The sequence below is a fragment of the Candidatus Purcelliella pentastirinorum genome (assembly GCF_028748785.1).
In the GTDB taxonomy this organism is placed as follows: domain Bacteria; phylum Pseudomonadota; class Gammaproteobacteria; order Enterobacterales; family Enterobacteriaceae; genus Purcelliella; species Purcelliella pentastirinorum_A.
Genome location: NZ_CP110496.1, coordinates 57,672 through 288,357, shown reverse-complemented (window position 1 = coordinate 288,357; position 230,686 = coordinate 57,672). Strand labels below are relative to the sequence as shown.

The window sequence follows — 230,686 nt, the reverse complement described above, 5'->3', positions numbered from 1 at the left end:
CTAATGCCATAAATGAACTGTAAAACATACCAATAACTAGTAGATATGATATTATTGTTGAAAAATTATTAATAGCTTCATGAAATAGAGATATATTGAATCTTAAGATTCCATATAAAGGTATTTTTAACAAAAATGCTATAATATCTACTGTGCTATTTATTGGATTACTAATATGTGTATTAATCATCCATTTGTGTATAGGTATTATTGGTAATTTTATTAAAAATGATATCAAAAATCCTAGCATTAATATATTTTCTATTATTTTAGACATATGTACTTTTAACAAAGTATTGTAATCAAAACTCCATATATTTGTATTCTTATAATTAATATAAGATAGCATTATAATGCTACATAATAATATTATTCCTGAAATCTGTGTGTAAATAAAAAAAATTATAGCATTTTGAGTTCTTTTCTTTATGTTTTTATTTCCCCATATTGTGATTAAAAAATATATTGGTATTGATATGAATTCCCAAAAGAATAAAAATAAAATCATATCTATTGATAAAAGAATTCCTATTGTTGATGTAATGATTAATATTATATTAAAATAAAACAAACCTGGATATTTGTTTATATTATTCCATGATATAATAATAGTAATTATACCTAATACATTTGTTAATAAGATCATTAATGATGATAATTGATCTATTGCTAAATGTATATTTATATTAAATCTATTTATCCATTTTGTGCAAAATTCTATATTCCATATGGGTATTTTATTTATTAAAAGAGATTTTTGGTTAAAACCAATTTGTTGATAAATTTTTATTGATAATATTACTAATATTATATTAATAAAAAGAGCTAACCATTTTGGCATGTTTTTATTTAGGTATTGACTTTGCCAACATACTATACTTCCTATAAATGGAATTATTATTATCCATACAAGCAACATTGTTATTTTAATCCTTAAATATTATTATTATTTATATTTTTTTTAATTATTTAAATTATAATAAATTTGTAAATATTATATATTTATTAATATAAATGATATAATAATTATTCCACTGATAGTTATTGTAGTAATGTACCATCTAATATTACCATTTGAAAATAATTCTATTGAATTGCTAATGTAATATATTGTTTTTTTTGTAAATGATATTATATTATTTAGTGGGTCCCTTTTTATAAATAATATTAATTTATTGAATGGTTTTATTAATATTATTTTGTATAAATTATCTATTTTTTCAGTAATAAATAAATATTTTAGTATATTGTTAAATATATTTTTTTTTTGTTTGTTTTTTATATTATAATTTTTTATTTTTAATGTCATTATAAACCCTGTAATTATCACAATAATACTTATTATTTCTAGCATAATTACATTTTTATATTTAATATTATTTAAATAAATAGTCAACATTCCTCCTATGAAGGTTGATAATATTGCTAATATAATTAAAGGTATATTATGAAATAAATTATTTATTTTTTTTTTATTTAATTTATAATAGTTATTTCCGTGGAAAATTTTAGTAATCATTCTGGTTGTATAAATGGCAGTTAATAAAACACCGATTAATCCAATTAATATTAATATATTATTATTGGTTATTAATAAATTTGAAAAAATAATATTTTTGCTATATCCACCTGAAGTAATTATAGGAATACCTAGTAATGATGCTCCTCCTATTAAAAAATATAAATAAATTAACGGTATTTTTTTATATAACCCCCCCATTTTTAAAATATTTTGTTCATTTTTTAAATTTGTTATAATACTTCCTGTTGCAAGAAATAGTAACGATTTAAAATATGCATGATTCATTAAATGTAATGTTGCTGTATTCCAACATTTTATGCTTATTGTTATAAAAATATATCCTAATTGACTAATTGTGGAATATGCTAGTATTTTTTTAATATTTTTTTCTTTTATTGCTGATAACCCTGATGATATTATTGTTATTCCACCTATAATTCCGATTAGGTTTAAAATTTTTGGAGTTAATATGAATAATGTATGTGTTCTTAATATTAAATAAATTCCAGCAGTTACCATGGTTGCAGCATGTATTAAAGCTGATACTGGTGTAGGTCCTACCATTGCATTTAATAACCATGTATGTAATGGTATTTGTGCTGATTTACTTATTGCAGATATTAAAAGTAATGTATTGATTAATTTTATATTTTTATCATTATGGTTGTAATATTTTAAAGCTAATTTTTTAATTTCTAATATATTTAAAGTTCCAAATATCTTATATATAATTAAAATAGATATTATTAAACATATACTACCGATTTTTGTAATTATGAATGCTTTCATTGCAGCTTTTATATTTTTATGATTTTTATAATAAAATCCTATTAATAAATATGAACATATTCCTACTCCCTCCCATCCGAAAAACATAGTTATTAAATTGTCAGTTAAAACTAATATAATCATATTAAATACAAAAAGGTTCATAAGTGCAAAATATCTTTTAAGGTATTTTTCTTCTTTCATATACCATTTAGAGAAAATATGTATTAATAAAGCAATAGATGTAATCATTATTAACATATTTATTGATAGGTTATCTATTAATAAATTTATGTCTATATTATAATTTTTTATTGTCATTAATTTCCATAATTTTTGTATATATATCTTTTTTTCATGATTTTTAAAATATACTAAATTATATAAAGTTATTATAGTAGATATTAATATTGATCCTATACCTAATAGAGAAATGATATTTTTTGAATATTTTTTATTTAATATTATAATTAATATTGAACTAATTAATGGTGATATAATTACTATTGATAAAGTTTTCATTTATCTAACTCTTTTAAACAATCTATATCTAGTGTTTTAAATTTATTATACATTATCATTAGTAGGCTTAATCCTATACTTATTTCTGCAGCTGCTATGCTTATTATAATTATATATATAATTTGTCCATCGATATTATGCCAATAATCATCTGCAATTATAAAGTTTATCGCTGAACTATTGATCATTATTTCTATGCCTATTAATATATAAAAAATATTTCTTCTGCATATTGTTGTTATTAAACCCATCCAAAATAATATTGATGATATTATTAATATATATTTTAAGTTAATCATATTTTTTTGTATAATATTTTTATTTTTAATGTTCGTTATTAATATAAAGGGATACCAATAATGCTGATAATAACATTATTGAAGATAATTCAACAATTAAGATGTATTTATTGAAAAATATAATGCCTATATCTTGAATGTTTGTTTTAATTATATCTATGTAGTAATTTTTATTATTTAATAGTTTATTAATAATAAATATTATAGATATTGATAATGATATTAATATTATTGTCATGAGTTTATTTGATGACCATTTTTTTTCCCTTTTTTTTGTAATTTTGTCAAGATTAAGCATCATTATTACAAAAATGAATAATACCATTATTGCTCCAGCATATACAATTACTTCTATAGCTCCAATGAATTTAGCGTTAATTAAAAAAAATAGTCCTGATATGCTCATTAATGATATTATTAGATGAATTAGTGAGTTTATTGGATTTGTATTCATTATTGTGCAAATAATATTAATTACAATAACTAATAAACAGATATAGAATATTATTTTCATATTAAAATCTCTTTAAGGTAGTATTTTTTTTACATCAATTGGTTTATTTTCATTATAAGCTTCTCCCTTTTTTTTATTTTTTGTTTGTATCCCCGTAATTTTGTAGAAATCATATTTTTTATATTTTCCTGTATTTAACGTCAATAAATCATTTTTTTCATATATTAGATTAGATCTTTTATATTCTGATAATTCTACATCTGGAATTAATTGTATTGCTTTGGTAGGACATGCTTCTTCACAAAAACCACAAAAAATACATCTTGAAAAGTTTATACGAAAAAATTTTGGGTACCATCGACCATCTTTTTTTTGTTTTTTTTGTAATGCTATACAACTCACCGGACATACTGCAGAACATAAATTGCATGCAACACATCGTTCATCTCCTTCTTTATTTCTTGTTAATATAATTCTTCCTCTATAACGGGTTGATAAGTTTATTTTTTCATATGGATATTTTATGGTTTCAGGTTTAGAAAATATATTTTTGGATATTATCCACATACTTTTTAAACATGTAATAATAGTTATTATAATTTTTTTTATTTTCATTTAATTTTTTTTATTTATATAAAATTATTATTGATGTAATTATTAAGTTCAATAATGTTAGTGGTAAACAAAACATCCAACCAAATTTTATTATTTGATCAAATCTTGGTCTAGGTAAAGATGCTCTGATTACAATAAATATTGTTGTACAAAAAAATGTTTTTAAAATAATCCATATTATTGGTGATAAAAAATTTAATCCATACCACCCGCCAAGAAATATTGATACTATCATAAACGACATACTAATTATATTAATGTATTCTCCTAAAAAAAATAATGCAAATTTCATACCAGAATATTCAATACGATATCCATCTGATAATTCTTGTTCAGATTCTTGTTGGTCAAATGGATGTCTATGACATATTGCAATAGAAGCTATTATGAATGTTATGAACCCGAAAAATTGTGGAATTATATTCCATAAATGTTTTTGATTATGTACTATTTCTAAAATATTTAATGTTTTTGATTTAGCAATTACTCCCATAATTGATGTACTTAAGAATATTTCGTAACTTAACGTTTGTGCTATTGATCTGATAGACCCTAATAATGAATATTTGCTATTGCTTGATATTCCCGCTAATAATATTGGATATACTGATAAGCTTGTAATCATTATAAAAAATAATATACCAATATCAATATTCATAATTGATAAATTTTCATTAAATGGTATTATCGAAGTTATTATTATTGGTAATATAAATGCAAGAATTGGTGATATTATAAATAATGTTTTTTTGCTAAAAGGTGGTATCCAATCTTCTTTGAAAAGCATTTTTATCATATCTGCTAATACTTGCAATGTTCCTTCCCAACCAACCTGGTTGGGACCATATCTATTTTGTAAAATTGCTAAAATTCGTCTTTCAATAAAACTAAGAAATGCACCTGATATTATAATTATTAATAAAATTGTTAGATTTTTTATTATATGTATTTTTTCTGTAATATTTAATTTTAGCAAAAACATCTTAGATTTTCCGTAGATCGTTTATATTTATTCTTTTATGATTCAAAGATAGTGGTAGTGCTGCTTTTCCTAATGGTAATCCTATATATCCTTTTTTAATATAAGTTGATAATTTAACTATTAAATTTGAATATATATCGTGATAATTTAATTCTACTAAATCACCATTATTTAATTTTAATTTATTTGCATCGTATATATTAAATATTATATATGTTTTGTTTATATATTTATTTATTTTTGTAAAATATTTTGTTAATTCTTCAGATCCCCATATTTTATAATATGGGTATATTTTTAATTTATTTTTTATTTTAGTATCCCTTTCAGGTATTTTATTAAACCAATTAATATTTTTTGTTTTTAAAAAATATAAATAATTTTTAGGTTTTTTTTTATTTTTTAGAGGTTTTTTTATTATTTTATATAATGCTTGGTTTGAATTCCAACCCGGACTCCAGATAAAAGGTGTTTGTAAATTCTTTATATTTAATTTATAGTATCCTTCCATAGAGAAATTAAACATGGTATCTTTATCTTTGGGTTGACTTTTTTCATGTATATTTAAATTTGTTTGCAAAGCGGTACGTCCACTATAACGTTGTGGAGCACGTGCTAATTTTTGTCCATGTATTTTAAATAATGATGATGGAGCAGCATTTTTTATATATTTTAATTGTATAGTTTTTTTATAACATTCATTTATTATATCATCTGTTTTTAGATTATTTTTTTTATTAGAAATGTTTTTTAATTTTTTTATCCATTTCCAACTTTCCTTCATTATATTATTAGAATCATAAAATTTTGGTTCAAATAATTTAAAAAAACGTTGATTTCTTCCTTCGTAATTGATTACTGTACCTGTACTTTCAGCAAATGTTGTTGCTGGTAAGATAATTTTTGCATGTTTAGTAAATTTTGTAAATTGATGATCAATTAATATTATATTATCTTTTTTTTTAAATATATTGTTTATATTTTTTTTTGATAATCTATAATATAAGTCGTTTTCTAAAATTATTAGAATAATTTTATTATTATTTTTTATTTTTTTTAAAATTTTATTTAAAGGTATTCCACCTATTAATGAAACCCCCATGCTGTTTACATCTGATGGTAATAATATTGCTCCAGTATTAGAATTCATTATTTTTAATGCTTTTATTAAATTGCTTACAGCTTGTATCATTTTTATACTTCTTAATTGATTACCAGAAATAATTAATGGTTTTTTTGCATATATTAATTTGTTTGCTATATAACTAGATTGTTTAATTAATTTGATATCTAGATTTATTACAGGTGGTGAATTTTTATTTAATTTATTTGCTATTGCAAATATAAGACGTGTTTGATCTTCAGTTGATCCATAATAAGACCATTTGGAAATATCATCTAATTTTGTTTTATTAATACAGGTTATAAATAGATCATTAGTTTTGTTTTGTTTAATATTAGATCTTGCAATGTTATGCCATTCTTCTACGTTTATTTTTTTTGATAAATTATTCATAGTATTTTTAATTGCTTGTCTTACTGCTAAAGCAATACATGGAGATGTTTGTGTTATATCCTCACCGAATATACATATAACATCATATTTTTCTATATTTTTTAATGAAGGGATATTTATGTTACTGTTACATAATATTTTTAATATTAATTTGTTCGTTTTTTCTTCTTTTTCTGTCATACCTGTTGAAAAGTTTTTTTTTCCTACCAGTGTTTTTAGTGCGAAATTACTTTCAACACTTGCTCTTGTTGAACCTATACCCATAATTTTATTATATTTTATCATCATGTTTTTAATTATATTTAATGCTTTACTTTTTTCTATTTTTGTTAATTTGTTTTTTTTTTTTATGAATATATATTTTGGTCTTTTATCATTATTAACGTACCCATGTCCAAATCTTCCTTTATCACACAAAAAATAATTATTTATTTCATTGTTATATCTATTATCTACTTTGATCAATTTACCGTATCTTTCTCCAATACTAATATTACATCCAACACTGCATTGTTGACATATACTAGGAGAAAATTGTGTATCCCATTTTCTAGCATAGTTATTTGAATTTATTTTATCTGTAAAAACCCCGGTAGGACATATTTCTATTAAATTACCGGAAAATTCATTTTTTAACATACCTTCTTTGGTTCTACCGAAATAGATATTATTACTTATCCCAAATACTCCAAAATCGTTACCTTGTGCATATTCTTTATAATATCTTACACATCTATAACATGTAATACATCTATTCATTTCATGAGATATAAAAGGTCCTAGATATTGATTGTAATATGTTCTTTTTTTAAAATTATATCTTCTTGATTTATGTTTAGTTATTACGGTCATATCTTGTAAATGGCAATTACCACCTTCTTCACATATTGGGCAATCATGAGGATGATTTGTCATAAGTAATTCTATTATAAATTTTCTAAAGTTTTTACTTTCTTTATCATTTATTGTTATGAATGTATTATCAGTTAATGATGTCATACATGCCATAACTATTTGACCATTTTTATCTTCATAATTTTTATATTTTTTAATCGCACATTGTCTACAAGACCCTACACTTCCCATTGCTGGGTGCCAACAAAAATATGGTATATTGAAACCTAATGATAAACATATTTGTAATAAATTATTATTTTTTTTTTTTATTTTATATTTTTTTTTATCTATATATAGATTTATTGTCATATTTTAACCTAAAACATTATTTTTATTATAAAAATTTATTTATTTTAAACTATATTCGAATTCTTGATAAAAAATTTTAATTGCACTTTGTAATGGGGTTATAGCTCCAATAGCATGAGCACAAAATGTTGTTCCATTTTTGATATGCGAACATATATCTTTGAGAATTTTTATATCATTTTTATTTCCTTGTTTTTTTTCTAATTTGTTCAATATTTTTACTATCCATGGTAAACCCTCTCTACATGGAGTACACCAACCACATGATTCTCTAGAGAAGAATTTTTCTATGTTTTTTATTAATGATAAAATATTTATTTTATCGTCAATGGCCAATGCTATTCCTGTTCCTAGTCGACTTCCTGCTTTAAGGATATTAGTAAAGTCCATTGGAGTATCTAAATGTTTTTCTGTTAACAATGCTGTGCTTGCTCCTCCGGGTTGCCATGCTTTTAATTTTATTTTTTTATGCATTCCTTTTGCGTATTTTTCTAAAATTTCTCTTGCTGTTGTTCCAAATGGCATTTCCCAAACACCTGGATTATTTACTTTTCCTGAAAATCCCATCATTTTGGTACCATAATCGTTACTTTTAGATAACCCCTTGTACCATTCTATTCCATATTTTATTATTCCAGGTATATTGCATAATGTTTCTACATTGTTTATACATGTGGGTTTTCCTAAAAACCCGACTAATGCAGGAAATGGTGGTTTGTGTCTTGGTATAGCTCGTTTGCCTTCTAATGAATTTAATAACGCGGTTTCTTCACCACAAATATATCTTCCAGCCCCTATATGAACATTAAGTTTGAAGTTAAATTTTGTATTAAATATTTTATTTCCAATAAATCCAGCATTGATTGCTTCTTTTATTGCTTTTTTTAGATTTGTGTTAGCTTTAATGTATTCCCCCCTTAAAAATATATAACCTTGTTGTGCTTTTAATGCAAATGCAGCAATAATAATGCTTTCAATTAGTAGGTGAGGTAGTTGTTCTATGAGTAATTTATCTTTATATGAACCAGGTTCCATTTCATCTGCATTACATATTATATATTTACTTTTAGAAATATTAACTTTTGACATTAATTCCCATTTTATACCAGTTGGAAACCCTCCTCCACCTCTTCCTTTTAATTCGGAATTTTTAATCATTAATATAATTTGTTTAGAGTTCATATTATTTAATGTTGCTTCAGCTGTTTTATATCCTTTTTTTTTACAATATTCTTTAATCCATATTGGTTTTTTGTCTTTACGTATACGCCATGTTAATGGATGAGTTTGATTATTTTTTTTTTTTAATTTCATAAATATTTATCCAATATTTGAATGACTGAATTTGTATTTACTGGTCCATATATATCTTTGTCTATCATAATTGTAGGACTAAAATTACAATTACCCAAACAACATGTTGGTAATAGTGTAAATAAATTATCTTCTGTCGTATTTCCTGGTTTGATTTTTAAATGGTATTCAATTTTTTTTTGAATATCTTTATACCCGTTAACATAACATACTACACTATCGCAGAATTTTATAATATGTTTACCGACAGGTTTTCTAAAAATTTGACTATAGAAGGTTGCAATTTCTTCTATATCATTGTACGATACTTCAATTTCCTTTGATATAGCAATTATAATTTTATCAGAAATCCAATTTCTTTTTTCTTGTACAATTTTCAATGCTTCTATTATTACTGAATTTTTATTTTTATATTTTTTTTTTTCTTCTTGAATTTGTTTTTTTTCTTTTGTTGTTAATTTATTTTCTTTTTTGTTTTTTTTTTTTTTAATATTTTTCATAATTATCTATCCACATCAGACATAACAAAATCTATACTTCCTAAATATACAATAAGATCTGATATTAAACTTCCATTTATTACGGATGGAATTTGTTGTAAATGTGGGAAACTTGGTGTTCTAATTCTTGTTCTATAACTTGTTGCGTTACCGTCACTAATTAAATAATAACTATTTATTCCCTTAGTAGCTTCTATCATTTGTAATGATTCTTCTGGAGGTAAAATTGGGCCCCAAGACATTTGTAAGAAGTGATGTATTAATGTTTCTATGTGTTTTAATGTTTTATTTTTCATTGGGGGGGTAGTTAATGGATGTTTAGCTTTATATAATCCTTCAGGCATATAATTAAGACATTGTGTTAATATATTTAAACTTTGGTATAATTCTTCCATTTTTAATATAACACGTGTATATGCATCACTTGTACCGTCTCCTATAGGTATTTGAAAATCAAAATTTTCATATCCTGAATATGGTCTGTTTTTTCTAATATCAAAATTAATGCCTGTTGCTCTCAGTCCTGATCCGGTTACGCCCCATGATAATGCTTCTTTTTGATTATATTTTGCAATTCCTTTCGATCTGTTAATGATTATTTTATTATTTAATGATGCATTTATATACATGTTTAATCTTTTTGGTATCCATATCAATAATTCTTTTAGTAATTTATTCCAATTTTTTGGTAAATCTTTAGCCACTCCACCGATTCTAAACCATGCTGGATGCATTCTTGCTCCAGTAATTTCTTCAATAATATTATATATTTTTTGACGATCAGTAAATGCTAAAAAAATAGGAGTTATAGCACCTAAATCTTGTATAAAAGTGGATATATATAATAAATGACTGTTAATTCTAAATAGTTCTGATAACATAATCCTTATTATTTGTGCTCTTTTAGGTACTTTTATTTTTGCTATTTTTTCTATTGCTAATATGTAAGGCATTTCGTTTATACATCCACCTAAATATTCTATTCTGTCCGTGTAAGGTATGTACCCATGCCATGTTTGTCTTTCTGCGATTTTTTCAGCTCCTCTGTGATGGTAACCAATATCTGGTATACAATTTATAATTTTTTCTCCTGATAGTTGTAATATTATTCTGAATACTCCATGTGCTGAAGGATGATTTGGTCCAAAGTTTAAAAACATATAGTTTTGTTTTTTATCATTTATTTTTTTTAAACCCCATTCATTAGGATTGAATGTTAATGATGACATTTCTAATTTTTCTTTTTCTTTCGTTAATATGAAATAATCTAATTCCGTCGCTCTAGATGGATGATTTTTTCTTAATGGATATCCTATCCATGTTTTTGGCATTAAAATGTTTGTTAAATTTGGATGTCCTGTAAATTTTATTCCGAACATTTCCCATGTTTCTCTTTCATACCAATTTGAATTAAGAAATATTTTAGTCAATGATGGTATTTTTAAATCATTTTCTTTTAATGCTATTTTAAATATTAAATCTTTATTTTGTTTTATTAATAAAATGTGATAGAATACACAAAATTCAGCTTGTGGTAAATTATTACGATGTATTCTTAATCTTTCATCTATTCCGTGTAAATCATATAACATTATGTATGGTTTATTTATTTTTTTAATAAAATATATTATATCTATTAAATCTTTGCGATTTATCCATATAGTTATGCTATTTGTTAGATTTTTTTGCAAAATAAATTTTTTATTTGGAAATTTTTTTTTTAAGGTTTCAAGTATATTGTTTTTATTATTCGATTGTATTTTATTTTTATTGTTATAATAATCTTTTTTATTTTTTTTCATGATATGTTTATTTTGCGAATTTTTATTTTTTAGTAAAATTTTTTATTCAATTAAGTTAAACAATATTATTTGTATATTAAATATTATTTAATATATATTTTTTATTTAAAGTATTCTTTTGATATTCTTTTTTTTCTTTTTTTTACACGTTCTGCTTTATAATTAATTTTATATATTCCTTGATCTCCTATACACCATGATAATGGTCTTCTTTCTTTTCCAATTGATTTTTTTAGTAAAAGTAATGCTTGTATATAAGCTTCTGGTCTAGGAGGGCATCCAGGTATGTATATATCAACTGGAAGAAATTTATCTACTCCTTGTATTACCGAATAAACATCATACATTCCTCCCGAGTTAGCACATGCTCCCATAGAGATGACCCATTTAGGTTCTAACATTTGATCATATAATTTTTGTATTATTGGTACCATTTTGTAAAAAACAGTTCCAGCAATAACCATTAAATCTGCTTGTCTAGGAGATGGTCTTAAAACCTCAGACCCAAATCTTGATATATCATGTATTGATGTAAAAGATGAAACCATTTCTACATAACAACAAGATAATCCAAAATTAAATGGCCAAATAGAATTTTTTCTTCCCCAATTTACTATGTTGTGTATTATTTTTTTTAATTTACCTATATATATATTTTGTTTAAAATTATCTAATGGATCTTTTGTTTTATATTTTTTTTCCAGTGGGTATTTATCATTTGATTTTGATTTTATTTTAATTAATGTATAGTCCATTTTAATAATCCCTTGGTATTTTTTTATTTTTATAATTTATTAATAGCCCATTTTTCTTTATTATATATAATAATCCAATTAATAATATTAAAATGAAAACCATTATTTCTGTTAATCCTAATATTCCATTTTCTTTTATTGATAAAACCCAAGTATATAAGTATATTGTTTCTACATCAAAAAGTATAAAAAATATTGCTATTTTGTAAAATTGTATATTTACTTTTATATTATTATTATCTATAGGATTCATACCTGATTCAAATGGTGAATTTTTGTTTATTGTATTATTAGATTTTCCACCTAGTATCCATCCAGATAATAACATTAATAAACTTATTATTATTGTCAATGTAAGATATGTTAAGAATGACATATATTTTTTATTTTTCTTAATTATAATTTTTGTTTATTTATAAATAGATATTTAAACATTTTTTAGTGATATTTAAAATACAAAATTTTTTTTTAATTTTATATATATTTTTTTATTTATAATCTTTAATTTTTTTAATTAATTTAAAATGTTTATAAGTTTTATTAAGTATTAATTTTTCATAATATTTGTTTTTACTTTTTTATAATTTTTTTTATTTAAATATTTTATTTTAAACGAGTTTATGTATATTTTTTTAATATTATTTTATATTTTAATCTATAAGATTTTTTTTTATCTAAAATATTTAATTTATTTATTTTGTATTTAATTTATTTATTTTATTTTTTATTGATATATTATTAATATTAATTTTATAGTATTTTGTAGCTTCAATTGTTTTTTTTCAAAATTTTATCTATTTTTTTTGTTTTTTTTATTTTTTTTGAAAAAAAATCATTTTTATAATTTAATTTTGATAATATTTGCGGAGGATATATATTTAATTCTTTTCCTATTTTATTTTTATTTTTTTTAATAGAAATTAGATAATTTATATTATTATTTATTATTAAATATATGTTTTTAGGAGTTTTTAATTTCTTTAAATCAAATGATTTTAAATAATATGTATAGTTATTTATTGTTCCTTTTATTTCGTCTTGTTTTTTACATGATGTATTTAATAAAAGAATAATTGATAATATTATTATTTTGTTTATTTTTTTCATTTTTTATATTTTAGTATTTTTTAATAGTTTTTATAAAATTTATATTTTTTTGAATAGATTTAATATAATACATATTATTATGTATTTTGTATTTATTAATTTTATTTTATAATTATTATGTACAATTTATTAATTATTTTAGTTAAAATTTTATATTTTATTTATATTTTATATTTATTAGAACGTGATCAGTATAATTTATTAGTTAATATATATAATATTTATTAATATTTTGTTGTTTATATAAAGTATAAAGTTTTATTTTATTCTAGATACATATTTTTCATTTCTAGTGTCGATTTTAATAATATTTCCATTTTTTACAAATAATGGTATTTTTATTTTTATTCCGTTATTTAATTTAGCGATTTTTGTGTTTTTGTTTATATTTTCATTTTTACATGGTTCTGTTTCAATAACGGTTAAATTTATAAAATTAGGAATATTTATTGATATTGCATTTTTATTCCATAAAGTTATTGTATATTTAGTTTTAGGTGATAACCATTTTATTTTGTTTGTTAAAATTTGTTTTTTTATTGCTATTTGTTCAAAATTAAATTTATTCATGAAATACCATATTTTTGCATCATTATATAAATAAATAGCATTTATATCTAATATATTTGCAGATCTTACTGAATCAGTAGATTTAAGGGTTTTTTCTATTAGTTTTCCATCTTTTAATTTTCTTAATTTTACTCTTACGATTGCTTGTCCTTTTCCTGGTTTAAAGAATTCTTGATTTTCAATAGAATATGGTTCGTTGTTTATAATAATTTTTAATCCATGGTAAAATTTATTTGCATTATATTTTATTTTCATTTTATTTTTTATTATTAATTATAAAATTTATTATTAAATTATGTATAATTTAATAAATAAATAATAAATTTTATGTATTTATTTTTTAATTTGTGATTTTATTTTAAGTTTAAAATATTTTATGAATAATTGAATTTTAATTTATTATTTTTATTGTTTTTTTTATATCTTCTTTTTGATAATCTTATTTCAGTTATTTTATTCATAATTTTTATTTTATTTTTATTTTTTTTTATTTTTCTTTTTATATTTTTAGATAATTCTATAGTTGAATATGATTTAAATATTTTTATTCTTCCAATATCATTATTTTTAATATTATTTTTATTCTTTAGTTCATTTAATATTTTTTTTATTTTTACTCCATCTTTTATTCCTAAATTTATTTTATATAAATACATTAAATTGTTTTTTGATTTATCGTAAATTTTATTTATTTTTTTATGTTTAATATTGTCTGATGATAATAATAATGGTTTTTCTTTTTGTGCTAGTATTAATAATATAGTTGCGAAAGTTTCTATATCTATTTCTTTTTCCTTTTGTAATTTTGTTAGTAAAATACGATATTTTTCTAAATTTTTACTTTTTAATTGTTTTTGTATTTTATTAATGAATTTGTTTTGTCTATGTAAACTTAATAATTCTGGTTTAGGTAATTCTATTTTTTTTAATGGTAGTTTTATTATTTTTTTTATGTTATTTAATAAATGTTTTTCTTTGTTTTCTACAAATAGTAATGATTTTCCTTTTCTACCAGCTCTACCTGTTCTTCCTATACGATGTATATATGATTTAGGATCTAATGGAATATCGTAATTTATCACTAAATTTATACGTTTAACATCTAGACCTCTTGCTGCGATATCAGTGGCAATTAAGATATTTAATGATCCCTGTTTAAATTTATCTAAAGTTTTTTCTCTGGAAATTTGATTCATATCTCCATTTAATGGAGAACATGTATATCCTTTTTTTTCTAAAAAACTTGTCATTTTTAATGTAGAATTTTTTGTACGAACAAAAATTAAAACTGCTTCATATTTTTCTATCTCTAAAAATCTTGATAATGCTTCATTTTTACGACCGTATATAATACAGTAATTTTGATTAATATCAGGTATATTTTGTATATTAGATTTTATTTTAATTTCTATAGGATTTTTTGTAAATTTATATGTAATATTTCTAATATTATTTGGCATGGTTGCAGAGAATAATGCTATTTGGTATCTTTTTTTTATTTTTGATATTATTTTTTCTACATCTTCTATAAATCCCATTTTTAACATTTCATCAGCTTCATCTATAATTATTTTTTTTGTTTTGGATAAATTTATAGTTTTTCTTTTTAAATGATCTAATAATCTTCCAGGTGTTCCAATAATTATCTGAGGTTTATTACGTAATAGATATAATTGTGTTTCATATTTTTGCCCGCCATAAATAGATATTATTTTTATATTATTTATATATTTTGCAAATTTCATAAATGAGTTTGTTATTTGTTTTGCTAGTTCTCTAGTTGGTGTTAATACTAATATTTGTATATTTTTTTTTTTTTTATTTATATTATTTAAAAATGGTAATGCAAATGCTGCTGTTTTTCCGCTTCCTGTTTGTGCTATTCCTAATACATCTCTTCCTTTTATTAATTCTGGTATACATGCAATTTGTATAGGTGATGGTTTAATATACCCAATATCTTTTAATGCTTGTATTATATTTGAGTTTAATTTTAAATCGTTAAAAGTTAATTTTGTTTTGTTCATTTATTATTTATTCCTTTTAATCAAATTGATATACTTTTATTTGTTTTATGTTATTAATTGTATTTAATTTTTAAATATAAAATAAATATTTTATTTACGAGGATAATATAGGGTATAAAAAAAATTTAAAATAAAATATAAAAATTTTTTTTATAATTGTTTATTTTTTAATTTTATTTATTTAGATGTGTTTTTTGATATTTCACATAATTTTGATTATTTCATGCTTAAACGAAATCTATTATGTCTATCAATTTCTAGTACTCTGACTTTTACTTCTTGTCCTATTTGTAAATGATCTGTAATTTTATTTATTCTTTTTTCTGAAATTTGTGATATATGTATTAATCCTTCTTTTCCCATTCCTATTTTGACAAAAGCCCCAAAATCTACTATTTTGGTTATTTTCCCCTTATAAATATTTCCTACTTCTATTTCTTGCGTTAATTTTTTTATTCTCTTTATAGCTTTTTTAGTTTTTTTTTCGTTATTTGCAGCTATTTTTATTGTTCCGTTGTCTTTTATTTCTATTGAAGTACCTGTTTTTTCTGTGATTTCTCTAATGATAGATCCACCCTTACCTATAATATTTTTTATTTTTTCTGGTTTTATTTTCATTGTATATATTCTAGGAGCATATATAGAAATATTATTTTTGGGTTTATTGATTGCTTTATTCATTACATTAATAATATGTATTCTAGCATGTTTTGCTTTATTTAGAGCTATTTTTATGATCTCATAAGTAATATTTTTTATTTTCATATCCATTTGTAAGGCAGTTATTCCATTTTTACTTCCTGCTACTTTAAAATCCATATCTCCTAAGTGGTCTTCGTCTCCTAAAATATCGGATAAAATTACATATTTATCTTTTTCCTTTATTAAACCCATTGCTATACCTGCTATTGCTGTCTTAATAGGAACTCCTGCATCCATTAATGCTAATGATGCTCCGCATACAGATGCCATAGATGATGATCCATTTGATTCAGTTATTTCTGATACAATACGTATTGTATAAGGAAATGCTTTTTGTTTAGGCATTATAGCTAATATACTATTTTTAGCTAACCATCCGTGACCTACTTCTCTTCTTTTAGGTATTCCTATTTTACCTATTTCTCCGACAGAATATGGTAAAAAATTATAATGAAATAATATATTGTCTGTATGCATACCATGTAATTCGTCTACATTTTGTGCATCACGTGTTGTACCTAATGTTACTGTTACTAGTGCTTGTGTTTCACCTCTTGTAAATAATGCTGATCCATGAGTTCTAGGTAATATATGTGTTCGTATATCTAGTGCTCTGATCATGTCTTTTTCTCTACCATCTATTCTTACTTTATTTTTTATAATATTTTTTCTTACTATTTTTTTTTCTATTTTATTAAAAATATTTGAAATATCATTTTCTTTTATTTTTTTATTTAAAATATTTAATTTGGATATTATTTTATTTTTTATTTCATCAATTTTATTTAATCTTATTTGTTTTTCTATTATGTTGTACGCTATTTTTAATTTATTTTTGACATTTTTTTTAACTTGATAGTATAAATCTTTATTATTATTTATTACAGGTTTAATGTAATTATTATTATCATATTTTTTTGTTAAGGACTTTATTTGATTAATTACATTTTTTTGTTCGTTATGTCCAAATATTATTGCATCTAATATTTTACTTTCATTTAATAAATTAGATGTTGATTCTACCATTAACACTGCATCTTTTGTACCTGATATAATTAAATTTAAATCACTTTTTTTTATTTCATCATATGTGGGATTTAAAATATATTGGTTATTTATATATCCAACTCTAGCAGCTCCTATTGGCCCATTAAATGGTATATTGGACAAATGTAATGCGGCTGAAGTTCCTATTATAGATATAATATCAGGGTTTATTTGTGGGTTAAGTGAAATTACTGTTGCGATAATTTGAATTTCATCTGTATAATTATTTGGAAATAGAGGACGAATTGGTCTATCTATTAATCTTCCAGTTAATATTTCGTTTTCACTCGGTCTTCCTTCTCTTCTAAAAAAACTACCTGGTATACGTCCTGCTGCATATGCACGTTCTTGATAATGTACCGTTAATGGAAAAAAATTTTGTTCATTTTTATTGTTTTTTTTATTAACTATACTGATTAATATAGTTGTTTCATCCATGCTAGCTATTATTGAAGACGAAGATTGTCTTGCTATAGTTCCTGTTTCTAATGTAACAATATTACGACCATATTGAAATTTAGATATTGTTGAGTTTAACAAAACATATTCCTTTAATATTATAAGTTGTTGTTTTTAGAATATTATATCAAAATTTATACATGTATTGTATATAAATAATTTTTTAAATTTAATATTTTTTTTATTTTTTTTTTTTAATGTCTTAATTTTAACATTTTTATTAATTTTTTATATTCTGTATTTTTATTTTTTTTGATATATTTTAATAATTTTTTTCTTTTTGATATCATTTTTAATAATCCATATTTACTATGTTTATCTTTTTTATTTTTGATAAAATGTTTTTGTAATTTATTTATTTTTTTTGTTAATAATGCTATTTGTATATTGCTTGATCCTGTATCTTTGTTTTTTAATTTAAAATTATTGATGATTTCAAATTTTTCTTCTTTATTTAAAGGCATAATTTTATAATCCTGTTTTTATATTTTATTTTTTAATTTAATTATTTTATTATATTATGTAGTTTATTATTTTAAAATTTTAATTCTTTGTCTGGAAAGTATACTTTTCTAAATTTATTAAGAATATTTAATGTTATGTTGTTTTTATTTTTATAATATGATGTAACTATATTTTTTATACTTATTAATTTTATTGAATTTTTTAGAGTATACGTTCCTAATTGTAATCTTCTTAAAAAGATTACATGTGCTCCACAATTTAATAATTCACCTAATTCATTTATTATTGATCTTATGTATGTTCCTTTTGAACAGGTTATTTTTATTTTAATTTTATCTATTTTATAATTTATTAATTTTATTTTGTGAATATAAATTTTTTTTTTTTTAATTGGAATTTTAATATTTTTTCTTGCGTAATAATATAGTGGTTTTCCTTTATATTTTAATGCCGAATATATTGGTGGTTTTTGTATTTGTTCTCCATGAAAATCATTTATTATTTTTTGTATTTTTTTTTTTGAAAAATTTATTTTTCTAGTTTTTAATATTATTCCTTCTTTATCAAAAGTATTTGTATTTTCACCTAATTTAGCAATAACTAAATATTTTTTCTTTTGTTCAACTAAGTATTGTGTTTTTTTGGTAGTTTTTCCTATACATATAGGTAATATTCCTGTTGCAATTGGATCTAATGTACCCACATATCCAGCTTTTTTTATTTTTAATATTTTTTTTATTTGTTGTAAATTATTATTTGAACTTAATCCATATTCTTTATCTAATAATATCATTCCATCTATATTATTTTCTTTTATGTTTTTTTTATTCATTTATTGGTTTTTTTTAATTTTTTAATTAATTTAAATATTTTTATTCCATTATCTAAAGAATAGTCATATAAAAAGTTTAATATAGGTATATTTTTAATGTACATCTTTTTTTTCAGTAAAATTCTAATATAACCTGATGCTTTATTTAAAATATTTAATATATTTTTTTTATTTAAATTTTCATTTTTTATAAACATAATAAAAATATTTGCATATTTTAGATCATTTGACATAATTATGTCTGATAAAATTATTATTTTTTCAAGACGAGGGTCTTTTATTTTTAATAATATTATATTAGCTATATTTTTTTTGAGTTCCTTAGCTATTTTTAATGATCTTGTTTTATTTTTATTCATATTTTTTTATTATTTTTATAATGTTTTGATTATATCACCTGGTAAAATATTATTTAGATTTTTTAAAGTTATACCACATTCGGAACCTGTATTAACTTCTTTAACATCTGTTTTAAATCTTCTTAAAGATTCTATTTTACCATTGTACATTATTTTTTCGTTTCTTATTACAATTACATTGCTAAAATTTTTTATTGTTCCTTCTTTTATAAGACATCCAGCAATTGTACCAAAATTTGGAGATTTAAATATGTTTTTTACTTCAGCTATTCCTTGTTTATTTTTATTTTTTTGTTTTTTTTCAATATTTTTTATAATTAATTCTATATCTTCAATTAATTTATATATGATATTATGATATCTTATTTTTATTTTTGTATTTTTTATTATTTTTTTTATTGTATTTTCACTTTTTACGTTAAAACCAAATATTATAGATTTTGTTGTATTTGCTAAATTAACATCTGTTTTTGTTATCCAACCTATGTTATAGGATATAATATTTATTTTAACAGTTTTATTTTTTAATTGATATATTGTGTCTAGTATTGCTCTTAATTGTCCATGATTATTTGCTTTAATTAAAATATTTATTTTTTGTATATTTTCTTTAAATATATCTTGTTTGTCATTTTTTATGATTTTATTAAATTTAATTTCTCTTTTTTGTTTTTTTCTGTAAAATGCTATTTCTTTAGCTATTTTTTCATTCTGTGTGACAGTTATTACATCTCCTATATTAGGAATACCTGATAAACCAAGTATTTTAACTGGTACTGAAGGAAATACTTCATTTATTTTTTCATTATGCTCATTATGCATTGCTTTTATTTTTCCATATTTTGTTCCACATAATATAATATTTCCTTTTTTCAAAATTCCTTCTTTTGTAATTACATTTATTATTGGTCCTTTTTGTTTATCTAAATACGATTCAATAACTATTCCTTTAGCTAAAGTGTTTATATTTGTTTTTAATTCTAATATTTCAGATTGTAATATAATATTTTCTAATAGTTCGTTTATACCCTGTCCGAATTTTGCAGATATTTCCACAAATAGATTTTCACCTCCCCATTCTTCTGGAATTATATTATATTTTGTTAATTCTTTTTTTATTTCTTTTGATTTTGATTTTATTATATCTATTTTATTAATAGCAACTATAATTGGCACTTTAACTCTTTGTGCTTGATTAATTGCTTCTATTGTTTGTGGCATTATTCCGTCATTTGCTGCTATTATTAATACTATTATATCTGTTATTTTTGCACCGCTAGATCTCATTGTTGTAAAAGCCGAATGTCCTGGAGTATCTATAAATGTAATTAATCCTTTTTCAGTATTTATTTGATATGAATATAAATTTTGTGTAATATTACCATCTTCTTTGTATTTTGTTCTATTTGAATTTATATATTTTAATAATGATGTTTTACCATGATCCACATGTCCCATAATTGTAACTATTGGAGGTCTTATTTTTATTATTGGTTTTTTATTATTTTTTTGATTTGTTGTATTTTTTTTTTCAAAATTATTTTTTTTTGAAAAAGTTATTTTGTAACCTAATTCTTCTACGATTAATTGTATTATTTCTTTATTTATCAATTCATTTTTTATTGAATTTATTCCTATATCATTAATAATTTTTATTATTTTAGATTTTTTTATGGCCATTTTTTTGGCTAAATCTATAACAGACATATTATTTTTTATAGTAATTTCTTTGTTAATATCTTTTTTTAATTTATTAAAATTTTGTTTTAAAATGGTTTTTTTATTTTTTTTATTTAGTATATTTATTTTATTTTTTTTTATATTATTTTTTATGTTATTTTTTTCTTTTATTTTTGTATATAATGTTTTTTTATTTTGTTTTTTATAGTCGTAAATATTAAAATCTGTTTCTATGATTTTGTTTTTTTTATCTATATTTGTTTGTTTTTGTTTTAATTTAGTAATTTCATGGTTATTAATTTCTTTTATTTTATTTTTACTATTTATTAATTTAAATATTTTTTTTATTTTTTTTGTTTTTAATGTGTTTTTTTTATTATTATTTATATTTTTTATATAAGTGTGTTTTTTTCTAATTTCTATTTGTATTGATTTATTTATACCATTTATAGTAGGAATATTATAAATACTTAGTTTTTTTCTTTTAATTGTAAATTTTTTTTGTGTATTTTTTTTATTTTCAAAATATTTTAATATTATTTTTTTTTCTTTACAATTTATTGTGTCATTAATAGATTTATATATACCTATGTTTGAAAGTTTTTTTATTAATTTTGTTTTTGATATTTTTATTTTTTTAGCTAATTTTTTTATATTTATATCACACATTTTTTTGCCTATAAATCATTGATTATGTTTATTAAACCAACAGATATTTCTTGCTTCCATAATTAATTCTCCAGCTATTTTATTGTTTAATTCTTTTATTTTTATTAAATCATGTATATCTTGATCTGCTAAATTTTCTAAATTTAATATACCTTTATTTATTAAACTTAATGCAATTTTTTTATTTATGATTTTTATTTTAGAGAAGTTTTTAATTATTTTATTGTTTTTTTTTTCGTTAATTAATTCTATTATTTCTAGGGATTTTTTTGCTTTTTTTCTTAATGATTTTAAGATATTATTATTAATTAATTTTATTTCCATTAATTCTTCAATTGGTATATATGCAATTTCTTCTAATGAATTTATTCCTTCTTTTATTAGTAATAAAGCTAATTTTTCATCTATCTGCAAATATTTCACGAATTTATCTATTATTTTATTTTTTTCTTTTTTATTTTTTTTAGATAATTCGTTGTTTGTCATAACATTAATTTCCCACCCTGTTAATTGAGATGCTAGACGTACATTTTGTCCATTCCTACCTATTGCTTGAGCTAAATTTTTTTCCGTTACTGCAATATCCATTGTATTTTTATCTTCATCTACTATTATAGAAATTACATCTGCTGGAGCCATTGCATTTATTACAAATTGTACCGGATTATTATCCCATAATATTATATCTATTTTTTCTCCATTTAATTCGCTAGATGTTGCTTGTACTCTAGAACCTCTCATGCCTATACATGCTCCTATAGGGTCTATACGTTTATCGTTTGTTTTAACTGCAATTTTTGCTCTTGACCCCGGATCTCTAGCAGCTGCTTTTATTTCAATTATATCTTCTCCTATTTCAGGCACTTCTATTTTAAATAATTCAATTAACATTTCTGGTTTGCTACGTGTAATAAATAGTTGTGCTTTTCTCCATTCAGGTTTTATTAAATATAGTACACCTCTTACTCTATCTCCTATTCTAAAATTTTCTCTGGGTAGCATATCTTCACGTAAGATTATTGCTTCTGCATTATTACCTAAATCTAATGTTATGTTTTCTCTATTTATTCTTTTTATTACTCCTGTTATTATATTACCTTTTCTTTTTTGAAATTGTTCTATTATCATTAAACGTTCTGCTTCTCTTACCTTTTGTACTATTACTTGTTTAGCGGTTTGAGTAGTTATTCTATCAAATTTAATAGATTTAATTTTGTCTTCTATATAGTCTCCTATGTTTAGTTCTTTATTTTCAATTTTTGCGGCTTCTAATGTAATTTCTTTTGTAGGATATATTACTTCTTTAACTATTAACCATCTTCTAAAACTATTTAATGAGCCTGTTTTTCTATCTATATATATCCTCACGTTTATGTCTTTTTCGTATTTTTTTTTAGTTGCTGTAGCTAATGCTTTTTCTAATGCATCGAAAATTTTTTCTTGGGGTAATGATTTTTCATTAGAAACAGATTCTATAACATTTAAAATTTCTTTTGTCATTTTTTACCTTTTATTTTAATTATTTTTGAAATTTTAATTTTTTATTTTTTTGTTATAAAATTTTAAAGATGATTATGTTTTTTAATAAATTATTATTTAATATTTTTTTATTTATTTGAATTTAAAAAATTATTTTGATGAAATAATGTGTTATTATTTTTTTGTATTATTAGTTTTATCAAAATTTACATGCGTTTTTATTATTGGTTGCGGGGGTTGGACTTGAACCAACGACCTTCGGGTTATGAGCCCGACGAGCTACCAAACTGCTCCACCCCGCTTTGATTGATAAAAAAATTAAAATACAAAGCAATATTTAATATTAGTATATTATTTTGAATGAATCAATATTTATTATTTTAATTTACCGAGGACGGGACTTGAACCCGTAAACCCTACAGGTACTACCATCTCAAAGTAGCGTGTTTTCCAATTTCACCACCTCGGTGTTTTTTAATTAATAATTTTATTCATTATAAATATAGTATTTTATTATTTATTTTGTATTTATATGTTCCCATTTGTTAAAATAAATGTTTTTATTAAAATTGTAATTATTTAATAATAAACTAATTATAAAAAATAATATTGATAATATGTATATTAAATTATTTATTATATTATTTGAATATTTGTTATCTATTATAGACATAACATTATTTATGTTAAGTGATTTGCCAACTTCTATATTATTATTTTTTTGTATTAATATTAAAGCAGTTAATATAAATGATGTTACTAAAAATAATATTAAAAAAAAATTATTCATATTCTTGCCTTTTATTTATAAAATTAAATACTAGTTAGTTTTATTTTGAACTTATTATCAAAAATTTATTTTATATAATTTTATTTCCACATACAATTAATTTAATTTATCAGATTTTATTTTTTTTATATTTTATAAATTAATTATCTGATATTTTAGTTTATTTTATTTTTAATTTTTTTTAATTCCTCTGTTGTTTTTATATTTTTTCTTGATATTAAATCATCAATTTGTTTAGCATCTATTGTTTCATATTCCATTAATGCATTTTTCATAGCATGTAAAATATCTAAATTTTTATTTAATATGTTTTTAGCCCTTTTGTAATTATTTTCTATTAATAATTTTATTTCTTGATCTATAATTCTAGCAGTATCTTCAGATATATGTTTATTTTTTGTCATAGATCTTCCTAAAAATATTTCTTCTTCTTCCTCTGCATATAATAAAGGTCCTAATTTTTCTGAAAACCCCCATTTTGTAATCATATTTCTAGCTAACGTAGTAGCAACTTTTATATCATTAGATGATCCAGTTGAAATATTTTCAGTGCCGTAAATAATTTCTTCAGCTAATCTACCTCCATATAATGTTGAAATTTGACTTTCTAATTTTTTTTTATTGGTACTAATATTGTCATTTTTTGGTAAAAAAAATGTTACTCCTAAAGCTCTTCCTCTAGGAATTATAGTCACTTTATGTACTGGGTCGTGTTCTGGTAATAATCTTCCTATTATTGCATGTCCAGCTTCATGATATGCTGTAGATTCCTTTTGTAATTCTGTCATTACCATTGATTTTCTTTCTGTACCCATTAATATTTTATCTTTAGCTTTTTCAAATTCTAACATGGATACAACTTCTTTGTTATTTCTAGCTGCATATAAAGCCGCTTCATTTATTAAATTTGCTAAATCAGCCCCTGAAAAACCTGGTGTTCCTCTTGCTATAATTATTGGTTGTACATCCTTAGCTAGTGGAACTTTTTTCATATGTACTTTTAATATATGTTTTCTTCCACGAATATCAGGCAACTCTACTATTACTTGTCTATCAAATCTTCCAGGACGTAATAAAGCTGGATCTAGTACATCTGGTCTGTTTGTGGCTGCTATTACAATTATTCCTTCATTTCCTTCGAATCCATCCATTTCTACTAACATTTGATTTAATGTTTGTTCTCTTTCATCATGTCCACCACCTAATCCCGCTCCTCTTTGTCTACCTACAGCATCAATTTCATCTATAAAAATTATACATGGTGAAGATTTTTTTGCCTGTCCAAACATATCTCTTACTCTTGATGCTCCAACACCAACAAACATTTCTACGAAATCAGATCCTGAAATTGTAAAAAATGGTACTTTTGCTTCACCTGCAATTGCTTTAGCTAATAAGGTTTTTCCTGTTCCTGGAGGACCAACCATTAGCAGACCTTTTGGAATCTTACCTCCTAATTTTTGAAATTTTTTTGAATTTTTTAGATATTCCACTAATTCCATAACTTCTTCTTTTGCTTCGTCACACCCGGCTACATCTGCGAAAGTTGTTTTTATTTTATTTTCAGACAACATTTTAGCTTTACTTTTACCAAATAACATAGCACCTTTACCACCACCACCTTGTATTTGACGCATAAAAAATACCCATACACCTACAAGCAATAACATAGGAAACCAAGAGATGAATATTGAAGCTATTAAACTTGGATCTTCAGGTGCTTCTCCTATTACTGTTACATTTTTTGTTAATAAAATATCTAATAGTTTTGGGTCATTAACGGGGATATAAGTGATATATTTGGTATTATCTTTATTTTTAATTTTAATTTCTCTTCCATTAATACATACTTCTTTTACCTTGTTTTTATTAACTTCTAACATAAAAGTTGAATAATCTATTTTATGATAATTTATTTCATTAGTACTAAAATTTTGAAATGCCGAAATTAGTATAATAGCTACTACTAACCATAAAATTAAATTTTTTGCCATGTCATTCAAGACAACAACCTCATATTAAAGATAATTTTGTTTATTTAATAAGTTAATTTAAATAAAATATTAAATTTTATTTGTTGCTAAGATATAAATTTCTCTAGAAGATATTTTTGAAGCATATGGTTTTCTTATTTTTACTATTTTAAATAGGGTATGAATATATTTTAAGTAATCATTTAATTCTTTGCTTTGAAATGCTTTTATTAACATTTTACCTTCTTTTTTTAATATTTTTTTTGCTATTTTAGTTGCTAATTTAATTAGATTGATCGATTTTGGTATATCTATTGATGGTATACCACTAATATTTGGTGACATATCTGACATTAATAAATCGACTTTTTTTTTGTTTATTGATTTTATCAATTTATTTTTTATTGATTTTCTTTTTATATCTCCCTTTATAAAATTTATTCCGTTTATTGGTTTCATAGGCAATATATCATTAGATATTATCAAACTTTTTTTTATATTTGTTTTTTTAACTGCGTATTTAGACCACCCTCCGGGAGCTGATCCTAAATCTATAATTATCATATTTTTTTTAAATAATTTATCTTTTTTGTTTATTTGAGATAATTTATACCATGATCTTGCACGTAATTTTTTTTTAAATGCTTCTCTTGTATAAAAATCATTTGTATGTTTATTAAACCATCTATTCAAATTATTTTTTTATTTTTTTTTTCATATATAAACCATATTTTATTTATTAAATCAAGTATTTTTTTAATTAAAATATATTATTATAGTTTTTATATATATTCAACTTGTAGTATTTTATATTTTATTTTACCACATGGAGTTTGTATAATTGTATGATCACCTATTATTTTACATATTAAACCTCTAGCTATAGGGGAATTTACTGAAATAAGGTTTTCTTTTAAATTAGCTTCGTCATCACCGACTATTCTATAAGTAAATTTTTTTTTTAAGTTAATATTTAATATTGTTACTGTTGTTCCAAATATTATTTTACCATTATTAGGGATTTTTTTTATATCTATAATTTGTGCATTTGCTAATTTTGTTTCAATTTCTTGAATTTTACCTTCACAAAACCCTTGTTCTTCTCTAGCTGAATAATATTCAGCATTTTCTTTTAAATCTCCATGTTTACGTGCTTCTGCAATTAAAGAAATAATATGAGGTCTTTTGATTTTTTTAAGTTTATCAAGTTTTTTACGTAATTTTTTTGCTCCTCTTAATGTCATTGGAGTTTTTTTCATTGTTTAAATACCTCTTAAATTTAATTTATATTAATTTTTACAATGTATTATATCAATTAAATTATATTATAAATATTATGATATTTGCATATGATTTCTTTAATTTAAATATGATATTTTGATAAATTTGATAATGTTATTAACAGAATACAATTTTAAAATTATTTGTTTTTCATTTTATCATATTAATTAAGTCTTATAGTTTATTTTAAATTATATTAAGGATAATAAAATAATGTTCAATTTTTCTTATTTGCCAATTGTAGTAGCTTTGGATTTTTTTAATAAAAAAGATATATTAAATTTTATAGATCAAATTAATCCCACATTATGTCGTGTAAAAATTGGTATAAATACATTTATGTTATTTGGTTATAGATTGATAGATTTATTACATAAACGTGGATTTAAAATATTTTTGGATCTAAAATTTCATGATATTCCAAATACTGTTTTATCATCTATAGAAATCGCAGCTAAAATGGGTGTTTGGATGGTTGATATTCATGCTGTAAGTGGTAAAGGTGTATTACTTGAAGCTCGTAATGTTTTAGATAGATTTTATGGGGATGTTCCATTATTAATATCTGTTACATTATTAACTAGTTTAAATGATCATGATTTAATTGATTTAGGAATTTCATTTTCTACATATAATTATACAGAATTACTTGCTAAATTATCTTATGATTGTGGAATGGATGGTGTTGTTTGTTCCGGTTATGAAGCTAATAATTTAAAAATTAAATTTGGTAAAAACTTTAAGTTAATTGTACCAGGAATAAGATGTTACAATGATAATTGTAATGATCAAAAAAGAATAATTAATCCTATAAAAGCGAAAAAAATTGGAATAGATTATATAGTTATTGGTAGACCAATTATAAATTCATTAAATCCATTAAAGAAAATAAAAGATATTTTATTTTCCATTAATAGTTAATTTAATTATTTTATTTATATTTAGATTAATTTTTAATTATTAAAAACTTTACTTTAGTTTTTTTAAAATTATTTATTTTTTTTATAAAAAAATGTACTTATCTATGTTTTCTAGTATTTAATATTAATTTCAATTGTTCAAAATTTTTTTTTATTTTAAGTGTGTATTATTATTTGTTATTTATATATTATAATTATAAAATTAAATTATTTTTATTGTTTATTCTAATTCTTAAATTCTAAATATTTGTTTTTTAAGTAAAAAACATTCATGTAATTAACATTATTAAAACTATTATTTTTTTTTATAAAAATTAAAATTATTTTTTATATTTAATATCATATAATTTTTAATAAAATTATAAATCATCTAAATTATTACTTAGATATTTTGTGATTCCTTCAAAAGTAGGTTTTATAGTTTTTTTATTTTTTTTCCATTGAGCCGGACATACATTGCCATTTTTTTCATGTATTTGCAACGCATCTATTATTCTTAATATTTCATCTATATTTCTACCTAATGGTAAATCATTAACTGTTTGATGTCTAATTATGTTATTTTTATCTATTAAAAATGATGCACGTAATGCTACCCCATTCTTACTATCTTCTATACAGTAAGATTTTTGAATTTTTCTTTTTATATCAGAAACCATTACGTATTTTACCTCACCTATTCCCCCATCAGATATTTTTGTTTTTTTCCATTGTTGATGAACAAAAATTGAGTCTATTGAAATTCCTATTAATTTAACATTTCTTTTTTTAAAATTTTTATATCTTTTATTAAATGCTATTAATTCTGATGGACATACAAATGTAAAATCCATTGGCCAAAAAAATACTATGGCATATTTATTTTTTTTGTATTCTTTCATATTAAAATTTTGTGTCAATTTTCCATTGCCTAATATTGCAGGTGCAATAAAGTTAGGTGCTTCATGTGTAACCATTACCATAATATTATCTCGAATAATAATCATAATTAATCATTTAATTTAACATATATTTAATATTTCTACAAGTTTATTTTTACTCTTTTGTATGATAAAATTTATTTTATTCAAATTACTGTTCTGTATAAAATAATAAAAGGTAATTAAATGAGAGTATTTTTTTCTAATGTTTCTGATTCTATGGATTATGTCAATCAAAGTAGTTCATATTCTATATTTTTTATGTTATTTATTTTTATTTTAGTTTTTTATTTTTTAATTTTACGTCCTCAGCAAAAACGTTCCAAAGAGCATAAAAATATAGTCGAATCAATTACAAAAGGTGAAGAGATATTAACAACTAGTGGTTTAATCGGTCGTGTTGTTAAAATTAATAGCGCTGATTATATTACTTTATTGATAAATTCTTCTACTGAAGTAATTATAAAACGTGATTTTATTTCCAATATTTTACCTAAAGGTACTATAAATGGTTTGAAATAGAATTATTTTAATTAAATTTTTAATATTTTATTTGATTAAAATATTATTTGTTTAATGAGGTTTTTTATGTATAAATGTTTTTTTATATTACTAACCATTTTGTTGAGTGGTTGTAGTGTCGATTTTTTATCTACTGGAGGGGTGATTGCAACTGAAGAACATAAATTAATATTTATATCATTTATTTTAATGCTTTTTGTAGTTTTGCCAGTGATATTTATGACAATATTTTTTGTTTTTAGGTATAAAGCTAATAAAAATAGTGTTTATCTTCCTAATTGGAATAAATCTAATATTATAGAATTAATAATTTGGATTATTCCAATTTTTATTATATTTTTCTTAGCATTAATTACATGGAGAACAACTCATAAATTAGATCCTAGTAGAATTATTGGAAATAAAAATAATTATCTTGAAATTCATGTTATAGCATTAGATTGGAAATGGTTATTTATTTATCCTAAATATTCTGTAGGAATTGTAAACAAAGTTATAATTCCATTAAATACTACGATATTGTTTAGAGTTACTTCCAATTCTGTTATGAATTCTTTTTTTATACCTAATTTAGGAAGTCAAATTTATGCTATGCCTGGTATGAGTACTAAATTGTATTTAATTGCAAGTAAACCCGGAATATATCATGGTATATCCTCCAATTATAGTGGTATTGGATTTTCTAATATGAAATTTATTACTTATGTTGAACCAACACATGAAAGTTTTTTAAAATGTGTAAATTTCATTAAAAAATCTAAATTTAAAATAAACACAATGTTTGATTTTGAAGAATTAGCTTTACCTACTACAAATCATTTTATAAAATATTATTCTTATGTTAATAGTAATACATTTTTTCAAATAATTAATAAATTTAAAAATTATTAAAATTAAACTACCAATATTACTTAAAAGGTTTTTATTTTTATTATGGAGTTAGGAGATGTTTGGTAAATTAACTTTGGATGCAATTTCTTTTCATGAACCTATTATTTTATCTACAATTATTTTTGTTTTTTTTGTAACTATATTTTTGATTTTTATAATTACTTATTTAAAAAAATGGAAATATTTATGGTCTGAATGGTTCACTAGTGTTGATCATAAAAGATTAGGTATAATGTATATTATTTTATCTTTAGTTATGTTGTTTAGAGGTTTTATTGATGCTTTAATGATGAGAGGACAACAAGTATTATCTTCAAATTATCATCAGGGGTTTTTATCCTCAGAACATTATGATCAAATTTTTACTGCTCATGGTGTAATAATGATATTTTTTGTTGCTATGCCTTTTATTATTGGTTTTATGAATTATATAATACCTTTGCAAATTGGTTGTCGTGATATTGCTTTTCCTTTTTTAAATAATTTAAGTTTTTGGTTGACTTTTGCAGGTGTTGTTTTAATAAATTTATCTTTATGGATAGGTGAATTTGCTCGTACTGGTTGGTTAGCATATCCGCCCTTATCAGAATTACAATATAGTCCTGGCGTTGGTGTAGATTATTGGATATGGAGTTTGCAAATATCAGGAATAGGTACTTTATTAACTGGAATTAATTTTTGTGTTACTATTTTAAAAATGCGTGCTAAGGGTATGACTTTATTTAGAATGCCTATTTTTACATGGACTACTCTTTGTTCAAATATACTTATCATATTGTCATTTCCTGTTTTGACAGCAACTTTATTATTATTAACATTAGATAGATATTTAAATTTTCATTTTTTTACTAATGATTTAGGTGGCAATGTAATGATGTATGTAAATTTAATTTGGATTTGGGGTCATCCAGAGGTTTATATATTAATTTTACCTGCTTTTGGTATCTTTTCAGAAGTAGTATCTACTTTTTCAAAGAAAAAAATTTTTGGATATGTTTCTTTAGTTTGGGCTACTATTTCAATTACATTCCTTTCATTTATTGTATGGATGCATCATTTTTTTACAATGGGTGCTGGCGCTGATGTTAATTCTTTTTTTGGTATTGCTACTATGATTATTGCTATACCTACTGGTGTAAAGGTTTTTAATTGGTTATTTACCATCTATAGAGGTAAAGTATATTTACATTCTTCAATAATGTGGACTATAGGTTTTTTAATAGTTTTTTCTATAGGTGGTATGGCTGGAGTTTTATTAGCAGTTCCTGGAGCAGATTTTATTTTACATAATAGTTTATTTTTAGTTGCTCATTTTCATACAGTTATTATAGGTGGAGTAGTATTTAGTTTATTTGCTGGAATATCATATTGGTTTCCTAAATTTTTTGGTTTTACTTTAAATGAATTCATTGGTAAGATTGCGTTTTGGTTTTGGTTTATTGGTTTTTTTGTATCTTTTATTCCTTTATATTTTTTAGGATTAATGGGTATGACTAGAAGATTAAGTCAAAATATTGATCATAATTATCATAATTTATTAGTTTTGTCTGCAATTGGTACGATTTTAATTACCATTGGTATAATTTTTCAAATAGTTCAATTTGTTGTTTCCATTATTTATCGTAACGAAAATATTGATTTGACAGGTGATCCCTGGGATGGTAGAACTTTAGAATGGTCTATATCTTCACCTCCTCCTATTTATAATTTTTCTGTTTTACCTAATGTTTATAGTAAAGATGCTTTTTGGAAAATGAAAAAAAACAATAATAAAAATAAAAATTATAAATTTGATAAATATATATATTTGCCTAAAAATAATTGTTTTGGTATTTTAATATCATTTTTCACTTTATTAGTAGGGTTTTCTGCTATATGGCATATTTGGTGGTTATTTTGTTTATCAATTATTTTTGTTTTTATAGTTTTTATTTTTAAGACTTTTGAAAGTGATAATTTTTTTATTATTAAAGGACATATAATTAAAAATAAAAAAAAATAGATATATTTTAATTTCATCTTTTATATGGATAAATTTAATGAATTTAATATATTTTAAGAAAAATAATTTAAAATATGAAGAAAATTTTTCAAATAGAATTATAGGTTTTTGGTTTTATTTATTAAGTGATTTGATTATTTTTGGTGTTTTATTTACAGTATATATAATTATGAGTTTTAATTTTCATAATTTAGTTGATTTTAATAAAGTGTTTAATTTCTATGTGATTTTTTTTGAAACTATTTTATTATTATTTAGTTCTTTTAGTTATGGTATTTTTTTAGTTTTTTTAAAGAAATTTTATTCTAAGATTTATTGTATTTTATTTTTATGTATAACTTTCATTTTAGGTTTTGGTTTTGTTTTTTTAGAATTTTATGAATTTTATAATTTGTATCTTTTAGGTTTTTCTCCTTTGATTAATGGTTTTTTTTCAGCATTTTTTACTTTGTTAGGTATTCATGGATTACATGTTATTTGTGGTTTAATTTGGATATTAGTTATGTTATTTCATTTTCATTATCATGGTTTTAGTAAAATTAATATTAATCGTTTTATTTGTTTAGGATTATTTTGGCATTTGTTAGATATAGTATGGATATTTTTATACAATTTTGTGTATTTAATAGGAGTAGTTTAATGAAATATTTATTTAAAAAATTCATTTTTTTAAATAATGAAATTAAATTATATATAACAGGTGTATTTTCATCTTTATTTTTAATTGTGTTGTCTTTTTTTGTTATATTTTATAAAATTTTTAATTATAATATAACCCTAGATTTAATTTATTTTTTTATGGTATTTCAGTTCATAATACATTTATTATGTTTTTTGCATTTTTATGATTTTTTAAAATGGTATTTAAATATTATTTCTATGATTTTTGTTTTTTTTATCATTTTAATTATTATTCTGGGCTCTAAATGGATATTATTCCATTTACAGTATAAATAATTTTTTTTTGTGTATTATAATTAAATAATGTTTATTAAATATTTTAATCTTATTAAACCTAGAATTGTTATTGGAAATTTAATTTCTTGTTTAGGAAGTTTTTTATTAGCTTCTAAGGGTAATATAAATTACTTACTTTTATTTAATACTTTGATAGGTATGTTTGCAGTGTTATCTTCTTCTTGCATGTTAAACAATTTAATTGATTGTGATATAGATTGTAAAATGCAAAGAACTAAGAATAGAATTTATATTTTAAATTCTATCACTTTTTATTTAGTATTTTTTATTGCTTTATTTTTTGGTTTTTTGGGTTTTATATTTTTATACAAATTTTGTAATATGTTTATTTCTATTTTATCTTTGATAGGATTTTTAATTTATGTAATTTTATACAGTTTGATCATGAAAAGATATTTTATACATAGTATATTAATAGGAAGTTTATCTGGTTCTATTCCACCAATTATAGGTTATTGTTCTGTTACTAATAATTTTGATTATTGTGCTTTTATTTTATTTATTATGTACATTTTTTGGCAAATTCCTCATTCTTATTCTAGTATGATATATAATATATGTGATTATAGAAAAATAGATATTAAAATATTGCCCATTGTTAAAGGTATTTTATTAACTAAAAAATATATTATTTTTTATATAATTATTTTTTCTTTATCTTCTTTATTTTTGTATTTTTTTAATTATGTTAATTATAAATATTTAATTGTTATATCTTGTGCTGATTTTTTTTGGTTTTTTATATCATGTATAGGTTTTATTTATTTAAATAATGATAGAATTTGGTCTAGATGTGTATATTTATATTCTTTATTAATTGTAGTTTTAATTAATTTTATGATATCTATTGATTATGTTATTTATTAAGTATATTTTTATATATATTTTTAGTTTTTATTTTTTTAAATCTTAATTTTTAATTTATGTAATATTATGAATACTATTGAATATCGTGCATTATTTGGTTTAATATCTATTTTATTTTTAAGAGTTTTTGGTTTATTCATGTTGTTGCCAGTTATTACAATTCATGGTATTGAAATACATTATGCTACTAATAAATTAGTTGGTATTGCTGTAGGTATTTATGGTTTAATACAGAGTATTTTTCAAATACCTTTTAGTTTCTTATCTGATAAATATGGGCATAAAAAATTTATTATTATAGGTCTAATTATTTTTGTTATTGGTAATTTAATTGCATGTTATAAAAATTCTATTTGGAATATAATTATTGGTAGAGCAATACAAGGATTAGGAGCAATAACTTCACCATCAATGGCTCTTTTATCAGATTTATTAGATGAAAAAAATCGTATGAAATCTTTAGGATTTATGGGTGTTATTTTTGGTTTAGGTTTTTCTATTTCTATGTTTTTAGGTCCTTTTATTGCTAATTTATTTGGTATTCAAAGTTTATTTATTATAGCATCATTTTTAGGATTATTAGGTATTTTAATTGCTATTTTTATAGTACCTTGCCCTAATAATCATATTTTAAATAGAGATGTATCTATTGTTAAAACTGGCATATATAAAATTTTTTTTAATCTAAATTTATTTAGATTAAATTTTAGTATTTTTTGTTTACATATAATTCTTATGTTTAATTTTATCACATTTCCTATATTATTAAACAATTTTAAATTCTTAAAATCTAATTATTGGAAATTATATTTTTTTATGGTAATTATTTCTTTTATTTGTTCAGTTCCTGTTATTATATATTTGAAATTTAAACGTCATATTAAAATATTTTTTAAAATTACTATAATAATGTTATTTATAGCTGAATTTTTACTTTATTTATCGATTAATAATTTTATATTATCTTTATTTGGCATGCAGTTATTTTTTATATTTTTTAATATTAAAGAATTTTTATTACCTTTTTTGTTGTCTTATTTTTCACCTATTGGATACAGAGGTACTGCTATAGGTATTTTTTCTACTTATCAATTTTTTGGTTCTTTTCTAGGTAGTTTTATTAGTGGAATTATATTAAATAATTTTAATTTAAAAATAGTTTTTCTTATTTCTTGTATATTGATAATTATTTGGTTTTTATTAATATTAAATATTAAGGAACCAATATTTTATACTAATGTACGTTTTGTATTAAACAAAAATATTTTGAATAGTAGATCCCTTATTGATTTTTTGATTAATCAACCTGGTATTATAGAAGTATTATTCTTTAAAAAAGAAAATACAATTCATTTTAAAATAGATGATAAAATAATTAATAAAATATTGTTAAAAAAAATAATTATTAATTATTTAAAATAATATTTTTAATAAATTAAATATGAATATCAATAATATTAAATATCTAATTTTATCAACTATTAATTCAATAGAAAAATTACGTTTTTTGTCAAAAGATGAAAATATTAATTTTGTGTAATGAATTACGTTTTTATTTATTGCATAGTGTAAGTTTATCTGTAGGACATTTATCTTCTGGACTAGGTGTTATTAAATTAATTGTTGTTTTACATTATAAACTCTTTTTGATAAAGTTATTTGGGATATAGGTCATCAAACTTATCCTTATAAAATATTAACTGGAAGATTTAATAAAATATATACAATAAGAAAAATAGATGGTCTTAATACATTTACTTGTAGAGAAGAAAGTGAATTTGATGTATTTACTGTTGGTCATTTTTCTACATCTATTAGTGCAGTATTGGGTATGGTTATATTTTTTAAAAGGGAAAAATAAAATAAAGGGGGTTGTTTCTATAATAGGCGATGGTGCCTATTACAACAGGTATAGCATATGAAGTTATTAATCATACAGGTGATGTTGACAATAATTTATTAATCATAATTAATAATAATAATATGTTTATTTTTAAAAATGTGGGATCTATAAATAGATATTTATCTAAAATAATTTTTAATAAAGATTATATTAGAAATGATAATTATCATATTTTTTTAAATAAAATTTATATATGTAAAAAGTTTTTTGAAAAATTAGGTTTTTCATATATTAATTCCATAAATGGACATGATGTTTTATTGTTAATAAAAATATTAAGGATAAGTCAGTACCTAAGATATTATATTTACATACTATAAAAGGTAAAGGTTATTTTTTAGCTAAAAATGATCCTATTAAATGGCATTTAGTTCCAAAATTTAACTTTAATAAAGGTAAGTTTTATAAAATTAATAATTCTTCAATTAATTATTCTGATATTTTAGGGGATTTTTTATGTAATATCGCTAAAAAAGACAAAAAATTGATGGTTATCACACCTGCTATGATTGAAGGATAAGGTTTAAATAAATTTGTTAAAGATTACCTAATTAATATTTTGATGTTGGTATAGCAGAACAACATAGTATCATTTTTGTTGCTGGATTATCTGTAGTTGGTTATAAGGTTATAGTAGTAATATACTCTATTTTTTTTACAACGTACTTATGATCAAATAATTCATGATATAACTTTACAAAATATTATTATAATATTAGCGATTTAATCGTGTCGTAATAGTGGGTGAGGATGGTAAAATACATCAGTGAATTTTTTATATTTTATATTTACATTGTATTACTAATATGATAATCATGACTACAAGTGATGCAAATGAGTTTAGTAGTATGTTATTTACTGCATATAAATATTCTCTGGTATCCTGTGTAATTCGTTATCTTAAGGGTATAGTTATTAATGTAAATTTAAAATAAATGTCCTTAATAACTATAGGAAAAGGTGTAATTTTAAGATGTGGTAAGGATTTGGTAATTTTAAATTTTGGTATATTATTATTTGATATATATAAAATTGTAAAAATTTTTAATACTACTTTGGTAGATATGAGGTTTATACAACCTCTAGATGATGATTTAATTATTAAATTATCTGAACATCATAAATATTTTGTTATTATAGAGAAAGGTATTATTAAAGGAGGAGCTGGTAGTGGTGTTAATGAGTTGTTTTTGAATAAAAACATATTAATTATAATTTTAAATATTGGTTTGCCTGATATGTTTATTCCTTCAGGTAATAAAGATGAAATATGTTGTGAATATAAATTAGATTATTATGGTATTAAAGAACAAATTTTAACTTGGTTGAGTACTTTATTTGCATATTAATTTTTTATTAAAGATATTAACATACCAGTTATTATACTAGATATTATATCATCTAACATTATTCCAAATCCTCCTGATAAGTGACGATGTATTTTTATTATTGGCCATGGTTTTGTAATATCTATTGTACGAAACAAGATAATTATTATAAAAATTTTTGATTTATCATTAATAATTGTTAATGATAACCACATTCCTGTAAATTCATCCCATACTATACTTTTATGATCTTTTTTCCTATTTTTTTTTCTCCTATTTTACATATATATATTCCAACTGTAATATTTATAATTGCAATTAAATAAATAATTTTAATTTTAAAAAAAAAATTTACTATAGACCATAATGGTATTGTTAGTAAAGAGATCAATGTACCAGGCATAATTGGTATTAATCCTATACCACCGCCTATTGCTAGTATATATGCTAAATTATTTATTTTTTTCATTATTTTATTTTATTTATATAAAATATATTTAATTTTTTAGTTAATAAATTTAATTTTAAAAAACAATATTTTTTTACATTTTTAAACTACTTTTTTCAATTTTATTAAAATACATTTTTAATTCTTTAATTTCATTTTAACAACTATTTTATCCAATACTCCATTTATAAATTTATAGCTATTTTTTGATCCAAATATTTTAGCTAATTCAATACCTTCATCTATTATTATTTTATAAGGAATTTCGTTACAATTTTTTAATTCATATAATGAAATTCTTAATACTGTTTTTTCTATTAAAGATAATGTATTTATTTTTCTTAAGATGTATAATTTTATAATTTCATCTAATTCTTTTACTATATTTGTTACTCCATTAAATATTTTTTTAAAATAAATTATATCTATTTTATTATTTTTTTTTTTTAAAAAATGATGTTCAATATCATTAATGTTATTGTTTGATATTTGCCAACTATATAATGCTTGTACAGCTCTTTTTCTTGCTGATTTACGATATAAAATATTCACTTGATTTTCATTTTTGAGAGTTTATTTTTTTTATTATATTTATCATTTCTAATGTGGTTAATGCTGCTTCACATCCCTTATTACCAAATTTCATACCTGATCTGTTTATAGCTTGTTCTATATTATTTGCGGTTATTACACCAATAATAATTGGTATGTTGTGAGTTATACTGATATTTGCTATTTCTTTATTAACTATACTAGAAATACTTTTAAAATGTAATGTTTCTCCTTTAATTATTGTTCCTAATGTTATTATTGCATGATATTTTTTATTTTTTGCAATTATTTTGCAGGTTATAGGCAATTCACAAGCTCCTGGTACCCAGATTACTGTTATATTTTTGTCTTGTATTTCACCTATTCTTTTTAAAACATCTATTGCACTTTCTAATATATTTTTATTTGTAAACTCATTAAATCTTGATATTATTATTGCTATTTTTGCATATGATGCTGTTAATGGTACTTTTATAATATTCATAGTTTTTTTTAATTTTAAAATGTATATTTTATTAAAGTTAATATTTTGGTGTTAATATCATTCTTAAATCTGATCCTATATATTTTACGTTATCAAATTTAAATTTATATCCTTCAGATATCGTTCTTATTTCAGGTATTATAAATGAACTTTTTGATAAATTACCCAAAATTTTAGGAGCTACATATAATATTAATTCGTCGACTAGTTTTAATTTTATTAAAGATCCAGCTAATAATGCTCCTGATTCAACCCATAAATTATTTATATTTGTTTTTCCAAACATATACATTAATTTTACTAAATCTATAATTTTATTATTTGAATTTAAAATTATTTGTTTTACATGTTTTGGCCAAATATTATTATCTTTTTTTAAACGTATTAACCAAATTTCACTTTTATAATTAAATAAATTATACATAGGTGTAATACGATTTTTACTGTCTATTATAATTCTTAATGGTTGTGGAATATTAATTTTAATGTGTTTATTAGTAGAAATCAATATTTTTTTATTACTAAATTTTTCTTTTTTAATTACTAATTTAGAATTATCTGATAGTATTGTTTTACTTGTACTTAATATAGCATCATTTAACATTCTAAAATTTTGAACATCATTACGAGATGTTACAGATGTTATCCATTTGCTTTTACCATTAGCTAATGCTGTTTTACCATCTATAGATGTTGCTAATTTCAACTGTACAAATGGCATTCCTTTTTTCATTCTTTTAAAAAATCCTTTATTTATTTTTTTTGCTTTTTCTTCTAGCAATCCTGTTTCTACAATAACACCATTTTTTTTTAATTCTAATATACCTCTTCCTGATATCTTAGGATTAGGATCCAATGTTGGAATAATAACTTTTTTTATACCGGCCTTTATTAATTCTTTACAGCATGGTGGTGTTTTCCCGTAGTGATTGCATGGTTCCATGGTAATATAAGCGGTAGCTCCATTTGATTTATATCCTGCCATTTTTAATGCATTTATTTCAGCATGATTACTACCTGCTTTAACATGCCATCCTTCTCCTACAATATTATTATTTTTTACAATTACACATCCTACATTTGGATTAGGCGAAGTTGTATATTTACCAAGACAAGCTAATTTTATAGCATGATTCATATAATATTTTTTGTACATTTCTATTTGTTAATAATTTTTCAAAATTTTAATATTATTTTTTGTTTATTTTAAATAATAATTTTTTATTAATTTATTTTTGTTAGAAAATTCGTAAATCATGGGAATACCGGTTGGTATATTTAATTTGCTGATTTGATTTTCATTTAAATTACTAATATATTTTATTAAACCCCTTAAGGAATTACCATGTGCTACAATAATAATACGCCTATTTTTTTTTAATTGATTTATAATATTTTTTTCCCAGTATGGAATTATTCTTTTTATTGTGGAAGATAAATTTTCACCATTAGGTATATATTTCTCTTTTAATTTTTTATATCTAATATCATTGATTAAAAATCTTTTATCTTTTTCATCCATTTTTGGCGGTGATACATTAAGTGATCTTCTCCATAAATTTACTTGTTTAATTCCATATTTTTCTTTTATTTTATCTTTGTTCATACCTTCTAGATTTCCATAGTGTCTTTCATTCAATCTCCATGTTTTATATACAGGTAACCATACCTGGTTAAGTGTTTTTAATATTATCCATAATGTATGTATTGCTCTAGTTAACATTGAAGTATATGCTATATCTAAAAAATATTTTTTTTTTTTTAATAAATTTCCAGCCTTTTTTGCTTCAATAATTCCATTTTTTGATAAATCAATATCCTGCCATCCAGTAAATTTATTTTCTTTATTCCATATACTTTCTCCATGTCTTATAAGTATTATTTCTTTATTTTTTTTCATAAATTTTACTTTTTTTATTTTTTTATATATTATTATATTTTTTAATAAACTTGTCAATCAATTGTAAATTTGTGTTAAAATTTTGGATTCAGTAAATATTTTTTTATTTTATAGATGTAATATTATTCTATGAATCAAAATGAATTGAAGAAAAAAGTTGCTTGGTATGTACTAAAATATATACCGTTTAATACTATTATTGGTATAGGTACAGGTAGTACTGTTTCTTATTTTATTGATGCTCTTAGTACTATAAAACATTTAGTTAAAGGTGTAGTTTCTAGTTCTTATTCTTCAACTTTAAAATTAAAAAATTTGGGTTTTTCAATTTATGATCTAAATAGTGTAAATAATATTTTGGTATATGTTGATGGAGCAGATGAAATAAATCATCAATTACAGATGATTAAAGGTGGAGGAGCTGCATTAACTGGAGAAAAAATTATTTCATCTGTTGCCCATAAATTTATTTGTATTGTTGATAAGTCTAAATATGTAAAACATTTAGGTGGTTTCCCCTTACCTGTAGAAGTTATACCTATAGCATGCAATTATGTTATGAATAGATTAAAGAAATTTGGTGGTATATGTAAATGTAGAAATAATGTAATTACTGAAAATGGAAATATTATTATTGATATTCATAATTTAAAAATTTATGATCCCGTTAAATTAGAAAATTTAATTAACTTAATTGATGGAGTTGTCACTGTTGGATTATTTGCAAATCGTAAAGCAGATTTGTTACTTATTGGTACTGAAAACGGTGTTAAAAAAATATGTTGTTAATATATTTTTATTGATTATTATTTTTTAATGTATATAAAATTTTATTTATTTATTAAAATTTTGGATTACTTTTTATTTTATAAAATTTTAAAATATTTTGGAGTTATGAATGTTTTTAAAGTATTGTTTTATATCTATAATTAATTTATTTGTTGGTATATGTATGGGTTTATTTATTAGTTACTTAAAAAATAAAAAAACATTAAAGATTAATCATTCATCTGATTTTTTTATTAATAATGAGATTAAATTAAATAATTATAAAAATATATTAACATATCATTTTTCTCATGCTGCTGAATTGTTAAGTAATATATCTGAAGAATATAAAAATTTATATAAGCATATGTCTCAAAGCTCAAATGATTTGTTATTTAATGATAATAAAAATAATGAATCTTTATTTAAAAATTCAATGCATAAAGATACATGGGTTAAGACACCTAGAGATTATTCTGATGATTCTTAATATTTTTAGTTTTAATAAAAAAAAATATTATTTTTTTAAATTATTTATATTTTATTATTTATCAAATTAATTTGTTTTTTTATTAATTAATTGTATCATGATTAGTTGTTATTTTGTCAATTATATTTTGTTAATTTATGAATTAAATTTAGATTTTATTTAACAGGTATTTTAAAACAATGAAAAATATAAAGATTAATGCTAATACTTTATTACCTCAATGGTTCATTATAGATGCAAGTAATAAAATTTTAGGTAGATTAGCTAGTTTTGTAGCTAATATATTGAGAGGTAAACATAAAGTTTATTTTTCTCCTCACATTGATGTTGGAGATTATGTTATTATCATAAATGCTAAAAATATAATTGTTTCTGGTATGAAATTCAAAAATAAATTATATTATTCTCATACCGGTTACATAGGTGGTATAAAATGTAAATCGTTTGAAGAATTATATAAAAAATACCCTGATCGTTTATTAAAAATTGCTGTTAAGGGTATGTTACCTAAAAATGCTTTAAATGATCGTATATTTAACAAATTGAAAGTATATGTTGATAATAAACACAAACATTTGGCTCAATGCCCAATAACTTTAAATATTTAATTGGATTGATTGAATATGTCAATAATTAAAAATTATGGTACTGGTAGACGTAAAACTTCTACAGCTCGTGTATTCCTTAGTATTGGTAGTGGTAATATTTTAATCAACAAGCGTTCTTTAGAAAAATATTTTAATTGTGGTAGTGCTAAAATGATTATTTATCAACCATTAAAATTATTAGATTTAATTAATAAGGTTGATTTATTTATTACTGTAAAAGGTGGAGGAATATCAGGGCAGGCTGGAGCAATTAGACATGGTATTTCTCGTGCATTAATTAAATATAATATATCTTATCGTTTAAATTTAAGGAAATCAGGTTTATTGACACGTGATTCTCGAAAAGTTGAACGTAAAAAAATTGGATTACGTAAAGCTCGTCGAAGTCCACAATTTTCAAAACGTTAATTTTATTAAAATAAAATTATTTTTTATTTAATAATGAATTATGTATTTTTACGATATTGTAACCCTTTTTTTTAAATAAATTACATAATTTTTCAACAATATACACTGAACGATGTTGTCCTCCTGTACAACCAAAAGAAATTATGATTAATTCATATTTATTTTTTTTTGATATATTTATAAGATAACTAATGTATTTTTTTGTTTTTTTTATAAATACATTAAATTTTTTTTGTTTTTCTATAAATTTTATTACTTCTTCATTTAATCCATTTAGTTTTTTTAATTTTTCTTCCCAATATGGATTAGGTAAAAATCTAACATCAAATAAATAATTTGTATGGGATGGAATTTCATATTTAAATCCAAAAGATTGAAAAATAATTTTTAATGTTTTATTATTAATTTTTTTTAAAACAGTATTTGAGATACAATCAATTTCTTTTTTTTTTGTATTTTTATTATTTTTTTTATTCATGTTTTATTTATTATTTTTAATATTAAAAATATTTTTTTATATTTATATTATTTTCGTTTAATTATATATTATTTAGTTAGATTAAATGATTATGTATTTTAATATTATATATTTATTTTTTTACGTTTTATATTATAATTTAACTTGATATTATTTTATATTTATAAAAAAATATTATTTTTTCTTATATTTAATTCAATTTATTTTATTTTTTGCAATTAAAATTAAATCACATATTTCTCTTACAGCACCATTACCACCTTTATTATTAGTTATATATTGTGCTTTTTTTAAAATAAAAGGGTGAGCATTAGATACAGCGACACTCAACCCTATTATACTCATAACAGGCCAATCAATTACATCATCACCTATATATGCAATTTTATTATATGATATATTTGTTTTTTTTATTAAATCTTTAAATGCTTTTATCTTATTTAGTTGACCTTGATAAAGATATTTAATCCCTAAAATTTTACATCTATCTTCTATTAATTTCGTATTTCTTCCTGTTATTACAGCAACTTTTATTGAGAAACCTAATAACATTTTTATACCGTATCCATCTCTTGCATGAAATGCATTTATTTCTCTTCCTTTTTCATCTAAAGATATTAGTCCATCAGTCATTACACCATCTATATCACATATAAGTAATTTTATTATTTTTGCTTTATTTAATATTTTTTTATTTATTTTTCCATAGTATGTTCGTTTATATTTATTTCTAAAAAACATATTTTTTTACCTCTTTTAAAAGTTTTATTTTATATAATATTAATTACTATTAATTTTATTAAATATTAGCTAATTTAGTTTTTATTATTATTTTATTTATTTTAATAATTTGATTTTTTTAATTTGTATTGTAATATATACAGTAATAGTTATAAATTAATATTTATGAATTATTTTAATTATTTTAAAATAATTAAATTAGATTTATATATAATATTATATACAATATATATTGTTTTATACCATAATGAATAATAGTAAAGTTAAATCAATAATCTTAGATAAGATATCTTTACGTGAATTACACGTTAGTGGCAATGAGTATCATATGAAGATTATAGCTGTCGGTGATATATTTATTGGTTTAACTAATGTAGAAAAACAACAAATTATATATGAACCATTAAAAGATTATATTATTAATAATACAATTCATTCAATTTCTATTGAATCTTATACATTAGAAGAATGGTCCAACCGTTCTATTTAATTAATTTTAGTAAATGCATTCTTTTATTACTGAATTAAAAAAATGTATTTTAATATTATTTTGTCGTAAATATATTATATGAATAAATTTCGTATTTTAGGACCTAAAAAATTAAAGGGGGAAATTAGGATATCAGGTTCTAAAAATTCATCTTTAGCAATAATATTTATTTCCTTATTAACTGAAAAACCTATTATATTAAAAAATGTTCCTTATATACAAGATATTGATGTTGCTGTTCAAATATTAACTAAATTAGGGGTAAAAATAAATCGTAAAAAATTTATGAATATAGATTCTTCAGGTATTTGTGATAAATTTTTTTCTTGTAAATTAATAAAATATATAAGAGCTTCTATTTGGTTATTACCTGCTATAATTATACGTTGGAGAAGTGGAAAGCTTATTTTGCCTGGTGGTTGTTCTATAGGTGATAGACCTGTTGATTTACATATTTGGGGTTTAAGAAAATTAGGTGCAAAAATAAAGTTTAATTACGATCATTTGAAAATTGATAGCGTTAATAAATTAATTGGTAATACTATTCATTTTAGTAAAATTAGTGTTGGAGCTACTATTACTGTTATGAGTGTTGCAACGCTAGCTTATGGTACAACTATTATAAAAAATGCAGCTAGAGATCCAGAAATTATAGATATTGCTAATTTCCTTAATAAACTTGGAGCTAAAATTATAAATGCAGGTAAGAATGAAATTGTTATTATAGGTGTTAAATATTTAAAAAGTTGTATTTATAATATAATGCCAGACAGAATTGAAACTGGTACTTTTTTAATAGCTGCAGCTGTATCTGGAGGGGATATATTATGTCATAATACTTGTGTTAATAACTTAAAAATAGTGTTAAAAAAATTAAAATTTACCGGGGCAAAAATTACTTTTGGGCAAGATTGGATACGATTAAATATGATTGGTAAATGTCCTAGATCTGTAAATATTAATACCGCTCCATATCCAAATTTTCCTACTGATATGCAATCACAATTTACTTTATTAAATTCTGTTTCTAAGGGTTCTAGTGTTATTACTGAAAATATTTTTGAAAATAGATTTATGCATGTTTCAGAATTTATTAAAATGGGTGCGCGTTTAAATATTAAAGATAATAAAATTATTTGTTGTGGAGTAAAAAAATTGATAGGTAGCAAGGTAAATGCTACAGATTTAAGATCATCAATTAGTTTAGTTTTAGCTGGTTGTATAGCAGATGGTATAACCGTTGTTAAAAATATACATCATATTTACAGAGGTTATGAATCTATAAAAAATAAATTGAATTCTTTAGGAGCTATTATAGAATGTATATAAAAATTAGTTTTTATATATTTTTTATGTTTATTTTAAAATTTTTGTTTATTTTTTTATTAATTTTATTATTTTATATACAAAATTTATGTTTTTAAAGAAAATATAATGGAATTTGGGAGTTTTTTATGTATGCTATCATCCAAAATAGTGGAAAACAATATAAGGTATTTGAAGGTCTTAAATTAAGAGTAGATAAGATTGAATTTCCTGTAGGAAAAAAATTTGAAATAAATAATATTTTGATGTTTGTTAATAAAAATGATACAATAATTGGTTTTCCGTATGTATCTAATGTTTTTATAAAAGCGAAGATATTATTTCATGGTAGAGATAAAAAAATAAAAATTATAAAATTTAATCGTCGTAAACATTATCGTAAGTTTAAAGGACATAGACAATATTTTACTGATATTAAAATTCTAAGTATTGTTTTATGTTAATTAATTTTTTATTAAAATGATTGTTTGGGTTATGTTTTATGGCACAAAAAAAAGCTGGTGGTTCGACTAGAAATGGTCGAGATTCTCATTCTAAAAGATTAGGTGTAAAGTGTTTTGGAGGTGCTTTTGTTTTAGTTGGATCTATCATAGTACGTCAAAGAGGCACAAAATTTCATCCTGGTAAAAATGTATCTTGTGGTAGAGATCATACTTTATTTGCTACTAAGAATGGTTATATAAAATTCGAGAAACGTGGTCTTAAGAGTAAGAATTATGTTAGTGTTATTTCTTAATTTTATAAGAAATATATTCATATTATTTAAATAAAATGTAAATTTTTGTATATTTTTATGGAATATTTGAATATGAAATTTGTTGATGAAGTTGTTATATGTGCTTCAGGAGGTAACGGTGGTAATGGATGTATTAGTTTTAAACATAATAAAAATATAAATTACCCTATTCCTGATGGTGGAGATGGTGGTAATGGTGGTAATGTATGGTTATTAGCAGATAAAAATTTAAGTAATTTAATAGATTATAAATTTAAAAAATATATAATTGCTTCTAATGGTAAAAATGGTGGAAGTAATCGTCGTTGTGGTAAAAACGGTTGTGATATTATAATAAAAGTACCAATTGGAACTTTAATAATAGATTATGATACAGGTAGTACAATAATTGATATAATTAATTATAATCAAAAAATATTATTAGTGAAAGGTGGTAAAAAGGGTCTGGGAAATATACGTTATAAGTTATTTTCAAAAAAAAAATTTAATAATAAAAATATTGGGTCTATAAGTAAAAAACAATTTTTTTTATTTAGATTAATTATTTTAGCTAATGTTGGTATGTTAGGAATGCCAAATGTTGGTAAATCTACTTTTGTTACTAAAATATCAAATGTAAAATCCAAGATTGGATTATACCCATTTACGACTATTAGACCTCATTTAGGTGTTGTTCGTTTAAACGAAAAAAATTTTTTTACTATAGTTGATATACCTGGTTTGATTAAGGGAGCATCTAAAGGTATTGGTATGGGTGTAGATTTTTTAAAACATTTAGAAAGATGTGATGTTTTATTACATATGGTTTCTTTATCTTCTATGAAAGTAAAAAATATAATAGATAATATTAATATAATTATTCATGAATTAACAAAATATAAAAATTTGTTATCTAATAAAACGTGTTGGTTATTGTTTAACAAAATGGATTTATTTGATTTGAATGAAATTAAATATACCATAAATATGATTATCAAAAAACTGCGTTGGGAAAGTAATTATTATATTATTTCTGCTATTAATAATACTGGAATTAGAAATTTGTGTTGGGATATTATGAATTTTATAAATAAAAATATTTCTAAAATTTAATTTTTATGTATTTTATAATTTTATGATTAAATTATTATGTCATTAGCTAATAAGTGGCGTCCTAAAATATTTAATGATGTAGTAGGTCAAAAATATGTATTGTTAGCTATAAAAAATAGTCTAAATTCTGGATTTATACATCATGCATGGTTATTTTCCGGTATAAGAGGTATTGGTAAAACAACCACTGCTAGATTGTTATCAAAATCTTTAAATTGTGAAATGGGTATTTCTTTTATTCCATGTAATATTTGTGATAACTGTAAAGATATAGATAATGGTCATTTTGTTGATCTATTAGAAATAGATGCTGCGTCAAAGACTAAAGTAGAAGATATGCGTGATTTATTGGATAGCACTCAATATTTACCGTTAAAAGGAAGATTTAAAATTTATCTAATTGATGAAGTACATATGTTGTCTAAACATAGTTTTAATGCTTTACTTAAAACATTAGAAGAACCACCAGAGCATATTAAATTTATATTAGTTACTACTGATTTTAGTAAAATACCTTTAACGATAATATCAAGATGCATTCAATTTAATTTAAAAAGTATAAATAAATTTGAAATAATTGAAAAATTAAAATATATTTTATTAAAAGAAAAAATAACTATTAATTTATTATCTTTAGATTTATTAGCCAATTATTCTTATGGATGTATGAGAGATGCTATTAGTTTGACTGAACAAGCATTGTTAATAGGTAATGGTCGAATTTTACCTAATATAATTATTAAAATGTTGGGTATTTTAGATAAAAAATATTATTTTTCTTTAATTAAATGTTTAGTTTTTCGTAAAATAAAAAAGATGTTGTTGTTATTAAATAAGATATCTAATTATGATATTGATTGGGATGTTTTATTAATAGAATTGTTGATTTTATTAAATAAAATTGTACTTATGAAGTATTTACCTGATATAAATAATAATTGTTCAGTTTTAGAAATAAAATTTTTTAAGGAAATATCCTTATTTGTAACAATTGAGATGATTCAATATTTTTATAAAACATTGTTAATAGGTAGAAAAGAACTATTTTTATCACCAACCTATAAAATAGGTATAGAAATGATTTTAATGAAAGCTATTTTGTATGTTTCTATAAAATAATTGTTGATATATTGGGTTTAAAATATATTGTTTTTTTTTATTTAAACACAATATATAGGTATTATTCGATTTTTCACATTTATTTTATATAAAATTTAATTGTCTGTTTTATAAAAAAAAAATTTAATTTTTATAGTTTTTAGATTTTGTATAAAATTTTTATAAATAGTTATAGTTTCTTTAAAATTTATATATTATTGAGAGCTAAAATGAATAAAATAAAATATGAAACTAAAAGTTTTAAATCTGAAACACAACAACTTTTACATTTAATGATTAATTCACTTTATTCTAATAAAGAAATTTTTGTTCGTGAGTTAATCTCTAATGCTTCTGATGCAATAGAAAAATTACGATTTCATATTTTATCTAAACCTGATTTATGTGAACATGATGATATTTTTATTATAAAAATTATTATTGATAAAGATAATGGTATTATAAAATTTATTGATAATGGAATAGGAATGAATAAAGATGAAGTTATAGGTAATTTAGGTACTATAGCTAAATCTGGTACAAAAGAATTCATTAAATTATGTAAAAATAAAGATTTTAATAAAAATAATTATATTGGTCAATTTGGAGTTGGTTTTTATTCTGCTTTTATAGTTTCTGATAAAATTATTGTACATACAAAAAGTGTATTTAATAATAATAATGGTATTTTATGGAAATCGAAAGGAAAAGGTAATTATATTATTAGTGAATGTATTAAAAATAATAGAGGAACAGAAATTAGTTTATATTTACGTGATAATGAAAAGAAATTTTTGGATTTTGATTTTGTAAAAAATATTGTTATTAAATATTCTGAACATATATCTGTTCCAGTTGAAATAAGCACTATTATTAATAATAATATTAATAAATCTGAAAAAGTAAATAAGGGTATTGCTTTTTGGGCTCGTAATAAATCTAATATCACAGATAGTGAATATAAACAATTTTATAAAAATATTACACACGATTATGAAGATCCTTTATTATGGATGCATAATCATGTGGAAGGAAATCAAGAATATATAAGTTTATTATATATATCAAAAAAATTACCTTTTGATATATGGCATAATAATAAAAGTGGTATAAAGTTATATGTTAATCGTATGTTTATAATGGATAACAATGAAGTATTTATGCCTAAATATTTAAGATTTATAAAAGGAATAGTTGATTCTAGCAATTTATCATTAAATATATCTCGTGAAGTTTTACAAGATAATCATATCGTAAAATCATTGAAAAAATCTCTTACAAGAAAAATTTTATCTAAATTAAATAATTTAGCAAATAGTGATTTAAACAAATATCAAATATTTTGGAATACGTTTGGTATTATTCTTAAAGAGGGTTTGGTTGAAGATGTAATTAATAAAGATAAAATAGCCGATTTATTGAGATTTTCTTCTAGTAAAAGTAATGTTGAAGAGCAGGTAGTTTCTTTAAAAGAATATGTTAGTAAAATGATTGACAATCAAGATAAAATTTATTATATATCATCTGATAGTTATATTACTGCTAAAAATAATCCTCATTTGGAATTTTTTAATAAAAAAAATATTGAAGTTTTATTTCTGTATGATCGTATTGATGAATGGATGATTAGTTATTTGCCTGAATATAATGATAGAAAATTACAATCAATTAATAAATTTGATGAATCATTAAATAAATTAGATGAAGTTAATATTAAAAAATTAGAAAAATATCAAAATGTATTAACTCCTGTTATTAAAAAAATAAAAAATATTTTATTTGATTATATAAAAGATGTTAGAATAACTAATCGTTTAATTAATTCGCCTTCTGTATTAGTTACTGATTCTAATGATATGAATACTCAAATGGTAAAATTATTAGCTTCTACAGGACAAAAAGTACCTGATATAAAATATATATTTGAAATTAACCCTAATCATGATTTAATAAAAAAACTGATAAATATAAAAGAAAATTCTAGATTTATAGAATTAGTTAAATTGTTATTTGATCAAGCAATGTTAATTGAATATGGTAGTTTGCGTGAACCTAGTTCTTTTATAAAACGTATTAATAATTTTTTATTAAATAAATTATAATATTAAATTGTAATTTATTTACATAAAGTAAAATTTTTATTTAATTATTTTTTTAAATTATCAAGTATTTTTGATATATTTTTGTTTATTTCTTTTATTGTTTTATTACAATTTATTTTATAAAATTTAATTTCTTTATTTATTGATTTTTTATTATAAAAATCTATTATTTGTTTTTGATTTTTTAAGTATGTTTTTATTCTTTTTTTTGCGGTTTTTATATTATCATCTGTTCTAATAATTAATTTATTTTTTGAGTTGTTTATTTTTTTTTTTATATTTTTTATATGATATATTTTTCCAGATAAATCTATTCTTCTACCTATTATTCTTTCAATTAGAGTATTATGTGGTGCTATTAGTTCTAATACACAAGTAATATTTAAGCCAATATTATCTATTGAATATGCTTGATTTATAGTTCTTGGAAATCCATCTAGTAATATTCTGTTTTTTATATTTTTTTTTAAAATATATTTTTTTATAATTTTAGTTATTAATTTATCGTTAATTAATTTACCTGAATTTATTACATTTGAAATATTTTTTCCTAAAATTGTATTTTTATTTATTTCATTTCTTAATATGTTACCTGTAGATATTATTTTTATATTATACTTTTTTGAAATAAATTTTGCTTGTGTTCCTTTTCCAACACCTGGAGCACCAAATAATACAATATTCATTACAATTCCTGATATTTTTTATTAAAATTATTCCAATTACGATTATCTTTATTTATCATTAATAATGATTGATTAGGACCCCAGCTTCCAGCTGGGTATAAATGAACTTTTTGTTTTTTTATTTTCCAAGCATCTATAATTGAATCTATCCATTTCCAAGCTTCTTCTATTTCTTCTTTTTTAACAAATAGTTTTTGTGTGCCTATCATACTTTCCAGTAATAGATATTCGTAAGAATCTGATAAATATGAATAATTGAATACTTCATTATAATTACAATTTAATTTTATTGTTTGTAATTCATTTTTATTATTCAATCCTGGGGTTTTATTTAAAATCTGTATATCTATACCTTCATTGGATTGTAGTCTTATTGTTATTTTATTTTGTGGTAATTTGATCAATGATTTCTTGAATAGATTTATTTTAGGTTTTTTAAAATAAATTACTACTTCAGAGTATTTAACTGGTAATCTTTTTCCTGTGCGTAAATAAAATGGAACACCATACCATCTCCAATTATCAATATTTGCTTTTATGCATACGAATGTTTCTGTATTACTTTTTTTATTAGCTTCATTTTCTTCTAAATATCCTGGTATATTTTTATTTTGTAAAGTATTAGATGTATATTGTCCTTTTACAGTTTTTTTTAAAACATTTTTATAATTAATTGGCCGTAAAGATTTTAAAATTGATATTTTTTTTTCTCTTAATTGATTTTCATCCAAACTTTCTGGAGGATCCATAGCTATTATTGTTAAAATCTGTAATAAATGATTTTGTACCATATCTCTCATTTGTCCAATTTTATCAAAATATTTCCATCTTCCTTCAATACCAATGCTTTCTGCTATTGTTATTTGAACATGATCAATTATTTTATTGTCCCAATTATTTATAAATAAAGTATTTGCGAATCTTAATGATAATAAATTTAGAATAGTTTCTTTTCCTAAATAATGATCTATTCTAAATATTTGTTTTTCTGTAAAATATTTTTTAATATGATTATTAATTTTTTTACATGTTATAAAAGATTTTCCAAGAGGTTTTTCTACAATTATTCTTGAATTTTTATTATTTAAATTGGAATAATTTAACCCATCACATATAATTTTAAAGGTGTTTGGAGGAGTTGCAAGATAATTGATTATTATTTTTTCTTTATTTTTTATAATATTTTTTAATTTTAAAAATTGAGATGGAATATTAATATCAATATTACAAAAATTTAGACGATGATTAAATTTTTTCCATGTAACTTTGTTGAGCTTTTTTTTATTAGAGATTTTAAGTGATTGATATACCATTTTAATGTAGTCATCTTTACTAAATTGTATTCTTCCCACACCAATTATCCTGGTATTTTTATGCAATATATTTTTTTTTTCTAATTGATATAATGATGGTAACAATTTTTTTTTTGCTAAATCACCATTAGTGCCAAATATTATTAAATTACATGCTTGTAAAATATTTTTATTTTCCATTTTTTCAAATTTAATATTATTATGTTTTTATTAAAATAAATTGATTAGTTAAATATTTTTTTTAAAATTTCTCTTTTTTTTTTTTATATGTTATATATTTTAAATAATAAAAATATTAATAATTATTGTTTAATATATTAGTTGGAGCTCCAGTTAATAAACAAGAAGCTTTGGTCGTTTTAGGAAAAGCTATTGTATCACGTATATTATTGGTATTGCCAAGTAGCATTACTATTCTATCTAACCCGAAAGCAATTCCTGCATGTGTGGGAGTTCCATATCTTAAAGCATCTAAAAAAAATCCAAATTTTTCATTTTGTTCTTTATCGTTAATTCCTAAAATATTAAATATTGTTTTTTGCATTTTTATATTATTGATCCTTACCGATCCTCCCCCAATTTCATATCCATTTATAATCATATCATAGGAATTAGAAATAATTTTATTTGGTTTATTTTTTAATTTTTTAATTGTTATATTTTTTAATGGAGCTGTAAATGGATGATGCATACTACTAATAGTATAATCTGAATTAATTTTAAACAATGGAAATTTTGTTATCCAAATAGGTTTCCATAATGATTGATTTATTAAATGTAAATCTTTACTTATTTTGTTACGCAATTTACCTAATGCTTTAGTAGCAATATCATATTTTTCATCTATAAAAAATATTATATCTCCGTTTTTTGCTTTAGTTCTATTAATTATATTATTTAAAATATTTTCAGAAATAATATTTTTTAGTGGTGTTTTTATTTGATTATTTTGATGTTCTATTTTTATAATTTTAATCCAAAATAATTTATTAATGTTATATTTTTTTAAAAATGAATTATAATAATTAATTTTTTTATTTGTTAATTTTATTCCTTCAGGAATAGATATTGCTGCGATACGATTATTTTTTTGGGTTTTTTTTAGATTAGATTGTTCAATAATATCTTTTATATCAATAATTTTTATTGGAATCCTTAAATCAGGTTTAGATGTTCCATATAATTTTAGTGATTTTTTATAACTAATTTTTTTAAATTTTTTTAGCTTTATATTTTTTATTTTTTTCCATAACATTTTTATCATTTTTTCAGTTATTTTTTTTATTTGTTTTGCTGTAATAAATGATGCTTCTATATCAATTTGAGTAAATTCTGGTTGTCTATCAGATCTTAAATCTTCATCTCTAAAACATTTAGCTATTTGATAATATTTATCTAATCCTGATATCATAAATAACTGTTTAAATAATTGTGGTGATTGTGGTAATGCATAATATTTATTTTTATGTATACGACTAGGTATTAAATAATCTCTAGCTCCTTCAGGAGTTGATTTTGTTAGTAATGGTGTTTCTATTTCTAAAAAATTATTTTTTTTCATAAATTTTCTAATCAAATACATAATTTTAGAACGTATTTTTATTATTCTTGTCATTTTTTCACTTCTTAAATCTAAATAACGATATTTTAATCTTAAATCTTCACTATTTTCTTTTGATATATTAATAGGCAATGGTTTAGATTTATTTATTACAATTAATTTATTAGGAATTAATTCTATTTTACCAGTATTTTTATCTTTATTTTGATTTTTTTTATCTCTTAATTTTATTATACCTGTTATTTTAATACAAAATTCATTCCTTAATTTAGATGCTATATTAAATATTTTTTTTTCTTTAATATTAAATTTTACTTGAATTATTCCTTCATTATCTCTAACATCTATAAATATTAAATTACCTAAATTTCTAAAATTATTAACCCATCCATAAATAGTTACTAATTTATTTACGTGTAACAGATTCAATTTACCACAATATTCAGTACGCATATTTTAAATTACCCATTTGTATTTTCATTTATATTTATTTTAAGTATATTATTATTTCATTTTTATATGTTTTATATTAGTTTAATGTTTTATTTGGTAAATTTAAATTAATAATAATAATTATGTTATAATAATTATTATTATTTTATAATTTATATTATTTATTAATTATATTTTTAAAATAAAAGATATTTTTTATATTTTAATTGTATTTATTTTATAGGTTATTTAATTTTATGAATACTATTTTATCAATTGATACTTCTTTTAATATATGTTCGATTAGTCTTTTAAAAAATAATAATATTAATACTATATACAAAAAAACTAAAAATAACCATGCAAAATTTATTTTATTTATGATAAATAAAATTTTATTAAAAAATAATTTAAAAATAAATAAATTAAATGTTATTGCTATAAATATTGGTCCAGGTAATTTTACTAGTTTGCGTATTGGTATTAATGTTTCTCAGGGTTTAAGTTTAGCATTAGGTATTCCTATTGTTGTTATGTCATCTATGTTAATAATTGCGGAAAAAGTTTATAAAAAATATCAAAAAAAAAAAATACTTGTTTTAATTAAAGCGAAAATCGATAAATTTTATTTTGCTAGTTATGTATTAGATAAATATAAAAAAATAAGTTTATTAGGAAATGAAGTTATTATTTCTTTTAAAGAATTATTAAATGCATTAAGTTTGTATGATAATTCATGGGTTGCTGCAGGAAACGGGTGGAAAACATTTTTTACTATACTAAAAGATTTTAATTTAAATAAAAAGATTAATTTCAAAAAAATAAATGTTTATCTCCCTTCATCTAAAAATATGATTCATATTGCTTTAAATTTATTTAAATTAGGTAAATTACTTTTACCTGAAAATATTATTCCAAACTATCTTTTTACTAATATTACTTATGTTAAATAATTTTTTGTTTTAATTTATTTTTTTTTATAAATAATATTACTTTTATTTTTGTGGTTTCATAACTGGAAAAAAAATAATATCTTTTATAGAATGTGAATTAGTCAATATCATTATTAAACGATCTATTCCAATTCCTAATCCTGCAGTTGGAGGTAATCCATATTTTAATGCTTTAATATATTCATTATCATAAAATGTATATTTATTATTATTTTTAATTTGTTTTTTAAATCTATATTCCTGTTCTTCAGGATCATTTAATTCTGAAAACCCGTTAGCTAATTCATGACCATTAATAAAAAATTCAAATCTATCTGCAATTTCTGAATTAATATTATTTTTTTTAGCTAAAGGAGATATATCAGTAGGATAATTTGTAATAAAAGTAGGATGTATTAAGTAACGTTCTACAGTTTTTTCAAATATTTTTTTTATTATATACCCTTTTGTGTTATTTTTGTTTAATTTAATGTTTAATTCTTTTGCAATTCTACTTAATTCATTAAAATTATTTATATTTTCTGAATTTATTTTAGGATAATATTTTATAATTGATTCTTGCATTGTCATTTTTTTAAATGGAGGTTTAAAATTAAGAAGATGATTGCCATATTTAATTTTATATTTTTTTTTAATTATTTTTGTTATTTTATATAATAATTTTTCAGTAAAATTCATTAGATATTTATAATTTTTATAAGCAATGTATAATTCCATCATTGTAAATTCCGGGTTATGATGAGATGATATACCTTCATTTCTAAAACTTCTGTTTATTTCAAATATTCTATTAAAACCTCCTATAATTAATCTTTTAAGAAATAATTCCGGTGAAATACGCAAATAAATATTCATATTTAAAGCATTGTGATATGTTTCAAATGGTTTAGCAATTCCTCCTCCAGGAATAGATTGCATCATAGGTGTTTCAACTTCTATGAAGTTCTTTTTTTCCATAAATTTTCTAATTTCATATATTATTTTTGATCTAATTATAAATTTTTTTTTTATTTTTGTATTACTTATCAAATCTAAATATCTATATCTATATCTTAATTCTTTATTAATAACCCCATGAAATTGATTTGGAAATGGTTTTAATGATTTAGTAAGTATTTTAATATTTTTACAATGAATCGATAATTCTTTAGTATTTGTTATAAATAGTTTTCCTTTTATACCTATAATATCCCCTATATCTAATATTTTACATTTTTCTTTATATGAATTATTAGTCAATGAATTTTTATTAAAATATAACTGTATCTTACCATATTCATCTTGTAAAATAATAAAAGTAGCTTTTCCCATTATACGCAAATTTGTTATTCTACCAGCAATTTTAATATTTATATTTTTTTTTTCAAAATATATTTTTTTTTTCAAAATATATTTTTTCTTAATTTGTTTACTATTATCTGTGAAATTAAAATTATTAGGAAAAGAAAAACCTTGATATCTTAATAAATAAAGTTTATTTAATCTTGATATTATTTCTTGATTTTTTTTTTTATTTTTTGATTGATTCATTTTGTTTACCATTTTATGGTTTCATATTTAAATTTGCTTTAATAAATTTATCTAAATTACCATTTAATACATATTGAACATTTCTAATTTCAATACCTGTCCTAAGATCTTTTATACGAGAATCATCAAATATATAAGATCTTATTTGATTACTCCATCTTATATCGGATTTTTTATTTTCTATTTTTTGTTTTTTAATATTTTTTTTTTCTATTTCTAAGTTATACAATTTTTTTTTTATTTGTTTCATAGCAGTATTTTTATTTTTGTGTTGTGATCTATTATTTTGACATTGCACAACAATACCTGTAGATATATGTGTTATTCTTACAGCTGATTCAGTTTTATTGACATGTTGGCCTCCTGATCCGGATGATTTATATACATCTATACGTAAATCATTTTGATTAATTTTAATATTAATTTTATTTTGTATTTCCGGGTATATAAAAGTAGAGCTAAAAGATGTATGTCTTTTATTACCTGTATCAAATGGACTTTTTCTAACTAAACGGTGTACTCCACTTTCAGTGCGTAACCAACCAAATGCATATTTACCTGTTACATGTAATGTTGCTGATTTAATTCCAGATTTTTCACCATTTAATTTATTAATTATTTTGCTTTTGAATTTTTTTTTTTCTATCCATTTTAAATACATTTTCAATAAAATTGAAGTCCAATCTTGAGCTTCTATTCCACCTGATCCTGATTGAAAATCTATATAACAATTATATTTATCATATTTTTTACAAAACATTTTTTTTGTTTTTAAATTATTTATTCTTATATTAATATTTTTTATATATACATTTATATCATCAAGTATAGAATTATCTCTTATTTCAATTGAAAGTTGAAATAATTCTTTAACATATTTTATTTTTTTTTTAATACTTTTAATATTATTAATTGTTTTTTTTAAAGTTTTATATTTTTTATTTATTTTTTTGATATCTTTATTTTGTTTAGATAAATATATTTTTTGTAATTTATTTTTCATTGTTATAAAATTTACTTTATTTTTTTTATAGTTAAAAATACCTCCTAAGATTTTTATATTTTTTATTTAAATTTTTCATACAATCTATAATAGTATTTATTTTTATTTGCATTATTTTATATTTGATTAAATTTATAATTTATACTATTTTACATGAAATAAAATATTACTTATTATTTTTTCTTTTATTTTTAAAAAAATTTATTAAAATATCAGAACATTTTTTAGTTAATATCTTATTTTTTATTTTATTTTTTTTAATATTGTTAGTTGATTTTCTTTGTAAAATTTTTGTTATATTACTTTTATTATCATATGTACCGAAAATTATTTTTTCTATTCTACTATAAATTAATGCTTCATAACACATTAAACATGGTTCTAATGTTACATAAATTGAACTGTTAGTTAATCTATAATTTTTTTTAAATTTAGCGGCGTTTCTTATTGCCATTATTTCAGCATGTGCTGTAGGATCGTTATTGCTTATCACACAATTTTTACCTTCACCTATTAATTTATTATTTAGTGTTATTACTGCTCCTACTGGTACTTCACCTATTTTTAATGCTTGTTCAGCTAATTTTAATGCGTATTGTATCCAATATCCTTTATTTTTATAAATTTTCATTTTTTTAGTTATTTATGTCTATGTATAATATTACATTAATAAAATTAAGTTTTATTACATTTTTATTTTTTTAAATAATTAAATATCTAATTTTAAACTAAAATTTATTCTTTTCTATTATTTATATTTTCTATAAATATATTATTTATTATAGATTTTTCTAATTTTTGTAATCCTACTACTTTTTCATTTTTTATTATACGTATTAAAATTACTCCTTGAGTATTTCTCTTTATTATATTTATTTCTGATACAGGTATTCTTACTAAAGTTGCAGCATTTGTTATAATCATAACTTGATCACTATTTAAAACTTGTACTGCACCTATAACTCTTCCATTACGTTTATTTATTTTAATAGAAATTACTCCTTGTGTTGCTCTTGATTTAGATGGATATTCTTTTGTTTTTGTACATTTTCCATATCCATTTTCAGTAACTGTTAAAATATCTCCATTTTTTTTAGGTACAATAAGTGAAACTAATTTATCTTTTTTAAATAATTTAATACCTTTTACTCCATATGTTATTCTATTTGTTGTACGTATGTTTTTTTCTTTAAATCTCACTACTTTACCCATGGAAGAAAATAACATAATTTCGTTTTTACCGTTAGTTAATGTTGCATTAATTAACTCATCTTTATCATGTAAATTTATTGCTATAATTCCTTTATTTCTTTCTTTTTTAAATTTAGTTAATGATGTTTTTTTTACTATACCATAAGCTGTAGCCATAAAAATATATAAATTACTTTTATATTTATCTATTGATAACATTGCTGTTATTCTTTCATTTTTTGTTAATGGCAATAAATTAACTATAGGTTTACCTTTAGTGTTACGAGTTGATTCAGGTAATTGATACACTTTTATCCAATATATTATTCCTAAACTAGAAAAACATAATATAGTACAATGAGTATTTGTTATTAATAAATTTTCTATAAAATCTTCTTTTTTAATTTTAGCTGCAGATTTTCCTTTACCACCTCTATGTTGAGTTTCATAATGCGATAGCAATTGATATTTTATATAACCTTTATTTGATAGTGTTACTATTACATTTTTTTTATCTATTAAATCTTTTGTTTTTAAATTACTTTTATTTAAATATATTTTAGTACGTCTTTTATCTCCAAATGTTTTTTTTATTTTGTTAAGTTCTTCTCTTATTATTGATATTAAATAGTTATCATTATTTAAAATTTTTTTAAATTTACAGATTTCTTCATTTAAAAAATTGTATTTTTGTAAAATACTTTTATATTCCATATTAGTTAACTTGTGTAATTTTAAATTAAGAATTGCTTTTATTTGTTTTTTAGTCAAAATATACGTAAATCTATTATTTTTAATATAAATATTTTTTTTGTTTTTATATTTTTCTTTATTAAAATTTATATTTTTTGTTTTTTTATTTATACTGAAATACCATTTACGATTTATTAATGATTGTTTTGCTTCATTTAATGTTTTTGAGTTTTTAATTAAATGTATTATTGGATCTATATTAGTTAATGCAACCATTAATCCTTTTAATAAATGTGTTTTTTTTTCTGTTTTTTTTAATTCGTATATTGTTCTTTTGGTTATTATTTCACGTCTATGATTTATGAATATTTTAATTATTTTTTTTAAATTTAATATTCTTGGTTGTGATTGATATAATGCTACCATATTAATACCAAATGATATTTCTAATTTGGTTAATGAATATAAATTATTTAGAACAACTTTTGCTACTGCTTCACGTTTAATATCTATAACTATATTCATACCACTTTTATCTGATTCATCTCTGATATTACTAATACCCTCAATTTTTTTTTCTTTTATTAATTCAACAATATTTGATATTAATTTTGATTTATTTACTTGATATGGTATTTCTTCAATTAATATTTTTTCTTTTTTAGTTTTTTTATTTAATTCTATTTTACTTTTTGCTCGTATATATATTATTCCTTTACCAGTATTATAAGCATCTTCTATACCTTTATTACCATTTATAATACCTCCTGTAGGAAAATCCGGGCCTGGTATATAATGCATTAATTTCGTTAATGTTATATTACTATTATTAATATATGCTAAACATGCATTTATTATTTCATTTATATTGTGTGGAGGAATGTTTGTAGCCATACCCACGGCTATTCCAGATGAACCATTAATTAAAAGATTAGGTATCTTAGTAGGTAATATTTCTGGAATTTTTTCACTATTATCGTAATTATCTACAAAATTTATTGTTTTTTTATCTAAATCTGTTAAAAATTCATTTGCTATTTTTGACATTCTTATTTCAGTATATCTCATAGCTGCAGCGGAATCTCCATCTATAGAACCAAAATTACCTTGACCATCAATCAATACATATCTTGATATAAAAGATTGTGCCATTCTTACTATTGTATCATATACTGCTAAATCACCATGAGGATGATATTTTCCTATAACATCACCTACTATTCTTGCAGATTTTTTATATGATTTGTTCCATTCATTATTTAATATTTTCATAGCATATAATATTCTTCTATGTACTGGTTTTAACCCATCTCTTACATCAGGCAATGCTCTTCCTATAATAACCGACATTGCGTAATCTAAATATGAATTTTTAATTTCTTCTTCTATATTAATTGATGTAATTTCTTTAGCTAAATTAGCATTATTATTCATGTGTATTAATTCCCAATCATTTTTATACTATTAATAAATATTTTAATTAAAGATGATCTAATATTTTAGATATTAATATCATTAAAATTTTAATTTTTTAAATTTTTTATTTATTATGTTAATTTAAATTATTTTTTTCTTTTATTTTAAAAAATAATATTTGTTATTAAATAATTATTTATAATATGCATTATAATATATAATGAATAGAAAAATATTTAATTATTCTTTTTAATTATATTTTTATTTTGTTAAATACTTAAAATTAAAGTTTAAAATTACATATTTTTATTTATTTTATTAAAATTTTATTTTTATAATAATATTTTATTTTAAAATATATAGGTATAAGAATTCATGAATCAAAATTTATTTGTAATCAAAAGAAATGGAAATAAAGAAAATCTTAATTTAGAAAAAATTCATAGAGTTCTTAATTGGGCTTCTAAAGGTTTGAATAATATTTCCATTTCTCAAGTTGAATTAAAATCTCATATTCAATTTTATAATGGTATAAAAACATCTGATATACAGGAAACTATAATTAAATCCGCTGCAGATTTAATATCAAGTTCAGTACCTGATTATCAGTATTTAGCAGCAAGATTAGCAATTTTTCATTTACGTAAAAAAGCGTATGGTAAATTTAACCCACCTAAATTATATAAACATGTTGTTAATATGATTGATTTAGGAAAATATGATTTTATTTTAACTAAATTTTATTCTAAATTGGAATTTGATCATATGGATAAATATATTGATCATTTAAGAGATATGAATTTTTCTTATGCAGCTGTAAAACAATTAGAAGGAAAATATTTAGTACAAAATAGAGTTACTGGTAAAATATATGAAAGTGCACAATTTATATATATATTAATATCAGCATGTTTATTTGCAAATTACCCTAAAAATATTCGTTTGAATTATGTATATAAATTTTACGATGCTATATCTACCTTTAAAATTTCATTACCTACACCAATTATGGCAGGTGTAAGAACACCAACTAGACAATTTAGTTCATGTGTTTTAATTGAATGTGGGGATAGTTTAAATTCAATTAATTCTACTGCTAGTGCTATTGTTAAATATATTTCACAAAGAGCTGGAGTAGGTATTAATGCCGGCCGTATTCGTGCTTTAGGTAGTTCAATTAGAAAAGGTGAAGCATTTCATACTGGTTGTATACCTTTTTATAAGCATTTTCAAACAGCTGTAAAATCTTGTTCTCAGGGAGGTGTTAGAGGAGGAGCTGCTACATTATTTTATCCTATTTGGCATTTAGAAATAGAAAATTTATTAGTTTTAAAAAACAATAGAGGTATTGAAGAAAATCGTGTAAGGCATTTAGATTATTGTGTTCAATTAAATAAATTAATGTATCAACGTTTTTTAAAAAATCAAATAATTACACTTTTTAGTCCTTCAGATGTTTTGGATTTATATGATGCTTTTTTCTGTGATCAAAATGAATTTAAAAAATTGTATTTATATTATGAAAATCTTAAAAATATTCGTAAAAAAAAAATAAAAGCATTAGATTTATTCTCTCTTATGATGAAAGAAAGAGCTTCTACTGGTCGTATATATATACAAAATGTTGACCATTGCAATACACATGGAGCATTTAATCCTTTATTAGCTCCAGTTCGTCAATCTAATTTATGTTTAGAAATAACTTTACCTACAAAAGAACTAAATAATATTAATGACCCTAATGGAGAAATTGCCTTATGTACTTTATCTGCATTTAATTTAGGTGCTATTGATAAATTAAATGAATTAAAAATTTTATCCGATTTAATTGTAAGAGCATTAGATTCTTTGTTAGATTATCAACATTATTTATTACCTTCCGCAAAAAAAAGCGCAATAAATAGAAGGTCTTTAGGGATTGGTGTAATTAATTATGCATATTATTTAGCAAGGAATCATGTAAAATATTCAGATGGTAGTGCAAATAAATTAACACATAAGACTTTTGAAGCTATACAATACTACCTATTATCTTCATCAAATAAATTAGCTGAAGAAAAAGGTTCATGTGCTTATTTTAATCAAACATCATATTTTATGGGTAAATTACCAATAGATACTTATAAAAAATGTTTAGATTATATTTGTGATGAACCATTACACTGTAATTGGAATAAGTTAAGAAAAAATATAAAAAAATATGGTTTACGCAACTCTACTTTATCAGCATTAATGCCATCAGAAACTTCTTCACAAATTTCTAATTCTACAAATGGAATAGAACCACCTAGAGGTTATGTTACTATTAAATCTTCTAAAGATGGTATTTTACGTCAAATTGTACCGGAATATGAAAAATTAAAAAATAACTATGAATTAATATGGGATATGCCTAATAATAAAGGTTATTTATCATTAATTGGAATAATGCAAAAATTTATAGATCAATCTATATCTGCTAATACAAATTATGATCCTAAAAAGTTTTCAGATAATAAAGTTCCTATGAAAATATTAATTCAAGATTTATTACTTTCTTATAAATTAGGTTTAAAAACACTCTATTATCATAATACTCGTGATGGCACTAAAGATATACAGGATAATAATTTGTGTACTATTAATAATAATATCACTTGTGATAGTGATTCATGTAAAATATAATTTATTGAATTGATTTTATTTAGGATATCTTATGGTTTATACAATTTTTTCAGAAAAGAAAAATAATCAATTAAACGAACCAATGTTTTTTGGTCAATCTGTTAATATAGCAAGATATGATCAACAAAAATATGTTATTTTTGAAGAATTGATTGAAAAACAATTATCTTTTTTTTGGAGACCTGAAGAAATTGATGTTTCTAGAGATCGTGTTGATTTTGTAAATTTACCAGAACATGAAAAACATATATTTTTAAGTAATTTAAAGTATCAAACATTACTCGATTCAATTCAAGGTCGTAGTCCTAATATAGCATTTTTACCATTAATTTCGCTTCCTGAATTAGAAACCTGGATTGAAACATGGTCGTTTTATGAAACTATTCATTCGCGTTCATACACTCATATTATTCGTAATATAGTTCATGATCCTTCGATCATCTTTGATGATATTGTTGATAATAAACAAATTTTAGAACGTGCGAGAGATATTTCTGTATATTATGATAAATTGATAAATTTAACTAATTATTGGCATTTGTTAGGTGAAGGAATTCATAAGATTAATAATAATAAAATTAATGTAAATTTACATAAATTAAAAAAAAGTTTATATTTATGTTTAATGAGTGTAAACGCTTTAGAAGCTATTCGTTTTTATGTAAGTTTTGCTTGTTCATTTGCTTTTGCTGAAAGAAAAATAATGGAAGGAAATGCTAAAATAATTCGTTTAATTGCACGTGATGAAAGTTTACATTTAATAGGCACCCAATATATGATAAATTTAATGCGAAAGGGTAAAGATGATCATGAAATGTATGAAATTGCTGATGAATGTAAATCAAAATGTAGCAATCTTTTTAAATCTGTAGCTGAACAGGAAAAAAAATGGGCTGAATATTTATTTTGCGATGGTTCTATGATTGGATTAAATAAAGAAATTTTATGTCAATATATTGAATACATAACAAATATACGCATGAAATCTGTAGGTTTAGATGCACCCTATAATATTTCTCATAACCCTATACCATGGATTAATAGTTGGTTAATATCTGATAATGTACAATCCGCTCCTCAAGAAGTGGAATTAAGCTCTTATTTGATTGGGCAAATTAATTCAGAAATCAATAGTGAAGATTTCCAAGATTTTGAACTATAATTAATTAAATAAAACATATTAAATATTTTTATTTCTATATTTATTGTTCAAATTGATAATTAAATTGAATATAAGATTATTTGATTTATTATCAATTTTATCTAAACAATAATATCCTTCTCTTTCAAATTGATATTTATTTCCTATTTTTGCTGTTTTTAAAGATTCTTCTACAAATCCATTTTTAATAATTAGAGATTTTTTATTTATATTATTTATTAACTTCTTTTCTTTTAATGGATTTATTTTGTTAAATAATCTTTTATATAAATAAAATTTTGCTGGAATAGAATGTAATACTGATATCCAATGTATTATTTTTATATATTTATAATTTTGATTTTTTTCATGCTTACATGTACAAATTATTTTTTTAATTACACCATCTTTATTTTTTATAATATATTTAATAATTATATTATATGCATTTTTTAGACGAATTTCATTACCTATAATTGGATGATTATATTTATTCTTATTTATATTTATAAAATCATATTTATCTATATAAATTTCTCTATTAAAATAGATTTTTCTTTTTCCCATATTTTTATTAATTGGATGGTTATTTATTATTAATCGTTCTTCATATCCATCTGGAATATTTTCTAATATAATTTTAATTGGATTTATAATAGCCATTGCTCTAGGAAAATTTTTATTTAAATCATTTTTTATACAATTTTCTAATAATGACATCTCAATTATATTATTTTGTTTAGTCACCCCAGTTCTAGAACAAAAATCCATTATTGAAAATGGTGTATATCCTCTTTTTTTTAACCCCGTTATTGTTAATATTCTAGGATCATCCCATTTTTTTATTATTTTTTTATTAATTAATTTATTTATATATCTTTTGGACATAATATTATATTCTACATTTAATCTGGAAAATTCATATTGTTTGGGTTTATTTTTTATAGTTATATTTTTCAAAATCCAATTATATAAATTTTTATTATCCATAAATTCTAATGTACATATAGAATGTGTAATCTTTTCTAATGCATCAGATATACAATGTGAAAAATCATACATAGGGTAAATACACCATTCATTTCCAGTTTTTATATGTTCTTTATATTTTATTCTATATAAAATTGGATCTCTCATTATCATTATAGGAGATAACATATTAATCTTAGCTCTTAAACACATTTTTCCTTCTTTAAATTTACCTTCTTTCATTTCTTTAAATAATTTCAAGTTATCATTTACACTTCTATTTCTATATGGACTATTTTTTCCTATAGTTTTTAATGTTCCTCTATATTTTTTTATTTCTTTAGAATTTAATTCATCTACATAAGCTAATTTTTTCTTTATTAATTCAACTGCATAATTATATATTTTCAAAAAATAATTTGATGTATAACATACGTTATCTATTTTAAATCCCAACCATTTAATATCTTTTTTTATTGATTTTATATATTTTTTTTTTATTTTACTTGGATTACTGTCATCAAATCTTATATTACATTTACCGTTAAAATCTTTAGCTATATTATAATTTATATATAATGATTTAGCGTGTCCTAAATGTAAATAGCCATTAGGTTCCGGAGCAAATCTAGTTTTAATTTTAAAATATTTTTTTTTATTTAAATCTTTTTTTATCACTTTTCTTATAAAATTATTTGTATTCATAAAATATTATTCAATTCTTATAGTTTTTATTTAAAAATATCTTTTTAAGATATAGACATAATTTTAATAAAATATATTAAATTACTTAAATTTGACTTAATATAAATTATATTATAAATTTTGATTAACGAAAAATATCTTTTTTATATTAAATTTTTATTTAACTCATTTATTATTTTCTTTTATATTTATATATTATAAATAATTTTCTATTTAGTATTTTACATATGGTATTTATTTATAATATTTTATTTATTACATTTAGATCATAAATAATTAAATTTTAGTATTTTAAATATTTAATTTAATAAACATTTTAATTTTTAAATGATTAATATATTATTTTTTTTTTTTATAAAATTCAAAAAATGACAAAATATTATTTTACATCTGAATCCGTATCCGAAGGACATTCAGATAAAATTGCTGATCAAATATCTGATGCTATCTTAGATGCTATTTTAATTCAAGATTCTGAAGCTCGTGTTGCTTGTGAAACATATATAAAATCTAATTTTGTATTAGTTGGAGGTGAAATTACAACAAATGCTTCAATTAATATTGAAGATATAGTACGTAACACTATTAGAAAAATTGGATATATTGATTCCAATTCAGATTTTAATGCTGATTCTTGTAATATAACTAATATTATAAATAAACAATCAAAAGATATTGAAAGAGGTATATATAATATTAATCCGTATAATCAAGGAGCTGGAGATCAGGGTTCAATATTTGGTTACGCTACAAATGAAACTGATGTATTTATGCCAGCACCCATTCTATATGCTCATAGATTAGTTAAACGTCAATCTGAAGTTAGAAAAAATGGTAAATTATCTTGGTTACGTCCTGATGCAAAAAGTCAAATTACTTTTCAATATGAAAATAATAATATTATTAATATTGATAATGTTGTATTTTCTACACAACATTCAGAAGATATTTCTTATAAAGAATTAAGAGAAGCTGTAATGGATGAAATAATAAAACCTGTTTTGCCTGATAAATGGTTAAATCTAAAAACTAAATTTTTAATTAACCCCACTGGTAAATTTGTTATTGGAGGACCTATATGCGATTGTGGGTTGACAGGAAGAAAAATAATAGTTGATACTTATGGTAGTACAGCTAGACATGGAGGTGGTGCTTTTTCTGGAAAAGACCCTTCAAAAATGGACAGATCCGCATCCTATGCAGCTAGATATATTGCAAAAAATATAGTTGCTGCTGGTTTAGCTGATCGTTGTGAAATTCAAATATCATATGCTATTGGTATTGCTAAACCAACATCTATCATGATAGATGCTTTTGGTACAGAAAAAATTAGTATAAAAAATTTAATTTATTTAGTTAACAATTTATTTGATTTACGTCCTTATGGATTAATTAAAATGTTAGATTTATTACATCCTATTTATTTAAATACTGCTGTTTATGGACATTTTGGAAGAAATGAATTTCCTTGGGAAAAAATAGATAAAAAAAATATATTGCACTCTTCAATTTAAAATTAATAACAAAGTATTATTTTAAAAAATTATTTTTCTTAGTTCTTTTTTCATTTTATATATTGTTTTATTATAATTATTTTTTTTAAAAATTTCAGTTCCGAAAACAAAAATATCTACTCCTGTTTTTGCTATTTTACAAATATTATTTATTTTGATACCTCCATCAACTTCCAATAAAATATCATGATCATTTTTTTTAATTAATTTATTAACATCATACAATTTATTTAGAATAAAAGGAATAAATTTTTGTCCTTCTAACCCTGGATTGACTGACATAATTAAAATCATATCTATTTCATTTATAATATAATTTAAACAATTTAATGAAGTATAAGGATTTATTGCTATTCCAACTTTACATCCATTTTTTTTAATAATCTGTATTGTATTATAAATATTTTTACTTGTTTCCGGGTGAAAGCTAATATAGTCAACTCCAATTTCAATAAATTGTTTTATAAGATTATCTACTGGTTTCGCCATTATATGTACATCAATAGGTACATTTATACCATATTTTTTTAAACTTTTTAATATCATTGGTCCCATAGTTAAATTTGATACATAATGATTGTCCATAACATCATAATGAATCATATCACATCCAGCTAATATAACTTTTTTTATATCTTCTCCTAATTTAGCAAAATTAGCTGATAAAATAGATGGTGCTAATAAAAACTTTTTCATTTATTTATTTTCTCATACTTCATTTATTAAAATATTTTATTTAATCAATTATAAATAATTTAAAAAAAATAACTATTACTTATTTTCTAAAATTTTGATGATTTGATGTGTTATTTTTTTAGTATTGTATTTGTCAGTTAAAATGGTGAAATCTGCTATATCTTTGTATATTAAATTATTTTTTTTTTCAAGTTTTTTTAACTTATGATACAAAATTGTATTTTGTTTTTTCCAAAATAATTTTTTTTTGTCGTGTTTAGTACGAGATAATTGTTTTTCTATACTTGTTTTTAAATATATTACTATACCTCTAGCAGACAATCTATTTTTATTATTTTTATTTTTTATTACTTCTACTCCTGCAGCTAATATTATACCTTGTTTATCTGTTAGTTCTAAAATTATTTTATTTTCTCTTTTTCTAAAACCTTCTTCTCCTTCCAAATCAAATATCCATCCTATATCCACTCCTGTTCTTTTTTCTATTTCTTTATCTGAATCATAAAATTCCATGTTAAGTTTTTTTGATAAATGTTTTCCTATAGTACTTTTACCTGATCCTACAGGACCAATTAGAAATATATTATTTTTTTTCATTATTAATTAATTATTTTATTTATATAAGTTAATAGATTTTAAATTTTGATATTATATTAATATTATTCAATATAAATATAATTTACATTATTATTTCTTTATACATATCATAATATTTTTTATTTGGAAATAAAATTATTAAAATATCAAATTAAATTAAAAAATTTTTTTTATTTAAATATACTTTTTATTATTTTGCTAATAAATTTGAATTAATTATAAATTTATGTTTATTATATTCAGTATATAATAATTTTCAATTTTATCATAAAAATTGTATGGCTACGTAGCTCAGTTTTGGTTAGAGCGCGGCACTCATAATGCTGAGGTCACAGGTTCGATCCCTGTCGTAGCTATTATTTTGTGGGAGTGGCGAAATTGGTAAACGCACCAGATTTAGGTTCTGGCTCATTTTATGAAATACGAGTTCAAATCTCGTCTCCCACATAAAATTTATTGGGGTATAGCTAAGTGGTAAGGCACCGGTTTTTGATACCGGCATCCCTGGTTCGAATCCAGGTACCCCAGAAAAAAAATAATTTATTAACTTATATAAATTATATAATTTTAATGCTAAATTTATTTAATATTTTATTTATTTTAAGTGATTATGAGTAGAAAATTTTTTATAAAAACATGGGGATGCCAAATGAATGAATATGATTCATTAAAAATGGCAGAATTATTAAAAGTAAAAAATGGTTATATACATACTAAAAATATAAATGATGCAGATATTCTATTATTGAATACATGTTCTATACGTGAAAAAGCACAAGAAAAAGTTTTTCATCAATTAGGTAGATGGAAAAAAATAAAAAATAAAAAAAATGGTTTATTAATATGCGTAGGAGGGTGTGTTGCTAGTCAAGAAGGAAAATATATTTTAAAAAGAGCAAGTTTTGTTGATATTGTTTTTGGTCCAAAAACAATACATCATTTACCAAATATGATTAATAAACTTATACATAATAATGATACAAAAATTATAAATATTAAATGTAAAACTTTAGAAAAATTTAATTATTTACCTGAATTGAAATATTTTAATTTTATTGCATCTATTACAATAATGGAAGGTTGTAATAAATTTTGTAGTTTTTGTATAGTACCTTATACTAGAGGAAAAGAATTAAGCAGACCTGTCGATGATATTTTGTTTGAAATTAATCAATTAGTTGATTGTGGTTTAAAAGAATTAACATTATTAGGGCAAAATGTAAATGCATATAAAGGTATTGATTCTAGTGGTAAAATTTACAATTTTTCCATGCTTTTACGTAAAATATCAGAAATACATAATATTAAACGTATAAAATTTACTAGCAATCATCCTTTACATTTTACAGATGATATTATTGATGTTTATCGTGATGTTCCTAAAATCATGAGTTCTTTACATTTACCTGTGCAAAGTGGATCAGATAAAATATTAAAATTAATGAAAAGAGGGCATACTATTTCTTATTATAAAAATATAATTAAAAAACTAATATCTGTAAGACCAGAAATTCGTATTAGTTCTGATTTTATAGTAGGTTTTCCAGGTGAAAATGAAGAGGATTTTAATAAAACAATTCAATTAATTTCAGAAATAAATTTTGATCATAGTTATAGTTTTATTTATTCAAAAAGAAAATATACGCAAGCATATCATATAAATGATCTTGTATCTCATCAAAGAAAACAAAAACGTTTATATAAATTACAAAATTTAATAAAAAAACAAACTAATATTTGGAGTGGATCTATGGTTGGTACAAAACAAACTATTTTAGTAGAAGGTAAATCTAGGTGGAATGATAAATTTTATTTTGGCCGTACGCATACAAATAAAATTGTTAATTTTATAGGAAATTTTAATACAATAGGTGAATTTATTAAATTAAAAGTTACTAATTTATATAAGAATATGTTATTTGGTGAAATTTAAAATTATTTTATTTATGAATAAAATAATTTTAAATATAAAATTTTATATTGATTATCCTAGTTGGTTTCCTTGTAAAAATATTTTAAGATTTTGGTTTAATACTATATTTGAAAAATATTCCAAAAGAATTATTAAAATTACTCTTTGTATAGTCAATAAATCTATTAGTCGTAAATTGAATAAAATATGGAGAAATAAAAATAATCCTACTAACGTATTAACTTTCCCTTTTATTATTCCTACTTTTAAAGTATTACCCATTTATTCAGATATAATTGTTTGTTCAGAATTAATAAAAAATGAATCTTTATTACTAAAACAATCTGTAAAAAATTATTGGGCTTATATTATAGTACATTCTTCTTTACATTTAATGGGATATAATCATAGTAATTTTAAGTTAGAAAATAAAATGAAAAAAGCAGAAAAATATTTTCTAAATTTATTAAATTTATAATTATTATTTAAATTATATTTAAGTAATTTTTTATTAATTTTTAATTTTAAAATATTATTTGATTTCTCTTCCTTTAAATTGTAATTCTGCATTATATGAAGAACGCACAAATGGACCACTAGCTATATATGTAAAACCAATTTCTTTTCCTATTCTTTTTAATATTTTAAATTTTTCCACTGTAATATATTTTTTTACCAAAATATGTTTTTTTGTGGGTTGTAAATATTGTCCAATAGTTAACATAGATACACCATTATCATATAAATCATGCATGGTTTTTAATATTTCTTTCATTTTTTCGCCTAATCCTAATATAATCCCGGATTTTGTAGGTACAGTAGGGTTTTTTTTCTTAAACATATAAAGTAAATTTAATGATGATTTATAATTACCACCCGGTTTTATTTTAGAATGTATTCTTTCAACACTTTCAATATTATGATTAAATATATCTGGAGGATTATAAGTAAATATTGTTACAGCTTTTTTTTTACAATTTTTAAAATCTGGAACTAATATTTCAACTTTTATTTTTTTATTTTTTTTTCTTATTGTATTTATACAGTAAGAAAAAAAAATAGCTCCTCCATCTTTTAAATCATCACGATTTACTGAAGTTATTACTACATATTTCAAATTCATTTTATGTATTAATTTAGATAATTTTTTAGCTTCTGAAAAATCTACAATATCTGGTTTGCCTTTATTTATATTACAAAATAAACATTTTCTAGTACAAATATTACCTAATATCATAAAAGTAGCTATACCTTTATTGAAGCAATGCATTAAATTTGGACATAAACTTTCCTGACATACTGAATGTAAATTATTCTTTTTAATACTACGTTGAATAAAATTTATATTTTTATAATTTTTAGGTATTTTTATTTTTAACCATTTAGGTTTTAAAATATTCATATTTATAAATATAATGGAAAATTAATATCAATTTTTAATATTAAAATTTTTAATAATTTTTTTAATTAAAATTTTTTTAACATCATTAAATTTTATATTTTTTTTATAAGTTTGCATTTTGGTCATTTTGATATGTTTATTACCACATGGATGAATATTATTAAATGGTCTAAGATTTATACTAACGTTAAGTGCAAACCCATGATAAGTATATCCGTTTTTTATTTTTAATGCAAAAGAACAAATTTTTTTTTTTTTTACATATATACCTGGAATATTTGTATTAATTTCAGCTAAAATAGAAAAATGAAATAACGTCTGTATAACAATATTATTAATTATATTAATTAATTTACAAACATTTAATTGTCTTCTTTTTAAATTTATTAACATATAAACTATTTGTTGACCGGGAGCATGATAAGTAATTTTACCCCCTCTATCACTTAATAATACTGGAATATTATTAATATTTTTAATATTATTTTTATTTATTCCACTTATACCGTTAGTATATATTGGATAATGTTCAACTAACCATATTTCATCTAATGTTTTGTAATCACGTTTATTAGTAAATTCTTGCATCTTTTTAAAGATATCTAACCAATGATTCAAACCTAATTGTTTAATTATAATATTTTCATATAATCTATTATTTTTTTTTTTCATTATAATTTTAATTAATTAGTTTATTTAAATATATTTTAAAAACAAATAATTTTATGAACAACTATATTGTTTATTTAAAATATATTAAATAATTTTATATATTTTATTTATTTAAAAATGTTGATAAAATTTTTAAATGTAACCAAATAATTTTTTCATTATTTTCTTTATGTATCATTAATTCTATTTTTATTAAAAATTTTAATATTAAATATATTTTTTTATTATCTAATGAATTTTTAATTTTATTAAAAAATAATTTACGTATATTATAAATATAATAGCTATTTATAGATAATATTTTTTTTATATTTTGTTTATATCTTTTAATAATAATTAATATTAATAAATCATTTTGCAAAAATCTAATCAATGTAATAGGATTATATTTATTTTTAAATAATTGTTTCAATATATGTATTGATCTAGTACAATTACCATATAAAATTGATTCACTCCATTGTGACGGATGAAAAATAGCTTGATCAAATATTATTTTTTTAATATTTGATAAATTTAAAGATTTTGTCAATGAAATTATTGAAATTATTTTTAGTATTTGATTAAGTGCTAAAACGTTTCCTTCATAATAATAACATAATAATTTAATTATTTTACAATTTAAATTTAATTTAAATTCTTCAATTTTTTTTTCTATCCATTTATACAATTGTATACCAGTAGGAGTATTACAATTTATTAAATTTATTTGTATTTTTGTTTTTTTTATCAAAAAAAAATCTTTTTTATCAAATTTATCTGATTTTATTATTAAAAAAATATTTTTATTTAACAAAGTAATTAATTTACTTATATTTTTAAATAATATTTTATGATACTGTTTAATAACGGTTAAGATTATAGTTTTTTTTTTTATAAAAAGATCATTTTCTTTTATAAAATTTGATATTATTTCAAATGTAAAATTATTATCTACCATAATTCTTATAGTGTTATTAAAATTCAATTTGTTTGCTAATTTTAATATATTTATAATACTATCTTCTTTTAAAAAAATATCATTGCCACAAATAATATAATTATTACAAAATTTATTTGGTATATATTTTTTATATTTGTCAGAATAAAAAAAATTCATTTTCTTTAATTAGTAACTATGTTAAAAATCTTTTTAGGAATATATATTGTTCTTTTTATTTTTTTATTATATAACAATTTATACATCTTATTTATCGCCATTTCTTTTATTTTTTTATTGTTTAATTTATTTGAGATATTTATTATTCCTCTTTTTTTTCCATTTATTTGTATAATTACTATAAAATTTTCACAAATTATCTTTTTTTTACATATAATGGGCCATTTAGTTTTTTCTATATCATATGAACCATGTATTTCTTTCCACAAAATGAAACAAAAATGTGGTGTAAATGGATAAAGCATTTTTAATATTATAGTTATTGTTTTTTTAATGAATTTTTTGTTTTGTATTATATGATCAAATATTTTTATTAATTCATTAATTAATTTCATTATTGATGAAATAGCTGTATTAAAATTTTGTTTTACTTCAATATCTTCTGATACCTTATTAATAGTTTTATATAATTTTTGTTCAAAAAAACTTTTTATATCAACATTAAAATAAGTTATTATCGATGTTTTATATTTATGTTTTTTATATTTAAAAACTATTTTCCAAAAACGATGTAAAAATCTACTCATACCAATAATTCCTGATTCATTCCAATCTAATGGCATGTCAATTGGAGCTGCAAACATTATAAATAATCTTATTGTATCAGCGCCGTATTTTTTTATTATTTTTTCTGGATTTATTCCATTATTTTTAGATTTAGACATTTTTTTTTTTCCATCATAAATTATTTTTTTGCCATATATATGTTTTATATTTGTTATTTTACCTGCTTTATTTCTTTCAATAATTACATCTTCAGGAGAAATCCAGATACGTTTATTATTTTTGTTTATATAATAAAAAGTATCAGAAATAACCATTCCTTGACATAATAATCTTTTAGCTGGTTCAGATGTTTTTACAAATCCAAAATCTCTTAATAATTTATGATAAAATCTAAAATATAATAAATGCATCGTTGCATGTTCTATTCCTCCAATATAATAATCTATGGGTAGCCAATAATTTGACATTTTTGAATCTAACATACCTTTTTTGTAATTAGGACAGGTATATCTAGCATAATACCATGAAGATTCAAAGAAAGTATCTAATGTATCTTTTTCAAGAAAAAATTTTTCTTTATTAATTTCAATTTCATTAGGTTCATATTTCAATTTGAATTTCTCAATTTCTTTTCCTATTTTTATATTTTCTGGTAAAATTATTGGAAGTTTGTTTTCTGGTACTGTTTTAATTTCACCAGATTTAGATATTGCAATGGGAATTGGGGTGCCCCAATAACGTTGTCTTGAGATATTCCAATCACGTAGTTTATATTTAATTTTTTTTATTCCTTGTTTTGTTGTTAATAATATATATTTTATGGATTTATCTAATTTATTTATTTTTAAATTATTTATGTCATTAAAATTATATAATTTATTTTTTTTATAAATTAATTGATTATCTAAACATTTTACTTTTGTTAAATAATTTAAAAAAATATTATATTTTTTAGCAAATAAATAATCATTTTTATTATTATTTGGTATACATATTTTTGCATAATCATTGTAATCTGTTACATCAAAATTTGATATCCAAATAGGTATTTTATTTTTATTAATAGGGTTAATTGCAAATAAATTTGTATTTATACCATAAATATTATTTTTAGATGAATCATCAATGAATTTAATATAATTTTTATATTTATTAACAAATTTTGATATTAAAATATTATGTTTTGATAAATATTTTGTTAATTTATGTCTTATAGATATATTAATATATATATAATTTCTAAGTAAATTTGGATTAGTAATAAAAATTTTTATTTTTTTATTGTTTTTTAAAATTTTAAAACAAATTTCTAATCCTTTGGTTCTACCAATCCAATTGCGTTGCATAATTTTTACTTTTTCAGGCCATAATGTTAAATTTTTTAATTCACTAAATAATTCTTCTGCATATTTAGTGATTTTTAAAAACCATTGTGATATTCTTTTTTGTATAATTTTTTCATCGCAACGCCAACATTTACCATTTATTACTTGTTCATTAGCTAATACTGTTTCATCATTTTTACACCAATTTACCAAAGACTTTTTTTTATATATTAGTCCATTTTTATATAATTTTATAAAAAACCATTGTTCCCATTTATAATATTCTGGTTTGCATGTAATTAATTCTCTTTTCCAATCATATGAATAACCTAAAGATTTTAATTGTTTTTTCATTTTTTTTATATTTTGATATGTCCAATCAGATGGTTTTTTATTATTTTTTATCGCTGCATTTTCAGCAGGCAAACCAAAAGCATCCCATCCTATAGGATGTAAAACATTTTTACCTAACATTCTTTGATATCTTGCTATAACATCACCAATAGTATAATTTCTAATGTGTCCCATATGTAAACTACCCGATGGGTATGGTATCATCGATAAACAATAATATTTTTCAGTATATTTATCTTCTTTTGTTATAAAAGTTTCTTTTTTATTCCAAAAATTTTGTACAAATTTTTCTATTTTTTTATGATTATATATTTTTTTCATAAAATTTTTTTTGAATTTAAAATTAAAATTTTAATATATTATTTAATTATTAAAATATTTAATTAATTTAAATTAATTAAATATTTAGCATAATTATATATTTTTTTTAATAATTTTTGTTTATTTGAATTATTTTTATTATATAAATACAATTTTTTTATTTTTATTAAATAATTTTTTATATAAGAAAAATTAAAACATTTTTTTTTATATTTATTCCATTTTTTTTTCTCAGTATTATTTAATGTGTAATAAAAATTACGAGCTCTATAACGAAATAATAAATTTTTAAATCTTTCATCATATTTATCTAAATTAATCAGTTTTAGTTTATTAATATTTGTTTTTCTAATTATTTTCATTAATCGATAATCTTTATTAGTAAAAAAATTTTTATATAATTGACAATCTATATTATCTTCATATTTAAAATAATTTATTTTATGATTATCGTAAATGTTTTTTATTTTTTTATGAATCTTATATTTATCGATAAAATCAATATTTTTCATATATTTTTCTTTATTTATTTTTAATCTTTTACAAGAAGTTTTATTTAATAAGTTTATGGGTATAATTATTGGACATTTATTTAAATATATCTCTATTATGGGTAATTTTTTTTTTTTATTAAATAAATAATTTTTTTTATTATTTATATTCTTATATAAAAATAATGAAATATTCTCCATTAGATTAAGTGTAACAAGTACATTTTTTTTGTAAATTTTACTAGGTAAAACTATATTTACAATATTATTTTTTGTATCAAAAACATTTGATATATATATAAATGGAACATTTTTATTATTTTTTATTAAAGATAATAATTGATTTTTTTTTCTATTATTAAATAAAAAATTAAATAACTTAGGTTTCTTTTGTTTAATTAATTTTACTATTAATATAGTAGCATATACATCAGATATTGCATCATGTGAATTTATATTTTTATATTTGTTTATTTTTACAAAATCTTCTAAACGGAAACTAGGTATTCCATTTTTTTTGTAGGGCCATTTTATATCTTTTGGACATAATAAATAACAACTACGAATAATATTTATTACATCCCAGTTATTGTTACCATTATACCAACTCCACATATATGGATGAAAAAAATTACGATAAAAAATATTACGAGTAAAAAGATCATCAAATTTTATGTTATTATATCCTATTATACAATTTGTTTTTTTTAAAAATAATTTATATATCAATTTTGCAAATTCTGATTCAGACACTCCTAATAAATTAGCTTTTTGAGGGGATATTTTATGGGTTAAGATGGAATCTGGATTTGGTAAATAATCATCAGGTAATTTACAATAATAAATTTTAGGTTTTTCAATGATATTAAAATCAAAATCTGTACGAACAGCTGCAAATTGTGCTGGTTTATCTAAACTAGAGTTTATCCCAAAAGTTTCATAATCGTAAAATAAAAAAGTATTCTTAATCATTTAAAACTTATAATATTTTTATTTATTATTTTATATAATATATTATGATATTTATATTTTAAAAACTATATAAATAAAATAATAAAACTTGTAAAAATGAAATTTTTATCTTTTAATATTAACAGTATTAGAATTAGATTGCATCAAATTAAAGAAATTATACAAAGACATAACCCAGAAATTATAGCTTTACAAGAGACTAGAGTAGATAATAATTTATTTCCTGTAGATTACATATATAAATTAGGATATAAAGCTTATTATTATGGTAAAAAAGGATACTGTGGAGTAGCATTTTTAAGTAAAATATATCCTTTTTATATTTTAAATGATTTTCCAAATTGTAAAAAAAATAATGAATGTAGAATTATTACAATAAAAATTTCAACATATATAGGAAATATTACTTTAGTAAATATATATGCACCTCAAGGCGAAAATCGTAATAATTATATTAAATTTAATAATAAATTAGCTTTTTTTTCAAATTTAAATATTTTTTTAAAAAAAAAAATTAATCCCAAAGAGTTTATTATTATCATGGGAGATATGAATATAAGTATGACTAATAATGATATAGGAATAGGTGAAAAAAATCGTTTATTATGGCTAAAAAATGGTAAATGTTCTTTTTTACCTGAAGAAAGATTATGGATGCAAAAAATATTTGATTTAGGGTTTATAGATATATGGAGATTTAAAAATATAAATAATCACTTTAATTTTTCTTGGTTTGATTATAGATCTTATGGGTTTTTAAAAAATAAGGGATTAAGGGTTGATTATATACTAATTAGTAAACCACTAATTAAATATTATTATAATACTGGTATTGATTATCATATAAGAAATATGAATAAACCTTCAGATCATGCTCCTATTTGGATTGAATTAGATATTTGAAATTATAATTTATTAATTTAATAATACAAAATTTAATTAATATTAAGTAAAGACAAATCACATATACAAGAAAATAATTTCAATATTTTTTTAAGAATTGTTAATCTATTAATTCTTATTATTTTTATTGGGTCATTTATCATGGTGTTTTTTAAATAATTTTCAACTATATAATTTAAAAAATATAATTCTATTATTATATTTTTATAATCTTTTTTTTGTAATAATTTCTTAATTTTTTTTTTTGATATATATAAGTTATTTACAAGTAATATTTCATATTTATTTTGTAAATTTTCTGTATCAATTTTTTTATTTATTTTTTCATTAAATTTTAATAAAAATTTAAATATTCTTTTGCTTGTTAAAATTAGTTTATTCAAAGTCTTTGATTTATAAAAATATGATATTGCAGAAATTTTTTTATCAATATCAATAAAAAATTTATCATTTTTACAAAAAATAGCATGTATATAATTTTTATTATGTCCTTCTTTATTGTATAAATTAATCATTCTTTTTAATAGAAAATTAAATACATCATTAGTCACATTTACGTTAAATAAATAATGATTTAATAATAATTTATTTTCTCTTATTATTTCTTTTACATCAATTAATAATTTATTATGTATAATTATTTTTATTATACTTATAGCTGATCTTCTTAGTCCAAATGGATCATTACCTCTTTTGGGATATATATTTATACCAATCATTCCTACTAAGTTATCTATTTTATCTGCCATAGCTAATAATAATGATATACGACTAGATGGTACTTTTTTTACAAATAAAGTAGGATAATATTGTTCTTTTAAAGAAAGAGCAATACTTTTGCTTTCACCATCTTTTAATGCATGATACATACCTATAACACCCTGCATATCAGGGAATTCAAACACCATTCTTGTTAATAAATCACATTTGGATAAAATTGCCGCACGTTTAATATTTATTGTGTCAACATTTATCATTTTAGCTACTTTAAGAGATATATTTTTTATTCTTTGGGTTTTTTCTAACATAGTACCTAATTTATTATGAAATAAAATATTATTTAAAGATAAATAATGATATTCTAATGAATTTTTGTAATCTTGGTTAATTAAGAACTCAACATCTTTAAAACGATTACACAAAACAATTTCATGTTCTTTTATTAATTTTGTATAATTTTTTATTTCTATATTTATTATAAAAATAAAAAAAGGTGCTAATATATTATTATTATTATATACAGGGATAAATTTATACAAATTTTTCATAATATAAATTAATATTTCTTTAGGTATATAAAGATATTTTTTTTTAAATGATCCAATTAATACTATTGGCCACTCTGTTAATGCAGCAATTTCATTTATTAATTTATTTTCTGATTTAATTTTACCGTTAATTTTATTTGTTTTATTTTCTATCATATTTTTTATTTTTTCTTTTCTTTTTTTATGTTCTACTATTATCTTTCCTTTATTAAATAAAATTTCAGGATATTCATCAGCATGTTTAAGAATTATATTTTTTTTACCTATAAACCTATGTCCAAATGTTGATCTAGAAGATTTTATATTAAAAATATCAATATTTATAATTTTTTTGTCTAACATTACTAATAAAGAATGTACTGGACGAATAAATCTATTATTTGTATTTCCCCATCTCATATATGTTTTTTTTTGTATTTTATGCAATATCTTGTTTACTAAGATTGCTAATATTTCTTTTATATATTTTTTATATTTTATTAATTTATAATTATCTTTTTTTATATTATTGAAATAATTATTTTTATTTATTTTAACTATATATTTATTAAATATTTTAAAATTATTTAATAAATATGTTTCATTTATATGTTTTTTTAATTTTAAATTATATATTTTTAAAGATATTCTACGAGATGAATAATAATTTTTTATTTTTTTATAAATAAAATTAAACTTATCTAGTTCTTTTATAAAATTAATATGAAGTTCATTGGAAATTACTTTTAATTGTTTATAAGGTAATTCTTCCGTACCTATTTCTATTACAAATATCCCTTTTTTCATATAATAAAAATTCCAATCAAAGTTTTTATTTATTTATTTCTAAATAAAATCTATTTGTTAATATTTTCATTAAATTTCTTATACATAAAATATGATTTTGTCTTTCTATGACTGAAATTACATTTCGTGCATCTAGCAAATTAAATATATGTATTATTTTTAATATATTTTCATATATTGGGTGAATTAATAACTGTTTTTTTTTCAATAAACGATCAATTTCTTTTTTATATTGATTAAAAATATTTATTAAAAAATTAATATTTGAATACTCAAAATTATATATAGAATGTTCAAATTCATTTCGTTTAAAAATTTCACCATACGTCATTTTATTAAATTTATTGCTATCCCAAATTATATTGTAAATATTTTCAATTTTCTGAATATGCATAGCAATACGTTCCAAACCGTATGTTATTTCACCCGTAATAGGTTTACAATTAATACAACCGACCTGTTGGAAATAAGTGAACTGTGATATTTCCATACCATTTAACCACACCTCCCAACCTACTCCACATGCACCTAATGTAGGATTTTCCCAATTATCTTCTATAAAACGTAGATCATTTTTATTTAAATCTATTTTTAAAAATTTCAATGAATTAATGTATAAATCTTGAAAATTTTTAGGTGATGGTTTAATTATAACTTGTAATTGATAATAATGTTGTAGTCTATTATTTTTCATGCCGTATCTACCATCATTAGGACGTCTTGATGGTTGTACATAAATAGCAGAAAAAGGGTCAGAACCTAAAGCTTTTAAACAAGTAAGAGGATGAGAAGTTCCTGCTCCTACTTCTATATCAATGGCTTGATAAATATGACATCCATACCCAGACCAATATTTTTGTAATAAACGAATTATTTTTTGAAAAGTAAAATTAGTTTTTTTTAAATTTTTGTTCATAAAGAATATATATTAGACTCATTGTTTTCAATTTTAATATATAAATTTAAAATAATTATATTTAAATTATAAATTAAAACTTATATTAAAATTATTATTTTATTCATTAAAATATTTTAATAATTTTTTACTCCAATTATATACACGTTTTTTAGTTAAATGTGATTGACGATCTTCATCTATTACTAAACCTAAAAATTCTTTTGAATTTATTAAAGATCTAGATTTTTTAAAATTATAATTTTTTATAGGCCAATTACCAACAATACGACCATTATTTTTTTTGACGATATTATATAATACTTTCATAGCATCACAAAAATATTCTGTATAATCTTCCTGATCTCCACAACCAAAAATAGCGACTTTTTTATTAAAAAAGTCAATTTCTTTTAAATTTGGTAAAAAATTATCCCAATCAAATTGAATTTCACCATAATACCATGTAGATATACCAAATATTAAAATATTTAATGATTCAATATCTTTTTTTTTACTTTTAGATATATTGTATAATTTAACTTTAAATTCATTTTTCTTAAATTGTTTTTGAATTTGTTTTGCTACTTTTTTTGTATTACCAGTATTTGTGCCAAAAAATATTCCTATTTTTTTCATTATATAACTCTCTATCTTTTCTTAATATTATTTCACAAAAAAACATCTTATAATTAATAAGATACAAATAAATGGTATATATACAATAGTATAAGTACCATTTTGGGTAATCAAATACCATAATAATAAAAATAAATATTAAAAAAAATAATATTATCCATGAAATTTATGGTAATGATAATCTAAAATAAATTTTATTTTCTTTTCCTTTATTTATCTTAAATCTTAAATTTATTTGATATAATATAATAAATATCCAATATGGTAAAATACCCAGTGATGTAATATTTAAAACTATATTAAAAATTATTGATTGTATATAATAATTAAATATTACACCTATAAAATATATATTAGTAATAGTTAATATTTCACCTCATAAGAAACACCATTATTTTTTATAATATTCATATATTCTGGTACAGACTAACCTATAGATATTAAACGTAAAATTATACTAGTTAAATATAAACCAGAATTTAAACTAGATAAGGCGGCTGTTAATACTACAATATTCATTGTACTATCTACATATAGAATTTTTAAACTTAATAAAACTGTAACAAAAGGACTTTGATTAGAATGATATTACCACTCAGAGGCATTAATAATAATAATATTTTTATAGAACTAATATAGAAATATACTTATATGAAATATTATACTATTTATTACTTTAAGTAAAATTATATTAAAATTTTTATATTCACCTGTTGTTGTACCTATTAATTTTACTAATGAAAATGCAAAAATAATATTTTGAGTTACAGCAATAGATTTAATAGGTCCTAAAGGCAAAATACCAACCCTAATCTAATAACAAATAATATTTAGGGAATAAACAATTTTAATGGTTTGTTAATAATTATAAAAAATATTCTACATAATATAAAAATTATTATTGCTAATATTTTAATTATATTAAAATAAGAATTTTAATTCAATAAACAATTTTATTTTTAGCATATTTATTATACTTATAACAAATAATATTATTAATAAAAATATCTATTAAGATATATGAGTAAATAAGTTCAATATTACATATATATAGAAATTACAGTAATATCTACAATACCTGTCATAGCTCAGTTGATAAAATACATACATCCTGTTATATAATATGTTTTTTTGCCCAAAAATTTTCTTGAATAAGACACAAAATTACAACTAAATTGTCTATATAATATTAATTATCCTAAAGCCCGTAAAATAAAAATGAAAAATAATATAAATTAAATAAATAAATATTAATGATGGTCCAGTTTGTTATAATTAGCTTCCAGTTCTTAAAAATAATATAGAACTAATTGATCTTCCAATAGCTATCATTTGTAATTGACGATTATTAATTGTTTTTTATATCCTATACCATGTGAATTTAATTATTTTTTTAGTAAAATATTTTTTTATTTTAATTTAATATTTTTTTTTGCATTATAATACCTTTTATTAATAAAATTTAATTTATTATTTAACTATATGGAATATTATTTATGACCTTACTTGAAATTATATATTTAAAGTTATCTTATAAGTTTAAAAACAATTTAATATTTCATTAATATTTAATTTTTTTATATTTAATTTAAATATTTGTTTAATTTATAAAATTATATTGAAGTTATGACTAATTTTAATCGTATTATTATAACTTGGATTTGTTATTTATCCTATGCATTTGTTGGTGCTTTGATAGTTGTAAGTGGTATATTAATAGAAAGCATTTCTAAATATTTTGAGTTGCCTATATTAAGAATAAGTAATAGTTTTACTTTTTTAAATTTAGGTGTATTAATATCTATTTTTTTAAATTTTTGGTTAATAAAAATTATTTCATTTAAAAAACAATTTGTAGTTAATTTTTTTTTAGTATTATTAATTACAATATTTATGATGAATAATCATAACATAAAACTATTTTCTTTTTGCATGTTTGTATTAGGAATAATTAGTGGTACAACAATATCTAATTGTACTTTTTTAATAGTAAATTTATATGAATTTAAAAAAAGAGGTTATCATTTAATGATAACTGATTCATTTTTTAGTTTATCTGGTATATTATTTCCTATAGTTTCTTTAAATATATTAAAACAAAATATTTGTTGGTATTGGATATATTTTATAATAAATATCATATATTTATTAATAACAATATTAAGTATTAATGTAACATTTCCAATTATAAAAATTAATCATTTTAGTAAATTAAAAATTAATAAAATATTTAAAACAGATACTTTATTGTTATCCATATCAGCTATGCTTTATATTTTTGCACAATTAACTTTTATAAGTTGGATTCCTCAATATATGAATAAATATTTAAATTTGAATATATTGTATTCAGGAAAACTAATAAGTAATTTTTGGTTTTATTATATGTGTGGAATGTGGGTATTCAGTTTATTATCAAAATATATAACTTTACAAAAAATTTTTATATTTATGACTGGAATATCTACAATTTTCATGTTTTGTTTTATAAAAAGTACTATTTTAGTATATCTTCATTTAAATATTATAGGTTTAGGTTTTTTTTCTAGTGGTATTTACATGATTATAATTACTATTGCGTCATTAAATAATAAAATTAATAATTTTAATAATACAAATATAATTTTAACTTTTGGAACAATAGGTACTATGTTAACATTTATTATAAGTAATTATATTATAGAAAAAAATAGTTTATATTCATCATTAATTATGTCAAATATCCTTTATTTTATTGTATTTATTTTATCTATTTTATCTTATTTTATTAAATTGTATAAAAATTATTAATTTATATTTAAAAAAAACCAATTTTATTATATATTTCTCTTAATGTGTTATTAGCACGTAATTTAGCTCTTTCTGCTCCATCATGAATAATATCAATTAAATATTTATAGTTATTTATATAATAAAAATATTTTTCTTGTAAAATAAATAATTTCTTTGTTAAAATATCTATGACTTCATTTTTCAACGAATTATATGTTTTACCACTAAATTTTTTTTCTAAATGAAAAATATTTTTTTCTGACATGCTGGATAAAATAATAAGTAAATTAGAAATACCTTTTTTATATTTTGGGTCATAATGAATGGTAGGAGGGGTATCTGAATCAGTAATAGCTTTTCTTATTTTTTTTTTTATAATATCTTTTGTGTCTAACAAAGAAATAAAACTATTTTTGCTAATATCAGATTTAGACATTTTTTTTTCAATATTTGATAAAGATAATATATTTGATTTATTTTTAATAATATATGATTTAGGTATTTTAAATAAATCACCATATATATTATTAAATCTTTTAGCTAAAATACGACTCAATTCCAAGTGTTGTTTTTGATCTTTTCCAACAGGAACTATATCAGTTTTATATAATAATATATCAGATGCCATTAATACTGGATATGTAAATAATCCATTATTAAATCTATTTTTTTTTTTTTTTTTAAATTGAGTCATTCTTTTTAATTCATTAAAATAAACATAACAATTAAGTATCCAACTAAGTTGTACATGAGCCGGTACATGAGATTGTATAAATATTATACTTTTTTTAGGATCTATACCGCATGCTAAATATATAGCAATAGTATTTAATATATTCTTTCGTAATGTTAAAGGGTCTTGTTTTACTGTGATAGTATGTAAATCAACTATAGAATATATACAATCATATTTATCTTGCATTTTTATCCATTGTTGTATTGCACCGATGTAATTTCCTATTGTTAATATTCCTGAAGGTTGTACAGCACTAAATACAACAGATTTATTCATAATTATTTACCTATTAAATTTTAAAAATTAAATTTATTTATATTAACATTAATAAAATATTATTTTATGAAAATGTAAATAATTTATATTATTATTAATATTTATTAAATGTTGTTTTTCTTAAATTTATTGGTTTTTTTATTTAATTTTAATTATTCGCTATAGTCATTTTTAAAAAAATATGATCTAGTATATAATATGTATACTTTTATTTTTTATATTTATTAAATAAAAAATTTATGAAATTTGATTATTCTGGATATTTAAAAAATTTTTACGATTGGAATAAAAAAATAGCATATAAAATAGCAAAAAAAGAAAATATTTTATTAAATGAAGATCATTGGAAAATTATATATTTTATAAGGAATTTTTATTCTGTTTATAAAATATTACCAAAAACTCGTATTATTATAAAATCAGTATCATTTAAATTAAATACAACACTTGAAAATAGTGTTTACTTATTTATATTATTTCCTAAAGGAATAATGATACAAGCAAGCAAAATAGCTGGAATACCTAAACCTATACATTGTTTTTAATGATAAATTTATTTAATTATTTTTAAATGATATTAAATATGCATCTGAGTGGACTTGAACCACTAACCACTACCATGTCATAGTAGTACTCTAACCATTTGAGCTACAGATGCAATAATTTAATTATTTATTTCATCATATATAAAATTATTTTAAAGACATAAATTTTATTTTATTTGAATCTATAATTTAATTTTTTATGCTTAATTTGATTATTTCATTTGGTAATTTTTGTAATTTTATTATACGTAAAAATATCATAATAGCAGCAATACTCAATCCAATAATAAAACCATACCAAAAACCAACTGGTCCCATAGCAGGAAAAATTACATTAGTTAAAGCAAAAATATAACCTATAGGTAATCCAATAATCCAATAAGCAAAAAATGTTACAAATAAAATTGTTTTTGTATCTTTATAACCTCTTAAAACACCACTTCCAATTGCTTGTATAGCATCAGGAAATTGATATATTGCAGAAAACAATATTAATTTAGTTGCTAATTCAATAACTTTTAAATTATTACTATATAAAAAAACAATTTTATTTCTAAAAAAAACACTAAAACTTGCTGTAAATAAAGCTAAAATAATTCCAATTATATGTGCACAATAAGTGGTAATAAAAGCTTCATTAATTTTCTTCTTACCTATATTATATCCTATTCTTATTGTTGAAGCAATACCAATAGAAAAAGGCAAAACAAATAATAAAGAACTAAAATTTAAAGCAATTTGATGCCCTGATACTTCTACAATTCCCAAAGGGGACAATAAAATAGCTACAATAGCAAATAAACTAACTTCAAACATTAAAGAAAGTGCGATTGGCAAACCTAATTTGATTAAATTTAATAAAATTTTAATATTCGGCAATTTTGTAAAAATTTTTTTTATATTTGCAGTTCCACGATTATAATAAAACCATATTAATATTATCATAAACATGATCCAATAAACAGAGGATGTTGCAATACCACAACCTATACATCCCATTGCTGGCATGCCAAAATTACCATATATAAAAGTATAATTTATAATTATATTAAAAATTAATCCAATAAAACTAATTATCATTCCTGGTTTTATACAAGATTGCCCTTCATATTGATTTCTCATTACTTGATAAAATAAATATCCTGGAACACCCCATAATAAAGTTCTTAAATATTTAATTACTTTTATTTTTAATGAAAAATTTATATTATGCATTATTTTTATTAAATAATAACTATTCCATAAAATCAACATTATTAAACATGAAGTAAAAATAGCTAACCAATATGCTTGATTTATATATTTATTAAACATGTTATTATTTTTATTAGCTCCATGCAATTGAGCAATAACAGGAGTTAAAGATAATAGTAATCCATGGCCAAATAAAATTGTTGGAAACCAAATTGAACTTCCTACAGCAATAACAGCCATATCAATATTACTTGCGGCACCTGTCATAATTGTATCTACAAAACTCATAGCTGTTTGTGTAATTTGTGTTAATATAACAGGTATAGCGATAATTAATAATTTTCTTGTTTCAAAAACATATTTATGTAATACAAACATAATATAACTTTATTTATGTTAGATAATATTAATTATACCATAACCTATGGTAATAAAATTAAATTTATTCTTTTAGTAAAAAAAAAATATTTTTTTCAAAATATTAAGATTAATTAAATACTATTGAGGTAAAAATGTTTAATGGTATAGTACAAGGTACTGCTAAACTTTCATCAATTATAATAAAAAAAAAATGTAGAACGTACACATTCATTTTTCCTAATAACATTATTAAAAATTTATCATTAGGATCATCTATTTCTAGTAATGGCTGTTGCCTAAGTGTAGTTAAAATAAATAAAAATTATATAAGTTTTGATGTAATTAATGAAACGTTTAACAAAACTAATTTCAAAAACTTGAAAATGGGTGATTATATTAATATTGAAAAACCTTTAACATTACAAGATGGAATAAGTGGTCATTTAATTTCAGGACATGTTATATGTACAGCAAAAATCATTAATATAAAAAATAATTTAAATAACTTTAAATTATATTTAAAACTTAATGATATTTACTTTATGAAATACATATTTATAAAAAATTTTATTTCTATTGACGGTGTGAGTTTAACTATTTCTGAATTAAGATCTAATAGTTTTTGTGTATTTTTAATACCAGATACATTAAAACGTACTATTTTTTTACATAAAAAAATAAATGATATTGTTAATATAGAAATAGATAATAATGTACAAATTGTTGTGGATACTACTGAAAAATTTATAAAAAATTATATATCAAATATAATTAAATAAGAATTAGTTAATTTAATATTGTTTAATAGTATATTAATAAAATTGAAAAAAGATTTAATTAATTTAATCCGTTCTAAAAAAAAATAATAACATTATTTATGTTATCTTGGATATAATATGTATTATATTAACAAAAATTTTATAAAAGATCGTTTCCGTAGTTTTTATCCTGTAGTGATTGATGTAGAAACAGCGGGTTTTAATCCATTTACTGATGCAATATTAGAAATAGGGTTAATTACATTAAAAATGAATACAAAGGGATGGTTAAAAAAAGACAAAATTTTACATTTTAATATTAAGCCATTTAAAGGATCTATTCTTAAACCATCCGCACTTGCTTTTAATAAAATAGATCCTATGAATCCTTCAAGAAAAGCTATACAGGAAATAAATGCAATAGAAACAATATTTAAAATGATTAATAAAAAAATAGATTTAAATAAATGTAGTAAAGCAATAATTGTAGGACATAATGTAACATTTGATCACAGTTTTATTATGGCTGCAGCTGCAAGATCATTTATTAAAAACAATCCATTTCACCCATTTACTACATTTGATACAGCAACTTTAAGTGGATTAGCAGTGGGTGAAACTGTATTAGCAAAAGCCTGCGAGGCTTTAGGTTTAATTTTTGATAATAAAAAAGCTCATTCTGCAATTTATGATACAATGCAAACTGCAAATCTATTTTGTATTATCATAAACAAATGGAAAGAATTAGGAGGATGGCCTTCAAATATAGTAAAAAGAAGAAAAAATATTTTAAATTTTTAACAATTAACTATTTATTATCAATATTATTTTTTTCGTTTATATTTTTTAATAAAATTTGTAATTTACCACTCTTAAACATTTCTACGATTATGTCACACCCTCCTATTAGTTTTCCATTTACCCATAATTGAGGAAAAGTAGGCCAATTAGCATATTTAGGTAATTCTTTTCTGATTAATGGAAATTTTAAAATATCTATGTAAGCATAATGTTGATTGCAAATAGATAATATTTCTACGGCCTGAGCTGAAAATCCACAATTAGGAAATTTAGGGGTACCCTTCATATATAATATAATAGGATTATTTGCTATTTGATCCTTAATTTCATCAATTGTATTCATATAATCCTCTCTGATAAAATTAAAAATTAAACTTTTATATTTTAATAAATTATTAATATTCATTAAATGAAATGACATTTAATGTAAAATTACATTTTTTTATTTTTAATAAATTAAATATTATTTTTACTACAAAAATTTCATAGTAATATAACATGTTTATTTTAGTATTTCAAATTTTAAATATTATGAAAATAATTTATTTTGTGTTTTTTTTATCTAAAAATTGTTAATAATAAATTTTTTAAATTATTTTAATAAATGTAATTAATCTCATTTTTAATTTATCAATAATTAAATTTTAAGAATAAATAAACTATTATATTTATTTTTAATATCTTGATATATAAATTAATGTTTAGTATAGTTTAAATAAACTTAGATATTATGAATTAATATATTTTTAAATTTCATTTAAATAAAAAAATAAATATATTTAACATAATACGAATATATTATAAAATAATTATTTTTAAAATTATTAATAAATTTTATTAAACTTTACTAAATACATTGAATTATTATTTAATAAATACTAAGTAATATATTATATATTCATATGAATTTAAAAAATTATTTGTATAAAAAAGTTATTAAAGCTGCAATTATATCTGGTATTGATGATATCAATCATATTTCATTAAGACACTCTAATAAAGAAATATTTGGAGAATATCAAATAAGTGGTATTATCAGGATAGCAAATAAATTAAATAAGACACCAAGATTTATAGCAAAAAATATAGTTAATAATTTAAATATAAAAAATATCTTATACAAGATAAAAATAGTTCAACCTGGGTTTATAAATTTATTTATACACAGATTATGGTTAGCTAATCAAGCAGAATTAATGTTTAATAGCATCAATTTTGATATCAAAAAACAAACAGACACCGTTATAATCGATTATTCATCTCCAAATATTGCTAAAGAAATGCATGTGGGACATTTACGTTCTACTATATTAGGAGATACAACTGTAAGAATTTTAAAATTTTTAGGATATAAAGTTATAAAAGTAAATCATATAGGAGATTGGGGTACTCAATTCGGTATGCTAATTGCTTATTTAGAAACAAATAATATACCATTTAATAACAAAATTACATTAAAAAAATTAGAAAAATATTATTGTTTAGCTAAGAAAGAATACAAAAAAAACAAAGACTTTGAAAAAAAAACGAAAATATGTGTAGTTAAACTACAAAAAAAAAATATTAAATATTATTCAATATGGAAAAAAATAACTAAAATTACTATAAATTATAATCAAAATATATATCATTTACTTAATATAACCCTTAAAAAAAAGAATATTTTAGGAGAAAGTTTTTATAATGATAAACTTTCTTTAGTTGTAAATGATCTTATAAAAAAAAACATAGCGATTAAAAATAATGGATCAACAATTGTTCTTTCACAAAAATTTAAAGATAAAAATAATAATGATTTAGGTATTGTAATTAAAAAAAAAGATGGTAGGTATTTATATACAACAATTGATATTGCATGTTTAAAATATCGTTGTAATGAATTAAAAGCAAAACATATTATATATTATGTAGATTCAAGACAAAAACAACATTTTGATCAAGTTTATGAAATTTCTTTAAGAGCTGGCTATATTCCTAAAAATATAAAAATAGAATACCATTTTTTTGGTATGATTTTAAATAAAAACAATCATCCATTTAAAACAAGAAATGGTGATAATATAAAATTATTATATTTAATACATAAAGTAATAAAAAAAACTAAAAAATTAATTATAAAAAAAAATAATAAAAAATCATTAAAAAGAATTGATCATGTTGCTAATATTATTGCTGTTGGTGCAATAAAATATTATGATTTATCTAAAGATAGAAAAATTAATTATGTTTTTAATTTAGATAAAATGTTATCTTTTGAAGGAAACACTGCTCTGTATATACAATATAATTATGCAAGAATAAAATCAATAATAAATAAATCAAAAAAATATAAATTTAATAAAAAAAATAATTTAATAATAACTAATGGTTTAGAGGCAAAAATAATATTTAAAACACTTCAATTCGAAGAAATTTTGGTAAGATCTGCTAAACAAGGTAAATATCATATACTTTGTGAATATCTTTACAATATAACTAATTTATTTTCCAAATATTATCAAAGATATCCAATAATTCAAATGATAAAAAATGAAATAGGTCAAAATAGATTAAAAATATCTATTTTAGTCTCTAGAATCATAAAACAATCTTTAAATATCTTAGGAATTAAAACTGTTGATAAAATATAAAAACATTTAAGAAAACATATATATGTTAAACAGGTTTTATTAAAAATATTAAATCCATACATTAAACCAATACATGCCAAATAATCCCGGCATTAAAATAATTATTGACCAAATTATTGATGAAAAAAAATTAGCTATTTGAAATTTCCATAATGACATTTGACACATGCCAGCTATTAATGGAATTGTTGCTCTTAGTGGACCCAAGAAACGTCCTATAAAAATTCCAAACATACCCCATCTATTAAAAAATATTTTACCATTAATTAAAAATCTTGGATATTTATTTAATGGCCAAAAATTTATAATACGTTTCTTATAATGACTACCAATAATCCAAGATAACCAATCTCCTAAAAAAGCTCCTGATGCAATAATAAAAAAAAATATTGCAAATGAAAAATTAAAAAATTTAATAAATGTACTACAAGTAAGTAATAAAATAGTTGCAGGAAAAAATAAAGAAAAACAAGCTATGGATTCAAAAAAAGATAAAAAAAATACAATTGGTGGCAACCAATTTTTATGAAACTGCAAAAACACTATAATTTCTTTTAACATTATATTGATAAATATTATTTATACACAATTAAAAATAAAAATATTCATAAATTAAATACAAATATAACTAAATAATTTTATATATCTAAAATTTAATAATTTTAATATTTTTATTAAAATAAAAAAAATATTTTGTTTATTATTATCATAATAATTTACTAATAAAAAATTATTATTTTATAAAAAATCATTTCAAAAATTGAATTTATTTATTTTTTTTAAATATATCAATTGCATTATTTATAACTTTATTTGGAATTCCTGCTAATTTAGCTACATAAAAACTTAAACTCTTATTGGATGGTTTATTTCTTAGTTCATATAAATAAACTATATTTTTATCTTTTATAATAGCATTAAAACTAATATTGCATACATTTTTATTATTTTTTTTTAATTTGGTTAATTCAAAATAATGTGTTGCAAATAAAGTAATAGCTTTAATTTTATTTATTAAATAATTAGCACATGCCCATGCTATAGCCAATCCTTCTTGAGGTGATGTTCCTCTACCTATTTCATCTATCAATATTAGACTTTTAGACGTAGCATTATTTAAAATATTAGACATTTCTGACATCTCAACCATAAAAGTGGAACGATTTGATGAAATATCATCAATGGAACCAATTCTAGTAAATATTTGATCAAACCAACCTATTTTAGCATAATTAGCTGGAACAAAACTACTGCTCCATGCCATAAGTACTATTAATGCTATTTGTCTCATATAAGTACTTTTACCTCCCATATTAGGTCCTGTTATTATTAACATACGATTTTTTTTATTAAATTTTGAAGAATTTGTGATAAATGGTTTATTCATATTATATTCAATAATAGGATGTCTACCATTTTTAATTACTATTTTTTGATTATAACTTAAAATAGGGCAACAATAATTTAAAGTTGTTGCTCTTTCAGACATATTTAATAATACATCTAATTCAGCAAGATATTTTGAAGATTTTTTTAAGGAGTTTATGTATGGTAAAAATATATCAAACAACTCGTTATATATCTTTTTTTCTAAAGATAAAGTTTTAATTTTTGAAAAAAAAACTTTATTTTCATATTTTTTTAATTCTGGTGTAATATATCGTTCTACATTTTTTAAAGATTGTTTAAGTATATAATGGATAGGCACTAAATGTTTATGTATTTTACTGATTTGTATATAATACCCAGTTATTAAATTAAAACTTATTTTTAAAGAATTTAAATTTAATTTTTTACGTTCAGATTTTTCTAAATTCTTTATATATTTATTCATCCAATAATTTAATTTTCTTAATTTATCTAATTTTTTATTATAACCAGTTGCAATAACTCCACCATCCTTAATAGAGGAAGAGGGGTTATCATATATAGCTTTTTTCAAAATTAAGTAAAGTTTATCAAAATTATTTATTTTACAATATATTTTTTTTAAATATAAATTTTCTCTTTTAATCAAGATATATTTAATTTTAGGTATAGTATTAAATATATTTCTAATATGAACAAAATCTTTAGGAATAGCTGTTTTTAAAAAAATTCTAGCTAAAATTCTTTCAAAATCACCAATCTTAGATAATATTGATTGTAATTTTGGATATACATCCATTAATGATAATATACTCTTTTGCCTATTTTTAATTAAATTTATATCTTTAATAGGAGAATGCAACCATCTTTTTATCATTCTACTTCCCATAGGCGTTACAGTTCTATCCAATATATAAGATAATGTGTTAGTTTTTATATTAGATAAACTCTGGGTAATTTCCAAAGATTTACGTGTAGAAGCATCAATCATAATATTTTCGTTCTCATATTTAATTTTTATATTTTTAATATGATGCAAAATAGTACATTGAGTATTTTTAATATATTGTAATAAACAACCAGCAGATCTTAAAGAAAAATTTGTAATATTTAAACCAAAACCTGATAAATCATTTGTAGAAAATTGTAAACTTAATTGTTTTATTGCTGTATCTAAATCAAACTCCCAATAACGCACACACTTTGTGCAGTTTATTTTTTTAATTAAATCCATCGATTTAAAATTATCAGGGTATATTAATTCTACAGGGTTTGTTTTTTCTATTATATCAACAGTAGATTTAAGATTGAATAATTCATAAACAAAAAAATCACCAGAACCAATATCTATAGTTGAATAACCAAAATAAAACCCTTCATTTTGCCATATAGCTGCTAAAATATTATTTTCTTTATCTTCTATAAGGTTTTCTTCAATAATGGTACCTGGTGTATAAACTTTTATAACTTTTCTTTCTATTAAACCACTACATTTACAAATATTATCTGTTTGATTACATAATGCTATTGATTCTCCTAAAGAAATCAACTTATATAAATAATTATTTACTGTTCTACATGGAATTCCAGCCATAGGAATTATTTTACCACCTGATACACCCTTATTTGTTAAAGTAATACCCAACAAAACAGAAATTTTTTTTGCATCATCATAAAATAATTCATAAAAATCACCCATTTGATAAAATAATAAAATATCAAAATACTTTTTTTTAATAAATAAATATTGTTGTATAATAGGAGTATGTGTATATATTTTTTTATTCATTAATAAAAAAACTAAAATTATGGTTTTAATTAAAATATATTTTCATAAATAAAATTATATTATTAGTAATTGACTTTTAAGATATTCTCATACAATATAAGACATTAAAATAAACATCTTAATTTTATAAACAACTTTTATATATTATAATAAATCACAATAAACAATACAAATTAAATTTATAAAGGTCAATTTATGCAATTTAATATAAAAAATATTGATATTAAAAAAGAGAAAAATATTTACATTATAACAGGAATATTTGAAAAATATAAATTATCAAAATTTACTAAAATAATTGATGTCCTTACAAAAAACTATATAAGTTCCTTATTTAAAGAGAATATTTTTCAAAATTGTAAAATAGGCCAATCTTTATTTTTAAATTATTTGCCTAACCTTCCATTTACAAAAGTATTATTAGTGTATTGTGGTAAAGAAAAAAAATATGATGAATATATATATAAAAAAATAATAAAATCTATTGTTAATACATTAAATTATGTTTCTTATAAAAAAATATTTTTTTCTATATCTAATATAAATATTACAAATAAAGATGAATATTGGAAAATACGTTCAGGAATAGAATATTTTAGAGAGTATATGTATGAATTTAAAAAATTCAAAAATAATATAAATTCCTCGTTATTTTCCACGTCCAAAGAAATAATATTTCCTATAAAATCAAATGAAAATAAAATAATATGTAATAATGCAATAAAAGATGCATTAATAATATCAAATGCTGTTGAATATGTGAAAAACTTATCAAATATGCCTCCAAATATATGTAATTCTAATTATTTAATAAAAAAAACATATAATTTCGCAAATAAACATAAAAATAAAATTGATATAGAAATATTAAAAAAAAATGAAATAAAAAGACTAAATATGAATGCATATTTATCAGTAAGTAATGGTTCTATAAATGAACCCATGATATCAATTATTAAATATAATGGAAATAGCAATTTAAAAATTAAACCAATAGTAATAATCGGAAAAGGAGTAACATTTGATTGCGGAGGTATATCAATTAAATCATCATCTAAAATGGATGAAATGAAATATGATATGTGTGGTGCTGCTTCTGTATACGGGATAATGCATGTTATATCCGAAATGGGTATTCCACTAAACGTAATTGGTATATCAGCAGTATGTGAGAACATGATAAGTGAAAGATCTTATAGACCAGGAGATATAATAAAAACTATGTCTGGTAAAACAGTAGAAATATTAAATACTGATGCTGAAGGTAGATTAATCTTATGTGATATATTACATTATGTTAAAAAATTTAACCCGGAAATAATTATAGATATTGCAACCTTAACAGGCGCTTGTGTAGTTGCATTAGGACATCACATGAGTGGATTTATGTCAAATAATAAATTATTAATTAAACAAATAATTAAAGCATCCATAGAAACTGGAGATTTAGCGTGGAATTTACCTATTTCTAAAATATATCATAAAAACTTAAAATCTAATATTGCTGATATGACAAATACAGGTATTGGAGGAGCTGGTGCTATTAATGCTGCATGTTTTTTATCAAAATTTATAAGTAAAAAAATTTCATGGATACATTTAGATATAGCAGGTACTGCATGGCATTATAGTAAAAGAAATTATGCTACTGGACGTCCAGTTAAGTTAATATCACAATTTTTAATAAATTATTCATCTTTATATAATAGAAAATAAATATACATAAATTACTTTCATATAAATATTGTCAATGAACTCCTTATGAAAAAAAAATACGATCCTAACTATATTGAAAAAAAAATTTATAGTCTATGGGAAAAAAATAATTACTTTAAATTCAATAAAAAAAATTCTAAAAAAAAATATTGTATAACATTACCACCTCCTAATATAACCGGCACATTGCATATGGGGCATGCATTCCAACATACGTTAATGGATATTTTAATACGTTATAATCGTATGAAAGGAAAAAATACATTATGGCAGATTGGAATAGATCATGCTGGAATTGCAACACAAATTCTTATTACAAAAAAAATAATAAAAGAAGGTTATGATATAAAAAATTATGATAAAAATGCTTTCATCAAAAAAATTTTAAAATGGAAAAAAAAATATGGAAAAATAATAAAAAATCAAATGAAACGTTTAGGATATTTCATAGATTGGAATAGAGAGCGTTTTACCATGGATAAAAAATTTTCATATACTGTAAGAAAAGTTTTTATTAATTTATATAAAAATAATTTAATTTATAAAACCAAAAGCATAGTTAATTGGGATACTGAACTAAATACAGTAATTTCAGATTTAGAAATAAAACATAAAAATAAAAAAGTATCTATGTGGTATATAAAATATAAATTATTAAATAACATAAAAACAAAGGATGGTAAAAAATATTTATTAATAGGGACAACTCGTCCTGAAACAATTTTTGGTGATACTGCAATTATGATCAACCCTGAAGACAAACGTTATAACAACTTAATAGGATATTTTGTTAAAGTTCCTTTAATTAATCGTATTATACCTATTATTAGTGATATAAAAACGGATATAAAAAAAGGTAGTGGGTGTGTAAAAATAACCCCGGCTCATGATTTTAATGATTATAAAATAGCAATTAAATATAATTTACCTATGATAAATATTTTTACATATGATGGTAAAATGTTACCTTGTGCTAATGTTTTTGATAGCAAAGGAAATACTTCAATATTTTATAGTAATAAAATACCTAAATCATTTCATAATCTTGATCGTTATGTTGCTAGAAAAAAAATAATTAAAAAACTTAAAATAAAAAAATTACTAAAAAAAGAATATAAATATAATACTTATATACCATATAATGAACGTAGTGGAGCTATTATAGAACCCATGCTAACAAATCAATGGTATATTAAAACAAAAAAATTAACTAAATTAGCAATAAATGCTGTTAAAAATGGAAATATAAATTTTATTCATAAACAATATAAAAATATTTATTTTTCATGGATGAAAAAAATAAAAGATTGGTGTATATCTCGTCAAATATGGTGGGGGCACCGTATACCAGTGTGGTATGATAAAAAAAATAACATTTATGTAGGCCAAAATGAAAAAAAAATAAGACTAAAATATAAAATACCAAAAAAAGAAAAACTCAAACAAGACGATGATGTATTAGATACATGGTTTTCCGCAAGTATGTGGACTTTTTCTTCATTAGGATGGCCTAAATCAAAAAAAATATTTAAACAATATCATCCAACTGATGTTATTGTTTCTGGATTTGATATAATATTTTTTTGGATTGCTAGAATGATCATGATAACAATGTATATCGTTAAAGATAAAAAAAATAAACCACAAATTCCTTTTAAAAATATTTATATTACTGGTTTAATTTGCGATGAAAATGGTGAAAAAATGTCAAAATCTAAAGGAAATATTGTTGATCCTATAGATATAATAAATGGAATATCATTAAATGATATTATTGAAAAAAGAACAAAAAATATGATAAAAAATAAATCATTGGTAAAAATAATTAATAATACCAAAAAAAAATTTCCTTATGGAATTAAAGAAACAGGAGCAGATCCTTTAAGATTTACAATTACCTCTTTATCATCAACTAGCAGATTAATAAAATGGGATATGAATAGATTAGAAGGGTATAAAAAATTTTGTAATAAATTATGGAATGCCAGTAAATTCGTTATAAATAAAAGTAAAAACATTAAATTTTCATCACATAAAAATGATATTTCAATAATAGATAAATGGATTATAAGTGAATTAAATATTGTCATTAATGAATTTGAAAAATCTATAAATAATTATAGATTTGATATTATAGCCAATAAATTATATAGTTTTATATGGAATCAATATTGTGATTGGTATATAGAATTTGTTAAACCCCTGATTAATATATGTAATGAAAATAATTTTATAAGTACTATAAATACATCATTATATGTACTAAAAATAATATTAAAATTAGCACATCCAATTATACCGTTTATTACAGAGTATATATGGCAAAAATTAATGAGATATAATCTTAACAATAAATTTAATAGTATTACAATGGAAAAATTTCCAAAATACAATAATAAATTTGTAAATAAAAAACTAAGCATTGATATAATATGGTTAAAAAATACTATTATACAAATTAGAAATTTCAGAGCAAAAAAAAAAATTAGATTCAATAAAAAAATAAAAATAATTTTTAAAAAAGATGATTTTATCGAAAAAAGAATTAAAAACTTAGGTTTCTTTATAAAAAAAATGGTAAATATAAAAGAGATATTAATAATAACAAAAGATATCAAATCTACATTTAATAATAATATTACAAATAAAATTTTTTTTATAAATTAAATAATTTTCATAGATCTTAATAATAAAATTATTTTATTTACAGATGTCAATACATCTTGTTCTCCATTCAAAATAATTTCAGGATTAATCGGTGATTCATATATAGAATCAACACCAGTAAAATTTTTTATTTTTTTATTGAAAACTTTTTTATATAAACCTTTAACATCTCTTTTTTTACATATATTAAATGGTGTATCAACAAATATTTCTATAAATTTATTATTTTCTAACATATATCTTATTTTTTCACGCTCTAATTTATGAGGAGATATAAAAGTGGATAAGACTATTAAACCTGCATCTACCATTAACTTTGATATTTCTCCAATTCTTCTAATATTCTCCTTACGATCTTTATCAACAAAACTTAAATCAGAGCATAATCCAGATCTGATATTATCACCATCTAAAATATAAGTATGTATATTCATAAAATAAAGTCTTTTTTCTAAAGCATTAGCAATAGTAGATTTTCCGGATCCTGATAAACCAGTAAACCATAATAATGCTGATCTGTGATTATTCAATTTTTCACGTTTTATTTTATTTATATAAAAATTTTGCCACAAAATATTATTTCTATTTTTTTGATTTATATCACTTATCATAAAAATTATATTTTTAATTTAAAAAATAACGTTTAATTAATTGATTTAATTCTCGTTTAAATAATTTGTATCTATTTATTTTATTATCTTTTATCGATAATGTTTTACAAACTAATCCTGCTCCAACTGTCATATTAGTTAATTTATCGATAAAAATAATACCGCCCATAACCTTATTGTTATTATAAAGATCCATCACCATAGGTTCATCAAAAAATACAGAAATTCTACCAATATTATTTATTAATATTTTATTTGTTTTTATTTTTTTTAAATTATTCATATCAAAACAATATAAAATATCTTTTATAATAATTTGAGTCTTCTTACATGCAATTTTAACATCATATTTATTACCTATTTCTAACTTTTGTTCATTCATCCATACAATATCTATTAAAGCTGACTGTGTCAATTTAAATTTAATATTAAAATCAACTATAATATCTCCTCTACTAATATCCATTTGATCTTTCAATATTAAGGTAATAGGTTCTTGTGGATAAGCCTGACAAATTTTTTTATTATAAACTATAATTTGATCAATGTAAGATACCATACCAGATGGTAATATTTTAATCTTTTGATTAATTCTTATTTTACCAGAAGATAGACAACCTGAATATCCTCTAAAATTTGAATTAGGTCTATTAACATATTGTACTGGAAAATAAAAAATTTTATCATTGATATTATTTGAACTTTGAATATTCTCTAATATATAAAGCACCGTTGGACCTTTATACCATGACATTATTTTATTTGAATAAACAACGTTTTCACCACTTAATGCTGAAATAGGTACAAAATATAGTTTTATATCTTTATTAGGTAAAAGTTTTATAATTTCTAGAAATTTTTTTTTTATTTTAATAAAAATATCTTCCTTATATAAAACTAAATCCATTTTATTTATAGCAATAATTACGTTTTTAATTCCTAAAATATTAACTATAAAAATATGGCGTTTTGTTTGATTAAGCACTCCCTTACAAGCATCCATCAATAATATAGCTACATCACATGTAGATGCCCCTGTAGCCATATTACGTGTATATTGTTCATGTCCTGGAGTATCTGCAACTATAAATTTACATTTATTTGTAGAAAAATATAAATAAGCAACATCAATAGTAATACCTTGTTCTCTTTCAGCTTGTAATCCATCAACTAATAAAGATAAATCTAAATTACCATCTTGTGTTCCATGTTTTTTACTATCCTTTTTTAAGGATTTAAATTGATCAGAATAAATATTATTCGTATCATAAAACAAACGTCCAATTAATGTACTTTTACCATCATCTACACTTCCACATGTAAGAAATCTCAAAGACGTTTTTTTTTTTTGCAACTTTAACCATTTAATAATATTATTTGATTTACTAATATTATTTTTAATAGTATTATTTATCATTATTTTATTTCCTTAAAAATATCCTTGACGTTTTTTTATTTCCATAGAACCAACTTGATCATTATCTATCATTCTTCCTTGACGTTCACTCATGTTTGAATTTAACATTTCATGTATAATTTCCGGTATATTCTTGGCATTTGATTCTATAGCACCGGATAATGGCCAACAACCTAAAGTACGAAAACGTACCATCAGTTTATTTATCTCTTCATTTTTATAATTAATTCTATTATCATTTAACATGATTAATAAATTATTACGTGTCAAAACAGGTCTAATAGAAGAAAAATATAATGGTACTATTTCTATATTTTCAAAATAAATATATGTCCAAATATCTAATTCAGTCCAATTAGACAATGGAAATACCCTAATATTTTCCCCTCTATTAATTTGCCCATTGTAATTCTGCCATAATTCAGGTCTTTGTTTTTTTGGATCCCATCTATGTAATTTATTACGGAAAGAATATATACGTTCTTTAGCACGAGATTTTTCTTCATCACGCCTAGCACCTCCAAAAGCTGCATCGAAATTATATTTATTTAAAGCTTGTTTTAAACCTTCAGTCTTCATAATATGAGTATATTTACTACTACCATGAATAAAAGGGTTGATACCCATTTTCAACCCATCTTTATTAATATATATTAAAAAATCAAGATTCATATTTTTAATAATATTATCTCTGAATTTATACATTTCGTTAAATTTCCACCCTGTATCTATATGTAATAATGGAAATGGTAATTTACCAGGATAGAATGCTTTACGAGCAAGATGTAACATAACAGAAGAATCTTTACCTATTGAATATAACATAACAGGGTTTTCAAATTCAGCTACAACTTCACGTATGATATAAATACTTTCAGCTTCTAATTGATATAAATGAGTAAATTTCTTTTCCTCCATAACTTTTTCCTATAATAAATTTAAAATATAATTTTTATTATTAAATGAATTTTTAGAAATTTTAAACCAAGATAATTTTTCTCTTAATTCAACGACTTTACCTATAATTAATATTCTAGGACTAAAAGATTTTTTAATTAAGATATTTAATTCTGATAAAATACCAGTTTTCACATACTGTTCATCATGCGTTCCCGAACTTATAACAGCCACTTTTGTATTTTTTAAACATCCATTTAATATTAATTGTTTATATATATATTCAATATTAATTGAACACATGTAAATTACTAAAGTAAAAGAAGAATACTTAAATTTCAAACTATCAATACAATGTTTATAGTTATATCCATTTATAAATATTACTCCATGAGAATAATCTCTATGCGTTAATGGAATACCAGCATAAGTAGGAGCTGCAATGCCTGAAGTTATACCAGGAATGACTTGAAAAGGTATTTTATATTTGTATGCATATAATAATTCTTCACCACCTCTACCAAAAATAAATGGATCACCGCCTTTTAATCTAATAACACATTTGCCTTTTTTAGCATATGATATTAGTAAATTATTTATTTTTTTTTGAGAATAAAAATGATATCCATATCTTTTCCCTACACATATCAATTTTGCATCTTTACGTATTAAATTTAAAACTTGTTTACTTACTAAATAATCATACAGGACAATATCCGCTCTTTGTATTGCTTGTAGGGCACGAAGTGTTAACAAACCAGAATCACCAGGACCAGCTCCAACTAATACTATTTCTCCTGATAGTTTATTTTTATTTTTTAAATGATTATTTAATACTTTATATGCTAATTCAAAATTATTACAAGATACATAACTAGAAAAAATACTATCAAAAAAACTTTCCCAAAATCGTTTTCTATCATCAAATTTAATAAAATATTTTTTAACTTTATCACGGAATTTACCAGCAATATTAATTATACTAGATAAACTTTTAGGTAATATTGTTTCTAATTTTTCCTTTAATAATCTAACTAGCATAGGTGCCATACCACTAGATGATATAGATACTAATAAAGGAGACCTGTCTATTATTGATGGAAAAATAAAAGAACATTTTTTTAAATCATCAACTACATTAACAAATATAAATCTATTATTAGCTTCTTTATAAATTTTTTTATTAAGATTATTATTATTAGTAGCAACAACTACTAAAAATATATTATTTAGTTGATTTACATTAAATTTTTTTGATAACCATCTAATTTTATTTTTATTATAAATTTTTTTTAAATCATCACATAATTTATTAGCAACAACATATACTATAGCTCCAACTGCACAAAATAATTTTATTTTTCTTGCAGCTACACTACCACCTCCAACTATTAAAATTGGTTTAAATTTCAAATCAATAAATAAGGGTAAATATTTCATTTTGTGATATTTATAATAAGTATAAAATAAATTAAAAATCTTAAATTGTATTTTTAAATTAAATTAAAATAAATAAATTATTTTTAATAAATATAATCTATTAAATAATAAATTTATTCATGTAACCCACATTCTCTTTTTATTCCAAAAAATCTTGTTTCTTCTTCTGAAATATTACTATTTATTTTAGACGTTGTATGTATATCTCCTAAAGATACATAACCATCTTTCCATAATGGATGATATTCCAAATCGTATTTTTTTATATAGTCAAATATTTTTTTATTATCCCAATCTAAAATTGGTAAAAATTTAAAAATTTTACGTTGAATAGATAATATAGATAAGTTTTTACGACTTTTAGATTGTGATCTTCTTAGCCCAGAAAACCATGTTTTAACTAATAATTTTTTTAAAGCAAACTTCATAGGTTTAACTTTATTAATTTTATTATACAAATCTATGCCATCTATTCCATTTTTCCATAATTTACCATAACGTGCCTCTTGCCATGCAGGAGATATAATAGAACGAAATATTTTCAAATTTAAATTCATTTTTTTAACTAATTTATCAACGAATATATAAGTTTCCGGAAATAAATAACCTGTATCAATAAACACAATAGGAATATTAGATATTTTAGAAGTAATCATATGTAACAAAACCATTGATTGTATCCCAAAACTAGAAGATAAAATAAAATTTTCTTCAAGATTATCTAATGCCCATAATATACGATCAAATGAAGATAGTTTATTTAATTTAAAATTAATTTCTTCAAGATTTTTTTTTTGTTCTTTTAAAGATAAATTTTTTATTTTTTTTAAATTTAACAATTGCATATATTTTACCTAAAATTACCAAAAATCTTTGGAAGAATTTAATACTGGTTTTACTATATTTACTCTAATTACAAAATCTCCAAAATTTTCTTTATCTAATCGTTCGTTAGCCCACCTATTTACTAAATTATCTATATGAAAAATTATTTGTTTTTTATTGATATTTTCTAAGTACATACGAGGTATACGTGTTCCTATACGATTTCCACCAATATACATATTATAATAATCAACAGATTTGCCTAAAAGACCTATTTCAGCAAGCAAAGATCTAGCACAACCATTTGGACAGCCAGAAATACGAAATATTATATATTCATTATCCAATCCATATTTAGATAAAATTTTTTCTATTCCATTTACAAAATAAGGTAATTCACGTTCTCCTTCAGACATAGCTAAAGGACATGTAGGATAAGAAACACATGCCATAGAATTTTTACGTTGCTTTGTTACAAAATTCAATAATCCATATTTCAAAGCTATATTTTCAATAATTAATTTGTTATTCTCTTTAACAGAAGTTACTATTAAATTTTGATTTGCAGTTAATCTAAAATATCCATTATGTATTTTTGCAATTTCTGCAACACCTTTTTTAATAGGACTATTAAATTTATCAATTAATCTTCCTTGTTCAATAAATAATGTCAAATTCCATTTGTTATCTATACCTTTTAACCAACCAAAACGATCTCCTCTTTTAATAAATTTATAAGGATATATAGGATCAAATTTAATCCCAGATCTATATTCAATTTCTCTTCTAAAATTATCTAAACCTACACGTTCCAATGTATATTTTGTTTTAGCATTCTGTCTATTAGTCCTATTACCCCAATCTCTTTGAATTGTAATTACAGCTTCTGCTACACATAAAATATCATTAACTTTAAAAAATCCAACTTCTTTAGCTATACTAGGCCATGTAGAACAATTACTATGTACTATAGATAATCCTCCACCAATAAGTAAATTAAAACCAATTAATTTTCCTTTATCAATAATGGCAATAAAATTCATATCATTGGCATGAATATCAACATCATTATAAGGTGGTATTACAATTGTTGTTTTAAATTTACGAGGCAAATAAGTATTTCCTAAAATCGACTCTACTTCAGTAGTACTAACTTTTTTTCTATCTAACCAAATTTCAGAATAAGCATTTGTTTTAGGAAGTAAATATTCAGAAATTTTTTTTGCTATTTGATAAACTTCCATATGAATATTAGACTCCATAGGGTTTGAAGTACAAAGAATATTACGATTTACATCATTAGCTGTAGCCCATGAATCTAATCCTAATTTATTTAATATTTTATGAATAAATTTTAATTTATGTTTTAAAATACCATGAAATTGAAAAGTTTGGCGATTAGTCAATCGTATACTTCCATATAAGGTATGTTTTTTTGCAAAATCATCTATAGACAACCATTGTTTTGTATTAATAATTCCCCCTGGTAATCTACATCTCAACATCATAGAATGTTTAGGTTCTAATTTTTGTTCTAACCGTTCTAATCTTATGTCTCTATTATCTTGCTGATACATACCATGAAATCTAATTAATGAATAATTATCTTTACTAAAACCTCCTGTTATTTTATTGTTAATATCATCAGCAATAGTTCCTCTTAAAAAATTACTCTCTTTTTTTATTCTTTCTTCATTAGTTAATTTACCTTTAACAATAAATTTTTTATTTATTTTATATAACATTAATAAACATCCTTTTGATAACGATGATCGATTTTTAGTTCATTTAAAAAATTTACAGAATTATTTTTATCTATTTTACCATTTTCTTGAATTATTTTTAAGATAGATGTTTCAACTGATTTTGACATTGCAATACTTCCACAAATATAAATATATGCACCATTATTTATCCATTTCCAAAAAATATTTTTATTTTCTATAATTTTATCTTGTATATATATTTTATATTTTTGATCACGTGACCATGCTAAATTAATGTTATTCAATACATCTTTTTTAAGATAATCTACCCATTCAATTTGATATAAAAAATCTTCAGTAAATTTTTGATCTCCAAAAAACAACCAATTTTTACCTTTAGCTCCTATATTTTCTCTTTCTTGAATAAAAGAACGAAATGGAGAAATTCCAGTACCAGCAGCAATCATAATTATTGGAATATTAGAATCTTTAGGTAATTTAAAATTATTATTTTTTTGTAAAAAAATTTTTATTTTATCATTTTCATTAATTCTATAACCTAAATAACCTGATGCTCCACCAAAATGAACACAATTATTAGATTTGTATTTTAAAATTCTCACTGTTATATGTACCTCGTTTTTATATTCTCTTTGAGAAGAAGAAATAGAATAAAAACGAGGGCTTAAAGGTCGAAATAGGGATACTAATTGTTGAGCTGATAATTTGCTTTTATAAATAATAAACATATCTATTAATGGTGTATTTTTAACAAATTTTTGTAATTCTAATAAATCATCATTGATAGATAAAAGATATTTATTGTTTGTTAGATAAGAGTATTTTTTTACAATGTTTATTGTATTTATCGTAATCTCACAATATTTCAACAAAGCTTCATATAAAGATATATTCTTATTACCAATTTTAATTGGATCATCATTAGATAATTTAAAACATGAAATAATTTTTTTTATTAATAAAGGATCATTTTCATACCATACACCTAAAATATCACCAGGTTCATAAAATATATTATCAGGTAAATTAATTTCTATATGTCTAATATCTTTATTTGAATCTCTTCCAGTAATTTTTTGATTACATAATATACTTGTAATAAGAGGATTTTCTTTATCATATGTTTTTTCACAATTATCTATTTTCATAGATTTATTTTTTATAATCAAATTATTTTTATTAAAAGTTAAATGTTTAAAAACATTTAATATTTTTTTAATCCAATTATTTGCTACTACAGAATAATCTATATCAGCATCACATCTATTAATTAGTCTTTTAGCACCTAATTCTTTTAATCTATGATCAAAATCTTTTGCTGATTTATTAAAAAATTTATAAGAACTATCACCTAAACCGAAAACAGCAAAAGATAAACTATCTAATTTAGGAGCTCGTTTAGACATTAAAAAATTATAAAATGCATAAGTTTCTTCTGGAGGTTCTCCTTCACCATATGTAGATGTTATAATTATTAATATTTTTTCGTTATTAATTTTTTTAAATTTATATTCTGATGTTTTTAATAAAATAACATTAAAATTGTTAAAAACCATACGATCATATAACTTTTTAGCTATTGACTGTGCATTTCCAGTTTGTGAAGAAGATAAAATTGTAATTTTTTTATCTATCAAAATTAAAGTTTTTTTAAATTTATTATTTTTTATAATATTAAATAAATATCCCGACAACCAAATTATTTGATCAATAGATAACTTATTTATTATTTTATTTACTTTTTTAAGTATATATTCGTCAATAAGTGAATTGTTAAATAGATTATTGTTGTTTTTCATTCACTAATGTTCCAAATTTATTTTTTTTTATAAAGAACAATTATACAATTCTTTACTAATAATCAAATACAGTTTTGAAATAACAAATAACGAATGATCATTAATATAAATATAAATCTTTTTTCAATTTTTTTATTTAAAATAAATTTATTTTTTTTTTAAATTAAATTTTATAATTTAATTTATTTAAAAATATATATTTTATTTTTATTAAACATATCCATAACTAATAAGTTTTTTATATCTTTTTTTTAATAAAATATCTATATGCATTAATCTCAATTCTGAAATATCTATTAATAATTGTTTTTTTAACAAATCAGCCATTAACAAAATATTTCTATGAGCACCACCTAATGGTTCATTTATAATATTATCTATTAATTTTAATTTTTTTAAACGATATGCATTTATTCCCATTATTTCAGCAGCCAATGAAGCTTTACTAACATTTTTCCAAAGAATAGAAGCACATCCTTCAGGTGAAATAACAGAATAAGTACTATATTCTAACATATTTAATTTATCACCTATCCCTATAGCTAAAGCTCCTCCAGAGCCTCCTTCACCAATTACATTACATATAATTGGAACTTTTAAAAAGGACATGTTAAGTAAATTGTTAGCTATAGCTGCAGATTGACCACGTTCTTCAGCTCCAACTCCCGGGTAAGCTCCAGGGGTATCAATGAAAGTAATAACAGGGATGTTAAATTTTTCAGCTAACTTCATTAAACGTAATGCTTTACGATATCCTTCAGGAGTAGGCATACCAAAATTACGATAAATTTTATCTTTAGTTTCTCTACCTTTTTGATGGCCAATAATCATAACAGAATAAGAATTTAATCTAGCTATGCCTGCTACAATTGCTTTATCATCAGAAAATGTTCTATCTCCTGATAACTCATCAAAATCTTCAAAAATATAATTAATATAATCTAACGTATGAGGTCTTAATGGATGTCTAGATAATTTAACTATTTGCCATGCAGATAAATTTGAAAAAATTTTCTTAATTAATTCATTTTTTTTTTTACTAAGTCCATATATTTCATTATCTAAATTAAAATTATGTCTTTTATTTTTATCATTTACTAATTTTAATGAATCTATTTTAGCTTCTAATTCCACTATTGGGTATTCAAAATCTAAATAATTAAAATTCATATTTATCCTTATTTATTTGAATTTTAATTCAATATATTCTTTCCCTAATAATGATTCTACTTTATTAATAAAATCATTACTAGGAACAATATTCTTTATTTTTTTTATTAATTTTTTATCATTTTTACAAATAATATTTTTTAATTGATACAAATATAAAGTTAAATTTCCTCTTGGTAAATTTTTAAAATAATAATTTAATACTTTAAATATATTATTTTTAACTTTTTTTTTTTGTATATAAATAATAATTTTAGATAAATATTTATTACGTGCTTCTGTAATATCTATTACATTATTAGCTAATACATTTAAAGATTTACTAAAAAAATTAAATCTTATTCTTATATTCACAATTAAAATATTATCGCATGATATCAAATGTTTATATTTATTAATATATTTTTCTAATAAAATAATTTCAATAATTCCAAAGGAATCGTCCAATGTAAAAATTACAACTTTGTTATTATATTTAGTTATAGAAATTTTTACAGCAGTTACTAAACCAAAAACAACAAAGTTATTTATTTTATTATTTATATCTATAGATAATAAATCTTTTAATGTATTATTACTATTAGTATATTTACGCATTTCTTTTAAATATTTTATAATAGGATGTTTTGTTAAATAAAAACCTAGAGATTCTTTTTCTTTGTTTGATTCATACTCTTCCGACCAATTTAATAAATATTTTGTATTAAAAAAATTAGTATATGATAGTTTATCTTTCAAAAGATTAAACATATCCATTTGACCAACAGATTTAGAACTTAAATATTGTTCAGTTATTTTAAAAGAATTTTCTAAATCTTTTAATAAATTATATCTAGATGTACCTATTGTATCTAAAGCACCTGAAAAAATTAGTTTTTTTAACATACTAATATTTAATTTCTTACTTTTTATTCGTATACAAAAATTTAACAAACTGTCATAATTACCATTTTTTATTCTATTATTTATAATTAAATATATAAGATCTTTATTCAAACCCTTAATTGCTCCTAATCCATAAACAATACTTCCACATTCATCGATAAAAAAATTGTACATACTAAGATTTACATTAGGGCTACAAATATTTATTTGCAAATATTTACATTCATTAATTAAAAACGATAATTTAGTGGTATTATTAATTTCGGTGTTTAATACAGATACTAAAAATTCAACAGGATAATTAGCTTTAAGCCATAATGTCCTATAAGATATTAATGCATATGCAACAGAATGTGATTTATTAAATCCATATGCAGCAAATTTTTCCATCAAATCAAATATTTTCATTGCTAAATTAGCATTAATACCCTTTTTTATTGCACCATTTTTAAATAAAATTCTTTGTTTTAACATAACATTTTTTTTCTTTTTAGTCATAGCACTTCTCAATATATCGGCTTGACCTAAACTATAATCGGATAAAATTTGTGATATTTGCATAACTTGTTCTTGGTAAAGAATAATACCGTATGTAGATTCTAATATAGGTTTTAATAATTTATGTTGCCAAATTTTATCAGGATATGCTATTAATTCCTTACCATGTTTTCTATTTATAAAATTATCAACCATTCCGGATTGAAGAGGGCCAGGTCTATATAATGCTATTAATGCAATCAATTCTTCAAATGTATCAGGTTGTAATCGTTTAATTAATGTTTTAATACCATAAGATTCAAGTTGAAATACAGCAGTTGTGTTAGCTGTTTTTAAAAGAAGAAAACTTTTTTTATCATTTAAGGTTATATTATTAATATCAATTATTTCCTTTCCTATTTTTTTTCTTTTAATATTAATTATTTTTAAAGTATTATCAATAATAGTAAGTGTACGTAATCCTAAAAAATCAAATTTTATTAAACCAATACGTTCAATATCATTTTTATCAAATTGTGTCAAAGAATTTTTAGAATCCTTATCATAATACAAAGGTAAAAAATTAGTTATTTTTGTAGGTGATATTACAACCCCCCCAGCATGTTTACCTACATTGCGTATAATACCTTCTAATCTAATTGAAAGATTTATTAATTTTTTAATAGAATTATCGGTTTTATAATATATTAATAACTGAGGAGATAAAAGAAGAGCATTATTTATAGTAATACCATAATTAAATGGAATCAATTTGGAAATTTTATTTACTAATCCATATGGGTAACCAAGTACACGTCCTACATCACGTATAACAACTTTAGCTGTCATTGTTCCAAAAGTAATAATTTGTGATACATTACTATAACCATATTTCTTAATAACATGTTCAATAATCAAATCTCTTTTGTCCATACAAAAATCAATATCGAAATCAGGTAAAGAAATTTTTTCACAATTTAAAAAACGTTCAAAAATTAAATTAAAATCTAATGGATTAATATCTGTAATCCCTAATGCATAAGCAACTAAAGAACTAGCACCTGAACCTCTACCAGGACCAACAGAAATAAAATTAGATTTTGCCCATTTAACAAATTCCATAACTATCAAAAAATACCCAGAAAAACCTACTTGCTTTATTATATTTAATTCATGATATAATCTTTTATAATAAATCTTATGTACAATATCTTTTTTATTTTTCTTAGAACACAAAAACAATAATCGTTCTTTCATTCCTTTATTGGCTTGTAAAAATAAATAATCTTCCTCACTAATATTTTTTAATTTGAATTTGGGTAAATGATATTCATTCCAATCTAAAAAAACATTACACCTTTTAGATATTTCAATAGTATTTACTAATGCTTCAGGAATATCAATAAATAATTTACACATTTCTTGTTCACTACGAAGATATTGTAAATTACTATATTTAGAAGAATATTTTAAATCATTTAATTTGTATCCATTATTAATAGCCACTCTAATTTCATGTATATAAAAATCATCTTTTTTTAAAAAACGAACTTCATTAGTTGCAACTACTGGTATATTTTCTTTGTATGATAAATCCATTGCTAAATTAATATAACTTTCTTCATTCACCTTTTCAATTCTTGATAATTCTAAATAATAATTATTATTAAAATGTTTCTTGTAAAAATTAATATTTTTTTTAATTAACATTTTATTATTAGATAATAATGATCTACCTACATCACCATGTAAACCTCCAGATAATATTATTAATCCAATTCTATATTTAATTAATAATTCATAAGTAATTGAAGGTATTAAATTATTTATTCTATTTTTATATGCTAAAGATATTAAAAATATTAAATTTCTGTAACCTATATTATTTTTTGCTAAAATAGTTAATTTACTAATTTTATTTGTTAGGGATGTAATTATAAAATCAGCACCTATTATTGGTTTAATACCTTTTTTATGAGATAAATTGTAAAATTTTACTAAACTAAAAATATTATTAAAATCAGTAACTGCAACAGCTGACATACGTAAAGTTAAAATTTTATTTATAAGGCAATTTATTTTAATTAATCCATCTACTATAGAATAATCAGTATGAACACTTAGGTGTACAAATTTAGAATTAAACATATATTTTAATTGATAAAATTAATTATTAACAATATTAAAAAAATTATTAATAAATAAATATAATATAATCGATTTAGTACATAAATTATTTACTTCGTGAACACATAATATCCGCTTCACAAACAACTTTATTTTTTACATAAGCAATACCCTTAAATTTAGTTAAACCACAACGGGTTTTATCAAAATAAACTTTAATTATCAATTGATCTCCAGGCACAACAGGGCATTTAAATCTAGCATTATCAACACCAGCAAAATAATATAATTCTCCCACTTTTAATTCCCCTAAACTTTTAAATGCTAAAATACCTGTTGCTTGAGCCATAGTTTCTAAAATTAATACTCCAGGAAATATCTTTTTACTAGGAAAATGCCCTTGAAAAAATGGTTCATTAAAAGAAACATTTTTAATTCCTTTTAAAGACATATGAGGGATTATGTAAATAATACGATCTATTAACAAAAATGGATAACGATGAGGTAATAATTTTAAAATTTCTTCAATATTCAAATCATGAATTTTAGTACTCAAAACATTTTCCTATTATTAGAAAGTTTAATTTTAAATAATATTTTATTTTAAAATACTTCTACCTCTGTGCAATATAAAAATATAAAGCATTACAATTTATCATAAAAAATGATTACTTAAATAAATTTAATTAATAAAACTAAACTCAAATTTAAATAATACATAACAATAATTCAAATATGAATTTACAAATAATTTTAAAATAATCAATTTATTTAATAATTAATGAAACATATAATTTATATAGAAAAATGTAATTCTTAATAAATTAAAATAGTTTATTAATATTTATTTAATTATTATTTTTTATATAAAACATTGTTTAACAAAATTAAAAATACAACTAAAAAGATAATAATATTAAATATATTACAATATTATTGTAACATAATTATTTTTTATATAATAATTAAATTAGTACATAAAATTATTTTATTTGTTTTAAAATTTCATCAGTTATATTTTTGATATTACTAGAATATATTACTACATTAGAATCAATTATTAAATTATAGCCTTTAATTATTGCTATTTTACTAACAATATCTTTTATTTTCCTTAAAATTTTATTACGTTCTTCTAATTGTCTACTTTTATTGTCTTCTTCAAAATTCTTTGCTTTCAATAAAAATTTATTATGTTCATTATTAATTTCTTTTTCAATTTTTTTTATCATATTAGGTTGCATTGTCAATTTATTACGTTGAAAAGCATTAATTTTATATTGTAATTTCAATTCTTGTTCTTGCAAGCTTATAGCTCTTTGGTTAAATTCTTTATTTAAAATTTTTTCTATTCCATAAAATTTTGATAAATTATCGAAAACATTATTAATATTTACTATAGCAATTTTATCAAATGAAAATACATTTTCATAAAAAAACAAAAAAAATAAAAAAAATAAAACACGAATAAAATATTTCATTTACTCTCCTAAAGTAAAAAAAATTAGAATTTTAATTAACTTAAATTTAATAAAATACTTTACCATATTTTACCCATACTAAATTGAAACTTTTCTAATTTATCCATCAAACTAGTTTTAATAGGTATGGCGTACGAAAATGTTAAAGGACCTATTGGTGATATCCATTTAAATGAAATACCACTAGATATTCTGATATTATATAAATCACTATAATCAGGTATACCTGATAAATAAAAATTATTTGTATTATCCCAATTTGTATCTAACACTATTCCAGAATCTAAAAATAATGAATAACGAATATTTCTAGTATAATTATTACTAATAAAAAAATTAGGTAAAATTAATTCTGTATTTGTAACTATTATAGAATTACCCCCTATAACATCATTAGATTTTAAAAAAGAATATTTATTTGAACCATTATTTTTAAATAATGGTTTATAATAAACTGCTTTAGGACCAACATCATTATAAACAAAACCTCTTATTGTATCAACACCTCCGGCATAAAAATTTTGATAAAACGGAATTTCTTTTTTACCTATACCATGACCATATCCTAAAAAAATATGATTGGATAATATCCATTTAAAATATTTATCTATAGGTAAATATTTATAACTATCAAAAACTATTTGAAAGTAATTATTTTTCGAACCTGGTATAGTTATTTTAGTATCTAATTTATTATAACTGCCAAATATAGGATAAACTTGTTTATTTAAATTATCAAAAATAAAATTATAATCAAAAATAAAATCATTAGATATTAAATTTTGCTTGTGTAAATAATTCAATTTTTTACCTATGGATTTTAAATATCTCCATACAACAACTTGAGGTTTAATATTTAATAAATTATCATAAGTATATCCTAAACCCAATCCAAAACTATTTTGATTATTTAAATTAAAATTTAATATATTATTAAATAAATAACTTTTTTTAAAATAATTGAAGAAATATAAATTATCTTCTGGTATAGAATTATTATAAATAATATTACTTGATAAATTAATCCTATCAATTATAAAATGCAAACTAGTAAATTCCAATTTACCATAATTTTGACGATTATTTTTAATAATACTTAAACTTAAATTATCACCAACACCTAACCAATTATTCTTATTTAATGAAAATTTAAAATTTACTCCTCCATCATGATTATAACCCACTCCAATATTAAATGATCCAGTATTTAATTCTTGTATTTTATATACAACATTTACTTTATTTTTTGAAGAAGATAAATTTTTAATATATACATTAACATTTTTAAAATACCCAGTACGTTCTAAATTAGATATTCCAACATTAATTAAATCTATATTAAATAAAGAATTTTCCATTTGTTTTATTTCAGATCTCAACATAGAATCTCTAGAAATAAAATTTCCTGTAAAAGATATTCTTTCAACATAAAAACGTTTCCCATTATCTATATTAAAATATAATTTTACAGTTTTATTTTTATAATTAATTTTTGTTTTTATATCTATAAAGGGATTAATATAACCAAAACGAGATAATAATTTTTTTATATTAACCACAATGGACATAATTTTAGAAAAATTATAAATATCATTAATTTTAATTGATATCAAATTATTTAAATTACAAGGATGCTCAAAATCATTATTTATAAATATATTTGAAATTTTATATTTTTCACCTTCATGTATGTTTATAGTTATATAAATATTTTTATTATTTCTGGATAAATTTAATTGAGTAGAATTAATTTTAAAACAAATATATCCATGACTTAAATAAAAATCATGTAATTTCTGAAGTGCAATCATAAAATTTTCTTTTTTATAATTATTTTTATAAAATAAATCAAATCCCAAAAATGATTTTTTTATTCCACATACATAAATAAGATGTTTTAATGAATAATTATTATTTCCTAATATATTTATTCGTTTAATATTGATTAAATTAGACTCAATTATTATTAATTTTAAATCAATTTTATTATTATCCAATGGGGTAATAAAAAATTTTATTTTTGTTTTATATCTACCAATTTTATTGTAAAAATTATTTAATGTTTTTTCAAAAGTTAAAAGCGAAAAACAATCTAGGGGCCTTCCTATAATTATATTATGTAAATACATACTATTTTTTAATAATTTATAATTAATAAATTTATTACCTGTAACACAAATACTTGAAATTATAGGCTTCTCTTTGACTTTAATAATTAAATCATATTTATCACGAAATACCTTTATTTTATTAAAATTACCTGTATGATATAATAATTTAATAAAATTACTAATATCTTCATTAGAAATTTTTTTTTTCTTTATAAAAAAGGCTTCTGATATAATATTATGAAAAGTAAAATTCTTTAATCCATGTACATATATATTTTTTATTGAAAAAGTATTCATACTATGGACATTAAAACAAAAAAATAAAATTATTATAAATAATCTATTAATTAATATTTTCATTTAAATCTTAAAAAATAAATATTAAAGCAAAAAATTAAAAATGAGATAAATCATTAAATAACGCAATAATCATTAAAACGATTAATAAAATTGAACTTATACGATAACTATAAGAATGAAATTTTTTAGATAATGGTTTTCCTTTTATTTTTTCAATTAAAAGAAATAATAAATATCCTCCATCCAATATTGGCATTGGAAATAAATTAATAACTCCTATATTGATACTAATCAAAGCAAGAAATTTCAAATAATAAATAATTCCATATCTAGCCGATACTCCAGAACTTTTAGCAATAAAAATTGGACCACTTAAATTACTTATTTTAAACTCACCAAATACAGTTTTTAATAATAAATTAACAGTTAACCGTACAATACAAATTGTATTTAAAATTGATTTTTTAATAGAAACAAATATATTATATTTGTTAACTACTTTGTAATTATTAGATAATACATTTTTTTTAGTATAAATACCTAAAAAATTTTTAAATTTATTATTTTTTATTAATTTAAATGGAAAATTAAATATATGCTTTACATTATCACGTATTATGATTAATTTAATTAAATTATTTTTATTACAAATTATTTTACTAATAAAATCCATTAATCCTGTAACTCTTATATTATTTACCTCATATAATATATCTCCTATACGTAATTCCAATAATTCAGCTACAGAACCAGATTCTATATATGAAATTGTATTACTAAAATTAAAATTAGGTTCAACAATACCTAAATATAAAAATGGGTCATAATGATAATCAAAATTAAGTTTATTTAAACTAATATGTTTAATGATACAATTGGCATCATAAATTTTATAAACACATAAATCTAATGATTTATTATTCATATCACGTATAAACATCATACGAACAGAATTCCAATCAGGTGTATTAATACCATTAACAGATTTTATAATCATACCAGGAACTATATTTAATTGATCAGCTATAGAATTAGTTATAACATTACTTATTATTGGACGAACATTATACGAACCATGTATATATATTATACAATATAAAAATGTTGATAACAAAAAATTTGCAAAAGAACCAGAAAATATAATTAAACTTCTTTTAAATATACTTTGTTCACTAAAAACCCTTTTTTTTATAATTATTCTTGAACATTTATCATCTTTTTCTAATATTTTTACATACCCACCTAAAGGAATAATGCCTATAGAAAATTTAGTACCGTATCTATCTTTTCTGCTCCATAAGACTTTACCAAAACCAATAGAAAATTTTTTTATTCCAATATTATAAAATCTTGCTACCAAAAAATGACCTAATTCATGGATGGTGACTAAAATTCCCAAGGTAATGATAAAAAAAGAAAAATTCCATATCAAATTTAACATTTATGTACCTGTAAAAATAATAAGTAATTAGAAATTAACGATAATATTATTGTTAAACTATCAATACGATCTAATATACCACCGTGAGAAAAAAATAATCTACCACTATTTTTAACTTTACCAATTCTTTTAAACATACTTTCTTGTAAATCACCAAATAAAGATAAAACTGATACTAAAAAAGATATAATTATTACATATAAATTACTAATATTTAATATTCCTACAGATTTATATATAAAAAAAATTAATGTTAAAAAAAATACACCGGATATATAACCCTCAAAAGTTTTGCCAGGAGATAATTTTATAAATAATTTATTAATACCAAATAACATTCCAAAAATATAAGATGAAGAATCAAAAACCCATATTGGAATTAAAATATATAACAATAAATAAGAACCGTAATAATGGTTTTTTTCGTAACACAATTGCCTAATAAAAATTATATCATAAAAAAAAGGAACTAAAATTAAAAAACCAAATAAAATTTTTAAAAAATAAGAATTTTTCCAAAACAAAGATGATTTAGGGTAATAAATTATCAAAAAAAATGATAATAAACACCATGTTAATGATAATAAATTAATAATTTTGTTAAAATTATTAATAAAAACTAATGAAGACAATAAAAAAAAATTATAAAAAAAAATAAAAATAATAAAACAAAAAATAAATATAAATTTATAAAAAAATTTAATTTTATTTATTTTTACCCATTCATAAATTGATAAAACAAATAACAAAAAAATAGAAAATATAAATTTATATAAAGTTAAAAAAAATAAAATAAAATATATTAAAGATACTAATATTAAAGTTACAATAATACGATTTAACAATATTTTTGTTTCAAATCTAAACATTTATAAACCACCAAAATTACGCTTTCTACAAAAATATGCATCTATTGCTATTTTAAATATTTTATCATCAAAATCTGGCCATAAAATATTAGTAAAATAAAATTCAGTATATGCAATTTGCCAAAGTAAAAAATTACTTAAGCGATATTCGCCTCCAGTTCTAATTAACAAATCTACAGGAGGTAAATGATTTAAAGAAATTAATGAAGAAACAGTATTTTCATTGATTTCATTTGGATTAAGTAGTCCTATTTGAATTAAATAAACAATTCTTTTAATTACTTTTACTATATCCCAACGACCACCATAATTTATAGCAATATTTAATTGCAAACCAGTATTAGATTTAGTTAAATTCTCTGAATATAAAATTAAATTTTTAAATTTTAAATCTAATTGATTTAAATTGCCAATAACTTTTAAACAAATATTATTATTATATATAAATTCAATTTTAGAACTTAATGTACATATAAATAATTTTATTAAAGATAGAATCTCTTGTATGGGTCTACGCCAATTTTCACTACTAAAAGCATATAAAGTTAAAACATTTAATTTATTACATAAAGAAAAATTAATAGCTTTTAAAACAGCTTTAACACCTTTCTTATGTCCATATATACGCGATTTATTCCTTCTTTGAGCCCATCTACCATTACCATCCATTATAATAGCAACATGATTCAATATATTTTTATTTTTTTTAATCATATGTAAATTAACCAAAATAATATCATCATGTTATGATATTTTAAGCAAAAAAACTAAATATTTTTTTTATAAAATATTTAACTTAAATTTATTTTAATAATTGATATTATCAATTTATGTAAATTAAAATATAAACTAATAAAAAATTTATTAATATAAAATAAATATAAATTTAATGATTATTATAAAAAATTATTAAAATTAAAATAAATTAAAAAACATAATTAAAATTAATATATCTACATGCATATATTAATTTATTAAAATTTTAAATTTCTTTTTTTTTTCATATAAATATCTTGAATTTTTTTAATATAATTATTTGTCAATTTTTGTATATCATTTTTTTTATTTCTTTCATTGCCTATGTCTATATTTTTATTTTTTAATAATTTTTTTAATTTATTATTATAAATTCTTCTAATGTTTCTAATAATTATTTTAGTTTTTTCAACTTCATCATTTAAAATTTTCTTTAAAAATATTTTTCTTTCTTTAGTTAAAGAAGGAAATATTATTTTTATAATATTTCCAACAACATTGGGATTTAATCCTAAATTAGATTTTAATATAGCCTTACAAACTATCGGTACAATACTAAAATCAAACACTGATATTTTTAAAGTATTATTATTATCTACTGTGATATTTGAAATATATTTTAATAAACTAATATTACCATAATATTCTACAGATATATTTTCTAATAATGAAGTAGACACTCTGCCTGTTCTGATTTTATTAATACTATTAATAAATTTATAAAAACTTTTTTTCATATCATTACCTGCTTTATTCAAAATATCATTTGACATAAAAATAATCCCCTTAAAATATATTAAAATTTATTATAACTAAATTTTAATAAAAAACTTTTATTATTAAATAATTATAATAAATCAAACTAATAAAAATTTAAAAAAAATATAAATAAATTCAAATAAAAAAAATATAAAAAATAATATCTATTAATTAAGTTAATTTATTATAAAATTACATTTGAAAAAATAAAATATGTATTTTATAAATTTAATAAAAATAAACCTTAAAAAACAAATATAAACAAGTTTTTAATAATAGAAATTACTTTCATAAATAAAAAAATGATATTTACATACTGTTCTAATGATATTATTTACTTAAAAAATATTATAAAAAAAACAATAATTAAAAATAAATCAAATAATATATTTTCAAGTGAATATATTTTAATACAAAATAAATGTATGGCTCAATGGTTACAAATATCTTTAACTAAAGATATTGGTTTTGTTTGCAATTTAAATTTTATATTTATAAATAATTTCTTAACAAAAATATTCCAATTAATATCCCATAATAAATTTATATATCATAAATTAAATAAAAATATTTTAACTTGGATTATTATGTCGATATTTAATAAATATATATTTTGCAAAGATATCAATATAATTAAAAAATATTTAAAATCAGACATTCATCATAATAAATTAATACAATTATCATATAAATTAGCTATTATCTTTGAAAGATATACAATATACAGACCAAATATTATAGATAATTGGGAAAAAATAAATAATGTAAGTAAAATTAAAGATAATAACAAATGGCAAGAATTTATATGGAAAAAAATCATTAAATATAAAAAAAAAAATTATCCTAAATTATACAATGAATATGAAATTTTTAAAAAAATAATAAAAATTTTGAAAAACAAAAAAAAAGAAAAAAATAATAATTTAAAAAATATTCGTTTGTTTATATTTGATGTGTTCACATTATCCCAAATACATTTTAAAACAATAAAAGAATTGGGTAAACATTTTAATATATATATATTATTTAATAATCCATCAAAATACATAAAAAAAAAAAACAACAAACCTAAAAAAATAAATAACGTATTGTTAGAATATTGGGATCATATAAGTAAAAATTATATGTTTTATTTAAAAAAAATAAATAAAAATATAAAATATAAATCCAAAAACATTCAATCAAATAATATGTTACAAAACATACAAAAAAATATATCACATAAAAAAGAACAAAATAAAAAAAATAATTTTTTATTTGATAAAAATGATAATTCCATTTCAATACATATTTGTAATAATAAAAAACATGAAATAGAAATACTACATAATTATCTATTAAAAACTATAAATAAAAATAAAAGAATAAAGTTAAATGAAATAATAATTATAGCTAGTAATATAAATAAATATATACCATTTATTGATGGTATATTTAATAATTATTATAAAAACAGAAGATTAAAATATAACATTTTAGAAAAAACAAATAAAAATGAAATATTAAAAATAATTATAGAAATATTAAATATTAACAATATGAATTTTGATTTGAATGAAATATTTAATTTACTAGAAAAAAATGATATTTCCGATAAATTTAATATGGATAAAAAAAAAATTTGTTTTTTAAAAATACTAGCACAAAAAGCTAATATACGAAATGGACTAGAAAAAATAAATAAATATTATAAAACTAAAAAATATACATGGATATTCGGATTAGAAAGATTATTTTTAGGAAATTTTTTAAAAGAAAAAAACGGTCCTTGGAATAAAATATTACCATGTGATTATCAAATAAATATATCAAATAATACTATAGATAATTTGCAAAAATTTATAAAAACATTAATAAAATGGAAAAAAAAATTATTTTACAAACATAGAATAAAAACATGGAAAAAAATAATAAATGATTTAATAAAAGATTTTTTTAAAGAAAATAAATATAATTTAAAAAAAATTATTTTCATAAAAAAGATCTGGAATCAAATAATAAACGAAATTAAAATATCAAAATATACATCAAATATTCATATAAAATCATTATTATATATACTAGAAAATAAAATAAACAAAAAAAAAATAAAATATAATTTATTCAACAATAAAATAAATTTTACTTCATTTCCATTTATACCATTAAATCCTTATAAAATAATCTGTTTAATTGGAATGAATCATAATTTATTTCCTAAAAAAGAAAAAATAATAAATTTTGATTTAGTCAAATATAAAAAAAATAAATGCGACCCAAATAAAGAAAATTATGATAGATATCTATTTCTTAAATTGATTTTAAATGTCAAAAAAGAACTATATATTAGCTATACAAAAGATTTTAACACTCAAAATAATAACACATTAAATGAATCAATCATTATTACTGAACTAGTAGATTATATATCTAATAATTTTTATTATAAAACAAATAAAAAAAATAATTTCATAAAAAATCAAAAATTAATTAAAAAACATCTTTATAATTTACACGATAATATTATATACAATCATCCAATTAATGATATTAAAATAATAAAACCCAAAATAAATAATTTTATTTCATACAATAAAAAAATAAAAAATATAAATTTTAAAAACTTATTAGAATTTTGGAATAATCCTATAAAAATATTTATAAATGATAATTTAAAAATAAAATTTAAAGAAAAACCTACGAATAATTTAAATAAATATGAATCTTTTGATTTAAATTATATAGAGAAATATAAAATATCTAAAGAAATATTGGATAATTTAATCAATAAAAAAAAAATAAATAATTTATATTTAAAATATTCCCTATCAGGGAATTTACCATATAATAATTTCGGAAAATTCTATTGGGAAAATATATATATAGAAATGAAAAATATTGCTAAAAATATATTAATTTCAAAAAAAAAAATAGTAAATGTTGATTTTAAAATTAAAATAAATAAATATTATTTAAAAGGATCTTTAAACAGCATTAGAAGTTCTGGAATGATAAAATGGACATCATCTAAATTAAACATTAATATCATCATGGATTTATGGTTAAAACATTTAATCTATTCTACATTAGGGTATAAAAATAATAGTTATATATTAACTAAAAATAATTTTAAACTATATTTTTCAAGATTAAATAAAAAAATAGCTAAAAAATATTTAAAAATATATGTTTTAGGGTATTTATACGGAATAAATAAACCTTTAATATTACCAATAAGATCTTGTTGGGCATGGATAAATACATATTTTACAAATAAAAATAATGAAATTTTAATTAATAAAAGATTAAAAAATAAAGCTATTAAAGATTTTTATAAAGAATGGTATGGTAATGAATATTACATTGGAGAAAAAAATAACATATACATAAAAAATTTAATAAAAAATATTGATCTTTATAAAATAAAAAAAATATGTAAAAATTCTAAAAAATGGTTATTACCAATAGTAAAATTTAAAAAAATCAAAAAAATTAAAAAATAAATGCATATGTTAAATATTTTTAATATTCCATTAAAAGGTAAAATTCTAATAGAGTCATCCGCTGGTACCGGAAAAACTTTTACAATAATTATTACATATATTAGATTAATTTTAGGAATAAATACAAAAAATTTGTATAAAAAACCACTATCAGTAAAAAAAATTTTAATTTTAACTTATACAAACTATGGAAGTTTAGAAATTAAAAAAAAAATATACGAAAATATAAATATTTTATTAAGATCTTGTATTGAAAAAAAGTGTTCAAATGATATATTATTAAAAATTTTTAAAAAAATAAAAAATTTTAAAACTAGTATAAAAATACTATTAAAAGCTAAAAAACAAATAAATAACGCACCAATTTGTACAATACATGTCTTTTGTAAAAAAATATTAGAAACATACGCATTAGAATTAAGTATACCATTTAAATATAAATTATTAAAAAATAAATCTATTCTACATGAACAATCAGTAATAAATTTTTGGAGAAAATATTTTTATAAACTAGAATTTAATATAGTTAAATATATTATATATAAAATTAAAACTCCTAAAAATTTATCAAAAATAATTTCACCCTGGCTAGATGGCGAACTTCCAAGATTTGAAAATATACAAATAAAAAAAGAATCAATATTATCAAAAAAATTTCAAGAAATAATAAAAACCATTGAAAAAATTAAAACAGAATGGAATAAAAATAAAAATAAAATAATTTCAATAATATTATCTTCAAAAGTAAATAAAAAAATATACAATAAAAAGAATTTATTAATTTGGTTTGATAAAGTAACAGATTGGGTTTACGACAAAAATACTATCGAATTTATGCCTAAAATATTAAAATATTTTAGGATAAGTATAATTAATAAAAATCAAGAAATAAAAAAAATAAATAAATATAAAGTATTTCATTTTATTGAGGAATTATTCAATAAAGAAATTTCATTGTACTATCATATAATATCGTTTGCAATTATAAAAACTCGTGAAATAATAAAAAAAGAAAAAATAAATAAAAATTTAATCTCATTTGATGATCTAATAAGTATTATTAATACATCAATAAAAAATAAAAATTTTGAAAAAATATCTAAAAAAATAAATAAGGATTATCCAGTAACTATAATTGATGAATTTCAAGATACTGATTATTGTCAGTACAAAATATTTGATAATATATATAATAAAAAAAAAAAATTTACTTTATTACTAGTAGGTGATCCAAAACAAGCAATTTATGATTTTAGAAATGCAGATATATTTTCTTATATAAAAATAACATCTAAAATATCTAAAAAATTTAATTTAATAACAAATTGGAGATCTTCCCCTTCAATAGTTGAAAATATTAATAAAATATTTTCAATAAAAAAAAACCCCTTTGTATTAGATATGATACTTTTTACACAATCTAAATATAATAAAAAAAATTCAAATTTATCATTTTTATTAAATAAAAAAAAACAACCAGCAATAAAAATTTGGTATATAAAAAATAACGAATTAAATTATTTTAATAATAAAATATTAATAGCTCAAAAATGCGCATATGAGATATGTTCGTGGTTAAAATATAGCAAAAAAAATAAATCCTGTATAGTAAATAAAATAAAAATATCAAAGCCACTATGTGCATCTGATATAGCAATTTTAGTAAAAAATAATAAGGAAGCAAAAATAATATGTAAAATATTTAAAAAAAATAATTTACAAACATTTTATCTATCTAATAATAATAATGTATACTCAACAATTGAAGCTAAAGAAATATTATTAATTTTAAAAACAATAATAAACCCGGAGAATATTAATATATTAAAAAGTAGCCTTGTAACAAACATAATAAATTTTAATATATTTGAATTAAGTAAAATAGAAAAAAATAAAAACTTATATTATACATTTATTAAAAAATTTAAATTTTATTATGAAATTTGGAAAAAATTTGGAATAATATCATTATTCAACATGATATTATCAGATTTTAATATAATTAAAAAAAACAATATCATTCATAATGATGAACAAAAAATAATAAATATTTTACATATTGGAGAATTATTACATAAAATTTATTATGAAACTCATAATACAAATAATATAATTAATTATCTTGAAAAAAGAATAAATAATACTGAAAAAACAAAAAAGAATGAACAAATTAGATATAATAATATAAATAATAAAATTAAAGTAATGACAATTCATAAATCTAAAGGACTAGAATTTCCAATTGTATGGATTCCATTCATTACAAATAATAATAAAATTAATAGAAATATTTATCATGACAGAAATAACTTTAATAAAATTTTAAATTTACAAAAAAATAAAAAAAAATTAATTGAAGAAGAGATATTATCAGAAAATATTAGAAAATTTTATGTAGCATTAACAAGAGCTATATGTAATTGTAATATAATAATAATATCAACCAAAAAAAAAAAGGAAATAAACCTTAATAATCAAAATGAATTAAACTATTTAATAAATGATAAAAATGAATTGAATTTTAAAAAAAATTTAATTAATTTTCAAAAAAAATTCTCAAAAAATAAAATTAATATTTCCTATTTTAAAAATAAAAAAAATATAAATTACAATGAAGAAAACTTGATAAAAAAAAAGGAAAAAATATATTATTTAAAACATATATTAAAAAATGACACATTAATAAATAGTTTTTCTAGTATAAAAAAAGAAAAATTAAAAAATAAAAATTTATACATAAAAAACAATATTAAAAAAAATAAAATTTTAACTCCCCATAATTTCCCTAGAGGAAAATACTACGGGAACTTTTTACATAAATTATTGGAAAATATAGATTTTAATAAACCATTAAATTATAATTTCATTAATAAAATAATTAAAAACATAGAATTAAATAAAAATTGGACACCAATTATTATTAGTTGGTTAAAAAATATATTAAACAAAAAATTAAATAAAAAAAATATATGTCTATCAAAAATAAAAAAAAATGAATACAAAAAAGAATTAAGATTTTATATAAAAATAAAAAAAAATATTACAAAAAAAATATTTAATAAAATAATATGCTGTTACGACAATATATCTTCAAAATCCACAAAATTAAAATTTAATAAATTATCAGGAATATTAACTGGTTCTATTGATATGATATTTAATTGGCAAAATAAATATTACTTGATTGACTATAAATCAAATTGGTTGGGATACAGCGATAAATCATATTCTCAAATTAAATTAAAAAATACGATAATACAATATAGATATGATTTACAATATAATATATATGCATTAGCATTACATAAATATTTAAAACAAAAAATAAAAAATTATAAATTTAAAACAAATTTTGGAGGAATATTTTATTTATTTATTAGAGGTATAAACAATAATAATAAAAATGGTATTTTTTTTAAAAAAATAAAATTTGATTTTATAAATGAATTTAATAATTTTTTTAAGTAAAACATAAATATTTAATATATATGTTAAAAAATATTTCAAATATAATAAAATTATTTTTAAAAAATAAAATAATAACAGAAAATAATCTAAATTTTGCAAAAATTATCCTAAAAAAAAAAGTAAAACTACTTATTCTTACTATTGCAACATTACATGCTGAAATGAAACAAGGTAGTTCATGTTTACCAATAGAAAAATTATTAAAAAAAATTAAAAAACAAATACTAAAAAATAAAAGAAAAAAAATAACAAAAATAAATATTTTAAAATCATTACTAAAATTTAATATAGTAAGTATATACAATGAAAAAAAAATAACTCCAATAATTATATTTAATAATAAAATATATTTATACAAGATATGGAAAATGGAAAATAAAATAGCCAAATTTTTAAATATAAATAAAAAAAATAATTATATAAATTACAAAAAACTAAAAATTAATATAAATAATTTATTCAATAAAACTGATAAACATCTAAAAATAGCTGCAAAACTTGCACTAACTAAAAAAATAACTTTTATAATGGGAGGTCCTGGTACAGGAAAAACAACACTAATAAAAAAGATAATAATATTATTATTATATAATGCCAAAAAAAAAATTAATATAAAATTAGCCACTCCTACTGGCAAATCAGCCGCTAAATTAACAGAAGAAATAAACAAAAAAATAAAAAACAAAAAAATAATAATAAAAAATAAAAAATGTATTCCCAAACAAGCATATACTATACATACATTAATAGGCTTAAATTATTATAAAAATAAAATTTATTATAAAAAAGAAAATACATTAAATATAGATGTATTAATTATTGATGAATCATCTATGCTAGATATGCAAGTTATATCAAATATAATTTCAGCCATACAAACTAAAACACAAATAATCTTTATAGGAGATAAGGATCAATTAGATCCTATAGGAATAGGTAATATATTATCAGATATATATAAATTAAAAAAAAATAAACAAAATATATCATATATTATACACAAAAAAAATTTTAATAAAAATTATAAATCTAATATGCTATGTAATAATATATATATGTTAAAAAAAAATTATCGTTTTAAAAAAAATTCTGGTATAGCAAAAATAGCTAAAGCAATAAATTCAAACAATATGGTTAAAGTAAAAAGTTTATTAAATTCAGGCCTTAAAGATATAAAATTAATAAATATAAATAAAAAAAATAATTATTCAATATTAATACATAAATTTATTAAAATTTACAAAAAAATTCTAAATATGTTAAAAAATAAAAAACCTATAATTAATATAATAAATTATTTGAATAAACATCAATTACTATGTGCACTAAAAAAAGGAAATTTTGGAACAAAAAAAATAAATTATGATATCAAATTAATTCTAATAGAAAAGAAATTAATAAATTATAAAAATAAAATGAAAAAATGGTACATAGGTCAGCCTATAATAATAACAAAAAACGATTATAATTTAAAAATATACAATGGAAATATAGGTATCATTTTATTGGATAAGAATAAAAAACCTAATATTTTTTTCAAAAAAAAACAAAAAGATATCAAAAAAATACCCATAGAATTTATAAAACATTACAAATCAGCATGGTCTATTACAGTACATAAAGCACAAGGATCAGAATTTGAAAAAGTAAGCTTGATATTACCAAATGAACATATACCAATATTAAACAAAAAACTAATATATACAGCAATTACAAGAGCAAAAAAAAAAATGATAATATATACAAATAAAAAAACCTTATACAAATCAATACAATATTATACAAAAAGAAATACTGGTTTAATCGAACAAATAAATTATTTATATAAAAAATAATTTTTTATTAAATATATGTAATTAACAATTTAGTATATAATAATAAATTATAAAAAAAACTGTACTAAAGAGTTATAAAATGATATCACGTAAAGAATTAGCAAATGCTATCAGAATACTAACAATTGATGCAATATATAAAGCTCAATCAGGTCATCCAGGAGCGCCTATGGGGATGGCAGATATCGCTGAAGTATTATGGAGAGATTATTTAAATCACAACCCTAATAATCCCAGATGGATAAACAGAGATAGGTTTGTTTTATCTAATGGACATGCATCAATGTTAATTTATAGTATATTGCATTTGACAGGATATAATTTATCTATAAAAGATTTAAAATCATTTAGGACTATTAATTCTAAAACTCCTGGACACCCTGAAATTGAAAAGAATATAGGTATAGAAACTACTACAGGACCCTTAGGACAAGGACTTGCAAACGGTATTGGTTTTGCAATCTCTGAAAAACTATTAAGTAAACAATTTAATAAAAAAGAATTCGATATAATAAATCATTATACATATGTATTTGTTGGAGATGGATGTATGATGGAAGGAATTTCACATGAAGTATGTTCCTTAGCAGGAAAACTAAAATTAAATAAATTAATAGTATTTTACGATGACAATGGTATATCAATTGATGGACAAACAAAAAATTATTTCATTGAAAACATAACACAAAGATTTAAAGCATATAAATGGAATGTTATTTCTAACATAGATGGACATAATTCAGAAAAAATAAAAGAATCTATTAAAAAAGCAAAAAAAGAATCTGAAAAACCATCACTTATTATATGTAAAACAATAATAGGTTATGGTTCACCAAATAAATCTGGAACAAACGAAATACATGGTTCACCTTTAAATAAAGAAGAAATATTATTAACAAGAGAAAAACTAAAATGGAAATATAAACCATTCTTTATTCCACAAATAATATATAAATTATGGGATGCAAGAGAAAAAGGGGAAAATCAAGAAAATAAATGGAATAAAAAATTTAAATCTTATAAAAAAATATATCCAAATTTATGTCAAGAATTAAAAAGAAGAGTAAAAAGAAATTTACCTGTAAATTGGAAAAAAGATATGAAAAATCTTTTTATTGATTTAAAAAAAAATAAAAAAAATATTTCTACTAGAAAAGCATCACAAAATATAATTAATAATATTAATAAAATATTACCCGAATATTTAGGAGGATCAGCTGATTTATCAGCAAGCAACCTAACAACAAGTTCAAACACAAAAGATATAAACACTAATGATAATGGAAATTATATTTATTATGGGGTAAGAGAATTTGGTATGACAGCAATAGCAAATGGTATATCAATTTATGGTGGATTTATACCTTCAACAGCTACTTTTTTGACATTTTTTGATTACGCAAAAAATGCTGTTAGAATGGCATCTTTAATGAATATTAGACAAATATTAATTTATACACATGATTCTATAGGTGTTGGAGAAGATGGACCAACACATCAACCAGTAGAACAAATAGCAAACATTAGAAGTATACCTAATATAAATCTTTGGAGACCATGTGATCAAATAGAAACATTTTTTGCATGGAAATATGCCATTGAAAATAAAAATTCTCCTACAACCCTAATTCTATCAAGACAAGATACAATGTATCAAAAAAGAAACAAAAATACATTAAATAAAATAAAAAGAGGTGGATATATAATAAGAGATAATTCAACTAAAAATAAACCTCAATTAATTATAATTGCAACAGGTTCAGAAGTACAATTAGCTGTAAAAGCATATGATAAATTAATATCTAGCGGGTATAAAATTAGAATTATATCAATGCCATCTACGGATATATTTGACAAACAAAACAAAGAATACAGAGAATCTATACTACCTTCAAAAATAAAAAAAAGAATAGCAATAGAAGCAAGTTATTCAGATTATTGGTTTAAATATATTGGACTTGATGGTATAATCATAGGAATGAAAACATTTGGTAAATCTGGAAAAAATGAAGATTTATTTAAAAATTTTGGTTTTACTACAAATAATATTATAAAAAAAGCAAAATCAATATTATAATTTAATTAAAAAATAAAGAATAATATTATTTTCTATAAATAATTTGAATATTATTGATATTAAAATAAAAAAATTATATAGGATTGAAATGACTATTCATATAGCAATTAATGGTTTTGGTAGGATTAGACGTAGTGTTATAAGAGCTTTATGTGAAATAAAACGTCAAAAAAAAATTAATGTAGTTGCAATTAATAAAAAGAAAAATATAAACCTAATACCATACTTGCTAGAATATGATACAACTCAAGGTAAATTTCCATATAAAATAAATAAAAATGGTGATATTTTAAAAATTAATAAAGACAGAATAAAAATTCTGCAATATAAAAAAATAAATCAATTATCATGGAAAGAATTAAAAATAAATATAGTTCTTGACTGTACAGGAACTTATAAAAAAACTAAAAATAGAAGAAAACATTTGCTTTCAGGAATAAAAAAATTTTTATTTTCATACCCTGGAAATAAAAATATAGATAAAATAATAGTATTTGGGATAAACCATAAAAACTTAAAACAAACAGATAACGTAATATCTAATGCATCATGCACCTCAAATTGTGCTATTCCTATTATTAAAATATTAGATGATAAATTTGGTGTTAAACATGGTTTTATAACTATAATCCATCCATCAATGAACGATCAAAATATTATTGATAATTATAATAATGATCTAAATCTAATTAGATCCTCTATACATTCAATAATCCCTATAAATACTAATTTAACAAAAAATATTACAAAAATTTTACCAACATTCAAAAATAAATTTACTGCAAATGCAATTAGAATACCTACTACAAATGTGATAGCATCAATTTTAAATATTTTTCTTAAAGATAAAGTAAATATATATAATGTAAATTCTAGTTTAGAAAACGCTTCCAAAAAAAAATTAAAAAGAATAATGAAATATACAGAATTACCTTTAATATCTAATAATTTTAATCATGATTCTCATAGTGCAATTATAGACGGAAGACAAAATAAAACTAATAATAAAAATTTAGTAAAAATATTAGCTTGGTGTGACAATGAATGGGGGTTTGCTAATAGAATGATTGATACTACATTAGTAATAGCATCAAAATTTTTATAATTAAAAAAAAAATATATATATTTATTTAAAATCAATTTAGGAGGTTTTATTATGTCTATAATCAAAATGACCGATTTAAACCTTAAAGATAAAAAAATATTAATACGTGCTGATTTAAATATTCCAATGAAAGAAAAAAATATTATTTCAGATGAAAAAATTAAAGCATTCATCCCTACAATAAATATAGCTCTTAAAAAGAAAGCAAAAATAATAATTACTTCACATTTAGGAAGACCTATAGAAGGTGAATACAATGATAAATTGTCATTAAAACCAATAGTATATTATTTACAAAAAATATTTAAAAATAAAAAAATAATTTTAATAAAAAATTATTTAGAAAAAATAAAGATAAAAATAAAAGAAAATGAATTAATAATATTAGAAAATGTAAGATTTAATATAGGTGAAAAAAAAAATGACGAAAAATTATCTAAAAAATATGCATCGTTATGCGATATATTCATCATGGATGCATTTGCAAGTATACATCGTTGTCATTCATCCACTTATGGTATAAGTAAATTCGCAAAAATATCATGTGCAGGGCCATTATTATTAAAAGAATTAAATTCTTTAAATAAAGCGCTTAAAAAACCTAAAAGACCTATGGTAGCCATTGTGGGAGGATCAAAAGTATCTACTAAATTTAATATATTAAATTCACTTGCAAAAATAGCAGATAATGTAATAGTAGGTGGAGGAATAGCTAATACCTTTATAGCAATAGATAATAAAATAGGTAAATCTTTATACGAACCTGAATTTATAGAAACAGCAAAATATTTAAAAGAAAAATATTCATTTATAATACCTACAGATTGTTACGTAAGTACTGAGTTTTCCGAAACTGCAACATCAACATACAAAAAAATTAATGAAATCTTAGATGAAGAAGAAATAATGGATATAGGTGACAAAACTATAAATAAGATAAAAATATTAATAAATAAAGCTAATACAATATTATGGAATGGTCCTGTAGGGGTTTTTGAATTTAAAAATTTTAAAAAAGGAACAAAAGAAATAGCTTATAGTATAGCAAAAAGCAAAGCATTTTCTATAGCAGGAGGAGGGGATACATTATCAGCAATAAATATATTTAATATAAAAGAAAAAATTTCCTATATTTCTACGGGAGGAGGAGCGTTTTTAGAATTAATAGAAGGAAAAGAATTACCTGTAATATCAATTTTAAAAAAACAAAAAAAAAAATTTAATAAATTGTTACTTTAAATTAAATTTAATATTTCATATAATTATATTTTATAAATAAAATATCAAATATAAAATATTATTTTAAATTTAATTTTAAGGGTTTTTTATGACTAAAATTCTAGATATATTAAATCCTGGTGTTTTAAACAGCCATGATATGAAAAAAATATTTAATATAGCAAAAGAAAAAAAATTTGCTATCCCAGCTATAAATTGTATAGGAATAGATTCAATAAATGCAGTACTTGAAACAGCAAATAATATTAAATCACCTGTAATTATTCAATTGTCTTACGGAGGAGCTAAATTTATTTCTGGAAATTGCAAAGAATCAAAAAAAAAACATCATTTAGCTGTTATAGGAGCAATATCAGCAGCTAAACATGTACATTTAATGGCAAAAGAATATGGAATACCAGTTATCTTACATACTGACCACTGTAATAAAAAACTTTTACCATGGATCGATAAATTATTAATAGCAGGACAAATATATTATAAAAATAAGGGAATACCATTATTTTCTTCACATATGATTGATTTATCTAATGAAATATTAGAAAAAAATATTAAAATTTCTAAAAGATATTTAACAATTATAAAAAAAATAGATATGATATTAGAAATAGAATTAGGATGTACAGGAGGAGAAGAAGATGGCATTGACAATAGAAAAATAAAAAAAACTAATTTATATACAAAACCTGAAGATGTAAACTATGCATATAAAAATTTAATATCTATAAGTCCTAACTTTATAATAGCAGCTTCATTCGGTAATGTGCATGGGGTATATAAGCCAGGTAATATAAAACTACTACCTAAAATTTTAAAAAAATCACAAAAATATGTAAGTAACAAACACAATTTACCACATAACTATTTAGATTTTGTTTTCCATGGAGGCTCAGGATCAACTATAGAAGACATAAAAGAATCTATAAATTATGGAGTAGTAAAAATAAATATAGATACTGATATACAATGGGCTACTTGGGTAGGTATTTTAAAATATTATAAAAAATATAAAAAATATTTAAAAACACAAATTGGAAACCCAATTGATATAAATAAACCTAATAAAACATATTATGACCCAAGATCTTGGATACGAGCATCACAAAAATCTATTTTAGCAAATTTAAAAATTTTTTTTAAAAAATGTAATGCAATTAATATATTATAAAAAATATATAAATAAAAAAAATAAAGACATTTTATATTAAAATGTCTTTATTTCATTAATACCATTAAATATTGCTCTTTCTCCAAGATGTTCTTCTATACGAATTAATTGATTATATTTCGCAATACGATCAGATCTGGTTATAGAACCAGTTTTTATTTGTCCCGCTGAAGTTCCTACAGCTAAATCTGAAATAAAAGCATCTTCAGTTTCTCCAGAACGATGTGAAATAATTGTAGTATAACCCCTAATTTTTGCTGTTCTAATAACAGATAAAGTTTCAGTCAAAGTACCAATTTGATTTAATTTAATCAAAATTGAATTAGCGATCCCCTTATCTATTCCAATTTTTAAATATTTCTTATTTGTAGCAAATAAATCATCACCAACTAATTGAACACGTTTACCCAAAATATGAGTTTGATACAAATATCCATCTAAATCTAATTCAGACTGACCATCTTCAATTGAAGATATAGAATATTCTTGTACCAATTTATCTAAATAAGATGTGAATTCTTTAGATGAAAAATTTTTATTTTCACCTTTTAATTTATAAATTTTATTTTTCTCATCATATAATTCGGAAGCTGCACAATCTAAAGCCAAAATAATATCTTTACCAAATTCATATCCAGCATTTATTATGGCTTGTTTTATTATAAGTAAACATTCTTCATTAGAAGATAAGTTTGGAGCATATCCTCCTTCATCACCAACATTTGTATTCATACCTCTAGATTTTAAAATATCCCCCAAAAAATAAAAAATTCTATGACAAATTTGTAAAGATTCCTTTATATTTTTAGCAAGAATAGGTTGAATCATAAATTCTTGAATATCAATATTATTATTAGAATGCATGCCACCATTAATAATATTCATCATAGGTAGTGGTATAGAAAATTTATTTTTTGTATTATTAATTTCAGCAATATATGCGTATAATGGAATATTTTTAGATAAAGATGCAGCTTTAGCTACAGCTAAAGAAACAGATAAAATAGCATTAGCTCCTAAATTAGATTTATTTTCTGTGCCATCTAGATCAATCATTATTTGATCAATATTTACTTGATCTCTAGCATCTTTTCCTATAATTTTATTAGATATAATATTATTAACATTATTAACTGCTTTTATAACACCTTTACCCAAAAATCTTTCATTATCAAGATCACGTAATTCTAATGCTTCTTTAATACCAGTAGAAGATCCAGAAGGCACAGATGATAATCCCACAAAACCACCCGATAAATGTACTTCTGATTCTACTGTAGGATTTCCTCTTGAATCTAATATTTCTCTACTAAAAACTTTGATAATTTTGAACATTGAATTCTCCAAAAAATATTTAAAAAAATTAATTGTAATTTTTATATTTATTTGCTGCATTAATAAAACCTATAAATAATGGATGGGCACGTAATGGAGTAGAATTAAATTCTGGATGAAATTGACATGCTAAAAACCATGGATGTGTTATAATTTCTACTATTTCAACCAATTCATTGGTTACGGAAATACCAGAAATAACAAGCTCAGTATTAACAATATCTTTCAATAAAAATTTATTTATAGCATAACGATGTCTATGTCGTTCTAAAATAATATCAGAAGAATATAAATTTCTTGCTAAACTATTACTACTTAATAAACATTTCCTATTACCTAACCTCATTGTTCCACCTAAATTACTATTATTTATAAATTCATATTTATTATTACTACACTTATTAATTAAAGAAATTATTGGATATTTGCATGTTGGATTAAATTCCACTGAATCAGCTTCATAAATACCTAATACATTACGTACATATTCAATAAAAACAATTTGTATACCCAAACAAATACCTAAAAAAGGTATATTGTTTTCACGTGCATATTTAGTAGCAAATAACTTACCATCAATACCCTTACAACCAAAACCACCAGGAATCAAAATACCATGTAAATCACTTAAGAGAGTAAAATCACCATTTTCTAGATCTTTAGAATTAATCAACCTAACATCTACTAAAGTACGATTATGTAAACCACTATGTTTTATAGCTTCTAAAACAGACTTATATGCATCAGGAAATTTAACATATTTACCGACCATTCCAATGGTAACATAATAAACCGTATTTTCTTCTTTATAAACAATTTCATCCCACGCAGATAAATTAGCCTGGGGTAAGATCATGTTTAAATGTTTACAAACATAATTATCTAATTTTTGCTTTTTAAATAATTTGGGTATCTTATAAATGGAATTAAGGTTTACGAGTGATATAACAGCATCGTTATTTACATTACAAAATAATACAATTTTATTTAAACTACTGGAGGAAATTAAATCATCGGATCTACAAATTAATACGTCAGGTTGAATACCTATAGATAACAATTCTTTAACAGAATGCTGAGTGGGTTTTGTTTTTATTTCTCTTGCAGTTTTAATATATGGAACAAATGTTAAATGTATATACATTGTATTTCTACGAGTAAAATCAATACTCATTTGACGAATAGCTTCCAAAAACGGTAGGGATTCTATATCTCCAACAGTACCACCAACCTCTACAATTAATACATCATAACCATAACCACATGCAATAATTTTTTTCTTAATCATATCTGTAATATGAGGTATCACTTGAATAGTAGATCCTAAATAATCTCCTTTTCTTTCTTTACATATAACTTCATTATAAATACGTCCTGTCGTACAATTATTACGATATGTCATTTTACTTTGAATAAACCTTTCATAATGTCCTAGATCTAAATCAGTTTCAGACCCATCTTCTGTAACAAAAACTTCTCCATGTTGAATAGGACTTATAGTCCCAGAATCAATATTTATGTAAGGATCTAATTTCATAATCGTTATTTCTAATTGTCTGGACTCCAAAATATTAGCCAGAGCAGCAGAAGCTACACCTTTACCCAAAGATGATACAACACCTCCAGTCACAAAAATATATTTTGTTAACATATCAACTCACAATATTATCAATTTTAAAATAAAAAATTAAAAAATGACTCCAAAAATACTAATAAATATTAATTTTATTATTTTTATAAATTTCATGTATACAAAAATCATATTCTATATACAAATAATTAAATATACTTAATAAAATTTATTTAAAAACCAATCTTTAAAAAAAAAAATTAATTTTCAATAAATATAAATAAAATTTTATAAAAATTAAATATTAATATGTAAAAATTAATATTATTAAATATTTTAAAAATATAAAATTTAAATAAATATTATCATATAATCTAAAAATATATATTTTAATAAAAATAATAACTTTAAAAAATTATTTATCATATCTATTAAACTGAAGATAATTTTAATTTATCTTAAAATATTTAAATAAATAATTAATATTTAATTAAATAAAAATATATTTATTAACCTTTTAAATATTAATTAAAAACCTGAAAATTAAATTCAATATTATTTTCTTATAAATAAACATTTTATTACTATAAGTTAATTATATTCAAAGTAATTATAAAAAATCACATTTTTTTTAAATAAATTATCATTTAAAATTTAAATTAAATATATATTAAAATTATTAAATTTACACTTAGGTAGTTATAAAAAAATAAATGAAATATTTTTTTATCAAAATATTACCTATGAAATTAAATACAATATAATAAGAACATAATAATTATGTTAAATAAAAAATAATACTCTTGATATCAATAAATATTTTTATATTAAATAAAAATTAATAAAAAAAAATTTTTATTAAAAATTAAATACTTATATAAATAAATGAGCAAATAGTGAGAAAATTATTAAAAATATTATCAATAATTATAACAATATTAACCATTGCAATAACATATATAATAATCAATATTAATTTAATTTTAATAAATTTAAAAAATTATTCAGAAATAATATTTTATTCAATATCAAAATATAAAAATATTTCAATACATGTTAAATCAATTCAAGGAAAATTTAATTTATTTAATCCTTTAATAAAAATAAAAAAAATATTTATAATATATCCGAATAAAGACAAAATACTGATAAATAAATTAATTTTTACAATAGATATAAAAAAAACAATTTATAACTTAAATTTTTATATAAACCATTTAAAAATAAAAAAATTAAATATAAATACTAATTCAATAAACCTAAAAAAAAATGAAAAATTATTTCTACCTAATCTAAAAAATATTAAAAAAATATTTAGCAAATTTAATAATTTAAATATATCTAAAAGTAAATTAAATATATTTGATCCAATTAAAAAAGAATATAAAATAATATCTTTTAATTTATATATTAATAAAAAAAAATATTTTTTAAAAAATAAATCGATAATTAATTTATTAAATAATAAAAAGAATAAAACAAAAATAAAAATAGATTTTAAAACTAAAATAGTTAAACTTTTATTTAATATAAAAAATAAAATTTATGTTAATAAAATATACAATCTTAAAAATAATGAACAAAAAAATTATACAAAGGGTAAAATTAACTTTTACATATCAAGTAAAATAAAAAACGAACAAAAAAAATCAGATAAAATACAAATAAAATATCTTTACTATAAAAATATTAATGAAAAAAATACATATTTTATTAATATAAAAGATACAAAAATAAAAATAAACAAAATAAAAAAAAAAATAAAATTTAATATAAAATATATAAATATAAATAATAAAATTTTATTAAAAAAAAAATTTTGTTTAAGTTTTTATACAAAAAAAAAATACAAAAATAACATTAAAAAAAGTAAAAATATTTTTTCTAAAATATTTTTGTATAATAAAGAATTAAAAATAAAAATTAAAAATAACGAAAACATTTATTGTGACATTTACATAAATTTTAATAAATTAAAAAAAAATATAAAAAATAAAATAGAATTATCAAAATTAACAAGTAAAATAAATATAAATTTAATAAACTATAATATAAATTATATAATAAAATTCTTAATTAATATAAAAAATAAAAATGAATTTAATATAATAAATTCATTAATTAATATAAAAAAAAAAACAATTCATATAAATAATATAATCATCGGAAATACAAAAAAAATAAATATTAAAATAAAAATAGAAAAAAAAGAAATATTAAATAGCACAATATTCATTAAAAACAAATTAAAAATATTTCTTGATTTGATAAATTCAAAAAATCAATACACATTAAAAAACAACATTAATAACAATCAAAAATGGATAAAAAACATAATAAACAATCTTACATTAAAAAGAAATAACATAATCTCAATTAAATATATAAAAATTAATATAAACTATATAAATATAACGGGATTAATATATAAAAATATAATTTTTATTATATATAAAAATGAAAATACAATTAGATTAAAAATCATAAAAAACAAAAATATTATAGAAATAACATTTAATAAAAATAATTTTTGTAAAATTTATATTCATTGTATAAATAAAAAAATTAATATTGATAAAATACCAATAAAAAAAATAAACATTAACAAATGTTGGTTAAACGACATCATTTTATACGCAAAAAACATAAGTTTTTCAAATAAAAAAATATCATTTGATATAAATAAAACAAATAATTCAAATTTTCATTCCAAAACACATGTAATAATAAAAATCACAAAAAAACACAAAATAATTTTAATAGGTAATATATATGGACATAATATTCAAAATTTATTTAAATATTTAAATATACAAGTGCCAATAAACAATTCAAATTTTTTTATAAAATATTATTTAACATGGAATAAGATATCATTAAATAATATAAATAATCGCTTAAATGGAATAATTGAAATTAATTTAAATAAAGGTTTAATAAAAAATATTAATGTAAAAAAAATAATAAAAAAAATAAATATTAAACTTATTTTCATAAATGTAAATATCATTATAAATGATTTATTACCTAAAAAAATATTTTTTAAAAAAATATTAGGAATAAGTAAAATATCAAATGGAATAATATATTTAAACAATATTTTATTGATAACTAAAAATGAAAATTTAAAAATAAATGGAAAAATTGACTTAAACAAAAATAAAACAAATATCAAAACAATAATAGAACCCAAAATATATAAATCTATAAAAATTATAATAAAACTATTAATAGAAAAAATTTTGAAATTGAAAAATAAACTATTAAATTATTGATAACATACTTATGTTAAATAAAAAAATACTTATGTATAATAATACAATATTAAAATATTATAAAATCAATAAAAAATTAAACAAAAATAACATATAGGTTGTCAAAATGAATAAAAAATCAGTTATAAATGATATTTTAACAAAAAACAAAATAAATAAAGAAGATATATTTTCAATACTTGATAAATTCAAAAAAAAAAAAATAGAATATGCGGAATTTTACTTTCAAAAAAAAAAAAATGAATCTTTAACATTAGAAGATAAAATAATTAAAGAAAATTACTACAATGTGACTCAAGGAGTTGGAATTAGAATTATTAATAATGAACAAGTTGGATTTTCTTATTCTAATGAAATAAACAAAAAAATATTAGAAAAAAGTATAAATATAATAAATAATTTTATTATAAACAAAAAAATAAACAAAAAAATAAAATACAAAAATATACCAATATATATAAGATATAATAACATTAATCCATTAAATCAAATAAAAAATAAACAGAAAATTGATTTATTACATAATATAAATAAATTAGCTAAATCAATTGATAATAGAGTTAAAAAGGTTACAGTACAATTAACAGGTTCCTATGAAAAAATATTAATAGCTAATACAGATGATTATACATTACATACAGATATAAGACCATTAATAAAATTATCTATAAATGTATTAGTAGAGGAAAACAATAAAATAGAATATGGAACAAGTGGAGGAGGAGGTAGATTTGATTATAAATATTTCATAAAAAAAAATGATAATGGTGATATACATGCAAATACTTGGACATATGAGGCGGTAAGAATTGCATTAATTAGACTTCATGCAAATGAATCACCTGGTGGTAAATTACCTGTCGTACTTGGAAACGGATGGCCTGGAATATTATTACATGAAGCAATAGGACATGGTTTAGAAGCGGATTTTAATTATAAAAACACTTCTGTATTTAATAAACAAATAGGAAATAAAGTAGCATCAAAATTATGCACAATAATAGATGATGGAACCATTCAACAAACAAGAGGATCAATTACAATTGACGATGAAGGAACTCCAGGACAAAAAAATATACTGATTAAAAATGGAATTTTAAAAAAGTATCTTAATGATAAATTATATGCACGTTTAACTAATACAATAACCACAGGAAATGCAAGAAGAGAATCTTACGCACATATACCATTACCTAGAATGACAAACACATATATGTTATCTGGTAAATCTACTCCAGAAGAAATAATAAATAGTATAGATTTTGGAATATATGCTGTAAACTTCAATGGAGGACAAGTAGACATAACATCCGGACAATTTGTTTTTTCAGCTTCAGAAGCATATCTAATAAAAAAAGGTAAAATATGCACAGCTATAAAAGGAACAACTTTAATTGGTTCAGGAATAGAAGTTATGAAAGAAATTTCCATGATAGCAAATGATTTAAAATTGGATGATGGAATGGGTACATGTTCAAAAGATGGACAAAATATCCCTGTAGGAGTTGGATTACCAACATTAAAAATTAATAAATTAACCATAGGTGGTACAAAATTTAAATAAAAATATAAATTTATATAAAAAAATACAGTTTTATTAATATATTTAACTTATTTTATTACTAATTTTAGATAATTAAAAATTATATTATCTTTTATTAATTATTACTATTGAATAAATAATTAAAATAATACTTATTATATATACTTTACTAATTAAATACCATTTAATCTTAATATAATTAAAAATATCAATTTTATCTTTAATAAATAATAATTATAAATATTTAAATAATTTTATTTAAACCAAATATTTTAAAATAAATAATAAAATTATAAATTCATAATATTAATTTACCATTTTTGTATTAAAATATAAATTAACATAAAACTTATATGATCATTTAAAATAAAAATCATATGAATTATTAAACTAAAAAAAATAATAAAATATTAAATATAATAATTTATAAATAAAATTTATTATTTTAAAAATAATAAAAATACACCAAAACAAATAAAAAAATCTGCAAAATTAAAAGTTGCAAAATGATAATTTTTTATATGTAAATCAATAAAATCAATAACATAACCATTAATAATTCTATTAATTAAATTACCAATCGCTCCACTTAAAATAAATAACATAGAAATTATTAATTTATTATTATATATATCTGAAATATATAATTTAATAAAAATAATAAATATTATCAAAACAGATATAATAATTATTAACCAATATTCAAATGTACTATTACTAGATAATAAACTAAATGCTATACCATAATTTCTAACATAAAATAAATTTAAAAAAGAAAATAATTCTATTTTATTAAATAAAATAGAATTATCTCTTGCTATTTTTTTAGTATAAAAATCAATAAATATTAAAATATTCATAATAAAAAAATACAATATTTTAAAATATAATTTATATAAAGAAACGTTTTTCACCTTTACCATATAAATTAATAATACATCTTTTACATAAATCAATAAAATCTGACCTTTTACCTACACTAATATCATAATGCCAACATCTAGCACATTTATTTCCATAAGCTTTTTTAACAATTATTTTTAAACCATCAATAACATTACTTTTAAAAGAATTTACAGGAGATAAGAAATAATCCATTATTAAAACATCAGAAACAAGAAAAAAAAACTTTAATTCCTTAATCAAATAATATAATAAACCATTAATTTTATTAGTAACATATAATATAACTGAACAATCTAAAGAATTAAATATAACCTTATTAAAACGTAATTTTTCTATTATTTTATTAATTTCATTTCTAATTTCTAATAATATATTCCAAATACCATCATCAACTATATAATTATCATCAATATTAATCCATGTTTCAGTAAATATATACTCTGTACGCTTACCAGGTAAAAATTTCCAAATTTCATCAGCGGTAAAAGATAATATAGGAGAAATACAACGAACAAGAACCTCAAGAATATAATAAATTGTCGTCTGACAACTCAAATTAGCAATATTATCACTCTTTAATGTATATCTTCTATCTTTAATGATATCTAAATAAAAAGATCCCATATCTATAGAACAAAAATGTACTAATTTTTTAACTACATCATGAAAATTATAATTATTATAAAGATCTATAATATTATTTTGTAATTTTTTAATACAATAAATTATCCATTTATCTAATGACAACATATTACATTTATCAACTATATCAATTTTAGGATCAAAATTATTTAAATTCGCCAATAAAAAACGAATAGTGTTGCGTATACGTCTATAAATACTTATTGAAGTATTTAAAATATCATTAGAAATAGAAATTTCATTAAAATAATCAGAATATGCAATACATAAACGTAAAATATCAGCTCCAAATTTATTAATAATATAAGAAGGCTCTATAATATTACCTAAAGACTTAGACATTTTATGACCTAAAGAATCAACAACAAATCCATGTGTTAAAACTTGATGATAAGGGGATCTATTATTAATAATCATAGAAATGATTAAAGAAGACATAAACCATCCTCTGTGTTGATCAGAACCTTCAAAATAAACATCAGCAAAACAACTATTAAATTCTTTTCTTTTAGATAATACTGAATAAACTGTCGCTCCAGAATCAAACCATACATCCAATATATCAATAATTTTAATATATTCTTCTTCATTAATATTAAAAATTTTTACATAATCTATTTCCCACCATATATCAACACCATTTAATTCTACAAGATCAGCAACTTTTTTCATTAAATCAATTGTATTTGGATGCAAATCACCTGTATTTTTATTAATGAATAATGGAATAGGAACACCCCAATTTCTTTGCCTAGAGATACACCAATTAGGTCTTTTACTAACCATAGATAACATATTATTTTTAGCCCATGTTGGTAACCATATAACATTTTCTATTTCTTTCAATATTTTTTTACGTAAATTATTTTTTTCTAAATTAATAAACCATTGATAAGTCGAAAAAAATATAACAGGGTATTTATGTCTCCAACAATATGGATAACTATGTTTTATTTCCTTACTATGTAACAATATATTTTTTTTATAAAATATTTCTAAAAGATCATTATTTGCATCAAAAATATTTAATTCATTTAATAAATAATGTACATTAAATAAATAATTACCATAAGAATCAATAATATTATTTGATTTTAATTTATACTTTTTACCAATCAAATAATCATCTAAACCATAATTAGGTGCTATATGAACTATTGCATTACCCTCATACAAATTAACATGATCACTGAGAACTAAAGGAACTTTATTATCTAAAAATGGATGAAAAAAATATAAAAATTCTAATTTTTTACCTACACAAACATTTTCCACAACAGAATAATTTTTTATATTTACTCTAATAATAAAATCTGAAAGTGAATTTTCAGAAATTATATAACCATAGTTATTATGTAACAATAAAATATAATTTAAATTAGGATGAACACATAAACCACTATTGGCAGGTATAGTCCATAAAGCAGTACTCCAAGCTACACAATATATAGATTTAAAATCTCTATTTTCATGAATACCAAATCTAAAGAGAACATCTTCAACATCAATTGATTTAAATAAAATATCCGCTGATAAAGAAATTTTATTACAATATTCAACTTCAGCTTCCGCCAAGGAAGATTGACATTTAACACACCAATAAACAGGAAAACATTCTCTATATAAATAACCTTTTTTTATAATTTTTATTAAAACTCTAATAATATTAGCTTCATTTGGATAATCCATAGTTAAATAGGGATTATTCCAATCAGCAATTACACCTAATCTAATAAACTCTTCTTTTTGTTTATTAACCTGTATATTAGCATATTGACGACAAAATTTTCTAAAATCACTCAATAACAATTTCTTTTTAGTTTGACTAATATTTTTCTCTATAACATGTTCAATAGGTAGACCATGACAATCCCATCCAGGTATATAAGGAGCATTATAATTTCCCAAACTCTTTGATTTAATTATTATATCTTTGATAATTTTATTCATAGCATGACCAATGTGAATATTACCATTAGCATAAGGAGGACCATCATGCAAAATAAATAATTTTCTATTTTTTTTAGCTGAACGAATTCTTGAATAAAGATTACCCTTGTTCCAATTATTTAAGATATCTATTTCTTTTTTTACCAAATTAGCCTTCATAGGAAATTTAGTATTTGGTAAATTTAAAGTATTTTTATACTTATTCATAATCATAATTTTATAAAATAAAATATTACATTTCTAATTTAAAATATCTTTTAACAATCATAATATCATTACTAATTTGTTTTTTTAATTTATCTATTGAATGAAAAAATTTTTCATCTCTTATTTTACAACAAAATAATATATCAATACGATAATAATATAAATTGATAAAAATATCCAATAAGTGTACTTCCATCTTTAATTTAGTCCCATAAAAAGTAGGACAAGTACCAATATTAGCAATTCCATATATAGGATCTAAAAATAATCCATAAATTTTAACAGCATAAACCCCTCTAAGAGGAAAAGTAGTATGATTAATAGATATATTTGCTGTGGGGTATCCAATAATATTACATCCAATAGAATTACCTTTTACAACACGACCAGAAATCATAAAAGATCTACCCAATAATAATTTAACATAATTAAAATCATTAACACACAAATACTTACGTATTAAAGAACTACTAATTCGTATTTTCTTATATAAATAAGTATTAATATTAACAACATTAAAACCATATTTTAAACCTAACCTTTTTAAATATTTTACATCACAATGACGTTTTGCTCCCAAACAAAAATCATCTCCAACAATCAATAATTTAATAAATAAATTATTTATTAAAAATTTTTTAATAAAAAACTTAGCATTTAAAGAAGCAAAATCTACTTTAAAACGAATACATAAAACTAAATCAATACCTAATGCAGACAAATATTTAACTTTTTCACGAAAAGAAGTTATACGGATAAAAGGGGTGAATGGTTTTAAAACTTCCAATGGATGGGGTTCAAACAATATTACCATTGTCTTCACATTATAATTAGAACCTTCTATACATAAACGCTTTAATAACATTTGATGACCTAAATGTACACCATCAAAATTACCAATAGTTAATACACATGTACGATACTCATTTTTTAAATTATATATACCACGTATTAAACGCATAATTTACTAAATAAAAATATTATAAAATAATTAATAAATTTAGATTATACTAATATAAAAAAATAAATATATAATTATTTTGGATTTTAATGTTATTTAAAATAATTAGAAAAAAAAATTTTTTAAATAAAATTATTTGCTAAAATAACTAAATAATTATATTAATATATAATTTATTATATTTTAATAGGAATAATATTATGACAAATACTAAATCAGCCAACAAAAGAATAAAAATAAACGAAAACAAAAGGAAACATAATGTTAGTAAAAAATCTATGATGAAAACATTTATTAAAAGAACACAAAATGCAATAAATGAAAAAAATAAAGAAAAAGCTAATATTGAATTTAAACAATTACAAAAAATTTTAGATAAATTAGTTTTTAAAAAAATTATACATAAAAATAAAGCTGCTAGACATAAATCAAATTTAACCATTAAAATAAAAACAATTTAAAAATCAATTTTTTTTAAATTGTTTTTTTATCATTAAACATCCTAATATACCGGATACTAAAGAAGATAAAAAAACTCCTAATTTAGCTATTTCTATTAATATAAAATCATAACTACTATTATATGAAAGTAAAATAATAAAAATAGACATTGTAAAACCAATTCCAGAAATAATACCTGCGGATAAAATATTATAAATATTTAAATCAATTAACATACTTTTACTTTTTAATTTAGTAAAAACCCAACTAAAAAATGTTATACCTATAGGTTTACCTAAAAATAAACCAAAAAATATACCTAAAAATAAAAAAGAAAAAAAATCTTTAAAATGAATATGTAAGAAACAAACACCAGAATTTACAAAAATAAAAATAGGTAAAATTATTTTATCTACGAAAAATCTTAAATTAGAATATAAAATTCTATCTAAACTAACATTATTAATTATATATCTATCAGATGAAAATAATCCCATAAATAGTCCAGTCATAGTTGGATGTATCCCGGATTTAAATAACATAAACCACAAAAATAAACCACAAAATAAATAAACAATAAGACTTTTATTTTTAAAAAAATACAACAAAAATAAAAATAAAATATTTAAAAAAGATAGAAATAAAAAAAATATAGAAATATTCTTATTATAAAATATAGCAATAATTAAAATTGCAATTATATCATCAAAAACAGATAATATTAATAAAAAAGTTCTAAATGAAACAGGAATATAAGAATTTAATATTGATAAAATACATATAACAAAAGGTATATCTGTAACAGTTGGAATAGCCCAACCATGTCTAATAATTATATTATTGAAATTAAATAAATAAAAAATCAATCCAGGCAATAACATCCCTCCTAAAGCAGCAAAAGCAGGTAAAAAAATAACATAATTATTAGCTAAAAAACCCATAAATCTTTCATATTTAAGTTCTAAAATTATTTTAAAAAACAAAAATGTCATTAAAAAATTATTAACAAAAAAATACGTAATATAACTAAAATTAAAACCTAAAATATTAAAATTATGTGGTAAATATATTAAAGAAAAATATATTTTTTTAGTATAATTATTATTGGCAAGTAATAATGTAATAAAAAATACCACTAATAAAAAATAATTATTATTTATTTTATTAAAAAAAAACCTACAACATTTAACCATAATATAAACAAATAAGAATGTAAAAATTATAAAAATTTTAGATAAAATAAAATTAAAATATCAACGTGTTAAATCATCAAAAAATTTTTTAACTCCATTAAAAAAATTTTTTGATTTAGGATTATTTACTTTAGAAGATGAACAATCAAGACTTTTACCTAATTTATATAATAATTTTTTTTGTTCATAATTTAAATTAACAGGTGTTTCCACAATAACTTTGCACAATAAATCACCTAAATAATTACTCCTAATAGATCTTACTCCTTTACCCCTCATACGAAATGATTTACCAGTTTGTGTCTCAGCTGGTATTCTTAATTTTATTCTACCATTTAATGTTGGTACTTCTATTTCACCGCCTAAAGCCGCCATTATAAAACTAATAGGAACTTCACAATATAAATTATTATTTTCTCTTGAAAAAATAGAATGACTTTTAACTTTTATTTCAACATATAAATCACCTGAAGATCCACCTCTCACACCATATTCACCTTCACCTGTTAAACGAATCTTATCACCAGTATCTACCCCGGATGGTATTTTAACAGACAATGTTTTATTACGTTTAATACGCCCATTACCATCACATAAATTACATGGATCATTTATAACTGATCCATCACCACTACAAGCTGGACAAGTTTGTTGTACAGTAAAAAAACCTTGTCTCACTTGAACTTGACCAGCACCATTACATGTTTTACATAATTTTGATTTTGTACCTCTTTTGGCACCACTACCCCTACAAACATTACATCTTTGTAAAACTGATAATTGTATTTTTTTAGTAATACCAATTACTGCTTCCTCCAAAGTAACATCTAACTCATAACATAAATCTGAACCAGAAGATTTATGTTGACGACGTCTAGAATTACCAAAAATATCTCCAAAAACATCACCAAAAATATCTCCAAAATCAGCATTAGTATGATAAGAAGTATGAGAAGAACTATTGTTATTAAATGCTTCATAACCATACTGATCATAAGATGAACGTTTTTGTTTATCACTTAAAATTTCATATGCTTCTTTTACTTCCTTAAATTTATCTTCTGCTAATTTATTACCCTGATTACGATCAGGATGAAACTTAATGGCTAATCGTTTATAAGCTTTTTTAATATCACGATTACTAGCAGATTTAGAAATACCCAAAATATCATAACAATCTTTTTTAATCATTGTATAATTTACTCTTAATAATTATATAACTATAAAATATAAAAAATATAACCACATATATTAAAAAATATAAAAATATAAAATAAAATTATTTTTTATTATCTTTTATCTCTTCAAAATCAGCATCCACAACGTCTGAATTTTGTTTATTATTATTTTTTGTTTTAGATGATGTTGATGAAGACATTTTATCTTGGTTCTTCATGGCTTCTATAAGTTTATTAGAAACTTGAATTAAAGATTGTATTTTACTTTGTATATCTTCCTTATTATCAGATTTTAAAGATAATTCTAAATCATTTAAAGCATTTTCTATAATATTTTTATCATCTAAAATTAATTTATCACCGATATCTTTTAATTGTTTTCTAGTACTATGTAATATTTGATCTCCTTGGTTTTTTACTTGAACTAATTCTTCAAATTTACGATCAGATTCAGCATTATTTTCTGCATCACGTATCATTTTATCTATTTCACCTTCATTCAAACCGGATGATGCTTTGACAGTTATTCTTTGTTCTTTCCCTGTATTATTATCTTTAGCAGATACATGTAAAATACCATCAGCATCAATATCAAAAGTAACTTCAATTTGTGGTATACCTCTAGGAGCAGGTTGTATACCATCCAAGTTAAATTGACCTAAAGATTTATTATCCAAAGCACGTTTACGTTCACCTTGTAATACGTGTATAGTAACAGCTGATTGATTATCTTCAGCTGTAGAAAATACTTGACTATGTTTAGTAGGTATTGTTGTATTTTTACTTATTAAAGAAGTCATTACTCCACCCATAGTTTCTATCCCTAATGATAAAGGAGTAACATCTAATAACAAGACATCTTTGACATCTCCAGATAAAACTCCTGCTTGCACAGCTGCTCCTATAGCTACTGCTTCATCAGGATTAACATCCTTACGAGGTTCTTTTTTAAAATATTCTGCTACCTTTACTTGAACCATAGGCATACGAGTTTGACCACCAACTAAAATTACATCATTTATATTTTCTACAGACAAATTTGCATCTTTTAAAGCAACTTTCATAGGTTCTATGGACTTATAAATTAAATCTTCAACTAAAGATTCTAATTTAGCACGAGTAACTTTAATATTTAAATGTTTAGGACCATTAGAATCCGCTGTTATATACGGCAAATTAACATCAGTTTGATGTGTAGAAGATAATTCAATTTTAGCTTTTTCTGAAGATTCTTTTAAACGTTGCATAGCCAATGGATCATTATGAAGATCAATACCAGTATCTTTTTTAAATTCATTTACCAAATAATTTATCAAACGGCTATCAAAATCTTCTCCCCCTAAATGAGTATCTCCATTAGTAGCTAAAACCTCAAAGGTTTTTTCACCATCAACTTCATCTATTTCTATCACAGAAATATCAAAAGTACCTCCACCTAAATCATATACAGCAATAATACGATTACCTTTTCCTTTGTCTAAACCATAAGCTAAAGCTGCCGCAGTTGGTTCATTAATTATACGTTTAACTTCTAATCCAGCTATACGACCAGCATCTTTAGTAGCTTGCCTCTGAGCATCATTAAAATATGCAGGTACAGTTATAACAGCTTCATTAATAACTTCTCCTAAATAATCTTCTGCTGTTTTTTTCATTTTCTTTAAAATTTCAGCTGAAATTTGAGGAGGTGCCATTTTTTTATTTTTTACATTTAACCAAGCATCACCATTTTTAGATTCAACTATTTTATAAGGCATTATTTTAATATCACGTTGCACTTCTTCATCTTTAAAACGTCTTCCTATTAAACGCTTTATTGCAAATAAAGTATTCTCTGGATTTGTCACTGCTTGACGTTTTGCAGGTTGACCAACTAATATCTCATTATCTTGAGTATATGCTATAATAGAAGGTGTGGTACGATCACCTTCAGAATTTTCTAAAACTCTAGCTTTATTACCATCCATAATAGCAACACAAGAATTAGTAGTACCTAAATCAATACCTATAATTTTACTCATATAAAAACCTCTTAAATAAATTTAATTACTATATACAAAATCTGTAAATTTTATTTAATTATAAACTCTATATGTCAATTTAGATGGGGCCGCTTAATTAAGCATCAAGAGCAAAAACAAAAAATATTTTAAAAAAATAAAAATTAGTTAAACTAAAATATAATTAATTTTATTAAATAAAACATAACAAAAAAAATTATCAGAAAATAATTTACTTAATATATCAACTAAATACATCTAAAATATGTAAAAAAACATACAATTATCAGTAATAATATTTATTTCCAAATTAAAAAAATAAAAAAAAAACTATAAAACATTAACTATAATTAAACTTGCACATTTTCATTTAAATAAATTCAAAACTGAAAATAAAATAAAAATAAACAATTTTTAGTATACAATATATTTTCATAGAAAAGATTTTTAACAAAAAAGAAAAATTATCAAATATATGTACAAAAATATTAATTTTATCATACTCAAAATAAACAATATATAAAAAATGCGCCCTTAGCTCAATATGGATAGAGCAACAGCCTTCTAAGCTGTAGGTTACAGGTTCAATTCCTGTAGGGCGTAATAAATAAAAATAATTAATATAAAATATATGTACAAAAAAAAGTATATTTAAATAAAAATTAAAAAATTAAAAAACAATTGATAATAACAAAACTTATTTAATTAAATAAGTTAAATAAAATTATTTATTTTTAAAAAAAGATTTTACTTTAAAAAACTTATTATCTTCCCATCTAAACATTATTAAATATCCACCCCAACAACATCCATAATCTAAAAAAATAACATTAGAAGGTAAGTTAACATTAATTAAAGAAGACCAATGTCCAAATATTATTTTATAATCATCTGGTATAGCATTTGATTTTAAATACCAAGGTACTAAATGAGAAGGTGCATAAAATGGACTTAATTTGCATAATAATTCCAATTTGCCATCTGGTAAAAAATATCTCATGTTAGTAAACACATCCAATATAAAATTCATATTTTCAAAATCTATTGATTTAAATAAAACATCAATAACTTTATCATTAAATACATAATTTAGAAAAACATCATAAATACTACTAGATAATATTTCATTTATTAATTCAGAATGATAAATTAAAGTACTAATATTCCATTTTGGATGAATACCAGCATGAGATAAAATTATTTTTTTACTTTTATCAATTTGAATAAATGGTTGATGTCGTAACCAATTAATTAAATCAAGTATATCATCAGATAAAAATATAGAAGATAAATTTTCTTTAATTTTAAATTGAACAATATTTAAATAAATCGCAATAAATAATAAATCATTATTACCTAAAACAACACGTGCACTTCTATCTAAAGAACAAATATATCTTAAAACATCTAAAGATTTATTTCCTTTAAAAACCAAATCTCCAGTAGTCCATAATACATCTTTATTAGGATCAAAAAATACCTTTTTAAGCAAAAGTTGTAATTCATCATAACAACCATGTATATCACCTACAAAATAATTACTCATAAATTAATATTCTTTAATAATAAATTATTTTACATAATAAATTATAACAAATTTAAAATTAAAAAAAATATTTTATAAATTATTAGATAATCTACAAAAATCATAAACAGAAATATTTTCAGCACGAAAATCAGGGTTAATATTTAATCTTATTAAATCTTTAACAGTAAAAAAATTACTTAAACTATTACGTAACATTTTTCTACGATACATAAAAGCAAATTTAACAATTAAATTAAATAATTTAATATTATTAACTTTATAAATATTTTTACCACGAGGTATAATCTTAACAAAAGAAGAATCAATTTTAGGATTAGGAATAAAAGATTTAGGATAAACATGAAATAAAAAAAATATTTCATAATAATATTGCATAATAACAGTTAATCTGCAATAATTTTTACTTCCTGGAGAAGAAATCAACTTATCTACAACTTCCTTTTGCATCATAAAATTCATATCTTTTATATGATTTATATATTTAATTAAATGAATAATTAAAGAAACTGATATATTATAAGGTAAATTACCAAATATTCTAATATTTTTATTATAAATTAAAGAAAAATAACAAAAATTAAAATTCATAACATTTTGTTTAAAAATAACTACATTAGAAGAAACCAATTTATTATTACATAAATACGAAACTAAATCTTTATCTAATTCAATAACAAATAATTTTTTTATAAAATTACTTACAGGTATAGTTAAAGATCCAAAACCCGGACCTATTTCAATTAAAACATCATTATATAAAGGGTTAATAACATGAATAATATTTTTTACAATTTGCTTATCTATAAGAAAACATTGACCTAAACTTTTTTGAACAACATGTCCCTTATATATAAAATTATTCATAAATATTTCTAATTATTTTAATTGCACATTTTATGGCATTAATAAAACTAGTAGGATCAGCTTTACCAGTTCCCGCTAAAGATAGAGCAGTACCATGTCCAACAGATGTACGAATAAAAGGTAAACCCAAAGAAATATTTATAGTTTTATTAAAGCCACAAAATTTTAATACAGGCAATCCCTGATCATGATACATGGTTAATATTATATCTGAACATGTTATGTATTTAGAACAAAATATAGTATCAGGAGATAATGGACCAATTAATCTTAATTTTTCATTAATACGTAACTTGTTTAAAACTGGTATAATAATTTTGTTTTCTTCATCACCAATGAAACCATTTTCACCCACATGAGGATTTAAACTAGAAACCCAAATTTTAGGATTTATTATATTAAATAGATATTTTAAATTTTTATTAATAATTCTAATAACAGTTGTTAAATTATGTTCTGTAATAAAAGAAGACACCTTTCTTATAGGTATATGATTAGTTAATAAAGCAACACGAAATCTATCATTCATTAAAACCATAACAATATTTTTAATATTAAAATAAGAGGAAAAAAAATCAGTATGTCCTAAAAAATTTATACCAGATTGATTCATTATGAATTTATTTACAGGACCAGTAATTAAAGCAAAAAATCTATTATTTATACAACCATCACAAGATAATCTTAATGTATTCAATACATATTCACTATTATATTTAGACAATTGTCCAAAAATAACTTTACTCTTTAATGGAACATCTAATAAAGTTAATGTACCCTTCATTTGAGGTTGAGGAATATCGTTAAAATTAAATTCACGTAAATCTAAAGGTAAATTCAATTTTTTAGCACGTTCTTTTAATAAATCACCTGAAGCACAAACAACTAGTTCAACAGGCCAATTCAATTGTGCTAATTTTACTACTATATCTGGTCCTATTCCACTAGGTTCACCAGAAGTGATTACCACACGATTATATCTATTCATTTTCATTATATATTTTTATATAAGAAAGTTTATTTAATTTTTTTAAAAACAATTCTTTTATCTCAAAATATTTATTTTTATACAAGTAATCATAAAATTTTATTTGTTCTAATACATGTAAATAATTAACTGTACGAATTCCTAATAATTGAATTAAATGCCAACCCATAGAAGATTTTAGTGGTTTACTAATTTGCATAACATTCAAATTAGATAAAACTGTTTTAAATATTTTATTTAAATGATCTGTACCAAACCATCCAAAATATCCATTTTGATCATTAAGAAATTTATTATCCATAGAAAAAATATTTATAGCATTATCAAAACTAATATCATCAAATTCAATTCTTTTTTTAATTAAAGATAATTTCAAAAACATATCGTAATCATTTTTAACAAAATAATTAGGTATAAATATATGACGAATACAAAATTCTTTAAATATTATTTTTTTTACTTTATTAAATAAATCCTTAATATTTACAATATAAAACCCCACAGCAGATTTTATGGGATAAGAAACATCTCCTATTCTACAATTAATTAAAAAATTTTCAAATATGACAGGTAAACTTCTAATTGTCTTATTTTTAAAAAAAATAATCTTTACTAGTTTTAAATGATCTACATATAATTTTTTAATATCTCTAAACTTAATTCCTTTTTTTAATTTTAAAAAAATTTCATTAGATAATGTCTGTTTCAATGCAAATTCTTTACAATCATAATTTTCTGACAGAGGTATAACAAAACACCTTAAAAAATAAACATTATTTTTTATATATTTATAAAAAATATCTTTTTTAAATAAGTTCAATTCTTCATAAGGAATAAAAACATTTTTACTTATTTCATAATCTAATATCTTAGAAATTAAAATTTCTCTTTTAAGATATTTAAAATAAACACAATAATCAATACCATAACAAAAAAGATAAAATTTAAATTTTTTAAATGTAATATTAAGTTTATTAATTATATTTGATATATCATCTAAAACTTCTTTATTAGTAATATTAAATCTATATTTTTTGCTTAAAGAAAATATTAACCGATTGTTAATTAAATATTTTATAGATTGCTTACGTAAAACATCTCTATTAACTACTAGATTACTTAATAATTTCATTTGCATTTTTATGATACTCATCATATTTTGAATATCACTTTCTAAAATAATTTGATTATTTACTATTAAAGATATTTTATCTATAAAATATTCAAATGAATATGAATAATCACAATTAAATATTATTAAAATAATAAAAAAATAAATTTTTTTTTTTAACATAAATATAAATAATGTATTAAAATTTTAAAATAATATTAATAAAAATAATTATAAATTAATAATAAAATTATAAAAAATTTTAATTTATCAATCTAAATAAATAAAAACATTAAATTAAATAAAATTAAATCAAATTAAAAATACAAAAATATAAATTTTAACAAATATTAAATTAAATAGGTATTTAACTTAATAAAATACCATAATATTAAATTAATTATAAATATTTAAATTAATTTATAAATACTTACAAAATAAATTTATCTACAGATATAAAAAAAATTATAAAAATAAATAAAATAACGTTAACTAAAAAAAAACCCTAAAAACTCCTTAAATATGAAAATTATTTAATGTTAAAAAAATATTTTAAATTTACAAAAAATATTAATTTATCTTTTATAAATTATAACTGCTCTCCTATTTTTTGCATAAACTGATTCAGTATTACCTTGTAATAAAGGTCTATCTTTACCATAAGAAATTACAGATATCTGCTCAACATATGCTCCTTTACTTTCCAAATATTTCTTTAAAGAATTAGCACGTTGTTTTCCCAAAATAAAATTATATTTAATTGTGCCTCTATCATCTGTATGACCTTCAATAATTATTTTACAATGAGGATGACTGTGCAAATAAATGGCATGCATATTTAACATGCTAAAAAATTTACTATCAATATTATATTTATTCAAAGGAAACAAAACTATATTTTTATCTATTATATCTGAAAGTATAATATCTTTTCTACTATTAATATCATTATTTACATGATTAACATATAATGAACTCTTATCAGATATATTATGATTTTTAGAAACATCACAAGAAACAATAAATACAAAACATAAAATGAATAATAAAAATTTATTTAAAAAACCCCTATACAACATTTTTCACACCTCTAAATTAAAATTTTAAAATAAAAGCATAATTATTAAATTAATACATTATTTTATCCAGAACAAATTGAATATTTATCATAAAATAATAATTCAATTAAATTTAAATTTTTAATTAAAAATAAACCTTATTCTATAAAAATATTATGAAATAAAATAACAAAATTTTAATTAATTAAACTATAAATACCATTTTCTTATGATATCATTATTAATATCAATTTAATATACTAAATTATAAATTTTTATATAAAAACAAAAAAATATTCTATATAGGAATATACTGTTTATCACTAACAAAAAAATTAAAAACCAATATCATCTTTAAAAAAAAAAAAAAATAAATCTACAAATAAAAACTTTTAATAAATTATTAATTATTAAAATACATACCAGATTTAATAAATAAATATAAATATCTGTTAATTTAAAATAAAAAACACATTAATTGATTTTAAATAGGATTATTAACATCAATAAAAGTAATCTCCAAATTATATTTATCCTTAAGCCACATACCTAAAGAAATAATACCATATCTTTCAGAAACATAATGACCTATAGAAAAAAAATGGATATTATTCTCACGTACAATATAAAATGTTTGTTCAGATATTTCACCAGTTATGAATGCATCAACACCAAAATTAATAGCATAATCAACATAATTTTGCCCTGCTCCACTACACCAAGCAACTTTTTTTATTAAATTTGATAAATTATTTTTACTGGAACAATGATATGGTTGTCTAAGAAAAATCTTATTAATATTAAAAATTAATTCATTATAAGAAATAAAATGTTCAAATTCACCCCAAAAAACAAACGGATGAATTTTACCACACACTTTAATAGCTAACAACTTAGCTAATTGAATATTATTACCAAATTCATGATGAATATCTAGGGGTAAATGCCAACAATATAAATTAATATTATTATTTAAAATAGTTTTTATTCGATTATATTTAATTCCTTTAATGATAGAACTTTCATTTTTCCAAAATAAACCATGATGTACTATAATTGCATTTGCATTTAACATTACAGCTTTGTCTAATAATTCTTGACATAAACTAACACCCACAACAACTACTTTAATTTCTTTACACCCTTCAATTTGTAATCCATTGGGTAGATAATCATTAATTTTATTTGCATTTAATTCTTTATTTATAATATTTTCTAATATAATATTGTCCATATCATTTATTAATTCTTTATATAAAATTTATAATAGAATTACTAAAATGTTATAACATAATTTTATAATTTTTTTAAATAAAAATAAAATATTTATAATAAAAGAAATAATTACGAAAATTTTTAAATTAAATATAAAAGATAAAAATATAATTAATGTAAAATTATAAAAATAAATATAAAAAACAAATCTACAAAATAATATTAAAATTAAAAATTAAAATATAAATAAAATATTTTACGATAAACAATTAATATAAACAATATTGAAAAATAAAATTTATAATAAAAAAAATGAATTATATAGTAACTTTAACTGGTGGAATAGGATGTGGAAAAACTACAGCTACCAATATATTTAAAAAACTTAAAATAGATATAATAGATTCTGACGAAATTTGTAAAAAAATAACAAAACCAGGCAAACCAGCTTTAAAAACTATAATAAGTAAATTTGGGACATATTACTTAACTAAAGAAGGTTTATTAAATAAAAAAAAAATAAAAGAAAAAATATTTAAAAACCCAAAATGTAGAATTTGGTTAAATAATTTTCTACATCCCATGATACATAAAGAAGCAAAAAAACAAATATTAAAAAGTAAATCATTATGGTGTTTATGGATTATACCTCTTTTATTAAATACAAATATAAAAAAAAACACAAATCGTATACTTGTAATAGATGTATCAGAGAACATACAAATCAAAAGAACAATGTTAAGAGATAATAATAATTATTATCAAACTAAAAATATTATATCAACTCAAGATGACAGAAATAAACGTTTAAATTTAGCTGACGATATAATAAAAAACGAAGGATCGATAAAAAAATTAAAAAAAAAATATTAAAATTAAACAATTTTTACAACAAATTAGCAATAAAAACAAAAGATAAATATTAAATTTTATTTGATTTAAAGAATTATTCATTAATTATAATAAAAAATATATTATAAATAAAACAAAAAATAAAATATAAAATATAAATCTAAAATTTATCATTTTTCGTTTATATTATTAAATAATAAACTATAATTTATTGTACTCATATTATTTATATCAATAAAAAATAAACCCTGGGAAAAATTAACGTATATCTTAGTGATAATACTAATAACTTCATACTTAATAGATTCTAACATATTTATAAACATAACAAAAGATTCACGTTTATATTCTTGTTTAGGATCCTTTTGTGCATAACCTCGTAAATGAATGCCCTGACGTAAATAATCCATAGAAGCTAAATGTTCCTTCCAAAATAAATCCAAAATTTGCAACATAACATTTTTTTCTATATTTTGTAATAACAAACGATCAATTAATTTCTCTTGATTATCATGGAAACTAATTATATCTCGCAATATATATCCATATATATCAAATTCTTTATTTTTTATTACATCTGTATCTAGTTTATATAATGATAACTCTAAATTAAATTCTTGTTTAAGAATATCTTTAAATCGAACTAAACTACAAAATAGTTCAGATAAATTTTTAGAAACATAAGTATTGATAATTTTATTAAACACATCATTGCGAACAACTTTAATTATTCTACTAATATTAACAGATTCTAAAAGAAAATTACGTTGCATATAAATTACTTTACGCTGATCATTAGCAACATCATCATATTCTAATAATTGTTTTCTAATATCAAAATTACGATTTTCTACTTTATATTGAGCTTTTGCTATAGCTTTTGTAACCCATGGATGTTCAATCGCTTCTCCAAATTTAATACCTAATTTACGCATCATATTAATAATTTTAGAAGGAGTAAAAATACGCATTAAAGAATCATCCATGGATAAATAAAAACGAGAAGAACCAGGATCACCCTGGCGACCAGATCTGCCTCTTAATTGATTGTCTATTCTTCTAGATTCATGACGTTCAGTACCAATTATATGTAAACCACCTACGGATATAACAAAATCATGTTTTTTTTTCCAAATTAATTTATTTTTATATAATTCATTGGAATCAATAACATTAAATAATTTACTAATATTAATATTACTACCTCCTAAAACAATATCAGTACCTCTACCTGCCATATTAGTGGCAATAGTTACTACACCTGGTTCACCAGCTTTTGCAATAATTTCGGCTTCCTGAGCATTAAATTTAGCGTTTAAAACACTATGTCGTATACCTAATTTCTTTAATTCATTAGAAATAAGTTCGGATTTTTCTATAGAAATAGTACCAACTAAAACAGGTTGCTTTTTTTTAATACAATTAAGAATATCTAATATAATAGCATTTATCTTTTCACTTTCAGTAATATATATTAAATCAGAAAAATCCTTTCTAATCATAGGTTTATTAGTAGGAATAATTACTGTATCAAGATTATAAATAGCATTTAACTCAAAAGACTCAGTATATGCAGTACCTGTCATACCAGATATTTTTTTATACATCCTAAAATAATTCTGAAAAGTTATAGACGCTAAAGTTTGATTTTCATTTTGAATATTAACATTTTCTTTGGCTTCTATAGCCTGGTGTAAGCCATCCGACCATCTTCTACCAGGCATAATTCTACCAGTATGTTCGTCAACAATAATAACCTTATTATTTTTAATAATGTAATCAACATTACGAATAAATAAAGTATGAGCTCGTAATGCTGCTAATATATGATGCATTAATATTATATTAGAAGAAGAATACAAGGATTCTTCACCACTCATAATACCATTTTCAACTAATAAATTTTCTAATAGATCCATACCTTTTTCAGTTAAATAAACCTGTTTAGATTTTTCATCAATTGAAAAATTAATAAACCCATTATATACATCAGATTCTTTTTTATTTTGACATATTAAATTAGGAACAATCTTATTTATTTCAAAATATAAATTAGAATTATTTTCTGTAGGACCTGAAATAATCAACGGAGTACGAGCTTCATCAATAAAGATAGAATCAACTTCATCTACAATAGCATAATATAATTTTCGTTGTACACGATCATTTTTATTAAAAACCATATTATCTCTAAGGTAATCAAATACATATTCATTATTAGTACCATAGGTTATATCAGCATTATATGCTATTCTTTTTTCTACAATAGAAGTGCTAGAAACATTTATCCCAACTGTTAATCCAAGAAATGTAAACAATTCACGATTATTTTCCGCATCTCTTTTTGCTAAGTAATCGTTTACTGTAACTATATGTACACCATATCCATTTAAAGAATTCAAATAAGCTGGTAAAGTTGCAGTCAATGTTTTACCTTCACCTGTTCTCATCTCAGCAACACAACGATTATTTAATACAATTCCTCCAATAAGTTGAACATCAAAATGACGCATACCAAATATTCTTTTACTAGCTTCCCTAACAACAGCAAATGCTTCAGGAAGTAATGTATTTAATAATTCACCACATTTTAATCTATTACGAAATTCAATAGTTTTATTTTTTAATAAATCATCTGATAATTTAGAAAAATCATTTTCTAAAGAATTAATTACATTCACAATTCTATACATACGTTTTAAAACACGATCATTACGACTACCAAATAATTTAGTTAAAAATTTTATAAACATAATATAATTCTCATAAATAATAAATTTAAGTTAACTTCAAAAATATTTAAGATTTTTAAAAACTTATAATTTTGATTAATTATTTAAAATATAAAAAAAAAAATATTTTATTAAATTACAATTTTTAGTTTAATGTTAAACAATTTAAAAATATATATTCTATTAAAATCTATACTATATATTAATAAAATATATGGAATAACTAAAAAATAAAAATATTTTATTAGATTAAATTACAAATAATAATTCACTTAACAAGTATTATTAAAATTTTGTTTAGTAATTTAATATTATTATATTATTTTTAATAATTTTTTAATAACATTGGTTATATCACCAGCTCCTTGTATTATCAATACATCATTACAAGTAAGAATAATTTTTAATTTATCCACCAAACAATCAAAATCTTTCACAAAAATAGGACTTAATTTCCCAAGTATAAAAATATCACTACATAATTTAGTACTATTTATACCCAAAATAGGTAATTCATTAGAAGAATAAATATTAGAAATAAATAAAACATCTACATTAGATAATATATTTATGAATTCACTATACAAATCACGGGTACGAGTAAAACGATTAGGCTGAAAAACCATAATTATTCTTCTATTTGTCCAACATTTTCTTGCAGTTAATATAGACATATAAATTTCAGTGGGGTGATGACCATAATCATCAACAATAATAAAATTACCGATTCTACCATTAATTATAGATAATGAAAATTCACCAATATATTCAAAGCGTCTTTTTGTACCTTTATATTTTTTTAATGCTTTTAAAATATGTTTATCATCAATATTATCTTCCTTGGCAATTGTTAATGCTGCTGCAGCATTTAAAGCATTATGTTTGCCAGGCATATTTAATAAAATTTTAATATCATATTTATCCTTATATAATATTCTAAAAGAGCTCTTTAAACCAATTTGTTTATAGTTGTATATATGAACATCAGCATCATGACTAAAACCATAAGTAATAAATTTACAACAAATATTAGGTATTAGATCACGAATAACTAAATCATCTATACATAAAATAGCTTTGCCATAAAATGGCAAATTATGTAAAAATTTAATAAAAGCATTTTGTAATTTTTTAAAACTTCCATCATAATTACTTAAGTGTTCGGGTTCAATATTCGTTATAATAATTACCATAGGATGAAAACACAAAAAAGAAGAATCACTTTCATCAGCTTCAAAAATAAAACAATTACTAGAACCTAAAAACGAATAAGAACCAATAGATTTAATATAACCACCATTAACAATAGAAGGATTTCTATCGTTATTAAAATAAATATCAAAAACCAAAGCAGAAGTGGTGGTTTTACCATGAGTACCAGCAACAGCAATACCATAACTAAAACGAATCAATTCAGATAACATTTCTGCTCTAGAAATAACTGGTATATTTAATTCAAGAGCTGATAGAACTTCTACATTATCATTTTCAATGGCACTAGAATAAATAACAACATCAACATTTTTAATGTTATTAGAATCATGTGTATGATATACTAAAACACCTAAAGATAACAAATAATCAACATTACTATTAATTTCAATATCTGAACCACTAACAAAAAAACCCATATCTAACAAAATTTTAGCTAATCCTACCATACCGGATCCACCTATACCAATAAAATACATACTCTTAGGTATATTAATAGAACTAAAAACAGAAAAATTATTTTTAAAATAAGTTAAAAAATTCATTACTATATATAATTAAAATATAAAATATTAATGAAAATAAACTATAAATTAATCAAACACAACTATTAATAATCTTTAATATTCGTTCTAAAGACCCTGGCAAATAAAGAGACTTAGCTTTAACAGACATCTTAAATAAGATTGCACGATTTAATGATTTAAAAATGGAAATAAACGTATTAACGTTAAATTTTTCTTGTTTACAAATAATTCCAGCACCAACTTTTTCTAATAATAAAGCATTAAAATATTGTTGACAATCTGAATGTTCAAAAGGAACCAAAATTGAAGGCAAACCAACCGCTATTAACTCACTAACCGTAATAGCACCAGATTGACAAACAACTAAATCCGCCCATGCATACGCTTTAGCTATATTATGAATAAAATCATTTATTCTATATTTTATAATTCCTATTTTTTTATAAATAGCATCTATTTCATTAAATGCATTATGACCAACCTGATGCCATAAAAATATATTATCCTTTAATAATTTTAATACATCCGGAAAAATATTATTAAATATTTTAGCACCCTGACTACCTCCTATGACAAGTATTCTTATTGGTCCAGAACGATTATTTAATCTTAACTCAGGAGGTAAAATAGAGATAATTTCATTCCTTATAGGATTACCAACTACAATAGAATTTAATATAGCACCTGGAAATGCTTGAATAGATATATTAGCTATTTTAGCTAATAATTTATTAGTAATACCTGCTATCACATTTTGTTCATAAATAATTAAGGGTATTCTTGATATCCATGATATTATCCCTCCGGGAGCTGAAATATAACTACCCAAACCAAAAATAATATCTGGTTTCCAGATTTTTATAATTTTTTTAAATTTATATAAACTACGAAATAAATTAAAACAAAATAATAAATAAGATTTTAATCCTTTACCTCTTAATCCATTAATAGATATAAAATCAATATTTATTTTATATCTTGGTACTAAAAAAGATTCCATCCTATCTTTAGTACCCATCCAAAGAACATCCCACCCATGTTTAATAAGAGCTTTTGCTATTACAATACCCGGGAAAATATGACCACCAGTACCTCCACCCGTGATTATTATTTTTTTTTTTAATCATCTAAACTCCAAAAAAATATAATTTTAAATTAAAATAAATTTTATTTTATTAATAAATAATACTATATAATTTAAAACATATTTTCAATAAAAAATATATATATAAATAAAATTATAAAATTAATATTTATTTGCAATACTTAAAAAGTAATTACCTCTCTCTTTAAAATTTTTAAATTGATCAAAACTAGAACAAGCAGGTGAAAATAAAATAACATCACCAGATTTAACTATAGGCATTATATTAATAATTAATTCTTCTACAGTATTTCTATAAATAGAAATATTAGGGTATAAAGAAGAAATAAACATACCATCCTTCCCAAAACAACATAATTTTATTTTATATTTATATATATAACTATCTAATGAAGATAAAAAAGTACTTTTTAAAATACCACCTAAAAACAACCACACAAAACCAATATTATTCTTGAAATTAATTAATGCAGCAATAGTACTAGATAAATTTGTGGATTTAGAATCATTTATCCATGTTATATTATTTCGTTTATGTACTAATTGAAAACGATGTTTTAATCCTTTAAACAAAGAAAATATTCTTAAAATAATTTTTCTAGTAAAAGACATTATATCTGAAATAGCTAATACAACTAGACAATTAATATAATTATGAAAACCAAATAATTTTATTTTAGATGTATTTAAAACGCGTTTACCATATACGCTAAGCCATAAAGAACCACGATATTTTATCATGCAATAATCACCTGTATAAGAACCAAAACTAATACATTTTTTATAAATTTTATTAAATGGAAATGTAAATATATCATCAACATTAATAAGACATATTTTAGAATTATTATATATTCTTAACTTAAATGAACGATATTCCATAATACCACTAAGATAACGATCTATATGATCATAACAAACATTTAATATCGTAGAAACTTCAGATGATAAACTAAATACAGTTTCTAATTGAAAACTAGATAATTCTAAAATATATAATTGAGCATAATCTTTTAAAGTATCCAATACAGGAGTACCAATATTTCCCGCCAAAATTACTTTAACACCAGAAGCATTAGCAATATTATATAACAAACTAGAAACAGTACTTTTACCATTAGATCCAGTAATAGCTACAACAGAAATAAATTGTAATTCACGACAAAATAGTTCAATATCTCCAATAATTTCTATACCTATTTTTTTAGCATACAATAATGCAGGATCATTTAAAGATAAACCCGGACTAACAACAATTAAATCAAAAAAAATAATATCCTCACATCTTAATGGACCTAATTTATATTTTACAAAATTAGGTAATTTATTTAATCTAGAAGGGGAATTTCTGGTATCCAATACCATTGGTATAATATCACGTCTTAAAAAAAAATTTATACAAGATAAACCTGTTTTTCCCAAACCAATAACAACTATTTTCTTATTATAATAATTGTACATATACTAATGAATTCCAAAAATAAATAATCCAAATAATACAAAAATCAATGAAATAATCCAAAAACGAATAACTATATTAGGTTCAAAATAACCTTTCAATTCAAAATGATGATGAATAGGTGCCATAAGAAAGATTTTTTTTCCAAAAAATCTAAACACAAATACTTGTAAAATAACAGATAAAGTTTCTAAAACAAATAAACCACCCATAATAAAAAGCAAAAACTCTTGATGTAACAAAATAGAAGTAACACTTAATGAACCACCTAAAGCTAATGAACCCACATCACCCATAAATATCTTAGCAGGATAAAAATTAAACCATAAAAATCCTAAACAAGAACCTATTACTGATGAACAAAAAATAACCAATTCCCTAGCATTACACAAATAAGGAATATTAAAATAACTTGAAATATAAATATCACTATAAAAATAAGATATTAACAAAAAACCACAAAAAACTAAAATAATTGGTATAACAACCAAACCATCTAATCCATCTGTTAAATTAACAGCATTACTAGTTCCAGTTATAACAAAATAAAATAATATTATATAGAATATATCTAATTGTATTTCTGAAAATTTAAAATAACTAAATATAAATTTAGAAAATATTACATTTTTACAACGATAATATATCAAAAAAGATAAAATAAATGCTATTATAGACTGAAAAAAGTACTTATACTTGACACTTATTCCATTAGAATTTTTATTAATTAACTTAAAATAATCATCAATTAATCCAATTAATCCATAACTAAATAATATAATAAAAATATATTTTATATAATGATTATAAGAATACGACCAAAATAAAACAGACAAAAAAATCGAAATTATAATTACTATACCGCCCATTGTAGGAGTTTTATTTTTTAAATAATGTGTTTTTGGACCATTTATTCTAATAATTTGATAAATATTAAATTTATTTAATAAATTTATTAAATAAAAACCTAAAAACAAAGAAATTAAGAATGAGGTAAAAAAACTTGCAAATATTCTAATTCTATAAGAAAAAAAAGTAAATAAATAAAAATTTATATTATGAAATATGTCAAATAAACAAAAAAACATACATCATCACCTCTTAAAAATAAATATCATTTTTTTTATATATAAATTGTAAATTATTACACAATTATCAAAATATAATTTTTACTATATTATATATATAAAATTATATATTTAGAATAAGAAAATTAGCTACATAACATTAACATTATATCTGTAAAATATTACAATTTAATTTTAATTCAAAATATACATTACATAAATAATAAATAAATTATTTTAAAATAATTTATTATTATAAATTTTTGAAAATAAATATTTACAAACTTTAACTATTAAAAAAATAATATAATTATATTATTCAAATAAATATTATTAAATCAAATTATTAAAAATTAATAAAACTATTGAATAAAATTAAAGTAATCAAAATTTATTAAGATGAATATCTTTTTTTCAATGCTGCTTTTACTACTGAATGATCAGAATAATCAATATAATAATTTCCAATAATTTGGTAATTTTCATGTCCTTTTCCAGCTATTAAAACTAAATCTTCATTATCCACATATAATATAGTACTGAATATAGCCTGCAACCGATTAAAAAAATATTTCTTATTGATTTTATTAGTAAAACCAGATTTAATATCATTAATTATATAAATAGGATTTTCATAACGTGAATTATCCACAGTAATAACTACATAATCAGATAATTGTTCCGCAATACTACCCATAATAGGTCTTTTAGATTTATCACGATTACCTCCACAACCAAAAATACACCATAGTTTATTTTTACAATATAATCTAGCAGATATCAAAGATTTTTTTAATGCATCAGGAGTATGAGCGTAATCAATAATCACAGTAGGCTTATTAATCGAATGAAACATTTCCATTCTGCCTATAATAGGTTTTAAAAACTTAGCAGTAGAAATTAAATCAGTTAATGAATATCCCATCCACAAAAGTGTAGCCAAAGCTAACAAAATATTAATAACATTAAATTCACCAATTAATTTAGTACTAAAAGTTCCTTTACCCCAAAAAGAATCAAAATGAATAATAGTATTATTAAAATTATACTTTGCACTATCTAATTTTAACCAATATTCATCTTTACTAAAGTGTAAATTACGATTAGTAGTAACACAAACTACCCTAGAAATTTTCTTTACCCACCGTTTACCAATATTATCATCTATATTAATAATACTAATATTAATATCATGTTTAGAAAATAATAACCATTTAGCCTTTATATATCTTTCCATATTTATATGATAGTCTAGATGATCCATAGTAATATTACTAAATATAGCAGCAGTAAATGGTAAAGATAAAACACGATTTTGAATGAGACCATGAGAAGATACCTCTATCGAAGCAATATCAACTTTATTTTTAGAAAAATGATACAACATTTTACAAACTTCAACAGCTGATTCTGTAGTATTAATTGAAGGACATAAATCACCATATATACCATTACCAATGGTACCCATAACTGCCCCCGTATTACCTAATAAAAAAACCCATTGAGTAATTAAATGAGAAATAGTGCTTTTACCATTAGTACCTGTTATTGCTATTAATTTTAACTTATTAGATATAGGATAAAAACGTTGAGAAATAAAAGATAATTCTTTAGACAAATTTAAAAAATAAATTATAGGAACATCATTAAAATATGTTATATTAAGATCTAAAATCAAATTATTTGTCTCAACTAATACAGCACTTGCCCCTCTAATTAATGCATCAATAATATAATTTCTACCATCAATATTATATCCAGGCTTAGCAATAAAAAGATCTCCTTTAATAATAAATTTACTATTCAAAGATATATTAAATATTTTTATCTTAGGCACATTGAATAACCAGGGTAATAATAAATAATCTAAATACAACATAAATTAAAACTCATAAATTATAAAATTGTATATATTTTGTTCAATAAATATAAAAAAAACTAAATTATTTTTTCAGCTGATCTTAATATAGCACTACGGGATCTAGAATTTAATAAAATAGTACGCTTAGTTGGAAATATTTTTTTGAATACCTTTAATCTCATAATATTAAAATCTCTTATTTGAGAATCTAAAATAGGTAATTTGTAAGGGAAATAAAATCTTTTACCATATTTATTCATAAAATTTTTCACTATACGATCTTCTAAAGAATGAAAACTTATAACACAAATACGACCTCCTATATTAAGAATTGATAATAAATATTTAAATATTTCAGTTATTTCATACAACTCATTATTAATATATATTCTAATAGCTTGAAAAGTACGAGTTGATGGGTGTTTATAAGTTTTATTAAATACCACAGAAGAAATTAATTTAGAAAGATCACTAGTTTTTTTTAAAATACTAATTTTATTATATTCAACTATTTTATTAGCTATTAATTTAGCATAACGCTCTTCACCATATTTTTTTAAAATATGAGTTATTTTAAATGAATCACTAAAAAATAAAAATTTAAATGCCGACATAGAAGAAAAATAATCCATTCTCATATCTAAAAAACCATCACGCATAAAAGAAAAACCTCTATTAGGTTCATTTAATTGTAAAGAAGACATGCCTAAATCAAATAAAATACCATCTATTTTACCAAATATAGAATATTTTTTTACATAATTTATTAATTTGGAAAATCTATCATGAATCACAAACAATCTAGAATCTATTATTTTTTTTGCTAAAAATATAGAAAATGGATCACGATCAATTACATATAATTTACCAAATTTATTTAATTTAGACAATATTAAATAAGAATGACCACCACAACCGAATGTAGCATCTATATATATACCATTAGGTTTTATATTTAACATATCAACGGCTTCTTCAAGAAAAACAGTTTTATGTTTAAATTTATTTATAATTATATCTTCACTATATTCCATATTAAAAAATTATATAATTCTATCTAAAATTTCTAAACAATAAGTAAATTTTCCATTAATATTAAATACGCATTTTCTTTTATAAATAGATTTCCAATTATAAATATTATAATCGGGAAAAAATGTATCACCATAAAAATATTTATAAATATGAGTTAAATATAATCTATCTACGTATTTTAATGTTTGTTTATAAATACTTTCACCACCAATGATAACAACTTCATCGTTTTTTGATAAATTAATGAATAAATCTTCAAATGAAGACAACCATATTACATTATTAGTATTATATAATTCAGATAAATTAATTTTACAAGAACCAGATCTACTTAATACTATATTTGTACGTTTTGTCAATAATTTACCAATGGACTCCCATGTTAATCTCCCCATTAAAATAATTTTAAATAATGTATGTTTTTTAAACCATTTTAAATCTTCTGGGATATACCATGGTATCTGATTATTAATACCAATTACTTTATTAATAGAAAAAGCAACTATCATACTAATCATAAAATAAATTTAATTTGAATGAAATAAATATAATAATAAAAGTTTGATAAATATTAAAATTTAATATTTTAAAAAAAATATTATAATAATGTAAAATCAAAAAAAAAATAAAAAAATAATTATGAAAAAAAATATTAAAATATATGATAATACATTATGGAAATTAATCCAAGCTGAAAAAAAAAGACAAAATGAATATATAAATCTAATAGCATCAGAAAACTATGTAAGTAACTGTGTTATGCAAGCACAAGGATCAATTTTAACAAATAAATATGCAGAAGGATATCCCAATAAACGTTTTTACTCAGGATGTAAATATGTAGACATAATAGAAAAAATAGCTATTAAAAGAGCAAAAAAATTATTTAATGCTGACTATGTTAATGTACAACCACATTCAGGAACACAAGCAAATTTAGCAGCGTATAATGCACTTATTAATTATGGAGATACCATACTTAGTATGAAGTTAACACATGGAGGACATTTATCTCATGGAGCAAAGATAAATTCATCAGGAAAATTATATAAAGTCATTAACTATGGATTAAATATAAAAGGTAATATAAACTATAAAGAAATACATGAATTAAGTAACAAATATAAACCAAAATTAATAATAGCTGGATTTTCATCTTATTCAGGAATAATTAATTGGAAAAGAATAAGAAAAATTGCTGAAATAAATAATTCATATTTACTTGTTGATATGGCCCACATAGCAGGGTTAATTGCAGCTAAATTATACCCAAATCCATTACCATATGCGCATGTAGTAACAACAACTACTCACAAAACTTTATCAGGCCCTAGAGGGGGAATGATATTAGCTAAAGGAGGAGATAAAATTTTATATGATAAATTAGATCGTGCGATATTCCCAGGAGAACAAGGAGGCCCAATGATGCATATAATAGCAGCTAAAGCTGTAGCATTTAAAGAAGCTATGGAAAAAAAATTTCAATCGTATCAAAAACAAACAATAAAAAATGCTAAAACAATGACAAAAATATTAATTAAAAAAAAATATAAAATAATATCCGGATGTACAAAAAATCATATGTTTTTAATAAATCTATCTAACAAAAACATTACTGGATTAGAAGCTAGTAATGCATTATATGAAGCAAATATAGTAACAAATAAAAATTTTATACCAAATGACAAAAAAAATGCAACGATAACATCGGGTATTCGTATAGGAACACCCGCTATAACAAAAAGAGGCTTTAAAAAAAAAGAAACAAAAAAAATAACATACTGGATTGTTGAAATATTAAATAATATAAAAAATAAAAAAAAAATTCAAAAAATAAAAAAAATGGTGAAAAATTTATGCAATAAATTTCCAATATATAAATAATTATTCTTTAACCAAAATTAATAACTCTTTTAATAAACGAGGATTGCCACATATAACATTATTAAATAACAGACAATCACTTTTACCAATAAAATCTGATAAGATATTACCTGATTCTATTAACAATAATTCATTAGAAATAAAATCAAAATAATTAAAACCAACTTGTAAATAACCATCGATTTTACCAGCTGCTAGATATGCTAAATCCAAAGATGAAGATCCAGTATAACGAAAATCAATATGACTGTTAATCAATTTATTTAATACTTTTTTATATAAAATTATATCATTGTTCAATTTTGATTTTAAAGATAAAGCTAAAACAATATTTTCTAATTTACAAATAGAATTGCTTCTAATTCTAAAACTATTTAACTGCGCTCCATTACCACGAACTGCAGAAAATAAATCGTTACGAATTGGATCATATATCAAAGATATTACAGATCTACCATTTACTATAGCTGCTATAGAAATAGAAAAATGTGGAAATTTTCTAATAAAATTATCTACGCCATCAAGAGAATTAATAACCCATTTAGTATTATTACTTTTAGTAAAATGTAACTTATACTTATTTTTTATAAATATATGATTAGGATAATATTTTTGAATAACTTGCATAATAATCAATTTCATTGATCTGTTAATATTGGCTATAGCTAAACTACTCTTAGTTATATTATTAATATCTAATTTTGTATAATTTACATATTTTTGTATCAAAAAATTACCCGCAGATCTAATCGCTTTAATTGCTATATTAAGCATAGGATTCATAAAGAATAACCTTATAAAAATAATACAATAAAAAATAATAATAAACTATAAAAAATAAAAATTAATCTTAATGTGATATAACATTGTATAGTAAAAAAATATTGATGTAATAAAATCAATATTTAAAAATAAATTCAATATTCTAAAATCAATTAATGTAAAAAAAAAAAAAAAAATCTTACAATAATAAGCTAAATTATATTAAAAATAATATTTAAAATATAAACAATAACCAAAATATATATTAAATTTATAAAATAAATTTTAAAAATATAAATATTAATTATATAAACCATGAAATTTAATAAAATATTAGTTTTGACAAAAACAATGAATTTTAACACAAATTTAAAGAAAAAAAGCAACTTATTTTAAAAATAAAAATATAATCTATAATTATAATAAAATATTTAATAATTTTTATTTAAATTCCTTATTTATTATATTTTATTAATAATATAGTTATTAAAAAATATTTTTTTATTTTTATTTAAATAATCAAAAATTAAAAAATGAAAAACATATACCAAATAAAATTTTAACAAATAAAAAATTAAAATTTTTTTTATTGACATTAATCATTATTAAATATTTACTATTAAAACTAATATTTTTAAAAATTAAAATTTAATAAAATTAAACAGGATGTTTTATGATAAGAATACGTTTAGCTCTAAATGGTGCAAAAAAAAAACCATTTTATAATATTATAGTAACCGATAAAAGAAATCCTAGAAATGGACGTTTTATAGAAAAAATAGGATTTTTAAATTCCATTACAAAAAATAAAATAAAAAATATTAAAATAAATATGAAAAGATTAGAATATTGGAAAAAAACAGGAGCAAAATTATCAAAAAGACTAAAATATTCTATAAAAAAAATAAAACAAAAAACAAATGCAAATGAATAAAAAAATAAAAGAAAATGAAATAATAATAGGTAAAATAGGAAAAACATTAGGAATAAAAGGTTGGTTAAAAATAAATTCATTCTTTAAAATAAAAGAAAACATATTTGATTTCAAAACATGGAAAATTAAAAAAAACAATTATAAATCAATAATAAAAATAGAAAACTGGAAAAAACATTATAAAAAAATTATTATAAAAATAAAGAATATTAATAATATAAATGAAGCAAAAATTTTAACTAATTGTGATATATCGGTACATGAAAAACAAATATTTAAAAAAAATTATTTTTTAATTAATAAAATAAAAAATTATGAAGTAATAGATGCTAAAAAAAAATATATAGGCAAAATAATAAAATTAATTACGATAAAAAAAAATACTATATTAGTAATACAAAAACATAAAAAAACAAAGAAAAAACTAATACCATTCATAAACAATAAAATAATAAAAAAAATAAATCACAAAAAAAAACAAATTAAAATAGATTGGAATAAATAATAAATAAAATAAAATGCTGATAGAAATAATAAGTATATTACCAGAAATATTTAAAATAATAAAAAATTTTAAAAATATAAAGCGTGCCACAAAAAAAAAATTGTTAAAAATAAGACTTTGGAATCCCCGCAATTATACAAAAAATAAAAATAAAAAAATAGACGATTATTTGTATGGAGGAGGAGGAGGAATGTTAATGATGTATGAACCTATAATAAATACAATAAAAACCATTAAAAAAAAAATAGGCAAAAATACAAAAGTAATATATCTTTCACCAAAAGGTAAAATATTAAAACATAAAAAAATATTTAAAATAATAAAATATAAAAAAATCATAATAGTGTGTGGAAGATATAAAGGTATTGACGAAAGAATAATAGAAACAGAAATAGATGAAGAAATATCCATAGGAGATTACATATTAAGTGGAGGAGAAATACCAGCAATGGTTTTAATTGATTGCATAACACGTTTAATACCAAATACAATTAAACAAACATCATCTATTACAAATGATTCATTTTATCAGGGAATTTTAGATGCCCCTCATTATACAAGACCATCTAATTTACAAGGTAATAAAGTACCATCAGTTTTATTAAAAGGTAATCATACTAAAATAAATAAATGGAGATTAAAACAGGCATTAGGACATACATGGATAAAAAGACCAGATTTATTAAAAAAAATAAAACTAACATTTGAACAAAAAAAATTAATTTCAGAATTCAAAAAAAAATATAACTTAAGGAAAAAAAATAATGAATAAAATTATAAATAAAATAGAAAAAAAATATATGAAAAAAAATATACCATTTTTTAAACAAGGAGACTTTATTGAAATAAAAATACTAATAAAAGAAGGAGATAAAAAAAAAACTCAAATATTTGAAGGTTTAGTAATTGCAATTAGAAATAGAGGACTTAATTCTTCATTTACTGTAAGAAAAATATCACATGGCGAAGGAATAGAAAGAGTTTTCAACAAACACTCGCCTATAATAGATCAAATTAAATTAAATAAAAGAGGTATAGTAAAAAAAGCTAAATTATATTATTTAAGATCATTAAAAGGTAAAGCGGCTAAAATCAAAGAAAAACTTGTTAAAAAATAAAAAAATATTCAAAAAATAAAATATAATAAACAAAAACCATAAAAGTTTTTTATAATAAAATATAAAATACACCCGAGAGGATTCGAACCTCCAACCGTTCGGTTCGTAGCCGAATGCTCTATCCAATTAAGCTACGGGTGCTAAATAATAAAAAAATTACACAAAAAAACGATGAGAGAGGGATTCGAACCCTCGATGCATTTAAAATTACATACTCCCTTAGCAGAGGAGCGCCTTAAACCTCTCGGCCATCTCACCAATAAAACTTTTATGAATAAATAATTTATTAAAACATAATATTATAAAGATTTTATTTTCTGTATTTTTATTTTTCGATAAACCTCTTCCCTATGAATAACAACATTTTTAGGAGCTTTTATCCCAACTCTAACTTGATTGCCTTTTACACCTAAAATTGTAACACAAACATTATCATTAATAATAAGAGCTTCACCTACACACCTAGTCAAAATAAGCATTTTTCATCCCTAAATAAACTACCAAATCAAATTTTAAACTATAAAATAAAGAACCTAATTTTACAATAAAATATAAAAAAATAAATTAAATATAAAATTAATTATATTTTACCAAAAATCCAATATTTTATTTCATTTACAAAATCATCAATAAAATAATCATTTTTAATACGAAAATTTCCAATATCAGAATTAAAACATATTTTACAATTAAATTTACTAGATAAAAAATTAATTAACTCTTTTTTATCGAATAAATAATTTAAATTTTTACTAATATAAAAAATAAAAAAGTAATCATCTTTTATATTAGTGAATAAAAAAAATATTATTTTATTTAAAGTTTTAATTAAAATATACATAATTTTATATAAATTATTAATATCTAAATTTACCAAATAATTAAACAAAAAATTAACACCTTTAAAAACTTCAATATTTTTCTTAAGGAAAATAATATTTTTATTTAAATTATCTTTTTTATTTTTTTCTAAAATTTTTTTTAATAAATTAAAATTTTTTATTGTAGATATTAAATTATTTTCTAAGTTATTAAAATTACTATTTAATAATTTGCTAAATAAATTAATTTTAGAATGCAAGGATTGAATATAAGAAATGGCATATTTTCCAGCAACAGACTCTATACGACGAATACCCAAAGATATCCCTTTCTCTGAAATAATTTTTAAAAATCCAATATCACCAGTACGTTTTACATGTGTGCCCAAACATACTTCATAAGAAATATTACCTATTTTAACAACACGCATAAATTCCTGTTTATATTTTTCACCAAATAAAAAAATAATATTATTTAATCTAATATCATTTAAATTCATATAAGTTGTTGAGATACTAATATTATCACGAATATAATTATTGACAATTTTTTCAATTAAATACAATTCATCAGTAGTTAATGATTTTTTATGAAAAAAATCAAATCTAAAATATTTATGATTTATAAATGAACCTTTTTGCACAACATGTTCACCTAAAACGGTACGTAAAGCAGAATGTAACAAATGTGTAGAAGAATGATTAATTTCAATACATTTTCTATGAAATTTATCAATGGAAGAACATACTATATCAAATACAGATAAATTACCTGAAATTAAAACACCAATATGAAATATAACATTTCCATGCTTCTTTACTTTATCAACTCTAAATATACCATTATTATTCTTTAAAATACCTATATCTGATATTTGTCCAGAAGATTCAAAAAAAAATGATGTTTCATTTAAAATAATAATACCCTTTTGACCAGTATATATGTCTTTAACCATCTTATTAGATACTAATATTAATAATACTTTACTAGTAATTTCAAAATTAATATATCCATTAAAAACCGATGAGTAATTACTTAAAATTAAACCATTAAATTTTAACTTTGTAGTATCATTATTATACATACGTGATCTTTTACGCTGTTCAGACATACAATTTTCAAATTTAATAAAATCAATCAAAATATTATTTTTAAGACAAATTTCTTTAGTTAAATAAATAGGAAACCCATAAGTATCATATAATTCAAATAATATTTTACCATCTAATACATTGGTTTTTAAACTAATCAATTTTTTATTTAGTAATAAAAAACCCTTTTGCAAAGTTCTTGAAAAATGATCTTCTTCAGATTTTATAACAGATGAAATACTATTGACATCTAATTTTATTAAATAATTATTTAATTTCAAACAATGAATAAAAAAACTAACTAATTTATAAAGAAAACTATCTCTTATACCTAACATATAACCGTGAATAATAGCTCGTCTGATTAATTTGCGTAATACATAACCATGTTTTTCATTGGATGGTAAAATACCATCCTGAATTATAAAAATACAAGAACGGATATGATCGGATATAACACGCAAAGAAATATTAACTAAATCATTGCATTTAATTAAATCCGCTATAAAAGTAATCATATTATTAAATAAATCAATTTTATAAATAGAATAAACATTTTGTAAAATAGAGACGATTCGTTCTAAACCCATCCCAGTATCTACTAAAGGAATCTTTAATGGTATTAAAGATCCATCAATGTCACGATTGAATTGAATAAATACAATATTCCAAATTTCAATAAATCTTTTTGAATAAACAACATTTGAATCTACAATTTTATCAGAAAAGTTTATAGAATTATCATAAAAAATTTCCGTACATGGACCACAAGGACCTATATTATTCATTTGCCAGAAATTATCAGAAAAATGATAATTAATTTTATCTTTATTATCTCCAATAATAATAATACGATCCGATTTAATACCAATATCTTCTGACCATATTTTATAAGACTCATAATCTTGATAATGCACAGTAACTAATAATCGATCTTTAGACAAATTAAAATTGTTTATACCAGTTAATAACTCCCAAGCATAAAAAATAGCTTCTTTTTTAAAATAATCATTAAAACTAAAATTACCTAACATTTCAAAAAAAGTACTATGAAAATCAGTATAACCAATTTTTTCTAAATCATTATGCTTACCACCCACACGTAAACAATTTTGAGAAGTAACAATTCTAGAAAAATGAGATTTTTTATATCCTAAATAATAATCCTCAAATTGATTCATGCCTGCATTAGTAAATAATAAAGATGTATCTTCAGAAGATATTAATGGTCCACCAGTAAAAATTTTATGACCTTTATTTTCAAAAAAATCTAAAAATATACGACGTACATTTATAATATTAAATTTCATAACTATCACTATTAATATGAACGACAAAAAACTTAAAATAATTTATAAAACAATAAATTAAATATTTAAAAATATATTATATAATTATTTAAAAAACTATATATAAAAATTAATTAAAAATAATTTATCACTTATTAAAATATTAAAAAAAAATAAAGAAAACTAACACATTCAAATAAATAACATAAATTTATAAAAAAAAAAAAAAAATACTCTTGAAAGATTTGAATAATGTCCATATTACAAGTTTAAGAATGATTATAGAAAACAAAATTAATAAAATTTATTTAAAAAATAAATAAATAAATTGTTTTACTGTAAAATATCTATAAGGAAAAATAATAAAATGGAAAACATAAAAATTCGTCCTTTACATGATCGTGTCATTGTTAAAAGATTAAAAACTGAATCTAAATCTCCAGGAGGAATAGTATTAACTGGCTCAGCTACAGGAAAATCTACAAGAGGAACTGTAATAGCGGTGGGTAAAGGTCGTGTTCTTGAAAACGGGAAAATAAAACCATTAGATGTAAAAATAGGAGATGTAATTATATTTAATGAGGGTTATGGAATAAAAACTGAAAAAATAGAAGAACAAGAAGTATTAATCATACCAGAAAGTGATATTCTAGCGATAGTAGAATAAACTTTATTTTTTACATTCAAGCTATGAACTATATAAAAATTTAAGGGAAATTAAAATGACATCTAAAGACGTAAAATTTGGTAATGACGCCAGAAGTAAAATGTTAAAAGGCGTGAACGTACTGGCAGATGCAGTCAAAGTAACCTTAGGGCCTAAAGGCCGTAATGTAGTTTTAGACAAATCCTTTGGTGCGCCTGCAATAACTAAAGATGGAGTAACAGTTGCTAGAGAAATTGAATTAGAAGATAAATTTGAAAACATGGGTGCCCAAATGGTTAAAGAAGTAGCATCTAAAGCAAATGATGCTGCTGGAGACGGAACAACTACAGCTACAGTACTAGCACAAGCAATCGTCAGTGAAGGATTAAAGGCGGTAGCTGCTGGTATGAACCCTATGGATTTAAAAAGAGGTATAGATAAAGCTGTATTCTCAGCTGTAAAAAAACTAGAACATTTATCAATACCATGTTCAGATTCTAATTCTGTAATACAAGTAGGAACAATATCAGCAAATTCAGATGAAAGTGTAGGTATATTAATCGCAAAAGCAATGGAAAAAGTAGGAAATGAAGGAGTTATAACAGTAGAAGAAGGAAATGGTTTAGAAGATGAGATGGAAGTAGTAGAAGGTATGCAATTTGATAGAGGATATTTATCTCCTTATTTCGTAAATAAATCCGAATCTGGTTCTGTTGAATTAGAAAATCCATACATACTACTAGTAGATAAAAAAATTTCTAATATTCGTGAACTTTTACCATTACTTGAAGCAGTAGCTAAAGCAGGAAAACCATTACTAATAGTTGCAGAAGATGTAGAAGGAGAAGCTCTAGCCACTTTAGTAGTAAATACAATGAGAGGAATAGTAAAAGCAACAGCAGTAAAAGCTCCTGGATTTGGTGATAGAAGAAAAGCTATGTTACAAGATATTGCCGTATTAACAGCTAGTACAGTTGTATCTGAAGATTTATTAATGGAATTAGAAAAAACAACAATAGAAGACCTAGGACAAGCTAATAGAGTTGTTATAAATAAAGATACTACAACAATAATAGGTGGAAAAGGTGATAAAATTTCTATAAACGGAAGAGTAAACCAAATACGCCAAGAAATAAAAAAAGCTACATCCGACTATGATAAAGAAAAATTACAAGAAAGAGTAGCAAAATTAGCTGGAGGAGTAGCAGTACTAAAGGTAGGAGCGGCAACAGAAGTAGAAATGAAAGAAAAAAAAGCTAGATTTGAAGACGCATTACACGCTACAAGAGCCGCTGTAGAAGAAGGAGTTGTTGCAGGAGGAGGAGTGGCTTTAGTAAGAGTAGCAGCACAAATATCAGATTTACAAGGACAAAATGAAGATCAAAATGTAGGAATAAAAGTTGCATTAAAAGCAATGGAAGCACCATTACGTCAAATAGTATCTAACGCGGGTGAAGAACCATCAGTAATTGCGAGAAATATAAAAGATGGTAAAAAAGATTATGGATATAATGCAGCCACTGATAAATATGGTAATATGTTTGATTTTGGTATACTAGACCCAACTAAAGTAACAAGATCAGCTTTACAATATGCAGCTTCAGTTGCAGGATTAATGATAACAACGGAATGCATGGTTACCGATTTACCAAAAGAAGATAAACAAGATATGAGCGGAGGTAACCCAGCAGGAGGAATGGGTGGAATGGGTGGAATGATGTAAAAAAATCAAAAAGCACCCTTTTAAAATTGGGTGCTTTTTAGACTATTTAAAAATCAAAAACCTAATCAATAAATCAGTGTACCAACATCTTCGCCCATTATAATACGTTTTATAATACCTTTACTATTAATATTAAATATACGAATAGGTAATTTGTGTTCCTTAGCCATAATAAATGCAGTAGAATCCATGATTTTTAAATTTAAATTAAGTATTTCACTATAAGATAGTTTATCATATAAAATAGCATTAGGATAAACAGAAGGGTCCGCTGAAAAAACACCATCGACCTTTGTACCCTTCAAAATAATATCAGCATTTAATTCAATACCACGCAAACATGCAGCTGAATCTGTAGTAAAAAATGGATTACCAATACCACCCACAAAAATTACAACAAAATTTTTTATTAATAAATCAATTGCCTTTAAATAATCATAAGTATGACAAATACCATCTATAGGGATAGATGACATTAAATAAGAATTAACTGAACTATTATGTAATATATTAGATAACGCTAAACCATTTATTATAGTAGATAACATTCCCATATAGTCACAAATAACACGATCTATTCCAAAATGAGAAATATCAGAACCTCTTACTATATTACCTCCCCCAATAACCAAACCTATTTGTATTCCTAATCGTGAAATGCTTTTTATTTCTTTTAAAAAATTATTTATAATATTTATATTTATATTAGAACCATCATTTTTACCAAATATTTCACCACTAACTTTTAACAAAATACGACGATATTTAAATTTATCTGTATTAATCAACATAATAAATTCCATTACAAAAATTTATAAAAATAAAAAATTATTCACCAACTTTGAAACAAACAAAATCAATAATTTTAATTCCTTTTTCTAATAATATATTCTTTACCTTTTTTTTCGAAGATAAAAGAAAATTTTGCTCAGTTAAAACTATATTTTCAATAAATTTCTTTATTTTATCATCAACATATTTTTTTAATATTTTATTAGATTTACATGATTTTGCTGCAAGTGCTAAATAAACTGATCTCTCACAATCAAGTAATTTCACAGGAATATCTTTTATATAAATATATTTAGGCCTATATGCAACTATATGCATAGCCATGTGTTTAGAAAATTCTTTATCTATTTTATCTAAAGAAACTAAACAACCTAAATACATATTATGAACATAACTACCTAAAGTAATATCAACACCTCCATTTAAAGTACTTAACTTTCTTATATTAATATTTTCACCGAGTTTAGATATTAAAATATTACGTTCATCATTAAACACATCTATTAACGTACTAAGTTCAGTGATTTTTTTCTTTAATACAAAAGAAATAATTTTATTTGCAAAATCTAAAAAAAAAACATTACGAGAAACAAAATCCGTTTCACTATTTATTTCAACTATTGCAGCAAAATTATCATTAATACCAGTAAAAATAACACCCTTTTTAGTAATATTATTTCTTCTATTATACGCATTACATTGATCATTTTTTCTTAAATAATCAATAGATTTTTCTATATTATTACTAGTTGCAATCAATGCTCTTTTACAATTCAAAAAACCAGCTCCAGTTAATGAACGAAGTTCTTTAATTAAATTAGAATTAATTTTAATCATTTTATATATCTCACAATTATTAACAAATAAAAAATAAAAAAAAAATAATAAATTAAAATTAATTCAATTTATTATTATTATTAACAGTAAAATTTTTATTAATAACACTACTTATTATTTTAAAATATAATTTTATTGATCTTATTGCATCATCATTACCAGGAATAATGAAATTAACACCTGAAGGATCAGAATTAGTATCTACTATAGCAAATACAGTGATACCTAATTTATTTGCTTCGCTTACTGCAATACGCTCATAATTAGCATCAATAACAAATAAAGCATCAGGTAATCCACCCATATTTTTGATACCACCCAAACTATTTTCTAATTTATTTAATTTATGATATCTTATTGATGATTCTTTTTTTGTTAATTTCTTAAAAGTACCATCGTTAGATTGAAGTTCTAATTCTTTAAGATACTTAATGGATTGACGAACAGTTTTCCAATTAGTCAACATTCCGCCTAACCATCTATGATTTACAAAAAATTGTTTAAAAAAAATTGCTTCTTTTTTAACTATCTTAGAAGCTGATCTTTTAGTACCAACAAATAATATTTTACCTTTATTTTGAATAATTGTACTTAATTCAATCATAGCATTATTAAACATATAAATAGTTTTCTCAAGATCAATTATATGTATATTATTATGTATACCAAATATAAAAGGTTTCATTTTTGGATGCCAATAACGAGTTTGATGACCAAAATGAATACCAGCTTTAAGCATATCTTTAATAGAAAATTCAATCATATCACACTCCACAAATGACAAAAAATAAATAAAAATTATTTTAAATATATGTAAATAAATTATGAAAACGATAATAACACACCAAATATAACAAAGAAATCAAAAAAAAAAAATTAAACATAGTTTGAATTTTTTTAAATTTAAATTAAAATAATATTTATTAATAATTATAAAAAAAACAAATGAAAATAAACATAAAAAATAAAAAAGAAATAAAAAAAATGCGTAAAGTTGGCAAACTTGCAGCAGCTGTATTAGATATGATAGAAGAATATATTAAACCTGGTATAACAACAGAAGAATTAGATAATATATGTAAAAACTATATAAAATATAAACAAAAAGCAAAATCTGCTTGTTTGGGATATCATGGATTTCCAAAATCAATATGTACATCAATAAATGATACAATATGCCATGGTATTCCGAATAAAACTATTTTAAAAAATGGAGATATAATAAATATAGATATTTCGATTATAAAAAATAAATATTATAGTGATACTTCTAAAATGTTTTTTGTAGGAAAAATAACAAAAAAAAATGAATATTTATGTAAAATAGCAAAAAAAAGTTTGTACAATGCTTTAAAAATAATTAAACCAAATATTTATATAGAAGATATAGGTTGCAATATACAAAAATATGTAGAATCAAAAAAATTTACAATAGTAAAAGAATATTGTGGACATGGAATAGGAAAAAAATTTCATGAACAACCTCAAATATTACACTATAAAACAAAAAATAATAAAATTAAATTAAAACCAGGCATGATCTTTACTGTAGAACCAATGATAAATATGGGTACGGAAAAAACTAAAATTATGAAAGACGGCTGGACAGTAAAAACAAAAGATGCTAACCCATCAGCACAATACGAACACACAATACTAGTAACTAATTTTGGATGCGAAATCCTAACATTAAATAAAAGTGATAATATTAAATCAAAACTAATAAATATCTAAAAAAAATATAATTTTATTAAAATATATAAAAAATATAAAAAATAAAATAATATTTATTGTATTAATAAATAAATATTATTTTTATCACGTTTTATATTAAACACCAATAAAGTTGATTTAGTATTAAGTATCTCACGTAATTCATTTAGATTACAAATTCTTTGTTTATTAATACCTAAAATAATATCATTTTTTCTTAATCCTATTCTATAAGCAGAGCTATTAAATTTAATTTTATCCACCCTAACACCTTGTTCACCATTATTATTATAATTACTTAAATCAGCACCATCAATTCCAATATATAAAGTTGAAGAATCAATAATATCCTTTTTGCTTTGCTGTAAAACAACTGTAACATAAAATAATTTACTATTACGTATCAAACCTAATCTAATTTTAGTACAAACTGGTAAAGAACCTATTTCAGCACGTAATGCTGCAAAACTTGGAATATATCTGTCATTTATAGAAACAATAACATCACCAGCTCTAATACCACTTTTATAAGCAGAAGACTGTGATAAAACCTGACTAACAAAAGCACCTTTTTGAACATTAATATTTAATATTTTAGATAATTCTGCATTTAATTCAGTACCCATAATACCTAATTCACCACGTTTTACCTGACCATATATAACCATTTGAGTGGTTAAATTTTTAACCATATTACTAGGTATAGCAAATCCTATCCCAATATTACCACCATCTGGAGCAAATATAGCGGTATTTATACCAATCAATTCTCCATTTAAATTCACCAATGCTCCACCAGAATTTCCTCTATTAATAGCAGCATCAGTTTGAATAAAATTTTCATAATTATCTATATTCAAACCACTACGACCTAATGCAGATACAATACCTGTAGTAACAGTATCACCGAAACCAAAAGGGTTGCCGATAGCAACTGCATAATCACCAACTTTTAATAAATCCGAATTAGCTATTTTAATAGAAACCAAATGATTAGCTTTAACTAATTGAATTAAAGCAATATCAGAACGAGGATCTCTACCAATAATTTTAGCATCAAAAAGACGACCATCACTCAATCGAACATGTATGCTAGTAGCATGATCAATAACATGATTATTAGTAACAACATATCCATTAATACTATTTATTATAACACCCGAACCTAATGCCCTAAATCTTTTATGTTTAGATTCACCATTAAAAAAATCTTTACATAAAGGAGAATTATAAAAAGGTGATCCTTTTTGACAAAATGGAAAACTATCATCAAAAAATTGTTGAGGGAATCTATAAGTATGTACAACTGTACTACCCTCAATATTTATACTAACAACAGACGGCATTACCTTTTCTAACATAGGTGCTAAACTTGGAATATTATTATTAAAATAAGATAAAGTTTCTGCTGTAATACTTTTTTGAATAAAAATAAAAAATATACTTAAAATCAAAAAATATTTTAAAAAAAATCTAATGTTTATCATTTTTCATTTCTCTTTTATATAAAACAATATCAAAAAAAATAACAAAAATTAAAAATAAAAATAATATCAATAAATATGATTAATAAAAAATATAAAACAAAAAAATCACTTAGTAAATAATAATATAATTTCATATATTAAAAGATAAACCACAATTACAAGTTACTTTTGCATTGGGATTTAATACGGAAAATTTAGATTCGATTATATTTTCAATATAATCTACTGAACCACCAATGATATACTGAAAAGTAAATTCATCAACAATCAAAAACACACCAAGTTTTTCAAAAATAAAATCATTATCATTTACTTTGTCATCTAAAATGAACTTATATTTCAATCCATTACAACCACCACCAATTATATAAACTCGTAACTTCATATTTATATTATTTTTAATATCAATTATTTTTTTTAATTTCTTAGCAGCGGCTTCAGTAAAAATTAAATTAACAGATTTCATGTAATTTTCCAAATGTTATATCTAATAAATATAAATTTATATAAAGAAATAAAATTAATTATAAACTAAATACTAAGTTAAAAAAACAAACCCAAAAATTTTTTTATCCAATAAATTATTGACTTATTTTTATTTTTATCAAAAACTAATGAATTATTAATAAATTCCTTACTATCATTTTTACAAAAATTTGAAAAAGAATGATTAAAATCCCAAATTGGTATTTTTTTCCAAATATTGTTTTTACAAACTATTTTATTATTATAATTAATATTTACTTTGATAATATCAGACAATGGAAACAAAACCAAAGGTATAGGTGGGCGATAAGTCAAATAACATCTATACATTTGCATTGCATCAATATCACTTAAAAATAAAGATTTTTTATTATCTATTCCTATCCAGGAAACTACAACATCTCTATGATCTATACCAACAAACCAGCTGTCAACTAACCCAGTACTAAAACTATTTTTGCCAGCTATATTAGCATGAGGATACGATATGCTCAAAGATTTAGCAGTTCCATTTTTAACAACTTGTTGCATGCCATATAAAGTCAACCATGTAGCTTGAGATTTAACTACATGATTAAATGAATAATGATTATGATAAATAATTTTATCATTTTCCGAAATAATAAATTTAATAGTAAATAAACATGATTTATTACCATCATTTGAAATTAATTGAAAAATTTGAGCTACTTGAACCGGAGTCATATTAATTAAATTTGAAAAAATAGAATATTTAGATTTATATTTGTATAAGCCTAATTTAGACAATGTATTTAAAATATTTTTTAAATCTAAATTAACTTTAGAATTGATTGAAGACACATTCATTAAATTAATTATTTTATCAAGTAACACCATTCTGTTAATAAACTTTTCATTATAATTTTTAAATTTAAAATCATTAACATCAGATAAACCAATAATAATGGGTTTATCTTCAATCCAAGAATTAAACCCATAAATATCAGGGTTATCAAGTACAGACAAATATATAATAATTTTAGCTAACGAACCAATAGATCTGCGAGATTCTAATATTTTATTAGAATTAATAATTTTAGTTGATGCACTACCAACAATACCACGTACTTCTCCAGTTAATTTATCTACAATTATCATAAAAGCTTTTAAATTATTTATTTTTAATTTATTACGTAAAAATAAAATATTTAGTTTCACAGATTTTTCAGCAAAATATTGCGATCTTAAATCTAAAGTAGTAAAAATCCTACTACCAGGTATATCATTAATGTTTTTACCTAATTTAATTTTTAATTCACGACATAACATTTGTATAAATAAAGGTTTTTTAGTTATAGATTTACTTTTAGATAATACACCCAAAGGACGATGAATAAAAAAACAATAATCTTTATAACAAATAATATTTTGATGGAAAATTAATCTTAAAATTAAATTACGACGTCTTAAAACTAACTCAGGATGATTCCATGGATTATATATTGAAGCACCTTTAACCATAGATATTAATAATACTTGCTGATCCAATGATAATTCATTAATTGGTCTACCAAAATAATATATACTTGCAAGAGGAAAACCTCTAATTTCATACATTCCAGATTGACCAAAATAAACTTCATTAAAATATAATTCTAAAATACGGTTTTTACTATACAAAGCATCAATAATAATGGCAATAAAAATTTCATTAAACTTACGTAAAAAAGAACGTTTGTTAGTTAAAAATAAATTCCTTGCTAATTGTTGTGTTAATGTACTAGCACCCTGAATAATTTTACCAGCATGAACATTTGCAATAAGAGCTCTACACATTGAAAATGGATTGATACCAATATGATAAAAAAAATTTTTATCTTCAATGGAAAGTAAAATATTTATCATTTTACTAGAAAAATTACATAATGGTAAAAATAAATGTTCTTCTTTATCTGAAGTATGTATAATATTAACTAATATAGGATCTAATCTAAAAAAAACAACGCTTTTATTATTTTTAGTATTTATAATTCTTCTAATTTTATTTTTATCAAAATAAAAACAAACACGAAGTGCTCCTTCATTATAATCAGGAAAATTAAAAGCTCTTCTTATTAATTCAATTTTATTTTCTTTTACAATATATTCACCAGAATTATCCAAAACATCAACTTTTAAATAATGATGAAAATTTAAAATAGAAATTAAATCACATTTTGTGTAAAACATACCAGATTTAAAATTTACAATATTTCCATATACAAAAACAGGAAATTTCCAAACTTTACCATTGATAAGATTAATAATCTTGTTATTTAAATATAACCCATATACAATAATAATGATTATAATAATAAAAAATATTTTAGAAAAAAAATTTAATTTATTTATTATTTTATAAAAAAAAGATTTAATACTAAAAAATATTTTAGTATTGAAATTTTTTTTTTGAAAAACTATTTTTTTATTATCTATAAACATTAATATGCACCAAATCTAAAATAAAAAAATAAAATCGATAAAAAAAATACATAATCTTAAATAAATATATAAACTATACTCGAATTATAAAAAAATAATAACTTAAAGATAAAATAATTATTAAAAAAATAAAATAATAAAATTAAAATATAAAAAATGAGAATTAACATGCAAAATAAAAATAAAAAAAAATATCGTCACTAAATATCTTAGGAATAACAGGTATTAATACTTATAAAACTAAAATAGGTGAAAAATATATGAATTTATCACAAATAAAACATTTCAAAACAATTTTAAACACATGGTACAATAAATTAAAAAAAAAAATAAAAAAACAAGTATATTGTATTAAAAAAGAAACAGATAACTTAGCTGATCCTATAGATAGAGCATCAAGAGAAGAAGAATTTAAATTAGAATTATATAACAAAAAAAGAGAAAGAGAATTAATTAAAAAAATAGAAATAACAATAAATAAAATTGAAAACAATAGTTTTGGATATTGCGAATTATGTAAAATAGAAATTGGAATAAAAAGATTAGAAGCAAATCCAATTGCTAATTTATGCATAGATTGTAAAATCTTATCAGAAATTAGAGAAAAACAAATTAGACAAAATTAATAAAAAAATAAGAAATATTTAATATTAAAGATTAAAAAATACTTAAATTATTTTTAATAATATAATTACATTAACATCTTTAAAATATGAATAAGGGTATATTATTTATAATATCAGCACCTAGTGGCACTGGAAAATCTACACTTATTCAATCTTTAATTAAAAAAATATCAAAATATAAAACTAAAATTTCAATTTCATATACAACCAGAAATAAACGTATAGGAGAAACAAATGGAAAACATTATTATTTCGTTTCAAAAAATAAATTTAAAAAAATGATTAAAAATAAAGAATTTTTGGAATATGCAATAATATTTGAAAATTATTATGGAACACCAAAAAAAATAATCAAAAATCTTCTATCTAAGGGTATTAATATATTTTTAAATATAGATTGGCAAGGAGCAAAACAAATTAAAAAAAAAATAAAGAATAATATAAGTATATATATAATACCTCCATCAATAAATGAATTAGTCAAAAGATTAAAAAGAAGAGGTTCAGAAAATAAAACAGATATAAAAAAAAGAATAAAACAATCAATGAAAGAAATAAAATATTACATAAAATATGATCATTTAATAATTAATGATAAATTTAATATAGCATTATCTGATCTAAAAAGTATCTTCATATCAGAATATAAAAGAATAAAAAATAAAAAAAATATTAAATAATTTATTGTTAAAAAAATAAAAATATTTTAATATATAAACAAATTAAAAAAAAAATAAAAAATATGGCACATTTAACTGTTCAAAAAGCAGTAAAAAAAATTGGAAACAGATTTGATCTAGTATTAGTAGCTGCTCGTAGAGCTAGACAAATACAAATAGAAGGTGAACAACCTATAGTTTCAAAAAAAAAAAATAAAGAAACAGTAATCGCACTAAGAGAAATTGAAAAAAATTTAATTAATAAAAAAATTTTAGAATATGAATAAAATAAAAAATAAGAAAACTATTGTAATATGAATTACAATTCAATAAATTATAAATCAATTAAATTCATTAAAAGTATAAATAAAATAAAAGATTTACCAAAAGATAAATGTATAGAAATAGCATTTATAGGATATTCAAATGTTGGAAAATCAAATACAATAAATGCATTAAGTAATGTAAAAAAAATGGCTTTTACAGGCAAAAAACCAGGAACAACAAAATTAATCAATTTATACCAAATAATAGAAAATTTTTATCTAATTGACTTTCCTGGATATGGGTATTCAAATATATCATTAAAAAATAGAAATAAACATATGCTTTTTCTAAATAGATATATAAAAAAAAGAAAATCACTAAAAGGAATAATAATTTTAATAGACATTAGACAAAAATTAAAAAAATTAGATATAGATATAATTAAAAAAACTAATAAAAAAAAATCAATAATAGTTTTATTAAATAAAATTGATAAATTATCAAATAATAAAATAAATCAAAAAAAAATATATTTTAAAAATGAAATAAAAAAATATAATAAAAATATAAATATCCACCCTTTTTCGTCAATAAATAGTAAAGGGCTTAAAATCTTAAAAAAAAAAATAAATACATGGTTAACATTACATAAAAATATTTAAAAAAAATAAATTTTTTTAAAATATTGTATTATACAAATAATAAAAAATATTCATTGAATAAAAAAAATAAAATATAATTAATGCAAAAAAAAAATCTTTTTCTCATAGATGGAACTTATTATTTATATAATTCATATTACATATTCCCATTACTTAAGAATAATATTGGAGAATCAACAGGTGCTATATTTGGTATCATAAACATGATATATAATTTAATTGATATGTTTAATCCTAAATATCTAGCTATAATATTTGATCATAAAAGTAAAAATTTTAGAAATAAATTATTTAAAAGATATAAATCTAATCGTTTGCCAATGCCAACAAATTTAATAAAACAAATAAAACCTGTAAAAAAAATAATAAAATATATGGGAATAAAAAGTATATGTATTTCAGGAATAGAAGCGGATGACGTAATTGGAACTATTGCAAAAAATTACACTAAAAAAAATAATAATAAAGTTTTTATTAAAACAAATGATCAAGATATGTTCCAATTAATAACAAAAAATATAAAAATATTAACAAAAAAAAATGAAATTTTAGATAAAAATATAATCTTAAAAAGATATGGAATATCACCCAAATTCAAAAATGATCACATAGCCTTATCAGGAGATAAAGCAGATAATATACCAGGTATCTCAGGTATAGGAAAAGTAACAGCAAATAAATTAATTCAAATATTTGGAAACATAGAAAACATTTATAAAAATATAAATAAAATAAATATAATATCTATAAGAAAAAAAAAAGAAATTATTGATCAATTAAAAAAAAACAAAAAAAAAATATTCTTTTATAAATCACTAGCAACAATAAAAACTAATATTAAATTAAATATTAGTAATAATGACTTACTTATTAAAAATCAAAAAATAAATAAATTAAAAAAAATATTTAAATTTTATCAATTAAATAAATTTTTATCTAATTTGAAAAAATATTGAGCGGGAAACGAGATTCGAACTCGTGACCCCAATCTTGGCAAGATTGTACTCTACCTGCTGAGCTATTCCCGCTAAAGATATCACAACAAAACCAATTGTAACATGATTATATAATCTAAAAATAATTTTTTACTATATGAAAATATTTAATCATGGACCATAAAGTTAATATCATAGATAAATACAATAAAATAATACCAAAAAAAATAAAATACTGATTAAAATGCCATAATAATATTGATATCGTCAACATCTGAAAAATCGTCTTAATCTTTGCAAGTTTAGAAACTGATAAAATATCTTTTTCTCCTATTATAGACATCCATTCACGTAAAGCTGAAATAATTACCTCTCTAATAATAATTATAGATATAGGTAAAGTAATAAAAATAACATGAAAACATTCAACTATTAACAACATAGCAAAAATAGTCAAAAACTTATCAGCTACAGGATCAAAAAATTCACCAAAACGAGTAATTCTATTTAATTGACGAGCCCAAAATCCATCTAATAAATCTGTAAAAGATGCTATTAAAAAAATTAAACTACTGAATAAAGATGAATATTTACAAGGCAAATAAAAAATTATAATAAAAAAAGGAATTAAAATTAATCTTAATAAAGTAAAATACATAGGAATATTAAAAAACATAAATAAAAAAAACCAAATAATAAAATAAAATATTAAAATAAATAAAATTATGAATTGTATTTAATAAAAAAAATAAAAAATAAACTATAAATATACCATAAATAAAATTTTTTATTTTTAATAAAAAAATTATTAAAACTAAATATAGAAATTAAAATAATATTTTAAATAATTAATTTAAAAATATTACTATTATATTTGTAAATAATAAATTAAATTTAATAATATTTGTCTATACATTAATAAATAACTTTAAATAAATAAAAAATATAAAAACAATTTTTATTTTTTTTAATATAAATACTGTTATAAATTAAAATATATTGATAAAATAAATTATATTTTAAAAAATTATTAACAAATAATTTTAAATTAACTAAATGTTATAATAAAATTATAAATACATAAAAAAATTATTACTTTGCTTAGTATTAAATAATTAAAAAAAACAATAAAAAATTTTATTTTAAAACAATCTTTAATTGAATTTAAAATTTAACAGGATAAATAATAAATGGATATTAAAAAAATAAATAGATTAATCAAATTAGTAAAAAAAACAAAAATTACAGAATTAGAAATTTCAAATAAAGATGAATCTATTCGTATTAATTATTTAAATAATAAATATTTAACAAATAATTTAAATTATAACTTATACAATAAAAAAAATACAGAATATAAAAAAGAAAAAAAAACAAAAGAATTAACTGGACATAAAATACGTTCACCCATGGTTGGAACTTTCTATATAACTCCAAATCCAACATCTAAACCATTTATAACAATAGGACAAAAAATTAATATAGGTGACACACTTTGTATAATAGAAGCAATGAAGATAATGAATCATATTGAATCAGATAAATCAGGAATAATAAAATCAATATTAATAAAAAACGGACAACCAGTTGAATTTAATGAACCATTAATAATTATAGAATGATTGGATAAAATAATATGCTAAACAAAATCACAATAGCTAACAGAGGAGAAATTGCATTAAGAATTTTAAGAACATGTAAAGAATTAGGAATTAAAACAGTAGCTGTATATTCAACCGTAGATAGATATCAAAAACATGTACTTTTGGCAGATGAATCAATTTGTATAGGATTACCTCAACCAAAAAACAGTTATTTAAATATACCAGCAATTATATCAGCTGCTGAAATTACAGGATCAGATGCTATTCATCCTGGATATGGGTTCTTATCAGAAAATGCAAATTTTGCAGAACAAGTTGAAAATTCTGGATTTATTTTTATAGGACCTAAACCAGAAACAATTCATCTCATGGGTAATAAAATTTCAGCAATCAATACCATGAAAAAAATAGGTATGCCATGTGTTCCTGGACCAAAAAAACCCATAAAAAATAATATAAAAAAAAATATCAAAATTGCAGAATCAATAGGATATCCAATAATAATAAAATCAGCAAATGGAGGAGGAGGTATTGGAATTAAAATAGTTTATAATAATAAACATCTTGAACAATATATAAATATTATACAAAATCAATCTCAAATATCATGTAAACATAATGAAATATACATAGAAAAATATATAAACAAACCAAGACATATTGAAATACAGATTATCTCAGATGGAAAAGGAAATGTAATTTATTTAGCTGAAAGAGATTGTTCAATACAACACAAACATAAAAAATTAATAGAAGAAGCTCCTATATTAAACATAAATAAAGATATTAAAAAAAAAATAATAAAATATTGTATTAAAGCTTGTAAAAAAATTAATTACAGAGGAGTAGGAACTTTTGAATTTTTATATAAAAATAATAAATTTTATTTTATAGAAATGAATACTAGAATACAAGTTGAACATACAATTACTGAAATGATAACAAACATAGATATAGTACAAGAACAAATAAAAATATCATCAGGATACCCATTATTAATAAAACAAAAAAATTTAAAAATAAATGGATATGCCATAGAATGTCGAATTAATGCTGAAGATTCAAACAAATTTATACCTAATTCAGGTAAAATAACACACTTTCATGCTCCTGGAGGATTAGGAGTAAGATGGGAATCACATATATATACAGGATACACAATAACTAATTATTATGATTCTATGATAGGAAAATTAATTACATATGGTAAAAATAGAGAGACAGCAATAGCAAAAATGAAAAATGCATTAGAAGAATTAATAATAGAAGGTATAAAAAACAATATAGAATTACATAAAAAAATTATAAAAAATAAAAAATTTAAAAAAGGTAAAATAAATATTAATTTTTTAAAAAAAATAATAAAAAAATAAAATAATATCAAATATAAACAAAAAATAAATAAAAATAAGATATTCTATATAAATAAATTAAATTTTTTAAAATTAATAATAATTAAATTAAAATATAAAATATAAAAAAATATTTAATACATATTTAAGTATTAATGTTTAATTTAAATAATTTTATTTATTAATAAATATATAAAATACAAAATATTTTAATAAATACAATTAATTAAAATACATAAATAAACTGTAAATATAAAAAAAAACAGTACATAAATATAAAAATTAATGAAAATTTAAATACTAATATTTTTACATTTAATATAAAATATAAAATATTAAAAATAAAATTTATCAAACATAATATTAATTTAAATATAATCATATATCCTGAAAAAATATACATGGTACGTTGACAGAGTGGTTATGTAACGGACTGCAAATCCGTGCACCTCGGTTCAATTCCGAGACGTACCTTCAAAATTGCCCAGATGGTGAAATTGGTAAACACAAGGGACTTAAAATCCCTCGATCATTTATGATCATGCGGGTTCAAGTCCCGCTCTGGGTAATTAAAAAAATAATATTATTAAAAAACCTCAAAAAATATTCTAATTGAAAATAAAAAAGGAAAAAAATGGCCGTACAAAAAAGGAAATCAACAAGATCTAGAAGAGGAATGCGAAGATCACATGATTCATTAAATGAACCTAATATATCAATAGATAAAATATCAAAAGAAAAACATCTCAGATATAATTTAACATCCAAAGGATATTACAAAGGAATAAAAATACTAAAAAAACAAAATATTAAAAAAAAAAACAAAATAAAAAAATAAAATAAATACAAAAAAATTAATAAAAAAATAAATATATAAAAAAATAATATTTTAGTTAAAATAAAATTAAACAAAGCATATAGGAAATTTAAAATCAATATGTATACAAAAATTATTAGTACAGGTAAATATTTACCCAATAAAATTAGAAATAATGTCAATCTAAAAAATATAATAAATAAATCTAATGAATGGATAATAAATAGAACGGGAATATATGAAAGAAGAATTGCAAAAACTAATGAAACAGTTTCAACCATGGGAAGCATGGCAGCAAAAAATGCTATAAAAACAGCGGGTTTAAAAAATAACGATATTCAACTTATAATAGTGGCGACAACTTCTTCTAGCCATGCTTTTCCAAGTTCAGCATGTATAATTCAAAATGAATTAAATATAAAAGATTGTATTTCTTTTGACATAGCAGCTGCATGTACAGGATTTATATATGCATTAAGCATAGCTGATCAATATATAAAAAATAAATTTATAAAATATGCATTAATAATTGGATCAGATATTCTTACAAGAACATTAAAACCCAAAGATAAAAGAACATTAATTTTATTTGGTGATGGAGCTGGTGCAGTAATATTAAGTAACAGCAAACAACCAGGAATAATTTCAACACATTTACATGCATCAGGCAAAGATGGTAAATTATTAACTTTACCCTATCAAAAAAGAAACAAAAGAAAAAAAATATCATGGTTAAAAATGTCAGGCAATGAAATTTTTAAAATAGCAATAAATAAATCAATAAAAATAATCAAAGAAACATTAAATAAAAATAACATTAAACATCAAAATATCGATTGGTTAATACCACATCAATCTAATATAAGAATAATAAATGCAATTGTAAAAAAAATAGGAATAGATATGAATAAAGTAATAATTACATTAGATAAACATGGAAATACATCTTCTGCATCAATACCATTAGCATTAAACAAAGCAATAAATAATGGAAAAATAAAATCAAATAATTTAGTTATATTCGAAGCATTCGGTGCGGGTATAACATGGGGTTCGGCTTTAATACGCTTTTAATTTAATAAAATAATATGAAAAAATATGGTATGATTTTCCCGGGACAAGGTGGGCAACACATTGGTATGCTATATGAATTAAGTAAAAAATACTCTATTGTAAAAAAAACATTCAATATAGCATCTGAAATATTAAATTATGATTTATGGGAATTAGCACAAAATGGTCCTAAAACAGATATGGATAAAACTCATAAAACACAACCATTAATATTAACATCATCAATATCAATTTGCAAAATATGGGAAAATAAAAATGGAATAAAACCAAATATAATTGTTGGACACAGCTTAGGAGAATATTCATGTTTAGTATATGCAAAAGTAATAAAATTTGAATGTGCAATAAAATTAGTTGAACAAAGAGGAAAATTTATGCAACAAGCATCACAAAAAAATGATGGATTAATGAAAGTGATATTAGGTTTAAATATAAAAACTATTAAAACAATTTGTAAAAGAAACAAAAAACATGGATTTGTAACAACTACTAATTATAATACACCATATCAAACAGTAATAGCAGGAAATAAAAATTCAGTAGAAAAAACAGCTGAAGAATGTAAAATAGCAGGGGCTAAAATAATATCATTATCCATAAGTATACCAGCACATTGCATTTTAATGAAACCTGCAGCAAATAAATTATCCAAAATAATAAAAAAAATAAAATTTAAAAAACCAATATATCCAATAATAAGCAACTCAACAATATTATGTGAAACTAATCCTGATATTATTAAAAAAAATTTAATAAAACAACTATATAAATCAGTAAATTGGATAAAAATAATAAAATATATAGAATCAAAAAAAATTACAAATTTAATTGAAATGGGACCAGGAAATATTTTAAGTAATTTAACCAAAGCAATTACTAAAAAAATGAAAATAACACAAACAAATAACCCAAAAAATATATCAAAATCATTAAAAACAAATAAGGAAAATAAATGAATCTAAAAAATAAAATAGCACTTATTACAGGAGCAACAAATGGTATAGGTCATGCAATAGCTTATATATTAAAAAAATATGGAGCATTTGTAATTGGAACTGCTACTAATAATAAAAATGTAAATAAAATAGAAAATTTTTTAAAAAACAAAGGAAAAGGATATATATTAGATGTTAATAATAAAAAATCAATAACAAATCTATTAAATAATATTAAAGAAAATTTTGGAGGAATAGATATTTTAATAAATAATGCTGCTATAACTATAGATAAACTATTTATAAAAATGAATGAACAAGATTGGAATAATGTTATCAACACTAATTTAAACTCAATATTTTATATATCTAAAGCAGTTATATTTTCTATGTTAAAAAAAAAACAAGGAAGAATAATATCAATAGGATCAATGATTGCAAATACTGGTAATATAGGTCAAACAAATTATTCCGCATCAAAAGCTGGCTTAATAGCAATGAGTAAATCTATAGCTAAAGAAGTTGCTTCAAGAGGAATAACAGTAAATGTAGTATCTCCGGGGTTCATAAAAACTAACATGACAAAAAAAATAAAAAAAGAAATATCAAACAATATTTTAAATAATATTCCAATGAAACGCTTCGGTTCAGCAAAAGATGTTGCTTATGCAGTAGCATTTTTAGCATCCGATAAATCATCATATATAACAGGGGAAACAATACATATAAATGGAGGTTTATACATGTCATAACATATTAAAAAATATTATTTTTAAAGATATTTATTAATAAAAATTGAATTGTAATTTTTAAGATATCTTATAAACTAAAGAAAATAATATCAAAAACCCATTCTGATAGGAAATTTAACAATATGAATAATATTGAAGAACGTGTTAGAAAAATTATTAGTGAACAATTAGGTGTAAAAAACGAAAAAGTATTTAATACCGCATCTTTTGTAGAAGATTTAGGTGCTGATTCCCTTGATACGGTTGAATTAGTAATGGCATTAGAAGAAGAATTTGATACAGAAATTCCAGATGAAGAAGCTGAAAAAATAACAACAGTACAAGCAGCTATAGATTATATTAATAACAATAAAAATTTAAAAAAATAATATAAAAATAATTTATTTAAAATAATCAAATATCAAATAAATTATTAAAAACATCACGTAAATTCCTTTTTAAAAATAAATTAAAGAGGGTAAATATGTTAAAACGCAGAGTAGTAATTACAGGAATAGGAATATTAACCCCCGTGGGTAATAATGTTAAAACAAATTGGCGATCTATAATCTCAGGCAAAAGTGGAATAGACTATATAGATCATTTTGACATAACAAAACACAAAACACATTTTGCAGGTTTAATAAAAAATTTTATTTTTGATAAAACTATAAATATAAAAAACATAAAAAAAATAGATGAATTTATACAATATGGTATTATGGCAGGTCATCAAGCAATAAAAGATTCTGGAATACAAATTAATAATCATAATGTTAATCGTATAGGAGTAGCTGTTGGTTCTGGAATAGGTGGTTTAGGATCAATTGAATATAATCACCAAATACTAATGGAAAAAGGTCCAAAAAAAATAAGTCCATTTTTTGTACCATCAACTATAGTAAATATGATATCAGGATATTTAACAATTATATATGGAATTAAAGGGCCAACAATCGCTATTACAACAGCATGCACATCTGGAATACACAATATTGGTCAATCCTTCAGAATAATAGTTTACAATGATGCTGATATAATGTTAGCAGGTGCATCTGAAAAAGCAAGTACTCCATTAGGAATTGGAGGATTCAATGCCGCTAGAGCGTTATCAACAAGAAATCATGATCCAAAAGGTGCTAGTAGACCATGGGATAAAGAAAGAGATGGTTTTGTATTGGGTGATGGAGCTGGTATTTTAATGTTGGAAGAATTACAACATGCAAAAAAAAGAAACGCCAAAATATATGCAGAAATAGTTGGATTTGGGATGAGCAGTGATGCATATCACATTACATCTCCTCCACAATATGGAGAAGGTGCAGCACAGTCTATGATAAATGCTCTTAAAGATGCCAAAATAAATCCTGATAAAATAGGATACATAAATGCACATGCCACATCAACAATAAATGGAGACAAAGCTGAAGCTATGGCAATAAAAAATGTTTTTAAAAAAAACAAAATATACATAAGTTCAACAAAATCAATGACTGGACATTTATTGGGAGCATCAGGTGCAATAGAATCAATATATTCAATTTTAGCATTAAAAAAACAAATAATACCACCAACAATAAACTTAAATGAATCTGATGAAAACTATGGATTAGATTTTGTACCAAACTACGCTCGTCAAATAAAAAATTTGAAATATAGTTTATGTAATTCATTCGGATTTGGAGGAACAAATGCATCCATTATATTTAAAAAATACGATTAAACTTAAAAATAAATTTATAAATTTTACAATTAATAACAAAAATACACAAAAAAATAAATGAAAGGAAAATTTATAGTTATTGAAGGATTAGAAGGTTCAGGTAAAACAACTGCAATCAAATATATAATAAATATACTAAAAAAAAATGGAATTTTAAAATTAAAAAAAACTAGAGAACCTGGTAGTACATCATTAAATGAAAATTTAAGAAAACTAATTAAAAATAGTATAAAAAATGAAATAATTAATAAAAATACTGAATTATTAATATTATATGCTGCAAGAATTCAATTATTAGAAACAATAATAAAACCAAATTTAAAAAAAGGTATATGGATTATAGGTGATAGACATAATATGTCATCTATTGCATACCAAACAGGTGGAAGAAAAATTGATAGAAAAATCACAAAAACATTAACAAATCTATTCTTAAAAAATTTTAAACCAGATTTAACACTTTACTTAGATGTTACACCAGAAATTGGATTAAATAGAATTAAAAACAGAAAAAATAAAGATAGAATAGAAAAAGAATCATTAAATTTTTTTCATAGAACTAGAAAATGTTATTTAAAAATAATAAAAAAACAAAAAAACATAAAATTTATAAACGCCAATAATAAAATAAAACATGTACATAAAAAAATAAAATTCATCATAGAAAATTGGATAAAAACAAATAATTCATGAAAAACTATCCATGGCTAATAAATACATACAATGATATTATAAACTACTACAAATCAAAATATAAAAAAAATATTATTCTCATTTCATCAACAATAGATTTAGGCATAAACATATTATCCTATAATATAGGAAAATGGATCTTATGCACAAATAAAAAAAAAATAAATTATTGCAATCAATGTAATAATTGCATATTAATGAAAAAAAAAAATAACCCAAACTATTATAAAATAATAATAAATAACAAAAAAGAAAAAATTAACAAAAAAAAAATAAATCCTATATTTCATAAAATATATAATTTAATTAAAAATAATTATAAACAAGTTATATTTATAAAAGAAATAGAATATATTAAAAAATATATAAATAACACTTTTATTGATCATTTAATACAATCTAAAAAAAATACTTATTTTATACTAAATACACATAATTTAATAAACATAAAAAAACAAATAAATAACAAATTTACAATATGGAAAATAACAAATCCAAATAAAAAAATATGTATAAATTGGATACAAAAAAAGACACAAATAAAGAAAAAAAAATGTTTAATAGCATTTAAATTAGCTGAAAAATCACCATTAAAAGCATTAAATATATTAAATAAAAAATATTGGAAAAATAGAAAACAATTAGAAATAAAATTAATAAAAATATTAAATATAAAAAATAAATTAGACTTACTAATTAATTTTAATAGTTTTGATAATATTGAAATCATAAAATGGATATGTGTTATACTTATGGATGCAATAAAATGGAAATATAAAGTGTATGATATCATAATCAACAATGATCAATATAAATTAATAAAAACTTTATCTAAAAAACTATCAGTTTTTTCAATATATAAAAGTATAAAAATTTGGATAAAATGTATAAATTCATTTGAAATAAATACTGTAAATAAAAAATCAATATTAATAAAATCTATATTAAATTGGGAAAAATTTTTATTAAAAAAAATATAAATAACTAATAAATTTATAAATAATTAAATTAACATTTAATAAAAACTAATTTAGAAAAATAATATTTTAAGGGAAATTAATATATGAATAAAAATATATTTATCAACCTACAAAAAATAGGTAAATCACTAATGTTACCAGTATCAGTTTTACCATTAGCTGGTATATTATTAGGAATAGGATCATCCAATTTAAACTTTTTACCATACATAATTTCTAAAACTATGGCTGAAACAGGAGGTTCAATTTTTATCAATATGCCACTAATATTTTCTATAGGTGTTGCATTAGGATTTACTAAAAATAATGGAGTTTCTGCATTAGCAGCAGTAATATCATATATAATTATAAATAAAACATTATTAATAATTTCAAATAATCTACATATAACAAAACAAACTTACGATACAGGAGTAATAGGAGGTATTATAGCTGGATCATTGTCAGCAATTATATTCAATAGATTTCATATGATAAAATTACCAGAATATATAGGTTTTTTTAGTGGAAATCGTTTTGTACCAATTATGTCTGGTATATTATCTATTCTAATAGGAATAATATTATCATTTATATGGCCACCAGTAGGTAAAATAATAGAAAATTTTTCACATTGGGCTGCATATCAAAATCCAATAATAGCTTTTAGTATTTATGGCATAGTAGAAAGAGCACTAATACCTTTTGGATTACATCATATTTGGAATGTTCCATTTCAAATGCAAGTGGGTGATTTCATAAATCATCTAGGACAAACATTTCACGGAGATATACCTCGCTATATGGCAGGAGATATAACAGCGGGTAAATTATCAGGAGGTTATTTATTTAAAATGTATGGATTACCTGCAGCAGCTATAGCAATATGGAAGTCAGCAAAAAAAGAAAATCAAAAAAAAATAGCTGGTATAATGTTATCTGGTGCATTAACAGCTTTTTTAACGGGTATCACAGAACCAATAGAATTTACATTTTTATTCGTAGCTCCTATATTATACATAATTCATTCAATATTATCAGGATTAGCTTTTGCAATATGCATAATATTAAATATGCGCAATGGGATAAGTTTTTCCCATGGTTTAATTGACTTTATTTTGTTAAGTAATAATGGAAATAAATTATGGTTATTTCCTATAATAGGAGGTTTTTACTCAATACTATATTATAGTATATTTAAAATTATAATAACTAAATTTGATTTAAAAACACCAGGAAGAGAAATATCAAACATTAAAATTAAAAAAAATACATACAAAAATATAAATTTTATAATTAAATTAATTAATTCACTGGGTGGTAAAAAAAATATTATTAATATAGATGCATGTATAACAAGATTAAGAATAGATGTAAAAAAAATATCAAAAATAAACGAAAATAAATTAAGAGAATTAGGAGTTGCTGGTATAGTAAAAATAGGAAATGGATTACAATTAATTTTTGGTACACAATCAGATAATATAAAAACAGCAATAGAAAAATACATAAAAAAAAATTAAAAAATAAAATATTTTAAAAAAATTAATAGGGAATTGTATGAATAATATTTTTAATAAAATCATTAATCATAAAATAAAATCTAATATCCTATATCAAGATAATATAGTAACAGCATTTAAAGATAAGAACCCTCAAGCACCAATACATATATTAATTGTATCAAACAAATTAATACCAACAATGAATGAACTAAAAAATGAAAAAGATAAAATGATAATAGGACATATGCTAATTATAGCTGTAAAATTAGCAAAAAAACAAAAAATAGAAAAAAGTGGATACAGATTAATAATAAATTGTAATAAAAACGCAGGACAAGAAATATATCATTTACATATACATCTCTTAGGAGGAAAAAAATTAGGAAAAATTATAAATTAAAATTTACTTTTAATAAAAAAATATAAATTTCATAAAATGTACTTTAATTAATAAAATATCAATATATAAATAAAAATATTAAGTATCAAAATAAAAAAATACATTATATTTTATCAAATCAATCATTATAAATAAATAAATTTATTGAACGATATAAAATATCCAAAATTACTGGACCAATAAAAACACCAATAATACCAAAAGATAAAAAACCCCCAAATATCCCAGAAATAATTAATAAAAATGGTATATCATAACTCATTTTAATCAAAACAAATCTAAGTATACCATCTAAAACAGATATTAAAATACTCCAAATAAAAAGAATGCTACCATGAAAAATATCACCATTTATATATAAAAATATAATAGATACAATTAATACAGGTAATGATCCTATTTGCAATAAAGAAAACAAAATTGCTAACAAAGCCAAAAAACCAGCATATGGTATATTAGAAATAATTAATCCAATACCGGATAATACACCTTGAATTAAAGCTGTTAATAAAACACCTAAAACAATAAATCTTATAGATTCTCCTATAAAATCAAAAATGATTAATCCCTGATCTAAAAAAAAATTACAAACAAATTTTCTTATACTTTTAGATAATTTATCCCCCTTAAAATATAAAAAAATAACAAATATTAAAGTTAAAATTATATTTAATAATAAAATAGTAAATTGTTTAGCTTGAAATACAAGAAATTCTACCAATTTACCTAAATATGGATGTAATTTATTAAAGATTAATATATTTTTACCTAAAATAAATTTATCGTAATTAATAAATAATTTTTCTCCAATTAAAGGTATCTTGATAAGACAAAACAATTTAGGAAAGTTTATATGATTATGTTTAAATTTATTAATGAGTGGATATATATTATCTATTAAACTGCTTAATAAAATAACTATAGGAATAACTAATAACAATAATAAAAAAACCAACATAATAAAAACAGCCAAAAAACGTTTATTCCATAATAACCGTTCAATAAATAATAATATAGGCCAAGTAGAAATAACAATAACACCAGCCCAAGTAAAAGATAATATAAATGGATTAACAATTAAAAAAAATAAAACAAACAAAATAAAAATAAAAATAAGAGAGAAAAAAATTTTCTTAAAATAAAAAATATCCTTTATTCTATTCATAAGCGATAATTAAACCTGATAAAAGTAAAATAAAAACATAAAAGAATTATTTTTAAATATCTAAAAACAATCAAAACATAATTTAAACCTAATAATAAAACAATAAAAAAAATAAAATTTAAAATCAATATTTTGTAATTAAATAATTAATTTGATATTATTAAATTATATTTATATTATATATATATATTAAACAAAAAATTAATTATTATGAAAAAAACTAAAATAGTTTGCACTATAGGGCCTAAAACAGAATCAATAACAATGTTAACAGCTTTATTAAAAGCTGGTATGAATGTAATGAGATTAAATTTTTCACATGGTAGTTACGAAGAACATGAAAATCGTATAAATAATTTAAAAAAAGTAATGAAAGAAACTGGGATAAATGCTGCGATTTTACTGGATACGCAAGGTCCAGAAATAAGAACTATGAAATTAAAAAACAATAAAGAAATTAAATTATATAATAATCAAATATTTACTATAACTACAGATCAAAATATAAAAGGTGATAAGACATGTATAGCTATAAATTACAAAAAAATTATAAATGATATAAAAATAGGTAATATTATTCTTATAGATGATGGATTAATAGGAATGAAAATCATAGATTTAAATGAAAATAAAATAATATGTAAAGTATTGAATAATGGTATATTAGGTGAAAATAAAAGTGTTAATTTACCTGGAATATGTGTTAATTTACCAAGTTTATCTAAAAAAGATAAATCAGATCTAATATTTGGTTGTAAACATAATGTGGATTTCATAGCAGCATCATTTGTAAGAAAACTTAATGATGTAATCAATATCAGAAAATATATAAATAAATACAAGGGAGGAAGAATACAAATAATATCAAAAATTGAAAATCAAGAAGGATTAAATAACTTTAAAGAAATTTTAAATGTATCAGATGGAATTATGGTAGCAAGAGGTGATCTTGGAGTAGAAATACCTGTAGAAGATGTAATTTTTGCACAAAAAAAAATTATAGAACAATGTAATAATCATGGCAAAGTAGTAATTACTGCAACACAAATGTTAGATTCAATGATATATAATCCCAGGCCCACAAGAGCTGAAGCTGGAGATGTCGCAAATGCTATTTTAGATGGAACCGATGCTGTAATGTTGTCAGGGGAAAGTGCTAAAGGTAAATATCCAATAGAAGCAGTATCAATTATGAAAAATATATGTAATAGAACAGATAAAATAATAAAACCTAAAATTAACATAAAAAACAATGACAAAATATTTAGAATAACTGAAGCAGTATGTAAAAGTGCAGTAGAAACAGCGGAAAAGTTAAAATCTCCACTAATAATTGTAACTACTGAAGGTGGTAAATCTGCTAAATCATTACGTAAATATTTTCCTAGTTCAACCATACTAGCATTAACAACAGACAAAAAAACAGCTAATCATTTAATATTGAGTAAAGGTATAGAACCATTTATAATAAACAAAATAAAATCATCAGATGATTTTTACTATATTGGAAAAAAAATAGCATTAAAAAATAACTATGCAAAAAAAGGAGACACTATAATAATGGTATCAGGCGCTCTTGTACCTAAAGGAACAACCAATACTATATCAGTACATACATTATAATTTAATAATAAAATTAATAATTAAAAAAATAAATATTAAAAAACATATAAATTATAAAAAAATAAAATATTTTAAATAAAAATTCAAAAAAAAAATACTAAATAAATAATTTTAATTTATTAAAAATATAATTAATAATAGAATTCAAACCTTCAACACGAGAATATGTTAAATTATTCATTAAAGAAATTTTTTTTAAGTAAAAATAAACATCAAAAGCAATACATTCTTTAACTGTTAAACCATTATAAAAAATTAATATTATAGCTATAAATCCTTTAGTAATTAAAGTATCACTATCACCATATAATTTAATGATATTTTTAACATCTTTTTTTAAATAAACCCAAACATTACTTTGACAACCAATAATTAAATTTTTAGTAGAATATAAACAAGAAGGCATCTTAGGTAAAGACTCACCTAATTCAATTATATATAAATATTTTTCTTCCCAAGATGAAAATAATTTAAAATTAGATAATACTTCATCTCTGGTAAACAAAAATTTCATATAAAAATAAATCCTAATTTATCAACAATTAATACTTATTTAATAAATAATGAATACGAGATAAATAAAATATTAATTTATCTATTTCTTCTTGAATATTATAAAGTGCAAAAGAAATTCTACACATAGAAGAAACTCCATAATATTTCATTAAAGGCATAGCACAATGATGACCAGTACGTATAGCAATACCATAATTATTCAAAAAAATACCAACATCATAAGCATGTTTTTTTATAAAATTAAAAGATATTATACCTATTGAATGTTTAGATAAACTATATATCTTAAGAAAAGATAATTCACTTAATCTATCCATTGCATAATTATACATTTTTCTCTCATATTTATTAATTAAATTAATATCTATAGATTGAAACCATTTTAATGCAGCTCCTAAACCAATAATACCAGACACATTAAGAGTACCAGCTTCAAAACGATGAGGAGGAGATAACCAAGTTGTTTTCTTAATACTTGATAAATAAACAGTTTTAATCATACCACCACCACCCTGCCAAGGAGGCATATTAATTAATAATTCATACTTGCCATATAAAACACCTACTCCTGATGGACCATAAATTTTATGAGCTGAAAAAACATAAAAATCACAATTTAAATCTTGAACATCCACCTTTTTATGCAATATAGCTTGAGAGCCATCTACTAATGTAGTAATCCTATAATCTTTAACTATAGAAATTATTTCTTTTAACGGGTTTATTAATCCTAAAACATTAGAAATCTCAGTAATAGCTAATAATTTAGTATTTTTATCTATTAAATAATGTATTTGATCAATATTTAGTTCTCCTGAAGGTTTAATATTTAAAACTCTAATTTCAAAACCAATCTTCAAAGATAACAATTGCCAAGGAACTATGTTTGAATGATGTTCCATAATTGTAATAATTATATTATCAACACTTCTTAATTTATTATATCCCCAACTATTAGAAACTAAATTTATACCTTCAGTAGCATTTTTTAAAAAAACAATTTCTTTTTCAGATGAAGCATTAATAAACTTACTTATTTGAATACGAATATTTTCCAAACGATTAGTAGCATTTGTACTTAACGAATATACACCTCTATGAACAGATGAATATTCATATTTATAAAAATCCATTTCTGTATCAATTACACTTAACGGTTTTTGTGTAGAAGCTGCATTATCAAAATATATTAGCTTTTTACCATGTACTTTATTTTCTAAAATAGGAAATTGTTTTCTAATAATCAATGGATTCATAAAAATCACCGAATAACCGCTTATTAATACATTTTAAAATTATGTCTCTCAATAAATTATTTTTTATTAAATCAATAACATCATGACTAAATGATGATAAAATAATATTTTTAGCTATTTCACTATCTATACCTCTAGAACATAAATAAAATATTTGATTTTCATCTATCTTACCTAAAGTAGCGGCATGTGTACATATTACATCATTGTTATAAATTTCTAATTTAGGTTCAGTTTCAATAAAAGAAAAATCATTTAATAATAAATTTCTACTTATCATTGTGGCATCAACTTTTGATGAATTTTTTAGTATCTTTACCAAACCTTTAAATTTACCATAAGCAGAAGAAATTATTTTATGTAACTGATGACTTTTAGAATTACAAAAATTATGTTCAACATAAGTATAATTATTAAAAATATTACTCTTAATAGGAACTGATAAACTATTCAATAAAATATTTCCATTTTCACCATTAAATCTGACATTAGTATTATTTCTAATAATACCAGAACCTAAAAGAAAAACAGTACTATTAACAAAAGAACTACTATCAATATATATATCATTACAAGAAAAATGATAACTAAAAGAATTTTCTGATAAAATTTTTATATGATCTAAATATGAATTATTTAAAACCTCTATGACAAATCTAGAACAAGTTAAATGAGAATAATTATTTAAACTAACATAATGTTCAATAATACTAATACAAGATGAAGATTCTACAATTATATGATATCTATAATTCAAAACATTTAAATCAGATTTTAATCCTGTAGTAATATTTAATATATATATAGGTTTATCATTTAAATTATTTGAATATAAATTCAAAATAAAAATTTTATTTAAAAAACTCTCTATTAAATGTAAAAAAATATCAGAAGATATAGCTGTAAAATAATTATAATAACTTGAAACATTTATATTATTAAATATAATAAATTCATTATCACTAAAATTATAAGAAAAACAACCATCAATAAAAATTAAACGAATAGAATCAATAGGTAAAGACAATTCATTAATTTTATCCAATAATAAATTTTTATTTACAAAACTAACTAATTTTTTATCAAAAAAATACTTAAACAAATTATACTCATTAACAGTTAATTTAATATTTAATAGACTCTTCAAATGATTTTTAGAATAATTAGAATAATTAACACTATTATAAAATAAATCTTTCCATTTATTTAAAAAAATATCAATTGATAAGCCAACCATATCCTTTTTCCTCCAATTTGCTAACCAATGAAATATTACCAGAATGAATAAATTTGCCATTATACAAAACATGTACAAAATCAGGTTTAATATAATCCAAAATACGTCTATAATGAGTTATTATAATAAAAGAACGAATATTATTGCGTAAATTATTTATAATTTCAGATACTCTTTTTAAAATATCAATATCCAGACCAGAATCAATTTCATCTAAAATACATAATTTAGGTTTTAAAATTAGCATTTGTAATATATCATTACATTTCTTTTCTCCTCCAGAAAAACCTACATTTACTGCACGAGATAAAAAATCTTTAGATATATTTAATAAATTAATTTTATTATTTAACAACTTATTAAAGCTAATATAATTTAATTTAGTTTTATTATTATATTTACGTAAAGAATTATATGCAGTATATAAAAATAATTTATTAGTAACACCAGGTATTTCTATAGGATATTGAAAAGCAACAAAAATACCTCTTTTAGCACGTTCAGAAGCGGATAATTTTAATATACTATAATTTTTAAAATTAATATCACCTGAAATTACCTTATATTTTGGGTTACCAGATAATACTGATGAAAAGGAACTTTTACCGGAGCCATTAGGACCCATAATAGCATGCACTTCACCAGGGTTAATATTTAAATTTACATCAAATAAAACACCTTTATCATTTATATTAACATTTAAATTATTTATTTTAAGCATATAAAATACATTCCATATTTTAAATTTATTCAACCCACACTATTTTCTAAATTTATAGATAATAATTTTTTAGCTTCTACTGCAAATTCCAAGGGTAACTCTGTAAAAATTTCTTTACAAAATCCATTAACTATCATAGATACTGCATCATCTTGATTAATACATCTTTGTAAACAATAAAATAATTGATCTTCATTGATTTTGGAAACAGTAGCTTCATGCTCTACCTGTGAAGTATTATTTTTAACTTTAATAGAAGGAAATGTATAAGCCTTACTATTGTTACCAATCAACATTGAATCACATTGAGTATAATTTCTAGAGTTTGAAGCGCCTTTATTTATTTTAACTATCCCTCTGTATGTATTTCTGCTTTTAAATGTAGATATACTCTTAGATATAATTGTGGATTTAGTATTTTTCCCTATATGAAACATTTTAGTACCAGTATCGGCTTGTTGATAACCTGTGGTTAATGCTACAGAAAAAAATTCACCAATAGAATGATCACCTTTTAATATAACACTTGGATATTTCCAAGTTATAGCAGAACCAGTTTCGGATTGTACCCAGGACATTCGACTACCCACCCCTAAACATAATGCTCTTTTAGTAACAAAATTTAAAATACCATTGTTAATATTATCTCCTGGAAACCAATTTTGTACTGTAGAATATTTTACTCTAGCATTTTTATGTAAAATAACTTCAACAACGGCTGCATGTAATTGATGTTTATGATGAATTGGAGCAGAACATCCTTCAATATAACTAACATAACTATTTTCTTCAGCTATAATAATTGTTCTTTCAAATTGACCAGTATTTTTAGAATTAATTCTAAAATACGTAGATAACTCCATAGGACAATGTACTCCTCTAGGCACATACACAAAAGTACCATCAGAAACAACTGCTGAATTTAAAGCTGCAAAAAAATTATCATCAAGGGGTACAACCATACCTAAATATTTCTTTACTAAAAAAGGATATTTATTAATCGCATAACTTAAAGAACAAAAAATAATCCCCTTTTTTTTTAAAAAATCACTACAAGTAGTTGCAACAGATACTGAATCAAAAATAGCATCAATTGCTAATTTATTATTTTTATTTATTGGAATATTTAATTTATCAAAAGTTCTTTTTACTTCTTTAGTTAAATAATTATTACCATCATCATTAGATGATTTTTTATTTTTAATGTTATCAAAATTTAAATTATTATTAATACATGGAGCTGAATAATAAATATATTTCTGATAATCTAATTTTTCATAAGAAGCATTTAACCAATGAGGTTCAGACATATCTTTCCATATATTAAATGCTTTTATACGAAAATCTAACATCCAAGATGGTTCATTTTTTTTTTTAGATATTGCTATGATAATATCTTTATTGATACCATAACCTAAATTATCTGTATTTAATTTAGTAAAAAAACCCTGCTTATACTTTTTAAACATTATTTATCTCATTTTACCAAAAAAAAAATACATTTTTAACATAAATTTTTATATATTAAAACTCTTACCGCATCCACAAAAACGAGAAGCTTTTGGATTATTAAAAGTAAACATTGAACTAAATTCATTAATAACATAATCTACTTTAATACCATTAATAAATTCAATATCACTTAAGGAAACATACAAAGTTGCTCCCATATGACAAAAGCTTAAATCACTTTCAATTAAAACTTTCACAACATCCATTTTATATATTAATCCTGCACAACCAGAATGAGAAACCTTTAATCTAATACCTTTAATATTAAAATCTCTATTAGATAATAAAATAATTTGTTTTGCAGCATTATCAGTTATAACAACATTATATAAAACAGAACAATTTTCAGAAATATTTAAAGTACTTAATTCCATAAAAAACACTCTTCATTTATATATTAACAATAACAATAAATAATATTTATATAAATTGGAAATAAAAAATATAAATAAAATATAATTTTAATTCTTTCTTAATTAAATAATTAAAATCAAATATCATTTATAATAACAAACAAAATAATTTCAATAAAAAAATCAATATATAATTCTAATTAAAGAAATAAATAAAGGACCTAAATTTACCAACAAAGCTAAAAAAAACAAAAAAAATAAATTATTAATAACTTTAGATATTAAAAATAACATCAATAAATTACAAAAAAAATAGTAAATAGTAGTAATCTCTTCTAAAAAATCGTCAAATTTACGTAAAAAATATATTTGATTGACAAATAACATCGCAAAAAATAAAAAACCATAAAAAAATAATAAAATTATACAAAATAAAATTAATAAATTATATTTCCAACTAAATATCAATAATATTGATAAAAAAATATGTATTATAAAATGAAAATAAAATCCCATAATAACTAAAAAAAAATAAAATAAAAAAAGATAACTTCACAAATAATAAAAAAAAAAATTTATTAAATAATAAAAGATAATAAATATATTATCTTCTATTATTACCAAAATTACGAATTAATATAATAAATAAATTAATAAAATCAAGATATAGAGTTAATGCACCGATAATAGAATAACGACGAAATGAATTTTTATTTTCAATAATAATACTTTCACCAAAATCCTTCAATTTTTGCGTATCATATGCAGTTAAAATAACAAATACAACTATACCTAAATAATTCAATATACAAGTAAAAAGAGAACTATTTAACCATAAATTAACTATTGTAGCTAATGTAATACCAATTAATAACATAAAAGCTAAACTACCAATTTTGGTCAAATCCCTATTAGTAACATATCCAAAAAAACTCATAAAACCAAACATTCCAGAAGTTATCAAAAATAAACTAGCTACAGAAGAAAAAGTATAAATAAAAAGTATGCTAGACATAGTCAATCCAGTTAATACTGAGTATAACATAAACAAACTAGTACTTAATGTAGCACTCAATGAGTTAACCATACCAGATAAAACAAATACTACTAACAATTGTATAATAACTAAACTAAAAAAAATAATCCTATTATTAAAAATTAATTGAACAATTTCAGGGGTATTAGATACAAACCAAGAAACAAAAGATGTTAACAATAAACCGCATGTCATCCATCCATAAACATGAGCCATATAAGTTTGTAAACTAGTACGAGTTTGTTGAATAATAGTATTATTTTGACGAGAATATTGTACCATAACTTTTCTCCTAAAATAAAACAAATATTGTTTGACAAAATTAATATTTTATTTAATAACTAAATTAATAGAATTAAATATAATAAAATTAAAATGTAAATAAGTTAAATATAATTTATTTTATTAAAAAATAAATTTAAAAAAATAAAATAAAAAATCAAAATACTCAAAATCTGAAATATTAAATAATATATTTATAAAATAAAATTTATTTAAAACTACATAAAATATATACAAAATAATTGTAAAATACAAATAAATAATAACAATTTTAAAAAAAAAAGCAAATTAAATTTATTTAAAAATGAATAATAAAAAAATAAACGAAATAATAAAAATTTTAAAAAAAAAAATCCTACACCTAAAACAGAATTAAACTATAAAACACCATTCGAACTATTAATTGCATTAATATTATCTGCAAAATCAAAAGATATAAAAGTAAATCAAATCACAAAAAAATTATGGCATACAGCAAATACACCAAAAAAAATACTAAAACTAGGGAAAAAAAAATTAAAAAAACAAATAAAATTCTTAGGATTATTTAATAATAAAACAAAATATATAATAAAAATATGTAAAATAATAATAAATAAACACAAAAATAAAATACCAAATAATAGAAAAGAATTAGAAAAATTACCTGGAATAGGAAGAAAATCTTCAAACATTATTCTAAATATATTATACAATAAAAATACAATAGCTGTTGATACTCATGTATTTAGAATATGTAATAGAACTAAAATAGCTACAGGAAATACAACAATTAAAATAGAAAAAAAATTAAATAAAATTATTCCAAAAAAATTTAAAAAAAATATACACAACTGGTTAGTACTACATGGACGTTACATATGCAAAGCTAGAAAACCATTATGCAATTCATGTGAAATAAATAAATTATGTAAATACAAAAACAAAAATTATTTTTAACAAAAAATAATTTAATTAACATTCATTAACATTTACCTTTTTTCTGTAACTACCCCAATTAAAATTTAACCACAATCCTTTACCCAAACACATACGATCAATAACTCTTTTACCTAATAAAGTCCTTAATTTTAAATAATTCAAATTAGATAACATACCAGTAGATTTTTTAGATGAAGAACGTCTATCAACAATTTGATTTATAACAATTTTTTCATATCTAGACTGAATTTGAACACCTATTTCATCAATAATTAATAAATCTACAGTACTAAAATTTCTTAATAAATACTCTTCACTTAAATCACTATAAACTTTAAAAGTAGATTTCATACTTGACATTAAATCGGCTACAGTAACTATTAATACGCTCTTATTTCGTAAAATTAAATAATTACAAATTGCAGCTGCTAAATGATTCTTACCGGTACCGGGATTACCTAAAAAAACAAAACTAGCTACATTATCATCAAATTCTTTAGCATATCTATGTGCTGCATGTAATACTTTTTTATGTCCTTCATGTTCAATTTGATAATTATTAAAAGAACAATTTATATATAATTCACGTATTCCTGATCTGTTAAACATTTTCTGTATTTTAGTTGCTTTATTATCTCTAGTAATAGAAGCAGAATATAAAATACCTTGCTCGTGATGCCATCTTAATAAATCACTACCCGTGATAAATTTAGGTTTAAACCCAGAAGGTAATAAATTTGAAAATTTTTTTAAAAACTTAGAAAAATTTTTCATAAATATCAAAAAACAAAAAAATCCTTTAAATATTACATTAAATTAATAAAATACATAATATACCTATTTACCAATACAAAAATCAGAAAAAATATCATTATATAATTTTTCAGAAGTTAGAATACCATTAATCCCACCCAATATTTGATAAACATTACGTAATTCTTCAGCTAATAATTCTAATGAATAATTATTTAATAAACAATATTTTGCATTATTCAAATATTTAAGAGATTTTTCTAAAATATCCAAATGTCTACGCCTAGCCAAAAAATTACCTTCAATATTTCTAGATGTTTTAACAATATCCTTAATATATTTTTTCAATAAACAAATACCATGACCGGTTAAAGCAGATAAATAAATAATTGGATATGAATTGATACTTTTAATACATGGTGATTTATTTAAAAGATCAATTTTATTATTCACAATAGTTATTGGTATGCTAGAAAATGTTTTATTTTTTATTAATGATAAATAATTAAAAAGTAAAAACTTATTTTTAAATACATCATTATCTATAACAAAAAAAATATGATCCGCTCCTTTTAATTCAATCCAAGCACGATCAACACCTATTTTTTCTATTTTATCATCAGAATCATTTAAACCAGCGGTATCAACAATACATAATGACAAATGATCAATATTAATATATTCACGTAAAACATCCCTAGTAGTTCCAGGAATATCACTAACTATAGAAATATCATTTTCTGATAATAAATTAAACAATGTAGATTTACCTACATTTGGAAATCCAGAAAAAACAAATTTAATTCCCTCACGTAAAATACTACCATCATATGAAGAATGTTTTATATCATTTATTTCATTAATTAAATTATTTATTTCATCTATAAAATTAAAATTAATATAATCATCATGTAAAAAATCAATGTAAGCTTCAATATATACTCTTATATCTTTCAATTTAGACATAACAATATTTATTCTATTAGAAAATAAACCCTTAAAAGAGTTCATTGCTAACCTAGCAACTTTAATAGAATCTGCATTTATTAAATCTGAAATAGCTTCAGCCTGAATTAGATCTATTTTATTATTTAAAAAAGCTCTTTTCAAAAATTCACCTGGCTCTGCCATTCTAACAATAGATAAAGATAATATGTGCTCAATCAATAAATCTATAACAACTAAACTACCATGACACTGCAATTCCAAAATATCTTCTCCAGTTAAAGAATTAGGGGCTAAAAAAAATAATGCTATACCCTGATCAATAATTTTATTTTCAGAATCATAAAAAGGTAAATATTCAGCATAACGTATTTTAGGTATTTTATTTAGTAAATGCAAAGCAATGTCTTTACTACAAGAACCAGAAATACGTAACACCGCTACACCACTTTTACCTGCAGGAGTAACTTGTGCTAAAATAGTATCAGTGAAATTCATGGATAAATAAATATTAAAAGTAATGTTTTCTATAAATCATGTTTTTTAATAGACTTATATATAATATGTTGTTGAAGAATTGTAATCAAATTACTAACAACATAATATAATACCAAACCAGATGGAAACCATAAAAAAAATATTGTAAAAATAAAAGGCATAATATTCATAACCTTTTTTTGAATTGGATCATTAACACTATTAGGTGATATCTTTTGAATCATAAACATAGTAATTCCCATTAAAATAGGTAATATATAACAAGGATCTTGAGATGAAAGATCATGTATCCAAAATATAAAATTTGCGTGTCTTAGTTCAATAGAATTCATTAACATATAATAAAGAGCTAAAAAAATTGGCATTTGAATTATAAGAGGCAAACATCCACCAAATGGATTAACTTTTTCATGTTTATACAATAATATCATTTCTTGAGTGATACGTTTTTTATCATTTTTGAACCTTGATCTTATTTCTTCTATCTTAGGTTGTAGCATTTTCATTTTAACAACAGAAATATATTGCACTTTAGTTAAAGGATACATAATCATTCTTACAAATAATGTAATTATTATAATAGAAACCCCCCAATTACCAAATAGATTATGTATTAACTTCAATAAATTAAATAATGGTTGAGAAATAAACCATAAAAAACCATAATCAACTGTAAAATCTAAATAAGGTGCAACTAAAGATAACTCATTTTGTATTTTAGGCCCAATCCATAAAATTGAATTAAAAATTTTACTTTTACCAGGAGGAATATTAATTACAGGTGATCTATAACCTATAACTACTATTTTTTTATTTAATAAATAAAAATGATCAGTATAAAAAATATTCTTATTATGATTTTGAGGTATCCAAGCTGTAATAAAATATTGTTGAAGCATAGAAATCCATCCACCATAAGTTGATATATTTAAATTATTATTTTTAATAATATCATCAAATTTATATTTAACATATTTATTATTTTCAGTAGAATAAGCGGCACCTCTAAAACTATTGATAGACAATCTACTTTTAGTAAAATTAATGTTTTTTTCTTCCGGAAGATCAAATGATTGTTTTAATTGACCAAACATAGATAAATGTAAAGTGTTATGAGAAACATTACGAATAAAATGTTTAACGTTAACATAATATTTACCTCTTTTAAAAATAAAAACTTTAGTATAAATAACTCCGTCAATATCCGTATATTTAATAGGTACTATTAATTCATCTTTACCAGATAATAATTTATAATTATTTTTATAAAAATTATAATAATGACGAATAAAACCCTTTCTTTTATTAATATTTTCTATCTTTAGAATTCCACTTTGCGCTTGATAAATAAAGTTAGGTAAAATTTCTAAAATTTTATAAGGAGAAAAAGTATTTAATTTATTTGAATAACATAATAATTTAGCTTGTTCTATATCTCCACCATAAGCATTAATCTTAACAGATAAAACATCCGTTTTAACATTTATAATACTATTATAATCTTTATATTTATTATTTATTTCAGAAAAAAAACTTAAATTATCTTCATGTTTTGAAGATTGTAAATGATCATTTATCCACGTCTGCCATAAAAAACATGAAATAAATAAAAAAATAATAAAGATAAATCTAAATTGATTATACATATACAAATCATTTTTTTAATATATTAAAAATATTAAATGACACAGGTAAAAAATCTTTTCCACCAGTATTTAAAGAATGACATCTTAACAATCTTAAAAAAATTAAAATAATTCCTTTAAATAAACCAAAACGAAATAATGCCATTTGTGCATAAATAGAACATGTGGGATAAAATCTACAAGAAGGCAATAAAAAAAAACTAAATACATTTTGATATAATTCTATTAAACAAATAAAAAAATTAATTATTAATAGCATATCTACACCACAAATCATCTAATAATTTAAATATTTCATTATTATTTAAATTACATAAAATCCTTTTAGGAAATATTACAAAATCAATGAATCTTATATTTTTTTTATTCATTCTAAAACTTTCTCTTAATAATCGTTTTATACGATTACGATCACTGGATAACCTAATAACTTTTTTACTTATTATAATACCTAATCTAGGAAAAATTAAATTATTATAAATAAAAAAAACATTAAAAAATAGAGTAATTACCCTATTTTTTTTAAATAAAATGTTTTTAAATTCGAAATTATGCAATAACCTATATTTCTTAGAATAACAGAAATTCATAATAAATAAAATAAAAAATTAAAAAAAATAATACACAAAATAAGATTTTCTTTATTACCGTAAAATAGCCAAACGAATACGACCTTTAAAACGTCTTCTAGCTAAAATATTACGACCATTTTTAGTAGACATTCTAGCACGAAACCCGTGCAAACGACTACGTTTTATTAAAGAAGGTTGAAATGTACGTTTCATAAATTAAAATTTTCTCATAAATTATTCTATTAAATAAAAACGTTAAATCAAACATATAATATTATATTAAATTAACACTTAAAATAAAAAGTTACAAGATTTAATAATCTAACTAAAAAATAAAATATTCAATAATATTTTATATAAAATATTATAAATTAATTAAATTATATATTCTATATATACGAAACACATAATGTGATATTATTTTAATAATATTGAATTTGTAATATTAAATAAATATTCATTTTTATTAATTTCAAAAAGTAAATAATATTAATTATTCTTTAGCGAAAATATTTAATAGTCTTAAAAAATAAACTAATAACAACATAATTTAACATATGGATAAGACTTTTAAAAAAAATATTTAATAAAAGTACTTTAGTATTATATGCTTCAAATAAATTTATTCTGGAATTAATAAACAATAAATATATAAACAATATACATTCTTCACTAAAATATTATTTTAATAACAAAAAAAATAAAATTAAAAATTAAAAAAAAAAATGAATTCAATATATAAATCTAATATTAATAAAAAATATAAATTCAAAAATTTTATAGAAGGTAAATCTAATAAATTTGTCAAAACATTAACATTTCAAATAGCAAACAAATTAGATAAAAAATATAATCCACTTTTTATATATGGATCTACTGGTGTTGGTAAAACACATTTATTAAATGCAATAGGAAATAAAATAATTTCAAAAAATAATAATATAAAAGTTGTATACATAAATTCAGAAAGATTTGTACAATATATGGTTATGGCATTAAAAAATAATAAAATAGAAAATTTTAAAAAATACTATAGATCAGTAAATGTATTATTATTAGATGACATACAATTTTTTGCAAATAAAAAAAGATCACAAGAAGAATTTTTCCACACATTTAATACATTATTAGAAGATAAACAACAAATTATATTAACATCCAATAAACACCCAAAAGCCCTTAAAGGATTAAAAAATAAATTAATATCAAGATTCGAATGTGGATTAACTATGTTCATAAAACCACCAGACTTAAAAACAAGAATAAAAATAATAATTAAAAAAACAAAAGAAAATAATATAATATTATCAAATGAAACAGCGGAATTTATTGCTAAATATATAAAAACAAACGTAAGAGAAATAGAAGGTGCATTAAATAGAATTATAGCTAAATCTAATTTTGAAAAATCAAAAATAACAATTAACTTTGTAAAAAACGTTTTAAAAGATATAATATTTAAAGACAATAAATTAATAACAATAAAAAAAATACAAAAAACAATAGCAAAATATTATAAAATAAAAACAAATGACATGATATCAAAATGTAAAATAAAATCAATAACCATTCCAAGACAAATTGCAATGATTGTAACTAAAAAATTAACAAATTATAGTTTATCTAAAATAGGAAATTCCTTTGGTAAAAGGAACCATACTACTGTATTATATGCATGTAAAAAAATAAAAAAATTATGCAAAGAAAACTATAATCTTGAAGAAGATTTAAAAAAAATAATAAAAAAACTTTCTTACTAAATAATAAAATGAAATTCAACTTAATAAGAGAAGATTTAATAAATATACTAAAACCAATAATAAATCCTTTATCAAACAAACCCAAATTACCTATTTTATCTAATATTGTTCTAAAGATAAATAAAAATGAATTGTTACTATATAGCAGTAATTTAGAAATTGATATATCTGCTAAAATAAAAATAAAAAAACAATATAAATCAATAGTAACAACAGTATCTGGTAATAAACTATTCAAAATTTGTAAAAATCTACCAAAAAAATCAGAAATAAATTTTGATCTAAAAAAAAACAAATTACTTATTTCTTTTAAACAAAGTAAATTTTCCATATCAAATATACCATACAATCAATTTCCTAAAATACAAAACTGGGAAAAAGAAAATACTTTATACATAAAAAAAAATACTCTAAATAATTTAATAAAAAAAACACAATTTTCAATGGCAAAAAAAGATATAAGACATTACTTAAACGGAATTTTATTAAAAATTCAACAAAAAAAAATATCATCAGTTGCAACTGATGGACATAGATTAGCAATATGTAAAAAAAAAGTATTAAATGATATAAAAAAATCAAAATCAATCATAATACCTTCAAAAGGTATAATAGAATTAAAGAAATTAATAAACTATAAAAATAAAGAAGAAAAATTAAAAATAGAACTTAATAATAACAATATTAGAATATATACTAATAATTTTATTTTCACTTCTAGATTAATAAAGAATAATTTTCCTCATTACAAAAATATACTACCAAAATATCCAAACTTAATTATAAAAATAGAAAAAAAAATATTTCAAGAATCATTAAATAGAGTCTCTATATTATCAAATAATAAATTAAAAGGAGTAAAATTAATAATTGAAAAAAAAATACTAACAATAAAAACAAATAATCAATTAAAAGAAGAAGCCGAAGAAAAAATAAAAATAAATAAACAAAATAATAAAATAGAAATATGTTTTAATATAATTTATCTATTAGACATAATCAACATATTAAACTGTAAATTAATAAAAATGTTAATAACAGATAATAAATCAGCTGTACAAATACAAAAAGATAAAAAAAAAACATCATCATTGTATATAATTATGCCAATGAAATTATAGCTTATATATCAAAATAACATTAAAAAAATAAAAACTATATAGGAAGATAAAATATGTCAGAATACTATGACTCTTCAAGTATAAAAATTTTAAAAGGATTAGATGCAGTTAAAAAAAGACCTGGTATGTATATTGGTGATACAGAAGATGGTAGCGGTCTACATCATATGGTATTTGAGGTTATAGACAATGCAGTAGATGAATCACTAGCTGGGTATTGCAATAAAATAAAAGTAATAATATACAAAGATCAATCAATATCCATAAAAGATAATGGTAGAGGAATACCAACAGACATACATCCAGAAGAAATGGTTTCATCAGCTGAAGTTATTATGACAATATTACATGCAGGAGGAAAATTTAACAATGATAATTATAAAATGTCAGGAGGATTACATGGAGTAGGAATATCTGTTGTAAATGCATTGTCTGAAAAATTAAAATTAAAAATTAATAGAAATGGAAAAATATATAAACAAACTTATATACACGGTAAACCAAAAAAATCATTAAAAATAACAGGAAAAACAAAAAAAAACGGCACAAAAATACATTTTTGGCCTAATAAAAATATTTTCAAAAATATAATAAAATTTGCATATAAAATAATATCAAACCGTTTAAGAGAATTGTCCTTTTTAAATACTGGATTAAAAATATACATATATGATAAAAGAAAAGAAAAAAAAAAAAAATACTATAATTACGGAGGTTTAACAGAATTTATAAAATATTTAAATAAAAATAAAACTATAATCAACAATAATATTTTTTATTTTTCCGCAAATAAAAAAAAAATAAATATAGAAGTAGCAATACAGTGGAATAATAATTTCAAAGAAAAAATATATTGTTTTACAAATAATATATCGCAAATAAATGGAGGAACACACCTAGCTGGACTGAAATCAGCAATAACTAGAACAATAAATAACTATATAGAAAAAGAAACAAATTATAACAATAAAAAAAATAAAAAAATAATTACAGGTAACGATACAAGAGAAGGATTAATAGCAATAATATCAATAAAAATGTCAAATCCAAAATTTTCTTCACAAACAAAAGATAAATTAATTTCATCAGAAATAAGAACAATAGTAGAATCTCAAATAAATGAAAATTTTTCAGAATATTTACTAGAAAATCCAAATGATGCAAAAACAATTATAAACAAAATTATAAAAGCAGCAAAAATTCGTGAAGCAGCAAAAAAAACAAGAGAAATTATAAGAAACAAAGTATATTTGGAAATATCTAGATTGCCAGGTAAATTAGCAGATTGTCAAGAAAAAAATCCATCATTATCTGAAATTTATCTAGTAGAAGGTGATTCTGCAGGAGGTTCGGCAAAACAAGGAAGAAACAGAAAAAATCAAGCTATTTTACCATTAAAAGGAAAAATTCTAAATGTAGAAAAAGCACACTTTGACAAAATGTTATCTTCACAAGAAATTTCTACTTTAATAACAGCATTAGGATGTGGAATAGGAAAAGACGAATATAATCCTGATAAATTAAGATACCATCATATAATAATCATGACAGATGCAGATATAGATGGTTCGCATATAAGAACTTTGTTATTAACTTTTTTCTATAGACAAATGCCAGAAATTATAAAAAGAGGGCATATATATATCGCTCAACCACCATTATATAAAATAAAAAAGGGTAAAACAGAAAAATATATCAAAGACAGTGAAACACTGGAAAAATATAAAATCAACAATGCAATAAAAAATACAATAATATATACAAATAAAAAATTAAAAATAACAGGTAAAAAATTAAAAAAATTAATAATAGAATTTTTAAAAATACAAAAAATAATAAAACAAATGAAATATAATTATCCAGAACCATTGCTACAAGAATTAATAAAAAATCCAATATTAGATATTAATAATGAAAAAAAAATAAAAAATATAATTAATCATGCAATAAAAAAAATTAACAAAAAAAATAAACATTTTTATATAAAAAACATAAGTAATAATATAAAATCAAATAAAATCAAATTAAATATTCAAATAAAACATAACGGTATACAGAAAAAATATATTTTTGACAATAATTTTTTTAATAGCAAAAAATATAATAAAATATTATCTTTAGGAAAAAAAATAAATAAATTAGGATTAACAAAAAATAACATAACATTTAAAATTAATAACAAAAAAAAAATTATAACAAATCTAAAAAATGGAATTAAATGGATAATAAAAGAATCAAATAAAGGATTATATATACAAAGATATAAGGGATTAGGTGAAATGAATCCAATTCAATTGTGGGAAACAACAATGGATCCAAAAAATAGAAGAATGTTACGTGTAAATATTAATGATATTAAAGATGCTAACAAATTATTTAATACTCTAATGGGAGATGCAGTATTACCTAGAAGAATTTTTATTGAACAAAACGCACTAAAAGCTAGTAATATAGATATATAAAATAATTAAAATAAACAAAAATAAAACAAATTATCTTAAATATGACATTTTAAGCTAACTAAAAAACCTGGATTAATAAAAGATTTTCTAGGAATATAATTAATTGAATTACCATTCCAATCATACAAATAAGCGCCTGCAGCTAATAAAATAGCATGCCCGGCTGCTATATCCCAAACACTAGTAGCATTAAATCTTGGATAATATTGTGCTAAACCTTCTGCTATTAAACAAAATTTTAAAGAAGAACCTGATAAAATTAAATTATGTTCTCCTAAAATATTTAAATAATCTTTAATTTTACTATCATAATGAGATCTACTAATTACAACAGTGGGTGGGTGCAAATTAAAAATATTAATCCTTTCCTTATGACCATTATAATCTTCTTTCCATGCTTTATTTTCATATGCATAATACATTATATTAATAGCTGGTGCATAAATTACACCCAAAATAGGTAATCCAAATTCATTTATTAATGCAATATTAATTGTAAATTCTCCATTTCGGTTTAAAAATTCTTTTGTACCATCCATAGGATCAATTAACCAATAATTACGCCAATTTTTACGTTCATTCCATGAAAATAAATATTCTTCTGATAAAAAAGGTATATTAGGAGTATATAAACTCAATTCATTAATTATAATATCATTAGATATATAATCAGCAATAGTAATTGGACTACAATCTTGTTTATGCTTAATATATAAAAAAAAATTACCATGATAAACTTCCATAACAGCATCACCGGCAATTTTAACTATGTTACATATTTTATTTAAAATATTCATTAATATATAAAATATAAATAACCTAAGAATCAGATATAACTTTAATTAATAATTGCACTACAATTTCAGCATTTAATTTTATAGAGACATTATGTTCTCCTGACTTACGTATTAAATGATCAAAAATTATCTCATTTCTATATATTTTAACACCCATATTATTAAAATAATTAATTAAATCTGATTTATTAACAGATCCAAATAATTTACCATTCTTAGTAAATCTACGTTTTATTATAATTGGATTTAAAGAAATTATATCTTTAGCACGTTGTTTAGCAAAATCATATTTTTCCTTATATTCCAATTGCATTTGATATTTTATATTTTTATAATGCTTAATGTTAATATCTGTAGCAATAATAGCTTTACCAAATGGAATTAAAAAATTACGAGCATAACCAGATTTAACATGAACAACATTACCTAAAACACCTAAACCTAAAACTTTTTCCAATAAAATTATTTTTATCATAACAATAACCATATTATAAACTTGAAATTTTATTTATGATAATCAGTATAAGGTATTAAAGACAAATAACGAGCAATTTTGATAGCACGTGAAAGTTGTCGTTGATACTTAGAACTAGTTCCTGTAATCCTACTAGGAACTATTTTACCACTTTCAGTAATATATTTTTTTAGCATAGAAATATCTTTATAATCAATTTCCTTTATACCTTGTCTAGTAAAACGACAATATTTACGTTTTCTAAAATAACGAATCATAATATAATTCCTATAAAATGTAAAATTTTACATAATATTAAAAAAAAAAATAAAACTCAAATAGTATTATCAATACTAATATCTACTTTACTTTCATTTATAATTCTCATAATGGGAGAGGGTATTTTATTTATCTTTTTAATTTTAATAATTATATTACGTATAATATTTTCATTAAGACTAAATATTTTCTTTAATTTATTAATACCTATTTCTAATATTTCAATATACATTAAAATATAATGAGATTTATGTAACTTATTTATAGGATATGCTAACTGAAGTCTTCCCCAATCCTCTAAATAATGAAATATACCTCCTAAATTTGCAATACTTTTTTTACAATCATCTATAATCTTAAGTATAAACTCGCTTTGATCAGGATGAATCATAAGTACAATTTCATAATATCTCATTAGCATTCCTATTAATAAATAAAAATTAAACCCATATTTAAAACAATTTTAAAAAAATCCATTTTAACAATTTTTACTTAAATGAACGTTGACGTAAAAATTCATATAAACAAATACCAACTGACACAGAAACATTTAATGAAGAAATATTACCAAACATAGGAATACTGTATAAATTATCACATTGATTACGAATAACAAAACGTATACCTCTATCTTCAGAACCAAAAATTAGTGCTAATGGTTCATTCATATCTGCATTATATATTATATCTGTAGCATCAGAGGTGATACCAAATATCTTAAAACCAAAACTCTTAATACAATTTATAGTTTCAAATAAATTATCAACACGTATAAAAATTATACCTTCTACTCCACCACTGGCTATCCTTTTAGCAACTAAATTTAGTTTAGCACTTCTATGTTTGGGTACTATAACTATATTTACATTTGCAGCATTAGCTGTACGAATACAAGAACCTAAATTACGAACATCAGTTAATCCATCTAAAATTAATAATGAACGAAATTTTCTCTTGCTAAGTAAAAAATATAAATCATTTTCTTCATATTTAATATCATTTTTTATGTAAATTAATATCCCTTGATGTAATAATGAATTATTATTTAACTTTTTACTTATCCAGTTAATATCAACAAATTGTATAGAAATATCAAATTTTCTTATTTCTTTTACCAATTTTTTTAAAGCAAAACTATTACTATTTCTAATAGTAAAAGCTATTTTTATTTTATCCGGATGATGTTTTAGATAATTATTTACAGTATGTATACCATATAAAATTTCACTCATAACTTATTTAATTAAATAAAACTTATAAAAATTAAAAAAACAAATAATTAAATCAAAATCTTTCATTTAAAATTATCATTTCCTCTCTATTAGGACCAGTAGATATAAAATCAATAGAAATACCAAGAATATCTTCTAATTTACGAATATAATTTAAAGCCAACAAAGGTAAATCATTTAGATATTTTATACCACACGTATTCTTTTGCCAACCAGGCATAATCTCATAAACAGGTTCCAATTTATCAGGTAACATACCGGATTGTAACATATATGAAGAAAAATTAGAAGTACAACGATAATCAATACAAATTTTTATCTCTTTTAATTTATCTAAAACATCTAATTTAGTTATACAAATACCAGATAAAGAATTAGAATAAATAGTTTTTTTAATAGCAACTAAATCTAACCACCCTACACGTCTTTTCCTACCAGTAGTTGATCCATATTCGTTACCAGCATAACATAAATATTCGCCTATTTCATCAAATAGTTCTGTAGGAAACGGACCAAATCCTACTCTAGTAGTATACGCTTTCATTACTCCTAAAACATATTTAATATCCCTTATACTTACACCAGTACCAGTTATAATACCACCTATAGTGGTATTTGACGAAGTCACATATGGATAAGTACCATAATCTATATCTAATAATGCTCCTTGAGCACCTTCAAAAATAGTAAACAAATTATTCTTAGATATCTTTTTTAAAATATCAGTTACATCAAAAACCA

Annotated in this window: 198 protein-coding genes, 12 tRNA genes and 7 pseudogenes (2 of these 217 only partly in view); 84 read left to right on the top strand and 133 right to left on the bottom strand. The window is 21.0% G+C overall.

Annotation, left to right across the window (positions count from 1 at the left end):
* The 27 genes and pseudogenes from ONB71_RS01445 to greA form a co-directional block, all read right to left on the bottom strand.
* Positions 1-919, bottom strand: the 5' portion of a protein-coding gene (locus tag ONB71_RS01445) for a complex I subunit 4 family protein (protein WP_274360390.1). It extends 584 nt beyond the left edge of the window; the window shows 919 of its 1,503 coding nt (coding positions 1-919); the start codon lies at positions 917-919; the stop codon falls past the left edge of the window.
* 75 nt (positions 920-994) lie between these two features.
* Positions 995-2,812 carry an NADH-quinone oxidoreductase subunit L gene (nuoL, locus tag ONB71_RS01440; RefSeq protein ID WP_274360389.1) on the bottom strand — a complete coding sequence of 606 codons (1,818 nt, stop codon included), beginning with the start codon at positions 2,810-2,812 and terminating at the stop codon, positions 995-997.
* A complete protein-coding gene (gene nuoK / locus ONB71_RS01435) occupies positions 2,809-3,111 on the bottom strand; it encodes an NADH-quinone oxidoreductase subunit NuoK (RefSeq protein ID WP_274360388.1) in 303 nt (100 codons plus the stop codon). Before nuoK ends, nuoL begins: the two co-directional genes overlap by 4 nt.
* Positions 3,112-3,136: 25 nt before the next feature.
* The gene (locus ONB71_RS01430; RefSeq protein WP_274360387.1) at positions 3,137-3,625 is read right to left on the bottom strand and encodes an NADH-quinone oxidoreductase subunit J family protein; all 489 of its coding nucleotides are present in this window, start codon (positions 3,623-3,625) and stop codon (positions 3,137-3,139) included.
* A gap of 12 nt (positions 3,626-3,637) precedes the next feature.
* Entirely contained in the window at positions 3,638-4,180 is a 543-nt protein-coding gene (gene nuoI, locus ONB71_RS01425) for an NADH-quinone oxidoreductase subunit NuoI (RefSeq protein WP_274360386.1), read from the bottom strand.
* Between the two features lie 10 nt (positions 4,181-4,190).
* Positions 4,191-5,162, bottom strand: a complete 972-nt coding sequence (gene nuoH, locus ONB71_RS01420) for an NADH-quinone oxidoreductase subunit NuoH (RefSeq protein WP_274360385.1) — start codon at positions 5,160-5,162, stop codon at positions 4,191-4,193.
* Between the two features lies 1 nt (position 5,163).
* Complete coding sequence (nuoG, locus tag ONB71_RS01415) at positions 5,164-7,884, bottom strand: NADH-quinone oxidoreductase subunit NuoG (RefSeq protein ID WP_274360384.1); 2,721 nt, start codon at positions 7,882-7,884, stop codon at positions 5,164-5,166.
* Between the two features lie 39 nt (positions 7,885-7,923).
* Complete coding sequence (nuoF, locus tag ONB71_RS01410) at positions 7,924-9,198, bottom strand: NADH-quinone oxidoreductase subunit NuoF (RefSeq protein WP_274360383.1); 1,275 nt, start codon at positions 9,196-9,198, stop codon at positions 7,924-7,926.
* On the bottom strand, positions 9,195-9,698 hold the full coding sequence (gene nuoE / locus ONB71_RS01405) for an NADH-quinone oxidoreductase subunit NuoE (RefSeq protein ID WP_274360382.1): 504 nt from the start codon (positions 9,696-9,698) through the stop codon (positions 9,195-9,197). The genes nuoF and nuoE overlap by 4 nt, the downstream gene beginning before the upstream one ends.
* Positions 9,699-9,700: 2 nt before the next feature.
* Positions 9,701-11,500 (bottom strand): NADH-quinone oxidoreductase subunit C/D, encoded by a 1,800-nt coding sequence (gene nuoC / locus ONB71_RS01400; RefSeq protein WP_274360381.1) that lies wholly within the window; start codon positions 11,498-11,500, stop codon positions 9,701-9,703.
* A gap of 101 nt (positions 11,501-11,601) precedes the next feature.
* The gene (locus ONB71_RS01395; protein ID WP_274360380.1) at positions 11,602-12,255 is read right to left on the bottom strand and encodes an NADH-quinone oxidoreductase subunit B; all 654 of its coding nucleotides are present in this window, start codon (positions 12,253-12,255) and stop codon (positions 11,602-11,604) included.
* A gap of 1 nt (position 12,256) precedes the next feature.
* Positions 12,257-12,631 carry an NADH-quinone oxidoreductase subunit A gene (ndhC, locus tag ONB71_RS01390; protein ID WP_274360379.1) on the bottom strand — a complete coding sequence of 125 codons (375 nt, stop codon included), beginning with the start codon at positions 12,629-12,631 and terminating at the stop codon, positions 12,257-12,259.
* A gap of 392 nt (positions 12,632-13,023) precedes the next feature.
* Positions 13,024-13,362, bottom strand: a complete 339-nt coding sequence (locus ONB71_RS01385) for a hypothetical protein (RefSeq protein ID WP_274360378.1) — start codon at positions 13,360-13,362, stop codon at positions 13,024-13,026.
* 258 nt (positions 13,363-13,620) lie between these two features.
* Complete coding sequence (efp, locus tag ONB71_RS01380) at positions 13,621-14,187, bottom strand: elongation factor P (RefSeq protein ID WP_274360377.1); 567 nt, start codon at positions 14,185-14,187, stop codon at positions 13,621-13,623.
* A 119-nt stretch (positions 14,188-14,306) separates the two neighbouring features.
* Positions 14,307-15,959, bottom strand: coding sequence for a DEAD/DEAH box helicase (locus tag ONB71_RS01375; RefSeq protein WP_274360376.1), 1,653 nt, complete (start codon positions 15,957-15,959; stop codon positions 14,307-14,309).
* Between the two features lie 216 nt (positions 15,960-16,175).
* A complete protein-coding gene (gene pnp, locus ONB71_RS01370) occupies positions 16,176-18,248 on the bottom strand; it encodes a polyribonucleotide nucleotidyltransferase (RefSeq protein WP_274360375.1) in 2,073 nt (690 codons plus the stop codon).
* A gap of 113 nt (positions 18,249-18,361) precedes the next feature.
* Positions 18,362-18,631, bottom strand: coding sequence for a 30S ribosomal protein S15 (gene rpsO / locus ONB71_RS01365; protein ID WP_274360374.1), 270 nt, complete (start codon positions 18,629-18,631; stop codon positions 18,362-18,364).
* A 71-nt stretch (positions 18,632-18,702) separates the two neighbouring features.
* The gene (gene truB / locus ONB71_RS01360; protein ID WP_274360373.1) at positions 18,703-19,464 is read right to left on the bottom strand and encodes a tRNA pseudouridine(55) synthase TruB; all 762 of its coding nucleotides are present in this window, start codon (positions 19,462-19,464) and stop codon (positions 18,703-18,705) included.
* Positions 19,461-19,823 carry a 30S ribosome-binding factor RbfA gene (gene rbfA, locus ONB71_RS01355; RefSeq protein WP_274360372.1) on the bottom strand — a complete coding sequence of 121 codons (363 nt, stop codon included), beginning with the start codon at positions 19,821-19,823 and terminating at the stop codon, positions 19,461-19,463. Before rbfA ends, truB begins: the two co-directional genes overlap by 4 nt.
* Positions 19,824-19,838: 15 nt before the next feature.
* Positions 19,839-22,172: a translation initiation factor IF-2 gene (infB, locus tag ONB71_RS01350; RefSeq protein ID WP_274360371.1), complete on the bottom strand. Its 2,334-nt coding sequence runs from the start codon at positions 22,170-22,172 to the stop codon at positions 19,839-19,841.
* 15 nt (positions 22,173-22,187) lie between these two features.
* Entirely contained in the window at positions 22,188-23,672 is a 1,485-nt protein-coding gene (gene nusA, locus ONB71_RS01345; protein WP_274360370.1) for a transcription termination factor NusA, read from the bottom strand.
* 204 nt (positions 23,673-23,876) lie between these two features.
* Positions 23,877-23,953 (bottom strand) — tRNA-Met (locus tag ONB71_RS01340).
* 84 nt (positions 23,954-24,037) lie between these two features.
* A tRNA-Leu gene (locus ONB71_RS01335) sits at positions 24,038-24,120 on the bottom strand.
* 48 nt (positions 24,121-24,168) lie between these two features.
* Complete coding sequence (gene secG / locus ONB71_RS01330; RefSeq protein WP_274360369.1) at positions 24,169-24,441, bottom strand: preprotein translocase subunit SecG; 273 nt, start codon at positions 24,439-24,441, stop codon at positions 24,169-24,171.
* Between the two features lie 197 nt (positions 24,442-24,638).
* Positions 24,639-26,435 (bottom strand): annotated as a pseudogene (gene ftsH / locus ONB71_RS01325) (ATP-dependent zinc metalloprotease FtsH); the annotation flags it as partial.
* A 69-nt stretch (positions 26,436-26,504) separates the two neighbouring features.
* On the bottom strand, positions 26,505-27,107 hold the full coding sequence (locus ONB71_RS01320; protein WP_274360368.1) for an RlmE family RNA methyltransferase: 603 nt from the start codon (positions 27,105-27,107) through the stop codon (positions 26,505-26,507).
* An 89-nt stretch (positions 27,108-27,196) separates the two neighbouring features.
* On the bottom strand, positions 27,197-27,673 hold the full coding sequence (gene greA, locus ONB71_RS01315) for a transcription elongation factor GreA (protein WP_274360367.1): 477 nt from the start codon (positions 27,671-27,673) through the stop codon (positions 27,197-27,199).
* 235 nt (positions 27,674-27,908) lie between these two features.
* Here greA and pyrF point away from each other — a divergent pair, with 235 nt between their 5' ends.
* Positions 27,909-28,616 carry an orotidine-5'-phosphate decarboxylase gene (pyrF, locus tag ONB71_RS01310; RefSeq protein WP_274360366.1) on the top strand — a complete coding sequence of 236 codons (708 nt, stop codon included), beginning with the start codon at positions 27,909-27,911 and terminating at the stop codon, positions 28,614-28,616.
* A 358-nt stretch (positions 28,617-28,974) separates the two neighbouring features.
* On the opposite strand, the gene ONB71_RS01305 is transcribed toward pyrF, so the two are convergent.
* Complete coding sequence (locus ONB71_RS01305) at positions 28,975-29,577, bottom strand: peroxiredoxin (protein ID WP_274360774.1); 603 nt, start codon at positions 29,575-29,577, stop codon at positions 28,975-28,977.
* 144 nt (positions 29,578-29,721) lie between these two features.
* On the opposite strand from ONB71_RS01305, the gene yajC reads away from it, so the two are divergent.
* The 10 genes from yajC to ONB71_RS02410 all read left to right on the top strand — a co-directional run bounded on the left by yajC (position 29,722) and on the right by ONB71_RS02410 (position 38,047).
* On the top strand, positions 29,722-30,057 hold the full coding sequence (gene yajC, locus ONB71_RS01300; protein ID WP_274360365.1) for a preprotein translocase subunit YajC: 336 nt from the start codon (positions 29,722-29,724) through the stop codon (positions 30,055-30,057).
* Between the two features lie 66 nt (positions 30,058-30,123).
* Positions 30,124-30,948: a ubiquinol oxidase subunit II gene (gene cyoA, locus ONB71_RS01295; protein WP_274360364.1), complete on the top strand. Its 825-nt coding sequence runs from the start codon at positions 30,124-30,126 to the stop codon at positions 30,946-30,948.
* 55 nt (positions 30,949-31,003) lie between these two features.
* Positions 31,004-32,950, top strand: a complete 1,947-nt coding sequence (gene cyoB, locus ONB71_RS01290; RefSeq protein ID WP_274360363.1) for a cytochrome o ubiquinol oxidase subunit I — start codon at positions 31,004-31,006, stop codon at positions 32,948-32,950.
* A gap of 37 nt (positions 32,951-32,987) precedes the next feature.
* Complete coding sequence (locus ONB71_RS01285) at positions 32,988-33,590, top strand: cytochrome c oxidase subunit 3 (protein ID WP_274360362.1); 603 nt, start codon at positions 32,988-32,990, stop codon at positions 33,588-33,590.
* 344 nt (positions 33,591-33,934) lie between these two features.
* Complete coding sequence (gene cyoE / locus ONB71_RS01280) at positions 33,935-34,795, top strand: heme o synthase (RefSeq protein WP_274360361.1); 861 nt, start codon at positions 33,935-33,937, stop codon at positions 34,793-34,795.
* Between the two features lie 66 nt (positions 34,796-34,861).
* Entirely contained in the window at positions 34,862-36,217 is a 1,356-nt protein-coding gene (locus tag ONB71_RS01275) for an MFS transporter (RefSeq protein ID WP_274360360.1), read from the top strand.
* 95 nt (positions 36,218-36,312) lie between these two features.
* Positions 36,313-36,465 (top strand): 1-deoxy-D-xylulose-5-phosphate synthase N-terminal domain-containing protein, encoded by a 153-nt coding sequence (locus ONB71_RS02425; protein WP_320414805.1) that lies wholly within the window; start codon positions 36,313-36,315, stop codon positions 36,463-36,465.
* Positions 36,453-36,656: a 1-deoxy-D-xylulose-5-phosphate synthase N-terminal domain-containing protein gene (locus ONB71_RS02420; RefSeq protein WP_320414808.1), complete on the top strand. Its 204-nt coding sequence runs from the start codon at positions 36,453-36,455 to the stop codon at positions 36,654-36,656. The genes ONB71_RS02425 and ONB71_RS02420 overlap by 13 nt, the downstream gene beginning before the upstream one ends.
* A 29-nt stretch (positions 36,657-36,685) precedes the next feature.
* A complete protein-coding gene (locus ONB71_RS02415) occupies positions 36,686-37,018 on the top strand; it encodes a 1-deoxy-D-xylulose-5-phosphate synthase N-terminal domain-containing protein (RefSeq protein WP_320414804.1) in 333 nt (110 codons plus the stop codon).
* 615 nt (positions 37,019-37,633) lie between these two features.
* On the top strand, positions 37,634-38,047 hold the full coding sequence (locus ONB71_RS02410; protein ID WP_320414803.1) for a transketolase C-terminal domain-containing protein: 414 nt from the start codon (positions 37,634-37,636) through the stop codon (positions 38,045-38,047).
* Here ONB71_RS02410 and ONB71_RS01265 read toward each other — a convergent pair.
* From ONB71_RS01265 to gpmA, 5 genes and pseudogenes are all read right to left on the bottom strand, one after another.
* Positions 38,044-38,429, bottom strand: a pseudogene (locus ONB71_RS01265) (phosphatidylglycerophosphatase A family protein). The gene ONB71_RS02410 and the pseudogene ONB71_RS01265 sit on opposite strands and share 4 nt — an antisense overlap.
* Positions 38,430-38,612: 183 nt before the next feature.
* Positions 38,613-39,026 carry a transcription antitermination factor NusB gene (gene nusB, locus ONB71_RS01260; protein WP_274360359.1) on the bottom strand — a complete coding sequence of 138 codons (414 nt, stop codon included), beginning with the start codon at positions 39,024-39,026 and terminating at the stop codon, positions 38,613-38,615.
* 7 nt (positions 39,027-39,033) lie between these two features.
* The gene (gene ribH, locus ONB71_RS01255; protein WP_274360358.1) at positions 39,034-39,510 is read right to left on the bottom strand and encodes a 6,7-dimethyl-8-ribityllumazine synthase; all 477 of its coding nucleotides are present in this window, start codon (positions 39,508-39,510) and stop codon (positions 39,034-39,036) included.
* A gap of 37 nt (positions 39,511-39,547) precedes the next feature.
* Positions 39,548-40,648 (bottom strand): bifunctional diaminohydroxyphosphoribosylaminopyrimidine deaminase/5-amino-6-(5-phosphoribosylamino)uracil reductase RibD, encoded by a 1,101-nt coding sequence (gene ribD, locus ONB71_RS01250; protein ID WP_274360357.1) that lies wholly within the window; start codon positions 40,646-40,648, stop codon positions 39,548-39,550.
* A gap of 63 nt (positions 40,649-40,711) precedes the next feature.
* Positions 40,712-41,410 carry a 2,3-diphosphoglycerate-dependent phosphoglycerate mutase gene (gene gpmA, locus ONB71_RS01245; RefSeq protein ID WP_274360356.1) on the bottom strand — a complete coding sequence of 233 codons (699 nt, stop codon included), beginning with the start codon at positions 41,408-41,410 and terminating at the stop codon, positions 40,712-40,714.
* Positions 41,411-41,539: 129 nt separating this feature from the next.
* Between gpmA and rpiA the strand changes: the two genes are divergently transcribed.
* The 4 genes from rpiA to rpsI all read left to right on the top strand — a co-directional run bounded on the left by rpiA (position 41,540) and on the right by rpsI (position 43,684).
* Positions 41,540-42,199, top strand: a complete 660-nt coding sequence (gene rpiA, locus ONB71_RS01240) for a ribose-5-phosphate isomerase RpiA (RefSeq protein WP_274360355.1) — start codon at positions 41,540-41,542, stop codon at positions 42,197-42,199.
* 109 nt (positions 42,200-42,308) lie between these two features.
* Positions 42,309-42,668: a ZapG family protein gene (locus ONB71_RS01235; RefSeq protein WP_274360354.1), complete on the top strand. Its 360-nt coding sequence runs from the start codon at positions 42,309-42,311 to the stop codon at positions 42,666-42,668.
* A gap of 179 nt (positions 42,669-42,847) precedes the next feature.
* Positions 42,848-43,276, top strand: a complete 429-nt coding sequence (gene rplM / locus ONB71_RS01230) for a 50S ribosomal protein L13 (protein ID WP_274360352.1) — start codon at positions 42,848-42,850, stop codon at positions 43,274-43,276.
* A gap of 15 nt (positions 43,277-43,291) precedes the next feature.
* Positions 43,292-43,684, top strand: coding sequence for a 30S ribosomal protein S9 (gene rpsI / locus ONB71_RS01225; RefSeq protein ID WP_274360351.1), 393 nt, complete (start codon positions 43,292-43,294; stop codon positions 43,682-43,684).
* A 16-nt stretch (positions 43,685-43,700) separates the two neighbouring features.
* Here the strand turns inward: rpsI and ONB71_RS01220 are convergent, their stop codons facing one another.
* Both ONB71_RS01220 and kdsC read right to left on the bottom strand, forming a co-directional pair.
* The gene (locus tag ONB71_RS01220) at positions 43,701-44,162 is read right to left on the bottom strand and encodes a RapZ C-terminal domain-containing protein (protein WP_274360350.1); all 462 of its coding nucleotides are present in this window, start codon (positions 44,160-44,162) and stop codon (positions 43,701-43,703) included.
* 195 nt (positions 44,163-44,357) lie between these two features.
* Entirely contained in the window at positions 44,358-44,903 is a 546-nt protein-coding gene (kdsC, locus tag ONB71_RS01215) for a 3-deoxy-manno-octulosonate-8-phosphatase KdsC (RefSeq protein WP_274360349.1), read from the bottom strand.
* Between the two features lie 247 nt (positions 44,904-45,150).
* On the opposite strand from kdsC, the gene ONB71_RS01210 reads away from it, so the two are divergent.
* The 7 genes from ONB71_RS01210 (at position 45,151) to htpG (ending at position 51,747) form a co-directional block, all read left to right on the top strand.
* Positions 45,151-45,393, top strand: coding sequence for a BolA family protein (locus ONB71_RS01210; protein WP_274360348.1), 243 nt, complete (start codon positions 45,151-45,153; stop codon positions 45,391-45,393).
* Between the two features lie 78 nt (positions 45,394-45,471).
* A complete protein-coding gene (gene murA, locus ONB71_RS01205) occupies positions 45,472-46,722 on the top strand; it encodes a UDP-N-acetylglucosamine 1-carboxyvinyltransferase (protein ID WP_274360764.1) in 1,251 nt (416 codons plus the stop codon).
* A gap of 125 nt (positions 46,723-46,847) precedes the next feature.
* Entirely contained in the window at positions 46,848-47,162 is a 315-nt protein-coding gene (rplU, locus tag ONB71_RS01200) for a 50S ribosomal protein L21 (protein ID WP_274360763.1), read from the top strand.
* Positions 47,163-47,200: 38 nt separating this feature from the next.
* Positions 47,201-47,455 (top strand): 50S ribosomal protein L27, encoded by a 255-nt coding sequence (rpmA, locus tag ONB71_RS01195; RefSeq protein WP_274360762.1) that lies wholly within the window; start codon positions 47,201-47,203, stop codon positions 47,453-47,455.
* A gap of 57 nt (positions 47,456-47,512) precedes the next feature.
* Positions 47,513-48,547, top strand: coding sequence for an Obg family GTPase CgtA (gene cgtA, locus ONB71_RS01190; RefSeq protein ID WP_274360761.1), 1,035 nt, complete (start codon positions 47,513-47,515; stop codon positions 48,545-48,547).
* Between the two features lie 36 nt (positions 48,548-48,583).
* Complete coding sequence (gene dnaX, locus ONB71_RS01185) at positions 48,584-49,666, top strand: DNA polymerase III subunit gamma/tau (protein ID WP_274360760.1); 1,083 nt, start codon at positions 48,584-48,586, stop codon at positions 49,664-49,666.
* Positions 49,667-49,875: 209 nt separating this feature from the next.
* Positions 49,876-51,747 carry a molecular chaperone HtpG gene (gene htpG, locus ONB71_RS01180; RefSeq protein ID WP_416053558.1) on the top strand — a complete coding sequence of 624 codons (1,872 nt, stop codon included), beginning with the start codon at positions 49,876-49,878 and terminating at the stop codon, positions 51,745-51,747.
* 44 nt (positions 51,748-51,791) lie between these two features.
* Here htpG and ONB71_RS01175 read toward each other — a convergent pair whose 3' ends face one another.
* The 3 genes from ONB71_RS01175 to aspS form a co-directional block, all read right to left on the bottom strand.
* Positions 51,792-52,433: an adenylate kinase family protein gene (locus ONB71_RS01175; protein ID WP_274360759.1), complete on the bottom strand. Its 642-nt coding sequence runs from the start codon at positions 52,431-52,433 to the stop codon at positions 51,792-51,794.
* Positions 52,433-53,926 (bottom strand): glucose-6-phosphate dehydrogenase, encoded by a 1,494-nt coding sequence (gene zwf / locus ONB71_RS01170; protein ID WP_274360758.1) that lies wholly within the window; start codon positions 53,924-53,926, stop codon positions 52,433-52,435. The genes ONB71_RS01175 and zwf overlap by 1 nt, the downstream gene beginning before the upstream one ends.
* A gap of 115 nt (positions 53,927-54,041) precedes the next feature.
* Positions 54,042-55,760 carry an aspartate--tRNA ligase gene (aspS, locus tag ONB71_RS01165; RefSeq protein ID WP_274360757.1) on the bottom strand — a complete coding sequence of 573 codons (1,719 nt, stop codon included), beginning with the start codon at positions 55,758-55,760 and terminating at the stop codon, positions 54,042-54,044.
* Positions 55,761-55,996: 236 nt separating this feature from the next.
* Here aspS and tsaB point away from each other — a divergent pair, with 236 nt between their 5' ends.
* Positions 55,997-56,692 (top strand): tRNA (adenosine(37)-N6)-threonylcarbamoyltransferase complex dimerization subunit type 1 TsaB, encoded by a 696-nt coding sequence (tsaB, locus tag ONB71_RS01160; protein ID WP_274360756.1) that lies wholly within the window; start codon positions 55,997-55,999, stop codon positions 56,690-56,692.
* A gap of 42 nt (positions 56,693-56,734) precedes the next feature.
* Here the strand turns inward: tsaB and lysS are convergent, their stop codons facing one another.
* From lysS to gyrA, 4 genes are all read right to left on the bottom strand, one after another.
* Positions 56,735-58,222, bottom strand: a complete 1,488-nt coding sequence (gene lysS, locus ONB71_RS01155; protein ID WP_274360755.1) for a lysine--tRNA ligase — start codon at positions 58,220-58,222, stop codon at positions 56,735-56,737.
* A 13-nt stretch (positions 58,223-58,235) separates the two neighbouring features.
* A protein-coding gene (gene prfB, locus ONB71_RS01150; RefSeq protein ID WP_274360754.1) for a peptide chain release factor 2 occupies positions 58,236-59,337 on the bottom strand; the annotation gives its coding sequence in 2 pieces (ribosomal slippage) (positions 58,236-59,261 and positions 59,263-59,337; 1,101 coding nt in all).
* A gap of 54 nt (positions 59,338-59,391) precedes the next feature.
* Positions 59,392-59,856: a tRNA adenosine(34) deaminase TadA gene (tadA, locus tag ONB71_RS01145; RefSeq protein WP_274360753.1), complete on the bottom strand. Its 465-nt coding sequence runs from the start codon at positions 59,854-59,856 to the stop codon at positions 59,392-59,394.
* Between the two features lie 104 nt (positions 59,857-59,960).
* Positions 59,961-62,543, bottom strand: coding sequence for a DNA topoisomerase (ATP-hydrolyzing) subunit A (gene gyrA, locus ONB71_RS01140; RefSeq protein ID WP_274360752.1), 2,583 nt, complete (start codon positions 62,541-62,543; stop codon positions 59,961-59,963).
* Positions 62,544-62,900: 357 nt separating this feature from the next.
* Between gyrA and nrdA the strand changes: the two genes are divergently transcribed.
* Together nrdA and nrdB are read left to right on the top strand one after the other, a co-directional pair.
* Positions 62,901-65,189 carry a class 1a ribonucleoside-diphosphate reductase subunit alpha gene (gene nrdA, locus ONB71_RS01135; protein WP_274360751.1) on the top strand — a complete coding sequence of 763 codons (2,289 nt, stop codon included), beginning with the start codon at positions 62,901-62,903 and terminating at the stop codon, positions 65,187-65,189.
* Between the two features lie 31 nt (positions 65,190-65,220).
* Positions 65,221-66,351 (top strand): class Ia ribonucleoside-diphosphate reductase subunit beta, encoded by a 1,131-nt coding sequence (gene nrdB / locus ONB71_RS01130; protein ID WP_274360750.1) that lies wholly within the window; start codon positions 65,221-65,223, stop codon positions 66,349-66,351.
* An 18-nt stretch (positions 66,352-66,369) separates the two neighbouring features.
* Here nrdB and glnS read toward each other — a convergent pair whose 3' ends face one another.
* Positions 66,370-68,004, bottom strand: coding sequence for a glutamine--tRNA ligase (glnS, locus tag ONB71_RS01125; RefSeq protein WP_274360749.1), 1,635 nt, complete (start codon positions 68,002-68,004; stop codon positions 66,370-66,372).
* 368 nt (positions 68,005-68,372) lie between these two features.
* Here glnS and metK point away from each other — a divergent pair, with 368 nt between their 5' ends.
* A complete protein-coding gene (metK, locus tag ONB71_RS01120; protein ID WP_274360748.1) occupies positions 68,373-69,518 on the top strand; it encodes a methionine adenosyltransferase in 1,146 nt (381 codons plus the stop codon).
* A gap of 21 nt (positions 69,519-69,539) precedes the next feature.
* Here the strand turns inward: metK and rpe are convergent, their stop codons facing one another.
* Both rpe and aroK read right to left on the bottom strand, forming a co-directional pair.
* Positions 69,540-70,214: a ribulose-phosphate 3-epimerase gene (gene rpe / locus ONB71_RS01115; RefSeq protein WP_274360747.1), complete on the bottom strand. Its 675-nt coding sequence runs from the start codon at positions 70,212-70,214 to the stop codon at positions 69,540-69,542.
* Positions 70,215-70,289: 75 nt separating this feature from the next.
* On the bottom strand, positions 70,290-70,814 hold the full coding sequence (gene aroK, locus ONB71_RS01110) for a shikimate kinase AroK (protein WP_274360772.1): 525 nt from the start codon (positions 70,812-70,814) through the stop codon (positions 70,290-70,292).
* Between the two features lie 277 nt (positions 70,815-71,091).
* Here aroK and ONB71_RS01105 point away from each other — a divergent pair.
* The 5 genes from ONB71_RS01105 (at position 71,092) to ybeY (ending at position 73,201) form a co-directional block, all read left to right on the top strand.
* Positions 71,092-71,167: transfer RNA gene (locus ONB71_RS01105), tRNA-Met, on the top strand.
* A gap of 7 nt (positions 71,168-71,174) precedes the next feature.
* Positions 71,175-71,258, top strand: a tRNA-Leu gene (locus ONB71_RS01100).
* A gap of 10 nt (positions 71,259-71,268) precedes the next feature.
* Positions 71,269-71,339: transfer RNA gene (locus tag ONB71_RS01095), tRNA-Gln, on the top strand.
* An 82-nt stretch (positions 71,340-71,421) separates the two neighbouring features.
* A complete protein-coding gene (gene miaB, locus ONB71_RS01090) occupies positions 71,422-72,744 on the top strand; it encodes a tRNA (N6-isopentenyl adenosine(37)-C2)-methylthiotransferase MiaB (protein WP_274360746.1) in 1,323 nt (440 codons plus the stop codon).
* Between the two features lie 13 nt (positions 72,745-72,757).
* The gene (ybeY, locus tag ONB71_RS01085) at positions 72,758-73,201 is read left to right on the top strand and encodes an rRNA maturation RNase YbeY (RefSeq protein WP_274360745.1); all 444 of its coding nucleotides are present in this window, start codon (positions 72,758-72,760) and stop codon (positions 73,199-73,201) included.
* Positions 73,202-73,255: 54 nt separating this feature from the next.
* Here ybeY and lipA read toward each other — a convergent pair whose 3' ends face one another.
* The 5 genes from lipA to sbcB form a co-directional block, all read right to left on the bottom strand.
* Entirely contained in the window at positions 73,256-74,125 is an 870-nt protein-coding gene (gene lipA / locus ONB71_RS01080; RefSeq protein WP_274360744.1) for a lipoyl synthase, read from the bottom strand.
* 27 nt (positions 74,126-74,152) lie between these two features.
* The gene (gene lipB, locus ONB71_RS01075) at positions 74,153-74,797 is read right to left on the bottom strand and encodes a lipoyl(octanoyl) transferase LipB (RefSeq protein WP_274360743.1); all 645 of its coding nucleotides are present in this window, start codon (positions 74,795-74,797) and stop codon (positions 74,153-74,155) included.
* A gap of 103 nt (positions 74,798-74,900) precedes the next feature.
* On the bottom strand, positions 74,901-75,896 hold the full coding sequence (holA, locus tag ONB71_RS01070) for a DNA polymerase III subunit delta (protein ID WP_274360742.1): 996 nt from the start codon (positions 75,894-75,896) through the stop codon (positions 74,901-74,903).
* Positions 75,897-75,901: 5 nt separating this feature from the next.
* Positions 75,902-78,463 (bottom strand): leucine--tRNA ligase, encoded by a 2,562-nt coding sequence (gene leuS, locus ONB71_RS01065; protein WP_274360741.1) that lies wholly within the window; start codon positions 78,461-78,463, stop codon positions 75,902-75,904.
* Between the two features lie 62 nt (positions 78,464-78,525).
* Complete coding sequence (gene sbcB / locus ONB71_RS01060) at positions 78,526-79,926, bottom strand: exodeoxyribonuclease I (RefSeq protein WP_274360740.1); 1,401 nt, start codon at positions 79,924-79,926, stop codon at positions 78,526-78,528.
* A gap of 96 nt (positions 79,927-80,022) precedes the next feature.
* On the opposite strand from sbcB, the gene xthA reads away from it, so the two are divergent.
* Complete coding sequence (xthA, locus tag ONB71_RS01055; protein WP_274360739.1) at positions 80,023-80,829, top strand: exodeoxyribonuclease III; 807 nt, start codon at positions 80,023-80,025, stop codon at positions 80,827-80,829.
* A gap of 32 nt (positions 80,830-80,861) precedes the next feature.
* On the opposite strand, the gene glyS is transcribed toward xthA, so the two are convergent.
* The 5 genes and pseudogenes from glyS to ONB71_RS01030 all read right to left on the bottom strand — a co-directional run bounded on the left by glyS (position 80,862) and on the right by ONB71_RS01030 (position 85,215).
* A complete protein-coding gene (gene glyS / locus ONB71_RS01050) occupies positions 80,862-82,883 on the bottom strand; it encodes a glycine--tRNA ligase subunit beta (RefSeq protein WP_274360738.1) in 2,022 nt (673 codons plus the stop codon).
* A 25-nt stretch (positions 82,884-82,908) separates the two neighbouring features.
* The gene (glyQ, locus tag ONB71_RS01045) at positions 82,909-83,799 is read right to left on the bottom strand and encodes a glycine--tRNA ligase subunit alpha (protein ID WP_274360737.1); all 891 of its coding nucleotides are present in this window, start codon (positions 83,797-83,799) and stop codon (positions 82,909-82,911) included.
* 99 nt (positions 83,800-83,898) lie between these two features.
* Entirely contained in the window at positions 83,899-84,417 is a 519-nt protein-coding gene (fldA, locus tag ONB71_RS01040) for a flavodoxin FldA (RefSeq protein ID WP_274360736.1), read from the bottom strand.
* Between the two features lie 426 nt (positions 84,418-84,843).
* Positions 84,844-84,981: pseudogene (locus tag ONB71_RS01035) on the bottom strand (hypothetical protein); the annotation flags it as partial.
* Positions 84,982-85,047: 66 nt separating this feature from the next.
* A complete protein-coding gene (locus ONB71_RS01030; RefSeq protein ID WP_274360735.1) occupies positions 85,048-85,215 on the bottom strand; it encodes a hypothetical protein in 168 nt (55 codons plus the stop codon).
* Positions 85,216-86,043: 828 nt separating this feature from the next.
* Between ONB71_RS01030 and tsgA the strand changes: the two genes are divergently transcribed.
* On the top strand, positions 86,044-87,207 hold the full coding sequence (gene tsgA, locus ONB71_RS01025; protein ID WP_274360734.1) for an MFS transporter TsgA: 1,164 nt from the start codon (positions 86,044-86,046) through the stop codon (positions 87,205-87,207).
* A gap of 7 nt (positions 87,208-87,214) precedes the next feature.
* Here the strand turns inward: tsgA and trpS are convergent, their stop codons facing one another.
* A complete protein-coding gene (gene trpS, locus ONB71_RS01020) occupies positions 87,215-88,201 on the bottom strand; it encodes a tryptophan--tRNA ligase (RefSeq protein WP_274360733.1) in 987 nt (328 codons plus the stop codon).
* A gap of 239 nt (positions 88,202-88,440) precedes the next feature.
* Between trpS and ONB71_RS01015 the strand changes: the two genes are divergently transcribed.
* Positions 88,441-88,746 carry a TusE/DsrC/DsvC family sulfur relay protein gene (locus ONB71_RS01015; protein ID WP_274360732.1) on the top strand — a complete coding sequence of 102 codons (306 nt, stop codon included), beginning with the start codon at positions 88,441-88,443 and terminating at the stop codon, positions 88,744-88,746.
* A 39-nt stretch (positions 88,747-88,785) separates the two neighbouring features.
* On the opposite strand, the gene ONB71_RS01010 is transcribed toward ONB71_RS01015, so the two are convergent.
* Together ONB71_RS01010 and ONB71_RS01005 are read right to left on the bottom strand one after the other, a co-directional pair.
* Positions 88,786-88,859, bottom strand: a tRNA-Val gene (locus ONB71_RS01010).
* 76 nt (positions 88,860-88,935) lie between these two features.
* Positions 88,936-90,318: an MATE family efflux transporter gene (locus ONB71_RS01005; RefSeq protein ID WP_274360731.1), complete on the bottom strand. Its 1,383-nt coding sequence runs from the start codon at positions 90,316-90,318 to the stop codon at positions 88,936-88,938.
* A 134-nt stretch (positions 90,319-90,452) separates the two neighbouring features.
* Between ONB71_RS01005 and ONB71_RS01000 the strand changes: the two genes are divergently transcribed.
* Together ONB71_RS01000 and rnt are read left to right on the top strand one after the other, a co-directional pair.
* Positions 90,453-91,079, top strand: a complete 627-nt coding sequence (locus tag ONB71_RS01000) for a riboflavin synthase subunit alpha (protein WP_274360730.1) — start codon at positions 90,453-90,455, stop codon at positions 91,077-91,079.
* Positions 91,080-91,196: 117 nt separating this feature from the next.
* Entirely contained in the window at positions 91,197-91,859 is a 663-nt protein-coding gene (gene rnt, locus ONB71_RS00995) for a ribonuclease T (RefSeq protein WP_274360729.1), read from the top strand.
* 7 nt (positions 91,860-91,866) lie between these two features.
* Here rnt and grxD read toward each other — a convergent pair whose 3' ends face one another.
* Positions 91,867-92,202, bottom strand: a complete 336-nt coding sequence (gene grxD / locus ONB71_RS00990) for a Grx4 family monothiol glutaredoxin (protein WP_274360728.1) — start codon at positions 92,200-92,202, stop codon at positions 91,867-91,869.
* Positions 92,203-92,761: 559 nt separating this feature from the next.
* Here grxD and argS point away from each other — a divergent pair.
* The gene (gene argS / locus ONB71_RS00985) at positions 92,762-94,489 is read left to right on the top strand and encodes an arginine--tRNA ligase (RefSeq protein ID WP_274360727.1); all 1,728 of its coding nucleotides are present in this window, start codon (positions 92,762-92,764) and stop codon (positions 94,487-94,489) included.
* A gap of 48 nt (positions 94,490-94,537) precedes the next feature.
* Here the strand turns inward: argS and ONB71_RS00980 are convergent, their stop codons facing one another.
* Complete coding sequence (locus tag ONB71_RS00980) at positions 94,538-95,050, bottom strand: DedA family protein (RefSeq protein ID WP_274360726.1); 513 nt, start codon at positions 95,048-95,050, stop codon at positions 94,538-94,540.
* Positions 95,051-95,255: 205 nt separating this feature from the next.
* Positions 95,256-97,646: a DNA mismatch repair protein MutS gene (gene mutS / locus ONB71_RS00975; protein WP_274360725.1), complete on the bottom strand. Its 2,391-nt coding sequence runs from the start codon at positions 97,644-97,646 to the stop codon at positions 95,256-95,258.
* Positions 97,647-97,841: 195 nt separating this feature from the next.
* Here mutS and ONB71_RS00970 point away from each other — a divergent pair, with 195 nt between their 5' ends.
* Together ONB71_RS00970 and ONB71_RS00965 are read left to right on the top strand one after the other, a co-directional pair.
* A complete protein-coding gene (locus ONB71_RS00970; protein WP_274360724.1) occupies positions 97,842-99,362 on the top strand; it encodes a leucyl aminopeptidase in 1,521 nt (506 codons plus the stop codon).
* Positions 99,363-99,407: 45 nt separating this feature from the next.
* Positions 99,408-102,029, top strand: a complete 2,622-nt coding sequence (locus ONB71_RS00965) for a valine--tRNA ligase (protein ID WP_274360723.1) — start codon at positions 99,408-99,410, stop codon at positions 102,027-102,029.
* Here ONB71_RS00965 and cysC read toward each other — a convergent pair.
* The 16 genes from cysC to frr form a co-directional block, all read right to left on the bottom strand.
* On the bottom strand, positions 102,026-102,640 hold the full coding sequence (gene cysC / locus ONB71_RS00960) for an adenylyl-sulfate kinase (RefSeq protein WP_274360722.1): 615 nt from the start codon (positions 102,638-102,640) through the stop codon (positions 102,026-102,028). The genes ONB71_RS00965 and cysC overlap by 4 nt on opposite strands.
* Positions 102,641-102,653: 13 nt before the next feature.
* Positions 102,654-104,057 (bottom strand): sulfate adenylyltransferase subunit CysN, encoded by a 1,404-nt coding sequence (gene cysN, locus ONB71_RS00955; protein ID WP_274360721.1) that lies wholly within the window; start codon positions 104,055-104,057, stop codon positions 102,654-102,656.
* Between the two features lie 12 nt (positions 104,058-104,069).
* Positions 104,070-104,975, bottom strand: coding sequence for a sulfate adenylyltransferase subunit CysD (gene cysD / locus ONB71_RS00950; RefSeq protein WP_274360720.1), 906 nt, complete (start codon positions 104,973-104,975; stop codon positions 104,070-104,072).
* A gap of 9 nt (positions 104,976-104,984) precedes the next feature.
* Positions 104,985-106,394, bottom strand: coding sequence for a siroheme synthase CysG (gene cysG, locus ONB71_RS00945; protein WP_274360719.1), 1,410 nt, complete (start codon positions 106,392-106,394; stop codon positions 104,985-104,987).
* A 113-nt stretch (positions 106,395-106,507) separates the two neighbouring features.
* Entirely contained in the window at positions 106,508-107,239 is a 732-nt protein-coding gene (locus ONB71_RS00940; RefSeq protein ID WP_274360718.1) for a phosphoadenylyl-sulfate reductase, read from the bottom strand.
* Positions 107,240-107,254: 15 nt separating this feature from the next.
* On the bottom strand, positions 107,255-108,964 hold the full coding sequence (gene cysI, locus ONB71_RS00935) for an assimilatory sulfite reductase (NADPH) hemoprotein subunit (RefSeq protein WP_274360717.1): 1,710 nt from the start codon (positions 108,962-108,964) through the stop codon (positions 107,255-107,257).
* Positions 108,964-110,745: an assimilatory sulfite reductase (NADPH) flavoprotein subunit gene (locus tag ONB71_RS00930; protein ID WP_274360716.1), complete on the bottom strand. Its 1,782-nt coding sequence runs from the start codon at positions 110,743-110,745 to the stop codon at positions 108,964-108,966. Before ONB71_RS00930 ends, cysI begins: the two co-directional genes overlap by 1 nt.
* A 210-nt stretch (positions 110,746-110,955) precedes the next feature.
* Positions 110,956-111,915, bottom strand: coding sequence for an acetyl-CoA carboxylase carboxyl transferase subunit alpha (gene accA, locus ONB71_RS00925; protein WP_274360715.1), 960 nt, complete (start codon positions 111,913-111,915; stop codon positions 110,956-110,958).
* Positions 111,916-111,927: 12 nt separating this feature from the next.
* Entirely contained in the window at positions 111,928-115,425 is a 3,498-nt protein-coding gene (dnaE, locus tag ONB71_RS00920) for a DNA polymerase III subunit alpha (protein ID WP_274360714.1), read from the bottom strand.
* Between the two features lie 85 nt (positions 115,426-115,510).
* On the bottom strand, positions 115,511-115,960 hold the full coding sequence (gene fabZ, locus ONB71_RS00915) for a 3-hydroxyacyl-ACP dehydratase FabZ (RefSeq protein ID WP_274360713.1): 450 nt from the start codon (positions 115,958-115,960) through the stop codon (positions 115,511-115,513).
* 427 nt (positions 115,961-116,387) lie between these two features.
* Positions 116,388-116,885, bottom strand: coding sequence for an OmpH family outer membrane protein (locus ONB71_RS00910; protein ID WP_274360712.1), 498 nt, complete (start codon positions 116,883-116,885; stop codon positions 116,388-116,390).
* A 59-nt stretch (positions 116,886-116,944) separates the two neighbouring features.
* Positions 116,945-119,293: an outer membrane protein assembly factor BamA gene (bamA, locus tag ONB71_RS00905; RefSeq protein WP_274360711.1), complete on the bottom strand. Its 2,349-nt coding sequence runs from the start codon at positions 119,291-119,293 to the stop codon at positions 116,945-116,947.
* 97 nt (positions 119,294-119,390) lie between these two features.
* Entirely contained in the window at positions 119,391-120,737 is a 1,347-nt protein-coding gene (gene rseP / locus ONB71_RS00900; RefSeq protein ID WP_274360710.1) for an RIP metalloprotease RseP, read from the bottom strand.
* Entirely contained in the window at positions 120,731-121,606 is an 876-nt protein-coding gene (locus ONB71_RS00895; protein WP_274360709.1) for a phosphatidate cytidylyltransferase, read from the bottom strand. The genes rseP and ONB71_RS00895 overlap by 7 nt, the downstream gene beginning before the upstream one ends.
* Positions 121,607-122,320 (bottom strand): polyprenyl diphosphate synthase, encoded by a 714-nt coding sequence (gene uppS / locus ONB71_RS00890; RefSeq protein WP_274360708.1) that lies wholly within the window; start codon positions 122,318-122,320, stop codon positions 121,607-121,609. It lies immediately after the preceding gene.
* Positions 122,321-122,580: 260 nt separating this feature from the next.
* Entirely contained in the window at positions 122,581-123,135 is a 555-nt protein-coding gene (gene frr / locus ONB71_RS00885) for a ribosome recycling factor (protein WP_274360707.1), read from the bottom strand.
* A gap of 288 nt (positions 123,136-123,423) precedes the next feature.
* Here frr and ONB71_RS00880 point away from each other — a divergent pair, with 288 nt between their 5' ends.
* The 7 genes from ONB71_RS00880 to fbaA all read left to right on the top strand — a co-directional run bounded on the left by ONB71_RS00880 (position 123,424) and on the right by fbaA (position 137,495).
* Positions 123,424-126,603 carry an exodeoxyribonuclease V subunit gamma gene (locus ONB71_RS00880; RefSeq protein WP_274360706.1) on the top strand — a complete coding sequence of 1,060 codons (3,180 nt, stop codon included), beginning with the start codon at positions 123,424-123,426 and terminating at the stop codon, positions 126,601-126,603.
* Positions 126,604-126,609: 6 nt separating this feature from the next.
* Entirely contained in the window at positions 126,610-130,071 is a 3,462-nt protein-coding gene (recB, locus tag ONB71_RS00875; RefSeq protein ID WP_274360705.1) for an exodeoxyribonuclease V subunit beta, read from the top strand.
* A 20-nt stretch (positions 130,072-130,091) separates the two neighbouring features.
* Positions 130,092-131,906 carry an exodeoxyribonuclease V subunit alpha gene (gene recD / locus ONB71_RS00870; RefSeq protein ID WP_274360704.1) on the top strand — a complete coding sequence of 605 codons (1,815 nt, stop codon included), beginning with the start codon at positions 130,092-130,094 and terminating at the stop codon, positions 131,904-131,906.
* A 79-nt stretch (positions 131,907-131,985) separates the two neighbouring features.
* Positions 131,986-133,983 (top strand): transketolase, encoded by a 1,998-nt coding sequence (gene tkt, locus ONB71_RS00865; protein ID WP_274360703.1) that lies wholly within the window; start codon positions 131,986-131,988, stop codon positions 133,981-133,983.
* An 88-nt stretch (positions 133,984-134,071) separates the two neighbouring features.
* Positions 134,072-135,088 carry a glyceraldehyde 3-phosphate dehydrogenase NAD-binding domain-containing protein gene (locus tag ONB71_RS00860; RefSeq protein WP_274360702.1) on the top strand — a complete coding sequence of 339 codons (1,017 nt, stop codon included), beginning with the start codon at positions 134,072-134,074 and terminating at the stop codon, positions 135,086-135,088.
* A 51-nt stretch (positions 135,089-135,139) separates the two neighbouring features.
* A complete protein-coding gene (locus ONB71_RS00855) occupies positions 135,140-136,327 on the top strand; it encodes a phosphoglycerate kinase (protein ID WP_274360701.1) in 1,188 nt (395 codons plus the stop codon).
* 88 nt (positions 136,328-136,415) lie between these two features.
* Positions 136,416-137,495, top strand: a complete 1,080-nt coding sequence (fbaA, locus tag ONB71_RS00850) for a class II fructose-bisphosphate aldolase (protein ID WP_274360700.1) — start codon at positions 136,416-136,418, stop codon at positions 137,493-137,495.
* Positions 137,496-137,531: 36 nt separating this feature from the next.
* Here the strand turns inward: fbaA and eno are convergent, their stop codons facing one another.
* Complete coding sequence (gene eno, locus ONB71_RS00845) at positions 137,532-138,830, bottom strand: phosphopyruvate hydratase (RefSeq protein WP_274360699.1); 1,299 nt, start codon at positions 138,828-138,830, stop codon at positions 137,532-137,534.
* A 28-nt stretch (positions 138,831-138,858) separates the two neighbouring features.
* Entirely contained in the window at positions 138,859-140,481 is a 1,623-nt protein-coding gene (locus tag ONB71_RS00840; RefSeq protein WP_274360698.1) for a CTP synthase, read from the bottom strand.
* A gap of 815 nt (positions 140,482-141,296) precedes the next feature.
* Between ONB71_RS00840 and ONB71_RS00835 the strand changes: the two genes are divergently transcribed.
* Both ONB71_RS00835 and tldD read left to right on the top strand, forming a co-directional pair.
* Positions 141,297-143,675, top strand: coding sequence for a YhdP family protein (locus tag ONB71_RS00835; RefSeq protein ID WP_274360697.1), 2,379 nt, complete (start codon positions 141,297-141,299; stop codon positions 143,673-143,675).
* 106 nt (positions 143,676-143,781) lie between these two features.
* Complete coding sequence (tldD, locus tag ONB71_RS00830; RefSeq protein WP_274360696.1) at positions 143,782-145,239, top strand: metalloprotease TldD; 1,458 nt, start codon at positions 143,782-143,784, stop codon at positions 145,237-145,239.
* Positions 145,240-145,658: 419 nt separating this feature from the next.
* Here the strand turns inward: tldD and lspA are convergent, their stop codons facing one another.
* The 3 genes from lspA to ribF are packed head-to-tail and all read right to left on the bottom strand — an operon-like array spanning position 145,659 to position 149,884.
* Positions 145,659-146,141 (bottom strand): signal peptidase II, encoded by a 483-nt coding sequence (gene lspA, locus ONB71_RS00825; protein WP_274360695.1) that lies wholly within the window; start codon positions 146,139-146,141, stop codon positions 145,659-145,661.
* Positions 146,110-148,923, bottom strand: coding sequence for an isoleucine--tRNA ligase (gene ileS / locus ONB71_RS00820; protein ID WP_274360694.1), 2,814 nt, complete (start codon positions 148,921-148,923; stop codon positions 146,110-146,112). The genes lspA and ileS overlap by 32 nt, the downstream gene beginning before the upstream one ends.
* A gap of 25 nt (positions 148,924-148,948) precedes the next feature.
* Positions 148,949-149,884, bottom strand: a complete 936-nt coding sequence (ribF, locus tag ONB71_RS00815; RefSeq protein ID WP_274360693.1) for a bifunctional riboflavin kinase/FAD synthetase — start codon at positions 149,882-149,884, stop codon at positions 148,949-148,951.
* 200 nt (positions 149,885-150,084) lie between these two features.
* Between ribF and rpsT the strand changes: the two genes are divergently transcribed.
* Positions 150,085-150,345, top strand: coding sequence for a 30S ribosomal protein S20 (rpsT, locus tag ONB71_RS00810; RefSeq protein WP_274360692.1), 261 nt, complete (start codon positions 150,085-150,087; stop codon positions 150,343-150,345).
* Positions 150,346-150,348: 3 nt separating this feature from the next.
* Here the strand turns inward: rpsT and ONB71_RS00805 are convergent, their stop codons facing one another.
* The 3 genes from ONB71_RS00805 to dnaK all read right to left on the bottom strand — a co-directional run bounded on the left by ONB71_RS00805 (position 150,349) and on the right by dnaK (position 154,717).
* On the bottom strand, positions 150,349-151,518 hold the full coding sequence (locus tag ONB71_RS00805) for a Na+/H+ antiporter NhaA (RefSeq protein WP_274360691.1): 1,170 nt from the start codon (positions 151,516-151,518) through the stop codon (positions 150,349-150,351).
* A 60-nt stretch (positions 151,519-151,578) separates the two neighbouring features.
* Complete coding sequence (gene dnaJ / locus ONB71_RS00800; RefSeq protein WP_274360690.1) at positions 151,579-152,709, bottom strand: molecular chaperone DnaJ; 1,131 nt, start codon at positions 152,707-152,709, stop codon at positions 151,579-151,581.
* 88 nt (positions 152,710-152,797) lie between these two features.
* The gene (gene dnaK, locus ONB71_RS00795; RefSeq protein WP_274360689.1) at positions 152,798-154,717 is read right to left on the bottom strand and encodes a molecular chaperone DnaK; all 1,920 of its coding nucleotides are present in this window, start codon (positions 154,715-154,717) and stop codon (positions 152,798-152,800) included.
* 507 nt (positions 154,718-155,224) lie between these two features.
* On the opposite strand from dnaK, the gene ONB71_RS00790 reads away from it, so the two are divergent.
* Positions 155,225-155,299: transfer RNA gene (locus tag ONB71_RS00790), tRNA-Arg, on the top strand.
* A 121-nt stretch (positions 155,300-155,420) separates the two neighbouring features.
* Here ONB71_RS00790 and ONB71_RS00785 read toward each other — a convergent pair.
* The 6 genes from ONB71_RS00785 to ONB71_RS00760 all read right to left on the bottom strand — a co-directional run bounded on the left by ONB71_RS00785 (position 155,421) and on the right by ONB71_RS00760 (position 161,500).
* Complete coding sequence (locus tag ONB71_RS00785) at positions 155,421-156,242, bottom strand: symmetrical bis(5'-nucleosyl)-tetraphosphatase (RefSeq protein WP_274360688.1); 822 nt, start codon at positions 156,240-156,242, stop codon at positions 155,421-155,423.
* Between the two features lie 72 nt (positions 156,243-156,314).
* On the bottom strand, positions 156,315-157,109 hold the full coding sequence (gene rsmA, locus ONB71_RS00780; protein ID WP_274360687.1) for a 16S rRNA (adenine(1518)-N(6)/adenine(1519)-N(6))-dimethyltransferase RsmA: 795 nt from the start codon (positions 157,107-157,109) through the stop codon (positions 156,315-156,317).
* The gene (gene pdxA, locus ONB71_RS00775; protein WP_274360686.1) at positions 157,102-158,097 is read right to left on the bottom strand and encodes a 4-hydroxythreonine-4-phosphate dehydrogenase PdxA; all 996 of its coding nucleotides are present in this window, start codon (positions 158,095-158,097) and stop codon (positions 157,102-157,104) included. The genes rsmA and pdxA overlap by 8 nt, the downstream gene beginning before the upstream one ends.
* Positions 158,090-159,391, bottom strand: coding sequence for a peptidylprolyl isomerase (locus ONB71_RS00770; protein ID WP_274360685.1), 1,302 nt, complete (start codon positions 159,389-159,391; stop codon positions 158,090-158,092). The genes pdxA and ONB71_RS00770 overlap by 8 nt, the downstream gene beginning before the upstream one ends.
* A gap of 392 nt (positions 159,392-159,783) precedes the next feature.
* Complete coding sequence (locus ONB71_RS00765) at positions 159,784-160,287, bottom strand: OmpA family protein (RefSeq protein ID WP_274360684.1); 504 nt, start codon at positions 160,285-160,287, stop codon at positions 159,784-159,786.
* 463 nt (positions 160,288-160,750) lie between these two features.
* Positions 160,751-161,500, bottom strand: coding sequence for a Nif3-like dinuclear metal center hexameric protein (locus ONB71_RS00760; RefSeq protein WP_274360683.1), 750 nt, complete (start codon positions 161,498-161,500; stop codon positions 160,751-160,753).
* 293 nt (positions 161,501-161,793) lie between these two features.
* Here ONB71_RS00760 and coaE point away from each other — a divergent pair, with 293 nt between their 5' ends.
* Positions 161,794-162,354: a dephospho-CoA kinase gene (gene coaE, locus ONB71_RS00755; protein ID WP_274360682.1), complete on the top strand. Its 561-nt coding sequence runs from the start codon at positions 161,794-161,796 to the stop codon at positions 162,352-162,354.
* Between the two features lie 227 nt (positions 162,355-162,581).
* On the opposite strand, the pseudogene secA reads toward coaE, so the two are convergent.
* The 8 genes and pseudogenes from secA to ONB71_RS00715 all read right to left on the bottom strand — a co-directional run.
* A pseudogene (gene secA / locus ONB71_RS00750) lies at positions 162,582-165,086 on the bottom strand (preprotein translocase subunit SecA); the annotation flags it as partial.
* Between the two features lie 293 nt (positions 165,087-165,379).
* Positions 165,380-166,822: a UDP-N-acetylmuramate--L-alanine ligase gene (gene murC, locus ONB71_RS00745; RefSeq protein WP_274360681.1), complete on the bottom strand. Its 1,443-nt coding sequence runs from the start codon at positions 166,820-166,822 to the stop codon at positions 165,380-165,382.
* A 52-nt stretch (positions 166,823-166,874) separates the two neighbouring features.
* Positions 166,875-167,909 carry an undecaprenyldiphospho-muramoylpentapeptide beta-N-acetylglucosaminyltransferase gene (gene murG, locus ONB71_RS00740; RefSeq protein ID WP_274360771.1) on the bottom strand — a complete coding sequence of 345 codons (1,035 nt, stop codon included), beginning with the start codon at positions 167,907-167,909 and terminating at the stop codon, positions 166,875-166,877.
* Between the two features lie 141 nt (positions 167,910-168,050).
* On the bottom strand, positions 168,051-169,370 hold the full coding sequence (murD, locus tag ONB71_RS00735; protein WP_274360680.1) for a UDP-N-acetylmuramoyl-L-alanine--D-glutamate ligase: 1,320 nt from the start codon (positions 169,368-169,370) through the stop codon (positions 168,051-168,053).
* A 3-nt stretch (positions 169,371-169,373) separates the two neighbouring features.
* Entirely contained in the window at positions 169,374-170,456 is a 1,083-nt protein-coding gene (gene mraY / locus ONB71_RS00730; protein WP_274360679.1) for a phospho-N-acetylmuramoyl-pentapeptide-transferase, read from the bottom strand.
* Positions 170,457-170,829: 373 nt separating this feature from the next.
* Positions 170,830-172,314, bottom strand: coding sequence for a UDP-N-acetylmuramoyl-L-alanyl-D-glutamate--2,6-diaminopimelate ligase (gene murE / locus ONB71_RS00725; protein ID WP_274360678.1), 1,485 nt, complete (start codon positions 172,312-172,314; stop codon positions 170,830-170,832).
* Between the two features lie 59 nt (positions 172,315-172,373).
* A complete protein-coding gene (rsmH, locus tag ONB71_RS00720) occupies positions 172,374-173,330 on the bottom strand; it encodes a 16S rRNA (cytosine(1402)-N(4))-methyltransferase RsmH (protein ID WP_416053552.1) in 957 nt (318 codons plus the stop codon).
* A gap of 9 nt (positions 173,331-173,339) precedes the next feature.
* A complete protein-coding gene (locus ONB71_RS00715; RefSeq protein WP_274360677.1) occupies positions 173,340-173,849 on the bottom strand; it encodes a dihydrofolate reductase in 510 nt (169 codons plus the stop codon).
* A 121-nt stretch (positions 173,850-173,970) separates the two neighbouring features.
* On the opposite strand from ONB71_RS00715, the gene ONB71_RS00710 reads away from it, so the two are divergent.
* A complete protein-coding gene (locus ONB71_RS00710) occupies positions 173,971-175,215 on the top strand; it encodes a serine hydroxymethyltransferase (protein WP_274360676.1) in 1,245 nt (414 codons plus the stop codon).
* On the opposite strand, the gene ONB71_RS00705 is transcribed toward ONB71_RS00710, so the two are convergent.
* A complete protein-coding gene (locus tag ONB71_RS00705) occupies positions 175,216-175,998 on the bottom strand; it encodes an inositol monophosphatase family protein (protein ID WP_274360675.1) in 783 nt (260 codons plus the stop codon).
* A gap of 652 nt (positions 175,999-176,650) precedes the next feature.
* On the opposite strand from ONB71_RS00705, the gene rpsP reads away from it, so the two are divergent.
* The 4 genes from rpsP to rplS are packed head-to-tail and all read left to right on the top strand — an operon-like array spanning position 176,651 to position 178,534.
* A complete protein-coding gene (gene rpsP / locus ONB71_RS00700) occupies positions 176,651-176,911 on the top strand; it encodes a 30S ribosomal protein S16 (protein ID WP_274360674.1) in 261 nt (86 codons plus the stop codon).
* Positions 176,904-177,416, top strand: a complete 513-nt coding sequence (gene rimM, locus ONB71_RS00695) for a ribosome maturation factor RimM (RefSeq protein WP_274360673.1) — start codon at positions 176,904-176,906, stop codon at positions 177,414-177,416. The genes rpsP and rimM overlap by 8 nt, the downstream gene beginning before the upstream one ends.
* Before the next feature lie 13 nt (positions 177,417-177,429).
* A complete protein-coding gene (trmD, locus tag ONB71_RS00690) occupies positions 177,430-178,188 on the top strand; it encodes a tRNA (guanosine(37)-N1)-methyltransferase TrmD (RefSeq protein WP_274360672.1) in 759 nt (252 codons plus the stop codon).
* On the top strand, positions 178,181-178,534 hold the full coding sequence (rplS, locus tag ONB71_RS00685; RefSeq protein ID WP_274360671.1) for a 50S ribosomal protein L19: 354 nt from the start codon (positions 178,181-178,183) through the stop codon (positions 178,532-178,534). Before trmD ends, rplS begins: the two co-directional genes overlap by 8 nt.
* A gap of 67 nt (positions 178,535-178,601) precedes the next feature.
* On the opposite strand, the gene ONB71_RS00680 is transcribed toward rplS, so the two are convergent.
* The 4 genes from ONB71_RS00680 to alaS all read right to left on the bottom strand — a co-directional run bounded on the left by ONB71_RS00680 (position 178,602) and on the right by alaS (position 181,757).
* Positions 178,602-178,675, bottom strand: a tRNA-Arg gene (locus tag ONB71_RS00680).
* Between the two features lie 28 nt (positions 178,676-178,703).
* A tRNA-Ser gene (locus tag ONB71_RS00675) sits at positions 178,704-178,792 on the bottom strand.
* A gap of 41 nt (positions 178,793-178,833) precedes the next feature.
* Complete coding sequence (gene csrA / locus ONB71_RS00670) at positions 178,834-179,013, bottom strand: carbon storage regulator CsrA (protein WP_274360670.1); 180 nt, start codon at positions 179,011-179,013, stop codon at positions 178,834-178,836.
* A gap of 101 nt (positions 179,014-179,114) precedes the next feature.
* Positions 179,115-181,757, bottom strand: a complete 2,643-nt coding sequence (alaS, locus tag ONB71_RS00665) for an alanine--tRNA ligase (protein WP_274360669.1) — start codon at positions 181,755-181,757, stop codon at positions 179,115-179,117.
* A gap of 355 nt (positions 181,758-182,112) precedes the next feature.
* On the opposite strand from alaS, the gene ONB71_RS00660 reads away from it, so the two are divergent.
* Positions 182,113-182,403, top strand: coding sequence for a co-chaperone GroES (locus ONB71_RS00660; protein WP_274360769.1), 291 nt, complete (start codon positions 182,113-182,115; stop codon positions 182,401-182,403).
* A gap of 55 nt (positions 182,404-182,458) precedes the next feature.
* Entirely contained in the window at positions 182,459-184,105 is a 1,647-nt protein-coding gene (gene groL / locus ONB71_RS00655; protein ID WP_274360668.1) for a chaperonin GroEL, read from the top strand.
* A gap of 65 nt (positions 184,106-184,170) precedes the next feature.
* Here the strand turns inward: groL and pyrH are convergent, their stop codons facing one another.
* The 3 genes from pyrH to rpsB are packed head-to-tail and all read right to left on the bottom strand — an operon-like array spanning position 184,171 to position 186,497.
* On the bottom strand, positions 184,171-184,893 hold the full coding sequence (pyrH, locus tag ONB71_RS00650; protein ID WP_416053580.1) for a UMP kinase: 723 nt from the start codon (positions 184,891-184,893) through the stop codon (positions 184,171-184,173).
* Positions 184,894-184,933: 40 nt separating this feature from the next.
* Positions 184,934-185,734, bottom strand: a complete 801-nt coding sequence (gene tsf / locus ONB71_RS00645) for a translation elongation factor Ts (RefSeq protein ID WP_274360666.1) — start codon at positions 185,732-185,734, stop codon at positions 184,934-184,936.
* A 58-nt stretch (positions 185,735-185,792) separates the two neighbouring features.
* On the bottom strand, positions 185,793-186,497 hold the full coding sequence (rpsB, locus tag ONB71_RS00640) for a 30S ribosomal protein S2 (RefSeq protein WP_274360665.1): 705 nt from the start codon (positions 186,495-186,497) through the stop codon (positions 185,793-185,795).
* Positions 186,498-186,679: 182 nt separating this feature from the next.
* On the opposite strand from rpsB, the gene map reads away from it, so the two are divergent.
* Entirely contained in the window at positions 186,680-187,468 is a 789-nt protein-coding gene (map, locus tag ONB71_RS00635) for a type I methionyl aminopeptidase (RefSeq protein ID WP_274360664.1), read from the top strand.
* A 53-nt stretch (positions 187,469-187,521) separates the two neighbouring features.
* On the opposite strand, the gene degP is transcribed toward map, so the two are convergent.
* The 3 genes from degP to mrcB all read right to left on the bottom strand — a co-directional run bounded on the left by degP (position 187,522) and on the right by mrcB (position 191,862).
* Complete coding sequence (degP, locus tag ONB71_RS00630; RefSeq protein WP_274360663.1) at positions 187,522-188,934, bottom strand: serine endoprotease DegP; 1,413 nt, start codon at positions 188,932-188,934, stop codon at positions 187,522-187,524.
* Between the two features lie 130 nt (positions 188,935-189,064).
* Complete coding sequence (gene erpA / locus ONB71_RS00625; protein WP_274360662.1) at positions 189,065-189,400, bottom strand: iron-sulfur cluster insertion protein ErpA; 336 nt, start codon at positions 189,398-189,400, stop codon at positions 189,065-189,067.
* Between the two features lie 77 nt (positions 189,401-189,477).
* Complete coding sequence (gene mrcB, locus ONB71_RS00620; protein ID WP_274360661.1) at positions 189,478-191,862, bottom strand: penicillin-binding protein 1B; 2,385 nt, start codon at positions 191,860-191,862, stop codon at positions 189,478-189,480.
* A 191-nt stretch (positions 191,863-192,053) separates the two neighbouring features.
* On the opposite strand from mrcB, the gene dksA reads away from it, so the two are divergent.
* The 5 genes and pseudogenes from dksA (at position 192,054) to ONB71_RS00595 (ending at position 195,032) form a co-directional block, all read left to right on the top strand.
* Complete coding sequence (gene dksA / locus ONB71_RS00615; RefSeq protein WP_274360768.1) at positions 192,054-192,488, top strand: RNA polymerase-binding protein DksA; 435 nt, start codon at positions 192,054-192,056, stop codon at positions 192,486-192,488.
* 86 nt (positions 192,489-192,574) lie between these two features.
* Positions 192,575-193,168 (top strand): guanylate kinase, encoded by a 594-nt coding sequence (gmk, locus tag ONB71_RS00610; RefSeq protein WP_274360660.1) that lies wholly within the window; start codon positions 192,575-192,577, stop codon positions 193,166-193,168.
* Positions 193,169-193,230: 62 nt separating this feature from the next.
* Positions 193,231-193,425 (top strand): annotated as a pseudogene (gene rpoZ, locus ONB71_RS00605) (DNA-directed RNA polymerase subunit omega); the annotation flags it as partial.
* Positions 193,426-193,461: 36 nt separating this feature from the next.
* On the top strand, positions 193,462-194,076 hold the full coding sequence (yihA, locus tag ONB71_RS00600; protein ID WP_274360659.1) for a ribosome biogenesis GTP-binding protein YihA/YsxC: 615 nt from the start codon (positions 193,462-193,464) through the stop codon (positions 194,074-194,076).
* Between the two features lie 80 nt (positions 194,077-194,156).
* Positions 194,157-195,032 carry a 5'-3' exonuclease gene (locus ONB71_RS00595; RefSeq protein WP_274360657.1) on the top strand — a complete coding sequence of 292 codons (876 nt, stop codon included), beginning with the start codon at positions 194,157-194,159 and terminating at the stop codon, positions 195,030-195,032.
* On the opposite strand, the gene ONB71_RS00590 is transcribed toward ONB71_RS00595, so the two are convergent.
* Positions 195,032-195,104: transfer RNA gene (locus tag ONB71_RS00590), tRNA-Gly, on the bottom strand. The two genes, ONB71_RS00595 and ONB71_RS00590, sit on opposite strands and share 1 nt — an antisense overlap.
* A 43-nt stretch (positions 195,105-195,147) precedes the next feature.
* Positions 195,148-195,687 (bottom strand): CDP-diacylglycerol--glycerol-3-phosphate 3-phosphatidyltransferase, encoded by a 540-nt coding sequence (gene pgsA, locus ONB71_RS00585; RefSeq protein ID WP_274360656.1) that lies wholly within the window; start codon positions 195,685-195,687, stop codon positions 195,148-195,150.
* Between the two features lie 514 nt (positions 195,688-196,201).
* On the opposite strand from pgsA, the gene accB reads away from it, so the two are divergent.
* From accB to ONB71_RS00515, 14 genes are all read left to right on the top strand, one after another.
* Positions 196,202-196,633: an acetyl-CoA carboxylase biotin carboxyl carrier protein gene (gene accB / locus ONB71_RS00580; RefSeq protein ID WP_274360655.1), complete on the top strand. Its 432-nt coding sequence runs from the start codon at positions 196,202-196,204 to the stop codon at positions 196,631-196,633.
* Between the two features lie 14 nt (positions 196,634-196,647).
* The gene (gene accC, locus ONB71_RS00575; protein ID WP_274360654.1) at positions 196,648-197,988 is read left to right on the top strand and encodes an acetyl-CoA carboxylase biotin carboxylase subunit; all 1,341 of its coding nucleotides are present in this window, start codon (positions 196,648-196,650) and stop codon (positions 197,986-197,988) included.
* Positions 197,989-198,370: 382 nt separating this feature from the next.
* Positions 198,371-198,441, top strand: a tRNA-Cys gene (locus tag ONB71_RS00570).
* A gap of 8 nt (positions 198,442-198,449) precedes the next feature.
* A tRNA-Leu gene (locus tag ONB71_RS00565) sits at positions 198,450-198,535 on the top strand.
* A 66-nt stretch (positions 198,536-198,601) separates the two neighbouring features.
* Positions 198,602-198,805 (top strand): 50S ribosomal protein L32, encoded by a 204-nt coding sequence (rpmF, locus tag ONB71_RS00560; protein WP_274360653.1) that lies wholly within the window; start codon positions 198,602-198,604, stop codon positions 198,803-198,805.
* 99 nt (positions 198,806-198,904) lie between these two features.
* Positions 198,905-199,858, top strand: a complete 954-nt coding sequence (locus ONB71_RS00555; RefSeq protein ID WP_274360652.1) for a beta-ketoacyl-ACP synthase III — start codon at positions 198,905-198,907, stop codon at positions 199,856-199,858.
* Positions 199,859-199,872: 14 nt separating this feature from the next.
* Positions 199,873-200,814 (top strand): ACP S-malonyltransferase, encoded by a 942-nt coding sequence (fabD, locus tag ONB71_RS00550; protein ID WP_274360651.1) that lies wholly within the window; start codon positions 199,873-199,875, stop codon positions 200,812-200,814.
* Complete coding sequence (gene fabG / locus ONB71_RS00545; protein ID WP_274360650.1) at positions 200,811-201,545, top strand: 3-oxoacyl-[acyl-carrier-protein] reductase; 735 nt, start codon at positions 200,811-200,813, stop codon at positions 201,543-201,545. Before fabD ends, fabG begins: the two co-directional genes overlap by 4 nt.
* Before the next feature lie 122 nt (positions 201,546-201,667).
* Positions 201,668-201,913 (top strand): acyl carrier protein, encoded by a 246-nt coding sequence (gene acpP / locus ONB71_RS00540; RefSeq protein WP_274360649.1) that lies wholly within the window; start codon positions 201,668-201,670, stop codon positions 201,911-201,913.
* Between the two features lie 95 nt (positions 201,914-202,008).
* Positions 202,009-203,247, top strand: a complete 1,239-nt coding sequence (gene fabF, locus ONB71_RS00535) for a beta-ketoacyl-ACP synthase II (RefSeq protein WP_274360648.1) — start codon at positions 202,009-202,011, stop codon at positions 203,245-203,247.
* Positions 203,248-203,304: 57 nt separating this feature from the next.
* Positions 203,305-203,940, top strand: coding sequence for a dTMP kinase (gene tmk, locus ONB71_RS00530; RefSeq protein WP_274360647.1), 636 nt, complete (start codon positions 203,305-203,307; stop codon positions 203,938-203,940).
* Positions 203,937-204,920 (top strand): DNA polymerase III subunit delta' C-terminal domain-containing protein, encoded by a 984-nt coding sequence (locus ONB71_RS00525; RefSeq protein ID WP_274360646.1) that lies wholly within the window; start codon positions 203,937-203,939, stop codon positions 204,918-204,920. The genes tmk and ONB71_RS00525 overlap by 4 nt, the downstream gene beginning before the upstream one ends.
* An 83-nt stretch (positions 204,921-205,003) precedes the next feature.
* A complete protein-coding gene (ptsG, locus tag ONB71_RS00520; protein WP_274360645.1) occupies positions 205,004-206,422 on the top strand; it encodes a PTS glucose transporter subunit IIBC in 1,419 nt (472 codons plus the stop codon).
* A 37-nt stretch (positions 206,423-206,459) separates the two neighbouring features.
* Positions 206,460-206,804: a histidine triad nucleotide-binding protein gene (locus ONB71_RS00515; protein WP_274360644.1), complete on the top strand. Its 345-nt coding sequence runs from the start codon at positions 206,460-206,462 to the stop codon at positions 206,802-206,804.
* 118 nt (positions 206,805-206,922) lie between these two features.
* Here the strand turns inward: ONB71_RS00515 and ydiK are convergent, their stop codons facing one another.
* Positions 206,923-207,969, bottom strand: coding sequence for an AI-2E family transporter YdiK (gene ydiK, locus ONB71_RS00510; protein ID WP_274360643.1), 1,047 nt, complete (start codon positions 207,967-207,969; stop codon positions 206,923-206,925).
* Between the two features lie 210 nt (positions 207,970-208,179).
* Here ydiK and pykF point away from each other — a divergent pair, with 210 nt between their 5' ends.
* Positions 208,180-209,592 carry a pyruvate kinase PykF gene (gene pykF / locus ONB71_RS00505; protein WP_274360642.1) on the top strand — a complete coding sequence of 471 codons (1,413 nt, stop codon included), beginning with the start codon at positions 208,180-208,182 and terminating at the stop codon, positions 209,590-209,592.
* Between the two features lie 97 nt (positions 209,593-209,689).
* Here pykF and ONB71_RS00500 read toward each other — a convergent pair whose 3' ends face one another.
* From ONB71_RS00500 to ONB71_RS00470, 8 genes are all read right to left on the bottom strand, one after another.
* Positions 209,690-210,106 (bottom strand): SufE family protein, encoded by a 417-nt coding sequence (locus tag ONB71_RS00500; RefSeq protein WP_274360641.1) that lies wholly within the window; start codon positions 210,104-210,106, stop codon positions 209,690-209,692.
* 28 nt (positions 210,107-210,134) lie between these two features.
* Positions 210,135-211,364: a SufS family cysteine desulfurase gene (locus ONB71_RS00495; RefSeq protein ID WP_274360640.1), complete on the bottom strand. Its 1,230-nt coding sequence runs from the start codon at positions 211,362-211,364 to the stop codon at positions 210,135-210,137.
* Positions 211,345-212,601 (bottom strand): SufD family Fe-S cluster assembly protein, encoded by a 1,257-nt coding sequence (locus tag ONB71_RS00490; protein ID WP_274360639.1) that lies wholly within the window; start codon positions 212,599-212,601, stop codon positions 211,345-211,347. The genes ONB71_RS00495 and ONB71_RS00490 overlap by 20 nt, the downstream gene beginning before the upstream one ends.
* A complete protein-coding gene (gene sufC / locus ONB71_RS00485) occupies positions 212,582-213,322 on the bottom strand; it encodes a Fe-S cluster assembly ATPase SufC (protein WP_274360638.1) in 741 nt (246 codons plus the stop codon). Before sufC ends, ONB71_RS00490 begins: the two co-directional genes overlap by 20 nt.
* Positions 213,323-213,351: 29 nt before the next feature.
* Positions 213,352-214,791: a Fe-S cluster assembly protein SufB gene (gene sufB / locus ONB71_RS00480; protein ID WP_274360637.1), complete on the bottom strand. Its 1,440-nt coding sequence runs from the start codon at positions 214,789-214,791 to the stop codon at positions 213,352-213,354.
* A 48-nt stretch (positions 214,792-214,839) separates the two neighbouring features.
* Positions 214,840-215,208, bottom strand: a complete 369-nt coding sequence (locus ONB71_RS00475; RefSeq protein ID WP_274360636.1) for a HesB/IscA family protein — start codon at positions 215,206-215,208, stop codon at positions 214,840-214,842.
* Between the two features lie 162 nt (positions 215,209-215,370).
* The gene (locus tag ONB71_RS02440; RefSeq protein ID WP_416053577.1) at positions 215,371-215,703 is read right to left on the bottom strand and encodes a YbhQ family protein; all 333 of its coding nucleotides are present in this window, start codon (positions 215,701-215,703) and stop codon (positions 215,371-215,373) included.
* A gap of 88 nt (positions 215,704-215,791) precedes the next feature.
* Positions 215,792-216,505 carry a Bax inhibitor-1/YccA family protein gene (locus ONB71_RS00470; RefSeq protein ID WP_274360635.1) on the bottom strand — a complete coding sequence of 238 codons (714 nt, stop codon included), beginning with the start codon at positions 216,503-216,505 and terminating at the stop codon, positions 215,792-215,794.
* Positions 216,506-216,898: 393 nt separating this feature from the next.
* On the opposite strand from ONB71_RS00470, the pseudogene nth reads away from it, so the two are divergent.
* Positions 216,899-217,444, top strand: a pseudogene (gene nth / locus ONB71_RS00465) (endonuclease III); the annotation flags it as partial.
* A gap of 15 nt (positions 217,445-217,459) precedes the next feature.
* Here nth and dnaC read toward each other — a convergent pair.
* From dnaC to rpmH, 6 genes are all read right to left on the bottom strand, one after another.
* The gene (dnaC, locus tag ONB71_RS00460) at positions 217,460-218,200 is read right to left on the bottom strand and encodes a DNA replication protein DnaC (protein WP_274360634.1); all 741 of its coding nucleotides are present in this window, start codon (positions 218,198-218,200) and stop codon (positions 217,460-217,462) included.
* A gap of 63 nt (positions 218,201-218,263) precedes the next feature.
* Positions 218,264-219,622, bottom strand: a complete 1,359-nt coding sequence (mnmE, locus tag ONB71_RS00455; protein ID WP_274360633.1) for a tRNA uridine-5-carboxymethylaminomethyl(34) synthesis GTPase MnmE — start codon at positions 219,620-219,622, stop codon at positions 218,264-218,266.
* A gap of 29 nt (positions 219,623-219,651) precedes the next feature.
* Positions 219,652-221,268 (bottom strand): membrane protein insertase YidC, encoded by a 1,617-nt coding sequence (gene yidC / locus ONB71_RS00450; protein ID WP_274360632.1) that lies wholly within the window; start codon positions 221,266-221,268, stop codon positions 219,652-219,654.
* Positions 221,269-221,275: 7 nt separating this feature from the next.
* Positions 221,276-221,527 (bottom strand): membrane protein insertion efficiency factor YidD, encoded by a 252-nt coding sequence (yidD, locus tag ONB71_RS00445; protein ID WP_274360631.1) that lies wholly within the window; start codon positions 221,525-221,527, stop codon positions 221,276-221,278.
* A complete protein-coding gene (rnpA, locus tag ONB71_RS00440) occupies positions 221,511-221,858 on the bottom strand; it encodes a ribonuclease P protein component (protein WP_274360630.1) in 348 nt (115 codons plus the stop codon). Before rnpA ends, yidD begins: the two co-directional genes overlap by 17 nt.
* A gap of 54 nt (positions 221,859-221,912) precedes the next feature.
* Entirely contained in the window at positions 221,913-222,053 is a 141-nt protein-coding gene (gene rpmH / locus ONB71_RS00435; RefSeq protein WP_274360629.1) for a 50S ribosomal protein L34, read from the bottom strand.
* A 342-nt stretch (positions 222,054-222,395) separates the two neighbouring features.
* Between rpmH and ONB71_RS02435 the strand changes: the two genes are divergently transcribed.
* From ONB71_RS02435 to gyrB, 4 genes and pseudogenes are all read left to right on the top strand, one after another.
* Positions 222,396-222,557 (top strand): hypothetical protein, encoded by a 162-nt coding sequence (locus ONB71_RS02435; protein WP_416053579.1) that lies wholly within the window; start codon positions 222,396-222,398, stop codon positions 222,555-222,557.
* Positions 222,558-222,577: 20 nt separating this feature from the next.
* A pseudogene (dnaA, locus tag ONB71_RS00430) lies at positions 222,578-223,600 on the top strand (chromosomal replication initiator protein DnaA); the annotation flags it as partial.
* Between the two features lie 8 nt (positions 223,601-223,608).
* Positions 223,609-224,721: a DNA polymerase III subunit beta gene (gene dnaN / locus ONB71_RS00425; protein ID WP_274360628.1), complete on the top strand. Its 1,113-nt coding sequence runs from the start codon at positions 223,609-223,611 to the stop codon at positions 224,719-224,721.
* A 53-nt stretch (positions 224,722-224,774) separates the two neighbouring features.
* Positions 224,775-227,183 carry a DNA topoisomerase (ATP-hydrolyzing) subunit B gene (gene gyrB / locus ONB71_RS00420; RefSeq protein WP_274360627.1) on the top strand — a complete coding sequence of 803 codons (2,409 nt, stop codon included), beginning with the start codon at positions 224,775-224,777 and terminating at the stop codon, positions 227,181-227,183.
* A gap of 35 nt (positions 227,184-227,218) precedes the next feature.
* On the opposite strand, the gene cysQ is transcribed toward gyrB, so the two are convergent.
* From cysQ to ONB71_RS00390, 6 genes are all read right to left on the bottom strand, one after another.
* The gene (gene cysQ, locus ONB71_RS00415; protein WP_274360767.1) at positions 227,219-227,974 is read right to left on the bottom strand and encodes a 3'(2'),5'-bisphosphate nucleotidase CysQ; all 756 of its coding nucleotides are present in this window, start codon (positions 227,972-227,974) and stop codon (positions 227,219-227,221) included.
* Between the two features lie 28 nt (positions 227,975-228,002).
* A complete protein-coding gene (rplI, locus tag ONB71_RS00410) occupies positions 228,003-228,455 on the bottom strand; it encodes a 50S ribosomal protein L9 (RefSeq protein ID WP_274360626.1) in 453 nt (150 codons plus the stop codon).
* Positions 228,456-228,484: 29 nt separating this feature from the next.
* A complete protein-coding gene (rpsR, locus tag ONB71_RS00405; protein WP_274360625.1) occupies positions 228,485-228,712 on the bottom strand; it encodes a 30S ribosomal protein S18 in 228 nt (75 codons plus the stop codon).
* A gap of 56 nt (positions 228,713-228,768) precedes the next feature.
* Entirely contained in the window at positions 228,769-229,128 is a 360-nt protein-coding gene (rpsF, locus tag ONB71_RS00400; protein ID WP_274360624.1) for a 30S ribosomal protein S6, read from the bottom strand.
* Positions 229,129-229,201: 73 nt separating this feature from the next.
* On the bottom strand, positions 229,202-229,945 hold the full coding sequence (gene rlmB / locus ONB71_RS00395; RefSeq protein WP_274360623.1) for a 23S rRNA (guanosine(2251)-2'-O)-methyltransferase RlmB: 744 nt from the start codon (positions 229,943-229,945) through the stop codon (positions 229,202-229,204).
* A gap of 52 nt (positions 229,946-229,997) precedes the next feature.
* Positions 229,998-230,686, bottom strand: the 3' portion of a protein-coding gene (locus tag ONB71_RS00390) for an adenylosuccinate synthase (protein ID WP_274360622.1). The gene runs 601 nt beyond the window's last position; the window shows 689 of its 1,290 coding nt (coding positions 602-1,290); the start codon falls outside the window, past its right edge; it ends in the stop codon at positions 229,998-230,000.

Bases quoted from the DNA above. Each gene is read 5' to 3' on its own strand.
- nuoL (WP_274360389.1), bottom strand. From the start codon at position 2,812: ATGAAAACTTTATCAATAGTAATTATATCACCATTAATTAGTTCAATA.
- nuoK (WP_274360388.1), bottom strand. From the start codon at position 3,111: ATGATTAACTTAAAATATATATTAATAATATCATCAATATTATTTTGG.
- ONB71_RS01430 (WP_274360387.1), bottom strand. From the start codon at position 3,625: ATGAAAATAATATTCTATATCTGTTTATTAGTTATTGTAATTAATATT.
- nuoI (WP_274360386.1), bottom strand. From the start codon at position 4,180: ATGAAAATAAAAAAAATTATAATAACTATTATTACATGTTTAAAAAGT.
- nuoH (WP_274360385.1), bottom strand. From the start codon at position 5,162: ATGTTTTTGCTAAAATTAAATATTACAGAAAAAATACATATAATAAAA.
- nuoG (WP_274360384.1), bottom strand. From the start codon at position 7,884: ATGACAATAAATCTATATATAGATAAAAAAAAATATAAAATAAAAAAA.
- nuoF (WP_274360383.1), bottom strand. From the start codon at position 9,198: ATGAAATTAAAAAAAAAAAATAATCAAACTCATCCATTAACATGGCGT.
- nuoE (WP_274360382.1), bottom strand. From the start codon at position 9,698: ATGAAAAATATTAAAAAAAAAAAAAACAAAAAAGAAAATAAATTAACA.
- nuoC (WP_274360381.1), bottom strand. From the start codon at position 11,500: ATGAAAAAAAATAAAAAAGATTATTATAACAATAAAAATAAAATACAA.
- ONB71_RS01395 (WP_274360380.1), bottom strand. From the start codon at position 12,255: ATGGACTATACATTAATTAAAATAAAATCAAAATCAAATGATAAATAC.
- ndhC (WP_274360379.1), bottom strand. From the start codon at position 12,631: ATGTCATTCTTAACATATCTTACATTGACAATAATAATAAGTTTATTA.
- ONB71_RS01385 (WP_274360378.1), bottom strand. From the start codon at position 13,362: ATGAAAAAAATAAACAAAATAATAATATTATCAATTATTCTTTTATTA.
- efp (WP_274360377.1), bottom strand. From the start codon at position 14,187: ATGAAAATAAAATATAATGCAAATAAATTTTACCATGGATTAAAAATT.
- ONB71_RS01375 (WP_274360376.1), bottom strand. From the start codon at position 15,959: ATGAACAAAACAAAATTAACTTTTAACGATTTAAAATTAAACTCAAAT.
- rpsO (WP_274360374.1), bottom strand. From the start codon at position 18,631: ATGCCTTTAAATAAAGAAGAAAAATTTGAAATCATCAATAATTTTAAA.
- truB (WP_274360373.1), bottom strand. From the start codon at position 19,464: ATGAATAAAAAAAACATAAAAGAAAATAATATAGATGGAATGATATTA.
- rbfA (WP_274360372.1), bottom strand. From the start codon at position 19,823: ATGAATAAAAATAAAACAAGATCATTAAAAATAGCTAAGGAACTCAAA.
- infB (WP_274360371.1), bottom strand. From the start codon at position 22,172: ATGTGTGATATAAATATAAAAAAATTAGCTAAAAAAATAAAAATATCA.
- nusA (WP_274360370.1), bottom strand. From the start codon at position 23,672: ATGACAAAAGAAATTTTAAATGTTATAGAATCTGTTTCTAATGAAAAA.
- secG (WP_274360369.1), bottom strand. From the start codon at position 24,441: ATGAATAATTTTTTTTTAATATTATTTTTAGTAACATCATTTATATTA.
- greA (WP_274360367.1), bottom strand. From the start codon at position 27,673: ATGAAAAAAACTCCAATGACATTAAGAGGAGCAAAAAAATTACGTAAA.
- pyrF (WP_274360366.1), top strand. From the start codon at position 27,909: ATGTTCAATTTTTCTTATTTGCCAATTGTAGTAGCTTTGGATTTTTTT.
- ONB71_RS01305 (WP_274360774.1), bottom strand. From the start codon at position 29,577: ATGGTAATGGTTACACATGAAGCACCTAACTTTATTGCACCTGCAATA.
- yajC (WP_274360365.1), top strand. From the start codon at position 29,722: ATGAGAGTATTTTTTTCTAATGTTTCTGATTCTATGGATTATGTCAAT.
- cyoA (WP_274360364.1), top strand. From the start codon at position 30,124: ATGTATAAATGTTTTTTTATATTACTAACCATTTTGTTGAGTGGTTGT.
- cyoB (WP_274360363.1), top strand. From the start codon at position 31,004: ATGTTTGGTAAATTAACTTTGGATGCAATTTCTTTTCATGAACCTATT.
- ONB71_RS01285 (WP_274360362.1), top strand. From the start codon at position 32,988: ATGAATTTAATATATTTTAAGAAAAATAATTTAAAATATGAAGAAAAT.
- cyoE (WP_274360361.1), top strand. From the start codon at position 33,935: ATGTTTATTAAATATTTTAATCTTATTAAACCTAGAATTGTTATTGGA.
- ONB71_RS01275 (WP_274360360.1), top strand. From the start codon at position 34,862: ATGAATACTATTGAATATCGTGCATTATTTGGTTTAATATCTATTTTA.
- ONB71_RS02425 (WP_320414805.1), top strand. From the start codon at position 36,313: ATGAAAATATTAATTTTGTGTAATGAATTACGTTTTTATTTATTGCAT.
- ONB71_RS02415 (WP_320414804.1), top strand. From the start codon at position 36,686: ATGGTGCCTATTACAACAGGTATAGCATATGAAGTTATTAATCATACA.
- ONB71_RS02410 (WP_320414803.1), top strand. From the start codon at position 37,634: ATGTCCTTAATAACTATAGGAAAAGGTGTAATTTTAAGATGTGGTAAG.
- ribH (WP_274360358.1), bottom strand. From the start codon at position 39,510: ATGAATATTATAAAAGTACCATTAACAGCATCATATGCAAAAATAGCA.
- ribD (WP_274360357.1), bottom strand. From the start codon at position 40,648: ATGAATCATGCTATAAAATTAGCTTGTCTTGGTAAATATACAACTTCG.
- gpmA (WP_274360356.1), bottom strand. From the start codon at position 41,410: ATGAAAAAAAATAAAGAAATAATACTTATAAGACATGGAGAAAGTATA.
- rpiA (WP_274360355.1), top strand. From the start codon at position 41,540: ATGAATCAAAATGAATTGAAGAAAAAAGTTGCTTGGTATGTACTAAAA.
- ONB71_RS01235 (WP_274360354.1), top strand. From the start codon at position 42,309: ATGTTTTTAAAGTATTGTTTTATATCTATAATTAATTTATTTGTTGGT.
- rplM (WP_274360352.1), top strand. From the start codon at position 42,848: ATGAAAAATATAAAGATTAATGCTAATACTTTATTACCTCAATGGTTC.
- rpsI (WP_274360351.1), top strand. From the start codon at position 43,292: ATGTCAATAATTAAAAATTATGGTACTGGTAGACGTAAAACTTCTACA.
- ONB71_RS01220 (WP_274360350.1), bottom strand. From the start codon at position 44,162: ATGAATAAAAAAAATAATAAAAATACAAAAAAAAAAGAAATTGATTGT.
- kdsC (WP_274360349.1), bottom strand. From the start codon at position 44,903: ATGTTTTTTAGAAATAAATATAAACGAACATACTATGGAAAAATAAAT.
- ONB71_RS01210 (WP_274360348.1), top strand. From the start codon at position 45,151: ATGAATAATAGTAAAGTTAAATCAATAATCTTAGATAAGATATCTTTA.
- murA (WP_274360764.1), top strand. From the start codon at position 45,472: ATGAATAAATTTCGTATTTTAGGACCTAAAAAATTAAAGGGGGAAATT.
- rplU (WP_274360763.1), top strand. From the start codon at position 46,848: ATGTATGCTATCATCCAAAATAGTGGAAAACAATATAAGGTATTTGAA.
- rpmA (WP_274360762.1), top strand. From the start codon at position 47,201: ATGGCACAAAAAAAAGCTGGTGGTTCGACTAGAAATGGTCGAGATTCT.
- cgtA (WP_274360761.1), top strand. From the start codon at position 47,513: ATGGAATATTTGAATATGAAATTTGTTGATGAAGTTGTTATATGTGCT.
- dnaX (WP_274360760.1), top strand. From the start codon at position 48,584: ATGTCATTAGCTAATAAGTGGCGTCCTAAAATATTTAATGATGTAGTA.
- htpG (WP_416053558.1), top strand. From the start codon at position 49,876: ATGAATAAAATAAAATATGAAACTAAAAGTTTTAAATCTGAAACACAA.
- ONB71_RS01175 (WP_274360759.1), bottom strand. From the start codon at position 52,433: ATGAATATTGTATTATTTGGTGCTCCAGGTGTTGGAAAAGGAACACAA.
- zwf (WP_274360758.1), bottom strand. From the start codon at position 53,926: ATGGAAAATAAAAATATTTTACAAGCATGTAATTTAATAATATTTGGC.
- aspS (WP_274360757.1), bottom strand. From the start codon at position 55,760: ATGCGTACTGAATATTGTGGTAAATTGAATCTGTTACACGTAAATAAA.
- tsaB (WP_274360756.1), top strand. From the start codon at position 55,997: ATGAATACTATTTTATCAATTGATACTTCTTTTAATATATGTTCGATT.
- lysS (WP_274360755.1), bottom strand. From the start codon at position 58,222: ATGAATCAATCAAAAAATAAAAAAAAAAATCAAGAAATAATATCAAGA.
- tadA (WP_274360753.1), bottom strand. From the start codon at position 59,856: ATGAAAATTTATAAAAATAAAGGATATTGGATACAATACGCATTAAAA.
- gyrA (WP_274360752.1), bottom strand. From the start codon at position 62,543: ATGAATAATAATGCTAATTTAGCTAAAGAAATTACATCAATTAATATA.
- nrdA (WP_274360751.1), top strand. From the start codon at position 62,901: ATGAATCAAAATTTATTTGTAATCAAAAGAAATGGAAATAAAGAAAAT.
- nrdB (WP_274360750.1), top strand. From the start codon at position 65,221: ATGGTTTATACAATTTTTTCAGAAAAGAAAAATAATCAATTAAACGAA.
- glnS (WP_274360749.1), bottom strand. From the start codon at position 68,004: ATGAATACAAATAATTTTATAAGAAAAGTGATAAAAAAAGATTTAAAT.
- metK (WP_274360748.1), top strand. From the start codon at position 68,373: ATGACAAAATATTATTTTACATCTGAATCCGTATCCGAAGGACATTCA.
- rpe (WP_274360747.1), bottom strand. From the start codon at position 70,214: ATGAAAAAGTTTTTATTAGCACCATCTATTTTATCAGCTAATTTTGCT.
- miaB (WP_274360746.1), top strand. From the start codon at position 71,422: ATGAGTAGAAAATTTTTTATAAAAACATGGGGATGCCAAATGAATGAA.
- ybeY (WP_274360745.1), top strand. From the start codon at position 72,758: ATGAATAAAATAATTTTAAATATAAAATTTTATATTGATTATCCTAGT.
- lipA (WP_274360744.1), bottom strand. From the start codon at position 74,125: ATGAATATTTTAAAACCTAAATGGTTAAAAATAAAAATACCTAAAAAT.
- lipB (WP_274360743.1), bottom strand. From the start codon at position 74,797: ATGAAAAAAAAAAATAATAGATTATATGAAAATATTATAATTAAACAA.
- holA (WP_274360742.1), bottom strand. From the start codon at position 75,896: ATGAATTTTTTTTATTCTGACAAATATAAAAAATATATACCAAATAAA.
- leuS (WP_274360741.1), bottom strand. From the start codon at position 78,463: ATGAAAAAAATATATAATCATAAAAAAATAGAAAAATTTGTACAAAAT.
- sbcB (WP_274360740.1), bottom strand. From the start codon at position 79,926: ATGATTAAGAATACTTTTTTATTTTACGATTATGAAACTTTTGGGATA.
- xthA (WP_274360739.1), top strand. From the start codon at position 80,023: ATGAAATTTTTATCTTTTAATATTAACAGTATTAGAATTAGATTGCAT.
- glyS (WP_274360738.1), bottom strand. From the start codon at position 82,883: ATGAAAAAAGGGATATTTGTAATAGAAATAGGTACGGAAGAATTACCT.
- glyQ (WP_274360737.1), bottom strand. From the start codon at position 83,799: ATGAACAAAAATTTAAAAAAAACTAATTTTACTTTTCAAAAAATAATT.
- fldA (WP_274360736.1), bottom strand. From the start codon at position 84,417: ATGAAAAAAATAGGAATATTTTTTGGCACAAATACTGGTAATACAAAA.
- tsgA (WP_274360734.1), top strand. From the start codon at position 86,044: ATGACTAATTTTAATCGTATTATTATAACTTGGATTTGTTATTTATCC.
- trpS (WP_274360733.1), bottom strand. From the start codon at position 88,201: ATGAATAAATCTGTTGTATTTAGTGCTGTACAACCTTCAGGAATATTA.
- ONB71_RS01015 (WP_274360732.1), top strand. From the start codon at position 88,441: ATGAAATTTGATTATTCTGGATATTTAAAAAATTTTTACGATTGGAAT.
- ONB71_RS01005 (WP_274360731.1), bottom strand. From the start codon at position 90,318: ATGTTTGTATTACATAAATATGTTTTTGAAACAAGAAAATTATTAATT.
- ONB71_RS01000 (WP_274360730.1), top strand. From the start codon at position 90,453: ATGTTTAATGGTATAGTACAAGGTACTGCTAAACTTTCATCAATTATA.
- rnt (WP_274360729.1), top strand. From the start codon at position 91,197: ATGTATTATATTAACAAAAATTTTATAAAAGATCGTTTCCGTAGTTTT.
- grxD (WP_274360728.1), bottom strand. From the start codon at position 92,202: ATGAATACAATTGATGAAATTAAGGATCAAATAGCAAATAATCCTATT.
- argS (WP_274360727.1), top strand. From the start codon at position 92,762: ATGAATTTAAAAAATTATTTGTATAAAAAAGTTATTAAAGCTGCAATT.
- ONB71_RS00980 (WP_274360726.1), bottom strand. From the start codon at position 95,050: ATGTTAAAAGAAATTATAGTGTTTTTGCAGTTTCATAAAAATTGGTTG.
- mutS (WP_274360725.1), bottom strand. From the start codon at position 97,646: ATGAATAAAAAAATATATACACATACTCCTATTATACAACAATATTTA.
- ONB71_RS00970 (WP_274360724.1), top strand. From the start codon at position 97,842: ATGCAATTTAATATAAAAAATATTGATATTAAAAAAGAGAAAAATATT.
- ONB71_RS00965 (WP_274360723.1), top strand. From the start codon at position 99,408: ATGAAAAAAAAATACGATCCTAACTATATTGAAAAAAAAATTTATAGT.
- cysC (WP_274360722.1), bottom strand. From the start codon at position 102,640: ATGATAAGTGATATAAATCAAAAAAATAGAAATAATATTTTGTGGCAA.
- cysN (WP_274360721.1), bottom strand. From the start codon at position 104,057: ATGATAAATAATACTATTAAAAATAATATTAGTAAATCAAATAATATT.
- cysD (WP_274360720.1), bottom strand. From the start codon at position 104,975: ATGGAGGAAAAGAAATTTACTCATTTATATCAATTAGAAGCTGAAAGT.
- cysG (WP_274360719.1), bottom strand. From the start codon at position 106,394: ATGAAATATTTACCCTTATTTATTGATTTGAAATTTAAACCAATTTTA.
- ONB71_RS00940 (WP_274360718.1), bottom strand. From the start codon at position 107,239: ATGCAATTGTTAAATTTAAAAAAAATAAAAAATTTATCTTTAAAAGAA.
- cysI (WP_274360717.1), bottom strand. From the start codon at position 108,964: ATGTTATATAAAATAAATAAAAAATTTATTGTTAAAGGTAAATTAACT.
- ONB71_RS00930 (WP_274360716.1), bottom strand. From the start codon at position 110,745: ATGAAAAACAACAATAATCTATTTAACAATTCACTTATTGACGAATAT.
- accA (WP_274360715.1), bottom strand. From the start codon at position 111,915: ATGAATTTTAATTATTTAGATTTTGAATACCCAATAGTGGAATTAGAA.
- dnaE (WP_274360714.1), bottom strand. From the start codon at position 115,425: ATGTTTAATTCTAAATTTGTACACCTAAGTGTTCATACTGATTATTCT.
- ONB71_RS00910 (WP_274360712.1), bottom strand. From the start codon at position 116,885: ATGAAATATTTTATTCGTGTTTTATTTTTTTTATTTTTTTTGTTTTTT.
- bamA (WP_274360711.1), bottom strand. From the start codon at position 119,293: ATGAATACTTTTTCAATAAAAAATATATATGTACATGGATTAAAGAAT.
- rseP (WP_274360710.1), bottom strand. From the start codon at position 120,737: ATGTTAAATTTGATATGGAATTTTTCTTTTTTTATCATTACCTTGGGA.
- ONB71_RS00895 (WP_274360709.1), bottom strand. From the start codon at position 121,606: ATGTTTAGATTTGAAACAAAAATATTGTTAAATCGTATTATTGTAACT.
- uppS (WP_274360708.1), bottom strand. From the start codon at position 122,320: ATGATTAAAAAAAATAAAAATATATTGAATCATGTTGCTATTATAATG.
- frr (WP_274360707.1), bottom strand. From the start codon at position 123,135: ATGTCAAATGATATTTTGAATAAAGCAGGTAATGATATGAAAAAAAGT.
- ONB71_RS00880 (WP_274360706.1), top strand. From the start codon at position 123,424: ATGATATTTACATACTGTTCTAATGATATTATTTACTTAAAAAATATT.
- recB (WP_274360705.1), top strand. From the start codon at position 126,610: ATGTTAAATATTTTTAATATTCCATTAAAAGGTAAAATTCTAATAGAG.
- recD (WP_274360704.1), top strand. From the start codon at position 130,092: ATGTTAAAAAATATTTCAAATATAATAAAATTATTTTTAAAAAATAAA.
- tkt (WP_274360703.1), top strand. From the start codon at position 131,986: ATGATATCACGTAAAGAATTAGCAAATGCTATCAGAATACTAACAATT.
- ONB71_RS00860 (WP_274360702.1), top strand. From the start codon at position 134,072: ATGACTATTCATATAGCAATTAATGGTTTTGGTAGGATTAGACGTAGT.
- ONB71_RS00855 (WP_274360701.1), top strand. From the start codon at position 135,140: ATGTCTATAATCAAAATGACCGATTTAAACCTTAAAGATAAAAAAATA.
- fbaA (WP_274360700.1), top strand. From the start codon at position 136,416: ATGACTAAAATTCTAGATATATTAAATCCTGGTGTTTTAAACAGCCAT.
- eno (WP_274360699.1), bottom strand. From the start codon at position 138,830: ATGTTCAAAATTATCAAAGTTTTTAGTAGAGAAATATTAGATTCAAGA.
- ONB71_RS00840 (WP_274360698.1), bottom strand. From the start codon at position 140,481: ATGTTAACAAAATATATTTTTGTGACTGGAGGTGTTGTATCATCTTTG.
- tldD (WP_274360696.1), top strand. From the start codon at position 143,782: ATGAATAAAAAATCAGTTATAAATGATATTTTAACAAAAAACAAAATA.
- lspA (WP_274360695.1), bottom strand. From the start codon at position 146,141: ATGGTAAAGGTGAAAAACGTTTCTTTATATAAATTATATTTTAAAATA.
- ileS (WP_274360694.1), bottom strand. From the start codon at position 148,923: ATGAATAAGTATAAAAATACTTTAAATTTACCAAATACTAAATTTCCT.
- ribF (WP_274360693.1), bottom strand. From the start codon at position 149,884: ATGCGTTTAATACGTGGTATATATAATTTAAAAAATGAGTATCGTACA.
- rpsT (WP_274360692.1), top strand. From the start codon at position 150,085: ATGACAAATACTAAATCAGCCAACAAAAGAATAAAAATAAACGAAAAC.
- ONB71_RS00805 (WP_274360691.1), bottom strand. From the start codon at position 151,518: ATGGTTAAATGTTGTAGGTTTTTTTTTAATAAAATAAATAATAATTAT.
- dnaJ (WP_274360690.1), bottom strand. From the start codon at position 152,709: ATGATTAAAAAAGATTGTTATGATATTTTGGGTATTTCTAAATCTGCT.
- dnaK (WP_274360689.1), bottom strand. From the start codon at position 154,717: ATGAGTAAAATTATAGGTATTGATTTAGGTACTACTAATTCTTGTGTT.
- ONB71_RS00785 (WP_274360688.1), bottom strand. From the start codon at position 156,242: ATGAGTAATTATTTTGTAGGTGATATACATGGTTGTTATGATGAATTA.
- rsmA (WP_274360687.1), bottom strand. From the start codon at position 157,109: ATGAATAATTTTATATATAAGGGACATGTTGTTCAAAAAAGTTTAGGT.
- pdxA (WP_274360686.1), bottom strand. From the start codon at position 158,097: ATGAATAGATATAATCGTGTGGTAATCACTTCTGGTGAACCTAGTGGA.
- ONB71_RS00770 (WP_274360685.1), bottom strand. From the start codon at position 159,391: ATGTTAAAAAAAAAAATTTATTTTTTTATTATTTTAATAATATTTAAT.
- ONB71_RS00765 (WP_274360684.1), bottom strand. From the start codon at position 160,287: ATGTTGTATAGGGGTTTTTTAAATAAATTTTTATTATTCATTTTATGT.
- ONB71_RS00760 (WP_274360683.1), bottom strand. From the start codon at position 161,500: ATGGACAATATTATATTAGAAAATATTATAAATAAAGAATTAAATGCA.
- coaE (WP_274360682.1), top strand. From the start codon at position 161,794: ATGAATTATATAGTAACTTTAACTGGTGGAATAGGATGTGGAAAAACT.
- murC (WP_274360681.1), bottom strand. From the start codon at position 166,822: ATGAATTTTTTAACTTATTTTAAAAATAATTTTTCTGTTTTTAGTTCT.
- murD (WP_274360680.1), bottom strand. From the start codon at position 169,370: ATGTACAATTATTATAATAAGAAAATAGTTGTTATTGGTTTGGGAAAA.
- mraY (WP_274360679.1), bottom strand. From the start codon at position 170,456: ATGTTTTTTTGTTTATTTGACATATTTCATAATATAAATTTTTATTTA.
- murE (WP_274360678.1), bottom strand. From the start codon at position 172,314: ATGTTGTATTTAGATTATTTATTATTACCCTGGTTATTCAATGTGCCT.
- rsmH (WP_416053552.1), bottom strand. From the start codon at position 173,330: ATGGAATATAGTGAAGATATAATTATAAATAAATTTAAACATAAAACT.
- ONB71_RS00715 (WP_274360677.1), bottom strand. From the start codon at position 173,849: ATGATTAGTATGATAGTTGCTTTTTCTATTAATAAAGTAATTGGTATT.
- ONB71_RS00710 (WP_274360676.1), top strand. From the start codon at position 173,971: ATGAAAAAAAATATTAAAATATATGATAATACATTATGGAAATTAATC.
- ONB71_RS00705 (WP_274360675.1), bottom strand. From the start codon at position 175,998: ATGAATCCTATGCTTAATATAGCAATTAAAGCGATTAGATCTGCGGGT.
- rpsP (WP_274360674.1), top strand. From the start codon at position 176,651: ATGATAAGAATACGTTTAGCTCTAAATGGTGCAAAAAAAAAACCATTT.
- rimM (WP_274360673.1), top strand. From the start codon at position 176,904: ATGAATAAAAAAATAAAAGAAAATGAAATAATAATAGGTAAAATAGGA.
- trmD (WP_274360672.1), top strand. From the start codon at position 177,430: ATGCTGATAGAAATAATAAGTATATTACCAGAAATATTTAAAATAATA.
- rplS (WP_274360671.1), top strand. From the start codon at position 178,181: ATGAATAAAATTATAAATAAAATAGAAAAAAAATATATGAAAAAAAAT.
- csrA (WP_274360670.1), bottom strand. From the start codon at position 179,013: ATGCTTATTTTGACTAGGTGTGTAGGTGAAGCTCTTATTATTAATGAT.
- alaS (WP_274360669.1), bottom strand. From the start codon at position 181,757: ATGAAATTTAATATTATAAATGTACGTCGTATATTTTTAGATTTTTTT.
- groL (WP_274360668.1), top strand. From the start codon at position 182,459: ATGACATCTAAAGACGTAAAATTTGGTAATGACGCCAGAAGTAAAATG.
- tsf (WP_274360666.1), bottom strand. From the start codon at position 185,734: ATGATTAAAATTAATTCTAATTTAATTAAAGAACTTCGTTCATTAACT.
- rpsB (WP_274360665.1), bottom strand. From the start codon at position 186,497: ATGATTGAATTTTCTATTAAAGATATGCTTAAAGCTGGTATTCATTTT.
- map (WP_274360664.1), top strand. From the start codon at position 186,680: ATGAAAATAAACATAAAAAATAAAAAAGAAATAAAAAAAATGCGTAAA.
- degP (WP_274360663.1), bottom strand. From the start codon at position 188,934: ATGATAAACATTAGATTTTTTTTAAAATATTTTTTGATTTTAAGTATA.
- erpA (WP_274360662.1), bottom strand. From the start codon at position 189,400: ATGAAATCTGTTAATTTAATTTTTACTGAAGCCGCTGCTAAGAAATTA.
- mrcB (WP_274360661.1), bottom strand. From the start codon at position 191,862: ATGTTTATAGATAATAAAAAAATAGTTTTTCAAAAAAAAAATTTCAAT.
- gmk (WP_274360660.1), top strand. From the start codon at position 192,575: ATGAATAAGGGTATATTATTTATAATATCAGCACCTAGTGGCACTGGA.
- yihA (WP_274360659.1), top strand. From the start codon at position 193,462: ATGAATTACAATTCAATAAATTATAAATCAATTAAATTCATTAAAAGT.
- ONB71_RS00595 (WP_274360657.1), top strand. From the start codon at position 194,157: ATGCAAAAAAAAAATCTTTTTCTCATAGATGGAACTTATTATTTATAT.
- pgsA (WP_274360656.1), bottom strand. From the start codon at position 195,687: ATGTTTTTTAATATTCCTATGTATTTTACTTTATTAAGATTAATTTTA.
- accB (WP_274360655.1), top strand. From the start codon at position 196,202: ATGGATATTAAAAAAATAAATAGATTAATCAAATTAGTAAAAAAAACA.
- accC (WP_274360654.1), top strand. From the start codon at position 196,648: ATGCTAAACAAAATCACAATAGCTAACAGAGGAGAAATTGCATTAAGA.
- rpmF (WP_274360653.1), top strand. From the start codon at position 198,602: ATGGCCGTACAAAAAAGGAAATCAACAAGATCTAGAAGAGGAATGCGA.
- ONB71_RS00555 (WP_274360652.1), top strand. From the start codon at position 198,905: ATGTATACAAAAATTATTAGTACAGGTAAATATTTACCCAATAAAATT.
- fabD (WP_274360651.1), top strand. From the start codon at position 199,873: ATGAAAAAATATGGTATGATTTTCCCGGGACAAGGTGGGCAACACATT.
- fabG (WP_274360650.1), top strand. From the start codon at position 200,811: ATGAATCTAAAAAATAAAATAGCACTTATTACAGGAGCAACAAATGGT.
- acpP (WP_274360649.1), top strand. From the start codon at position 201,668: ATGAATAATATTGAAGAACGTGTTAGAAAAATTATTAGTGAACAATTA.
- fabF (WP_274360648.1), top strand. From the start codon at position 202,009: ATGTTAAAACGCAGAGTAGTAATTACAGGAATAGGAATATTAACCCCC.
- tmk (WP_274360647.1), top strand. From the start codon at position 203,305: ATGAAAGGAAAATTTATAGTTATTGAAGGATTAGAAGGTTCAGGTAAA.
- ONB71_RS00525 (WP_274360646.1), top strand. From the start codon at position 203,937: ATGAAAAACTATCCATGGCTAATAAATACATACAATGATATTATAAAC.
- ptsG (WP_274360645.1), top strand. From the start codon at position 205,004: ATGAATAAAAATATATTTATCAACCTACAAAAAATAGGTAAATCACTA.
- ONB71_RS00515 (WP_274360644.1), top strand. From the start codon at position 206,460: ATGAATAATATTTTTAATAAAATCATTAATCATAAAATAAAATCTAAT.
- ydiK (WP_274360643.1), bottom strand. From the start codon at position 207,969: ATGAATAGAATAAAGGATATTTTTTATTTTAAGAAAATTTTTTTCTCT.
- pykF (WP_274360642.1), top strand. From the start codon at position 208,180: ATGAAAAAAACTAAAATAGTTTGCACTATAGGGCCTAAAACAGAATCA.
- ONB71_RS00500 (WP_274360641.1), bottom strand. From the start codon at position 210,106: ATGAAATTTTTGTTTACCAGAGATGAAGTATTATCTAATTTTAAATTA.
- ONB71_RS00495 (WP_274360640.1), bottom strand. From the start codon at position 211,364: ATGAATCCATTGATTATTAGAAAACAATTTCCTATTTTAGAAAATAAA.
- ONB71_RS00490 (WP_274360639.1), bottom strand. From the start codon at position 212,601: ATGGTTGGCTTATCAATTGATATTTTTTTAAATAAATGGAAAGATTTA.
- sufC (WP_274360638.1), bottom strand. From the start codon at position 213,322: ATGCTTAAAATAAATAATTTAAATGTTAATATAAATGATAAAGGTGTT.
- sufB (WP_274360637.1), bottom strand. From the start codon at position 214,791: ATGTTTAAAAAGTATAAGCAGGGTTTTTTTACTAAATTAAATACAGAT.
- ONB71_RS00475 (WP_274360636.1), bottom strand. From the start codon at position 215,208: ATGGAATTAAGTACTTTAAATATTTCTGAAAATTGTTCTGTTTTATAT.
- ONB71_RS02440 (WP_416053577.1), bottom strand. From the start codon at position 215,703: ATGGGATTTTATTTTCATTTTATAATACATATTTTTTTATCAATATTA.
- ONB71_RS00470 (WP_274360635.1), bottom strand. From the start codon at position 216,505: ATGGTACAATATTCTCGTCAAAATAATACTATTATTCAACAAACTCGT.
- dnaC (WP_274360634.1), bottom strand. From the start codon at position 218,200: ATGAAAAATTTTTCTAAGTTTTTAAAAAAATTTTCAAATTTATTACCT.
- mnmE (WP_274360633.1), bottom strand. From the start codon at position 219,622: ATGAATTTCACTGATACTATTTTAGCACAAGTTACTCCTGCAGGTAAA.
- yidC (WP_274360632.1), bottom strand. From the start codon at position 221,268: ATGTATAATCAATTTAGATTTATCTTTATTATTTTTTTATTTATTTCA.
- yidD (WP_274360631.1), bottom strand. From the start codon at position 221,527: ATGCTATTAATAATTAATTTTTTTATTTGTTTAATAGAATTATATCAA.
- rnpA (WP_274360630.1), bottom strand. From the start codon at position 221,858: ATGAATTTCTGTTATTCTAAGAAATATAGGTTATTGCATAATTTCGAA.
- rpmH (WP_274360629.1), bottom strand. From the start codon at position 222,053: ATGAAACGTACATTTCAACCTTCTTTAATAAAACGTAGTCGTTTGCAC.
- dnaN (WP_274360628.1), top strand. From the start codon at position 223,609: ATGAAATTCAACTTAATAAGAGAAGATTTAATAAATATACTAAAACCA.
- gyrB (WP_274360627.1), top strand. From the start codon at position 224,775: ATGTCAGAATACTATGACTCTTCAAGTATAAAAATTTTAAAAGGATTA.
- rplI (WP_274360626.1), bottom strand. From the start codon at position 228,455: ATGATAAAAATAATTTTATTGGAAAAAGTTTTAGGTTTAGGTGTTTTA.
- rpsR (WP_274360625.1), bottom strand. From the start codon at position 228,712: ATGATTCGTTATTTTAGAAAACGTAAATATTGTCGTTTTACTAGACAA.
- rpsF (WP_274360624.1), bottom strand. From the start codon at position 229,128: ATGAGATATTATGAAATTGTACTTATGATTCATCCTGATCAAAGCGAG.
- rlmB (WP_274360623.1), bottom strand. From the start codon at position 229,945: ATGAGTGAAATTTTATATGGTATACATACTGTAAATAATTATCTAAAA.